This window comes from Lysinibacillus sp. GW823-FHT06C08, from assembly GCF_058795135.1.
The window spans coordinates 115343-346028 of the sequence record NZ_JBXAHN010000001.1 but is presented as its reverse complement, the minus strand read 5'-3'; the positions used below and the strand labels follow the sequence as shown (position 1 = coordinate 346028).

Genomic DNA, 230686 nt, shown 5'->3' with positions numbered 1-230686 from the left:
CCATCTTTATCTTTAATCACATAGTTAGCAGCTTTTTTAGCGATATCTGTATCTAATGATTTTGTGAATTTGATAGTGATTTGTTTGTTGTTAGAATCTTTAACAAATGTAGAGCTAATTACTTCTGGACGAGTTTGATCGATTACAGGAGTTACTTGAACTTTAGTATCTTTATCAATTACGTTACCAGAGTAGTCTTTTACGTTAGTAACAAATAAATCTGTTGTATAAACAAGTTTATTGTCACCAGTAAATGTGAATTCATATTTATCATCAGCAAGTTGTTTTACAGATGCAGCTTGCTTTTTAGATCCACCTTGCATCCAATAAATGTTAGAAGCAAATACTTGTTCAACTGGCTCAGAGAATTTAAGAACTACTTTCTCAAATGAAGCACTTACAACTGATACAGTTGGAGCAGTTTTATCTTCAACAACGTTGAATTTAGTGTCAGCTTTCACTGTTTTGAAGTTGTTGTAATCTTCAGTACCTTCAGCAGTTAGAGTGTGTTCTCCATCTGTTAAAGTAGAAGATAATTTAATGATAACAGTGTTTAAGTTAGTTTGAATTGAACCAACAACTACTTTACCATCAATTTGGAATTGTGAAGTTTGAGCAGCTTTTACTGGCTCGCTGAAGTGTACGCGAATAGTTTTGTTACCTAAAGCTTCTACTTTAGCTACAGTTGGCACTGTATTATCAAGTGGCTTGAATTTTAAATCTTTAGCATTGATAACTTTATCGCCAGCTTTAATGTTGTTTACAGCTAATTTATACTCAGATTGGTTCTCAAGTTTGTCAACAACAGTTAAAGTTACAGTGCTACCATCTTCAGAAACTACTGCAGTATCAACTACAGGATCGTTAGCACCAGTAAGAGAATAGTTACCTGCTTCAGCAGCTGTAGCTGGATCAACTTTACCGTCGAACTCTACTACTACTTGTTTAAGGTTAGTTGCAGATACAGATTTAACTGCAGTAGCTGTAGTTACAACATAAGTAACTTTAGCTTTGTATTCAACATCCTTAATTTTGAAAGTAACTTCTGTTTCTTTGTTAGGCTCTAAAGCTTTTTCTAAAGTAACAGTTTCTTTAGTACCGTCAGATAAAGTAACGTTTAAAGTTTTAGCGTCAACTACTTCGATTTTGTCAACTTTTGGAGTAGCATCTACGTTTTCAATAGTACGTGAGAATACCACTGCGAAGTCTTGGCGAGTAATTGGAGCATTTGGGTTTAAGTTTGTTTTACCATTTGCTTCAGAACCTTTGATAACGCCGTTTGCAACTGCGATTTCTAGGTAAGATTTAGCCCATGGTTTAACAGTAGAAGCGTCAGCGAATTCGCTTAGATCGCCTTCACCCTCTAATTCGAAAGCATCTACTAAAATTTTAGCAGCTTCAGAACGAGTTAATTGTTTGTTTGGTGCGAATTCAGTAGCACTTACACCTTCAAAAATTCCGTTTTCTACAGTTGCTGCGATAGCATCGTAGTACCAAGCATCAGCTTTAACGTCTTTGAAGTTTACATCACCTTCTGCTTCTAATTCTAGAGCATTAGTGAAGATTGTAGCAGCTTCCGCACGTGAGATAGTTTTAAGTGGGTTGAAGTTGCCGTTAGCATCCCCTTGGATTACACCAGCGTCTACTAAAGATTGTACTGCTTCTTTAGCGTAGCCAGAGATTTTGTTGAAGTCGTTTAATTGTGCAGCAGATGCTACAGGTACGATTGCTGATGCAACTAATGCAGCTGTTGCTGATGCCGCGAAGAACTTACGGCCTTTGTTTTGCTTTGCCATTAATTTATTCCTCCCTAATATTCCTAAAAATTGATATTATTCCGATGAAAACTATAGTATCACCATAATTAGTTGCCTAAATTTATGTATTATAGCTTTCTCGAATAATTCAAAACTAAAGCAAATTTTCTTAGTAAAGTTACTAGAAAAAGAGTAGTAGAATACCATTCTAGTAAGCTTATTCACTTTCTACAATAATATAACATTATCTTTTCCGAAATTCAAGCACTGGGACATAAATTTAGATATAGAAGATTTTTTTACCATGGTATTTACTAGACGGCTATTTTCTTCCAACTAATTTTACCCTCAATTGTATTGGTAACATATAGTTCCATTTCCTATTATACCTGACTCTCCATAATAACCAAGCATTTTCTGGAATGGTTACTAAATTGTCAAAAATTAAAGATTCCCGTAATATTTTAGTTATATTTGTAAAGAAACAGAAACATAGGTAGAGTTTTTTAGCGAATTCCACCTCTTTCCTTCTCTTTTTAAGAGTTTCTTCATTATTAAATGCTAGCTAACTCTATCTGTCCCTATGTTGTAATAATAGATTACCTTTTTTTGTGTTACACTTTTGGTAGTTTGATAGAACAATTATCAGCTATTGAAGGGAGCTTGAAAAATGAAACGAAAATTTCCTCTTTACGGGGCAGTGCTTGCAGGAATGCTCTATCTTGCGCCTACTACCGCTTCAGCAGAAGATATTTCGAAGCACTGGGCCTATCATGAAATGAACTATCTTATTACGAACGATTTAATGAAGGGTGACGAGTTTGGCAATTATCGTCCAAACGATGCTGTTACTCGAGCTGAATTCGCAGCATTTCTAGTCAGAACGCTTAACTTGCCAGCTGCTTCTAGTCAAGCAACCTTCTCAGATGTAAAGAAAGGCGACTGGTACTACGGAGTAATCGAGCAAGCGAGCTATCATGGTCTGATTAAAGGTGACGAGCAGGGTAAATTCAACCCGAACGCACATATTAATCGTCAGGAAATGGCGGCTATGTTAAAAAGAGCTCTCCATTATCAAAACATCCTTACATCTTCCTCCCCTATTAACTTTAGTGACAATGCTCGTATCGCCAAATGGGCCTATGCTGATGTACAAGCTGTCGTATCATCAGGGCTACTTGTAGGGAAGCCAAGTAATCAATTTGCACCGCTTGCACAAACAACTCGTGCTGAAGCAGCGACCGTTCTCTATCGTTTAATTCATTTAGAAGCACCAGAAACTGGTGGAAAGGAATATATAACGACGAATTACTCATCTGACTATTCCTCGGTGGTTAATAAACAAACTGCCAATAATCCAAAGGTCGACGGTGCTGGCATTTTTACTGCTAGCGACGCACTAGTGTCATACTATGTACACCCAAAGAGCGTTATGCAGGAAAGCCCATCTTTTTATCAATTTTTAAAATTATCCACTGTGGTCAATAATCTGAATGCCAAGGAACTAAATGACAAGGTACTTGCTAATAAAGGAAGCTTAGCAGGTATGGCTGATGCCTTTATTAAGGCGGGTGTCGATAACAATGTAAATGCTATCTATTTGGTATCACATGCTTTACATGAAACAGCTAATGGTGCCTCTGCGCTTATGAATGGAATTGAGGTAGGCTTAGATACGGGTGGAAAGCCAGTGATGGTCACTCCTGAAAATAGAGACAATTTAACCGCTATTAAGAAAACGTATAATGCTTATGGTATTGGTGCTATTGATGCAGATGCTAATAAATTTGGTGCTGAGCGTGCTTATACAAATGGGTGGTTTACCGTGCAGGATGCAATTATCGGTGGAGCTCAATTTGTCAAGGATCAGTATATTAGTAAAGGACAAGACACGTTATATAAAATGCGCTGGAACCCTGATAATCCAACCGTCCATCAATATGCTACACATGTAATGTGGGCAGTTATTCAGGCGAAAAAGATTTATGATATTTATGAATTAGTTGGTGCACATACGACAACGAATTTAGTGTTTGATGTTCCTGCTTATCAGGGTCAGCCTTCCGCTCCATCTTTACCAAGCCCTACGAAGCAATATGCTTTAGATTCCTATATAGCTGGGGCAATCGGAAAGGCTACTACTAATCTCAATATGAGAACGTATCCAAATACTGCAGATGCTGCATCCATTATGACGAATTTACCTAAAGATACATCCTTCAAAGTACTTGGAGAAAATGGTGGTTGGTTCAAAATAAGTGTAAATGGACAAGAGGGCTGGGTGTTTGATGATTATGTTCAGCTAGAAAATGGTTTACAGATTGTTAACATGAACATCACGCTCAATGTTCGAAGCGAACCGTCAACAACAGCTGCTATACTAGGTACAGTTAAACCAAACGGCTTTATTATTGGTGCAGTAGATGATAAAGGCGAATTCATAAAGAATGGTGCCTGGTATCAGGTTATCTATAATGGCAAAACCGGCTGGGTGCACGGCGATTATATTGTAAAAAAATGATTTTCTACGATCATCTAAAAAAGAGTGCGATATTGTTTCGCACTCTTTTTGTTGTCTTCATTGCAATAATATAAAACACTATATAATAGAAGAAACTCAAATCGCCCTTTTAGGATTAACACCTTTCCCTCCTAAATTTTGGTGCATTTTTTAGTTTAATTTTCTTGTATTGTGCAATGGGATTATCCTTTTTATAACGATGAATCCCCTTTTATGCAGCCTATATCAATAGGTGAACTATTATCGAAAATTTCCTGTCAATATTGCTTTTATGGTATGATAGATTGCAGTGAAAAAGGAATTACAGAAAGGTTTGAACACTATATGAGGCATGTAACGATTATGGGCGTACCCTTTTTACATATTAGTCAGCAGGGGTTTGTAGATTTACTTGTTAATCGTATTGAACAGCAAGAAAAAACTTTCGTTGTGACAGCCAATCCTGAAGTTGTCATGCAGGCAAATGAAAATCCTACTGTGAAGGGATATTTAAATCAGGCAACCTACATTTGTGCGGATGGCATCGGTGTGGTTAAGGCTGCTCAAATCCTTGGAGATTCACTTCCAGAGCGTGTGACAGGCTATGATACCATGGTGAAACTGTTGGAGGTTGGTCAACAAAAGCGCTTTAAAATTTATTTATTGGGCGCACAAAAAGAAACAATTGAAAAGACCATTGCCAATATTCATAAGAATTATCCAAATGTTGAAGTTGTCGGCTATCATGATGGCTTCTTTGATTGGAATAACAATCATATTGCCGACGATATCGCAGCATTACAACCTGATTTGGTGTTTGTTGCTTTAGGAGTACCGAGACAGGAAAAATGGATTACTGAAAATCTGGACAAGTTTTCAAAAGGAGTATTTATTGGTGTAGGTGGCTCCTTCGATGTCATCGCTGGCACCGTGAAGCGTGCACCAGTCATTTGGCAAAAGTTAAATCTTGAGTGGCTTTATCGATTACTACGCCAGCCAAGTCGTTTTATAAGAATGCTTGTTCTTCCACGTTTTGCTTTAAAGGTTTTCTCATTAAAGCTTAGAGGGCAGGGCACAGCAAAATGAGTCAATCAACATTTGTCAAAAGTACACTCGTCTTAACCATCGCGACATTACTTTCTAAGGTAATCGGAAGTATTTTCCGTATACCCCTTCAAAATATTGCTGGTGACGAAGTACTGGGTATTTTCAGTCTTGTCTATCCTGTCTATATGGTAGCTTTGTATTTATCTGTTGCGGGTATCCCTATTGCTATTTCTAAATTGATTGCGGAGGCCAACTCAAGTAAGGATACTGCCAAAATAAAGAAAATTTATGTGACCGCAAGAATCCTTGCCCTATCATTTGGCGTCATTAGTTTTACAATCATTTACGGTTTTTCAGCACAGATAGCGAATGCACTTGGTGGACCATCAACAGAAATTGCGTTAATTATTGTGGCACTGACATTACTTGTGGCCCCTTATATGGCCGTCTATCGTGGCTTTTTCCAAGGCTTTGGAGATATGCGACCTACTGCTATCTCTCAAGTAATTGAACAGTTAGTTCGAGTTGCATTAATTCTAATTGTTGCATATTTCCTAGTTGCGATGGATTATTCAAATGACATTGTAGCTGGTGGAATTATGGCTGGTTCTGTCCTTGGGGCACTTGGTTCACTTGTTTATTTACTCTATAAATATTTCCGTTCTTCAGTAAAAGTAACGAGCAAGGAAAAATATTCTAGCAAGGATTTCTCCACATATAGTAAAACTATTTTAAAGATCTCCATTCCAATTGCAATTGGTTCTGTTACAATGGCACTTTTTAACTTTGTGGATTCATTTACAGTCACATATGGCTTGAGAAATGCAGGAGCTGACGCAAGTGAAATTAGCTTCCTTTACGGAATATATGGTCGCGGGCTGACATTAGTTCAAATTACGACTGTATTTGCGTCTTCGATTATTTTACCGCTTGTGCCACTCATTACTACTAAGATTGCCGAACGTAAAATGGATGAAACACGCAGCATTATTGAGCGAACACATCGTATGACTCATCTAATATCATGGCCGGCTGCTATTGGACTGCTAGCCTTAACCTTGCCTTTAAATCTGGCTCTTTTCAAGGACTTAGAGGGAAGCTTAATGTTAGCGATGATTAACCTTAGCTCGGTCTTTACATCTCTGACTCTTCTCGGAACTGGTGTTTTACAGGGAATGAATGCTGCTAAAACAGGCGCTCTTATTATTTTAAGTGGCGTTGTTCTGAAGGTGTTTGCGAACATCTTCTTCATTCAAGCATTTGGTCTAGATGGTGCTGCCTATGCAACTTTATTGGTGTACTTTGTGTTATTTATTGTGAATACTGTCTTTATATATCGTATGATTCGCTTTACTGTTCTTGGAAAAGATACGGTGAAAATGATTGTGTCTTCGATCGTAATGGGAGCAGCCGTTGGTTTACCAACGCTTTGGCTTGATTTTACACATTGGTCTCGTATGTGGGCAATGGGCTATCTGACTATTGCCATCATCGTTGGAGGAGCTATATACTTCCTTTTACTTTGGGTAATGAAAGCTATTCATAAGCAAGATTTAAAGAAAATCCCTGTTATCGGAAAAAGATTTTCATAAATAAGAAAGGTAGGACACTTATGTCGAAACAGAAATGGCTTTGGGGAATTATTGTTCTTTTACTCGTCGTTTCCTCCACAGGTATTATGATGAGGTGGAATGCGGAGCAATCGAATGATTCTTATGAAATTGTGATTCCCTTTGATGAAATACAAACTGCAGATAAAAACAGTGATTTAACAATGGATGAAATCCTTTCCTCCTTAAAGGAAGCTGGGCTGACAACTGTTAGTCTAGAGCCTTTAACGTTAAAGGAAATGGAAAAACAAAATTTAATTACTGTTTATAAAGAAAACGACCTAGCAGCACAATTATTATTTACACCTTATAAAGATGCTGTTGATCGTTCAAAGAGTGGTTACTATATTCGAGTACCTGAAAATGCTGACTACCAAAAACTCATCAAAAATAGCGTAGAGCCTGAAGAAGTTCAAATAGGAGAAGAAGCTTTTTATTTCCTCCCTACTTCTAACCATAACTTTGACTTAAAAACACCAATTGGCTACGATCAACCTGCTATGGATGTCATTAGTAAGCATGGATTAGGCTATGTCTTTAAAGTGGAAAATGCCGATAATGAAGTGGCTAACGATAAATTGGTGAATCAATTACTAGCTTTAAAAGATGGTTCATCAGGTCGCTTGCTTGGGCAAGGCGATGAAGCGATTGGCTTTGGACAAGAAGACGGCCATCAATTAGTAGAAAAATTAAGTGATGCTGGCTATTACTTCTATACAATTGAAAGTAATCCATTGAAGGGCGAAAGTAAAATCGCCCATAAGACCGATTACAAGATGATTCGCTTGCATAGTATTAACATCAACAGACAAACGAAATTAAAGTTAAATGAAAGTATTGACCGTACAACAAGAGCTGTAAAAGAGCGTAATATCCGCTCTATCTTCTACCATATTAAAACAACTGGAAATGCCAAGGAAAATGTGGAGCAAACAATTGACTACTTAAATGGAGTACATGATGCAATGCCAGATCATTTCCAACCTGGCGAGCCAAAGCTGTTTGATAAGGTAGCTGTACCAGCCTGGGTTACAGCGGCTGTATTATTAGCAGGTATTTTATTTACCTTTATCGTTTCAGAATTAGTCAAATGGATGCCTCTACGCTTTGCGGCAGCTGGATTTATGACAGTATTAGCTATTGCGTACTTTATCCTGAAAAGTACTCTATTCTTACAGGCATTTGCATTAATTATTGCCGTCCTTGCACCTACCTATGCCGTAATTAAATCGGCTCAAGGTTCTACGAAAATGTCTAAAATTCTTGTGCAATACTTGAAGGCAGTAGCGATTAGCCTTATCGGGATTGTTATTGTCATTGGCCTATTAAATGGCAATGCCTTTATGACAGGCTTTGCTACGTTCAAAGGCGTGAAGTTAGTTTATCTGATTCCAATTATGGGCGTCCTTCTATTTACATTAATTGAGATCAACCGACTAGCTGATCAAAATATTAAAAAATCTTTATCAAATACCGTAACATTGTTAAACAAAGAATTAAAATATTGGCATGTGCTTCTACTAATTGTCGTGGCGGGTATTGGTTTATTCTACATTAGCCGAACTGGTAACTCTGGCTCAGTTAGCGATTTAGAATTAGCGTTTAGACAATGGCTAGAAAATACCTTATATGTACGACCAAGAACGAAGGAATTCTTAATTGGTTTCCCATTCTTTGTTTTAGCATTATACGTAATGGGCATTAATCGCAAATGGGGTAGTATCTTACTCGTTCCAGGTGTGATCGGATTCTTATCAATCGTTAATACCTTTACACATTTACACATCCCAGTAGCTGTTTCTGTATTGCGTACCCTATACAGTGTGTCTCTTGGTTTTATTATAGGACTGGTCTTTATCCTAATTTTCAAAGTAGGTTATCGTTGGGTTTCTAAGGCAATCGCGAGGTGGTCATAATGCACATTGTTTTATCTGGCTATTATGGTTTCGATAATGTCGGCGATGATGCTATTCTGCTGTCCATTATTCAAGGTTTGAAGAAATGGCAACATGATATAGAAATCACTGTATTGTCGAATAACCCTTCTGCTACAGAGCAAACATATGGCGTGAAAGCCGTGAATCGTTGGAAAATGAAAGAAATCCACCAATTGCTTAAATCAGCTGATGGACTCATTAGTGGCGGCGGCAGTTTAATGCAGGATCAAACAGGCATGAAAACTATTCCTTACTATGCTGGCGTTATTCAAATTGCAAAATGGCTGAAGAAGCCAGTATTTGTTTACGCCCAAGGTATGGGTCCAATCAACCACACTCTTAGTAAATTTATCGTACGAAAAACCTTTAACAAGGTTGATCAAATTACCATTAGAGATAAAGCTTCTCAAACTCTTTTAACAGAAATTGGTGTACGCAAAGAGGCTAAAATCGTGCCGGATCCTGTTATGGGGCTAAACGGTGGCGACTTTCATTGTGAATGGTTAGAACATGAATCTCTAACAGCCGAAAGCTATATTTCAGTTAGTGTTCGTGACTGGCCATCTACAATAGCGTATAAAGAAAAAATTGCACATAGCCTAGACCAATTAGTGCGTCAGGGTGAGCAAATTGTTTTCTTACCCATGCATGGTGAGCATGATTTAAAAACTTCTCAGGAAGTGGCAGCACTCATGCAGGAAAAAAGCTTAATTGCTCCTTCCGATTTATCCATTGAGGAAAAAATCGCGGTTATTGGACAATCTCAATTATTAATTGGGATGCGATTACATTCCCTAATCTTTTCTGCCATTTATGCTACACCCTTTATCGCCATTTCGTATGATCCGAAAATTGATGCATTTGCTGATATTGTTGATCAACCGGTAATTGGGCATGTCGAGAAGGATGATTGGAACGGTGTCACATTGTTCGAACGAGCTATCGCCATTCTAGAATCGTATACGACCGTTCAAGAAAATATGCGTCAGGCTGTGCTGCCATTACAGCACGAAGCTACGGCAACAGCTAAATTAGCGATTGAGACTTTTTCTAAATAAACATTAAAAATGATGAATTTCAATATTAATTGAAATTCATCATTTTTTTCCGACTTCTAATAATTTTAAAACGGACTGTGCCTGCTGCATATGCATCGCCAAAACATATTGACTGGCCTGCATTAAAATCTGGGCTTTTACCATATTCATCATCTCTTTTGCAATATCAGCGTCTCGAATTCGCGACTCTGCTGCTTGTAAATTTTCTGCAGTGTTCACATTGGCATTATAGGCATGTTCCAAACGGTTTTGATAGGCACCAAGACGAGAACGTTCATTGGATACTCGTTTTAAAGCGTCTTCCATAGAAGAAATAGCCTTATCTGCCTCATCCCTCGTAGCAATCGAAACATCTTTCAAACCGAGTGCTTCTGAACCGACGCCATTGATCAACAGTTCAATGCTCTGCCCTGCATTGGCACCTGCCTGAATTTTAATCCCATTTGTTTCATAATCGCCATTCAGTAATGTTTTTGTATTAAATTCAGTATCGGTTGATATACGCTGAATTTCCTTCTTCAGCTCTTGGAACTCCAAATCCAGTTGTTTCCGATCCTCATCCGTTAATGTATCATTAGCTGCCTCCACTGCCAGTTCTCGCATACGCTGAATCATCGCATGTGTCTCATTTAATGCACCCTCTGCTGTCTGCACTAATGAGATGCCATCCTGAATATTCTTTGCCCCCATATTCAATCCGCGAATTTGAGCACGCATTTTTTCAGAAATGGCAAGACCCGCTGGATCATCTGCTGCACTATTAATTCGGTAACCTGTAGAAATTCGTAGCATTGCTTTACTCATAGCACCATAATGTCGATTCATATTATTCAAAATCGACATACCCGTAGCCGACCAATTACCTAGCATTTACTCACCACCTTCTGTCACTTATATCGGTCTATCCTCCATTTTTTTAATATTTGGTTTAGGAATAGTTTCCAATATATCAGGATTTATTAACTATTTGTAGAAAAGTTATTTCTCCCCCTATACTTTTGACCTATCCGGGATAATAAAAGCACCCCTTTTTCTAGTAAGAAAAGTGGGTGCTTAATGGGCATACCATCTATTCAATTTTGAAACCTCCAAGTTGATGGTTCTTTTGCTGTAATAGATTAAAAAAGAGTAATTTATTGTTCTCTAATAATGCTTGATCGATTAAGTTATCTAGATTTTTATTTTCAATCTCTGCAATAAGTTGATCAATTTCGCCTACAGTCACAGTCGAAACAAGCGGAAGTTGTTGCTTCGGTGTTGCGCTTTCAAGTATAGGTGCCAGATGATCATGGACATTCGTAATAAGGAGTAGCTGATAAAGTGGTAATCGAATAAATCGATTGCCCTTTTGGAAAACAAACACCTCAGATAAATTTTCAATTTGCTGTGTCTTCATGTTGATAATCATCTCTTTACCTTCTATGGGAATGAAATGGAAAATCTCATTCTCTTTTAAAATAGAGAAATATTGATAAGCAAATACGAGACGTAATTTGTCTCCAGTAATCTTTGTATAAAACGGCTTCATGTATTGAACTTGCATCATCCTTCATCCCTCCCGATTATCTGATTATTCAGATTTTAACATAAATCAAAAGTCTTGTTAACTATCTTTGAATCAATTTCTTTCTTTCTGATCATTCAGCTTATCATTGTCGCATTTTAATCGTATAATGGAAGGACAGTCTTTTTTCCTTTACTACAATTAATCCATATTAAACATAGCCATATATGAAGAAAGGAGTGAGGTGATGGCATTGTCAATATCGCAATTGGCTAAAGAACATCAAGAATTCGTGTTAACTAAATTAAAAGAAGCTGAACATGATTTACATCCTTCCTCTACGGAAGATGAAGAACTAGTCCGTCGTGCTGTCTTTTCGGTTAGAAATAAGTCCATTATTTTTGACCGTTTTAATGGAGCCAGTTCTATATTATATGCAACTGTCCAGGATGTCAGACCCGCTTCTGTTGAAATTGATTTCGCCAAGGAAGAGCTACGCTGTAGCTGTCCTCAGCAAAAATGGTGTCGACATCAGGTAGGGACTTTACTTGCTCTCTACCAGTACTTTGATTCAGTTCAAAATTGGTCGAGTGCTTGGCGTGCTCAAAAATCTGTCCAGTTAAAATCATTAGCTGATGAACGTAGCCCACAAAGTTGGTCCATGATGGTTGAGGAAGTAATGAAACGATTATTGCCACCAGGTCGGGTTTTAGAAGGCTATGGCCTTTCTGCTATAAGGACTGATGCCTTGGAGCGTCTTCGTCGACATATGCCCTTTGAGCGTGAATGGCAACCTCTTTATAAACTGTATATGGAGTTAGCTATTTTCAATACAATTTGGCGACATTTAAATGAAACACCTGGTCATTCATTGGATTCACCTTATATGAAATACTTTATTGATCAAAGCAGTCAATCTTTTGAAACCATACTTACAGAGCTGACTAATCGGTCTCGACTTTTCGCGACTGACCCGTTTTATGATGCTCTTCAAGAGGAAGTACGGACGTTTTTATTAGAACGACATGGATTATTTCAAAATCGACTTCGCCTGTACATGCTACTTTGGGCGGTGCTTTTTTATGAAAAGCCTCGACGTGAGCAGGAATTAGATTATATAAATAATCTTGAAAACCCTTCAGCAGAAATATCCTTAGAATCATTAAGGTTATTATTTTATGTACTCTTACAAAAAGAGGACTTACTGCTTGAAAGTTTGAAACATATTAAATTGCAACATATCCAAGATCTATTTGAACTCGCTACTTTTGCTCAACGTGCTGGCGAATCACATGCGATGGCTATTATTTTACGAGCAATACTGCCAATGACAGAGGCCTTTTTACAGGAAGTCGTACCAGTTGTACAACGGGCTCAGTATGTTCGTCAATTTCAGCTTTTATTTGATGAAATACAGCTTACCGAGGAAGAGGAAGCTATTCTATACAGCGCCTTTGGAGTTTACGGCCTTCAACCATTCTCTTCGTTCTTAATTAAAAAAGGACGTTATCGAGATTGGGCAGCTCTTCATCAATTAAATCCTTCTTCACTATCTTATTTAGAGATGTGTGGATTAAAGGATGTGTTACAAGTTGAACCAGCTACGGTTTTACCTTTATATCATGTATATGCAATGGCGGAAATTGCCCAAAAATCACGCATGAATTATAAACAGGCGGTGCGCATTTGGAAAAGTATGCGTAGTGCCGCAAAACGCGCTGGTAAAATGCCTTATTTTGAAACGTATATACAAACAATTCGTTCAGAATATAAGCGACTCCGTGCGTTACAGGAAGAAATCGAGAAAGGAAACTTAGTATGATGACAATAAATACCAATGCTCCTTCCCCTTTTTCTAAAACTCAACAGCTTCGTATTGATGTAGCTCGGGAAGGATATTTTACGTTGCGGGGCTATACTGCAAATGGTACAACAATCGACGTAGAAACATTCAAATCTTCATTGTTCTTTACGTATGAGGCAAATATCTACGGCTTACTAACCAACCAGGCTGATTTAACAATTGAGGTGTCCACTGCTGAGCTTCTTGATATTTTTTCAACAAGCTATCAACATCCCTTTATCAGCTGGGTTGGTGTAAATGAAGATAGTAAAGAATGGCTAGGTAAAGTATTGGCGTTACAAGATTATTGGCAGGAGCCCTCTCTTTGGTCACATGCTGTCATTGCAGAGGATTTTTCTTCACTATCCTTTCCTATAGATGATATAGATTCTGCATTATTAGAAATGGCGGTGCAGCAAAAGCTTTCACAAGTAGGCCTAATACTTTCTGATTTACCAAAGCTATTGCCCTTTTTCTTGCGAGGTGGCTGGCCATTAGATCAAGCTCGCCAAATTGGTGCCATTACAGTCTCTTTACGATTAAGTGAACCAGAAGAAGATTCAGATGTTTGGCTATTAGAAACGGTCCTTAGTACCCCTACTACAAAAAATTACTGGACACCTGCCATTCGTAAGCAGTCATTACTTATCGAAGATGCTCTACCTACAAAATGGCGAATGTTTGCAACTGAGATTGAGCAGCAACAACAACAAATAGTCGATCTACTATCTAAAGATGCGATCAGTAGCGAAACCTTTATTCGTATGACACTTGAAGACATGGAGGTACGATCTTTTTTACGTGAGGATCTTGCCAGATTACAGGCACTTGGCTTTGATGTGGTACTTCCTGCCTGGCTAAAGGATTTAAAACAATCCAAATTCCGTGTCCGTGTCACAACTAGTAATGCATCCACAAAAAAAGTCGCTGGATTAGATGATATTTTAACGTTCAAGTGGCAATTTTCGATGAATGGACAGATGATTTCACCTGAGCAATTTAAAAAGTTGGTGGAAGAAAAGCGTGAATTTATTCGAATAGGAACAGAATGGTTCCGTGTTGACGCTAACTGGATGCAAGAAATGCGTGCTCTAATGCAGCAGGCAGAAGATGAGAGCTGGACTGTCCGAGAATTATTATTCAGAGAATTGCCCGAAGATTTATCTGCACCTCTTGAAGAAGAGGATGCTGACGATGCGCTTAGGGATGATCCTATCTTTGCATTGGAGATACAACAATCGTTAAAGGCTTATATGGAACAACTCTTAGATAAAAAGGGTTTACCTACTGTGCCAATTCCAGAGTCATTACAAACAGAATTACGTCCTTATCAAATTGAAGGCTTTGAATGGCTAGTCTTTATGCGTCAGCAAGGTTTCGGTGCGTGCCTAGCCGATGATATGGGTCTTGGTAAAACGGTACAGATGATAGCCTATTTACTTCATATATATGAAGCAGTAGCTGATTATAAAAAACCATCCATTATTATTTGCCCAACCTCAGTGCTTGGTAACTGGCAGAAGGAGCTTGCTCGATTCGCTCCTTCACTAATTGTCCATACTCATTACCAAACTAACCGTGCAAAAGATGATGATTTCAAAAAAATGATATCGATTGATAAGCCACATGTCATTTTATCAACCTATGGTACTGTGTCACAGGATACTGAATTTTTACAGGATATTGATTGGGCAACTGTTGTATTAGATGAAGCTCAAAATATTAAAAACATGCAGACCTTACAATCAAAAGCCATTCGTAAATTACTGGGTGATCATCACATTGCCCTGACTGGCACGCCTGTAGAAAACCGTCTATCTGAGCTTTGGGCTATCTTTGATTTTATTCATAAAGGCTATTTAGGCAGCTTTGGTCGCTTTAATGAAGAATTTATATTGCCCATTGAACGAGATGAATCTGAATCCCATAAACAAAAGCTACGTACGAAAATTCAACCGTTCTTATTACGTAGGACAAAACGTGATCCGCATTTGCAGCTGAACTTGCCAGATAAGCTAGAATCAAATGAGTATTGCCCATTAACAGCCGAGCAAGCTTCTCTTTATGAAGGTTATATTTTAGAGACGCTTGATCAGCTAGAAGAGTTAACAGGCTTTCAAAAAAAGGGACGCGTCTTAAAAATGCTCAGTAAATTAAAGCAACTATGTAATCATCCTGCCCTATATTTAAAGGAACCTTTCGAGGATGCCGAAACAATGCTTGCACGTTCGGCAAAGCTAGAGCGCATTGTGCAAATGGCGGCTGAAATTGTGGACAATGGCGAGCAATGTCTGATTTTTACACAGTATATTGGAATGGGACAATTGCTACAGCATTGCTTAAGTGAATTATACAATGTAGATGCACCTTTTTTAACCGGTGCCATGCCTAAGCAGCAACGAGACCGCTTAGTAGAGGCGTTTCAGGCAGGAGATTTCCCGATATTTATTCTCTCCTTAAAAGCAGGTGGAACAGGACTTAATTTAACAGCTGCTAATCATGTCTTACATGCAGATCGCTGGTGGAATCCCGCTGTCGAAAATCAAGCAACCGATCGTGCTTATCGCATCGGGCAAACACAATTTGTGCAAGTCCATAAATTTGTAACACTTGGCACAATTGAAGAAAAGATAGATAAAATGCTAGCGCAAAAATCAGCACTATCAGAAGAACTTATTCAATCAAGCCAGTGGTTGACTGAATTAGAGGATCAAGAACTTCGTGACCTCATTTCATTAGATATATATTAATGACAAGCGCCAAGGGCAAAAGTTCTTGGCGCTTTTCAGTGGAACCATGTTTACTTCTCTTCTCTTCCCTACTTACTTCATAAACATATTCAGTTGTGTTAAAAATTTCATTGCTGTGCGGTCTACAGCAACTCTTCAGTAAATGTTAGTCCACATCATTCCTTTCTGTTACAACGGTGCAAGAAGATTAAGGAGAATGGCGGATCAGACAATAATTTTTCCTGCGCCGTATGTAGCATGCTATGGTAATACAAAGTCTTTTAAGTCTTCCTGTTCATTCGGAGGAGGTGGCGTCACAATAGAAGCTTCGTCACTGTCCCTTTGTTTAAGCTGATAAAATCGAACATCTTCGACCACTACCTCTGTCATAAAAATTTTAGTGTTTTCTTCATTTACAAATGACCTTGTTTGAATACGGCCGTTTGCACCAATTAATGAGCCTTTCCCGCAATACTTGACAATATGTTCTGCAAGCCTTCCCCAAACTGTACAGAATATGAAATCTGTATCTACTTCCCCATGACTATTTTTGAAATTGCGATTAATGGCAAGTGAAAAATGAGTCTGCACACGATTTCCAGATAAGTAGCGTAATACCGGATCTTTCGTAAACCTTCCGACCAGTCCGACTTGATTCATTCATTCACCTCCTTTGCTTTGGATTGCTCTCATCTTACAAAACGACTCCAATATTAGCAAAATCAGAAAGTGATAATTTGCATCAATTCTTCAGCATAAAATAGGTAAATAACCTGTTTTATTTTTCTTTTATTTCTTATTTTTTCACCAGAATGCTTTAGGCAGTAATGGCAAATGCTATTTCATGAAATCAGTAATTTCGCATTTATTGAAATTAACGAGCAGGTGCGTATGACCAACAACCGTAGCCGTATGTGTTATACTAAAAGAATGACAGACTTAGGAGGAATATACATAATGAAAACATTTAAAATGCTTTCCTTTGACCTTGTCACAAAAGATGGCGTGCAACCATTCCCTTTAGTCGATGGCATTATTATTAATCAGGAAAATAGCCATCAGTCTTGGGTACTCGAATTGTTTATGGAAAAACAATATCGCTCAACCTTTGATGAGCTCTTAGCGAATGCTACTATTTTTAATGTACGTGCCGTTATTTCATTTCCCGATAATGAACCCGCTCCTTTCCAGGTAATCGTACATACTGTTCAAGAAATCGGTGACCATGTATCCGTACTTTTAAAAGGTACACTCAAGATAAAACGCTCTAAATATGCTGAACAATTGCTTTCTGAACTACTAGCTGAAGGTGTTTCTTTAGAACATTTACTGGAACGCTTTACAAAAGATATGAAACAGCGACCAAAATTAAAGAATGACTGACGATGCAAAATTTTTGCATCGTTTTTTATAAGAAACAATTGCAATATCTTGGAGATTTTTCTGTTAGATGAGGGCTTGTAGACACCAGTCTTTAGTGAGCAAGATCATGAATAGCGTAAAATATTATATTTCTATAGTTACTCCGCTTCCCTGACTCATAAAAAAAGAGTGTTTTCCATGTAGGAAACACTCTTTTGATATTATCGGTTGTTCATACCGTCACGATACTTCTCAGTGTCGTTGGCTTTTTCATCCACCATGTTGTCATTACGCTCAACACCGTTTACGCCATTCGCATTTGGTACGTTGTCATAGCCATTTGTGCCGTTAATATCAGCATTTGAACCAGGTGTTGTTGCTTCAGGTAATGTTGTATTTTCATTTACAGTACCTCGTTCAACACCATTTACATTTCGATCGTATGCATCGTCTCGTCTATTCGGATCTAATGCATCCTCGACACGATCAACACCATTACGAACATCAGTCTCTGCGTTTCTCACAGGATGATCTTCAACTGCTTTATTTCCCCAGTTACATCCTCCAAGGAATACAGTAGCAAGAATAATGGTTAAAAATGACATTTTCCACATAGCAAAAAACCTCCTTTCTTGGTACTATGTCATCAAATACATCATGTGTATTTGTGATCTAACATAGATTGCCCGAGAAAGGAGGGAACTATCCGATTTTTGATCAAACTATTTTTGTTTTTCTTTTAATAACTGTTCAATATATGCTGCTTCTGCTTTACAGTCATAGCTATAGTCTGTGCCTAGCTCTTTTTGCAATGCCTCGATTGTTTCAACTTGCTGTGCTGTTGGTTCTTCATTTAAAATTTTGGCAATGACCTCATCAATTTTTTGTGCCATCTCTTCATGAAACTCTGCACTCATCAATATTTCGGCTGGAATTTTTTCGATCCATGCTGCATTCTCTTGGAAATAAGTCTGCCAGCTTGCAATGAAGTCTTCCATAGAAAAGCGCTCTTCATCCCAACCAATACTTGCTAAGTATGTTTCAAAAGATGTTGAAATAGAACGAGTAATGCTAATTTTAATACCTGAAGACAATTCCTTATACATCTTAATAATCCTCCTACGTTTGTAAAACCTAAAAATTACATCTATTTCAATTCACAATCGCTTAATCGCCATCGCAATTTAAGAACCTACTAGTCTCAATTTTTTTGACTTGACTTTATCTATTTTATATCTTGTGGTCTATAAATGCAAATTATGCTTGCTTTGGCTGCTCAGGTCCAATTGCAAATAGAATATCGGCTTCACATACAAGTTCTCCATCTACAGTTGCTATTCCATGTCCTTTACCCATCGAACCACGAAGTTTTACAAACTCCACTTCCAATTTAAGTTGGTCTCCAGGTACTACTTGACGTTTGAAACGACAGTTATCAACACCCGTTAAAAATGCCAAACGTCCTTTAAATTCTTCTGCATTCAAAAGAGCTACTCCACCTACTTGTGCTAATGCCTCTACAATTAGCACACCTGGCATTACTGGATATCCTGGGAAGTGCCCATTAAAGAAATCCTCATTCATAGAAACATTCTTTAAGCCTACTGCACGTTTTCCTTCTTCTAATTCAATAATGCGATCTACAAATAAAAATGGATAGCGGTGTGGTAAAATTGCTTGAATTTGCTCTGCTGTTAACATGTCATATCCCCCTCAAAATAAAGTATGTATACACAAAGTAAGGTAAAGAATAAAATTATTCTTTACCATGCATAATATCAAATATATGTTGCCATGTTTCTCTTTTGAAAATATCCATAGCATTTCCTTCTCCAATAACACTAAAGCCAACCATTGCGCCTAATGTTGCGGCAGCAACAACTAAGATGAGAACAATTACAATGCGTAACCAAATCGGAATCAGTCGGATTTGCACCCATCGAACCTCGCGTTGCTCTCCATTTGAGCGGCGTTCTTTCTTTTCTGGTTGCGTATCGGTTTCTTGTGTCGGCACAGAACGTCGACGTGAATCGTTTGTCATAAATTGTACTCCTCTTCATTCCTTGCTTTTTAGGATGACTTCCTATCGAATACCATTAATAAGACCAAGCATTTGGTCTGCTAATGTAACCGTTCTTGCATTGAATTGATAGGAACGTTGTGTTTGAATTAGTTCTGTCATTTCCTTCGAAAGGTTAACGTTGGACATTTCTAAAGTACCACCTTGCATGCCAATTTGCTGACGATTAGCACCTACTAGCTCTGTTAGAACCTCAGCTTGTGTAAAGCCAAGTTCAGCAAGGTTGTCTGGTAATCCAACATAAGAACCTGAAACATGTTCCATTAGTTGCGGTTTTTGGAATTCAGTAACCGCTAAATCCGTACGAATGATATCGCCATTTGGATAAGATGCTTCTAGTATACCACCATCTCGTACTGAAAATCCTTGCACATTATCTGGTAATGTAATAGCTTGTCCAGCAGCATTTGCCACTGGGTATCCCTCAGCAGTTACTAGCATAACTGTTCCATTATTTAGCGGCGATAAATAAAAGTCACCTTGTCGAGTATACACTGTTTCAGTCCCATTTTCACCATTTGGCATTAAAATATTGAAATATTGTTTTGCTGTTGTAAAGGCTAAGTCCAAATCTCGATTAGTCGTTTGCAAAGAACCTTGCTTTTGATTGGATTTAATTTGACCAAGCATTGCGCCTGATCCATAGCGAATACCAACAGGCGTTTGTCGCTCAGCACGATCCAGTTTGTCATTATTAAACTGTTGATAGAGTAACTCATTGAAAGATGCTTCCTTCGCTTTAAAGCCTGTCGTATTGCTATTGGCGATGTTATTACTAATCGTATCAAGTTTATTTTGTAATTGGCCCATTGTATTAGTTGCTGTAATCATTGTACGTAGCATTTATAAAAAGCCTCCTGTTCTGTTTCGTCCATTAAATTTTACCGATTTCATTAACAGCCTTTTCCATGCTGCGATCATAAGCTTGTAATACTTTTTGATTGGCTTCAAATGCTCGGTACGCTGTCATTAAATCTGTCATGGCACGACCAGAATCTACGTTTGATCCCTCTAAGAAGTTTTGACGTAGTGTAAAGGAAACACCATTCGCCCCATAGGCTGATGGCAGGTTTACGCCATTTTCTGTCCGAATAAGACCGTTATCTTGTTTCTGTAGCATATTCGGATTGGCAGCATACGATACGCCTACTCGCGCTACTTGCTGATTATTAACGTAAATGGCGCCACTTTCATCGAGGCGAAAATCATCATTAGGTAACTGGATTCGTTGTCCAGCATCATTTAACACGTAAAGGCCTTGCCCATTTACTAAATAACCTTGGCCATCCAAAGTAAAATTACCATTACGTGTATAGGCTTCTCCACCATCTGGATGTGCGAGTCTGAAGAATATTGAGCCAGATACACCATCTTCATTTTGTGGTAAGTTTCCATCAATCAATGCCATATCTGTTGTAAAATCAGTGCTATAGATTTGGCCCTGTATGTAATTTGGTAATGTTTCTTGTAAATATGTCCCCGTATTTAAAGCGCCTACTTGATTCATATATTCGGCACCTGCTTGTTGATTGGCAGGCGCATTTGTTTTTCCGATGCTAGACATCAGCATATCTGGGAATGAACGAATCGTTGATTGGTCTGCCTTAAATCCCGGTGTATTCGCATTAGCTAAATTGTTGGATAGTAATTCTGTTCTTCTTTGTTGCGTGATCATACCGGTTGCAACTGTATAAAAACCTTTAAACAAAGAGATCACCTCATTTTAATTTTATAAGGACGCTGGTACACGATCTATATTTTCAAGCATAATGCCTGTTCCAATAGCTACACAATCCATTGGTCTTTCAGCAATGAAGACAGGTACCTTTAATTCTTCAATTAATAGTTGGTCCATACCATGTAAAAGTGCTCCGCCACCAGTAATAATAACGCCGCGATCGATGATATCAGCCGATAGCTCCGGTGGTGTTTTTTCTAAAACATTTTTTGCAGATTGAACGATCATTGCTACAGATTCGTGTAATGCACGTTCGATCTCTTCAGAATGAATAGAAATTGTACGTGGTAAACCTGTCACCATGTCACGACCTCGGATATCCATTGTATCATTACGACTACCTTTGAAAACTGTTCCGATTGTCATTTTGATGGCTTCTGCTGTGCGTTCACCAATTAGCAATTTATATTCTTTTTTAATATATTGTAAAATATCGTTATCAAACACATCTCCTGCCACTTTAATGGATTCACTTGTGACAATATCACCCATTGAAAGAACAGCAATATCTGTTGTTCCACCGCCGATATCAACTACCATATTCCCGCTTGGTTGGAAGATGTCCATGCCTGCACCAATCGCTGCTACTTTTGGCTCTTCCTCTAAATATACTTTTTTACCGCCTGATTTCTCTGCCGCTTCACGAATTGCCTTTTGCTCAACACTTGTAATATTCGTTGGACAACAAATTAGAATACGTGGCTTTGCTAAAAATCCTTTGACATTTAATTTATTGATGAAATGTCTTAACATCGCTTCAGTCACATCAAAATCTGCAATGACTCCATCTCTAAGTGGGCGAATTGCTGTAATATTACCTGGCGTTCTCCCTACCATTTGGCGAGCTTCTTCCCCTACCGCTAATACTTTATTTGTCTTTTTATCAATAGCCACTACAGATGGTTCATTAAGGACAATCCCCTTACCTTTAACGTGGATTAATACGTTCGCAGTACCTAAGTCAATGCCGATATCTTTCGAAAACATTTTATAATTTCTCCTTCCCGCCAGTTCAAACTACATAACGTTCATTTTATCTCTTTATCTAGAATATTTTATCATATTCTATTGGTAATTTCACCCTGTATTTAATGATTAAGACTGTTTTCTTTTCACGTTCTGAACGGCAATAATATAGTATTACTTTACCTTAAACAAACTTATTATATGCCTGTTCACACAACAAAAAAGAACGAATCAATCTTGACTCGCTCTTTCTTTCCACTTGTTTTTCGTTGCTTCTCCTCCGCGAATATGACGTACGGCCTTATGGTAGGCGAGTATTTCTTTCACTTGGTCAGCTAATCCTTCATGAATTGTTGGTAATCGCTCTGTTAAATCCTTGTGCACCGTACTTTTTGAATAACCAGTCATTTTCGCGAGGACTCGCACAGTCTCACGCGTCTCAATCAGTAATTCACCGAGGCGTATGCAGCGCTTCCGAATGTGCTCATGCACGTTCTTCGTCCTTTCCACACAATTTCACAAAATGCTTTGGCAATCAGATGCACATTTGCGCATTTCTTCACCTTATGTGAGGACAAAGCTATTCAGAACACGTTTTGCATTTTCCTAATAAAATGCTGATTTTTTATGCGTTACTAGCTTTTAGAATTAAAAAGCTAGTAATTTTTTCGGATTAATATATTTTCCGTCTTCAACTACTTCGAAATGCATGTGGACGCCAGCCGCTTGATTCCACTCGTTATCAGTCGCTTTTCCTAAAGCTTGACCTTGAGTAACCTCATCGCCTTCTTTTACAGCGATATCTTTTACAGAGCTATAATGTGTTTGCATGCCATTTGGATGCTCGATGACAATTTTATTGCCTGTAAATGCGTCTAGTTTTACTTCTAGTACTTTACCAGTCATAGCAGCTAGTACTTCAAATTCTTCACCATTCATAGCAATAGAGATACCAGAAGACGTTGTAAATGTTTGATTAAATACCATTAGTGCATTTTCACGAGACTCTTCATTCGCTTCTAGCTCATAAAACTCTTGTAAGATTTGTACTTTACTAAGGCTCTCTTCTTTGAATGGATACATCATGTTTTCAGTACGTGCATTTGTTTCTACAACAGGACCTGAATCAACTTCTGCTAAATCTGGTAACGGTGCATCTTCTACTTTAGATACGAGACTATTGTAACCAAATAACAATCCTGCTAGAACCAGTGCACCACCTGTGTAAACTACTGGCCAAAACCATGGTTTCTTTTGTAACTGACCATTTTCCTTTTGATTTGGATTCTGGTTTTGAGAAGCTTTATTATTTTTATCCTCTCTCATTTTCATCACCTCTAGTTGCAGTGTGAACAACTAGAAGTTATTTTAAACATGCATCTATTTTTTTTATTTCAATATCTTTATAATAATAGTGTAAAATTTCAGCAGCCGTTTTCCCTTCATTTGCCATAGCCTCTGCTCCATATTGACTCATTCCTACTCCATGACCATATCCTTTAGTTTTCACATGAACCTTTCTAGTATTATCATTATAAACAATTGAAAAGTCAGTGGATGGTATTCCAAGAAACGTTCGAACCTCTCTCCCTGTCCAAACATTATTCCCTAACTGTAGACGCTCCACACGCCCTGAGTCATTGTAAAATAGCTGTATACGATTAAAATCACTAGCTTGCCATTGTATTGGCCATAATTTATTCCATTGTGCTAGAGACCACTCTTGCTCTGCCTCAAATTTCGGAGATGTTTGATCTGAAACACTTGCAACACTTTGCAAATATGGAATATTATTTCCACTATAGCCGTAGGCACTTTCTGTTTGTCCATTACTTGTTGAATGAAACATAGCTGTAATTAAATCATTATTATAAAGAAGAACTTGTCCTTTCGTTTCATTGATGGCTTCGACAATTTTCTTTTCATTTCCCAGGAAATTGCTAGCCCAATTCGCTTTTCTTTGACTCTCATCATAGAAAACTTGCTTTGCTACAGTCGGTGCGATTGCTTTTTTACCGTAATTTGTCGTTTTTAACGCATAAGTACGTGCTGCAATAGCCTGTGCCTTCAATGCCTCCTTTTTAAAAGAAACAGGCATTTCTGCCGCTACTACCCCGGTTATATACGTCTCTAAAGGAATTTTTTCCTTTTGTCCCTCCACTTCTATAAATAGTTCACAAGCTTTTTCATCTGCTGTTGGAGGTTGCACTTCCTCCCGTCTTTCGCTTAATCCTAAAACAGGAAGCACATATAACGCCCCCAATAAACAAAGGACACCTATACTAATCATCCATTTTTTCATAAGGAATAATATGCTTAATACTATTTAGTTATGAGAAATAAAAAACCCTCTGCTTCTGTAAGCAAAGGGTTTTAACATCATATTAGTTTGTAGGTAATTCAACAGAAATGTCTTCAGTCGTCACAACTTCTTCATCCGTAATACGTTCAATATTTGCCCCAAGAGAAGCCAATTTACCATGGAAATCAACATATCCACGATCTAAATGGTGAAGCTTTGTAACACGTGTAATTCCTTCTGATACTAAACCTGCTAAAATCAGTGCAGCCGCAGCTCGTAAATCCGTTGCCATTACTTCAGCCCCCTGAAGCTGTACTGGCCCCTCAATAAACACAGAGCGTCCTTCTATTTTAGCACCCGCATTCATGCGACGGAACTCCTCAACATGCATAAAACGATTTTCAAATACTGTCTCTGTAATGATACTCGTACCTTCTGCAGTCAACATTAAGGCCATCATTTGTGATTGCATATCTGTCGGGAAGCCTGGATGTGGCATTGTTTTAATATCCACAGCTTTTAATGTCTGAGGAACACGTACACGAATACCTTCATCCAATTCTATAATTTCTACGCCCATTTCGCGCATCTTCGCAATCAAAGCTGTCATATGCTCTGGAACTGCGTTTTCGATGACCACATCACCCTTAGTAATAGCTGCTGCTACCATAAATGTACCAGCCTCAATGCGGTCGGGAATAATATGATGCTCTACTCCATATAATGTATCGACTCCTTCGATACGAATCGTATTTGTACCAGCACCAATTACACGACCACCCATACTATTAATGAAGTTAGCAAGGTCAACGATTTCAGGCTCCTTTGCAGCATTTTCGATCACAGTTGTCCCTTCTGCTAGAGATGCTGCTGTCATAATATTTTCAGTTGCCCCAACACTTGGGAAATCTAAATATACATTTGCTCCTTTTAAACGACCCTCTGTCTTTGCCTCTACATAGCCATGACCAAATGAAATCTTCGCCCCCATTGCTTCGAAACCTTTTAAGTGTAATTCAATTGGGCGAGAACCGATTGCACATCCTCCTGGTAACGCAACACGAGCATAGCCATTACGCGCAAGCAATGATCCCATTACTAAAATAGATGCACGCATTTTACTAACAAACTCAAACTGTGCTTCACTAGAAAGTTCTTTTGTTGCATCTATATATACGGCATTATCTTCAGGTATATATGTAACTGCTGCGTTTAAACTTTTAAGTACTTCGTTTATTGTAAAGACGTCTGCTAAGTTAGGGACTTCTTTAATTACATTTTCTCCCTTTGAAGCAAGTAAAGCTGCTGCCAGGATTGGTAACACTGCATTTTTTGCGCCCTCTACACGTACTTTTCCCTGTAGTTTTTGGCCGCCAGTCACTATTATTTTATCCACCCTATGTCCCTCCGAATTCAATCTATTAACCTACCGAATTTTTATTTTAATAAAGAAGTATAATGTCATAATCAGTAAACAAACAACTCTATAGTACAACTTTTTTAACGCCCATTCAAGCGTCCAAATCACTATTTTAAGGCATTATTAGATATTTTGCTATTTATTTATTGTACGCTATCAATTTTTTTTTGTGAATGACCAATAACCAGTTCGCTTCTAATACATACCCAAAGATGTATGAACAAAAAACAACTTTTAGAAGTTTTTTTATACATAGTTCAAAGGGCCACATAAATGTTATTATAAAGTCCTTTGAAGTATGTAGTGTTAAGGTGCAAGATTCGAATTGATATTGTCGAGGCTTTAAAATAAGTATGGAAGTTTCCCAGACCAGTTAGATATTTGTAGAAAGAAATTGGATACCGCAGAACCAATTGTAATACTCAATAAAATATAAATAAGTTGAATCTGAAATACTCTATTCTTCTTGAATAATTTTTCTGTCATAAAAGCCTGTAATGCGTAAAATGTAATAGCTATAAAAAACAAATGCGATAATATGCCTAATAAAGCTTCTTGTCCTATTGCTTCATAAAGCTCCATTTTTCCCCCTCCAACTGTCCTATAATTTAAGCACTTTAAAAAAACGGGCAGATGCTATATCTGCCCGTTAAAAATGAATTAGATATTACCCTCATGAACGTTGATACGATTCAACGCACGTTTTAATGCTAGGTCAGCACGTTTGAAATCAATGTTGTCTTGTTTACCTTGAAGACGTCCTTCAGCACGTTTAACGGCTTCTTTTGCACGTTGAACATCAATATTTACAGCAACTTCAGCAGAAGGCGCTAAAATAGAGATCTTTTCTGGACGAACTTCAATGAAACCACCGCTAACAGCAACAATGTCAGTAGAACCGTCTGCTTTTTTAAGCTTCACTGCACCAATTGCAAGTGGAGCAACCATTGGAATATGGCCTGCAAGAACACCGATTTCTCCTGAAGTTGTTTTAGCGATTACCATTGATACTTCAGAATCGTATACCGGGCCGTCGGGAGTGACAATATTGACTAGAACTGTCTTCATATTTTTTCCTCCTCGTCCCTAGTATTAAACCTCTACGCCCATGCTTTTCGCTTTTTCAACTACTTCATCAATTGAACCAACTAGACGGAAAGCATCTTCTGGTAGGTGATCCCATTTGCCATCAAGGATTTCCTTGAATGAACGAACAGTTTCTTTTACAGGTACATAAGAACCTTTTTGACCAGTGAATTGTTCCGCTACGTGGAAGTTTTGTGATAAGAAGAATTGAATACGACGAGCACGTTCTACTGTTTGTTTATCTTCATCAGATAACTCATCCATACCTAAAATGGCAATGATATCTTGTAATTCACGGTAACGTTGGATAGTACGTTGTACACCAGTAGCAATTGCATAGTGCTCAGCGCCTACGATTTCAGGTGATAATGCACGTGAAGTCGAAGCTAATGGGTCAACCGCAGGGTAGATACCCATTTCTGATAATTTACGCTCAAGGTTAGTAGTTGCATCTAAGTGGGCGAAAGTTGTAGCTGGAGCCGGGTCAGTATAGTCATCGGCTGGTACATAGATCGCTTGGATAGAAGTTACAGATCCTTTGTTCGTAGATGTAATACGCTCTTGTAGTTTACCCATTTCTGTAGCAAGTGTTGGTTGGTAACCTACCGCTGAAGGCATACGACCTAATAGGGCAGAAACCTCAGAACCTGCTTGCGTGAAACGGAAGATATTGTCGATGAATAAAAGTACGTCAGCACCTTGCTCATCACGGAAGTACTCTGCCATTGTAAGACCAGTTAAAGCTACACGCATACGTGCACCTGGTGGCTCGTTCATTTGACCGAATACCATCGCTGTTTGCTTGATAACGCCTGAATCGCTCATCTCGAAGAATAAGTCGTTCCCTTCACGAGTACGCTCACCTACACCAGCGAATACAGAGATACCAGAGTGCTCTTGTGCGATGTTATTGATTAATTCTTGGATTAATACTGTTTTACCTACGCCGGCACCACCGAAGAGACCGATTTTACCACCTTTGATGTATGGTGCTAATAAGTCTACTACTTTGATACCTGTTTCAAGAATTTCAACTGTAGTTGAAAGTTCTTCGAATGTTGGTGCTTCGCGGTGAATTGAATCACGACGAGCGTCAGCTGGAATCTCTTCACCTAAGTCGATTACTTCACCTAGTACGTTGAATACACGACCTAAAGTAACTTCACCAACTGGTACTGAGATAGCTTTTCCTGAGTCTGTTACTTCTGCTCCACGTTGTAAGCCATCAGTAGATGACATTGCAATTGTACGAACAGAATCATCACCTAAATGAAGCGCAACTTCTAATGCAAGAATTGTTGGTTCTTCATTAGGACGTTCAATCTTAACTGTTAGTGAGTTATAGATTGCTGGTAATTGGCCATTGTTAAATTTTACGTCAACAACTGGACCCATTACTTGAATAACATGTCCTTTATTCATTACTGTGTATCCTCCTATCGTATTCTTATACGACATTGGGAAGCTGGCCTATTCTAAGGCTGCAGCTCCACCAACGATTTCTGTAATTTCTTGTGTAATCGCCGCTTGACGCGCACGGTTATATTGCAATGAAAGGTCTGAAATAAGATCAGATGCGTTATCAGTTGCATTTTTCATAGCCGTCATACGAGAAGCATGTTCACTTGCTTTTCCATCTAATAATGCGCCATAAACTAAGCTTTCCGCGTATTGTGGAAGTAACACTTCAAGAATTGCTTCACCAGATGGCTCAAATTCGTAAGAAGCATTGCTGCTAGCAGGTGCAAGATCTGTTAATGGAAGAAGTTTTTTCTCTGTCACTTCGTTAGCAATAGCGCTGACAAAGTGATTATAGTACATATAAAGTTGATCATACGTACCGTCAATGAACATACCAACAGCATTACGAGCGATTTCTTTAATATCAGCAAATGTAGGTTGGTCCGGAAGACCGACAACATCACTGATGACATTATGATCACGTTTCACAAAGTAGTCACGTACAACACGACCGATTGCTAAAATCACGTATTCGTCTTTAGATTTATGACGCTCGTCAATTGTACGTTGTACTTGACGTAGGATACTTGAGTTGTAAGCACCTGCAAGACCACGGTCAGAACCAATGACTAAGTAAGCTGTTTTCTTAACAGGACGAGCAGTTAACATTGGGTGTCCACTGTCTTTTGTTCCTGAAGCGATCGCGCCAACTACGTCCTGAATTTTTTCCATGTAAGGAACGTACGCTTTAGCGTTTTGCTCTGCACGACGTAACTTAGAAGAAGAAACCATCTGCATCGCTTTCGTAATTTGTTTCGTACTCTTTGTAGAATTAATACGACCTTTTATTTCGCGTAAGTTTACCACTGGTATTTCACCACCTTTTGTTTTTTAATCAAGTGACTAGCTCGAACTTATTCTGATTTAGCGAAAGTTTTTTTGAACTCCGTTAAAGCTGCTACGTAATCAGCATCAGGAGCAAGCTCTTTTGTAGTACGAACGTGATCTAAAACGTTTGTGTGGTTTGAATCTAACCAGCTTAAGAATTCACTTTCAAAGCGAACGATATCTTGTACTGGAATATCATCTAAGTGACCTTTAGTTAATGCATAAAGGATTGCAACTTGCTTTTCAACTTTAAGTGGTTTGTTTAGGTCTTGTTTAAGAACTTCAACCGTACGTTTACCACGCTCAAGTTTAGCTAGTGTAATTTTATCTAAATCTGAACCAAATTGAGCAAATGATTCAAGCTCACGGAATGCAGCTAAGTCAAGACGTAGTGTACCCGCAACTTTTTTCATCGCTTTAATTTGAGCAGATCCACCTACACGTGATACAGAAAGACCGGCGTTAATCGCTGGACGTACACCTGAGTTGAATAAGTCAGATTGTAAGAATATTTGACCATCAGTAATCGAGATAACGTTAGTTGGGATGTATGCAGAGATATCCCCAGCTTGTGTCTCTACGAATGGAAGTGCTGTAATAGAACCATTTTGATATGTTTCATTTAACTTCGCAGCACGTTCAAGTAAGCGGCTGTGCAAGTAGAAAACGTCACCAGGGTAAGCTTCACGACCTGGAGGACGGCGTAGAAGAAGTGAAAGTTCACGGTAAGCTGATGCTTGTTTAGAAAGATCATCATACACGATTAATACGTGCTTACCTTGTAACATGAATTCTTCTGCCATAGAAACACCAGCAAATGGTGCTAAGAATAGTAATGGAGCTGGTTGAGATGCAGCAGCAGTTACTACGATTGTATAATCTAATGCACCGTGCTTACGGAAAGTTTCAACTACACCACGTACAGTTGATTCTTTTTGACCGATTGCAACATAGATACAAATCATATTTTCGCCATCTTGGTTTAAGATTGTATCGATTGCTACAGATGTTTTACCTACTTGACGGTCACCGATGATTAACTCACGTTGACCACGACCAATTGGTACTAAAGCGTCAATTGCTTTGATACCAGTTTGTAATGGTTCATGTACTGATTTACGAGCCATTACACCGAAAGCAGGACTTTCGATTGGACGAGATTTAGTTGTGTTGATTGGACCTTGTCCATCCACTGGTTGACCAAGTGGGTTTACAACACGGCCAATTAGTTCTTCACCAACTGGTACTTCCATGATACGACCTGTACGACGAACTTCATCGCCTTCTTTGATGTCTGTGTATGGACCTAAGATTACGATACCAACGTTACCTTCTTCTAGGTTTTGAGCCATACCCATAACACCATTAGAGAACTCAAGAAGTTCTCCAGCCATGGCGTTGTCGAGGCCATGAGCAAGAGCGATACCGTCACCAATACGGATAACTGTACCAACTTCGCTTACTTTAAGTTCAGATTCATAATTCTCAATCTGTTGTTTAATCAGACTGCTGATTTCTTCAGCCTTGATGCCCATGTATGTCACCTCTCACATTTCTAAATTATTAACCGATTAATTCACGTTTTAGGCGCTCAAGTTTGTTCGCTACTGAGCTATCGTAAATATGATTACCGATTTGAACACGAATACCACCAAGTAGTGATGGATCAATTTCGTTTGTAATGTTTAATGATTGTTTCCCTACAAGCTTCGCAAATGTTGTAGAAATATTAGCGCTTTCTTCAGCAGAAAGTGCACGCGTAGAGAATACTGTTGCATCTGCAGTACCTTGTGCCTTTGCAGCAAGCTCAGCATATGCATTCGCAATAAGCTTCACTTCGTTTACACGTTTTTTCTCAACTAATAGTTGAACTGTGCGTAAAACCTCTGGAGTTGAACCTGCAAAGATTTCAGCTACCATTTGTTTCTTACGTCCGATAGAGAACTTTGGAGCATTTAAAAGCGTTAATAAATCCGGAGATTCTTTAACAATCTTTGTTAGCTCGTTTAAATCTGCTCCAACTTCAGCAAGAATATTTTTTTGTTGCGCTAATTCAAAAAGCGCTTGAGCGTAACGTTTTGCTACAGCTGAATTACTCATCGAGCTTCCCCTGCCTTCGCAATCGTCTCTTCAATTAGAGCACGGTTGTCTGCCTCAGAAATCTCTTTGCTAAGGACTTTAGATGCTGCAAGTACAGATAATGAAACGACTTCATCACGTACAGCTGCAATAGCTTTTTCTTTTTCAGACTCAATTTCACGTAAAGCCGATTCTTTCAAGCGGTTTGCTTCATTACGAGCTGCAGTTAGAATTTCATCTTTTTGTAGTTCGCCTTGCTTCTTAGCGCCTTCAACAATCGATTGTGCTTCCGTACGAGCTTCTTTAAGAAGGCTCTTTTGTTCTTCTAAAAATTGGTGCGAATCTTTACGCGCTTTTTCAGCTGCTTCGATCTCACTCGCTACTAACTCTTCACGTTGTTGCATGATGCCCATAAGTGGACCCCAAGCGACTTTCTTAAGTAAGAACATTAATACTAAAAAGATAACTAATGTTGCGATGATGTCTCCGCTGTTGAACTTACCAGCGCTAGCACCTAGTACAAGATTATCTAAAAACACGATTGTTTCACTCCCTTCAAGAGCTATAACTTCAACATAATTTATGGACTTAAAAAACTACCTATTTTAAAAAGCTATATTTACACATAGCTTTTATCTGTTCCAAAATGAAGGGCGAAGTTTCATCTGGAGAATCCTGCTTCGCCACTAGTAAAATTCAGTGTTCAACTGAATTATTTGTTCATTACGATGAATGCTACTACTACTGCGATGATCGGTAGGGCTTCAACTAATGCAACCCCGATGAACATTGTAGTTTGAAGAACGCCACGAGCTTCTGGTTGACGAGCGATACCTTCTACTGTTTTTGATACGATAAGACCGTTACCGATACCTGCACCAAGTGCACCTAAACCGATTGCGATTGCTGCTGCTAATAAACCTAATGAACCTGTCATTTGAAAATTTCCTCCTTGGAATTGTTTGTTTTTTTGTGGTTCAAGCATAGGATATATGCTTTATATTAATGGTCATCGCTCACTTTATGAGCCATGTAAACCATTGTTAACATTGTGAAGATAAAGGCTTGGATAAAGCCGATGAAAATTGAGAAACCTTGCCATGCCATCATTGGAACGATTGCTCCGATGAATCCCACAGCACCTGATGATGCTAAACCGGCTAATAAGCCAAGTAAAATCTCACCCGCGTAAATGTTACCGTAAAGACGTAAACCTAACGTTAATGTATTTGCAAATTCCTCTACTATTTTAAGTGGGAACATGAAAGACATTGGTTTAAAGAATGTACCAGCATAATGGCCTGTACCCTTCATTTTTACACCATAGAAATGCGATAAAACTAAAATCATCGTTGCTAACGTCATCGTTACAGTTGGGTCAGCTGTTGGTGATTTCCACCATAGTTCATGACCATAAGCGATTGAGAATGGAAGACCTAATAAGTTAGATACTGCGATAAACATAATTAGCGTAATACCTAGAATGTGGAATCGACCACCAGTTTTCCAGTCCATGTTGCTTTTGATGATGTTCTTAACGAAGTCCATAATCCATTCCATGAAGTTTTGCATACCAGTTGGTTTTAGTTTTAAGCTTCTAGTTGAAATAAAGGCAATTAAAAATACGATAATTGCAGCAACTAGTAACATCATAACTGTCGATTTATTAAAAGTTAAAAAACCGACTTCTAGTAACGGAGCTTCATGAGTCATTGTTATTTTTCACCTCTCTTTCTAATTTAAAGCACATTAGCGGTTCCTTACATGTGACACAATTCTCTCGACAAAGAGAAAAACGTACGGAATCATTAGCCCTATGACCGTGCTAATTAAGTGAAAATAGTTTGGCAACGAAATGGCTATTGCGACTGCCGCAACACCTGATCCAAAGCGAAGTGCTGTACCAAGTGAGCCTATTTTCTTCCCTTCACTAATGGACCTGTCAAACTTCTCCATACGGCGAACTAGAATCCAAAAATTATACGTACCAAAGAATGCACCGACTGCGATGCCCGCAAATACAGTTTGAAAGGAAGTGAATCCCCAGCCTAATGCGCAGAGTGCAAGCAAAAAAAATAACGCCCTCTTCTGCACAGCAAAAATGTGATGCAAATCTAGCATTGGTTGTAATCTCCTGAATCAAATTTTCGAGTATTGAAAGCGTTTGCTGACCACCATGTGAAATCAGAAAAGAGCAGTGAAAGGCACTACTCACAGCGGAATAGTAATGGGAGAGTCATTTCAATTACAGGTGTAAATACCCAAAAAATAACTTACACCCCTTACCAACTCGGTAAAAACCGAAACGCACAAAACGTTGCAAATCGACAGTTTTATTTTGAACTGTCAATTTAGTAGAAAGTTGATATAACAAGTGTTTCAACGTCCTAATTATGACTGAAACCCTTATCATTCTTACCCTTTGTAAGCATACAATAGGTGATATTTGAAGTCAATTGGTAATAGAGAAAAACTTCACAACCTATATACTCTTGTCAAATTGTTGACAAATTTGTGTATGAAATTTCATAGTTTCAAATGTTCTTATTTTCTTGGCTCATAGAAAAAGCTAATTTACGACATAATTATGCTCATAAATTAGCTTACCCAATTCAACAGGTACATTAGACTTATTTTTTAATTTAATTATAGTACATTAATTAGTTTTTTGTAAAAAACCTAGCAACGCTTCTACAATTCGTTTAGATGCATGTCCATCACCATATGGATTTGATGCTTGTGCCATCGCCTCATAAGCCTTTTTATCTGTTAACAATTCTTTAGCTAAGGCGTAAATTGTATCTTCTTCAGTTCCTGCTAGCTTTAGTGTTCCAGCTGCAATTCCTTCTGGGCGCTCTGTTGTGTCTCTTAGGACAAGAACTGGCTTCCCTAATGATGGTGCCTCTTCTTGGACGCCACCTGAGTCCGTTAAAATCATGTAAGAACTCGCCGCGAAGTTATGGAAGTCAAATACTTCAAGAGGCTCTATTAAATGTACTCGTTCATTGTCACCTAAAATTTCATTCGCGATTTCTCTTACAGCAGGATTCATATGGACCGGATATACCACTTGAACATCATCATGCTCAGCTAAAATTCTAGTGATTGCTTTGAACATGTGACGCATTGGTTCACCAAGATTTTCGCGACGATGTGCCGTTAATAAAATCATGCGATCTTCGCCAATTTTGTCTAATACAGGATGCGTGTAATGTTCGCTAACAGTTGTAGCTAATGCGTCAATAGCCGTATTACCTGTTACAAATATTGTATCAGCGTTTTTATTTTCATCTAAAAGATTCTTTTTAGATACTTCTGTTGGTGCGAAATGTAAATCAGCCATTACACCTGTTAACTGGCGATTCATTTCCTCCGGGTATGGTGAATACTTATTCCAAGTTCGCAGTCCTGCTTCAACATGCCCAATTGCGATTTGGTTATAAAACGCCGCCAAGCTTGCAATGAAAGTCGTTGCTGTATCACCGTGTACCAAAACGATATCCGGCTGTGCTTCCTTCATTACTTTATCTAAACCTTGCAATGCGTTTGTCGTCACATCAATTAATGTTTGACGATCTTTCATTATATTTAAATCATAGTTCGGTGTTATTTCAAATGTCTCTAGTACTTGATCTAGCATTTGGCGATGTTGTGCTGTTACTGTTACAATAGATTCTATTTGATCAGGATACTTTTGTAACTCCAAAACAAGAGGAGCCATTTTAATTGCTTCTGGTCTTGTACCAAAAATTGTCATTACTTTCCATTTTTTCATCAAAACGATCTGCACCGTCCTTTTTGTTATTGTATGAAAAGGACACCACACCAGTTGAAGTCCAACATGAGGAGTACTTACCTAGACATACTATGAAACGCCCTTCAAATTTGAAGGACGCTTTCACAAATTATTAGTTTCCTAAATGAGGAAATTCATAACAACATTTTTATTTTGTGCCGAATAGGCGGTCTCCGGCATCACCTAGACCAGGTACAATATAGCCATGATCGTTTAGCTTTTCATCCAAAGCAGCAATGTAAATATCTACATCTGAATGTTCTTCTTGAATAGCTTTGACACCCTCTGGTGCAGCGATTAAGCACATGAATTTAATGTTTTTAGCTCCACGTTTTTTCAATGAGTTGATAGCTTCCACTGCTGAACCACCAGTTGCTAACATTGGATCTACAATAATGAAATCACGTTCTTCCACATCTGCTGGAAGCTTTGCGTAATATTCAACTGGTTTTAATGTTTCAGGGTCACGATAAAGACCAATATGTCCAACTTTTGCGGCTGGGATAAGCTTTAGTACACCATCTACCATACCAATTCCTGCACGAAGAATCGGTACAATCGCTAGCTTTTTACCAGAAAGTACTTTTGTTTTCGCAATCGTTACAGGTGTTTCAATTTCAATTTCTTCCACCGGCATATCACGTGTAATTTCAAATGCCATAAGTGTTGCTACTTCGTCTACTAGCTCACGAAATTCTTTTGTACCTGTATTCTTGTCGCGAATATAAGTTAATTTGTGTTGGATTAGTGGATGATCAAATACATAGACTTTGCTCAAAGGGATTCTCTCCTAACCGTTCGGATTTCATTTTTATCTCAACTAGTATAACAGAAAAAAGGAGCCGCCTCAAAAATAAATTTAAGGCAACTCCTTTTATTATATTTTCTTTGGACCAAGTGAGTTATTGATCAAGAATTAAATCTAACTCTTCTATTGCCATTGGTTTAAAATAGAAAAATCCTTGTCCAACTGTACAACCTAACGCACGGAGTATTTCAACCTGTTCTTCTGTTTCAATTCCCTCTGCCACAGAAATCATTCCTAAGTTTAATGCCAATTGTATAATCGAGCGTACAATAGCAAGCGTTGCAGGATCCTCTAACGCATTAATAAAGCTTCGATCAATCTTTAATTCAGTGAATGGTAATTGTTGCAGATAGCTCAATGAAGAAAATCCTGTCCCGAAATCATCCACGGATGTTTTGAAACCATAGCTTTTTAATTCTTGAATAATTTTATAGGCAGATTGGAAATCTACTAAACCTATATTTTCTGTTACTTCTAATATAATATTACTTGGATCTATACCATACTGCCGAACGAGCTTTAGCGTATCTTGAACAAAATGCGTATAGTAAAAATGATCAGGTGAAATATTGACTGCTATTTTCACTAATTTCTTTCCTAACTTTTGCCGCTCTGCCAGCCATGAAAGCACAGTTTCTAAAACTAAAACGTCAATTTCTCTAACCTTTCCTGCACTTTCCGCTACTGGAATAAAGATTGCTGGTGACACAAAGCCTAGCTTTGGGGATATCCAGCGTGCAAGAGCCTCTATACTTTGAATCTCTCCATTCCGTAAATCTACTTTTGGCTGTAAATGAACTGTAATTTCTTTATTTTTGATTGCCTGTGACAAATGATTTAAAACAGTCATTCGCTGTACAAGAACGTCATTTTTTTCTGTCGTAAAAATTTCAGTATGTGTACCTGGTTTATCGGTAGCAAAGGAGAGCGCATTATCAGCAAACCGAATTGCATCATTAATCTTTATGTCATCATTAAAAGAAGCAATGCCTGTTTTTAACGTGATGTAGATTTGTTTTCCTCCTATTATAAATGGCTGTCGAATTGTCTCTTTTATACGCCATTCATAATTATTTAAATTTTCATCGAAAGTCATGGTGGATAAAATTAGACTAGAGCTTGTAAATCTAGCAATATATTCGCGATCCGCTGGTTTGTCTTGCTCTAGTCGTTTGGCGAGCTGCCTTAATAATTCATCGCCAAATTCTCTCCCATACAATTCAACCACTTGATGAAATTCGCTTGGCTTTACTATTTTGATATAACCATTTTGTCCACGTTCAACCTCTTTTTCGAGGAAATTCACAAAGCTATGACGATTAGGTAAACCTGTTGTAATGTCAGTATAGGCTAGATCCCATATTTTTCTTTGTGTTCTTGCATACGTAAACGCTAAGGCAACAAGTGCACCAATTTTACGAAACATACTTTTAAAATATGAGGAGTCATTTTGTGCTTGCTCATAATATATTGAAAAGAGCCCTATGACTTGCCGCTGTTGATTGCGTATAGGTATAAATAATCCATACGGTTTGTGAGATGAGGCAGCAAACTGTTTATGTTCATCTGGAATATGTACCTCATCCAAGTTTTCAATGAAAATAGAGGTTTCTGATTGCATAACCTTCGTAAAAAAATCATTATTTTCACAGCATCTCGGTACATCTTTTTTTCGACAATTATCTGTAAAAGCCTGTAATAGATTGCTCTCTGTTTTGATGAGAACCATACTTGAAGTATTCGGCATAAAAAACTCATCAAGTCCATGACAAATAATATGCATCTTTTGCTCAAAAGAGCTATCTCTCTCTATCGCCTTATACATATCATTTTCTAAACGCATTAAGAAATCTTCTGTATGATAATACGTAACATCCTTTATAAGGACCAACACATATTGCGTAATATTTGTATCATTCCGAAATGGTAGTGCTTGTATTTCTGCCCAAAATAGGGGTTTATTGATACCTTTATGATGTAGCTTCGCTTGCACCATGATACCGTTATGTATTTTTTCTTTGATCATTTTAATGGTTGTCATTTTTTCATCTGATAGCCATGCAAAATAATTAGTTTTTAGGATTTGTGACCTCGAAGCATTTGTAAGGTTACAAAAAGATTCATTACACTCTACTATAATATGATGATTTGTTGCATCAAAAATTACATAGCTTTCCTTAGAATTATCCCCTAATTTAAGAATACTATTTAATAAAACATCATTATCTACATCTAACGATTTAGTGACCATCCAACCCCTCCGTCTCTATCACTTCATCCCATTTCCATTGTACATAATATTTAATTAAATTTTCACTTTTATTAAAAAAAACTTCTTTTCTTGGACACAATCTGTCCTCAGCCTACTATAATATATCGCTCTCTACTGATTATATGTAAATTTATTCAAAATAAAGAGGATTATTCTACTTAATTAAAAAAATATGTATTTTATAGTTTTGAAATAAAAAACTGTGTTTAAAGTGAAATTTTCACTCTAAACACAGTCTATACATGCGATTAAGCGTATAATGGATGTTTATCTGTTAATGCTTTTACGCGATCTTTTGCGTCCGCTTGAACCGCTTCATCTTCAGGGTTTTTAAGAACAGCTGCAATAATTGCACCCACTTCTTTCATATCTTCCTCTTTAAAGCCACGAGATGTAACGGCTGGTGTACCGATACGAATACCTGAAGTAACAAATGGAGACTCCGTATCGTAAGGGATTGTATTTTTGTTAGTTGTAATGCCCACTTCGTCTAATGCATGCTCTGCTACTTTACCTGTTAGACCAAGAGATTTAACGTTTAATAGTAATAAGTGGTTATCTGTACCACCAGATACAATTTCAACGCCCTCTTCAATAAGTACTTCAGCTAAAGCTTTTGCATTTAATTTTATTTGTTTTGCATAGTCTTTAAATTCTGGTTGTAACACTTCGCCAAATGCAACAGCTTTAGCAGCAATGACATGCATTAATGGTCCACCCTGAATTCCTGGGAATACAGATTTGTTTAATTTTTGCTCCCATTCTTTTGAAGCAAGAATTAATCCACCACGTGGTCCACGTAATGTTTTATGTGTAGTTGATGTAACAAAGTCTGCATACGGCACTGGAGATTGATGCTCGCCAACAGCTACAAGACCAGCAATATGTGCCATATCCACCATGAAGTATGCACCTACTTCATCTGCGATTTCACGGAATTTAGAGAAGTCGATTTCACGTGGGTATGCAGAAGCACCCGCAACAATAAGTTTTGGCTTATGCTCTAATGCTTTTTGACGCACATCTTCATAATCGATAACTTGTGTGTCTTTTGTTACACCATATTCCACAAAATTATAAAGAATACCCGAGAAATTTACAGGAGATCCATGCGTTAAGTGACCTCCATGTGAAAGGTTCATACCAAGAACAGTGTCACCTGGTTCTAAAATTGTGTGGTATACAGCCATATTCGCTTGCGCACCAGAGTGTGGTTGCACGTTTGCGTATTCTGCTCCGAATATTTCTTTCACACGATCACGTGCAATATCTTCAACTACGTCTACATGTTCACAGCCACCATAGTAGCGTTTACCTGGATAACCTTCTGCGTATTTATTTGTCAGTACAGAACCTTGAGCTTCCATAACTGCTTCTGAAACAAAGTTTTCAGATGCAATCAATTCGATATTTGCTTGTTGACGTTTTTTTTCTGCAAGAATTCCTTCTAATACTGCTTTGTCTTGTACTGCTAATTTTTCATATGCCATGTTAGAAAAAGCCTCCTAGTATCCTCTATTATTTATATACAGCACGTTCCCCGCCAATTAGCTTTGGACGTGTTGTTGCAATCGTCACCACTGCTTCTCCCACCATTTTCACTGATGTGCGAACTGGGACAGCTACTGCTTTCAAATGCATACCAATTAATGTTTGTCCAATATCAATACCTGCATGTGCCTGAATGGTTTCAACAACCACAGGGTTAGCAAAACGCGTATAGGCATATGCGGACATAGAGCCACCCGCAGTACGTACTGGAACTACCGCCACTGGATCGTATTCAAACCGTTCAGCTGTTGATGCCTCCATTGTAATAGCACGATTAATATGCTCACAGCCTTGAAATGCTAAATGTAGCTCGTGTTTCATTGCAAATTCTTGTAACGGCTCAAAAATCGCTTCCCCTATCTCCAATGCGCCTGCTGTGCCAATTTTCTGACCAATCACTTCAGATGTAGAGCATCCTACGACAAAAATAGTATGAGGTCGTAATGTTACCTGCTCTTCAAATTCACTGAGTAACTGAGTCAAATGCGTTCGTATTTGTTTTACAACCATTAAGCTCAGCTCCTTCATCTATATCCATTAAAATCATGCCATATATGACAGCCTTGATGAATGCCATATATGGAATAACAATCATTTATTGCTCAAGTTCAGTAATTTTTTCGATGCGTCGTGTATGACGACCACCTTCAAACTCAGTTTCTAGCCACGTTTGGACAATTTCACGTGCAAGACCTGGGCCAATAACACGTTCCCCCATAGCTAAAACATTAGAGTCATTATGGCATCGCGTTGCCTTCGCACTAAATACATCATGTACTAGCGCACAACGAATACCGTTCACCTTATTTGCAGCAATCGACATACCAATTCCCGTGCCACAAATTAAAATGCCTTTATCAAATTTTCCGTTTGCTACACCATCAGAAACTGGCTTTGCGTAATCCGGATAGTCTACTGAATCCGCAGATTGTGGACCAAAATCTTCGTAGCTAATATGAAGCTCATCTAGTAGCTGCATGATCTCACGACGTAGGTTGTTGCCTCCGTGATCAGAAGAAATTGCTATTCTCACTGGGTTCCCTCTTTTCGAATTATAGTCAACCTTAGTGTACCACTTCTTTCTGAAGAATAACACGATTTTTCTTGTATTTTTATGCTGATTTCTCCTAAAAGACGAACATTTATTGTTAACAAGCTAAAAATCATTCACTTTTAAGTTGTTTTTTCTGTGGATAGTGTGAATATCATGTTAATAAATTCGGATAACGGTCTTTTGTTGTAATATTCTATCTACTAAAGTTTTTTTCACATTTTATATACAGTGGACAAACTATATCACTATTTCTTCCAAAAATAAAAAAACTGTCTATAAATCCGATTTTTCATCGCATTTATAAACAGCCTTTCAGGACTAAGCCTGTCGATCAAATTGTTGAATCACTTTATGCAAAGCTTCTGATTGCTTTTTTAAACTTTGTGCTAGGTGCTCTACCTGTTCAATAGCATAGGCTTGCTCTTCAGCCGCACTACGAACTTCTTGTGCACCTGCTGATGTTTCTTCTGCAATTGCAGCCACTTCTTGTGATTGACGAGCAGTTGTCTCAATATTGTGCATTTGCTGTTCAATTAGTGAAGATATCTCTACAATTGCTGTTGCCATTTCATGTACATTAGATGACATACCTTCTACAGCTGTCGTTGTTTCAGATACTCGATCTGCTTCCTTCGTTGCAAAGGCTACCTGTTCATTCATTTGTTTAACTACGACCTCAACATTTTGCTGCATAGACTGGATCAAAGCAGTAATCCCTTGGACAGCTTTTGCACTTTCATCTGCTAAACCACGAACTTCCTCCGCAACTACAGCGAAGCCTTTTCCATGTTCTCCTGCACGAGCTGCTTCAATAGATGCATTTAAAGCTAGTAAATTTGTTTGTGCCGCAATATCACCAACTAAGCCTATAATGCGCTCAACTTGACCCGCATTTTCTTCTAAAGCATGAATGCTTTTTAAGGCCTCATTGTTACCCGTAGCTATTTGCTGAATACTATTAACTAATGTTTCGATTGCATTGGTTGTTGTCGATAAATTATGTAATATCTCTGTAGATTGTGATGCAGATGCTTCTGCTCTACTATTTACTTCTGTCGCAAGAGCTCGTACATCCTCAATTGCCTCAGCGGTATCTTGTACAGCTGTCGCAGATGCTTCAGCTCCTGCCGAAATATGCTTAACGGTTGACGCAATGCCTTCTGCTTTTCGAGTAGCGACTCCCGCTTCATCTGAGAGCTGAATGATCGATTGATTGGTCTGTTGGAAATTTTGATCGATACTTTCGACCATTTGACGTAAATTTAGCACCATTTGTTGGAATGCCTCTGCAACCGAACGTATCTCATCGTTTGTTTTAGGCATTTGAACATCCTGTCCAATTTTCCCCTCTGCTACTAGAGTTGCGGAATGCTCAAGTTGTTGTAAAGGTTTAATTAAAATTACGCTAAAAATGGCAGCCAATATGCCTGACCATGTGATTCCTAATGCATAAGTCACCACTTGAAACACTTTTCCATTAATACTCGGGAAGAAGGTCGGTTGTAAATATTCAATAAATATAAAACTGATACTGTAAGTAATTAATGCTAGCACGCTCACAAATAACACCAATTTAAGTCGTAAACCAAATTGTTTTTTCATAGGGCTCCTCAATTCTATTGTAGTTTTTGTATTAATTGATCAACCAATTCATGTAATTCCGCAAATGTTGCTTCGTATATTGCTCTATTACCACCGTAAGGATCGACTACATTCTCCAGGCTGCCTTCATTCGTATACTCTTTCAATGTAAATACTTTATGATCAGTTCCTGGGAAACTTGAAATAACAGTGTCTTTGTGAGCGGTAGTCATCGTTAGGACTAAATCTGCCCAGTCTATTTCTACCATGGATAATTGTGTTGCAGAATGCTGATGAGACATTCCGGCATCATTTAACACTTGTTGCGCATGTGCTGACATTTGGGCATTAGGCATAGCATAAATACCTGCAGAACGTACTTCTAAATTGTCTATTTGTTTATGTTTTAATATGACTTCTGCCATTGGACTGCGACAAGTATTGCCTGTACAAACAAATAATATTTTCACACTTATCACTCTCCATTTTTATATGAATTATTGCCGAATAGCTAGGATACTCATGATAATAAAAATAATGCCAGCAACGATTTGAATTTTATTCCCAAAAAAGACTTGGCTCCTACGTGCAATGACTAATGACCCATAGGCGCATATCAAGGCACTCAAGCCTGCACTCATAATAAAAATTGTTTTTTCTAAGTTTAGCATACCAAAAGAAACACTAACTGAAAAGGTATCTAGGCTTGCAGTCACGGCTAAAAGTACGGGGGAAATTGTAACTTTTTCATCCCGATGAGAGAATAATAGTAAATGCACGCCAATGCAAAATAACAAAATACTCGATATCCATTGTCCCCATTCTAATAGAAAACGAACTAAATAGTTTCCTAATTCAAATCCCAATAAAGGAAAAATCATATGCAACGCAGCCGTCCATAATGATAAAAATAAGCGATATCTAACATTCGGCAGCAATACATATAGACCAATAACATCAACAGACGTTAATATACCTGCAAGAATTCCCTGCAAGAATGCACTCCTTCTCTCCCTAATATTTTATCATTTTATGCTCGAAAATACATTATTATCATATTTGTCCACATAAGATTTTCCTTTTTATAAATATGATCCATGCACATAAAAAAAGACAAAAGACATGTGAATTTTCAATGTCTTTTGTCACTCAACTTTATTTACAATGAATACCATTTGCCACCAGAGGCCTTTTCAAGTCTATTCATAATAGCTGCCCCTACGCCTTCCGCCGAAGTCGTCGTAGCTAAAATAACGGTAGCTGTTGTTTTATCACATGCTCTAAGTGCATGGTATAATGAAGCACCCATTTCTTCTTTACTTCCCTCTGCACCTACTGAAAAGTAAAAATCAGCTTTACTATGTTGGAAATTTTCAGGTGCAAGAAGTGCTACGGCATGTCCTTGCTGCTGTAATTGTTGAACAGCTTCGCTTACTTCCCCATCATGACAATTAATTAAATATACCGGTGCATTTGGTGCATAATGTGTATATTTCATGCCCGGAGCCTTTGGAGTCTCTTCTAGTTTCTGCTCTATTTTAGTTGGTTGAATAACCGGACCAATTTTAGCTTCAAGCATCTCCTTCGTAATGCCACCTGGACGTAAAATCACTGGAGGCTCATGTGTCACATCTAATACAGTGGACTCTAGCCCAATACCTGTGGAACCTCCATCTAAAATATAAGGTATGTACCCTCCCAAATCATCTAAAACATGGATAGCTTCCGTTGGACTCGGCTTACCACTACGATTAGCACTTGGCGCAGCAAGCGGTTTTTGAAGCTGCTGTAATAAGGCAAGTGCTACTGGATGATCTGGCATCCGAATACCCACAGTCGATAATCCAGCCGTTACACTATGAGCCAGCACATTTGGTTTAGCAGGCATCACAAGCGTTAACGGTCCTGGCCAAAATAAATCCATGCATTGCTTGGCAATTTCAGAAATATGTTCTATATAATTCGTTACTTCCTCTTTTGTACCAACATGAACAATTAAAGGGTTATCTGAAGGGCGGCCCTTCGCTTCAAATATCTTCTTCACTGCCACATCATTTGTTGCAACAGCTCCTAGCCCATAAACCGTTTCTGTCGGAAATGCTACTACCTCTCCCGCATTTAAGATATCCACAGCTTGTGTATAATTAATTTGACTATTCACATTACTGTCCACAACCTTGCAAACGGTTTCCATGATTAAAACCTACCTTCACTTATTGATTCTTACTGAATTATCCACATATTGTTTATAACTTCTTAAAAAATGTGCATAAGTTATCTGAATTTGTGAACAATTCATGCAAAAAGCCCTTTCACCCATTCCCAAATAAAGAATGTTACTTGCTCTTCCTCTTCTGGCTCTTCTGCTTTTACTTCTTCTTTTTCAGGCTCGCAAATGGATGGGAATATACTGCACCACCAGTTATCGCCACGCGCATCACCAATTTTAACTACAATGGAGTGATACACATTTTGTGGATATAATACCGCTCCCTGTCTTTTAGGCGGAAATAAGTTATCCCCAACCACTACCTGTGTATCAATCTGTGGATAGTTTTCGCTTAATTCTGTTTCAATTTGTTGCTTTAATGTTTGAGTTTGCTCATTCCCCGCAACTCCTGCAGTTACTACTTGCATAAAATAGGGCTTTAATTCTTCCACAAGCTGCTCTTTCTCATATTGATCTTGTGCTGTATTGCTGTTAGCAATTACACGAATTCTAAAATCGTTTTCTTGTTCTTGATTAGTAGCCTCTTTTGCAAAACCTACTAATGATGGAATATATAACACACATAGCTGTAAGGCAATGGCCACTACTACTAATCTAGCAAACGCTAGAAAAATATTTTGTTTAGGTAATCTAATAAACTTGTATTCATTTAACATATAAATCCCTCCTTGCTCAACATTGTTGGCAAGATGAAGACACTTTATACATGAATCTCACAAAAAATCATTCGCGGTTTCCCATTAATATCTTTTTCTATCGAAATCGTAGCCTGTGGAAAACTATCTTGAAAGAATTTTGCTACTTTTTCACCTTGTGTATAACCGATTTCTAATCCAATTAATGCAGGTTTATTCATATACATTGGCAATTGCTCTGCTAATTGTCGATATAAAATAAGACCATCTTCCTCCGCAAATAGTGCGCTATGGGGCTCATGCTTTAGTACAACATCTGACATAGCCTCAGCCTCATCAAACGCGATATATGGAGGATTCGATAAAATAATATCAAATTTTTCACCCGCGAGCGGAGCAGTTAAATCTCCCAACCTAAAATCAATATCAGCCTCTAATCTCTGTGCATTTTTTTGTGCTGTCGCTAATGCATCCTCGGATAAATCAGTTGCTACGACCGATAACGCAGGACATTCCAGCTTCATTGAAATGGCAATAGCCCCACTACCCGTACCTATATCAGCTACCTTCAATGCTTGATGTTGAAATAGTTTAGTCATACGATTAATAGTGCCAAGAATTAGTTCTTCCGTTTCTGGTCGAGGAATTAAAACTGATTCATTGACGATAAATGAACGACCATAAAACTCCTCACTTCCCACACAATACTGAACTGGGCGACCATTGACATGTTCTTCTATAAGAGCTTTAAATTTTACTTGCTGTTCTTCTGTTAATTTATCCTGTAAATGTAGCATAACCTCTGAATAACTTGTACCAAGTATATGCTGCATAACAATACGTGCCGCAGTTTGCTCCCGACCATTATCCACTAAAAAAGAAGAAGCCCACTCAAGGGCCTCCATCACATTTTTATAAGTCATCATTTAAGCGCTCTAACTTCGATGCTTGTTCTTCTAAAATAAGCGTATCGATAATTTCGTCCAATCTACCTTCGACGATTTGATCTAGCTTTTGAATCGTTAACCCAATACGGTGGTCTGTTACACGGTTTTGTGGATAATTGTATGTGCGAATTCGCTCTGAACGATCACCAGAACCCACAGCTGACTTACGTGTGGCATCGATCTCTTTTTGCGCTTCTTGCATATACATATCAGCTACACGAGCGCGTAAAATTTTCATTGCCTTTTCACGGTTTTTAATTTGAGAACGCTCATCCTGCATGGAAACTACAACACCCGTTGGTAAATGGGTCATACGAACCGCAGACATCGTTGTATTTACGGATTGACCACCCGCACCAGAAGATGCAAATGTGTCTACACGAATGTCTTTTTCATGAATTTCAACGTCTACTTCCTCTACCTCAGGTAAACATGCTACTGTTGCTGTTGATGTATGGATACGTCCTTGTGATTCGGTAGCTGGTACACGTTGTACACGGTGTGCACCATTTTCAAATTTGAACTTTGAATAAGCACCTTGACCGTTAATCATAAAGATCACTTCTTTATAGCCGCCCATTGGGTTTGGAGTGGCTTCCATAATATCAATTTTCCAGCCTTGTGTTTCTGCATAACGAGAATACATGCGGAATAAATCACCAGCAAAAATATTTGCCTCGTCTCCACCAGCCGCTCCACGAATTTCCATAATAACGTTCTTATTATCATTAGGATCTTTGGGAATTAATAAAATACGTAAACGTTCCTCAAGTTCTTCCTGCTGTGCTTTTAATAGGTTAAATTCTTCCTTTACCATTTCATGCATATCAGGATCTTTTTCGCTATCTAACATTTCACGTGTATCTACTAATTGCTCTTTGACATTTTTATATTCACGATACGAATCCACAGTTTCTTGGATATCTGACTGTTCCTTCGAATATTCACGTAATTTCTTACTATCATTAACAATATCCGGGTCGCTTAAAAGCTCTGTCAGCCTTTCATAGCGATCCTCCACTGCCTGTAATCGATCAAACATGGATTTCACCTCTATTTAGTTTCTTAAATTGCTCCTATTTACCAAGAGCTCTCCATTAAAATTATGCTAAAGCATAATGGTTATTTACAATGTGTATGTCCACTACTTAGTATAAAAAACTTTTCGCATATACGCCACTTTTTCTTAGTGCTTCATACTGTGACCTTCCATTATAGCGAAGGATGAGCATGACATTTTCGGCATACTGGATAATAGGAATCATTTCCACCAATTTGAATTTGATCTCCTGTATATACAGGCTGTCCATTTCCATCTACTCGTAAATTCATCGTTGCTTTTTTATGGCAGAACCAACAAATGGTTTTCATTTCTTCAATTTTATCTGCATATGTAAGCATGTATTGGCTGCCTTCAAACAGTTCATTTTGAAAATCATTTTTTAAGCCAAAGCCCATGACTGGAATATCTAATTCATCCACAATGTTAGCTAGTTGTAAAACATGCGCTTTTTTTAAAAATTGAACTTCATCCACAAGTACACAATATGGTTTAACCGAATTGTTTCGCACAAGTTCAAAAATATTTGTATCTTCATAAACAGGGATGGCTTGCTGTCTTAGACCTACTCGACTGGAAACAAAACCAACCTCATCACGTGTATCTAATCCTGATGTAAACATCATTACAGGTTTCTGTTGTTCTTCATAATTATGGGCAACTTTTAAAATCTCTATTGATTTTCCACTATTCATTGCACCATGTTTAAAATATAGCTGCGCCATACTGTCTTCTCCCTTTCTTTTGGTCGATCTGTATTTTGAAAAGACTTGCATCAACGTGTCATATTTACTGAAAAAAATACCTGCCAAGCACATGCTTGGCAGGTATTAAACTAACATTAGTTTTTAAGACCGTATTTTTTGTTGAAACGATCCACGCGACCATCAGCAGACGCGAATTTTTGACGGCCAGTATAGAATGGGTGACATTCGTTGCAGAACTCGACAACGATGTTTTCTTTTACTGAACCAGTTTTGAAAGTGTTCCCACAAGAGCAAGTTACTGTTGCTTCTTTGTAGTCTGGATGAATTCCTTGTTTCATATTCGTTTTCTCCTCTCGCCCTGAACCATCTGGAACAGAGTATTATCGAACTGTACCTTACATAGCCCGAATATGAGTGAAACCATCAGCTATATATGTACACGTTGCATACTTATGAAGTATAGCATAGGCGTTTTATTATTTTCAAGAAAAAAATATCAAAAGAAAGATTTCAATAGTTTTTATCCACGAACCTCACGATAATCATTATCTTGTAACCCTATTTTTTCATTTCGCTCTTTGAAACGGATATTATGGGAAGAAACATAAGCAACTTTTGGTGCATCAGGTTCTATTAATAGTTTTGCACTATTTAACGCTAATACGCCATCTGTAAAGGCACCTGCTATTAGCCTAACTTTACTTGGATGATCAATAAAATCACCCGCCCCATAGATTCCTTCTATATTAGTTTCTCTCTTTTCATTGACGAGTGCTACGCCATCTTCTATATGTAATCCCCATTCTTCTAGTGCACCATAATCACATTTTAAGCCATGGTTCACAATAACGGCATCTACTTCAACTCGCTCTATCTCTTCCGTCTCTTTATTCATAATCGATACAGACTGGATTAAATCTCCATCACTATGTAATTGCACTACTTCATATGGCGTTTTTACACATACGGAGGATTCCTTCATCCGTAAAACGTTCTTTTCATGACCCCCGAAGTCCTCTCGACGATGAACGATCGTAACACTCGCTGCAATTGGCTCTAACTCATTCGCCCAATCGACGGCTGAATTACCACCGCCTGAAATTAAAACATGTTTATCCCGGAAAATCTCTAATTCCTGTACAGTGTAGTGTAAATTAGTTACTTCATAGCGATCTGCTCCTTCTATTTCAAGCTTTTGCATCGTTAGAACTCCATAACCCACTGCCAAAATCACTGTTTTAGAATAATGCTTTTCACCCGTCGAGGAAGTTAATATAAATGTTCCATCTGGTTGTTTTTCTAATCCTTCTATCTTTTGATTTAAAACAATTGTCGGATCAAAAGTTTGAGCTTGTTCAACAAGCTGGTTGATAAGCTGTCCGCCTAAAATAGGTGTAACTCCACCAACGTCCCAAATCATTTTTTCAGGATAAATTAACATACGACCACCGAGCTGAGAGCTATACTCGATAATTTTCGTTTTTAAATCTCGCATGCCACTATAAAAGGCTGTATAGAGACCTGCTGGACCACCGCCAACAATCGTTACATCATATAGTTCTTTCACCATTATTAGATTCCATCCCCTTCATGCTAATTCCGAGAATTATGATAGGTACTCGGCTACCCCACCTTTATTGTTCACAAAAATACTTTCACTATCTATTCCTTTAATCGTGCTAATAAATACAAGAAATAAGGAGCGCCTATAACGGCAACGACGATCCCCGCTGGAATTTCTGAAGGCTCGAGTATAGAACGACCAATCGTATCAGCCATTAATACGAGAAAACCCCCTAATAATGCCGCCGCAGGAAGTAAAAATTGATGCTTTGCCCCAACCAGTTGGCGAGCTAAATGTGGAGCGATGAGCCCTACGAAGCCAATGCCACCACTTACAGAAACACTAGCGCCTGCTAAGCCAACTGCTGCGGCTAATAACCAACGCCGCTCTTTTTCAATCGAGGCCCCTAATCCGACAGCTGTTAATTCGCCTAAATTCAAAATGTTTAATACCCGAGATTTCGCATAAACAAATGGTAACAAGATCACTAACCATGGTAATAATGAAAGAACAAATCTCCAATTCGAACCCCATATGCTCCCTGCCAGCCATGTTGCCACAAACTGATAATTTTCAGGTGATAGGCGTAGTGTTAGCACAATCATTGCTGAGCTAATACCTGCTGCTACAGCTACCCCTGTTAAAATTAAACGCATGGGTGTAATACCTTCATGTCGTTTATAAGAAAGTGAATAAATCAGAATTGCCGTTAAGCCTGCTCCTATAAAGGCAAGTACTGGCAGTAAATAGACAGGTGCCGCCTTCGTTGTTGGAAAAAATGAAATATACAGCATAACTGCAAGACCAGCACCCGCATTAATCCCTAAAATACCTGGGTCTGCTAAAGCATTTTTAGAAACACCTTGTAAAATAGCACCTGAAATAGCTAAACCCATTCCCACTAATACAGCTATCACGATTCGTGGAAGCCTAAATTCAAATAGGATTAATTGTTGCTGTGCATCTCCTTGTCCAAAAAGAGTCTTAAAAACCTCCATTGGTGTTAGCTTAATCACCCCAGTATTCATACTAATCACAAAGGTAATGAAGATTAACACAAGCAATGTAGCAATAATGATAAAATTTTTCTTTTTTGTCTTCTGCTGACTTGGCGTTAAATAGCTGTTACTCATAGCTCTTTCCCTCCTTTACGTGCTAAATACAGGAAGAAAGGAACACCAATAAAGGCAATTAAAGCACCAATCGGCGTTTCATAAGGAGGATTGATAATGCGTGCTACTAAATCAGCTAACACCACGAGCAACGCTCCATATACTAACGAACAAACGATAATCCAGCGATAATCATGACCAACTATGTATCTCGTTAAATGGGGAATTATTAAGCCTACAAAACCAACTGCTCCTACAACAGAAACTGCCGCACCCGCTAAAATTAACACAATGATCATTCCCCATACTTTTACAACACCCGTACGTTGTCCGAGCCCAACAGCAATTTCCTCCCCTAAGCTCAGTACAGTGATTGAACGTGATAAAATAAGAGCTCCTATCATCGCAATAAGTATCCAAGGTGATAATATTTGTAGATGGCTCCATTTTGTTCCCGAAACACCGCCCGCATACCAAAAGGCAAGGTCTTGACCAATACGGTAATAAAGAGCAATCCCTTCTCCTAGCGCTCCAAGCAATGCACTAACAGCCGCACCAGCCAAAACAAGTCGCATAGGTGTTAAACCACCTTTAGACAGCGACCCAATACCATAAACAATGGCTACCCCAAGACCTGCTCCAATAAAGGACCATAAAATTAAAAACATATAAGGCATACCAGGGAAAAAGGCAAAGCACACTGCCAACATAAATGCGGCTCCAGAGTTCAAGCCCAACAATCCTGAATCTGCTAATGGGTTACGTGTCATACCTTGCATAATCGCCCCCGCTACTGCAAAGCTTGCTCCTACTAGAGCTGCCCCGAGTACTCGCGGTAAGCGGATATCATGAATAATTTGATGTGTAGTTAATTCTGGTGAAAAATGGGTAACTGCTGTCCAAACAGTACCCAGTGAAATATCTGCTGCACCAAAAGAGATCGATAAGCCAATAGCTAAAATTAATCCAATTACTCCTACAATTAAAGCTACTACTCCACGGATCGGATGAGATCGTTTCTGTAGCTCCTCTAAATCGTTGAGCTCTCCTACTCCTGTCGACGTAGTCATTTTATTTCCTCCTTATAAACTTCCCAATAAACATACAGACTAGATTTTATTTCTTCATATCGTATAGCTGATAGGATAGGCAGATTGGATTTTTACTATATGGACAAACAGCCATTTCAGCATCAATATTGAACACTCTTTGTAAATTTTCCTTTGTCATCACTTCTTCTGGACTTCCATCCACTATTAAATTCCCGTCTCTCATGGCCATGATAAAGTGGGAGAAGCGTGATGCATGATTCAAATCATGTAATACCATGATTATTGTTCGACCTTCTTCTTTATTTAACTTTTGTAAAAGCAATAAAATATCTAGCTGATGGGCTAAATCTAAATATGTGGTTGGTTCATCCAGTACTAGAATATCAGTGCCTTGTGCTAATGCCATGGCAATCCAAACCCTTTGACGTTGGCCACCTGACAATGCTTCAATTGGTCGATCACTAAATTCCCTTAATCCCGTCACATCAATAGCCCAATGGATATACTCATAGTCTTCCTTGCGCAATGTACCAAACCCCACTTGGTGAGGAAAGCGACCATATGATACTAGCTCAAAAACAGTTAAGCCTCCTGGAGCTGTTGCCGTTTGGGGTAAAATAGCCATTCTTTTGGCTACTTCCTTGGTCTTCAATTGGTGAATTGCTTTACCATCTAAATAAACCGCCCCATTTTGAGTCTGAAGTACACGGGCTACTGCCTTTAATAAAGTAGATTTCCCACAACCATTTGGACCGATAATTGTGGAAATCTGCCCTTTTGGAATTTCCACGCTTAAATCATTGACTATGAGCGTCGAGGAATAACCAATCGCCACACGATCTATTTCTAGTACTGACATAATTAACTTCCTTTCATTTTTGAGAGTGCTTTGAACCAAACTTATATTTGTAGACCAAATTGAGCTGTATACAACCCATAATAAGCATGTTTTCGTTCCATTAATTGCTCATGTGTTCCTTCTTCAATAATGCCTTTTTTCGATACAACAACAATTCTATCTGCATCCTTAATTGTTGCTAATCGATGGGCAATTACTAACGTCGTACGACCAATAGAAAGCTCGTTTAATGCTTGTTGAATAGCTTGTTCCGTTTCAGTGTCCAATGCCGATGTTGCTTCATCAAGTATTAAAATTTTTGGGTTTTTCAGGAAAATCCGTGCGATGGATAGTCTTTGTTTTTGACCTCCTGATAACTTCACACCTCGCTCACCAATTAATGTATCCATTCCCTCTGGGAGTGCTTTAATGACATCGGTCAGCTGTGCACGCTGAGCTGCGTACCAAATATCTTCTTCACTAGCATTCAGATTGCCGTAAGCGATATTATCACGAATAGTGCCATCAAATAAAAAGACATCTTGTTGAACAATCCCAATATGACCCCGCAATGATTGCAATTTGTAATCCCTTATATCCACACCATCAATTTTAATGGAGCCTTCATTGACATCATAAAAACGTGGCAGCAAACTGCAAATTGTAGATTTTCCTGCTCCTGATGGACCTACTAGTGCAACTGTTTCACCAGGGCGAACCTGTAAATTAATGTGATGTAAAGCACGATTCGCATCTGAGTAGCCAAACGATACATCCGTGAATGTGATTTCGCCATCAATTTCATCGATATCTTTCGCTTCTGGTCGATCCGCTATCTCAGGCTCTGTTTCAAGAAATTCAATATAGCGTCTAAATCCTGCCATACCTTTTGGATAGCTTTCTATAAACATGTTGATTTTATTAATAGGGCCAAGCAGAATCCCTGAAAGTAAAATAAATGCGATAAAGTCTCCATTAGATAGATCGCCATTTAACACAAAATAAGCTCCAACAAATAATGTAAATAATGACAATACCTTTGTTAGAATACCTGAAATGGCTTCATTCCAAGCCATGACCTTATAAGAGAACAATTTAGTCATTCGGAATCTTTCATTGTTTACCTTAAAGCGTTTAATTTCATGATCCTCATTTGTAAATGCCTGTACAACACGAATACCGCTGACATTGTTTTCAACGCGAGCATTAAAATCAGCAATATCTCCAAACATTTGACGAAATGCTTTTGACATTAATTTTCCGAAAATAATCGTCAGAACTAGGATGATCGGCACAAGTAGGAAAATAAGAATTGTAAAGGTTGGATTTATGTAGAACATCACACCAAATGTCCCTATAATGGTCATTGCTGCAATAAAAATATCTTCAGGACCGTGGTGGGCAAGCTCACCGATATCCATTAAATCGTTCGTTAATCGGGAAACAAGATGTCCCGTTTTATTATTATCAAAATATCTAAAAGAAAGTTTTTGTACATGGCTAAAGGATTCCTTTCTCATATCCGTTTCAATATTAATCCCTAGCATATGTCCCCAATACGACACGATGAAATGGAGAATGGAGTTAAAAATATATAAGACAAATAACAATAAACTCGCCATAATAATCCACTTTAGTTCGCCATCTGGCAAAATATCATCAATTACTTTATTTAAAACAAGTGGAAACGCTAATTCGATTAATGCTACTAAAATGGCGCAGCTAAAATCTAAAATAAATAAGCGTTTATATGGTTTGTAATATGAGAAAAATCGCTGTAATAACATGGTTGTAGCCTCCTATTGCAATATCAATCTTCATATCTACTAATGTATTTTTGTTGAGTCTTCGTAAACTCTACTATTTTGTCAGCCAGCTCTTCAGCTTGATGGAGACCCGAAAGTGGATCAGAGGCAAAATAATATTCAGATGGAAGCTCTATAATTTGATTATTTTTTACGACATCTAAGTTTGTCCAAGTCCCTGGCAACTTCCCATCTTTGTTAAAGAAGTTAATCATGAAGTTATAATCAGCTACAAAATCACTTACTACCTCGTAGGAAATCTCATAACGTCCGCCACTCGCCTCTTTTGCATCATATAACTCCTGCACTTTTTCTTGAGGCTTCAGACCCAAAATTTGATAGATTGCTCTACCACCCGATACGCTTGAATTTCCAACAATCGTTGCATTTTTTTCAAACATTTCATAAATAGTAAATGTTGCTCCGTCTGGAACCACATCATTTATTTTTTCCTTAGCTGTAGCTATCCGATCTTCAAACTCATTAACAAATGTTTCAGCTTCTTTTTGTCTTCCTAAATAACTTCCCATCGCCTTAATTTCCTCTATTGCTGATGAATGAGCATCTTCAGCAAAGACAATTGTAGGTGCAATTTTCCCATATTTCCCTACATCTTCTGGATTCCATGTAATGATTAAATCTGGCTTTAGCTCTAGAATTTTTTCCAATGATACCTTCCCATCAGTACCAATATTCGTAATTTCCCCATCCTTGTAGTGTTGTTTTAAAAACGTAGCATAATCGAGGTTAGCTGTTACCCCTCCTACTGGTACAACATCTAACGCTAAAATTTGGCCAAGATACCAGTCTGTGATAACTCTTTTTGCTCTCACTGGAATTTCTACTTCACGGCCACTGTCATCTGTCACCATTCTTGTCTCTATAGTATCTGGAGTAGTTTGTTCCTCTACCTTTGATGAGACCGATTCTTCATTACATGCAGTTAATAAAACAAACAGGCTCAGAAAAAAAGGCAGTCTTATATGTTGAATCACCTTTTGCATCATGATTTCATTTTCTCCGTTCTCAAATCGGTTTGCTTGCGCGAGCTGATTCTCATTGTATTGAAAATGATTCTCATTTGTAATGGCCATTTCGGACATATAAGATGTATATTTCAGCCTAAAATTACTTGGTGCCATATTTGTAGCCTTTTTAAAGGCACGACTAAAATAGTATTCATCTTCATAGCCAAGTGAAATAGCAATTTCCTTTATACCAAATTGATTTTCCAACAAATATTGTTGTGCCTGCTCAATTCTTAATTGCTGTAAATAAATTTGTGGTCCTACCCCATAGCGTGCTTTAAAAATTCGTAATAAATGACGTGTACTAATATGAAGCGTATCTGCCAATGTTTGTATAGATAATGGTTGATGAAGATGCTGATGAATATATAGCCGTGCTACTTCTGCCTTATCCATTTCATGCGGGTTCCCCTGCCCATCTGCTAATTCTTGAAACACACGATAAACAAATTCATACAAAGAGGCTTTAACTGAAAAATGATCTTGAATTGAGCCCGACATCCATTTGCTATACATATCTTGAAGTATGTTGTGAATGGCTATTGGATTAGCAGGCACACAAGAGAAATTTATTTGAAAAGGTTGATATTGCATCTGTAAATGCTGCATAAAGGCATCCTTATAGATGACATCTCCTTCATAACGTATGAGGAAGTAGCTAACACTATGCTGTGCGTTAATTTGTAAACTTTGAGATTTACCAATGTGAAAAATACTGAAACGCTGTACATAATAAGGCTGTTCATCAATGATAATTTGCGCCTCTCCTGCTGTTATGATAAGGAACGAACTATTAGTTACTATCTTTGAAATTTGAACTTTTGATTTATTTACGTAATTAATATGCTTCATTTGAACATAGGCATTTTGCCAAAGCAGCATGTAGGCATCATAGTTCATCCGAATCTCCTTCAAAAAGATATTTATTAACTTCATTATATTGATAATGATTATCAATTTCAATAAACTTCGAAACAAAGAAATAAAAATACCTGCTAAGCATATGCCTAACAGGTATTTTCTCAATCATTTTTAAAATTTTTGAGTTGAAATTTGTGTGATTAGTATTATATTTTAGAGAAAAGATATTTTGTTCTTTTTGTGACTTAGCTGGAAAAGTCGTCTACAAATGCACACCTTACTTGCCAAACTTTTTTAGTTTAAAACAAAAAACCTAAATAATCTCCAATTGTAGAATCAATAATAAAGGAAAAAATAATTGCAGATAATATACCTGTTACAACTAAATAGAAAATAAAACTATAAAAATTATCAATAATTTTAGATGTATTACTTAGCAAATTAATCATTACAAAAATAGGTATAATAACAATTGCTAACGTAAAACCAACGTATAGCATAAATATTGAATAGGTATAGGATTTCAACAAGCCTAATAATATACTTAAAACTGTTATAGCAATAGGAAGTGCATAATAATTCCCTATTTTACTAATAACATTTGTAAAACTAAGATTCTCAGAAAATAGTTTGGAAGTTAAAAATATAGCTACTACGTTTATTGCTATTAATAGAGTGAGAAATAAAGACATATAGAAAATCACTTGAATTATAGATGGTCCATAGTTTTCAAAGAAACCAAAACCTCCAGAAGTGAATCTCTTTAATAACATGAAAACTGATAACGCGGTTATAATAACATAGATTACCATGCTAATAATGTTATTTTTCCAAGCTGCTTCTATATTTAAACTTGTAGATGGATTTTTTAATTGTTCCAGAAAATAATTAACGTATAATTTTGATTGCTTTTTTATTGATTCAATTTGATCGCTACTTTGCGAAGTATGTGTAAATTGTGATTGTGATTGTGATTGAGACTGATCTTGATAATCATTCATGTCATTTATTGTTGCTGCTTGTTCGAAAACAGAACTTTCTAATGGAGCTCCACATTTCCCACAGAAATTCCCTTCCTCTTGTAAATGTCCACATGTTAAACAATTTTTCATATTACACCTCATTAAAATTTTGTTTTTTTCGTATCTAAATCAACAATTTCATCAATAAAATATTCCCCATTTTCAAATGCGAAGATATATTTCTTTTTACGTTCATAGTTTATAAACCCTTCTTTATCTGAAGAATAATTAAAAGTTTCAAATGATTGTAACTCAAATTGTTTATCTGATAACTTTATAAATGAAATAATATCATTTAACAAAAAATCGTAGTTATAGCCAGGAATGTTATCATGGTCAGTTACAAACTTCGCATAATCTTTTTTTATTTTGCTTCCATCTTTAAAATAGTCATCTATGTAATCAAAATTTGTATATTGAATAGCTGATGCATAGTCTGTTCGGAAATTTTTGTAAATACTTCGGATGAAATCTTCATGTTCTGCTAATTTTTCTTCCGCACGAATGTGCTCAAATGCTAAATAGATTGAATTATTATCTAACGGCATTATTTCCGATTTTACAGTCTTACCATCTTTATCTTGACCTTGTGCATAAATTTCAATTTTACTATTAAGTTTTGCTGGAAAAATTTCTCTTAATTCACTTACTTTTTTCTCTGTAGATTTTCCGTTTATATACAACACTGCATCTTCTAAATCTGAGTCTACAAATACTGTTTGAAAATTCCAATCTACATCAATTTGGGCAATATTCTCAGATTGTGCTTCAAGTATTAGGTTTCCTTCCTCTGCTAAAGGTATATAACCATCTTCATAGCTATAAGACCACACATATTCTCCTGGAATATATTGACCAAATCCAACATTTTCCTCATCATTTTTACTTACAATTTCCTTATCCCCAAACTTTAAAGTCATATTTTTAAAAGGTGCATAGATAAACACCTCCGTCGGAATAACTGTGAATTCTACTCTGTCATAAAGCCCAAAGAAAATAGGCTTACTATTAACGGAAATAAACTCACCACCATTGTATATAATGTCTGGATTTTCATTATTCTTTATACGCTCTACTTCATATATCAGTTGATTTCGCAAGTTTGTCCAACCATAATCTTTCACAATTGCATACAAATTTTGAGCATTGGCTTCAGTACCTTCTTTTATATTAAATTCTTGAAAAAAGGCATCTTTATCTTGATTATTGTATGCTTCATTCATTGCGCTAATCTGCTTCGTCGGGTCAAATATACTACTTAAAATAAAATGTACACTAATAAGCAGTAATAGGAGGACACCTGAAATAGATAGAATCCATTTCTGTTTCTTAGATATTTTTTTAAAATTTTTCTCGGCTTTTTGCTCTTGAAATTCCTTAAGACTATTTCCGCAGTTAGTACAATACAATACTTCTTCACTATTTTTTTCCCCGCAATTTGTGCAAAATTTCACTAATAATCACCATTCCCTATGTATTATAACAAAATTATACAATACATTTTTGTATAATAGTAGGTTTTTTTGCCAATTTGCACTGTTTATATATACATAATTTCGGTAAAAAAGTATTAGGTAAATTCACCTTTTTATAATAAAAAAACCACCATTAGCTAATTCAAGCTAATGGTGGTTCTATTCAATTCTTAGTCGTGAAAAATAAGCAAGGTATGAAAAATTAATAATTTCTCTCGTTAAAGGAGCCCTTTACCTTTTGTTGCTTTTTTCATATCTTCGTTCAGTTTTTCAAAAAATTCTTCGTTCGATTTTGTTGTACGAATTTTTTTCAGGAAGCGTTCCGCAAAATCAGGCGCATCTGAAAATGTTTTACGAATCGCCCATAGTTTTTCAAGTTGTTCGAGCTCAAGCAATAACTCTTCCTTACGTGTACCTGAACGGCGAATATCAAGCGCAGGGAAAATTCGGCGCTCTGCCAACTGGCGATCTAAATGAAGCTCTAAATTACCTGTCCCCTTAAATTCTTCGTAAATTACCTCGTCCATACGTGAACCAGTATCTACTAAAGCAGTCGCTAATATCGTTAAGCTACCGCCTTCTTCAATATTTCGAGCCGATCCAAAGAAGCGTTTAGGTCTATGGAAGGCAGCTGGATCGATCCCCCCTGAAAGCGTGCGTCCACTTGGAGGAATGACAAGGTTAAATGCACGCGCCAAACGTGTGATAGAATCCATTAAAATAATGACATCACGTTTATGTTCCACTAAACGGCGTGCACGCTCTAAAACGATTTCTGCCACTTTGACATGATTTTCTGGAACTTCATCAAACGTTGAGCTAACAACATCTGCATTTACAGACCGCTCAATATCTGTTACTTCCTCAGGACGTTCATCTATCAGTAAGACAATTAGCTCTGCTTCTGGATGATTTGTCGTAATAGCGTTTGCAATTTCTTTTAATAAAGATGTTTTCCCCGCTTTCGGCGGTGCAACGATTAATCCACGCTGACCAAATCCTACAGGTGCCACTAAATCCATAATACGTGTTGATAAATTACGCTGAGTTGTCTCCAGTTTAATTTGTCTGTCTGGATATAGTGGAGTTAATGCAGGGAAATGCACACGTTCCTTTGCAACTTCAGGATCCTCGCCATTGACGGCATCAACTTGCAATAAGCCGTAATAACGTTCATTTTCCTTAGGTGGTCGCACCTTCCCAGATACCTTGTCCCCATTACGAAGATCAAAGCGACGAATTTGAGATGCAGAAATATAAATATCTTCTTTACTTGGAGAGTAGTTTATTGGTCGAAGGAAGCCAAAGCCCTCTTGCGAAACAATTTCAAGTACACCTTCCATAAAGAAATAGCCTTCTTGCTCTGAACGCGTTTTCAAAATAGCAAATATTAATTCTTTTTTCGTTAGCTTGCTATAATATGAAATTTTATATTGGCGTGCAAGAGCGTAAAGCTCTTTTAACGTCATGTTTTCTAATTGAGCGATTGTCAATGCAGACATATGCACAACTCCAGTCTTTTTCAAAATATAATACAATTATTGGGGTTATCATCGAAGATTTTTTACGAACGAATGGCTCAGTTCCCACTATACGGTTACCTCAGTAGGTCAATAACAAATACATAGTCCACCATATGATGAAACATTGCCTTACAAACTACGGGATGGTTTATTTAAAGAAGAAGGTACCTAGCACAATAGATGTACTAGGTATATTTTAGAAGAAAATATCATTAATATCTAGGTTTTTTCTCAAGTGCGTGACGGCCTTCTACAAAGCGAACTGTACCAGACTTAGCACGCATAACTACTGAGTGTGTTAAAGCGTAAGCACCTTTATATTGAACACCCTTTAAAAGCTCACAATCTGTCACAGCTGTTGCTGCAAAAATAGCATCGTCACCTTTTACTAGATCATCTAAATAAAGAACTTTATCAACATCTACACCCATTTTATGGCAGCGTTCTAATTGCTCTTCATCTTCTGGTACTAACTTTGCTTGGAAGTCCCCACCTAGGCATTTTAAGGCTACAGCCGAAATAACACCCTCTGGTGCGCCACCTGTTCCAAACATAATATCAATACCTGTTTCATCAAAGGCAGTATTAATCGCTGCACCAACATCGCCATCTTGGATAAACTTAATACGTGCACCAGCTTCGCGAATTTCATCAACAATTGCTTGGTGACGTGGACGATCTAATAAAGTAGCAACTACATCTGAAATATCTTTATTTTTTGCTTTTGCTACTTGTAATAAGTTATAAGTAACAGAAGCATTGATATCTACTTTACCAGCTGCTTCTGGCCCTACAGCAATTTTCTCCATGTACATATCTGGTGCATTTAATAGATTACCTTTATCTGCAATTGCAAGGACTGTCATTGCACCATTCGTACCTTTTGCTACAATATTTGTACCTTCTAATGGATCCACAGCAATATCTACTTTTGGACCACCACTACGTAAGCCAAGTTCTTCACCAATATAAAGCATTGGTGCTTCATCCATTTCGCCTTCACCAATTACTACTGTAGCATGCATTGGAATTGTATCGAACATTTTGCGCATCGCTGTTGTTGCTGCATCATCTGCCTCAATTTTTAAACCGCGTCCCATCCATTTCCCGGATGCAATTGCTGCTGCTTCTGTTACTCGTACTACTTCCATCGATAAACTACGTTCCATTGTTGCTTTGCCTCCCGTTATCGGTCATTTTTCATACCGAAACATTCAAATTACCTCTATTGTAACATAATTGAGTGAAAACTTTTAGCTCTCATTATTCCTTTGTCTCAGCTACGCGTGCCAGGATTGTTTCACGTCGAATATCAGCGCCTAAATCACGTAATTTCTCAATAAGTGAGCTATAGCCACGTTCGATATGATAAATATCTTGTACTTCCGTTTCGCCTTCAGCTAGAAGACCGGCTAAAACTAATGCTGCACCTGCGCGTAGATCCGTAGCTGTTACTGTTGAGCCATGTAGTCTGCTTGGCCCTTTAATAATAGCCGTGTTGCCTTCTACACGAGCATCAGCATTCATACGACGAAGCTCATCAATATGTTTAAATCGAGCTGTATAAATAGTATCTGTTACTTTTGAGGAACCGAATGCCTGTGACATTAACACAGCAAGTGGTTGCTGAATATCGGTTGGGAAACCAGGATACACCAATGTTTTTACATCAACAGCTTGCAAAGTGGAGAAGTCTGTTTTTGGTACATAAATACTTTCTTCACCAATTTCAATCTTCACACCCATTTCACGAAGCTTGGCTATAATTGCTTCTAAATGCAGTGGAATTACATTATCAATTGTAATTCCATCACCTACTGCTGCAGCCATTATCATAAATGTCGCAGCTTCAATGCGATCCGGTATAATCGTATGCTCTGTACCATGTAGTTCTTCTACCCCTTCAATACGGATGACACTTGTACCTGCCCCTTTAATATTGGCCCCCATATTTGTTAGAAGTGTAGCTACATCAATAATTTCAGGTTCCTTCGCTGCATTTTCGATAACTGTACGGCCCTTCGCGAGGACAGCAGCTAACATTATGTTAATTGTTGCACCGACACTTGCGACATCTAAATAAATTTTCGCCCCAATTAATTCATCTGCACGTAAATAAATCGCGCCATGCTCATTCGTAATTTTAGCGCCTAATGCTTCAAAGCCCTTTATATGCTGATCAATTGGTCGGGGACCCAAGAAACAGCCACCTGGTAAACCAATGACCGCTTTCTTGAAACGTCCTAGCATTGCCCCCATTAAATAATAGGAAGCGCGTAACTTTTTGACATTGCCGTTCGGTAATGGTAAGGCAATCATATCTGTTGGATCGATTGTCATCTTCCCATCCTCAAACGATACTTCCCCACCAATTTCCTCTAATAAAGCCTTTAACGTCCATGCATCTGAAATTTCTGGTATCCCTCCAATTGTCACTGGAGAGTTCGCCAAAATTGATGCAGGAATTAAGGCGACTGCACTATTTTTTGCACCACTAACTTTAATTGTACCTTGTAGACGATTTTCGCCAGTAATTTTATAAACATCCATTTTGCGTTCTCCCTCATGATTGGAAAGTAGTATTTTTTGCAATTGGCTCACTGTATATTCTTATTATTCGCCTTTTCTCTTATTCCAATCCGCTAAAAATCCTTCAATTCCTTTTTCCGTTAATGGATGGTGGAAAAGTTGTTTTAAAACTTTAAATGGAGTTGTTGAAATATGCGCGCCAGCTAAAGCTGCAGCCGTAACGTGCTGAGGGTGACGAACAGAGGCAGCGATAATTTGTGTATCAATATTATGAATTGTAAAAATGTCAGCAATTGTTTCAATTAGCTCTACACCATTTTGACCAATGTCATCTAAACGGCCGATAAATGGTGATACATATGTAGCACCTGCACGCGCAGCCATTAATGCTTGGTTTGCACTAAAAATTAATGTTACGTTTGTTTTAATTCCTTTGTTTGCAAAGAAACGACAAGCTTCTAATCCCGCTGGTGTCATTGGAAGTTTCACTGTAATGTTAGGAGCAATAGCAGCTAATTCCAAACCTTCCTTAATCATTCCTTCTGCATCTAGTGCAATAACTTCTCCACTTACGGAGCCATCGACAAGCTCTGCGATTTCACGAAGACGATCATGGAAAGAAACATTTTCTTCTTTAGCCACTAGTGATGGGTTTGTTGTGACTCCTGATAAAATACCCCATGCATGTGCCTCTTTAATCTCTTCAAAATTTGCAGTATCAATAAAAAATTTCATATTATATTTCCTCCTGATCATTTTTCTTATATTATTAAATATTTTCCAAAATTTCTTTATTTCAAAAACAAGAGAAGGTCGATTGAAAGCATCAACACTTCTCTTATTATGTGTATTTATCTATGCTTTTGTAACATATTAAATGCAAAAATTATGCTTTTTGTGCACTACCAAATTCGCGAATTTTACCAACAACTGTTGCTTTAATCGCTTCACGTGCAGGACCAAGGAATTTACGAGGATCGTAAACAACTTTGTCGTTGTCAAGAATCTCACGAATTGCTTTTGTTGCTTCAATTTGATTTTCAGTATTAACGTTAATTTTTGCAGTACCTAATGCAATAGAACGTTGTATATCTTTTGTTGGGATACCTGTACCACCATGTAATACTAGTGGAAGATCTGCCAATTTAGAGATTTCTTCCATTTCTTTGAAGCCTAGGTTTGGTTCTCCTTTGTAAGGACCATGTACAGAGCCAAGTGCTGGCGCTAAGCAGTCGATATCTGTTAGCTCAACCATTTTACGGCATTCTTCTGGATCAGCGTAAATAATACCACCGATTACACCATCTTCATCTCCGCCAACTGTTCCTAATTCCGCTTCTACAGAAACGCCTTTAGCATGTGCGTATTCTACTACTTCTGAAGTAATTTTCACATTTTCCTCAAATGGATGGTGTGAAGCATCAATCATCACAGAAGTAAAGCCTGCATCAATTGCCTCTTTACATTTTGCAAAGCTAGAACCATGGTCAAGATGAATGGCTACTGGAACTGTAGTACCGTAAGATTCCATTAAACCTTTTACCATATGAACAACAGAAATAAATCCGCCCATATATTTACCTGCACCTTCAGAAACACCAAGAATCACTGGAGATTTTTCTTCTTCAGCTGCTTGTAAAATTGCTTGTGTCCACTCTAGGTTGTTAATGTTGAATTGACCAACAGCATAACCCTCTGCTTTTGCTTTAATTAACATCTCTTTCATAGATACTAATGCCATACTAAAAATCCTCCTCTTAGGACTATTCTTTCTACATAAATATGCTCCTCAATCATAGCAAAAATAATAGCCCCTGAAAAGCAGAGGCTATTATTTTCTACACGAAAGCGTAGTGCAACGTAGCGGCAGTGTCGACAAAGTGTAGTGCAACGTAACGGCGGCGCTTGAACCTGAAAAGCAGAGGCTATTATTTTCTACACGAAAGCGTAGTGTAACGTAGCGGCAGTGTCGACAAAGTGTAGGGCAACGTAACGGCGGCGCTTGAACCTGAAAAGCAGGGGCTATTATTTTCTACACGAAAGCGTAGTGTAACGTAGCGGCTGTGTCGACAAAGTGCAGAGCAATAACGGCGGCGCTAAGAAAATATGTACTCCTTTTTTAAGCATAAAGAAAACAGGCCGTGTATTCACTGCCTGTTTTTTAAACTTGTAACGCTTTATTAACTTCGTCACGCACTTCAAAAATATCAAAAGGTTTCGTAAAGTAACGGATTGCTCCCAAATTTAAAGCTTCTTGTACAACATCTAGCTCTCCATACGCTGTCATCATAAATACAGGAAGTTTTGGGAACTTTTCTTTTAAACGTCTTAAAATTTCGATACCATCCATTCCGGGTATCTTCATATCTAGTAATACGCAATCCATGTCTTGTTCATCTGCATACTTTAATGCCTCTAAACCATTGGCTGCTAAATATGTAACATATCCTTCCTTTTTCAGCACTTCGTTTAAAAGCAAACGAATTCCCTGCTGATCATCGACAATTAGTAATCGTTTCACATTCCATTCCGCCCTTTTTATTTTTTATTCTTACACAAAAACATTCTTTATTATGTATAATTCTACTTTTTCAGCTTAATACCTTCTAGTATTATAAATTATCTGCTTTTGCTTTCTATCTTTTTCACCCCTATAATATGGGTAGAGGTGGGATCATGTCAAAAATTCTAACAACACAATTAAGTGGATTATTACAAAGAATTACACAAAATGAAGAGGATGCTATCGAGGAGACTGCAAGGTTATTGGCACAAGCTGCAATTGGCGAAGGTAATGTCTATTTTGCTTGCTTTGGAGAAATGCAGACAGTGGAATTAAATGCACTGCAAGCAGTAGAACCATTTAGCAAGTTAGCACCTTGGACTTTGGATACAAGCTTAACAGAAGCCGATCGAGTTTGCATTTTTACTCGTAGTGCGCACGATGAAGAAGCACTAGCTTTAGCTCAGAAATTAAATACTCAATTTATTCCCTTCGCTGCTGTTGCTAGTGAACCAGCAAGTACAGAAAATCCTCTTGCCGACTTAGCCTATACGTATATTTCTACTCGTATTAAAGGTGGTTTATTGCCAAATAATTTAGGTCAACGGGTAGTTGTACCACATGCACTTGCAGGGCTTTTTGTTTATGAAGCTGTCAAAATGGCCTATGATGATATGCTTGGTTTTGATGAGGAAGAATTGTAATAATCCAATTAAAAAGAGTTGTCTCATATTTCGAGACAACTCTTTTTGTTTATTTAAATGTTGCGCCGATAAAGTCACGGAACAGTGGTTGTGGACGATTTGGTCGTGACACTAACTCTGGGTGGAATTGACATGCTACAAAGAAATTATTCTCTGGTAGCTCAATAATTTCAACCAGCTTACCGTCAGGGCTTGTACCTGAGAAGACAAGACCAGCTGCTTCCATTGCTTCACGATATTCATTGTTAAATTCATAACGATGACGATGACGCTCATAAACAAGCTCTTTGCCATATGCTTCACTTGCTTTAGAACCGTCTTTTAATTTACATGGGTATAGGCCTAAACGTAATGTCCCGCCAATATCTACGCTATCATTTTGATCTGGTAAGAAGTCGATAATTGGGTACTCTGTGTTTGCATCAAGTTCGGTAGAATGAGCACCTTTTAATCCTAACACATTACGTGCATATTCAATTGTCGCAAGCTGCATACCTAAGCAAATTCCTAAGAAAGGTACATTATTTTCACGCGCAAATTGCGTAGCTAAAATTTTACCTTCCACACCACGATCACCGAAGCCACCTGGTACTAAAATCGCATCAGCATCTTTTAATAGTGCAGTTACATTATCAGCATTGACATGTTCTGCATTAATCCAGTCAATTTCAATATCAGAATTATAAACATAGCCTGCATGCTTTAATGCTTCTACCACTGAAATATAAGCATCTTGAAGTTCTACATATTTTCCTACTAATGCTACTTTTCTTTTGTTTGGTAAGTTTTTCACTTTGTCTACAAGCTCGCGCCATTCTTCCATATCCGCTTCTGGAGCTTCCATACCAAAGTGGTCAAGAACGATATCATCAATATCTTGTGCATGTAGGTTTAATGGTACTTCATATAAATGCTCCGCATCACGAGATTCAATAATTTCATGTGGTTGAACATCACAGAATAAAGCTAATTTCTCTTTCATATCTTGTGGTACCTCTTGTTCAGTACGCACAACGATAATATTTGGTTGAATACCTAAAGAACGTAACTCTTTTACAGAATGCTGAGTTGGTTTTGTTTTTAATTCACCAGCTGCTTTAATATAAGGAATCAATGTACAGTGGATATACATGACATTATTATGCCCTAAATTAGTTTTCATTTGACGGATAGCTTCTAGGAAAGGTAATGATTCAATATCCCCTACTGTTCCACCTACTTCTGTAATAACAACGTCTGCATTTGTCTCACGACCAGCGCGTTGGATACGATCTTTAATTTCATTTGTAATATGAGGAATAACTTGTACTGTACCACCGTTGTAATCGCCACGACGTTCCTTCTGTAATACCGATTGATACACACGACCTGAAGTTACTGTAGAATGCTTTCCTAGGTTAATATCGATAAAACGCTCATAATGCCCTAAATCTAAGTCAGCCTCAGCACCATCATCTGTTACAAAAACCTCACCATGTTGATAAGGACTCATTGTACCTGGGTCGATATTAATATATGGGTCAAATTTTTGAATCGTAACTTCTAAACCGCGGTTTTTTAATAAACGGCCTAGAGATGCTGCAACAATCCCTTTTCCAAGTGATGATACAACCCCACCTGTTACAAAAATATACTTCGTCATGAAAAAATTCCTCCTTTAGAATTGCTAGATAAGTTGTTTTGTTAGGGATTAGAACATCTGACAGTCAAACACCCTAAAAAAAGAAAAGCCGAGAATGTCTACAAAATTGTAGTCGATTCGAAGCTGTCATCGTTTCTATCTCTTTTCCACTTTCCTTTAAACCTTAAAACTTTAACAATTATTCAGTCACCGTTTACTATACATCATGAATACTTTAAAACATTTATATTCATATCTGCACAAAAAGTATGGGAGAGCTGGTCTGAATAAAGTTAAAAACAAAAAAACGCTCCTCCTGCATAGGTCTGCAGGGGGAGCGTATTATATACACGGTCTTTCTCCTTTTTTTAAGGAGCCCAAGTAAAAGATTAAACGTAACCGTGATAGAAGTCAAGAATTTTTACATCAAGCGTAAAAGTAAGAAAATTCTAAGAGCAAGGTTTTAGATTTCTTCCTCTTCTTCTTCGAACTCTTCTTCATCTTCGTCTTCATCAATAAACTCTTCGTCGATTTCTTCAATGTCTTCTAAATCTTCGTCTTCATCAAAATCAATATCTTCTTTATCTTCATCTTCTTCGTCTATCTCTTCTTCTTCTACGAATTCTTCATAGTCCTCGTCGAAGTCGATATCTTCTTCATCCAAATCGATATCTTCTTCTAGATCATCATCTTCATCCACAGAAGCTTTAGTTTTTTTCTTTTGAGTTTTAACAGATGGTGCTGTTTCTTCCTCAATCTGCTCTACTTTAAACCATTCACGTAAGCCCCAGCCTGTTTCTTGGTTATATAAGAAGCGGCCATCTACATTAAGATCTGTGTAAAATTGTAGTAGGCGGGATTTTATTTCTTCATCACTGTAGCCTACAAGCTCTTGAATTATTTTTAACAAATCATTAAAAGTTACTGAGGCACGTTTTTCATTTAAAATTACATACGCTAAGTTAATTAACGACTCTTCAGTTAATTGTTCCTTTGTCATTTCACGAAAATTCAATTCGTGCACTTCCTTTCCCTCATCACAATGGACGTTTTAAATTTACATGGTGCTTTATTTTCCAAGCGCAGCAAAAATGGCCACGCAAAAGGTACTTTCCATACAATAAGCATAATACCCATTATATACAAAGTTTTAGCCCCTTTGCTAGCTTCAATTACTGTTTTTTATATTACGCATTTTTTTTATGCCAAGATAAAACAAATAGACAGATAATAGTAGTAAAGGAATAGCGCCAATTTGCTTATTATACAGGAAAATGGCTCCCAATACTAAAGCTAATACAATTATGTAGTGAATAGCTGATTTCATCCTCTACCGCGCCTCCCCTTTTTTTTACATTTCTATTATAGCGAAAAAAAAAAAGAAGTGCCTAATCCTAAGACTAGACACTAAAAACTAGAGAAGCTTATTACATAAATTAGAAAGAAATGTCAGTAAACTAGTGAGATTGTCTATCTCTGTTTACATATTACGACGATATTGTCCACCAACTTCATACAGAGCCTTCGTAATTTGTCCCAAACTAGCTACTTGAACAGTTTCCATTAATTCAGCAAAAATATTTCCGTTATGGACAGCTACCTCTTGTAATCGGTTAATAGCTGCCTCGCTTTTAGCTTCATTGGCCTTCCAGAAATCTTGTAAATTGTGAATTTGAGTTTCCTTCTCTTCCGTCGATGCACGAGCAATCTCCATATTATCAATATCAGCATCAGAAGCTGGGTTTGGGTTCAGGTAAGTATTAACACCAATAATCGGTAACTCCCCTGAATGTTTTAGCATTTCATAATGCATCGATTCCTCTTGAATTTTCCCTCGTTGGTATTGTGTCTCCATCGCTCCTAACACGCCACCACGATCATTGATACGATCAAATTCTTCGAGGACAGCTTCTTCCACAAGATCTGTCAGCTCTTCCACAATAAATGCACCTTGAAGTGGATTTTCATTTTTCGCTAAGCCATGCTCTTTTGTAATAATCATTTGAATAGCCATTGCACGACGTACAGATTCCTCAGTAGGCGTTGTAATTGCCTCATCATAGGCATTTGTATGCAAGGAGTTACAGTTATCCTGTAAGGCCATCAAAGCCTGTAATGTTGTACGAATATCATTAAAATCAATCTCCTGCGCATGTAGACTACGACCTGAAGTTTGAATATGATATTTTAACTTTTGGGCACGCTCATTTGCGCCATATTTATCGCGCATCACAATCGCCCAAATACGACGAGCTACACGTCCGATTACTGTATATTCTGGGTCAAGTCCATTAGAGAAGAAGAATGATAAGTTAGGCGCGAAGTCATTAATATTCATGCCTCGGCTTAAATAATATTCTACATACGTAAAGCCATTCGCTAATGTGAAGGCTAATTGCGAAATAGGATTTGCTCCCGCCTCTGCAATATGATAGCCAGAAATTGAAACAGAGTAGTAATTACGCACCTTATGGTCAATAAAGTATTGCTGAATATCACCCATCATACGTAAGGCAAATTCTGTAGAGAAAATACATGTATTTTGACCTTGGTCTTCTTTCAGGATATCCGCTTGTACTGTTCCACGTACGACCTGAAGTGTTTTCTCCCGTGTCTCTGTAAATTCTTCAACTGTCAAAGTACGTCCTAACTCTTGCTCACGTAATTTTATTTGCTGATCAATCGCTGTATTCATGAACATAGCCAAAATGATAGGTGCTGGACCATTAATTGTCATCGATACAGATGTAGAGGGTGCACATAAATCAAAGCCTGCATATAGTTTTTTCATATCCTCTAATGTACAGATAGATACACCTGATTCCCCAACTTTACCATAAATATCTGGTCGGTAATCTGGGTCCTCCCCGTACAATGTTACAGAATCAAATGCTGTAGATAAACGTTTCGCGTCATCATCCTTCGATAAATAGTGGAAGCGTTTATTTGTACGCTCTGGCGTCCCCTCACCAGCAAATTGGCGCTTTGGATCTTCTCCCTCTCGTTTGAATTGGAAAACACCCGCTGTATATGGGAATTCGCCTGGTACATTTTCTCTATAAACCCAGCGCAAAATTTCACCGTAGTCCTCAAACTTTGGTAATACAACCTTTGGAATTTTTGTACCTGAAAGACTTATTGTCTTTAAAATTGTGCGAATTTCTTTATCGCGAACTTTCGTCACAAATTCATCCCCAGCATATGCTTCCTTTAAAGCTTGCCAATTGTCTAATATACGCTTGGATTCAGCCGTTAATTCGTCTCGGACACCTTCTGCTAAAGAATTAAGTGATGTGATAAGTGCATCATCCGGTGCTTTTTCCTTAACTGCAGTGAGTGCCCCTTCTAATTGGAAAAGACGACGAGCAAATGCCACCTGCTGTTCTGTTTTTTTATGATAGCCACGGACTGTATCAGTAAGCTCTCGTAAATAATAACGACGATCATTCGGAATAATTACATCTTGCTTTTGCGTTTTAGCAAATTGCTCATAGCTCGTTTCCCAATCGCTACCAGCTTTTTGGTTAATGATTTGCACTAACGCGGCAAATAAAGCATTTGTTCCTTTATCATTAAATTGGCTAGCGATTGTACCGTAAACCGGCATATTATCAAGTGATTCATCCCAAAGTTCGCGCGAGCGCTGATATTGTTTTTGGACCTGACGTAGTGCATCCTCAGAACCTTTACGCTCAAACTTATTAATAGCAATAACATCCGCAAAATCAATCATATCAATCTTCTCAAGCTGTGTTGGTGCACCAAACTCACTTGTCATAACATACATTGATAAATCGGTATATTTGGTAATCTCGGCATCACCCTGACCAATACCACTTGTTTCAACGATAATTAAATCATAGCCAGCTACTCGTACTACATCTATTACGTCCCCAATGGATGCGGTTAATTCCGTACGAGAGCCTCGTGTAGCTAAGCTACGCATATAGACGCGGTTATTAAAGATGGCATTCATACGAATTCGATCCCCAAGTAATGCCCCACCCGTTTTTTGCTTTGTTGGATCGACGGACAGAATTGCCACATGCTTTTCTGGGAATTCTTTTAAGAAACGGCGAATTAGTTCATCCGTTAACGAAGATTTCCCCGCGCCACCTGTTCCGGTAATACCCATAACAGGTGTTCCTTTTGAACGCTTCCGTGCTTCCTCCAGCATTTTATTCGTTTCTTCATCGTCATTTGACTCGGCTGCTGTAATTAAATTAGCTAAAATTTCAGGAGTCTCTGTTGTTAAAGACTCTAATTTTTCTAAATAGCTACCAGTTGCAGTAGGAAAATCGGTTCCTTTAATTTGCTCATTAATCATTCCCTGAAGCCCTAAAACGCGGCCATCCTCTGGTGAGAATATTCCCGCAATGCCGTAAGAATGCAGCTCTTTAATTTCACGTGGTAAAATTACTCCACCACCACCGCCATATATTTTTATATGTGGTGCCCCTTTTTCACGCAGTAAATCATACATATATTTAAAGTATTCCATATGCCCGCCTTGATAAGAAGAAATAGCAATACCTTGTGCATCCTCTTGAATCGCAGCATTTACGACTTCTTCCACAGAACGGTTATGACCTAAATGGATTACTTCCACACCGCTCGATTGCAAAATGCGTCGCATAATATTGACCGAAGCATCATGTCCATCAAAAAGACTCGATGCTGTCACAAAACGTACGTGATTTTTTGGACGATATACTTCTACCTTTGTCATATGAAATCCCCACTCTCTCCCCTTAATGAATAAAAAAAGCCGGCAATTGCAATGTCGCTCTATGCAATTACCGACAAACCCCTAACGAAATATTAAAACCCCTTTATGCCTGAAATGAACAATGTGATTTGCATGTCAATAAACTCATCAATTGAATGTTGGCGATGTAATGCCCATTTGCGGAATGCCCAACTTTGGCCAGACACTACTAAATTATTGGCTGCTAAATGAATTTGCTTGTCTGTCATTGTTATGTCACCAGATTGTACACAGCGCTTTAGCAATCTTTCAAACGTAGCAACCATTTCAAACTCTTTACTAAAGACATAACGTTGCGCTTCTTTTGACAATGATTTTGTTTCTTGATACATGATTGTAAGCTCATCAACCATGCTATCGATTTGCAGGAAATATTCTCGGATCATTTCCTTTAGCTCTTCGATTGTCCCTGCTTTAATCTCGTAACTTGAAAGTCGCTCCATTGCATGATGATAGATACTATCACATACGAGGTAAAGAACATCTTCTTTTGTTCGAATGTACTCATATAAAGTACCGATACTAAAGCCTGCAGCTTTTGCGATTTCTCTCGTTGTGGCCCGATGGTAGCCTTTTTCTTTGAATAACTTAATTGCTCCCTGAATCATTTGCTCACGACGAATGGCGATTAAATTTTCATCTTTTACAGTTGACTGTACTTGGGGCCTTTTATCTTTTTCTGTCATCAATTATTTAGTTAACATACGCGAGAGAACGAGACGTTGAATCTCTTGCGTACCTTCATAAATTTGTGTAATTTTCGCATCACGCATAAAGCGTTCTACTGGATAATCTTTTGTATAACCGTAACCACCAAATACTTGAACCGCCTCCGTCGTTACACTCATCGCCGTATCGCCAGCCATTAATTTCGCCATTGCTGATGCCTTACCATATGGTAGGTTATTAGATTCTAACCAAGCCGCTTGATATGTAAGAAGTCGAGATGCCTCAATTTGAGTGGCCATATCCGCTAGCTTAAAGGATACACCTTGATTTGCAGTAATGGGTTTACCAAATTGTACACGTTCTTTCGCATAGTCTACTGCTGCATCAAGTGCTCCTTGTGCAATTCCTACAGCTTGAGCCGCAATACCATTTCGTCCACCATCTAGTGTCGTCATCGCAATCTTAAAGCCTTCCCCTTCAGCTCCAAGCAAGTTTTCTTTTGGAACACGACAGTTGTCGAAAATAATTTCTGTCGTAGGAGATGAACGAATTCCTAATTTCTTCTCCTTCTTACCTACAGAGAAACCTTCATATCCCGCTTCAACGATAAATGCGGATGTACCGTTTTTGGCTTCAGGATCTGTTACGGCAAATACAATATATGTATCTGCTACTCCACCATTTGTAATAAAGATTTTTGAGCCATTTAAAATATAATCATTGCCATCACGTTTTGCGTAAGTTTTCATGCCACCCGCATCAGAACCTGATCCTGGTTCTGTTAAACCGTAAGCCCCAATATGCTTTCCTTCAGCCATTGGACGCAGATACTTTTGTTTCTGTTCTTCTGTACCGAACTTATACAGCGGCCAGCCTGCCAGTGATGTATGTGCAGATAATGTTACTCCTGTTGATGCACACACGCGTGATAATTCCTCGACAGCAATGACATATGCCAGATAATCAAATCCAGCTCCACCATATTCCTCTGGCCAAGGAATACCTGTTAAACCAAGCTCAGCCATTTTATCGAAAATGGCACGGTCAAATTCTTCATTTTCATCACGTTCTGCCGCTGTTGGAGCCACTTCATTCATAGCGAAATCTCGAATCATTTCACGTAATTGCTCATGCTCTTCTGTTAACTGAAAGTTCATTGTCCATTTCCCCTTTTTATTAGACTCTGTTCTGTGTAATGGTAAGTTGGATTCAGCGTTTCATTTAGTGATTTTCTTACTATATCCAACGGTTCCCATCCTCTTTATAAGCTACAACCAACACCTTACACCAGGTTTTATTTCAGTAAATGTTTACTAATGACTAGTCTTTGTATTTCACTTGTTCCTTCATATATTTCAGTTACCTTAGCATCTCGGAAATATCGCTCTACTGGGTAATCTTCTGTATAACCATAGCCACCAAATACTTGAACAGCCTCTATTGCTGTTTGGACAGCTGTTCGTGATGCAAAAAGTTTTGCCATTGAAGCTTCAGCGCCACACGGTAAACCTTTCGCACGTAAATTTGCAGCACGGTAGACTAGTAGTTTGGATGATTCAACAGCTGTTGCCATGTCAGCAAGTTTAAAGCTAACACCTTGTTGGGCAACAATCGGTTTGCCAAATTGAACACGTTCTTTAGCATAAGCAGTAGCTGCTTCAAGTGCTGCTTCAGCTATTCCTAAAGATTGTGCAGCAATACCAATGCGTCCCACATCTAAATTAGCCATCGCTATTTTGAAGCCTTCTCCCTCTTCCCCTAAAAGGTTGTCGGCTGGGATACGGCAATTATCGAATGTTAGCTGAACAGTGCGAGAGCCATGCAAGCCCATTTTATGCTCGTCTTTTCCAATAATTAAGCCAGGTGTTCCCTTTTCAACGATAAAGGCAGAAATACCTTTTGTTTTTTCAGCAGGATCCGTTGATGCGAATACAATGTATACATCCGCCTCCCCACCATTAGTAATAAATACTTTGGAGCCATTAATGACATATTCATCACCATCACGGACTGCCTTCGATTGAAGAGAGCCAGCATCTGAACCAGCACCTGGTTCTGTTAAACAAAAGGCACCTAAATATTCACCCGCTGCAAGTTTAGGTACATAACGTTTCTTTTGTTCTTCATTCCCAAAGTAAATGATTGGATTCGTTCCAACCGATGTATGCACCGATAAAATAACTCCCATTACAGCGCTTACCTTTGATAATTCATGAATCGCAATAATATACGATGTAAAATCCATGCCAGAGCCTCCAAGCTCTTCAGGTGTTGTGATACCCATTAAACCAAGTTCACCCATCTGCTGAAGCAGCTCACGTGGAAACTCCCCTGCTTCCATTCGCTCTACCCATGGTTGGATTTTTTCTTGAGCAAAATTACGAACCATATCGCGCATCATAATTTGCTCATCTGTAAATTGCAAATGCATCTATTATGTCACCCCTCTAAGTTGTCCTGTAGCACTTCTATAACCCCATCCCCATAGGATTATTCGTACATGTAAAAGCCTCTTCCAGATTTCTTTCCTAGCCAACCCGCTGCAACATATTTACGAAGCAGTGGACAAGGTCGATATTTACTATCTCCTAGGCCCTCATGTAAAATCTCCATAATGGAGAGACATGTATCTAAACCAATGAAATCCGCCAATGTTAACGGCCCCATTGGATGGTTCATACCAAGCTTCATGACATCGTCAATCGCTTCTTTCGATGCTACCCCTTCATATAAAGCATAAATAGCTTCATTAATCATCGGAAGTAAAATTCGGTTTGAAATAAATCCTGGGAAGTCATTCACTTCAACTGGCGTTTTCGCTAACTTGACAGTCATCTCTTCTACCGCTTTATACACTTCATCAGTTGTAGCTAAACCACGGATAATTTCTACAAGCTTCATAACAGGTACAGGATTCATAAAGTGCATGCCAATAACTTGCTCTGGTCGATTTGTTACAGCGGCAATTTCTGTAATAGGTAGTGAAGAGGTATTCGTAGCTAAAATAGCATGTGACTGTGCAATTCCATCAAGCTGTTTAAAAATGGATTGCTTCACTTCCATATTTTCTACAGCTGCCTCAATGATAATATCTACATCACTAGCATCCTGTAAATCTAGCGACATCGTAATGCGACCTAGAATTGCAGCCTTTTCTTCTTCTGTTTTACGACCCTTTTCTACATCGCGTGATAAATTTTTAGTCATAACACTTAATCCACGCTCGTAAAACTCTTGTTTTATATCGTTCAATTTCACGTCAAAGCCTGCTTGTGCGCAAACCTGTGCAATGCCAGAGCCCATTTGCCCTGCACCAATGACCATTACCTTTTGAATTCCCATCATTTCAGTCCCCCTGTTTTCGGTACTTCAATCATGATTGCATCGCCTTGCCCACCACCTGAACAAATGGCGGCAATGCCGATACCACCGCCTCGACGCTTTAATTCCTGAGCAAGCGTTAAAATAATTCGTGCTCCTGAAGCTCCGATTGGATGTCCTAAAGCAACTGCGCCACCATTAACATTAACCTTTTCTGCATCTAGATCAGCTAACTGCTTACTCACTAAAGCTACCGCTGCAAAGGCTTCATTAATTTCAAACAAATCAATATCTGCTAATGACTTATTCGTCTTTTTTAGCAGCTTATTAATGACCAGTCCTGGTGTTTGAGGGAAATTTTCTGGCTCAATCGCTAGCTCTTCATGACCTATAATTATTGCCAATGGTTCTCTACCTTCGCGTGTCGCACGTTCCTCATTCATGATTACGAGCGCACATGCTCCGTCATTTACGCCAGGTGCATTACCTGCAGTAATGGTACCGTCCTTATCAAAGGCTGGTTTGAGCTTTGCCAGTATTTCTAAAGAAGTGCCTGCTCTTGGTGCCTCATCCGTATTCACAACTAGTGGCTCACCTTTTCGTTGAGGAATCTCAACAGGAACGATTTCTTCTGCAAAATATCCTTTGTCCATCGCCGCTAGTGCACGTTCATGGCTACGAACTGACCAAGCATCCTGTTCCTCACGACTTAGCGAGAATTCTTTAGCTGTCGAGTTACCATAGCTGCCCATATGTGGTCTTGCTGGATCAAAAGCACATGTTAGACCGTCATAAAGCATGCCATCAACCATCGTTGAATCACCCATTCGTAAGCCCGTTCGACCATTTAACAAATAATATGGTGCATTAGACATGGACTCCATTCCACCAGCTACAATTACCTCTTCGTCCCCTAAACGAATCAGTTGATCTGCTAATGTCACTGCACGCATCCCCGACGCACAGACTTTATTAATCGTTTCTGTTTTTACCCCTATTGGCAAATTAGCCTTTATGGCTGCTTGTCGAGAAGGAATTTGTCCCTGTCCCCCTTGTAAAACCGAGCCTAAAATTACCTCATCGACTTCATCAAGTCCCATATTGGCTTTCTCTAATGCACCCTTAATTGCAATGGCGCCTAAATCACTTGCATGTACTGCCGATAAAGAACCACCAAATTTACCAAATGCCGTTCTTGCTCCTGCTAAAATTACAGCTCTATTCAAGTAAAACACCCCTTTTGTTTTACGTTCTCAATGAAGTAGTGAAGCATTTTATTGACTGAACGCTCGCTCGACTTCTATCGATGAAAAATGGGAGTTTTCATTTCAACTCCCATTTCCATTTAATCTTATTCTACAAAACAATTTTTTATTGTGCAATTTATATTTTTCAGATAACTAAAATATTTCTACAATAGCAATCATTTTTCTGCGCTTATTTCACTATTCTCGTTTTGACTTGCATTTTCTACTGTCATCACAACTTCTTCCATAGTTTCTTCTACTTCCTCAGGAGAGTTGTCGACAACCTTTACTTTTTCCCCAAATACTGAACGCTCCAATAACTCTGCTACATCGAATGTGCCAATCGAGTCTTCCACTTCTTTAGCCTTTGTACCATCCTCCAGCATTGTTAAGCAGTAAGGACAGCCAGATGAAATAACTGATGCATTAGTTGCTAAAGCCTGTTCTGTACGAGCTACGTTAATGCGATTGCCGACATGCTCTTCCATCCACATGAGACCGCCACCGGCACCACAGCACATGGCTGTTTCTCGATTACGTTCCATTTCGACTAACTTCACTCCTGGAATGCCACGCAAAATTTCTCGTGGTGCATCATAGACATCATTGTAACGACCTAAATAACATGAATCATGGAAAACAATTGTTTCATGTACCTCGTAATTTAATGCTAGACGATTTTCTTCAATTAACTGGTTTAATAATTCAGTATGATGATATACTTCGCCTTTCCAACCAAAATCTTGGTACTCATTTTTAAAGATATTGTATGCATGAGGATCAATTGTAACAATTTTTTTCACGTCATTTTTAACGAACTCATCAATATTTGCTGTAGCAAGCTCTTGGAATAAAAATTCATTTCCTAAACGACGTGGCGTATCCCCAGAGTTCTTCTCTTTATTTCCTAAAATTGCAAACTTCACACCGGCTTCGTTTAACAGTCGACAGAATGCTAATGCAATTTTTTGAGATCGGTTATCAAATGCTCCCATTGACCCAACCCATAAAAGGTATTCCATTTCCTCGCCAGACTTTTTCAATTCTTTTACTGTTGGGATATGGATTGTTGGGTCTAAATCACGCCAATTTTCTTTTTCTTTACGATTTAATCCCCAAGGATTTCCTTGTCTCTCGATATTTGTCATCGCACGTTGCGCATCAGGATTTACTTTCCCCTCTGTCATTGTTAAATAACGACGTAAATCAATAATTTTATCAACATGCTCGTTCATTACTGGACATTGATCTTCACAGTTACGACAAGTCGTACAAGCCCAAATCTCTTCCTCTGTAATCACATCACCAATTAAAGATGGACTGTAGATATCTTCAATCACTGCACCTTCAGCCCCAGCTGCCAGCGCAAGCTGATTACCCTTTGTATTGGCAAAGAATTGATAAGGTACCCAAGGCTTTTGCTTTGTGACAACAGCTCCTGTAAATGTTAAATGATCTCGTAATTTCACGATTAAATCCATAGGAGACAGCATTTTTCCTGTCCCTGTAGCTGGACACATGTTTGTACAACGTCCACATTCTACACAAGAATACAGATCGAGCATTTGTTTTTGTGTGAAGTCCTGTATGCGTCCCACCCCAATAGAAGGCATATCGTCTTCACTTTCAGCATTTTCTAATGCCTCAAAATCAATGGGTGTTAAAGTGCCTGTTCGGTCTAAACGATTCATGTAAACATTAAGCGGACTTACAATTAAATGGAAATGTTTAGATTGTGGTACATACACAAGGAATGTTAATAGAATTAATAAATGTGCCCACCACATGACATAAAACACACCAACAGCTACTGACGCAGGTAGGAAACCAAAAATAGTAGCAATACTAGAAGCTACTGGTTCTGTATAGGTTAATCCCTCTCCATGCCAAATTAATCCCATACCATTCGCAAGTAACGTCGATACCATTAAGCCACCAATGAAAATTAATACAAGACCGTTTTTCCATCCACGCTTTAAACGTACTAGCTTTTCAACATAGCGGCGGTAAAATGCCCAGACAACCGCTACCAAAATCATTAAGACCACAAGTTCTTGGAAGAATGTAAAGACACCATAGAAAATACCCAGCGGTAAATGTGTGCCTGGTGCTAATCCTTTCCAAATTAAATCAATCGCCCCTAGCTGTACCATTAAAAATCCATAGAAAAACATTACATGGATTAAACCACTCTTTGGATCTTTTAATAGCTTGTTTTGGCCAAATACATTGACCATAATATAGCGAAGTCGTTCTTTTACACTTTCATCAAACTCAACCTTTTTCCCCAATTGCACATACTTATAGCGTGTTTTCAACAGATAGAAGAACAATCCTACTGCATAAAGTACAACCACGACTGTTAAGACAATGTTAGCAATTAATAATGGACTCATGGTTGGTCCCCCCTCGTTTGTCGTAATTTTTCTCTCTTTGTGATAAATTTGCTAGCTCATACGGAAATGTTCATCACTTCGATATTATATTCCTATTCTAATAAATGAGTGAGCATTCAGTCAACATAAAACGGAAATATTTCTGATAATTTTATATTCTTACATTTTACAAGAAAAAAAGCCACCCTGAATTTTTTCAAAGTAGCATTTTTTACTTTCTGTAGAAAACTAAATTTTATTTTTTAAAAACATTTCCACTGCGAATATATTCAACATCCGCAACATGTAATCGAGCATTTACTACTCGTGCAGCTGCAAATAAATAATCTGATAATCGATTTAAATATTTTTGTACAACTTTTGGCACATCTTCAACTTCTTTCATAAGTGTCACCATTTCACGCTCTGCTCGCCGAGCAACCGTACGCGCAATGTGTAAAGTTGCAGCTGCTGGTGCCCCTCCTGGCAAAATAAAACGTTGTAATGGTGGCGCTTCATCTGAAAGTGCATCAATACGAGCCTCTAGCACCTCAATTGGTTGTTCAGTTAGCTTATAATGTCGTTCTTTCATCACGTTGGCTAGATCACCACCGGCATCGAATAGTTCATGTTGAATAGTTTCTAAATCCGTTAAAATATCCTTGAAAAGTGCTGGATCTAATTCACTTACAGCTTTACCAATAAAAGAATTTAATTCATCAATAGCCCCATACGTTTCAACACGTAAACTATCTTTATCAACGCGTCCTCCTATAAGACTTGTTTTACCCGTATCCCCTGTTTTTGTGTACAGCTTCATTTCGCTCATCTCCTAAAATTGATTTTTGTAATTTCTGATAGCCTGAACCGTAGTTTCAAAAACACCCTTTGCAATCATTTTACCAACTTCCGTAATGGGACCACCATATAACATTTCTGTCCCTTTTTGAGTTGCTGCAATTAAAAGGCTATCTGTAGCAGTACCTGTAGCAATTGTTCCACTACGCTCATCACGAATATTTTCTGATTGCATAGCCTTCGTTTTCGCTTCTGTAGCTGTCATCATGGCCTGAAAAAATGCTTCCTCCGATAAACAGCCGTTGATAATTACCCATGTATTAATAGTACCAATATATGGTTCATCCTGCCTTTCGTGCACACGAGATACATCTACTGCATTCCTTACACCAGCAGTAACAGCTACTATCACACTGCCAAATGGTGCAGGTAACTCATTGATCGCCACAAGAGCTGTTGGCACTGCTGTCAGCATGACAACTGTATTCGTAGGCGAAAAATGGCCTCTTTGCAAAAATTCATTAACCTCTCTCTTTACATCACTAATCACATAATCACTAGGAACAGAGCGGTTTAACAAGCAATTATGCCACCCAATTCCAGGGTTATGGACAGCAGAGGATACAGTTTTTATAGGAATCTCTGACTGGAGCTGAATAAACTGTTCCGTTATTATAAAATGTTCTTTTTTTATTACAGCGCGCTGTTGATAGTCGCTTGCTGCAGGCATCATCGTAATTTGTGGTTTAGGTATTTCTGGATGAGCATAAGTAGCTACTCGTGCTTGATAAATTTCTTCTATCTGAGAAGCAATTAATACTTCATGTGGTGCCCCAAAAGCTCTCATTTGTCCACTTTCCATGAGCAATAATTCATCACAATAGAGAGAGGCTAAATTCATATCATGTAATACCATCACTACCGTTAAACCACACTCTACAGCTTCCTTCCGCACCATATCTAAAATTTGCCGCTGATGGGCAATGTCTAAATGATTTGTCGGCTCATCTAGCAGTAAAATTTCCGCAGTTTGAGCAAGGGCCTGTGCAACAAAAACTCTTTGCTGTTCGCCACCCGATAAAAATTCCATCGGTGTATGCTCATAACGTTTTATGCCTGTTTGTAGCATTGCATGTTGAACCGCTTGCTCATCTTGCTCAGACCAACTTGAAAAAAAACCTGATTGATGTGGATAACGTCCAAGCGAAATAGCCTCTCTAACACTGTTTGAAAAAGCATTCGCATGGAGCTGTGGTAAAACAGCCATTTTTTTTGCTAAAGCACGGGCATTGTAGGAAAGAATGCTTTGTCCATCAATAGAAATCGTGCCCTCAACTGCTGGTAGAATACCACTCATTACCTTTAATAATGTTGATTTCCCACTACCATTTGGCCCTAAAATGCCAAGAATCTTTCCTTTTTCAACTGTAAAGCTTATATCCTTGACGATCGGTACGTCTTCATAACCACCTGATAGATGTTCAACAACAATCACGCCCGTACCCCCTTGCCTCTTCGTTGCTTATAAAAAATATAGGAAAAAACAGGCGCTCCAATAAATGCCGTAATGACACCAATGGGCAGTTCCCTTGGCAAGATGATGGTTCTTGCAACTAAATCACAAATAATAAGTAATGTTGCCCCATTAAAAAATGATAATGGGAGTAAATGACGGTGATCAGAGCCCCAAATCATTCTTGTCATATGTGGTACAACTAACCCTACAAAGCCAATTGTGCCTGAAACAGCAACTGCTGCTCCAGTTAGCATGGAGCCACCTACTAAAATCAAATACTTACTTTTCTTTACATTGACACCTAAATGCTTCGCTCTTTCTTCCCCATATAACAGAACATTAAGCTCACGTCTCTGAGTCCACAGCATAAGGGAACCAACAATGACAAATGGAATAATCATTTGAACATATGGCCAACCACGCATAGAAACAGAACCGAGTAGCCAGCCGATTACTTGGCGTAGCTCCTCTCCCGATAAAGCAATCATTAACGAGATTAACGATCCTAAAAATGAACTAAAGATAACTCCTGTTAAAATCAGTGTTTCCATCTTTAAAGAACGGTCTACTACTCTAGCAAAGCTCATCACAATCACCATTGTAATAATTGCGCCTATCATGCTAAAGGTAGGTAAGGCATACAAGCCTACAACAGGTATAGAAATATTAAAAAAAATTGTCATGACTGCGCCGACAGAAGCACCAGATGAAATACCTAATGTATATGGATCTGCTAATGGATTTTTGAGCAAGCCTTGGAAAGCCGCTCCCGCAATGGCGAGAGAAGCTCCTACTAGCCCCGCTAAAAGCACACGGGGCAACCGAATTTTCCAAAAGATATTGGCAGCTGTTTCATCAACTGACTGATTCCACAGCACTTCTATCGGAATATGAACAGAGCCTATAGCTACGCCACACCAGATGCTAATGATAAGAAGCGTACATGTTAATACATAGGCTGTTGCTATTTTTTTCACTTAAATACCTCAGGGTAGATAGCTTTTGCTAATTCCTCAAGGCCATCCGCTAAACGTGGTCCCTGACGGCTTGTTGTGCTTTCATCTACTTGCACAATAGCATTATTTTTTACTGCATTAATTGTATCGAAACCAGCACGCTTTGGTATTTTTGTTAAAATATCAGGTACATAACTATATGTCACCACGATGACATCTGGATTTTTTGTGATAATTTGTTCTGCACCAATTTCATACCAATTATCACCGTCTGCTGCTACATTTTTTGCATGGATCATCTCCAGCATTGCGTTCATAAATGTGCCTTGACCAGCTGTATAAATATTAGGTTCATCAGAGGCTTCTACAAAAACGTTCTTAGGTTCAACGTCTTTCACTTTCCCCTGAACCTCTTCCACTTTCGCCTTCATGTCAGCAATGATTTTTTCAGCTTCTGGTAATTTCCCTGTAGCACGCCCAAGCTGTTCAATCGTTGTATAGGTTTCATTAAAATCTTGGGCATTTTTTACAACAAATACTTTCACGCCCGCAGATTCTAGCTGTGCTATGGCTGATTCCGAAAGAGACATGCTAGATTCATGTGCAAAAACGATATCTGGCTTTAAGGCAATAATTTGTTCAATATTGTACTCCATGCCACCAACCTTATCCTTTTCAACTACCTCTGGTGGATAATCGTCGTTGTCTGTAACCCCTACGATTTCATCCTTTAAACCTAGGCCAAACAATATTTCCGTATTACTTGGAATAAGTGACACTATTTTCTTAGGAGGAGCCTCTAGTGTAATATCCTTCCCAATAGCATCCGTTATAGTCATAGGGAATGTTGCTTCTTCCGCCTTAGATGTTTCTTGTTGTGTTTGCTCTTCTGTAGGTGTGGAATTGTCTTTTTGCGCCTCTTGTCCACAAGCTGCTAGCAACCCTATCGTTAAAAATGCCGATACCCCTATTTTCCAAAATTTCTTCATGTGAATCCTCCTTCGTTGATTTGTGCGTTCATGTGTTAGAAGTATTCCTCCATCAAAATAAGACCCCTCATCTTCGAATGATGAGGGGTCAAAATCGCACCAAAAAACTGATACAAAATCCACCATCCTATCCTCGTAGGCTGTCATGTCTATGCTATAAAGGCAGGTCTCCTGGCTTGTGCTCAGTACGTTTTTTCAAGCCTTCCCGAAATCTTCAGTGGCATCATTTGAAAAAACTCACACTTACAGTGGCGGGACCGCATCGGAATTACACCGATTTCCCTTTTCACTTTACTTAAGTAAAGAACCTTTATAATATTCAGTTGATTTTATTATACATGAAATTAAAAAAAGTCGCCTCTATATCAAGGCGACTCCAAAGGTTATTAGACGATTTCAGCAAAATACTGTACGGTTTTCATCGGAGCACCGATCGTTCGTAATGACCAAGTTTGCTCTAAATAAACATCCGCTAGTTTATCATATTTCCCACCAAACTTTTGTGCCCACTCAACGGCTATGACACTTTCATATAATTGAGCCATTTTTTTGGCAACATCCTTTGCTTCAAACGTTTTTGTCGCTTCATCGAGAGTACTAAAAATTTGTAAGGTTGCCAATAGTTTAGTTAATTGCTCTTGAACGATTTTCACTAATGAATGGTCTGTTAATACTTCTAATCGCTTGCTCATCTCTTGAACAAACAATTCATGTGCCCTGTATTTATCCACTAAGCGAATAAGCTCCAAAGCTAGTATATTAGCCGTACCCTCCCATACCGTCAGCACTTGCGCATCTCTCAGTAAGCGTGGTGTTACAAAGTCCTCAATATAGCCATTCCCGCCATGTAGCTCAATTGCTTCACTTGCATAATGGACCGCCTGCTCTGCCGTTTCCTTTTTCATAATGGCAATATATAAACGGTTCATGATGATGTCTTGCTCTGTTCCCTGACCACCTGTCACTTTATCGTATAATTGAATAAGATCAAAAATCGTGGCTACTTCTACATGCAGCTTAGCGGCATATTTACCCAATGTATCCTGGATCATAGGATACTGTGTTAAAGGTTTACCAAAGGTATATCGATTTGACACATAATGCTTCGCCTCTAAGAAGCCACGGCGCATAATACCAATGGATGCCACAGCATTACAAATTCTTGATAAATTAAGCGCCTCCAGCATATAATAAATCCCTTTATTTTGATCACCAACTACATAAGCGAGTGCTCCATCAAACTCAACCTCACCAGATGGAACGGCTTTCACACCTAATTTATCTTTTAGTCGTCGAATACGAAGTTGGTTAGCCGATCCATCTTCATTACGCCATGGAACTGCAAATAGAGTTAATCCTTTAGAGCCTGCTTGTGCACCCTCTATTCGTGCCAATACCATTGCAACCCCACACATCCCTGCATTGGAGGCGAAATACTTTTCACCATAGAGGCGGTATTCATTCCCCACAAGTTTTGCTTCTACTACATTCGCACCAACATCTGAGCCTCCTTGTCGCTCTGTTAAAAATGTCGCTCCCTCATATAGCTCCATATCGCCTGTTGCACAAACATGCGGTAAGAAGCGCTGCTTAACTCCTTCCTCTGCATAATGGTCTAATAAATAGGCAGTAGCCATCGTTAACGTCACAGGGCAATAAAAACCGGGCTCCGCATGTGACAGTAAATAACCTTGCGCAAAACTATAGACATAATTCCCTTTGTGACCTAGTTGGGGAATATCTTTATGCACATAGCCAACAATCCCCGTATTATATGTCTCCTCAATTGTTTTTTTGTAGCCGTCATTGACCCATACCTCTGAAACCTCTTCGCCATAGGCATTATACCTTTGAAGGCGAGGCTCTCCTTGTCGATCAGTATGTTTCGCCCTCACATCTATTGCACCCGCACATAGCTCACCAAAGTCCGTCAATTCCCGATGCGCATAAGATGAAAATTCTTTATCGAGCATCATTTCCAACACTTTTTGAAGCGTATCATCATCTGTAAAGAAATTGCTTGTGCCTGCTATTTCCTGTTGTAAAACTTTCATGCTATCTCACCTCTTGTCCTTTCAAAGATTGTTTTAAAATTTTGCCTGACGCATTCCTTGGTAGCGCTTCCACTTTTTCGAAAATTCGCGGTATTTTATACTTAGCAAGCTGCCCCTCTAAATAATCTTTTAGAGCCTCTTCATCAATATCCTGTTTAGCGGAATAAACAGCCTTCACTGTCTCTCCCCATTGTGGATGTGGAACACCAACCACTGCCGCTTCAAATATCCCCTCAAAGCTTAAAAGGCAATCTTCAATTTCTTTCGGATAAATATTGACTCCTCCCGAAATAATCACATCTTTTTTTCGATCAACAATCCAAATAAAGCCGTCTTCATCCTTACGAGCTAGATCACCTGTTTTTAACCAACTGTCTATAAAGGCCGCATTGGTTGCCGCTTCATCTCTGTAGTAGCCAAGCATATTACCCTCACCAAATAAAACGATTTCCCCTACTTCTCCTGCTGGTACATCTTCGCCACTGTCGTTAACAATACGTATCTCTGTACCTAAAGGTGCTCGCTGTCCAATACTCCCAGCCTTTCCTTCATGCTCCTTGCCAAATAGCAATGATCCACTTGGCCCCGCCTCTGTTAATCCATATACGCATGTTAAATTAGTTGTGTGGAATGACTGTTGAATGAAACGAACTTCGTTTTCAGATAAAGGTGCACCTCCATATACCCACCATTTCATGGAGGACAAATCAGCTGATTGCAATCTCGGCATCTGTGCTGTTAATAAATAAGCAACAGGTGCGCCAAAGAAATGAGTCGTTTTTTCCTGTTCAATGGAATCCATTAATAAATCTGGTGTAAAAGTTGGCGTTAACACATTTGTAGAGCCTACAAATACACCTGCCATTAAAAATAAATGCAATGGAGCCGAATGAGTTAATGGCATCATTAGCAATATACGGCTTTCAGGCTTGACCTCCATTTCAACTGCAATCATTTGCGCAACCGTTAAAATATTACGATAGCTAAACAATACGCCCTTTGGTTTCCCAGTCGTACCTGATGTGTACAAAATGGTCGAAGCATCATCTTCGTTTAACTGACATTCAATCGTTTGGGAACTGGCACTTTGAATCATTGTTTCATAATGAAGCCAGCCTGCTACTTGTTGGCCTGTTTTAATTTTTAACGGGATTACGGCAATATGCTGGACTGCCGCAAAAATGGCTTCATGTGCAATAATCACCTTTGCCTCAGCATGCTGTGCCACATACTCTACTTCTTGTAATGTAAACTTAGCATTGACTGGGACGACAATAGCACCCATTCGCTGAATAGCAAAATAGCTCACGACAAACTCTACAACGTTAGGCATAAAAATCAGAACTTTATCTCCCTGCCTTACACCCTGTTCTAATAATGCATGACTAAAACGGGTCACTTGCTCATCTAAATCATGATAGGTCACTCTTCTACCATGACAAATAACGGCTTCCTTTGTTGGATACTTACGGGCATTACGTGCTAATAAATCGGAACTATTCATCGTGCATCTCTCCCCTTAAAGTCGTTAATTTCTCATTAAACATGCCATGCATTTGTTGTAATTCATTTCTCATTTGCGTAAGCTCAGCTATTTTCCTATCAATCTCCTGAATCTTTTGCTCTCCGTATTCAACGGTTCGCTCCAATTGCTGAATTCCTGAGCGATCAAAATCAAAAAGTAACACCATTTCCTTGATCTCCTCCAGTGAAAAGCCGTAACGCTTTCCTCTGAAAATAAGCTTGAGCTTCGCAGATTCTTTTTTCGAAAAGGTTCGTTGATTCGTAGATGAACGTTGAGGACAAAGAAGCCCAAGCTCCTCATAATAACGAATTGTACGTGTGGACACATCGAACTCCTTAGCCACCTCTTGAATCGTCTTCATAATCGTCTCCCCCTCCTGATTGGCAACAGTATACCATTGACGTTAACGTAAACTTCAACAAAATTTTCGGAATTAACAGAAAAATATAGTTCGAAGCAGAAATTTTAATGATTAGCCATTACTCTCGTATCACTAACTACCATAATTTAATGTGTTAACTTGCTTTCTATCCATAAAAAAACCCCTAACACTTTTCCTGTTAGGGGCTAAGATAGATTATTACATTTTTTCTGGTGCTGACACGCCGATTAAACGAAGCGCATTAGCAATTGTTGTACGAACTGCAGTAATTAATGCTAAGCGAGCTTCTGTTAGCTCTTTGTTTGAAGCATCTAATACTTTTTCTGCATTATAGAAACTATGGAAAGCAGCCGCTGTTTCTTGAATATAATTTGCGATACGGTGTGGTGTACGATGTTTAGCCGCGTCAGCTACCACTTGTGGGAAATCGCCTATTTTTTTCAATAAATCAATTTCCTTTTCAGCTGTTAATAGGTTTAGGTTTTCACTTGTAGCAGCAAAACCTTGTTCATTGGCAGAGCGTAAAATTGATGAAATACGTGCATGTGCATATTGTGCATAATACACTGGGTTTTCATTAGATTGCGATACGGCAAGGTCAAGGTCAAAGTCCATATGAGAATCGCCTGCTGTTTTTACGAAGAAGTAGCGAACTGCATCTAAACCAACTTCTTCCACAAGCTCGCGCATTGTTACCGCATTGCCTGTACGTTTAGACATTTTGAATTTTTCACCGTTTTTATAAAGCTGAACCATTTGAATTACTTCTACTTCTAATGTATCACGATCATAGCCTAATGCTTGAATGGCAGCCTTCATACGTGGAATATAGCCGTGATGGTCTGCTCCCCAAATATTGATTAATTTATCAAAGCCACGGACGATTTTATCCTCATGATAGGCGATATCTGGCGTTAAATATGTGAACGAACCATCGTTTTTAATTAATACACGGTCTTTATCATCACCAAAAGTTGTTGAGCGGAACCAAGTAGCGCCATCCTCTTCAAACACATGACCATTTGCTTTTAATTTATCTAATGCCACTTCAATTTTTCCGTTTTCATATAAAGACGTTTCAGAATACCAAACATCAAAGTTTACACGGAAGTTTGCTAGGTCTGTTTTTAATTTATCTAATTCTAACGCTAAACCATGCTGACGGAAGAATGCAAAACGCTCTTCATCTGATTTAGTTAGGATTGCATCACCATGCTCTTTTGCTAGCTTGCCAGCAATTTCAATAATATCCGGGCCATGGTAGCCGTCTTCTGGCATTTCGGCATCCATTCCTAATGCCTGCTTATAACGTGCTTCTAATGAGTATGCAAGGTTATTAATTTGGTTCCCTGCATCATTAATATAGTACTCACGAGAGACACTGTAGCCAGCCATATCTAATACATTACATAATGAATCTCCAACAGATGCCCCACGCGCATGTCCTAAATGAAGATCTCCTGTAGGGTTAGCCGAAACGAACTCTATTTGAATCTTCTCCCCGGCGCCTGCATTTGAACGACCATAGTCTGCGCCTTGCTCGATAACCTGTGTAACTACCCCTGTTAGGAAATCTTTACGCACTGTGATATTCATGAAACCAGGACCAGCAATATCAATTTTCTCAATATCTGTTCCTTCAGTATCCAGATTTTCTAAAATAGCTTCCGCAATTGCACGAGGTGGCTTCTTCGCTAACTTTGTTAATTGCATAGCAATGTTTGTTGCATAGTCACCATTTGCTTTATCCTTTGGTGTTTCCAGGTGAATTGTTAATTCTGTGTCAGCCTCCACTAAGCCTGCTTTTTTCACGGCTTGAGCCAACGCTGCTTTTATAGCCTGTTGTACTTGTTCTACTGCGTTCATCATTGTACCTCCGTAAATGTAATATCTAATGTATAATTGCCAACAGATTGCCCACCCATTAGTAAATCGTACTGTACATGGAAATCTCCGCTTACTGCCCTGTTCGTAAACGACATTTTCTTCGTATCGATAACGAGTGGCATGGAGCCAAACTCACCTTCATAATGCCCTTTTTGCTGTTCAATTATGTTCAGTGGTAACCGCATACTGACAGCACCAGCACGCATAATAAGCGCCTTCTCATGGCCTAACTTCATAGTCGTGCGGATGGTTTTATCCTCCTGCACCTCATCATATTTCAAATACAAGCTTCCTGCTTTTTCAAGTAGCTGCCCTTTGAGCCGCATTTCATAACTTTCGGATTCTCCATCACTTGGGCGAATCGTAGAAATGAGCGTAATGTTTACTTGCGATCTTACTTCGTTCGCCATAACGGACGCTCCCTTTTTAGTCTTTTACTATAACCTTTTTATTATAGGATGAATACCATTGTTTTTTCAAGATAGAAGTCAACTAGAGCGCAACTACTACGGATAATTGAGCAATAAAAAAATCCTCCCTTCTAATGAAGAGAGGATTTATGCAATTTATCTATACCATTTTTTAATAATTAATTGCTGAACCGTTAATAATAAAGCACTTACTGTCCAATATATTGGAATAATCGCTGGATTAAACAAACTAAAAATAAGGATCATGATGGGATTAATGAACATCATAATCTTCATATTTATTGGTTGATTTTTATCTAACGAGAGCCAACTTTGCATGAAGTAGATGACACAAGCTATTATTGAAATCCCGATATCCACTGTGCCCAAATTCATCCAAAGGAAATTTTCACTGGCAATCACTGTATCTAGCTTAATCGCATAGTACAGTGAAAATAACACAGGCAATTGAATGATGATTGGTAAACAACCTAATAATGAGCTTTTCAATGAATCTGAAGTTAATTCTTGAATTTTTTGTTGAACCATTATTTTTTCAGATTCATCATGACTATTCTTCAATTTAGCAGTAAGCTCATCTAGTTCAGGTTTAATGGATGTCATTAAATCTTTTGAATGTTTTTGGTGCTTGGCCGATTTAATAAAAAGCGGCATAAGTATTGCTCTCACTGCAATCGTGATACTAATAACACCTATTGCATAGCTTCCTGTAAAAGAATGGATAAAATGAATGAAATAAATAATAGGTTGCGTTAAAAAAGTAAACAATGATTCTCCTCCTAGTTTTAAAGTTTACATCAAACTAGGAGACACACTTTCTTCCTCATTGTTTTCTGACGTTCTTATACAGAGAACGAACCACGTTAGCAAAGGTGGAGTCCAAGTATTAGTGATGTCATAATCTACTTCAATTTCTTCATCTTGTATGTCTTGAACCATGAATTTATTGGCGAAATATAGCTGTAAATTAACACAGAGAACTGTTAAAACGAACGAAGCCAATAGCCAAAAATATTCCATTGTACTCATAAAAATAAATATATCATTCATGAGAAGAGACCAAATCACAATACCCCTCCTTCCCTTTTTATATACAAAAAATTATATTCGTATTGTGAATATTGAGTCAAATAATACCTTTACTTTTTTGAAACGACTAAAAAAAATGGGGCTAGCCATAGCTACCCCCATCTAATCATAATTATTTTACCCAGCCTAAAATCATTTCACGCAATAACTTAGAAGCTGTGTTAGCTGTCATTTCAGATGTGTCATAAATAGGTGCTACTTCCACTAGATCAAAGCCTACAACATTTACGCCGCTTGCTGCAATGGCATGAATGGAAGCTAGTAATTCTTTCGCAGTAATACCACCGCAATCAACTGTGCCAGTTCCCGGTGCATGAGCTGGATCTAACACGTCAATATCGATCGTTACGTAAACATTACGCCCCTCCAGCGTTGGAAGAACTTCCTTTAACGGCTCTAGTACTTCAAATTTAGAAATATGCATACCGTTTTCCTTCGCCCATTCAAATTCCTCTTTCATTCCTGAACGAATACCAAATGAATATACATTTTTAGGTCCGATATGTTCGGCAATTTTACGAATTGGTGTTGAGTGTGATAGTGGCTCTCCCTCATACTCTACTCGTAAATCTGTGTGAGCATCAAAGTGTATGATAGCTAGGTCATCATATTTAGCAGATACTGCTTTCATGACAGGCCAAGACACTAAATGTTCTCCTCCCATACCAACAGGGATTTTGCCATCAGCTAGTAATTTTTCAATAAATTTTTCAATTTCATCTAATGAACGTTGTGCATTCCCAAATGGTAGTGGAATGTCACCTGCATCAAAATACTTTACTTCCTCAAGCTCACGATCTAAATATGGGCTGTACTCTTCAAGACCGATAGATACCTCACGGATACGTTGTGGGCCGAATCGTGAACCTGGACGGTAACTAACTGTCCAATCCATCGGCATACCATAAATAACTGCCTGAGCATCCTCATATGTAGGATGACTTTTTATAAATACATTTCCTGAATACGCTTCATCAAATCTCATTGCTAGACCTCCGTTATAAATAAAATATTATTTTGAAAAACAACTTATCTTAAAGTCCGACTATGATGGCTTACAGGATTGTAATGAAACCTGTATCCTTTTATCCTCGTATACATTATTGGAACCTCTAGCAAATTTCGATTAAAATCTACAAAGTATGATTTTCTTGTCGAATGCCAGCGTTTCAAGTAGTACAAAAAAAGTATAGATGTTTTTGAATAAAGTGCAATAGTTTTTAGGTAGAATTTCGATTAAAGATGAATGTTCGAACACATACTAACGTTAAGTTCGAAGTTGTGAGAAAACGAGGTGAAAGTCGGATGAAACGAAAAAGCTATCATCGAAAGCAAAAGCGTGTAAAGCGCACACGGAAATCACTTACTTATTTTGTCGCCTTTGCAACTGCAATTGTCGTAGCATTTGTAGCACTACGCATCTATGTTCAAGTGGCTGGTGCACCGCCTTTAACCGTACCGAAAGCCTCAATTTTCTTAGATGAAAATGAGAACCAAATTGGAGACCACTTTACAAATCAGAGACGTTATTGGGTTGGTCTCGATGAGATGTCACCTTTTTTAAAAGAAGCAGTAGTAGCTGTTGAAGATAAAGATTTTTATAAACATGGTGGCTTTGACTATTCACGTATTGCTGGTGCGATTTTAGTGGATATTAAAGCTGGAGGAAAGGTACAAGGAGCTAGTACAATTACCCAGCAATATGCTCGTAACCTTTATCTTTCTCATGAGAAATCTTGGACACGTAAATTAAATGAAGCTCTGTATGCTTATAGATTAGAAGTTTTTTATGATAAGGATGAAATATTAGAAGGTTATTTAAATACGGTTTATTACGGTCATGGCATGTACGGGGTTGAAGCGGCCAGTCGATTTTACTTTGGCAAGTCTGCTCGTGATTTAACGCTAGCAGAGGCAGCCATGTTAACCGGTGTACCAAAGGGTCCAAGTATCTATTCGCCAATTGCTAATTTGGACAAAGCTACAAATCGCCAACATGTTATTTTAAAGCTTATGGCAGATCAAGGAGCTATTTCACAAGAAGAAAAAACACGTGCAGAAAATGAACAACTTGTATTGAAAAATGACAGTTGGGTAGCAACCAAATCTGTTGCCCCTTATTTCCTAGATGTTGCTTGGCAAGAAGCGAGTGAAATTTTAAAATCAAAAAATTTGGATATTAGTGAGGGTGGCTGGACGATTCAAACGACCTTGAATCTTGAACATCAAAAAGCAGCCGAGGAAGCAGTGGCAAAAAACATGCCTGCTGATGATCTTCAAACAGCCTTTGTTAGTATGGAATCTAAAACAGGTGCTGTAACAGCATTAGTAGGTGGTCGTGACTATGCAGTAAGTTCATTTAACCGTGTGACACAGGCAAAACGTCAGCCAGGGTCTACCATCAAGCCTATTTTATATGCGGCGGCTTTAGAAAATGGGTACACTCCGCTTACTTTTTTAGATGTAGGTGAAACAACTTTTACCTATGATAATGGACGAGGGACGTATGCCCCTAAAAATGTAAATGGGCAGTTTGCTGATCACGATATGACTATGGCGCAAGCTATTGCTATCTCGGATAATATTTATGCTGTAAAGACTTTAGAAGACATTGGCTTCAAGGAATTTCACGATATGGCGAACCGTTTTAATGTAGGCATTGGTGCAAAGGATAATTTATCAATTGCACTTGGCACGATCGAAACTACGCTTTATGAAATGACAAATGCTTATAATGTTTTAGCATCACAAGGGCAGCAAACGACTCCGACGGCAATTGTATCCATAAAAAATGCTAATGGAGACGTCATTTATGAAAACAAAGGTGTGACGAAAAAAACGGAGACAGCTATTTCCAAAGAGAATGCATTTATCTTAACAGAAATGATGACAGGTATTTTTGACCCAGTTTTCAGCGATTATTCACCTGCAACTGGAATAAGCATTCGCTCACGCATGACCCATACTTATGCAGCAAAATCAGGGTCTACCAATAGTGACCAGTGGCTTATCGGTTTTACACCAAGTCTAACTGCTGGTGTCTGGAACGGCTATGACCAAGGGAAAAACCTAACGACAAAAGAAGATACTGCAGCGACAAAGCAAATATGGATAGACTTTATGGAGACTGTTAATAAAGGGACAAAAAATGAAGATTTCAAAAAGCCAAAAGCTGTTGAAGGTGTTGTTATCGATATCGAAACAGGTAAATTAGCGACTGACGCTTGTCCAAAACAACGACTTGTCTATATGGAATCTAAGGATGTACCAACTGAGAAATGTACAAACTTTGACATTCTTGACAGTAATACATGGGGAGAATTTTGGAATATGCTACCGTTCTCCATATTTAAAGACTAAAAAATAAACAAACAATCATCCGGAAACCTTTTTAAGCCTAATACGTTTTAAGTTATGAAGGCTCTCGACAAAGTAACAGATAGATATACGAAAAATAAGAAAAGCTTTCTCTTCCCCGGAGACGTGTCCGTGGGAACAGAAAGCTTTTCTTTTTATGGTTAGCGAAGTATGAGCATCATGGGGCATTTGGCTTGGGTTGTTCAAATGCCGCATAGCGCTCATAACTTTCGCGAAACCAAGTGTCCTAGCTTACTAAAATGTAAGCTCTGCCTCAAGTTTACTTTGTTTCAAACTCACTTTCAACCTAATATCGAAAACGATTGCAAAATGTCACAGTTTGTTCAATCATTAAAGGTCTATTCGACAAATAAGTCTTGACGCAATTGCTCGCTACTTCGCTCCCACAGGTCTGGATTAAGTTGTTCTAGGAAAGCAGCTAACACTTTTTTAGACGGCGTATCCATATGCTCTACGATAATATGACGTTTCATGGATTTATCCATTTTATTCACATGATCAGCCAAAATTTTATAGCCACGGCGTTTTTCACGGTTCACTACCATTTCACAAGCTGTTATTCCCGCATAGTAAGGTCCATCCTCTTTATGATCGATTGTCACCCATACTAGCCAATATGGCTTTCCACCCTCTGAATCAGCACGATTCGTTGTAAATTTAATTCCGCGTTCCACATCGCTACGTGCATGCATAGCACCAATCTCAACAGATGCTGTTCCCTCTTCCACATCTAAAATGACTGGCGATACATTTTCTAACGAAAGCGAGCCAATCCCAAAACCCTTATGTCCATCAGTTGGATCATTTTTTATAATCGTAAAGCCCATTTTTTGTTTTGGTTTTTCTTCATTTGCCATACTTAAATACCCTCCATTCTGCTATTATAAAAGGAAGCATATTGCCACAATTATCATGGCACGTATGCCTCAACGCAAGTAAGAAGTTTATACTACTTTCTTATAAACTAACTATACAACATTATTCTATAAAGGAGGCAATATTATGCCATACGTAACAGTTAAAATGCTTGAAGGTCGTACAGAGGAACAAAAACGCGCCCTTGTAAAAGAAGTAACAGAAGCCGTTTCACGCACAGTGAATGCACCTGCAGAAAATGTAACAGTTTTTATTGAAGAAATGTCTAAAAACCATTACGGCGTTGCTGGCGTTCGTTTGAGTGATAAATAAATTGAACTTGGGTAGAGCCGCCTAACGCTCTACCCATTTTTAAACGTTTCAGTATTTCGTTACTATCGCTAGGATGTGATCAAAGATTAATGAAAAGGAATAAACTTAAACTGGCCTTACTTCTATGTGTGCTTATCATCGGCTTGTTACTAATATTTATCACACCTATTCAAAACGTGTTGATTGCACGTATGAGTGACCAATTCAACGCAGTAGAGTACAGCACTGACGATATTAAAAGGAACAACCAACTAGATGCGGATTTTGAGTTCGAAGCCGTGCAATCACTGTCCATCGCCGAGGTTCTCCAAGCGCAAATAAAGGCTAGCAAAATGCCTGTTATCGGCAGTATTGCCGTGCCTAGTGTCCATATGCAGCTTCCTATTTTAAAGGGAGTAGGTAATGCTGTTCTTGCTATTGGAGCGGGTACGATGAAGCCTAATCAGCAGCTCGGTCAAGGAAACTATGCTTTGGCAGGTCATTATTTTGAAGAGAAAGATATTTTATTCAGTCCCCTCTATCAAGCACAAATTGGCGATATTATTTATGTCACAGACATGAGTAATGTGTACGAGTATCAATTAGCGACTAAAAAAATCATTGCAGCAACAGATGTTTACATCGTGGATGATATCCCCAATCAGACGACGTTAACCTTAATTACCTGCGCGGAAAAAGGCTCCAAACGACTCGCCTTACAAGCAGATTTTGTGCAAAGCTATTCTTTAGAAAATGCCAAAGGAACCTTTTAAATCACACAAAAAGCGCCATCCCTAAAAGATGGCGCTTTTTTGATTATATCTCTGTTGTACGGCGACGCATGAACCATATTGACCCAGCTACAAGAAGTAAGCCAACAAATACAAGAGCTGTTTGATTGGCTCCATCTGTTTGTGGTAATTTACCTTGTGCTCTTAGCTGTGCTTCTAAGCGCTCTGCATCCGCTTTGATTTTATTAATATCAATAGCTTGAGCCACCTCAGTCTGCTCATCTTTTGATAGTTTACTATATTTTTTCAGGAAATCTTTATAAGCATCCAACGTATCTTTAGTTACGTTTGATGGATTATACGGTGGTAATTGTTTCCCTTGATCAATAACATTTTGTACTGATGTGCCACCATTACCAGGAGTTGTAGGTTTGTTAGTATCTGGTTTTGGTTTATTTGGTTCAACTGGTTTGTTTGGATCTGGATTTGGTTTATTAGGACCAACTGGTTTCCCAGGATCCGGATTTGGTTTGTTTGGATCAACTGGCTTCTCTGGATCCGGATTTGGTTTGTTTGGATCAATCGGCTTCTCTGGATCTGGATTTGGTTTGTTTGGATCAACCGGCTGCCCTGGCTCTGATGTGGGATTATCAGGATCAGTTGGATTTGTTACAGGTGGTGTAGGCTGAATTTTAGCCTCACACGTATTACCTACTGTTACTGTACCAAGGATTGTAATACCATTCTCTTTGACAATATATTTACCAGGCCTAATTAATGAATTACTTATAGTAATTTGACCTATATTATTTGTTGTAAATTCTGTTGAACCATTCTCTTCTATTACTACACCAGCTTCATCTGTGAATGTTACTTTGACACCTTCACGAGGCTGACCATACATATTGTTAATCGTTAATGTAAAGTTTGGACACGCAGGGGCAATTGATAAGTCTACTTTACAAATTTGTTTGTAAGAAACTACAATTTCTCCTAAATAAACTTTATTGTCATAAACGTCATACTTACCTGCGGGTACATCTTTAGAAACAAATGTCATACTACCATCCGCTTCTAGAACTGTTGAAATAACGTTACCTTGTTTATCTTTAATAACAACGTCTTTCCCCGCCTTAATTAGGACATTATTTTCATCCTTTAACTCTACAGTAAAGCGCTCGCAGGCTGGTGTTTGTTGAACTTCTGCTTGGCAATTAATATTGCTGGAGAATTCCCCAATTTTATTACCATCCTTATCAAATACACTATAAACACCTGGCTCTAAATCTTTTAATTCTACTTTACCGTCTTTTGTTTCTTCAGTAGCTACCGTTTTGCCATCTAAATCTTTAATCGTTACTTTCGTTTTATCTTCTATTAATTTTCCATCAACATCTTTGACCGTTAGTTCGAACGTTTCACATTTTGGTGCTTGTATAATTGTAAATTCATAACCACAGTTTTTCTTGTATGTCAGTGTAACTGTACCCAAAAATTGGTTACCCTCGTATATTGTGTATTCACCTGGTTTTACACCAGTAATAGGATCATTTGAATGAACAATAAACTTACCTACTGCGTCAGGAGATACCTTTGTCACTACTGTAGTCCCTTGTTTTAATGTTAATTCTAAAATATTTGTACGAATATTACCTTGACCATCTTTCACTACAATTGTGTAGTTTTCACATTTTGGCACTGGTTGAACTACAGCTTTACATCCACCATCATATTTCACTGTTACCTTTCCTAATTCACCTTCAACTGAATGAGTTACTGTATACTCACCAGCAGTAAAATAATTAGGTAATGTCACATTGCCATTTGTTACTTTGTATGGTGCTGTTTCTGTACCATTGGGATCCTTTAATGTAACTGTACCTGTAGTAATGGAATGACCATCAATATCCTTAATCGCTAATTCGAATTGTGTACAACTACCACCAACTATTGGTGTCGTATTGACAAGTTTTGTTATTAAGTCTGGCTGCTTATTTAGTGTCGTGTTTTCATCTAACTTAAATTTAAAATCAGACATTTTAGTATAACCAGTTGGTGGTGCTACTTCACGGATGAGATAGTCATTGTACGGCACATTTTCAAATGTGAATTCACCATTTGCATCTGTAGTAGCTGTTTGTATGATATATTCATTTGGTTTTGCAGTTTTTTTAATTAGTTGGAATTCAACACCAGCTAAATTTTCTTTAAATTGACCTGTAGCTGAATCGATGCCAATTTTTTTGAATTTGGCACTGCCTCGTGTTGACGAAAAATCTGATTCAGAGCTACTAAAGCTAAATTTACCCTTATAGTCACTCTCAGTTTTTTGATTAGCCTTTGTTTGCCCCGTATAATGCAATGTTGCTGTATTTTCTAATGCATCACCGATTTGGCCAAAGCCTATTGTTTTATACTGTACTTGATACCCTTTTCGATTTAAATCAGGGAATTCGAGGCTAAAGCCACCTTGAGTATCAAACTTGACAGTTACCCCTAATTGCAGAGGTGTTTTCCAGGTAGATCCATTTTGAATACCTGTTTTAGATACTGTGTATGGTGCTAATAGAATACTACTTTCCAATAACATTAAATTATTACCTGGTAAATCTGTTAAGATGACATTTTGACCTAAATCAGAATGAGATTTATTCACATCCAATGTCCAAGTAATTGTTTCTTTACTCGCGTTTTGTTGTGGTTTATTTTTTGTCACTAAATTGTTCGCTACATTCTCATCAATTTTTACTGGCGTTGATTCCAGCGTAAATTCTTGCGTACCTTTTGTTTTAAATGTGGCATCATTCGTATATACATTCCCTCTATCAGTAGACGTATCAGAACCAATACCTAAAATATGATCGTCATCCATTGTGTTATAACGAACAACATATGCTTGGTAGTTTATGTCTCCTGATAAGGAATCACTGAATGTTAATGTAAAGCCTTTATCTGTTTCCGCTGAAATTGTGTAATTATTCGAGTCAATCGGTGTAGTACCAATAGTTCCGCCTGTATCACTACCACCTAAATTAGTTAAAGGTAACACTTCAATTGTTCCCGGTAAATACTTATGTCCCACACCAACTGTATCAATTAAAATAGCTCCATTAATATCCTTTTTATTGATATTCACTTTTACATCCCATGTAAATTGCTGCGTGGAGTAGTTGAACGTTCCCGATTTACTGCCATTATTAACAGTAGTTGATTGTGGAATATAGCTCGCAGAAGCTGATTTTTCATATAATTTACCGCCACTTGTCCACTCTGTAGCAGCTGTATTTCCATACCCTTGCTTTTGTACAGTACCCTCATCACCAATTGCGAAGCTCGTTTGATAAGTGATAGTTGATGTACTACCTGCTGGTACGTTAATACCTGAAATTGTAAAGCCTTTTTTCTTATCTCCGGCAATTAGAGTATAAGAAGTTGCTATACCATTAAGCTTTACAGTGTTATCTATTAACTCATGCACCCCATCTGCAGCACCGGCTGTAAATGTATCTGTTAGTGTTAGGTTGTTAATTGGTTTAGTTGGATTATCAGATACAATGTTGATTGTCCATGTAATTACTTTTTTATCAAAATCAACTGTATATGATTTTTGTAATAGGTTTTCAGTAAGTACATAGTTTATATTCTTCTCTTTACCTGAACCGCTTGTCACACTATTATTAAACGGCCCTGCTTCATGTTCATAAAAATCCTGTTTACTATATTTCGCATCATACACAATTGTATAGGCATCTGAAATATCGTTATCAAAGGTTAATGTAAAGCTTTTAGCATTTCCAGTTGTAGGATTAATAGTAAATCCATTTGTTACTCTATTAGCTTCCGAAACTGTTGTCGCCACATTGCCAGCTGCATCATTCATTTTATAAACCTTAATGCTTGATGCATCGATTTCGTGAGGACCTTTAATTGTATCTATAACATATGCATCAGTTTGATCGATACTTAACAAATTATGATTGTAATCAATATGCCACTTTGTTTCGTAGTTTGTATTTTTATCTAACTTTTTATCTAGCGCTTTTCCATACGTAATGGTGTGCGTTGCCGTATTAGAAGATTCTATTTGTCCATCATTAGTAAATAGTACCTTGTTATTAAAGTTAACTACACCATCACGTTTATCCGCCTCTAATGTTACAGACGTTTTATACGTAATTTTATAGGCATACTTACCAGTCAGCGTACTTTCAATATCGCTCCAACTACCATTTGTCAGAACAATGTTTTCTGTACTTGTTCTCACACCATTAAGACCGACCTCATATTGATAAACATTTACGGAATTAGCCATAATTTCATGAGATGTTGGCTCGTCTGTTAAAGTTGGATTACTTAATAATTTACCTGCTTCATTAACCCATACCTGCCATTCCATCTCATGGTTACCATTTGCTGCAGGTGTAGGAGTCCCTAGTTTCTCCTTACTTACCTTTTTGTGGCTCGTTGAAGGTAAAAAAGTAAATTTAACTTTAATTATCTCACTACCGCCTGTGGCTGCAGGAATTTCCAGACCCTGCTCAATGTCGTCAGAAAGGTTATTAAAACCAGAATTGAATGTAATGGTTAAATCCTCTGGTTGAGAGCTTCCTGAGCCGGGCTCCATACCACTTAACTCTACACGAACTTTATTATCCGTAGTTACATAATTATATGTGATACCGTTTACTGTTTTGCTACCGGCGAATGCCCCGTCAAAATCAATTAACGACTGCGGCAATTGGAATTCAAACCAACTCCCGTCTCCCCAAGCTTCTGCTTGACTATCTTGCATTGGCACGGAAAATTTAACCGTGAAACTAGCTGTTGTATTTGGATCTAACTCTGTACCAAATTCACCTGCTCCAACTGTTTTTTCACCTATTTTCATTACAAATGATAATAGTGAAGCTGGAATTTCTTGAGGAACCAATGGTGAATTATCCACTGGCAATGTTTTAGCGGGTTCATCATCCACTTTTTCTTCTTCAGGAGCTTGGCCCTCAGGATCTTGCTCCTTGTTTTCATTTTCTTGCGGTGTTGTAGAAAGCTCTTCTTCACCTATGTTATCTTCTGAAAAATCTGTGTCATCGCTCACTGGTGTAGATGGATTTTTTTCCATTTCATCATCCGAACCATTGTCATTCACGACTGGTGGTGTCGAAAGGTCTTCAGATGCAAATACTGACAGTGGGCTGAGTAGTGTTTGGAACACTAACAACATGGTCAGCATAGCAATGTTCAATTTTTTTCTCATGACACTCCTCTTTTCTAATAGATAGAGAGCTTGATTGTTTACTACGACGATAGCTTTCTTTCATTTTCAGTTAAAGCCTGCCACAAACAATGGTGTCTCTCCTCCCTGAAATTAACTTGTCATTCTTGTGAATAAAAGCCAAATTGTATCCTAACATAGGACATAGGAATTAACAAATTATAGACTTTCCTGTATTTCATTTTAGATGCATTACTTTTGCGACGTATAAAACAACATACATCACCACCTTTCATCATTTTTGATACATTATAACTACAAGCACTGAACAGATTCTAAACAATCATCTAAACATACAAAAAAAACAGTAAACATCGCTCCTTTGAACGTGTTTACTGCTTTCTATTTCATATTTTATTTACCGTCTCTTCTCAACAAAGTTAATATTCTCTGTTTAATGGTTGAATGCGTTGAATCATCTTCTAAAAAATCTAAAGGAAAATATATTTTATGGTCACGCTTCATCCGACCTGAAATGGAATCAACAATAATTGATTCACGTGAAAGCTCACGTAGTTCACCATTTTTCATTTCTAGGAAAATCGGCACGCGCACTTCCTCTTCACCAGGTCTGTAAAAATCATACGGCAGATCTGCCGTTGTATCATGAACAAGATAATAGTCTGGGTTCAAGTCTGCCTCTTTGAAAAGTTCCTGTAGTTTTTGATATTTATCAAGCTCTACTCCTGGATCTAAATCAATGTATTGGAATAGCTTACGATTAACAAAGCGACGACTTAAATCACTTAGAATAGTATCTTCCTCTTGCATCCATAGTTGAAAATATGTAAAAAGAATACTCTCATCTAAGGCAAGATAATCCTCGAGCGTAATTGCGTTACGGAAAAATGCTAGGAAGTGTGTAGGTTCATGCTTAAATATATAGCCTTCCAAGCTCAATTGTTTTACTCGTTTTAAAATTTTATTTAAAATCACCTCTGCACTTCGTGACACAGGATGGAAGTAAATTTGTAAGTACATTTGATAGCGACTCATAATATAATCTTCTACTGCATGCATACCAGTAGCTTTTATGACCACTTGGTTTTTTCGAGGACGCATTACTCTTAAAATCCGCTCCATATCAAAGTGACCATAACTAACGCCAGTAAAATAAGCATCACGTTGTAGATAATCCATACGATCCGCATCAATTTGGCTTGAAATTAAGCTAATGACTTGTTTGTTTGGATATGTCTTTTCGATTACTTGTGATACCTTTTCAGGAAAATCAGCTGCCACTTTTTTCAACACAGCATTGACTTCCGTATCACCCAATAAAATTTCTCTCGTATAATATTCATGATCCAGCTCAAAGACATTTTCAAATGCATGTGAGAATGGCCCATGTCCTAAATCATGTAGGAGTGCCGCACATAGCACTAAAAGTCGTTCACCCTCATCCCAATCTGGACGACCAACAAAGATATCATCCACTATACGGCGTACTATTTCATAAACACCAAGCGAATGGCTAAAGCGGCTGTGTTCCGCCCCATGAAAGACTAAAAATGTGGTACCAAGCTGACGAATTCTACGTAAACGCTGAAATTCTCTTGTACCTACTAAATCCCATATCACTTGGTCTCGAACATGTACATAACGGTGAACAGGGTCTTTAAATACCTTTTCTTCTTGTAATTTAGCGTTTGCATATGTCATTTGTATAGCACCCCCATTTTGTTATAGTTCTATTATATGCGATAAATCTAGGACTAGCATACTTATTCACTTTTTTCTATAGATACTAACAACCTTTTTCAATCATAATCACAATTATTCTAAATTTCTATTGAATAAATGAACAAAAAGCTTTCTCCAACCAAGTAGAGACAGCTTTTTGTTTTACTTATTCTTTAATTTTGTTAAAACCTTTTCCATTAGTTCTTCTTCTGTTAACGCAGCAACAGGGCGGCTATTTACGAAGGTAAATGTTTTTTTGCGTCCTGGACCACAATAAGAATGACAGCCAATTTCGATGGTTGCATCAGGATCGATTTCCTTTAATTTTGGAATTAACGTTTTTAAGTTAACGGCCTGACATTCATCGCAAACTTTAAACTCGTTTGCCATCTTGTCAACAACCCTTTCTATATAGTATTTTTCAAACAAAAACCGCTCGCTCTATGGAACGTATGACCTTCACATATTTAAGTATGCAGCATACGTACAAACCTACAACGGGTATTGTATCGTACTTTTCCCCTTCTATTCAAGCATAATTCCTTTCACATGGATGAATAAAAGGTTAAAAGATTGGTCATGCTAGTCTTAAATAATAAGTTCCAAAAAAGGTGGAGGTTTTTAATATGAGTAAAATCAGACAAGATGCTTGGTTAGAAGAAAATGATGAATTATTAGCAGAGGCGGTCATTCGTCACGTAACGGAGGGAAGCACACAGCTAAACGCTTTTGAAGAAGCTGGTGATGCGTTAAATCGTACGGCTGCAGCCTGTGGTTTCCGTTGGAATGCTGTTGTTCGGAAAGAATATGAAGAACAATTAGCAGAGGCTAAAAAAGAAAGAAAAGAAAGAATGCGAGTGTTAGGAGCTCCTGCAAGACGTCGCACTTCTAGTATGTTTACAGTAAATAGTAGTGCAGCAGAAGGAAAATCAATTCCGCTATCTGCTCTTTCTCTTGATATTGTTATAGCTTATTTACTACGTTTACAGCATTCTGGTGAAGTAGGCAATGAATCTTCAAAATGGAGACAACTTGTTCATGTAACATCAGAGAAAAATAAAAAACTAGAGAAAACAATTACAAAGCTCGAAGAAGAAAACCGAGCAATCCGCAAAGATTACGAACAATTCGTTCAAATTATGAATCGTGCTAGACGACTTGTTACATTAGATGAAGAGGAAGAACGTGTTGCACCAGTTTTTAAAATGGAGAAAAACGGAAATCTCGTAGTAAGTAGTTCTAATTTCCAGCCTGAAAATGGCGATGCGCTTAATTAGCAGCATCGCCTTTTTTTATGTGTGTTCATAGTAGTCTCTATTCATGTCGTTCTAGCATTTTGGCATTACGCTCAAAAACACGCTTTAAATAGAAACCGTATAATGTTAATTCTTCGTCATGAAAAGATTCTGGATGTACATTTCCACCTAAGTGATGAAGGTATTGCTGTAGACGAATAACGACTGCCTCTACTGTTAAATGTGGATCGACAAGCTCCGATAATGATGCCATGACTTCAGGAACGATTTGTGGATAAGTAAATTTCGTCTCTTCCTGCTGTAAGCTTTCCTCGTAAAAATCTCGAATAAGGGCAGCACGCTGTGAGCCGCTACCTTCTATACATAAATAGATTTGTACAGCTACACCTTGGCGTAAACGCCTTTGTGAAATCCCTGCAAACTTTTTCCCTTCAATACTTAGATCATACGAACCGGGGCAATATGAGCCTACTATTTCATAGGCTTCAATCTTCTCAGCCACCTCTGGAAATAAACCTTTGACGAGGTCGACCATCACATCATAGCCATCATTTATGCTTAAAGAATTCATTTGCTCAGATAATACAATGGAAATGTTTAGAACCCCTTCATCAAGGACAACAGCTAATCCACCTGAATTCCGAACGATAGGTTGATAACCTCTCGATTTCAGTAAATCCATTCCCTGCTGTACATATGGTAAACGATGATCTTGGATGCCAAGCACAACAGATGCCTCGTGAACCCATGTCCGAACAGTTGGTGGTGATACTAATTGTCCAACTAGCTGGCACAACGTATCATCGGTTGCAAAGGATTCTAACGGAGATCGCTGCTTTGCGCTAATTGATTGATCATAATAACGCCAATTTGGCTGCTGTAAAATACTTTTCATATTGGTACTCCTCTAATTCCATCTCTTCTCTTTAGCATACATCATCTAAAGTTGGTGTCAAATTCGTGAAAACCATTCATGAACTTAGGGATTTTGCACAAACTATGATAAACTAATTTTGAATAGTATTCACTTATAAAGGAGTGTTTTCAATAATGAATGAAGCAGCAATTACGTTAGATGGATGGTACGCTTTACATGATTTTCGCTCAATTGATTGGGCTTCATGGAAGCTCGTTTCTGCTGAAGAACGTCAAGCAGCAGTAGAAGAATTTCTTGCTTATTTAGAGAAATTAAATGAAGCAGATCTCGCTAAAACAGGTGCTCATGCCTTCTATGCAATCGTTGGTCAAAAGGCTGACTTTATGATTATGACATTGCGTGAAACAATGGATGAGCTACAAGAGCTTGAAGCAGAATTTAATAAATTAGCCATTGCTGATTTTACAATTCCTACATACTCTTATGTATCTGTTGTTGAGCTTTCAAACTATTTAGCTGGTGAATCAAATGAAGATCCATACCAAAATCCACATGTACGTGCACGTCTATACCCTGAGCTTCCTCGTTCTAAATATGTGTGCTTCTACCCTATGGATAAACGCCGTCAAGGGAATGATAACTGGTACATGCTATCAATGGATGAGCGTAAATCATTAATGCGTTCTCATGGTATGATTGGTCGCGGTTATGCTGGTAAAGTAAAGCAAATTATTACAGGCTCTGTTGGCTTTGATGATCACGAGTGGGGCGTTACATTATTTGCTGATGACGTTTTACAATTCAAAAAATTAGTGTATGAAATGCGCTTTGATGAAGTATCTGCTCGCTATGGTGAGTTTGGTGCATTCTTCGTCGGAAATCTACTTGATAACGATAAATTAGTTACATTCTTAACGGTTTAATACGTACATTAAAAAATGCGGGTCCCTAGTGAGGACTCGCATTTTTTAAATTTCGTTTTCTTCCGCATTCTCAGCTTCAAATATTAAGATGATTGTATGAATAAAAAATCCGGTAAGAATCATCAGAAAGACCAAATACCAATTATACGGCTGATGATAGTATTCTGCTATCCCGACTGCCATAAAGGCACTAATAATTATTGCTACAAACATACTAAAAATACGCATTGTAACGCTCCTTCATGAAAGCAAAAATAAATTCAACCTTAGTATGTCTCTGAATATCGTTACTATACTGGCTAAGCAAAATTATCTATAAAATAAAAAAGTGCCATCCCTCTGCGATGACACTTCCTTAATCATTGAATTTACTTTTTTTCATATTTCCTCAAGAGCTTTCGTCCTTTACTTTTAAAATTAAGATGATCGTTTGAATAAAAAAACCAATCACTATTATTAAAATAAATAGATACCAATGGAGCGGCTGTCCATAATACTCCCCTAGTAAAAAGGCCAGCACCGCACTTAGTAATATCCCAAACCATACCCCTATTTCCATAAGTAATCACCTCACATGTACGGCCTACACATGCAATTTATTGATCTCCTATTCCCCTATTTATACCTTTTTCTATTTACCCAATTTTTCATAAACGTTATCTAATATGAATGGCTTTTAGATTATTTTTTACGGACTTGTCGTTATTATTACTATATGCGTAGTACCTTTGTTGTGTGAATTTCTTTCTTCACAAAATTGAACATGTCTACAATACCATCATGCATATACTGACAGCGAGGAGGTATGAAAATCGCTGTTATTAAGACGAATGATGCCCAGACAGCCCTGCTAGCAAGGCTTATGCGTGCCGAGGCAGAAGGCGAAGGTGAGTTAGGCATGCTGATGGTTGGGAATGTTGGCGTTAATCGTGTAAGGGGTGATTGTTTAGATTTTGGTGATATTCGAACAATTGAACAGATGGTTTATCAGCGTCCAGGTGGCTTTGAAGCAACTCAAAAAAGTTATTTTTATCAACGAGCACGTGATCAAGATATCCGGTTAGCCAAAAGGGTGATTCAAGGCGAAAGATTTCATCCAGCTAACCGTTCCTTGTGGTTTTTCATGCCGGCGGGCGATTGTCCTGCACAATGGTATGGCCAATGGAATACAGGCAGATACAAATCTCATTGCTTCTTCTCGCCAACTGAAGAAGATTGTCCTCAAATTTAAAAAGAAAGTAGGTTGATTATTGATGATGCCTTATTATTGGACACCAACAACGCAACAACAAATGACTCCTCCTCCAGTCACAATCCCGACCGGACGACCACCAGGCCGCGAAGAGTCCTATATAGAAAATATTTTACGGTTGAATCGCGGAAAACCAGCTACCTTCCATTTTTCTTTTGAGCATGCAGTGGAACAAGGCAAAAACACAAAAACTGTGCGTGGTGTAGTAGAGGCTGCTGGACGAGATCATGTTATCATTCGTGAACTTAAATCCAATCATCGCTTCTTATTCCCAATGATTTACTTCGATTTTGCTGAATATGATGAAGAAATGGCTTATTTTAATCAAAATCCATAATCGCTATATTGTATCTTAAAAATCCGCAATACTCTCACTGACAACAGTCGATGAGAGTATGCGGATTTTTAACTTGCGCTAGATTAATATTCTTTTAAATATTCCAATGTAGCTTTTCCTAAAGTTTTAGCAGCTATTAGCATTGCACGTTCATCAAAATTAAAGCGCGCGTGATGATGTGGATAAGCTGTTTCCCATTCTGGACTTTTCGCACCTGTGAAGAAGAATGTACCAGGTACTTTTTCTAAATAATATGCAAAATCCTCTCCAACCATAAACGGTGGACAAGTTTTCACTTGCTCTACACCTGGGACAGTTGACGCTAACTGTGCTACAAACTCCGTTTCCTTCTGATGGTTATACACAGGTGGATAACCTCTTGTATAACGGTATTCATAGCTTGCTCCAAAGGCTAGACAAGTGGCGTTTAGAACGGCTTCTAGCTCCTGCTCCATCTGTGTGCGCACATCTTCCTCAAAGGTGCGAATTGTGCCTGCCAATTTAACACGATCAGCAATCACATTAAACGGATTAATTGCCTCGAAATGACCAATTGTTAAAACGGCTGACTTTAATGGATCAATACGTCTTGAGATAAGTTGTTGTGCGCTGATTACAAACTGCGAGGCAAGAGTAACTGCATCAATGGAGTGATGTGGTTCGGCACCATGGCCACCCTTCCCTTGAATAGCAATTTCTACTTTGTCTGCAGCTGCCATAATGGCGCCGTCTTTCACTAAAATTTCCCCTATCGGAGTGGGAGCCCAGAGATGTGTACCAAAAATAACATCTACACCATCTAAACACCCATCCTCTATCATCGACTTGGCCCCACCTGGTGCCACCTCTTCAGCGTGCTGATGAATAAATATAATATTTCCTGTGATTTCAGATTTCATTTTATTGAGTGCCTTAGCTAATCCTAGTAATGTTGCTGTATGACCATCATGCCCGCAAGCATGCATTTTACCCGCGACCTTTGATTTATAAGGTAAATCATTTTCCTCCTGGATCGCTAATGCATCAAAATCAGCCCGTAACGCCACTGTTTTTCCTGGCCTTGCACCACGTAGCACGGCAACTACACCTCTTCCACCTACCCCTTCACGAACCTCATGACCCAATTCTTTATGATAGGCAGCTATATAGGCTGGTGTCTCCACTTCTTCAAAGGATAATTCAGGATATTCGTGCAAGTGACGACGAATCCCTACCATCTCTTCATAATTCTCATCTATTAAAGTAAATAGCTTTTCCATCCTACACAACCTCTCTTTTTGTATTTTCGAAATATTGCAAGTAATAGTAGTAGTGTACTATAAATTCTTACAAAAAGAATAGGATTTAAATCGTAATCTTACAAAATAAAGAAAAAACCCTCCTACAAATCATGTAAGAGAGTCCTAATTTTAAATTAACGAGCATGTTTTAAAGCCGATAAAATAATAAGTATCCATCCAATTAAAAATAGTACACCACCAATTGGTGTAATCGCGCCCAATACTTTAATACCACTAATCGCTAATACGTATAAGCTACCAGAAAAGAAGACAATCCCAAAATTAAAGAAAATTCCTGCCAAATTCAATTGCTTCACTTCACCAAATAATTTAGAACTCATTAATAGTCCGATTACTAACAAACCAGTAGCATGGAACATTTGATATTGAACAGCCGTCTCCCAAATACCTTGACTATAATCATCTAAAATTTCCTTTAAAGCGTGTGCACCAAATGCACCAAAGGCTACTGCTAATAGGCCATGGAGAGCCCCTGTCACGATAAATTTTTTCATTGCGCGTTACCCTACCTTTAATATTGATTAAAAATCAAAAATTGAATCACCATTGGCTCCATCTTCTTCAATTTTGGATGTAGATAAACTAGATGGCTTCATCTCTGATACAAGCATTTGTGGTAAATGCTTAGAAGGTGTTGTGATAGATGGCGTATTACTAGGAGAATCTAACACCACATCACATAATGCTCGAATTGCTGTAAGAGCTTCGCGGATCTGCTGATCATTCCCTGCATTTTTTGCACCAGATAATTGTTTTTCAAGTTGTTGTATAACGGCTTGATAAGGAATCATTGCATTCTCCTACTTTCTACTTTTGGTACAAATTTTAAACATTCCATACCTGAGGATTGTTTCACGACAACGGATGGAATTTGTTTTGTTTTAAAGCCATATGAGACACAGGCACGTGGAGTCTGAGGGTCCCAGGTTACTTTAAAAAAATGACATTGAAAACAATTCGTCTTCATCGTTGTCCCTCTCTTTCATCTATCTTAACTGTATCACGATTTATGTAGTGTATAAAGTAAACGATTTGTGCCAATCTATGCTAAACACCAATCAATTGGTTGTTTACCCCATTCTACTAATTGTTGATTAATCTTTGAATAAGGTTTACTCCCAAAGAATCCTCGATAAGCACTTAATGGGCTAGGATGTGGTGCTTCTAATATGACATGTGGCGTGTCATATTTGCGTATCAACTGTTTTTTTCGTTGCGCAGGCTTACCCCACAGTACAAAAATAAGTGGTTCCTCTCTTGCAGCTAGCTTATCGATAACCGCATCAGTGAACTGCTCCCAACCTTGATCTTTATGGGAATTTGCCTGTCCAGCTCGCACGGTAAGAACTGTGTTCAAAAGCATAACACCTTGTTCTGCCCACTTCGTCAAAGTTCCATCTTTAGGAATTGAACAGCCGAGATCATCTTGTAGCTCTTGTAGCATATTTCGTAAGCTAGGTGGATGGGGAATACCTGGCTTGACAGAAAAGCTTAACCCATGCGCTTGATTAGGGCCATGATATGGGTCTTGTCCTAAAATAATGACCTTCACATGTTGATATGCTGTTGTATAAAATGCATTCATTACATCCTGCATAGGAGGATAAATAGTGTGCGTTGAATATTCATTAGCAATAAATTGACGTAATGTGTGATAGTATGGTTTTTCTAACTCTGCTGCAAGTATTTCTTGCCAATCATTCGGGAATACTTGTTTCATCGTCCTTTAAGCCCCTTTCTTTTCTTACAACGGTACAAAAAATCATCCATGAATTCAAGTCTCAGCACAAACTGACCATATAAAAATATCAAATTCTGACTATTTTTATAGAATCAGAATAAGACTATACTAAATGGTAATTTTAACACTCTTAACAATAAAGGAGATCTTTTCATGACTCTAAAAAAAACATTAACAATTGCTGGTTCTGATACATCCGGCGGCGCAGGTATGCAGGCCGATCTTAAAACATTTCAAGAGCACGGTACATACGGTATGGTGGCTTTAACAGTTGTCGTAACAATGGACCCAAATGGTTGGACACATAATGTCACACCATTACCAACTGAACTTCTACAAAAACAAATTGATACTGCCCTTTCAACAGGAATTGATGCTATTAAAACAGGCATGCTATCTACGGAAGAGATTATTCGTCTTGCTGGAGAGGCTATTGCAAAATCAGGGACGACAAACGTTGTCATTGATCCTGTGATGGTTTGTAAAGGGGACGATGAAGTCCTAAACCCTGGCAACACAGATGCTATGATACAACATCTTCTACCATTAGCAGCAGTCACAACACCTAATCTTTTTGAAGCTGGCCAATTGGCTGGGACAGGTACGCCCAAAACGATTGATGAGATGAAAACAGCCGCACGAAAAATCCACGAGCTTGGGGCTAAGGCTGTAGTCATTAAAGGTGGAAAAGCATTAGCTACAGAAAAAGCAACAGACCTATTCTTCGATGGAGAAGCATTTTACTTATTAGAATCCGAAAAAGTTGCTTCCACTAATAACCACGGTGCAGGCTGCACTTTTGCAGCTTCTATTACTGCAAATCTCGCAAATGGATTGTCTGTTATGGATTCTGTTATTGAAGCAAAAGAGTTTGTATCCGCAGCCATTGCACATGGTTGGGCTCTTAACGACTATGTTGGTCCCGTCATGCATGGAGCAAAATCCCGCTTTGGTGCTCCACAAATAACAGTCACTGAAATTTAACATTGAAAGGGATGTCTCTAAGATTATGGAGACATCCCTCTTTTACATATCATCCAATGGATCAGTCATGAATATAAGTTTGCCCAGAGCCACTCCTCTATTCCTGCACAAGGGGGGAATCAACAGAGGTTTCTTGTTTTCATTTAATACTACGAAGGTTACTATCGTAGTCACCTCAATCATGTTACATCCACGCTCCCTCAAAAATTATCCCTATCATCCTGAGTCAAAAAATGAGTTTAATACCTAAATATTACATACAAATAATGCGTTAATTTCTAGAAATCCCGCTGAATAAAGATAAAAAAATGGACAAGATACGTTAGGACTTCATCCCCCATATATTAGCTTTAGATGGGAGGGGAAAAGATGAAAAAACAAAAGGCAGAGGACTTAACTGAGGAATCAGGTTTATTAGCTGGAGAAATAACCTCTTCAAAAGTAGAAGTACTAGCTTCCATTGTCTTAACACTCGGCTACTCATTGTCCACCCTCGCCACAATAATGGCACTCCAGGAGGAAGAGGAACTAGCACAAGAAAAAAAGACCAAAAATGAAGATCAAAATCTTTATATGAGACAAATGTTTAAACAATTGCAAAGTGTCAATAATCGTTTAGAAACAATCGAAAGAAAGCTTAATCGATACTAAAAAATACATAGCCTATCCATAAACTCAATAAAAAACCGCGCTTCTCCGTCATAAAGAGAAACGCGGTTTTTTATTATACTATGATAATGAGCTTCATTCTTCTCCCTTTTACACACAGCACGATGTAAGATGCTGGAGGAACGTCATCTATTGTACCAAGATAGAATTCGTTTTCACCTAGTTTTACCATCCTTCAGCATTTAGTGCTGTCTACACACGATTTTGGAAGAAGCTATGGTTACAATATCTTTTCAGGTGTGAAACCGTATACAAAATGACACATTTTGTACATATATTTTCACACCCCTTATATTGATACATTACAATAATTTTTTCAAGAATATTGCTCGGAAATTCGTCATAGATTAATAGTTAATGATTCACCCTTCCATGATTTAGTAGAAGATTGCCTACTCTAGAAGGTAGTGGATGAATCTGGATAAGCCTCTGTCGGAAGACAAAGATTTTGAGTAGTCGTGGCAATGAAGCTCTTAAAAATCTTGGTGGCCTTATGTGAAGGTATAAGTTTTACAACTCATTAATTTGTACGTATGAAGCAATCAATTTCCCTTTGCTAATTTTTTTTACTATACTTAAAGGAGAAATGATCGAGAGGAGTGTTAAGATGCAAGAAGTACAAGTAGAGACGTTGCAAGAATTACTAAATTCTTTCGCCAACAAAGACGTTTATATTCATCTTGAGACGACAAACGGATCTTATGCAGCACACTATGATGAAAAGTTCTTTAATGCAGGTGCCTTTATACGCAACGCAAAAATTAATTATGAACTTGCTAAAGTTGTAGACAAGACACCTCATCGTGTTGGGTTAAAATTACCTCATGGCTGGGTTTATGCGCAAGGCATTACTCATTATGAATTAGATGATTTAGGCCGTTTATTAATGGCTGGTTTAGATTACTCTGGAAAATTGGCGATTGCACTTGAAATAAGTGAAGCGCCATTTACTTACTAAGGGGGACGACTCTTTGAATTTACAACCACAACGTCATATTTTAATTGTGTACCCTCACCCAGATGATGAGGCTTTTTCAGTAGCTGGCACGACTGCCTACTATACAAAAAAAATGAATACACCTGTTACATATGCCTGCTTAACATTAGGTGAAATGGGCCGTAATTTAGGTAATCCCCCGTTTGCTACACGCGAATCATTACCAGAAATACGTCGTAAAGAATTAATTGCAGCCGCAGAAGCAATGGGTATTCAAGATTTACGTATGATGGGTCTTCGTGATAAAACAATCGAATTTGAAGACGATGAGAAGATGGTAAAGCTGGTAGAAGGTTTAATTGAAGAGCTAATGCCTTCATTAATTATTACGTTCTTACCTGGTTTTGCGGTACATCCAGACCATGAAGCAACCGCGCGTGCTGTCGTTGAGGCTGTACGTCGTATGCCTAAGGCTGCACGTCCGCAAGTATTTGGCTGTGCCTTCGCAAACGATACTATTGAAAAAAATGGTGAGCCTCATGTGGTCTATGATATTCGCGAAATGCGAATGGATAAATTACAAGCATTACAGGCACACGCATCACAAACTGGTTGGATGATGCAAGAAACAGAAAAACGCATTGATGATGGAGAACCGATGAGCGAAAGCTGGCTAAATGTTGAAAGATTCTACATTGTTGATCCTGATAAATATGTAAAATAAATAAAAGGTTCTGTCCTCTCATGATTGGAGAACAGAGCCTCTTTTAATTAGGTAGATTTTACTTTATTTAGTTTATGCACGATAAACGTGATCGAAAAGGCAATCAATAAAAACAGGAAGAAAAAATAATGAGGTATATGAATATTAACAACACTTACTAACATTTTTAACCCTATAACCCCAATAATGATGAAAGCAGTCGCTTCTAGCTCAGGAATTTTTTCGATCATAATTAAAAATACACCCGCTATTGTCCTCATCATTAGGATTCCTAACATACCTCCAATTAGAAGCACCCATACTTGATCTGAAATAGCAAAGGCGGCAAATATTGAATCAATGGAAAAAGCAATATCCATCAGCTCTACGGAAATAACCGTTGCCCAAAAGGTCCCAAAGAAACGAACCATCAATCCTGATTTTTTTACCACCTTCACACTATCCTCATTTCCAAGTTGAAGGAAATGAGCGATACAGAGCCATCCTAAATACAACGCACCTAACACTTTAATAAACCAAAACTCTACAAGATAAACTCCTATTCCAATAAATAAAAATCTGAAAAAATAAGCTCCTAGCATCCCATACATTAAAGCTCGTTTTCGTTGCTTATCTGGCAAATGTTTGACAAGTACTGCTAATACAAGTGCATTATCTGCTGACAACAATCCTTCTATAATAATTAATGAAAATATTAGTCCCCATGATACAGGATCCACTAATACTTCCTGCCACATTGCCCAATCGAAAAATTGGCTATATGTAGATAGAATTCCTTGAATGATTTCCACTGCTTACCCTCCCACTTGTCCTAAGCTAATCTAGTATATGCTTGACCCATTTTGATATGAAAGTTGTATTTTTTTGATCAATGATGCCTCCGTATAATCGCGGCTAGGCCTCTAAAAAAAACGATTTCCTTTACACCTGGAAATGGTCCATAAAAGTGGGGCTTACCTATGTTTAACGCTTCATTTTCCAACAAAAAGTAAGGTAAATAAAGATAAAACGCTTACATTATAAAATAGACACGGAAAATTTAGAATTTACTAAAAATTAAGTCCAAAAAGCACAAAAAGTGTGCTATCATAGATAAATGTTTTAAACGTAAAACGGAGGATGAATACTATGGAAGTTGCTGATACTAGAACCGTGCAAGTGGAGAATGTCCTCATTGCACACCATTTTTTAAAAGACGTAGTTGTGCATACACCTCTACAAAGAAACGACTATTTATCAGAAAAATATGGCGCAAATATTTATTTTAAACGTGAGGATTTACAACATGTACGCTCATTCAAGCTTCGTGGCGCCTATTATAAAATCAAAAAAATCGAGGATGAAGCGCGCAATGTTGGCGTTGTTTGTGCCAGCGCAGGCAACCACGCACAAGGTGTAGCTTATGCCTGTGCCCAATTAAAAATCCAAGCTAGCATTTTTATGCCTCAAACTACACCGAAGCAAAAAATAGACCAAGTGCGTATGTTTGGTCGTGAGTATGTGGAGATTATTTTAGCGGGTGACACGTTCGATGACTCTGCTGAAAGTGCACTAAGTTTCTGTGAAGAACAAGGAAAAATCTTCATTCACCCATTTGATGATTTCGATGTTATTGCTGGGCAAGGAACTGTGGCGGTAGAAATCATGAATGATATGGAAGAGCCAATCGACTACGTATTTGGCAGTATCGGTGGTGGTGGCTTAATGTCTGGTGTTTCTGCCTATATTAAAAACCTTTCCCCATCTAGCAAAATTATTGGTGTAGAGCCTGCAGGTGCTGGCAGTATGAAGGCTGCTTTTGCTGAAGGTGGCACAGTTGCTCTTGATTGGATTGACAAATTCGTCGATGGAGCTGCCGTAAAGTGTGTCGGTCATCATACTTATGATGTTTGTCGCCGTTATTTAGACGACATTATTCTTGTACCTGAGGGAAAAGTATGTACAACCATTTTAGATTTGTACAATAAACATGCGATTATTGCTGAGCCTGCTGGTGCATTGTCAGTTGCAGCTCTTGATTTTTATAAAGAAGAAATCAAAGGAAAGTCTGTTGTCGTTATCATCAGTGGTGGGAATAACGATATTGGACGTATGCAGGAAATTAAAGAAAAGTCTCTTATTCATGAAGGCTTACTTTACTACTTCATCGTCAGCTTCCCCCAACGGGCAGGTGCTCTTCGTCAATTCCTAACTAGCGTGCTAGGACCTAATGATGATATTACAACCTTTGAATATACTAAGAAAAACAATAAAGAAAGCGGTCCTGCTCTAGTCGGCATCGAGCTTGGTGATCGATCAGATTACGAGGGGTTACTAGCGAGAATGAACGAATTTGGCTTCAAATACAAAGAAGTTAACAATGATATTCAGCTATTTGGCCTACTCGTGTAAATGAAAGAGTCTCACTTTTATCAAGTGAGGCTTTTTCTATGTTTAAATATTTGAGAGTCACCTCAACAGCATCTTTCTCAACCATTTATATAGATGAACGGAGCAAGGGAGGCAGCTCGACCCTCACATCATTGTAAATGAAAAAACTATAGGCAAACCCAAATGTCATTGAGTTTGCCTATAGTCTGACACTCATACGAATGTATGAACGATATACCTTTATCCTAATAAAGCACGGTCCGAATTCATTTTCTCACCACGAATGCGTTCAAATTCAGCCATTAAATCAGGTATCGTTAATTCATGCTTACGATCTTCCGCAACTTCTAAAATAATTTGACCTTTATCCATCATAATTAGGCGATTCCCTAAATCTAAAGCTTGTTGCATATTATGTGTAACCATCAATGTCGTTAACTGATCTTTTTCTACTAAATACTTTGTAATACGGGTGATCAATTCAGCACGTGATGGATCAAGCGCAGCCGTATGCTCATCTAACAATAATATAGATGGTTTTGTAAAAGTGGCCATTAACAGAGACAAAGCTTGACGTTCCCCTCCGGAAAGTAAGCCAACCTTTGCAGAAAGTCGGTTTTCTAAATTTAATCCAAGCATCTCTAACGATTCAATAAAAAACTCACGACGTTTTTTGTCTACACCTCTTCGCAATCCTCTACTCTTATTACGGGAATAGGCTAGTGCTAAATTCTCCTCAATCGTCATAGCAGGTGCTGTCCCCGCCATTGGATCTTGGAAAACACGACCTATAAATTGCGAGCGTTTATACTCAGGCAAATGAGTAACATTGTTACCATCAATCGAAACCGTGCCGAAATCTGGTGTTAGGGCGCCAGAAATCATATTCATCATCGTTGATTTACCTGCCCCATTACTCCCAATAATAGTAACAAAATCACCAGGCTTTAAATGTAGGTTAATTTCTGCTAGAGCGATCTTTTCATCCGGTGTCCCTTCATTGAACACCTTATTTATACCGTGTAATTTAAGCAAGGCCTTTTCCTCCTTGCTCTACTTGTTTGATTTGCGTAAGTTCAGCAGCCCGTTTAGCCTTACGTTTACGTTCCTTACGTTTGTTAATAAATTGAGGCAAGATCAACGCCAAAATGACAATGATAGCTGTAATTAATTTCATATCTCCTGAATCCAGGAAGTCTACACGTAAAGCTAAAGCTAAAATAATACGATAAATAATAGCTCCAGCGATGACTGCAAAAGTGGTACGAATAATGGTCTTTGTACCAAAAATAGCTTCCCCGATAATGACAGATGCAAGCCCGATCACAATCATACCAATTCCCATACTTACATCAGCAAACTTCGAATATTGTGCGATTAAAGCTCCAGAAAATGCGACAAGTGCGTTGGAAAGTCCTAGCCCTAAAATAATGAGTGTATCTGTATTGGCTGAGAAGCTGCGAATCATTCGTTTATTATCACCAGTAGCCCGAATAGCAAGCCCAACCTCTGTTTTTAAGAACCAATCTGCCACTAATTTTATTAAAATTGTAATAATTACAATGACAATTAGTACACTCCAAGTACCTGGTACTTGCTGAATCCCCATACCTTTTAATAGGCTGTTGAGAGCATCATCTATCCCTAAATTACTCCAAAACGCTTGAAACTTTGAAAATATCGTTTCAGAGTTTAGTAATGGAATATTTGGACGACCTATCGTATTTTCTGCAGTTAACCCCATGATCCGTAGGTTAATCGAATATAAGGCAATCATCATTAAAATCCCTGATAATAGTGGGTTTATCTTCCCTTTTGTGTGAAGGATTCCTGTCATACATCCAGCAATAAATCCAGCAACAATTGCCACTAAAGTCGCTAAGATTGGGTGGTAGCCAAGCAAAACCATCGTTGCTGCTGTCGCCGCCCCTGTTACAAAGCTTCCATCAACCGTTAAATCCGGAAAATCTAACACCCGAAATGTTAAATACACACCAAGTGCCATAATTGCATAGATGATTCCTTGCTCCACTGCGCCAAATAATGCTAAAAACATCGTTGAATCATCTCCTAAATCTCTTTATTATTCTACTGCTGGTAAATGAAGATAAAGCGGGGATAGTTCCCCCGCTTCAAGTTATTTTTCTAGAAGTTCTGCACCCCAAGAATCTTTAATTTCAATCCCTAAATCATCTGCTACTTTTTTATTAATTAATAGCTTTAGATTTTGTGGATATTGCGCTGGCGTTTCAGCAGGTGTTGCTTCACCTTTTAAAATTTTCACTGCCATTTGCCCAGCCTCATACCCAATGTCGGAATATTCAAAACCATACGCAGCTAAACCGCCTCGCGCCACAGAGTCAAGCTCCCCTACTATTAAAGGCAATTTATTGGCATTTGCTACATCGATGACAGACTCTAAAGCAGAGACTACTGTATTGTCCGTAATAATATAGAGTGCATCGACTTTACCGATTAAAGATTCAGTTGCTTGTTTTACCTCTGCAGAAGTTGCAGCTGAAGCCTCTTTAACCTCAAGACCTTGCTCAGCCATTACTTTTTTTACTTCCTTCACCTGTGCTACAGAGTTTTGCTCACCAGCGTTGTAGACCATACCAATGTTTTTAGCACCTAGCTCTTTTAAAAATGCAACCGTTTTAGAAATCGTTTCAGGATGTAAATCGATAGTACCTGTAACATTTTTCCCTGGCTTCTCCATCGATTCTATGAGCTGAGCACCTACAGCATCTGTTACAGAAGTAAAGATAATTGGAATATCACTTGTTGCTGTTGCCGCGGCCTGTGCAGAAGGTGTAGAGTTAGCAAATATTAAATCTACGTTTGCACTTACTAGATTGTTAGCAATCGTTGTGTTAAGACTATTATCGCCTTGTGCGATTTGTGGATCATACTCAACTTTTAAACCTGCATCTTCAATCGCCTTTTTAAAGCCTTCCGTCGCTGCATTTAAAGAAGGGTGCTCTACAATTTGCGTAATTCCGATTTTATATGTTTTATCATCTGTGTTCCCGCTGTCACTTGCGTTATTCGTTTCGTTCCCTTTTGATTCTGTTGAACTAGTCCCACCACTACCACAAGCAGCAAGTAGTAATACTAATCCAAAGAGTAGGAATGAAAGCTTTTTGACATTGCTCTTCACCATTAATCCCCCCGATTAAGTTCTCGAATATCTACCACACTTTATCCAAACAAAGTGTGAATGTATCGCTATATTATCGTTATTATTGAGCTCCGTCAACAACATTATGAATGTTCTGACTTTTATATTTCACAAAAAAATTTAGCATTTCATTTAATTTGGCGCTTTAAACCGCTAAACTACGCTATTTACGTTATTGGATTCCTTTTTAAAAAATAGTAAAAAATATTTATGACAATTTTGCGAATTTAGTCAAGTAAGCAAAAAAGGAAATCGAAAAGCATCGATTTCCCTTTTATCTTGAATATTAGCTAGTTTTGTCCCAGCCTTTTTCAATAAAAATATTCAATTTAAGCTTCTTCATAAGCATTTTTCATTCCGTGATATAGTTTACTATCTTTAAAATCATCTTTATTAATGTGAAGTTGTACACTTACCTCATACAGAAAGTAAAGCCATTCCGTATCATTTTCCTCAACAGCTTTAGCACAAGCATTTTCTATATAAATACTATTCACATGACGTTCTAGACCCTTTAAATAATCTAAGGCTTTTGATGCTCCTGGCCAATTCAAATCCTTAAATAATTCATATAAACTAGGCAAGGCCACTTTATTATTTGGATACCCGATAGATATGACGACATCGACTGCGTTCTCCCAACATTCTTTTGAATATTTTTGAAATATAAGTGGCAATTGTTCATTGTTAATTTGACAAAGAAATGCTTTTGCTTCGTTTTGAATTGTCTTTGGTAAATTCCAATTCAAATTATAGGAATAATAAATCACTAAATTATCTTCCATAAAAATTCATACCTTTCATAGAAATGTTGCTTATTTAACTTTCACAGAAATTCCCTGTAGAATCCTAGTGTATTTATGCGGTTTGTCATTTGCATTGTCTCGACTATCAATCCAACCTTTCATTTCTGATGCCTTATCTGTTTTTACAGAAACATGATTACCACCATCTTTAATAGCTTTTAATGACCCTGTTTTATTTACAGCTTCTATGGTAGTTGCTGTAAACGAACCACTAGGCATTTTTAAGTTATAAGAAAGCCCTCCAGTATCTTGAGGTCTTGGAGTTAAATTTGTGCCATTTCCACTACCACTGCGATAAATAATTGTTGGATTTTTGTCTTTCAATCTCGAAATCAGTTCAGGTTTTACTTGATCCTTCGCAACTACTACTACAGTAACTAATGATGCTGCAATAATCATAGCAAGTAGGAATTTTCGGATTTCAGGAATCATGTGTTTTGCTATCTATATAAAACAATAAAACTCTTGATAAATTAATAATAAACCTCGCCTCATTTTCCTCTATTATATCTTCGTTAGGGTGAGAGAAACCATGATTATTTCTAATATCATTCATGTTCTCTAAAAACTTGCCAATAGCGTTGACTGTTTGATTAATAGGTTTGTGATGATCTTTTACATTAATATTGAATTTTGGATGGGATATTTTCAACCTTCCCCACATATCTTGAATTTTTATATTCTGTTCATCAAAGGTAATATTCTGTTCATCACATATTGCTTTTAAATATCCATGTAGTGCTGTGTGAGCACGATCTACGGCACTACTAAAAGAATGTTTATCGATCAAAGTATCTGCTTGCAACAATACTTCTTTTACAAACTCAATATCATGCTTAAGTTCTCCATATTCAATTAGTTCTCCCTTTAATTGTGTAATCCACTGTGTTATTTTTCCATGTAACTTCTCTTTATTAGAAAATTCAACTTGTTTTAGTAATGCATTCTCTAGTCTTTCTTCGAAAATCTCTAATGGATACTTTTCTAGAACACCTATTAGAATTTTAGATTGAATTAGCGAGTGTATTGAATGTTTCTCCTGCTCACCTAATGGGTTGGGATACACCAATTACAACTAACAACATAATTGCTTTTTCTCCTTGCTACTGTACAAATCCCAATTTTGGGTAAAATTGCATGTGGCGACCCGATTACGGCAGATGAAAACTTAACTGGTTACAGATATGAGTCACCTGACAACTTACCAAGTGGAAATCTATTCTATTTACAAGCAAAAGGCGATAGCATGGAGCCTACTATTCCGAATGGATCATACGTCTTAATACGGGAACAACCAGAGGTTGAGAACGGTGAAATTGCTGCCGTCTTAGTTAATGGGGATACAGAGGCTCTCTTAAAAGAGTAAAAAGACAAGCTGAGACAGTATTTTTAATGCCCGATAACCCAAGACATGAAAAGCACATTAACTATACAGAAAGCAAGTTGTTGTCCGGTTATCTAATGGAATCACTAAAAATAGATAATAGACCTGTATACTACATTTTTTAGCTTTGAAATCAGGGATGCGCTTTGCTGAAATAATCGCACTTACTAGAAAAGATTTTAATTTCAAAGACAACACCATCAACATTAACAAAACATGGGGATATACAAGTTCTTATGATGAGGGTAAGAAAAAGACCAAAAAGAAAAGTTCAAACCGCATAATTAAAATAGACAAGGTAACGATGAGTCTGTTCAATCATTTTTTTGAAGTGACACCTGAAAATATTCATAAGTTAGTGTTTTATAATCCCGCTTCTAAATACAAAGTTTTCAGCAATACAGGTGTTAATAAAGCATTTTAAAAAATACTTCGTGAATTACAGATTGAAGAAATTTCAATTCATGGTTTACGCCATTCTCACGCTAGTATTTTATTTTACAAACAGTTCAGTATATTTCCGACCGACTTGGACATGCAGATGTAGATACAACAATTCGAATTTACACACACCTCATTAAAGAACTTCGAGAAGAAGATGAAAATAATATGGTCAATATTCTAGCCGCTTTATAATTTTACACATTATTTACACATAGTTATTTACAAACCTGCATGAATACTGATATGATTGCACTTGCTCTACGTGGTTCGTAACCATCCCACGAAAAAAAACTAAGGAGAAATGAATATGAAGATAAAATTTTTAGCAGCAAGTGGTATTATTGCAGCTCTTTACATTGCTGTGACGATGCTTGTTGCACCATTTGGTTTTACAGAGGTGCAGTTCCGTGTATCTGAAATTTTCAACCATTTAGTGGCCTTTAATCCACGCTTTGCCGTTGGTATCATAATAGGGGTATTTATTTCTAATATCTTTTCACCACTCGGTATCTACGACTTAGTATTTGGTGTTGGACATTCTATGATTACATTGGGTTTGTTCATTTTGATTTGTAAATTTGTTAAACATATTTGGGCACGTTTAATCATCAATACATTTTTATTTACATGCACAATGTTTATAATCGCCTTTGAATTGAATTTAGCCCTAGAGCTACCATTCTTTTGGACTTGGCTCACGGTGGCGGCAGGTGAATTCGTTGTCTTAGCGGTTGGTGCACCTATTATGTATATACTCAATAAACGCCTTCACTTTAAAGAGATGATTGAATAGACGAGTCTTACAAGATTCGTCTTTTTTTCTTGACAATATTCTGAAAACATTCTACAATTCTTTCTAATAAATGCGAAGAAGAAGAATAGTAGCAAGCATCGTTACTTAAAGAGAGCTGGTGGTCGGTGTAAACCAGTAGTACGTACTTGTGAATGGACTTCAGAGCAGCCTTAATCCAATGTAAGGCCGATTTGCTCCCCGTTATCGGAGTTAGAAAGCGCGCATCAATTGCGAATAAAGGTGGCACCACGGTTACTCGTCCTTTTTACAGAGGATTGGAGTGGCTTTTTTTTATGAAAAAATGAGCGTAGAGGAGTCGAGGAAAGATGAGTACAGTAGCAGAGAATAAAGGATATTTCGGAGAATTTGGTGGAAGCTTCGTTCCAGAGGAGCTTCAGCATGTATTAACTATTTTGGATGAAAATTTCCAAAAATTCAAAGAAGATGCAGACTTTAATACAGAATTGAATTATTATTTCCATGAATATGTCGGTCGCAAATCCCCCCTTTATTTTGCAGAAAATTTAACAAAGCAATTGGCTGGCGCAAAAATTTATTTAAAGCGTGAGGATCTTAACCATACGGGCTCACATAAAATCAATAATGTATTGGGTCAAATTTTATTAGCAAAACGTATGGGAGCAAATCGCGTTATTGCTGAAACTGGTGCAGGACAACACGGTGTGGCAACCGCTACTGCCTGTGCCATGTTCGGGATGGATTGTACTATTTATATGGGGTTAGAGGATACTAAACGTCAGGCATTAAATGTATTTCGAATGGAGCTTCTTGGAGCAAAGGTAGTAGCTGTTGATAAGGGGCAAGGACGTTTAAAGGATGCCGTTGATGAAGCATTCGCTGATTTGGTGGCAAACTACGAAACGACATTTTATTTATTGGGCTCTGCTGTTGGGCCGCACCCATTCCCCTCAATGGTTAAACATTTCCAATCAGTTATTAGCCGCGAAAGCCGCGAACAAATTTTGGAGAAAGAAGGAAAACTACCAACCGCTGTCCTAGCCTGTGTTGGCGGTGGAAGTAATGCTATAGGGGCATTCGCAGAGTTTATTGCTGATAAAAATGTTCGTCTTATCGGAATAGAGCCAGATCAAGCTGCTACACTTAACGAAGGAACGCCTGGAGAACTACACGGCTTCAAATGCTTAGTGCTACAGGACGCAGAGGGAAACCCTCTACCAACATACTCGATTGCCGCAGGGTTAGATTACCCAGGTGCGGGACCTGAGCACAGTCACTTAAAAACAATTGGTCGTGCAGAGTATGTTACCGTGACAAATGAAGAAGTCCTAGAGGCATTTCAGGTGCTCTCGAAGGTAGAAGGTATTATTCCTGCACTCGAAAGCTCTCATGCAGTTGCCCATGCACTAAAACTAGCGCCTACTCTTACAACTGATGAAATTATTATTATTAATATCTCAGGTCGTGGCGATAAGGACGTTGAGCAAGTTTTTCATATGTTAAATAAATAATTTAAACCTGAAAGAGCGATTTCCTAAACTGGAAATCGCTCTTCAACTTACACTAATGATGTAATGTCTGCTGATCTTGAAACACAAGTATAAACGAATCTATTCCAATAAGAATATATATCCCCCATTTATTTCATAAAAAAACGGATGAAGTCTATCAAATCATCCGTTCAGTCGCTATTATGAAATCGCTCTTTTATGCAGTTTAATTTTTAGCTTTTCTAACATATCTACCGTCATTTTTGACAAATCGTACTCTGCTTTAAAGCCCCACTCTTTTTGTGCCGCTTCAATATTTATTGAGTTTGGCCAGCTATCTGCTATTGCCTGACGAACTGGGTCAACCTGATAGTTCATTGTAAAGTTCGGTAAATGTTTTTTTATTTCAGCTGCAATTTGCGATGGTTCAAAACTCATTGCTGTTATATTAAAAGCATTACGGTGAACAAGCTTACTACCATCGGCTTCCATTAAATCAACAATTGCCTGTAAAGCATCTGGCATGTACATCATATCCATATACGTACCTTCTTGAATATAAGATGTATACTTACCTTGTTCAATCGCTTCGTAGAAAATCTCTACCGCATAATCAGTTGTACCACCACCAGGAGGTGTTACATAAGAAATTAAACCTGGGAAACGGACACCACGTGTATCTACTCCAAAACGGCTGAAGTAATAATCACATAATAATTCGCCAGCCACTTTATTAACACCATACATAGTTGTCGGGCGTTGCAATGTATCCTGAGGTGTGTCTTCCTTCGGTGTAGATGGTCCGAATGCCCCTATTGAGCTTGGTGTGAAGAATTGCATATTTAACTCTCGTGAAACTTCCAAAGCATTCATTAATCCACCCATATTTAAATTCCAAGCCAACAAAGGATTTCTTTCAGCTGTAGCTGATAATAGTGCTGCTAAATGCATCATTGTATCAGCACCAAAGTCCTTTGCTAAATCATGCATTCTTTGTCCATCTGTAACGTCCAATATCTCAAACGGGCCCTCAGTATGGTCAAGCTTTCTAATGTCAGTAGCAAGTATATTGTCCTCTCCATAAATACTACGAAGTTTTTCTACAAGCTCAGAACCAATTTGACCAAGTGCTCCGGTAACCATAATTTTTTTCATTTCTCAAAACCTCCACATGTGAACAATTGTACTTACCGAAAGTACAAAAATATATTAATAAACATTGATTTAATAACACTTTCAATGAAATTCATTATAATGTGTTCGTTTTGAAAATACAACAATTATATTAAAAATATTCATAAAAGAAACATACTATCCCTTACTTCTCAGTATATGAACATTTTAAATTATTGTGCTACAAAAATATATCAAATACATTTGTACACTCTCAGAGGACATATATTGAAACTCCCATCCAACAAGTTATTAGAGCAAATAAAAAAGAATCCCCTTTGCTAACTTTGCAAAGAAGATTCTATAGCCATTAAAATATGAAGGACTAAATTATATTGAAAAACGTTTAACGGCTATTTGTAGCACTTTCGATACCTTTCGTAATTCTTTAATATAATTGTGGAATTGTTGCTGTGCTGTTAATTGATCGGCTGTTAAAGCAGCAACATGCTTCGTCGATACAGTATTCGTATCAGATAACGATGTCAGCATAACCGCATCCTCACTAACCGTTTTTGTATGATTGGCAATTTCTTGGACTGTAGAAGAGACTTCCATAATATAAGGCTTGATTGTATGTACTTTTTCTAAAATCTGATCAAAACTAGAGGCCGTTTGTCCTGTTACAGCAACTCCTTTTTCGGTTGCCATAAGCACACCCTCCATCATCTGTACTGCATAGCTTGAATCTAGATGAATGTTTTGTACAATGGACGTAATAGTTTGCGTTGAATGAACAGTTTGCTCTGCAAGCTTGCGTACCTCGTTCGCTACTACCGCAAATCCCTTGCCATGCTCGCCCGCTCTTGCCGCTTCAATCGATGCATTTAACGCTAATAGATTTGTTTGTGCTGTTATTTTTTCAATGACCTCAATCATTTGATCGATTGATGATGCTCGTTCGACTAAATTAAAGATGGCTGTATTGGATTTCTCTACAGCTTGCTTAATTGTCTGCATTTGTGCTAAATTGGCTTGCACAATTTCAGTTCCGCTTTCCGCATCTCGAGCTGTTTTATGAGCGAAGTTTTCTACAATTTGAATTTTTTCTAATATAACTTGTACATCATTTAAAACTTCTTCTAAAGATGATGTATTGGAAGCCAATTTATCAGTAGACGCTGCCGTTGAATCTGAAATAGACTGTACATCTTTTGCTATTTTCAATGTCGTTGTTGAAGATTCCTCCGAGGACTCCTGCAATTTCCCGGTCATTTCCTCCACTTCGTAGGCACTGTCCGTAACTGTATGGAGCAAACGTTTCACTTCTGTGACCATTTGATTGTAAGATAGCACTACCTCACCAAGCTCATCATGGGCCACATAACTTGCATTGGCAGTGAAATCACCCTGTTCAGCCTGTTTTAATAATGATTTTAATTGCCGTGTAGGGACATTGACCGCTTTTGTTGCTATAAATCCTATAATAATAACTAGCATCACAACTGTTAAACACACACCACCAAGCAACCAATAACCAAATTGAACATCTTCTTGATAGGACTGTTGTTGGTCTTTTGCTCGTTGAATAAGATAGTTTTGTGTTTCTTCTAATAATGTATGAATTTCCTGACTTAATGGTAGAAATGTCTGCGAATAAAATTTCTCTTGTTCACTTTGGGTCAATTGCTGGTAGCCCTCAATCAATTCTCTCTGCTTCCCTAGTAAGGACTTATACTTATTAATTTGATGACTCGTTTTTTTATCAATTTCTTGGCTTTTTAAATGGTCTAACGGCTTATCCACGTCTTTTAAAATGGAAGACATTCCTGTATAATTGCCATCAGAATCGACGATAAAATCTAACTGACGTTGCGATTCTTCCAGCTCATTTAGCCACCCAATTGGAACAAGCCCCTGTTTGTAACTCTCACTTGCATGCCACGACATTTTCCTTAAATAATCCACACTAAATACACCTAGCAATACATTCGATAATACACAAACAATCATAAGTACAAGTAACTTGTCCTTCACCTTTATGAAACGAAAAAAATGCATGTTCTCTGGCTCCTCCTCCAACTCTTACCAATAATGATAGTATGAAGATATAAAGCCAGTGTTATGTTTTTGTAAAGATTAGACGAAGAATTAAGAAATTATGCCCATTCACCAGCCCCAAATAGGTAATTTACAGCACAAATTGATTCATACCATCATCCCTTATTTACATCATACAAATAGTTGCAACCTTCCACACATTACCAGCGTTTATAGTAGTAACTATAGAAAGAAGGTGTTACATTTGTCGCAGCTTAAGAAATTGGATGGAAGTTTAGTTGTGAGCCTCTTTTTACTTGGAGGTTTTAGCTGCCTTTTTGTCCATTCTAGCAGTGTCAATTTCGGACAATATGCCAGTTCCTTCATTGTTAAGCAATTTATCTTTTATCTTATTGGATTTATAATCATGTTTGGGATTTCTTTACTTGATATTGAACAATTAAAAAAGATTGGATGGCCATTTTATGGATTAGCGGTAGCGTTAACTGCTGGACTCATAGTAGCACCAGAGAGTATTGCACGGACGATAAACGAGGCTAAATCTTGGTATCAAATACCCTTTCTAGGTTCTCTTCAGCCATCAGAGTTTTTAAAATTTGCCTTTTTAATTGTTGTGAGTAAAATCATTATCTCTCATCAAGAGAAAAATGCACGTCCTTCCTATCTAGCTGATTTATGGCTATTTGTGAAAATTGGACTTATTGTCCTTCCCCCTTCGCTCCTTGTTTATAAACAACCCGACACAGGCATGGTTATGTTATACATGGCAATGATTCTACCCATGTTATTTTTTTCAGGCATACATAGGAAATTACTGATTGTATTTACGGCCATACCTCTAGTTTTAATCAGTACAGTTGTAGTACTTTATGTCAGATTTAATGATTTTTTTACAGAAAAAATTTTAGGTGCCCTATCAGGACATCAAGTATCTCGTATTTATGGGTGGCTACAGCCTTATGATTACATAGATTCTTCGTTTCAGGTTCGCCAAGGCTTTTTAGCCATCGGGTCGGGGGAATTTTTCGGGAAGGGCTATCTGAATAATAATGTTTATGTGCCAGAGAAGCATACTGATTTTATTTTTTCTGCAATTGCCGAGGAATTAGGGTTTGCTGGCGGGGCATTTGTCATTGCTTTACTGTTTTTTGTCATCTACAGAATTGTTCTTATTTCTGTTGAAGCAAAAGACCCTTTTATGACATTAATGGGCGCAGGGATATCAAGCTTATTAGCCTTCCAAATTACTCAAAATATTGGCATGACACTTGGACTTTTACCAGTCACTGGAGTTACTTTACCTTTCTTAAGCTATGGGGGTAGTTCACTATTGTCAAATTTCATGCTAATGGGAATTGTTATGATTATTCATAAATCCTATAAGGGGTATATGTTTAAAAGAGGAGATTAACTAAATGCAAGTAGAGAAGGATATTCTCTACTTGCTGGGGGATTCATCTTCATTTAAAAACTCATGAATACTCTCATTATATTGATCTATAAATATTTCAGCTTCCTTACTAGGTAATTTTAATGCGGCTAACGCGGCACCACCTACCGGTAAGCTGGAAGCACCCATAAAGTCATATTGATTGCTATACTTTTTATCCAGCACAGCTAGTTTTTCAATAAATAATGGCAATTCCTTAAAAACTCCACCTGCTAACACGACTTTTACACGTTCAGCGAAGAATGGATTTTTTTTGTAACAAGCATCGATACTTTGATAAAAAATATGGCACACTTCATCTATAATAGTATTTGCTACTATATCTCCACGTTTTGTGCACTCTATCGCTACTTTACTTAACGGAGCAATTATATCTCGTGGATGCCCTTCACCATATACAATTTCAATGATTTGTGGCACAGATTGCACTTGAAAATAGGCTAATACAGCGCCCGTTAATATCGTTTCTGGACCTCTTTTATCAAATTCTTTAAAAATCGCCTTTAATGTTCGAATACCTATATCATAGCCACTGCCCTCATCATCAAATATATAACCCCATCCTGCTGTCCGCTCAATTCTTCCAGTTGAATCTATACTTAATGTAATCGCACCTGTACCCGATATTTGAACAATGCCAGGTTGACCTAATGTCCCTGCATACAGTGCATTCAATCCATCATTTGATAAAGTTAATTGACAGCCCTTTGGTAAAAGCGACGTTAATAATGTCTGTGTAATGTCCTCATTATTATTTTCTGTCACACCAGAAAGTCCTGCATGGCATTTTGTTAGTTGATGAAAATGGAGAGGTTGTTGACTCTTCAATTGATTTATAAGTTCTGTTATCGTCTGCGTAAATTGCTCGATGTTCATGGATGTAGGGTTACTTTTACCCGTTTTTGCGAGGGCTATTACTTGCCCACTGAATGTAGAGATGGTAGCAATTGTCTTCGTTCCACCACCGTCAATTGCCAAAACATACAAGTGCCTTCACCTCTATACGATTTTAATTGTGGAAACGATTTCGCCTACCTCATGCCCTGCGTCATTTCGCACAAAGGAAGGCGATAATGCTTTTATTCGCTCAATTGTTTCAACATTTGAATACTGAATTTGTTCTAACACAGAAGCAATTACATTTGGCCATGGACTTTCTGAGCCATTCATAATTTTCAGGGCAAAGCTTACCCCTTCGTTTCGTAGAGCAAAACAATATACACCCTGAGCTCCACCCTTTGCTACAATATTAGGATCTTTTAATAATGCTGTACAAATAAAATTTTCAGCTGCGATAATTTGATTTTCTTGATTCATAACTGTCGTAAGCTTTTTTACCGCCTCACGAACTTGATCATCATCAATCAATTCTGGCCGTGCTAGCTTTAAATAGGCTATCGCCATATTTTTTAGTGGAATCGCAAAAACAGGTGCGCCACAACCGTCTATTCCTGTGCGAATTTTTCCCTCATCATAGTCACTTAAATAAGCAATGTATTTTTTTATCATTTGCTGTAATGGATGATCTGGATGACAATACTGTTGAAAATTATAGCCATTCGCCAGACAAGCAGTTAAAAATCCTAAATGCTTACCTGCGCAATTATGAAGTAGCTTCCTTTTTTGGAATCCTTGTTGAATATAGAGTGTTTTTGGTTCTTCGTTAAGCGGATATGACGCTGCACAAATTAGATCATTTTCACCAACAGGAATTTTCTCCAGCAAAGAGGTCAATGCCCCTTGATGGTATATTTCACCTCTTTGCGATGCCAAAAATAATGCACTTTCCGTTGAAGTTATCTCATACTTTTCTATAAAATCAGTCATGAAAATTGGAATGGCTTGAAATGGTTTTGCTGCAGAACGAAAATACACAGGCTCATAATCTTGACCAACTGAAACGAATTCTTCCTTCGCTAGATTCACAGCACTCATTTGTCCATAATGCACATTTTCCATTAATCCTGAACGGTACTCTTTCAAAAATTCTGAGTAAGCCACGAATCAACCAACCTTTCTTTAAACAGACAGCAGTTGCTTTTGTGCCTGTAATGCTGCTCCTTTGACCACGCCCTCTTTTAATTGGTTTGAAAACTGTAAAACAAAATGAGGTTGTAGTTCTTTCCATATATATTGTTTGCATTTTTCACTAAGAAGTTTTTGAAATGTTACATTGTGCTCAATAATTTCACCGCTAACAATAACGGCTTCCGGTTCATATAAACACACCAAATTATTGATAGCAATGGCTAGATATGTAGCTACATCTTGTTGAATGTCCACTGCCCATTGTTCGCCTCGATCCACACACTGTAAAACCTCTTCTATTGATTGAATAGTTAGATTTTTAGGCGTTCTATTGAGTAAGGTCATTTCTGAAATATACATCGACAAGCACCCTCGTTTTCCACAGTGACACATTTCACCAAAGGGATTAATCGTTATATGACTTATTTCTCCCGCTTTGTTTTGAATGCCACGATACACTTCTCCGTTTAGTAATATCGATGCTCCGACGCCCGTTCCCATCCCTACTAAAATACAATTTGAATAAAGAGGCGTATAGATATCACCAATTTCTGCAATGATTTGCATTTTCAATTCATTATCTACGATGACTTCACAATCAAAAACACCATTTAGGTCCTCTCCTATACGGCAGTTTTCCCACTTTAATTGCTCAGAAGAAACTATAATCCCTTCTTCGTTATTAATGACACCTGGTACCCCTATTCCAATGCCTAATAATTTCTCCTGAGCAATCTGATATTCTGACATAATAGTCGCTATGGAGCTTTTTAATAGATGGATTGCTTCCTCATAACGATGCTTTATGCTGCATTTGATTTCCTGAAAAGCGATCAGTTTTCCTAAAAAATCTAATATACCAAGTCGAATTGTAAAGCAATCTATCTCGATCCCTATAGTATATAAAGCATCTTCACGCATATGAATTAATGTTGGCCGTCTACCAATGGTAGTTTCCTCTGAAACCCCTTCAAGTATAAAGCCTTCCGCTTCTAGCTCCTGCACAATACGAGTAATAGTCGTAGGACTCATTTTTGTATACTTTGATAATTGAATTCTTGAAATCGGTGCCATCTGCCTAATTGCGTCAAGCACAATATACTTATTTTGTCTTCTCATTTGTACTTGATCTTGCTTTTTCAAATTAGATTCATCCCCTATTTAAACATTTCTATGAATTGTACAGCCTCTCTGATGTCTTTTTCGGGATTTGATCTCACTTCTCGTTCAATAGTTAAATAGCCATTGTATCCGATTTCTTGTAAAGCTGAAAAATAAAGCTCGAAATTGACATCTCCCTGACCTAGTGGAAGCTCTCTAAAGAAATCCCCATTTTCCACCATTTCTTCTATCTTATCATGAGATGTTCCAGAATCGTATCCTAAGTACCCATACACGTCTTTTGGATTCGTTTGCTGTAATTGAATGCCATCCTTCACATGTGTATGTACAATATAATTTCTTAAAAGCTTCACTCCCGCCACAGGATCATCCTTGGTTACCATTACCATATTGGCAGGATCAAAATTAACTGATACACCATCCGTGGATAGTTTATCTAAAAATTTCTTTAATGTTTGACTCGTCTCTGGTCCTGTTTCAATTGCAAAATAAGCATCTAGTGATGTAGCAAATTGCCCTAATTCTTCACATGCTTCTAGCATAGTTTGATAGATTGGATCATTCTCATCTTCAGGAATGATCCCAATATGAGTCGTAACAATCGATGTACCAAGATCTTTTGCCAATTGCATAATATCCTTCGATTTTTTTATTTTCCATTCATTTTCATGTTTATCTTGAAAGCCATGTCCTCCCAAATCTCCACATAATGCTGAAATTTCGAGCCCTAAATCTACAATATATTGCTTCAATTCAGCTCTTTGTATAGCATTTAAATGGTCCGGAACTAGCTCACCTGAAACTGCGTACATTTGAACACCTTGTGCACCGACCTCTTTCGCTTTTAGCAATCCCTCACGAATAGGCAATCTAAAGCTGTCTACAATCACACCAATTCTATTGTTCAATTTCACCATTTTAATATACGACTTCCTTTCCTTGTCTTGCAGAAATATAAATCCCCTCTAAAATCTTCATAATTTCTACCCCATCCTCAACAGGTGCCACTGAATCATATTGGTGAAGACAGCAATCAACAAACGTATTGATTTCATTCTGAAAGGCTGTTACAAAATCAAAGGATAGATCATTAATTTGAGGATGAATATTTAAAATGGTATTATGCTCCTCGCTGACAATTTTCAGCTCAGGCTCTAGCTCTGCTCCCCCATTTGTGCCATATAACTTAATGCTCATTTCATCTTTTATAGCATGTAGCGTATAGGAAACATCCACCATTAATGAAGCCCCGTTCTCAAATGTTATAAGGGCGTTCGCTAAGTCCTCAACTGTATTTTTAGTAGCATCATAGTCTGCCGCTTTATAAAAAGATAAATGTTCAATATGATTTCTATTTCCTAATTGATTATAGGTGTGACCTGTTACACGCTTCACTTTCGGCCTCCCCATTAAGTACCAGCATATATCAATAACATGGACCCCTAAATCTATTAATGGGCCACCACCAGATTTATCGATTTCTGCAAACCAACCTCCTGGATTACCTAATCTTCTTAAGCAAGAAGCTTTCGCATAATAAATATCCCCTAATTTATTATCATCTATGAACTGTTTCAGCACCTTTGTGTTCGTTGCAAAACGTCTTACATAGCCGACCTGAAATACTTTACGATGTTTTCCAGCAACCTTTTGGATGTTTAATGCCTCCGCATAAGTCATAGATAAGGGTTTTTCAATAAGTACATGTAAATCATTTTCTAAAGCGAGAATGGCTAGCTCTGCATGTGTATTATTCCATGTACAAATACTGACAGCTTCTACATTTTTATCTGCAAATAATGCCTCTTTAGAAGAGAAAACATGAGTGGCTCCAAATTGAGCAGCTTTTGCTTTCCCCCTCTCAATAGAAGTATCATACACACCATATAACTCAACTGATGGATTTTTCATATAAGAGCCTAAATGATAATCCGAAATAGAGCCTGTTCCGATTACACAAACTTTTAATTTGTCCATGTTCTTCCCTCCTTAAAGCTTACATTCATCCCATAAACGACGAACATTATCCATTCCTATTTTTGAACCAACCTGACAATCCTCCATACCTTCAAACTCCACTGTAATATAACCATCGTATCCATAGCCTTTGACAAGCTTTATAATTTCTCGAATATTAATATCACCATGTCCGACAATTGCTCCTCGGATGTAATTGTTATGAACTGTACGGAACCATTCGCCATCACCGGGATTTTCAAAATAAGGGCGAATATAAAAATCTTTAAAATGCACGGTAGCGGCATAGGATATATTTTTCATAACACCAATAAGAGGCTCTTCATCTATACATAAAAAATTCCCGATATCTAATGTAGTTTTAAAATTATCTCTGTTAACGGCTTGAATTAATTGTTGTACACGATCACTTGTTTGAACATTAAAGCCATGATTTTCAATAGTTGTGGTGATATTGAATTGTTTCGCATAATCTGCAAGCAATTGACAGCCCCTTACCATTTCATCTAAATGTTCATTGTAATAATGAATGGTTGTTTGCTCCTTTGGTAAAGTAAAAAGTGTAACGTCATGGCGCATAATTTTGATACCCATACGATGTACAACATCTACGTGTTTCTTTAAGCGCTCCACTTCTTCAAAAAAGGCTTCCTCAGTCTCATGAATAAAGTTTGCGGGTAATGAGTAGGCAGATAACTCCAATCCTAGCTCAGCAGCTTTCTCTTTTATTTGAGTGGCGAGCTCATCATTATCTACTACTGTGAATTCATAGGGCACTAACTCTACATGCTGACCACCATTGTCCGCTACCCATTGCAAAACATCCAGAACACTCATTTCGCCCTGCTTCATTTTTTTGACCATACTGTATGTGCTTAAGCCTACTTTCATTTAAAACATCTCTCCTTTTCAATTGACAAAGTGACAAGCTACACTTTGCTCTTCGTTAATTTTTTTCATTTCCGGAATCTTTTGCTTACATATATCTGCTGCAAAGGGACATCTTGTATGGAAGGTACAACCGCTTGGTGGATTTTTAGGATTTGGAATATCACCTATCAACACTTTCTTTTTCTTTCTTAACATTGGGTCTGCAATCGGTACAGAGGCAATAAGCGCTTGTGTATACGGATGCTTAGGATCATTAAAGATCGCTTCTTTTTTTCCGATTTCTACGATTGTTCCTAAATACATGACACCAATATAATGACTAATATGCTCTACAACACTTAAATCATGTGAAATAAAAAGATAGGATATTTTATATTCTTGCTGCAATTGCTTTAATAGATTCAAAATTTGTGATTGTATAGAAACATCCAGTGCAGACACAGGCTCATCAGCAATAATGATTTTAGGTTTTGTAATTAAAGCACGTGCAATCCCTAAACGCTGTCTTTGTCCACCACTAAATTCATGTGCATAACGATCAGCATGATCAGCATTCAAGCCAACTACTTCAAGCATTTCGAGTACTAGCTTTTCACGCTCGGCTTTTGATAGCTTTGTATGAATTTCTAGCGGCTCACCAACTAATTCTTTTACTTTCATTCTTGGATTTAAGGAGGCATAAGGATCTTGAAAAATCATTTGGACAGTTTTTCTTAGATGCTTTAATTCAGATTGCTTGGCAGTAGCCACTTCTTTTCCATCGACAACGATACTTCCACTTGACGGCTCTATTAATCTAGTGATTAGCCTGCCAGTTGTTGATTTCCCGCAACCACTCTCTCCAACTAAACTAAATGTTGTCCCTTCTTCTATTTCAAAGGAAACATCTATTACAGCATTAACATGTTGTCTCTTTTGAAATAACCCTCCCGCAATTTGAAAGCTCTTTTTTAAATTCTCCACTTTTAAAATACTGTTAGGCATTGATTTCCACATCCTTTTTCACATATAGCCAGCAGCTACATTGGCGAGTAGCTGAAATTTCCACTGTCGGTGGACATTCCTGATGACATATAGACATCACTTGATGACAGCGCGGAGCAAATTTACAACCAATCGGCATATGTTGCGGAGATGGTACATGACCACTGATAGAATCTAATACTTCCTTTTTTTCACCAATTTTTGGCACAGATGCAATTAAGCCTTTCGTATAAGGATGCTTAGGGCTTGCAAATAATTCAAATACATCTGCTTCCTCTACAACCTGCCCTGCGTACATCACGACCACTTTATCGCACATTTCGGCCACAACACCTAAATCATGTGTGATTAATAAAATAGCTGTTGCATTTTCTTCCTTTAACTTTTTCATTAACTCTAAAATTTGCGCTTGTATCGTAACATCTAGTGCAGTAGTTGGTTCGTCAGCAATAAGTAGATTGGGGTGGCAGGCCATCGCCATAGCAATCATCACTCTCTGCCGCATCCCCCCTGATAGCTGATGTGGATATTCATGAATGATTTCTTCGGCTCTTCCTATTCCTACACTCTTTAACATTTGAATGGCATGATGTTTACTTTCACCTTTTGGCAGCTTCAAATGCATCTCAATTGCTTCCATTAACTGCTTACCAATTTTTAAAACGGGATTTAAAGAGGTCATAGGCTCTTGAAAGATCATAGCCATTTGTTTTCCACGAATTTTCCGAATATCGGATTCAGACATTTTGGTCAAATCTTCCCCATTAAAATGAATAGAGCCATTGACAATTTTGCCTGTAGTTCCATGAAATAATTGCATAATAGATAAAGACGTTAAGCTTTTCCCACTGCCTGATTCTCCAACTAAGCCCAATATCTCGCCTTTACGAATCGAAAAATTGACACCTCTTAATATCTTGATCTCTGTTTTATCACGCATAAAGGACGTTTCTAAATCTGTTACTCGTAATACATGTTCTGTCATAGGCATTCTCCTTAATTATTTTTAATTTTCGGATCTAATACATCTCGTAATCCATCGCCTATTAAGTTAAATGCTAGTACGGTTAAAAATATAGCTATTCCTGGCATGATGACTACATGAGAAGATGTTCCTAAGTAGTCGCGTCCACTACTTAACATTACTCCCCACTCGGGCATTTCAGGACTCGCACCTAAGCCTAAAAAACTTAAGCCAGAAGCTGCTAAAATAGCTGTTCCTATACGCATTGTGACAAAAATAATTAGTTCACTAATCGTTTCAGGGAAAATATGCTTCCACAGCACTCTTACATGGGAGGCCCCCATTGATTGTGCGGCTTCTACATATACATTTTCTTTCGCATTCAATGTAGCGCCACGTACTAAGCGTGCAAAGGATGGCACACTAAAAATCATGACAGCGATGATCACATTATTAATCCCAGGACCAAGTAATGCGACAATGGCAATGGCTAGCAATAAATCAGGAAATGAAAACAATACATCACAGCTACGCATAATAACTTTGTCTATCCAACCACCAAAGTAACCGCTAATTAAACCTAAAATAGTCCCTAGTATTAAGCCCAAAAATACCGCGCTAAAGCTTACCATTAAGGAGATTTTTGCCCCTACAATTAAACGACTAAAAATATCCCGACCATATTCGTCTGTTCCCGCTAAATGACTGGCACTTGGTCCTTCTAATAAGGCATCATAGTTTGGTTCAAACGGATCATAGGGTGCAATATATGGACCAATGATAGCGATTACAATTAGCAACCCTATAAAGATGCTTGCTAACAATGCAGCCTTTTGCTTTTTAAAAGACTTCCAAAATTCCTTAAGAGGAGAGTATTTCCTTTGTGTTTTTTGCACTTGGCTATTTTGCACCGTAGTTGGTGAAGTCATCCTGTTCCCTCCCTTAAGAATCTAATTGAATTTTAGGATTTAACACTGTATAAAGCACATCTACGATTAAATTTACTAAAATAAATTCAAACGCAAATAATAATAGAGCTGACTGAATAACAGGATAGTCTCGGAATGCAATCGAGTCGATTAGAAGACGCCCCATCCCCGGAAAGCTAAAAACGGTCTCGACTACCACTGAACCCCCTAGTAGAAAACCAAATTGTAGGCCGGCGACCGTCACTACAGAAATTAAAGAATTTCGTAAAGCATGGGTCACTATGACAGAGTGTTCCTTCAGACCTTTTGCTCTCCCAGTTCTTATAAAATCAGCCTGTAACGTTTCGAGCATAGAAGATCGAGTAAATCGTGCAATCATTGACATAATACCTGCCCCTAAAGTTAGGGAAGGTAAAATATAACTAGAGAAACCATCTAACCCTCCTGTTGGGAATAGCCCTAGCTGTACTGAAAATAATTGAATTAGTAATAGTCCCAACCAAAATCCAGGGATCGATATGCCAGAAACCGCTGTTACCATTCCGAAATAATCAGGCCATTTATTTTTATTGATGGCAGAAAAAACGCCAATCATTAAACCTATTAATGTAGCCCAAAACATCGAGAGAAAGGTAAGCTGAAGAGAGGGCATAAACCTTGTTTTAAACATATCAATCACAGGTAGACCTGTTGTTAAGGACGTGCCAAGTTCACCCGTCATTAGATTTTTCATATAGTCTACATACTGTTTTAAAATAGGCTTATCAAGACCCAATTCATGACGTACGTTTTCAACATCCTCGATCGTGGCATCCTTACCCGCTACTAATCGCGCAGGATCTCCTGGTATGAAATGAATAAATAAAAACGTTAATATTGAAATAACAATTAAAATCGGTATCATTTCAACAATTCTTCTTGCTGTATATTTCCACATGACGAGCTCCTCCTTTCTATTTTGTAGAAAAGGAATTGACCTATATCAATTCCTTTTATATTGAGTAGCTTTACTCAATTTTTGCATTCTTCACATCCAGCCCACCTGTTGGATTTACTAATACACCGCTGACATTTGAACGTACACCATATACAACCTCATCTACCCCTAAGAAAATCCAAGGTGTATCTTGGTAAACGATTTCCTGTAATTTTTCATAGAGCTCAGCTTGGCGGTCTACATCTGAAATGGAGTTAGCCTCATCCATTATTTGATCTGCCTCAGTGTTATGATAATAGGCTGTGTTCGCACCATTTGGCGGGAATGATACACTATGGAAAAGTGGTTTTGTCGCATTTGTTATATCAGAAGCATAGGCTGACCAGCTCACATACCACATTTGTAATTTTGCATCATCTGGTGTTTGAGCCCCGTAAATCTCATCTGACAAAGTACCCTCTTCCATAGATTTAATCGCAACTTTGACACCGATTTGTCCTAACTGCTGTTGGATAAACTGCATTCCCTTCATCGTATCCGAGTTCGTATTTCCCCAGATTTCAATATCGAAGCCATCAGGATATCCAGCCTCAGCCAACAAGGCCTTTGCTTTTTCTATATTGTGCTCATACATTTTTTGCTGTTTATAATAAACTGTTTTGGAAGGAATAATGGAGTCTAGCGGTAAGCCTAGACCTGCATTAACAACCTTTAAATAAGCTTCTTTGTCCACCGCATAATTAAATGCTTGTCGAACCTTACTATCATTCAACGGTTTTTTATACGTATTTAAGGAAACATAATGAGCAATTGTTGAAGGAACTTTATTAACTTCTACATCTTTATGGTTAGAAAGCTCATCGATATTTTGAGCAGGTACAGGATAGATAACCTGTGCATCCCCAGCTTTTAACATCGCCACCCGAGATCCGTTTTCTGGGACTGGTTTATACGTAATTTTAGATACACGGTCACCGCCACCCCAATAGCCATCAAATTTTTCAATGGTTAAATGATCTCCTTGTACCCATTCAACAAATTGATAAGGACCTGTTCCGACAGGCTGCTTAGGAATATCTGCTACATTTTCTTTAATCATTTTGGGACTAATCATTTTGGCCACTCCGAATCGTGTAATCATCGGTCCATACGGTTCTTTTAAAGTCACTTTAATGTCATAGTCTCCTAGTATTTCAACATGACTGATTAAGCTAAAACCACGTGAATAGAGGCGTAAGCTTTCATCATTCATAATTCGTTCAATATTGGCTTTTACAGCCTCTGCATTAAACTGCTCCCCGTCATGGAAAGTGACCCCTTCTTGCAGCTTAAATGTATACTCCAGTGCGTCTTCACTGATTGTATAATCTTCTGCAAGCACCTTAATTATTTGTCCATCCGCATCGAAGCCCAGTAACCCCTCTAACATCGTCTCCTGCACTGAACCCGAATTGGTATCTCCTGTGTTATGTGGATCCATAGAAATAAAGTTTTCATTTACAGCGATGACCAATTCATTTTTTGAACTAGCTTTACCTGAATCTGTAGTAGATTTTTCCCCAGTGTTTGATGCGTTAGAATTGTCTTTCTCTGCGCATGCTGCTAAAAGCAATGTACATAGAATTACAAAAACCAATTTTTTAACATAATTCATCTCATCTACTCCCTTTGTAAAAATATATAATAATACCTCCTAATGGCTTCATTAAGAAATATAATTACTAAAATTATTTATTTTCTCCACTGATGAAAATAAATAGGCAAAAAAATAAACTATACTTTCATTACGATAAGACAATTCAAAGGAAGACATTGCTTTCTCAACTTCACAATTGCTTTTCATCAGAAACTATAGTTCAACCGACAAGATTTATTTATTCCACTGCTGAAAATAAGTAATTAAAAAAATATCCCCTTCCAGGATCAAGGACACTTTCGATGCATAATTATCAGAAAATTTATTATTTTTTAACAACTATAAACTACAGTTCACTTTTTTTCCAGCATTATTTTTATAAATTTAATAATTATTTTTACCGAGCATTCATTTCTAGTTGTTTAAAAAGGTTCTAAAAGCCCTTCCTTCAAGGCCTTTAGAACCAACATCATGTATTACAGCTTTCTTATACTCTCTACGACCACATCAAGTATACGCTGAAGATCCTCTTGAATAATATTAAGTGGTGGTGATAGTGTCAGAACATTATTAAAGCCCGCTACTGTTGCCCCATTTTTCCCAATGATCACCCCTTGTTCTTTGCATGCGGCAATAACAGCATTTACCTTCTCCACTGGTAAAGGTTCTTTCGAGACTTTATCTACTACTAATTCAATCCCAATTAATAAACCTCTGCCCCGCACATCTCCTACATTCGTATGATCCTGTAAATTTTCTTGCAATATTTGTAATGTAGCCTTCCCCATTTCCTTGGAGCGGTCGAACAACACTTCTTGCTCTAGAATCTCAATATTTTTTAATGCAACTGCACATGCTACTGGAGAGCCGCCAAAAGTATTGACATGGCGGAAATAGCCATAGGCATCTGTGCCAGTGAAAGCCTCATAAATCTCACGCTTTACGGCAGTTGCTGATAATGGTAAGTATGCGCTCGTAATCCCTTTAGCCATTGTAATAATATCTGGTTTCACACCATAATTCATAAATCCAAATGGCTTGCCTGTTCGACCAAAGCCACAAATAACTTCATCCACTATCATTAAAGCTCCATGCTTTTTGCACACTTCCTCTATGCCTTTTAAATAGTTTTCGGGAGGCATGATGACACCGCCACCTGTAATAATTGGCTCTAAAATCATGGCTGCAATCGTATCACTCAGTTCCCATGTCATCGTTTTATCGACAGCCCTTACGCTCGCTAAATCTAATGGCGCAACAGCATCATCTTCATGTTCACGATATTGATCAGGCGGTGCAACATGGATAAAGCCGGGAGATAGTGGCTCGTATTTATATTTCCGTTCCGCTTGCCCTGTTGCTGCTAATGCCCCAAAGGAATTTCCATGGTAGGCGCGGTAGCGAGAGACAATCTTATAGCGGGAGCTTTGCCCTTTTTGCTGGTGATATTGTCGCGCTATTTTAAAAGCTGTTTCATTCGCTTCTGATCCGCTATTAGAGAAGAAAATAACGTACTCCCCACCAAGCAAGTCATTTAGTTTTTCAGCTAGCTGTACGGCTGGTAAATGTCCCTGCGATAATGGTGCATAGGCATTTTTCATCATTTGCTCATGTGCGGCATCTGCCAGTTCCTTACGTCCATAACCGACATTTACACACCATAGCCCAGCCATGGCATCAATATATTCGACGCCATCCGTATCTATTATTCTTGCACCATCTGATTTTTCCACTACATATGTTGCTTGTGGATTGTAGGGTTTCATTGAATGCCATACATATCGCTCATCCTTTGTTAAAACATCACTTTTAAGATTGGTCTGTGTCATTGCTGAACACCCTCTCATTTATTTTTTAGTAGGTTAGCTTTTTGTTGCATCGTTATTACTTGGGAAGGCAAAGGAGCTTGTTGCATCTTCCGTTTCATCCGGCCAACGCTCCGAGATTGTTTTCGCCTTTGTAAAGAATCTCGCTTGATCTGGACCAAACATATACCCTTCACCAAACTTAGAACGCTTCCACCCGCCGAAATTATGGTAGCCGACAGGAATTGGAATTGGTACGTTAACCCCTACCATGCCCACTTCAATCTCTTCTTGGAATTTACGAGCTGCTGCACCACTGCTTGTAAACATCGTTACACCATTACCAAGTTCATGGTCATTAATTAAATCAATAGCTTCTTGTAATGTCTCCACGCGCACTACTATACGTGCTGGACCAAAGACCTCCTCTTTAAAGATGGTCATATCAGGCGTAATATTATTGAGGAGTGTTGGCCCAATATAAAAACCATTAGATGTTTCACATACTTTAGGGTTTCGTCCGTCAATGACAAGATTTGCCCCTTCAGTAACAGCACCATCAATATAGCTGATAATCGTTTCTTTCGATTGTTGGGTAATAACTGGGCCGAAATCGACATCTTCTTCTGTATAAGGACCTACCTTTAGCTGTGAAATCTTATGCTTCAATATGTCTGTAAAACGTTGCTCTGTATCTTGACCAACAACAAGCGCTCCAGAAATCGCCATACAGCGCTGTGATGCTGCCCCGTACGCCGCACCTAAAAAGGCGTTCGCAGTTTGTTCCAAGTTGGCATCTGGCATAACAATCATAAAGTTCTTACCACCACCAAAAGCAGCCACACGTTTATTATGCTTTGTTCCCGTTTGATAAATATATTCGGCTACTGGCGTAGAGCCTACAAAGGAAATGGCTTGAATCTCTTTGTTTTCTAGAAGCTCATTGACCGCTTCTTTATCGCCATTCACTACTGTCCAAATACCATCAGGAAGTCCCGCCTCTTTCCATAATTGACTTAAAAATAATGCAGAATGAGGAACACGTTCAGATGGTTTTAAAATAACAGCATTCCCTACTGCCACAGCCATACTTGTAATAGCTAAAGGGACCATAACAGGGAAATTAAAAGGCGCAATCGTTGCCACTACACCGAGTGGTGATTTGGCAGAAAAAGCATTAATATTGCCACCTACATTGACGGAATACTCCCCTTTTAGCAATTGTGGGGCACTAATCGCCATATCTACCGATTCAATCCCTCGAATAATTTCGCCCTTGGCATCCTCTTTAGTTTTCCCGCTTTCCTGACAAATCACTTCAATAAGTTCTTCCTGTTTTGTTACTAACAATTGACGGAATCGATGTAAAACCTCAACCCTCTTCCCAATGGACACCTTTTTCCATGCAGGAAAGGCTTCCTTAGCATGTTGAATGGCCTGCTGTACTTCGTCTTTTGAAGCAAGTGGGACTCTCGCTATCGTTTCACCTGTTGTTGGATTATACACATCTGAAAATCTTCCACTAGTACCAGCTACCTCTTCCCCCTTGATAAAATGTGTTAGCGTTTTCATTTTTTGTTGTACTGTCATCATTTAACCTCTCCTTATATGGGATTATTGTTCAAAATCAAATTCGTCTTTGCTAAAAATAGAGCTTGATTCATCGACCTGTTTTATCACCTTATTCCTTTGCGTAAGTAAATAAAAAATCATTACCACGGCAACGACAACACATGTAAATAGAATTTGTGAGCGCATAGACTCAATAAAGAACATGGCTATTAATAAGGCAGTTGTAGCTACTATTGTGAAATACGTTAGATACGGGAATAGCCACATCTTCACCTTTAATAGCTCAGGATTTTCGCGTTCAATCTTTCTACGCATTCTCAATTGTGAAAAGGCGATAATTAAATAAAGAATTAAAGTAATAGCACTACAAGAGCTTAGTAAAAACATAAATACTTTATCTGGTGAAACATAATTCATAATAACGGCAATATAAGAGAAAAATGTTGCGGCTAAAATAGCATTCACAGGTGCACCATTTTTATTTAATTTCAAAAAGGCTTTTGGTGCCTCGCCCTTCTCTGCTAAAGAAAATACCATTCGTGATGTTGCATAAAGTGCAGAATTTAAACACGATAACACAGCTGTTAAAACAACAAAATTCATGATTTGTGCGGCGGCAGGAATACCAATATAATCCAACACTGCTACATAAGGACTTGTTAAAATATCAGAGGAGTGCCAAGGCAATAACGTCACAACAACAGCTATTGAACCCACATAGAAAATTAAAATGCGCCAAGTAATCGAATTGGTAGCTTTTGTTACAGCTGCTAACGGTTCGTCTGACTCACCAGCAGCGATAGCGACAATCTCTGTCCCCATAAAGGAAAAAATAACAATGACAACACCCATTAGTACAGCGCCAAAGCCGTTTGGTAAAAATCCACCCTGCTCAACTAGATTTGTCAGACCGACAGCGTTAAAGTTTGGGGCTATACCAAAAATAATGAACGCGCCTAAACCTAAAAAAACTACTATACTTGCAACCTTAATAAGAGAGAACCAATATTCAAATTCGCCAAAGGCTTTTACAGAAAGAACATTTGTTAAAGTGAGTGCTACGGTTAAAAGTAAACTTAAGAGCCATAAAGGAATTCCGTCATACCAATATTGAATAATGGCCGCTGCTGCCGTCGCCTCTAATGCAATAGCTATGACCCAGAAAAACCAATACAGCCAGCCAATCATAAAGCCTGCCCATGGACCAATTGCTTCATGGGCATAATGTGCAAACGACCCACTCGTTGGATTGACAGCCGCCATCTCACCTAGCATACGCATCACTAAGATGACGATAATTCCTGCAAATATATACGATAAAATTGCTCCTGGACCCGCCAAGTTAATGACTGAGCCACTGCCCATAAATAAGCCAGCCCCAATTACACCCGCTATTGCGATCATCGTCATATGCCGTTTCTTTAATCCTCTTTGTAAATGCGTTTGTTGCTCCATATCTGACACCTCTTTTATTAGATTGGATTATCGCTTACAAAAATCTTACATGTTTCATATCGTTGAAGTAATAGACAAACTGTAAATTTCTATACAATTGTTTTAAACATAATGTAAAATAGACTAAATATTCTCAAAATATTAACTTACCTAAATTTACAGCTATTTAGTAACATGAAAGAGAAATAATAGATATATAAAACGTGGAAGATGTTTCAAAAGGAGGAGCTATATTGAGCCAATTCCAACTTAAAGTACTTCATGTGTTAGAAAATAAATACTTTCAGAATGCAGAGGTAGTTGCAGGTCATGAGGGGCTATTAAGAATCGTTAAGTGGGCACATGTTCTTGAAATAGTCCATGTAGATAATTTTTTAGTTGGAGAAGAGCTGGTGTTAACAACGGGGATCAGTCTTCAACATGGCATCGAAGATTTTATGACGTTTATTGAATCTTTAATCGATAAAAATTGTGCTGCCCTTTGTATTGAGTATGGCTCTTCTATTCAAGCAGTTCCAGAAGCAATACTTGCTATTGCAAATCGTCATCAGTTCCCGATTATTGTTTTTCATGAAGCGGTTCCTTTTGTTCGCATTACACAGGATTTACACAGTCAAATTATTAATCAGCAATATTTAATGGTTTCGACACTAGAATCCTACTCACAAACTTTAAATAAAAATACGGTCTTAGGACAAAACACGGATGATATTTTACAAAATATGTATAACGAATTGAAAACACAAATTATGTTTTCCATTAAGGGACGGGAACCTATCTTTTTTCCCAACATGACAAAAAGTAACCGTCAGCAATTATTAGCTTTGAATAAATATGCTCAGCAATTTAAACATGAGCCCATCTTTATTTTTGATCAACATTATGCAGATTTAACGATTTTTCGTGAAGATGGCCTATTCTCAGAGTTTGAATTATTAATTTTAGACCGTACAGCAACAGCATTAGCGCAATTATTAATGCGAGAGTTCTATATTGAGGAGAAAAAGAATATTGAGGACGCTTCGATTTTAGCTGATTGGATCGACCAAAAACTGAACAAGGAGGAAATCTATAAATTTATCGTTTCTCACTATACTAACTATTCACAATCTAGTGGGGCTGTCTTTGTTTTGGCCACTCCCAATACAGTAATGAAAGCGCAGGAGGATATTGTCTATAGTAAACTTTATTATCGTAATCTCTTTGAACAGCATGGCTTTATCCCATTTTTATTCGAAAGAAAAAGCTATGTCATTTTTATTTTACTTCATACAAAAGATTGTCGAGCGATTCGAGAAATACTAAATAGCATCTTTACCTCACTGCCCAAAACTGATTTTTATAAAAAACAGCAAACTCAAGGGTTTCAAATAGCGGTTGGTAAAGTTGTAGCTGATGTACAAGAAATCTCCAAAAGCTATCAAACTGCATTAGAAACATTATATATTTGCCGCAAAGTGCAAACTTCCTCGTTCTTTTATGATGATTTGCATTTGTATCATTTAATCTATAAATTACAAATGCAGGTGAATTTAAAGGAGGTTATAAACGACTATTTACAGCCAGTTATTGAGTACGATGAAAAATATAACAGCAAGCTTCTTGAAACCTTACAAGTCTATTTACAATCAAACGGCTCCAAGCAGCAAACGGCTAACCAATTGTTTATTGTTCGTCAAACACTGTATCACCGCTTAAAAAAGCTTGAAAGTTTACTCGGAGAAAATTTCATGAAGGGTCATAATCGCATCACACTGGAATTTATGCTCCTTGCAAATTCCTTAATTGATGACAAGAGTTAAAAAATAGGCACGTTCAAGAGCTCTCCCCCTTCAACGTGCCATCTCATTATCCTTTCACCACAACATCTTGATAAAGTCCTGGTCGACGATCATCGTATACAGGAATTCTTCCACGTACTTCATCAACAATGGAGAAATCCACATCAATTACTGCTATTTCCTCTTCTTCAGCACCAACCCAAAGCACTTCACCCCATGGCTGAATAATCATCGATTGCCCATTAAAGTTTTCTACTTTTCTCGAAATACGGTTAACTGCTATAACAAAGCATTGGTTTTCAATCGCTCGTGCTTGCAGCAATGTTTTCCAATGATCAATTCTAGGCGTCGGCCATTGAGCTGGTACAAACAGCACCTTCGCTCCTCGGAGGGCATGCGCACGTAACCATTCAGGGAAACGAATATCATAGCAAATGACACCAGCCGCCTCAATAGGTCCTAGCGCGAATCGATTCATATCATCTCCAGCTTCTAAGTAAAGATGCTCGTCCATTAAACGGAAAAGATGGGCTTTGTTATATTCCCCAACAAGTAATCCATTGTTATCAAATGTATACATCGTATTGTAAAACTTGTCGTCCTTTTTTATTGAAACGGAGCCACCGACAATATGTACACTAAGTTCCTTCGCTAAGTTAGCTAAAAATGCCTTTGTACGCTCACCGTTAACATCCGCCAATTCTGGTAGCTTCTCTAGTGCGTAGCCCGTATTCCACATTTCTGGAAGCACAATAATTTCTGCCCCTAGTTTTGCGGCTTCACGAATCTTGTCCTCTGCCCGTATAAAATTTTCTTCTACTTTGCCGAAGCCAACGTTTAACTGAATACAACCGATTTTCATATTCATTCCTCCTCTAGACAATTAACAAAAAAAGTACTACTATTTGCTTCATATTCTTCAATAATAATTATTATATTCTGAAAAAGGTGATCATGCATGGAATTCTCTAAAAAACTACAGCAATTACCCACTCAATTTTTTGCAGCGCTTGTCCAAAAAGTAAACAATGCCCTGGAAGAAGGTCGTGATGTGATTAATCTCGGGCAAGGAAATCCCGACCAACCTACGCCTACTCATATCATTCAAGCATTGCAGGAAGCAGCTGAAAATCCTCAAAACCACAAATATTCACCTTTTCGTGGTATCGCCGAATTACGTCAAGCGGCTGCCGACTTTTATAAACGGGAATATGATGTGGAGATTGATCCTGATACTGAAGTAGCGATTCTTGGTGGCACAAAAATTGGTCTTGTTGAGCTACCTTTGGCTGTGTTAAATCCAGGCGATACTATGCTATTACCAGACCCGGGCTATCCAGACTACTTATCTGGTGTTGTATTAGGTGATGTTAATTTTGAAGTGATGCCACTTTTTGCTGAAAATAATTTCTTACCTGATTATGATGCCCTATCTAAAGAAGTTAAGGAGAAAGCAAAGTTACTTTACTTAAATTACCCAAATAATCCTACGGGTGGTACAGCTACACTTGAATTTTTTGAAGAAACCATTCGTTTTGCTAAAGAGCATAATATCATCGTATCACATGATTTTGCTTATGGTGCAATTGGATTTGATGGCAATAAACCTATTAGTTTCTTACAGACCAATGGTGCAAAAGAAGTTGGAATCGAAATGTACACATTATCAAAGACTTATAATATGGCAGGTTGGCGCATAGGCTTTGCTGTTGGTAATGCTGATTTGATTGCCGCGATTAATCTTATTCAAGATCATTTGTTTTGTAGTCAATTTCCTGCTATTCAACAAGCAGCAGCTGTTGCCCTTACATCTTCACAGGAATGTGCAGATGAGCTAAGAGCTACCTATGAGCGTCGTCGAAATGTTCTAATCGAAGAAGCTCATAGAATCGGATGGCAAGTAACGGCACCAAAGGGCACCTTCTTTGCCTGGCTCTCTGTCCCATTAGGTTTTACTAGTGAACAATTTGCCGATATTTTGCTCGACAAAGCTGATATTGCGGTAGCCGCAGGAAATGGCTTTGGTCAATATGGGGAAGGCTATGTGCGCATTGGCTTGCTTGTAAGCGAGGAACGGTTACGAGAAGCCATGCATAGAATTGAGCAATTAAAATTATTTTAAACATGGAACAAAATGGAGTCCTGTAGCTTTCGCTAGCTACAGGACTTACTATTTTTCAATTTTCCTTGGAAGATCTAACCCATGTTCTAATGGATAAAATTGTACGTGACCTGTTTCATCATCCAACTGACGGATATGCTGAATGCCTTGAACTTCTGCCAGCACTACATCTGCTGTTATGACGATATTTCCGCCCTTTATAAAATGACCGCCTGAAACCACTCCCCATTGATCGCTCATGGAACCATGGAAATGCGTTTCATATTGTGCATCACGCTTACAAACAACTCCTGAACCTTGGATAAACTCGAGTGGCCCCTCTTTCTCAACCACATCACTAAATCGAACTTTAATGTGGGAAGTTTCATCAGGTACTAAATAAACAAAGCTACTTTTTTGAAAACTACCAATACAACTAATAATGGTTGCTGATTCAATTTTATTCTCTTCACAAAGTGCCTCAATTCCTTCAATGATGTCTGTTCCCATGAGAAGACGTGCACTAATCACCTTACCAAATGAACCTATGCCATAATTAACTCTTACGGACAATCTTCTCCCTCCTTCACGACAAAATATTATAACAATATAAAAAATTTCAAAAATATTTATTGACTTACTATACCCTATAAATTATATTAGTTCTATCGGAAATACAAAAATATAATATGAATCTCTTATCAAGAGTAGCTGAGGGACTGGCCCTATGAAGCTCGGCAACCTCCTTTTATAAAGGAAGGTGCTAAATCCTGCAAACGAAATTCGTTTGATAGATAAGAGAGGACTTTTTTCATGAGCCTCTCTTAATTTGTAAGAGAGTTTTTTTTATTTTCAAAAACCGATAAAACAATTTTTGGAGGTAGTTTTCATGAAGAAGAAAAATAAATTTTTAGTAGGTTTAGCAAGTCTTACATTAGTAGCAGCACTAGCGGGCTGTGGCTCTAAAGATGATAGCAAAGGAAAAGGCGAAGCTATCGATGAAAATAAAATTGTTGTGGGTGTCACTTCAGGACCTCATGAGCAAATTGCAGAGGTAGCTGCTAAAGTTGCAAAGGAAAAAGGTCTAGAAGTAGAACTAAAATCATTTTCTGATTATGTTTTACCAAATACATCCTTAGCAGAAGGAGATCTTGATGCAAACAGCTATCAGCATAAGCCTTTCCTGGATACATTTAATAAAGATCACGATACAGATTTAGTACCGGTTGGCAAAACAATTTTAAATCCAATGGGTATTTACTCTGAAAAATATAAATCATTGGATGATGTTCCTGAAGGCGCAACATTTGGCTTACCGAATGACCCAACAAATGGAGCGCGTGCTCTCTTTGTTTTACAAGAGGCAGGCTATATTAAATTAAAAGATGGAGCGGACTTAACAGCATCTGTTCGTGACGTGGAAGAAAACAAAAAGAATTTAAAATTCATAGAATTAGAAGCTGCACAAATTCCTAAGCAGCTTAGTGAAGTAGATGTAGCTGCTATTAATACTAACTTTGCGCTGGAAGCTGGCATTAATCCGCAAGAGGACTCTATTCTTTTAGAATCTACTGACTCTCCATATGTGAACTACATTGTCGTTCGTGCAGAAAATGAAAACGACCCAACGATTAAAAAGTTCATTGAGGCCTATCAATCTGATGAAGTACGCCAATTCATTGAAGAGGAATTCAAAGGTTCTGTAATCCCTAGCTGGTAATACGTGCGATAAGCTAAAGAATCTGCCAAATTTCCACTATGGAAACCACGCAGATTCTTGCTTTTTAGAAGTTAAGAAAGGAGCAATCAATCTGATGATTCAATTACAAAATATTTCAAAAGAATATAAGACAAAAAAAGGCAGTATTAAGGCTGTGGATGGAATCAATCTTCATGTAAAAAAAGGGCAAATTCATGGTGTAATTGGGTATAGTGGTGCCGGTAAAAGTACGCTGATTCGTTGTGTTAATTTACTAGAGCGTCCTTCAGCAGGCAAAGTCTTGATTGACAATGTGGATATTACTACCCTTTCACTTCATGACTTACGTCAAACACGACAAAAGATTGGTATGATTTTTCAACATTTTAATCTCTTAAAGACAGCAACTGTTTATAACAATATTGCAGTTCCCTTAAAGCTACTTGGTTATAACGAAACAGAAGTCAAAAATCGTGTGGCTAAATATGCCGAAATTGTAGGTTTAACAGAAAAGCTAGATAGCTACCCTAATCAGCTTTCAGGTGGACAAAAGCAACGTGTCGCAATTGCACGTGCTCTAGCGCAAGAGCCAGAAATTTTACTTAGTGATGAAGCAACAAGTGCGCTTGATCCTGAGACTACAGAGGCTATTCTTGAACTATTGTTAAAAATTAATCGTGAATTAGGAATTACAATCCTACTGATTACACATGAAATGAATGTCATTCAGAAAATTTGTGATGAGGTATCTGTTCTAGAGGCAGGGAAAGTAGTTGAATTTGGTACGGCTATTGAGCTCTTTGCAAAACCACAACACCCTACTACAAGAAAGTTCTTAAGTACCATTTCACAACGTAACTTAACTCCTTCTCTTATTGAGCAGTTAAATGTTTCAGGTAGCGTCATTCGTTTAACATTTCTTGGAGAAAGTACTGGTAAGCCATTATTAGCTGAAGTGAGCAAAGTATATGATGTACAACCAAACATTTTAACAGCCAATATTATTGAATTAAAAAACGGCATTGTTGGTAATATTGTGGTGCATTTAAACGGAGAGCCCAACATTGTTCAAAAGGCGCTAACCTATTTTGCAGAGAATGGCGTTACTGTGGAAGAGTTAGGAGGAGAGATCCATGAATAATTTCTTTAATGATTGGTCAGAGGTTATTGGCAAAGCAATTATCGAAACATTTCAAATGGTCGGAATTTCATTATTCTTTTCGATTTTAATTGGAATACCTTTAGGCCTTTTAATTGTTTTAACACGACCTGGTCAATCCTTTGAAAATAAATTTTTCTATCAATTTTTTAATCTAGTCATCAATATTATCCGTTCAGTACCATTCATCATCTTACTATTCTTCATTTTACCTTTTACAAAGGTTATCGTCGGTACAACGATTGGCGTTAAAGGCGTTATTGTTCCGCTTGTAGTTTATACGGCTCCTTATATTGCACGACTGATGGAGTCAGCGCTTTTAGAAGTTGATTCGGGCGTTGTCGAAGCCTACACAGCTATGGGTATTAAACGTCGCCATATCATTTGGCATGTATTATTACGCGAAGCACGCCCATCCATTATTTTAGGCTTAACAATCGCTACAATTGGATTGATTGGCGCAACAGCAATGGCGGGAATGGTTGGTGCTGGCGGATTAGGTGACCTAGCTTACCGTTATGGTCATTTACGCTATGAGGTAGATGTCATGTATGCAACGGTGTTTATTTTAATCATCCTTGTACAAAGCATACAATCCATAGGTAACCGCATTTCAGCCAAATTGAAGAAAGACTAGGAGGAGGATATCCATGTCAACTGAGATTTATGTAGAAAAAAACGGCTATATCGCAACGCTAGTGTTAAACCGTCCTGACAAACGAAATTCTTTATCGAGGGCAATGTTCCAAGCGATCATAGACGAGCTAGAACAGTTACGTACAGATATGTCTATCAAGCTATTAATTGTGCGCGGTGTCAATGAAGTCGCCTTTTCCTCAGGTGCTGATATTAGTGAGTTTTTAGATATTCGTTATGCTGCGGATAATGCTAAAGCCTATAATGATCTAGCTTTAAAGGCTATTGATGCCCTCTATAAATTCCCACATCCTACGATTGCCATGATTCAGGGCTTAGCGATTGGCGGCGGCTTAGAGTTAGCCAATGCTTGTGACTTTAGATTGGCGACACCAAAGAGTAAGCTTGGCATTACCGCTGCCAACATTGGGATTGTCTATAATCTTGAAAGCACTAAACGTCTTATTAATATTGTTGGTGTCGCGAAGGCTAAAGAGATTTTATACACAGCAAACATTTTTACAGCAGAGGAAGGCAAAAGCATTGGTTTGATTACTGCCCTTCATGAGCCGCAGGAAATTGAAAATGCCACTATGCAATTTGCTGAGCATCTTTTAAGTAAATCATCTATTGCCAATGCAGGTAGTAAAAAAATAATTCAAGCTATAATGGATGGAGAAAATGCAGAGAGTGATGAGCTGGCTCAATTGATTCTCGATTCATTTAGTTCTGATGATTATAACGAAGGTATTCAAGCTTTTTTAAATAAAAGAAAGCCTATTTTCAATAAATAAGTGAGGTAGTAACGATGACAAATACAACTGATGGTGACCTACTCTTAAAAAATATCACTGCCCAAGCCCCCTTCCCCATTTGCTTTGCTGATTTAGAAAAAGCAGTAGCGGAAAAAATTCCAGCTGGGCCATTCGGCTACATTCGCTCAGGTGCTGGCGGTGAACAAACATTACGTAATAATCGTTCAGCTTTTGAAAAATACTCCATTGTTCCCCGCTTCTTAAATGATGTTTCAAACGTTCATACAACCATTAATTTGTTCGGGAAAACATACCCAACGCCATTGCTCTTTGCCCCTGTCGGCATGAACGGAATGGTTCACGAGGAAGGTGAACTTGCCGCTGTACGCGCTGCCCAGCAATTAAATATGCCATATATTCAAAGCACAGTCTCCACCTATGCACTCGAAGATGTTGCCGAAGCTGCCCCTTCAGCAACAAAATGGTTTCAATTGTATTGGTCTACAAATGAAGAAATTGCATTTAGTATGGCCGCACGAGCAGAGTCAGCAGGCTTTGAAGCTATTGTTTTAACAGTCGATACAGTAATGCTTGGATGGCGAGAAGAAGATGTACGCAATCAATTTTCACCATTAAAGCTAGGCTACGCAAAAGGAAATTACATAAATGATCCTGTCTTTATGGCTTCTTTGCCTAATGATTCATTTGAATCGTATGTACAAGGCGTCTTGCAAAATGTCTTCCACCCTACACTCAATTGGGAACATGTTCGTGAATTAAAACGGCGTACAAATCTTCCTATATTACTAAAGGGAATTTTACATCCTGAAGATGCAAAGCTAGCCCTTGAAAATGGGATTGACGGTATTATCGTATCGAACCATGGCGGCCGACAATTAGATGGTGTTATTGGTTCACTTGATGCCCTTCCCCCCATCGTGAGTGCTGTCAATGGACAAATCCCTATTATTTTAGATAGTGGTGTATATCGCGGGATGGATGCCTTAAAAGCACTTGCTTTAGGAGCAGATGCTGTAGCAATTGGGCGTCCCTTCGTCTATGGCCTAGCCCTTGAGGGACAACAAGGTGCCGAAAAAGTAATGACAAATATCTATGATGAATTAAAGGTTTCCATTGCACTAGCAGGGACAACCTCCGTTGAAGGGTTACGTACGATTACATTAGTCAAAAATGATGGGACTGAGGTTAAATGAAACAGGCATTAGAGGGATTAAAAGTTGTTGATTTATCACAAGTATTAGCGGGCCCTTATTGCACAATGGTCTTAGCGGATATGGGCGCAGAAGTTATTAAAATCGAGAAATATCCAAATGGAGACGACACCCGAGCAATGGGCCCGTTCATTCATGAAGAAAGTCATATGTATATGATGGTTAATCGCAATAAAAAGGGTGTATGTCTAAATTTAAAAACGCCAGAGGGCTTGGCTTTATTCAAAGAGCTTATCCAATCTGTTGATGTGCTTGTGGAAAACTATAGACCAGGTGTTACGAAAAAGCTAGGGATTGATTATGATACTTTAAAAACCCTTAATCCTGGACTCATTTACTGCTCTATTTCTGGCTATGGACAAACGGGTCCTTATAGCCAGAAAGGTGGCTATGATATTATGGCACAGGGTCTAAGTGGCTTAATGCATATGACTGGTGAACCACAGGGCCGACCTGTAAAAGTTGGCTTTGCAGTCAATGATATTGCCGCTGCCCAAACGGCCTTACAATCTATTTTAATGGCCTATATTTATAAGCTGCGCAGTGGTGAGGGGCAATATATCGATGTTTCTTTAGTAGAGTCTGGGCTTGCTTGGACTGTTTGGGAGGCCGCTGCCTACTTTGGTCAGGGCGAATTACCCGAGCGAACAGGAACTGCCCATCGAGTTTCCGCACCGTATCAAGGCTTTAAAACACAGGATGACTATATTTTAATAGGTGCTGGCAATCAAAAGCTATGGGAAATTTTTGCGACAAAAGTTGTCAAACGACCTGATTGGTTAGACAATCCCCTCTTTATTACTAACTATTCACGTGCTCAGCATGTAAAGGCGTTAGAGGCAGAAATTGAAAGTGAATTAGCGAAACATCCAGCAACCTACTGGCTGGAGCTTTTAGATGAACACGGCGTACCTTCCAGCCCTATCTATTCCTATGACCAAACCTTAAATGATCCCCATATTTTAGAGCGTGGCATGGTCTTGTCCTATGACCATCCAACTGCTGGGCCCATGAGAACACTAGGTTTCCCAGCAAAATTCTCACACACGCCGGGTCAATTAACTAGTGCAGCGCCAACTTTAGGACAGCATAATGAAGAAATTTTGCAGGCATTAAACATCACTGATCATGAAGTCCAGCAGCTAAAAAAAGCGAATGTAATACGCTCAAAATAAGAAGCCCTTTATTTTGACGAGCTATCGATCACTTTGGGCGGGCTACCCGTCACTTTCCTTAGGCTATCCGCCACTTTGCCGCGCTATCCGTCACTCTGCTCTGGCTATCCGTCACTTTACTCTGGCTATCCGCCACTTTGCTCGCGCTATCCGTCACTCTGCTCGAGCTATCCGTCACTCTGCTCAGGCTATCCGGTATTTTGCCCGCGCTATCCGTCACTTTACTAAGGCTATCTGTCACTCTGCTCGAGCTATCCGTCACTTCATAGAATTTGATTGGAAAGAAGCACCCGTTTTCATTGTAAGCAAAAAGGCTACTTCCACAACGGAGGTAGCCTTTTCGTATTATTGAATTACACCTAATTCACGACCAACTTTCTCGTAAATGGCTAACGCATCATCAAGCATTTCTTTTGTATGAGCTGCTGTTGGCATATTACGAACGCGACCTGTGCCTTTAGGAACGGTTGGGAATACGATTGATTTTGCATAAACGCCTTCTTCAAATAAGCGTTTTGAAAATTCTTGTGTCAGCTTTTCATCTCCAATAATACAAGGAGTAATTGGTGTTTCTGATTCACCAATATTAAAGCCAAGCTTCGCTAATCCCGCTTTTAAATAGTTACCATTATCCCACAGTTTATCGTGAAGCTCTGTAGAATCAATTAGCATTTGTACAGCAGCTGTAATGGCTGCCACATCACCTGGTGGTAAAGCTGTTGAGAACAAGAATGGACGTGAACGAACTTTTAACCAATCAATTAAGTTCTTCTTCCCAGCTACATAGCCACCCACGACACCAATTGCTTTTGATAGTGTACCAATTTGGAAATCAATCTCTTTTTCTAGTCCAAAGTGCTTCACAGTTCCTTTGCCTTTACCTGTTACACCTGAACCATGTGCATCATCAACATAAGTAATTAAATCAAATTCCTTGGCGATTTCCACAATTTCTGGCAATTTAGCAATATCGCCATCCATTGAGAATACACCATCCGTAATAACCATCACTTTATTGTATAATCCAGATTCTTTTGCCGCTTTTGCCTTAGCACGTAAATCATCCATATCTGAGTGATTAAACGGAATGATTTTCGCCTTTGATAAACGACAACCGTCAATAATAGAGGCATGGTTTAATTGATCAGAAAGAATTGCATCGTTTTTATCCATAACAGCAGAAATAGCTGCCATATTACAATTAAAGCCAGATTGATAAGAAATAGCTGCTTCTGTTCCTTTAAATTCAGCAAGCTTTTCCTCTAATTTAACGTGTAAGTCAAGCGTCCCGTTAATAGTACGTACAGCACCTGCTCCAACACCGTATTTTTCAATCGTTTCTTTGGCAATACGCTTTAATTCTTCATTAGTTGCTAAGCCTAGATAATTGTTAGAAGATAAGTTAACAAGATTTTTGCCACGTACCTGAATAATCGGGCCATTCGCACCCTCTACTGGATCAATTTCATTGTATAAGCCTTGTTCATGTAAGGCTTGTAGGTTTTCGTCTAAAAATGCATTCAATACTTTTGACAAGCGTATCATCCTTTCCTAGGAAAACAGTTCTAGCTCCTAGTTTAGCACAAGCAAGCCTTTAGCTAAATTATTTTGTTAATCTTTCGAATAATGACGCTGTTTTTTCTCGCCATAAAGAGGCGGATAGGCAATGATCCAATAAACGTCGCACTGTATATTCTGCTTCTGCATAACGCTTTGAATAGCCCATCGCATCTTGCATGGCTTCTTTATAGCGTTCTCGTACTTCCGCTATTGCTAATTCCGCCTCTTTCGTAAGCGCACAATGTTGCCCAATATCAAATATCTTATCGCCTAATCGACCATCCTGTGGATCAAAAATATGAGGTTCCGTACTATCAAAAATACAGAAATTTAGTTCTGGGATAATGACCATATCGACAGATCCTGCATCTAAGCCACACCATACAATTTGGGCATCCAGTCCTCTTGCATTCGCCTCATCTGCTAAGCCTTTCATCAAGGAGGATTTGCCCGTACCCGGTTTGCCTTTAATCATTAATCTTGTCGATATATTTTTTGTGATGCTTTCAACTGTATTTTCTGCCCCTCTAGGCGTTAACGTTCCAAGTAAACGATGTGTTCGTTCGCCCGTTTTATTTAAAACTATAGATTGGAAGACTTCCGATTTTAAATTTTCCACCTGTTCATTTAATGCCTGCCAATTCATGCAGCTTTGCGTCACAACCTCCCAATCATCGTGCAGCTTGATAGCATGGTTTAGCTTGGCAATACATTTATCACGCCAAGCTGTACGTTCCTGTACTGCATTTGCCAGTTGCTCTCCAACTTTCTCAAGCTGAGCATCCTCCAAGCAATCATAAAAAGACATAACACGATGCTTCGTCCCAAGTAATGTTGGCTCTATATCCCATTCTGATGCCCAGACATACAGTCTATTACAACCCTTTACATAAACAGCCTCGACTACTTCCTCTAATAACGCGTGCTTAAACCATTCGACAGCAAAGCCTTGTTTAACATAAAAATAACCCAGCTCCTTCAACAGCTCTGATCCTTTAGATGTAGAGGCACCTTGTAAAAAATAAACTAGCTCCGCTTCCTCCATCATTTCTTTATATAAATGTTTCACACCTTGCCCAGTCAATGCGTGTCCAAAATAATACGTCACATTTCCGTTCAAATGTCGTTCCTCCTTTTGTTTCTGCCTTGCATTATATGAAGGAACACTAAAAAAGATGAAAAGCTACCCCTATCCTTAACAGATAAAAGTAGCTTTATAGTTTAATAAAAAGGTCTCATGTCTTCTATATGGCCAATACATTTCATTAATACTTTGCGGCAATAAGGTAATGAATATTGCACAATATATCCTGAGGTTAATGCAATTAATACTGTTCCTACTCCAACTGGCCCACCTAGTAGCCACCCTACAATGGTCACTAGAACTTCGATGCCCATTCTCGCAGTTTTAATAGATCCGCCAAATTTTTCGACGAGTATCATCATTAATGTATCACGAGGGCCTGCTCCCATATTTGGAGCAATATACATACCACAGCCAAAGCTTAAGACAAATAAACCAATAATAAAATATGTAATTTGTAGACCATATACATCTGTTGAAGGCAATAACCAGTTAAATACATCGATGAATGAACCGATTAGTAGCATGTTCAGCCATGTACCAATTTTGGGCCATGTTCGTAAAACAATCGATGTTGATGCGACAATAAAAAGACCCGTTAATATAGACCATGTACCAATCGTTAATCCGAAGTTTTGAAATAATCCTACATGCAAGACATCCCAAGGACTTGTTCCAACTATTTTCCCTTTAATGGACATCGTAATTCCCAGTGACATCACAATCAAGCCACCAATAAAAAATGTCCAGCGCCACCCCATTATTTTGCGCATTTCCTAGCCCTCTCTCTATGTTTGATAATGCTCTTACTGTATCATATTTTCTGAAAATATCGTGAAATCGTGTTTATGAATGGAAGGATAAATGACCGTATTCTATGAAAATAAAAAACTACCCGATTTTACTAATGGGTAGTTGTAATTGGCGCAAGCTGGGCCTTTGTAATATTCTTCAAATCATTAAGCTGAACATGCATTTGCATGCCTATTTTTCCTGCACTTACAATGATACTGCCTTGTTGTTGAGCAGTTTCATCGATTACCGTAGGATATAATTTTTTCATGCCTACCGGCGAGCATCCACCACGGACATATCCTGTATAACTAAGTAAATCTTTTACAGGTAGCATATCAATCTTCTTTTCTCCAACTACCTTTGCGGCAGCCTTTAAATCCAGTTCGTCAGCCACTGGAATAACAAATACAAAGAGCTTGTGGGCACTTGCCCTTGCTACTAATGTTTTAAAAACACGAGCAACCGGCTGCCCAATTTTTTCGGCAACAGACACACCGTCCACTTGACCGTCGCCAATTTCATATTCAATCACATCAAATTGGATTTTTTGCTGCTCTAATAATCTTATCGCATTTGTTTTGGCATGCTTTGCCTTCGCCATAACCGTAATCTCCTATCTACAACATTAGGCTATCAAAGAGAACATAGAATCATTGCCTGGACGATAGCCATTTTTCGTCATTTGAACATGTGCTGCATACTTTTCAGTTGCCTGTTTGAAGGCTCTCAATTTTAAAGCAGCGTCATGGCTCTTACCGAAAATTGTATCTGCAAATGGGTCCAATTTCAATTCCTTTGAGAAACGTTCAGGAACCTTTACTGTAGTCACTTCATTGTCAAAAGGTTGGTTTTGTTCATCTATTGCGTCAACGGTAGAGTTGGCTTCATGTAAAATATGCTGAATTTGAGCATCCACGTTTTCTGCTAAACGTATATCTTGAGCAGAAGGCTTTGACGGTGATAATGCTGCATTTCGCACCTGCTCTAAAACCTGTAATGTATCATTCATATCTGGATTATTTACAACAGGTGATCCGTCATGATGACCAATTGCCCATTTATAAGCTTGCTCATGTGCATGAACATTCTTTGAAGTTTGCTGTAAATCTTCCATAATGGCCTGCTGTTGGGGTGTTACTACTTCTGCATCTTCTTGTTGTTGCTCATATAAATCTTGATCTGTGCGTCCTAATAGTAGGTTTTCAAGCTCAAGCAATAATGGATTTTTCTTTGGTTGAAAATACATTGCATTTTTTCGATATGCATCTCCCGCTTCTTTGCGCTGCAAGAACTTTTTTCGATTAAATGGTGATGATAATCTATCTTGCTCCATTGAATTATATATTTTCATAGTTTTCACCTCATCCTTCTATCTTCATATGCTATTTTGTTACTAGATATGAACATTTTTTATCACTATATCTATTCCTTCGAAACAGCTTCTGTACACTTATTATCGGAATTTTCATTATTAAATTCAAGTATAAATGACTACTAACCACCTAAAGGGGTACAAATTAATATCATTTTTAGATATAAATACCTAATTTCAAAGGATATATGCTTCAGTCCTTTAGTACTTTCATTTCGATTTCAATAAAATTTACTACCATTCGCACAAAATAAATAGTGTTAATAAATAAAAAAAACAGCCTCTATATAAACCGGCTGCTTTCCTATTTTTTCGGTGTAATCAATAGACCCTTATAAGCTAAATAACCGAGCCATGCACCAATAGTATTTAAAATTAAATCATCAATATCCGCAGATCCTACTGTAAAAATAAATTGGATCGTTTCCACACTAAGGCTGGCAAAAAAGCCTAAGCAAAGTATAACGCCTGCTTTGCGGAATCTCTTCGAGAGTAATGGCAGTAAAAAGCCCATAGGGGTGAAAATTAATAAATTACCAAGTAAGTTAATAATTATCGTATCCCAATTAAAATATTGAGAGTAGTTTATATAACGGAAAATCGTTTCAAAGGGTATAAAATTAGTAGTTAATCGCCAACTACTGTAATCAAACAGCCCTAAGTCACCGACGGAATAATCACCTTCCCATAACACAACGACTACATTAACTAAACGATCGATGACCAATTTATAAAAAGCCAAACAAGAATAGATGCTAAATAACATCCAACCCACTATTTTTATTGGTAAATAATATGTATCAATAACATCTCGATATGGTAATGGGAGCTTGGCATTACCTTGAACATCCGTTATGTTGTTTTTTGACATGCTAAACACCCGCTTCCCTTTATTCCTTCCCATATTTTAATATGCTCCTTAAGACCATGCAAGTAGCTGTTAACTATTTATCGACTAAAAAGGGCTGCCTCCTGAAAGAGAGACAGCCTTCCCATAAGTATTTATACTGGATTTACCCCATGCTTACGTTGTGAGAAAAGTAAGTATTTTGACATGTAAAGCTCTAAACGATTTTCAAGCACCTTCCGTAAATCATTTGGCTCAATTACATCATCAATAATTAATTCTGATGCTAATCGATACACATCAATTTCTTCTTGGTACTCTTTTCGTTTTTCAGCTATAAAGCTTGCTTGCTCCTCTTTCGGAAGCTCGGCAATTTTATTTGCATAAACTGCATTGACTGCAGCTTCTGGACCCATTACTGCAATTTGAGCATTTGATAATGCGATACAGCAGTCTGGCTCAAAGGCAGGACCAGCCATGGCATATAAGCCAGCACCATATGCTTTACGAACAATTACTGTTAGCTTTGGAACAGTTGCTTCACTCATTGCAAAGATCATTTTTGCGCCATGACGGATAATACCAGCTTTTTCGACCTGTGTGCCGATCATAAAGCCTGGAACATCCGCCAAGAATAGAAGGGGTATATTGAAAGCATCACAAAGAGAAATGAACTTGGCCGCTTTATCAGCAGAATCGTGGAATAATACGCCTCCCTTAACGCGAGGTTGATTCGCGATAATCCCTACTGGTTGCCCCTTAATACGTGCAAGACCAGTAATTAATTCCGGTGCGAATAATTTCTTCACTTCACAAAACGAATCTTCATCAATGATACGTTCAATTAACTTATACATATCAAAAGGAACGTTTTGGTTTTGTGGTATCAATTCCTCAATCGATTTATCGAATGTAGCTGGTGGTTTAGGTGCCTCTACTTTGCTACGTTCTGCATAGTTATTAGGGAAATAGCCTAAATATTTACGAGCATAGGCAATGGCCTCTTGTTCTGTTTTGGCTAGCACATCTCCACAACCGGAAACTGAACAGTGCATTTTTGCGCCACCCATCGTTTCTAAATCTACTTTCTCTCCAATAACCATTTCAGCCATACGAGGAGATCCTAAATACATAGATGCGTTCCCTTCAACCATGACAACGATATCACAAAATGCAGGGATGTAGGCACCACCTGCCGCAGACGGTCCGAATAGTAGACAAATTTGTGGTACTTTACCTGATAACTTGACTTGGTTGTAGAAAATGCGCCCCGCGCCCCTTCTACCTGGGAACATTTCTAGCTGATCTGTAATACGTGCACCTGCTGAATCAACTAAATATAGTAACGGACAGTTAAGTTTTTCTGCAGTTTCTTGAATACGAATCATCTTTTCAACCGTACGCTTTCCCCATGACCCTGCTTTAATCGTTGAGTCATTAGCTAAAACACAAACGGTACGACCATGAATTTTACCAATCCCTGTGACAACACCATCAGCAGGTAAATCGCCTGCCAAACAATTTGCATAAAGGCCATCCTCTGATTGAAGACCATCATCTAATAATAATTCAAGACGTTCACGTACAAATAGCTTCCCTTGCTGTGCATTTTTGTCATGATATTTTGGTAAACCACCAGAAAGGATTTTATCTTTCATTGTAGGTGGCGTGTTTTCTGTTGAAATATTGCTCATGTTTAATTCCTCCCTTTGCCCATTCAATTACGCCAAATTATTTTTTAGCGCCCCTATTCCCCTTTGTCAATGCGCCAAAAAATCAATGAGAATGCGCTTAGATTTCCGTCAGTGTGATTAATCTGATTGGATTCTTTCTTTATTTTCCTGAATATTGTGGTGCTCGCTTCTCTTGGAAGGCTAGTAGCCCCTCTAATCGGTCCTCTGTAGGGATCAGTGCACTATATGCAAGTGACTCAATTTTTAAACCGGTAGCTAAATCTACCTCAACACCCTGATTCATAGCCACTTTAGCCTGTACTAGCGATAATGGTGCATTTTTTGCCATTTCTAGAGCAAGCTGCTGTGCCCTTTCCATTATCTCATGTGCCTCATGAACATATTCAACGATGCCATAATTTTTAGCTTCCTCAGCATTTAAGCGACGCGCTGTATAAATTAATTCCTTTGCCTTCCCAAGACCAATTAGTCGAGGAAGTCGTTGCGTTCCTCCTGCCCCCGGAATAATACCGAGAGAGGTTTCAGTGAGACCTAACTTAACATGTGCTGCTGCGACACGTAAATCGCAAGCTAAAGCTAATTCTAGACCGCCACCAAAGGCTACTCCATTTAGCACCGCAATGACAGGCTGAGCGAGTGTCTCCACTTTTGCCACTGTGGCACCAATCAACTGTACGATTTGCTTCACTTGTCGATCGGACATACCTTTGCGTTCTTTTAAATCAGCCCCAGCACAGAATGCTTTTTCTCCAGCACCTGTTAGTAAGACTACTCGCACTGTCGGATCTCCGTTGATTTGATCAAGCGTATCAGATAGCTCTCGCAGTAACTGTACAGACATCGCGTTCGCAGCCTCTGGTCTTAAAAGGGTAATAAGTCCAATACTTCCCTCTAGTAATTCAAAGCGAACAAGTTGAGTCATAATGGATTCGCACTCCTTTCATTACGGACAATCGCCATTTGCTTTGAAGCTACAGCTTTGCCTAATTTCTGTTCAATAAAGAGTGCAGCCTCTAATATTTTTTGTCGATCTACACCGGTTTGAATGCCCATTTCATTAAATAAATATAATAAATCTTCGGTGGCTACATTACCTGAAGCCCCCTTGGCATATGGACAGCCCCCTAGACCGCCAAGCGCACTATCAAATTTGGTTACGCCCATCTCTAAAGATTTCATAATGTTAGCCAGCGCCGTGCCACGTGTATCATGAAAATGCATAGCAAAATTATTTGCGGAATATCTTTTTAATAGTTCCTCTAAAAGATGCTCAACTTGAGTGGGTACACCAACGCCAATCGTGTCACCAAGTGAGATCTCTGTTACACCCATTTCCAATAATTTATCTGTAACACGCAGTACTTTATCAGGATGTATATATCCTTCATAGGGACAGCCAAGAACTGTGGAGATATAGCCTCGAACCTTTTTCTTTGACGCTTTAGCTCCTAATACTACTTCCTCTAAAATAGGAAATGTTTCGTCTATGGTTTTGTTAATATTACTTTGGTTATGACTTTCACTAGCAGACATAAATATACTTACTTCATCTACTTCAGCCTGTAACGCCCTTTCTAGCCCTCGCATATTAGGTACAAGTGCTGCATAAGTAATATCCTTGTTCCTTTTAATGGCTTGAAGAACCTCGACAGCATCCGCCAACTGTGGAATCCATTTCGGATGTACAAATGAAGTCACCTCGATGTAATTTAATCCAGTTTGGCTTAACAAATTCACTAATTGTATTTTATCTGCTGTTGTAATATGTGTTTTTTCATTTTGTAAACCATCACGGGGACCGACTTCTTTCATTACGACATGCTTAGGTAGCTGCATTAAGAGGCCTCCTCTTATTCAATTTCTAAAATATCATCATCAACGTTAATGAAATCTCCTTCATTGGCGATAATTTTTGTTACCACGCCATCTTCTTCTGCTGCAATCGGAATTTCCATTTTCATTGATTCTAAAATTGCTACATCTTGACCTGCCGTTACTTTCTCACCTTCTGCTACGACGATTTTCCATACTGTACCTGCCATGCTTGCTTTTACTGTTGCCATCATCATTCACTCCTACTTTTAAATTAATTATGCATTCGCCCTCTATATGAAGCGCGAATGCTCTTCAATACTTACTTTGACTCTGCTAATTGTGGTAAATAAAATTGTTCGACAAATTTTGTAGTCGTATAGCCTTTTAAAAACTGTTCATGTGTAACAGTTTTTAGCAGCATCGGAATATTCGTTTGAATACCCTCCACTTTATATGCTTTCAGTGCTTGGATTAATCTTTCACAGGCAATGTCCCTTGTTTCTCCCCACACTACCAATTTACTAATCATTGGATCATAAAATGGTGTAACTGCTGAACCTGTCTCTACACCACACTCATGTCGAACCCCTTCGCCTGTTGGTAATTCTAGAGCTGTGATTGTACCAGGAGACGGGAAAAATGTAGAAGGATTTTCAGCGTATATACGCACTTCAATCGCATGACCCTGTTTCGTAATACTTTCTTTTGTAAATGAAAGGGGTTGCTGTGCAGCGATTTTTAATTGCTCCTCTACTAAATCAAGTTTTGTAATTTCCTCTGTCACAGGATGCTCTACTTGTAATCTTGTATTCATTTCTAAGAAATAAAAGTTTTGATCCTCATCTACCAAATACTCAATCGTTCCAGCGTTGACATAGCCAATATGCTTCGCTGCCTTCACTGACGCTTCTAGCATCTTATCTCTTGTCTCCTGTGAAATGAATGGTGAGGGTGCTTCTTCTACTACTTTTTGATTTCTTCGTTGAATCGAACATTCACGTTCAAATAACGGAACCACATTGCCTTGATGATCGGCAATAATTTGTACTTCAACATGGTGAGGGTTAGCAATAAATCTCTCCATGTACATCGTGCCATCACCGAAAAATGACTGTGCACGTTTTTGATTTCCCTCAAATGCTTTTGCTAGCTCCTCTGTATTTTCAACAAGTTGCATACCGATACCGCCACCGCCTGCCGATGCCTTTAACATAATAGGATAGCCTAAACGTTCAGCGATTTCAGTAGCTTCTTCTGCATCCTTTACCGGTGTCTCTACACCCTCTACAATGGGAACACCTGCAGCTTTCATTGTTTTACGTGCCTCTAATTTACTTCCCATTGATGCAATAACATCAGCACTTGGTCCAATAAAAATTAGACCTTCCTCTTCACAGCGCTTTGCAAACTCTGCATTTTCTGATAGTAGTCCATAGCCAGGATGAACAGCCTCGACGCCATTTTCTAGTGCAATTTCTAGAATACGTTCTATATTTAAATAGCTTTGTGCTACAGGTGGTTTCCCTACACAGTAAGCCTCATCTGCATCCTTCACATGTAAGCTTTCAGCATCTGCCTCAGAATAAATAGCAACCGTATGAATATTTAGGCGCCTGCATGTTCTGATAATACGTCTAGCAATCTCCCCACGATTTGCAATTAATACTTTATTGAACATATTCACTGCCCCTCCTTATCTGACGGTCATGACAAAATCTTCTCGTAATTTATATTTTTGAACCTTTCCTGAAGCAGTCATTGGATATTGATCGATAAAGAAAATATGTTTTGGGATTTTATGTCTAGAGATTTTATCCCGACAATATTCTCGAATCTCCTCTTCTGTTGCCTGCTCACCTTCTCGTAAAATAATCCAAGCTGCCGCTTCCTCCCCATACACAGGATCAGGAACGCCAGCAACCTGAACATCTGATATTTTCGGATGTGTATAAAGAAACTCCTCCATTTCACGAGGATATAAATTTTCACCACCGCGAATAATCATATCTTTTAAACGACCGGTTACACGGACATAGCCCGCTTCATCCATCGTTGCCAAATCACCCGTATGCAGCCAGCCATCTTGATCAATGGCAAGATCGGTTTCCTCTTGGTTTTTATAGTAGCCTTTCATTACATGGTAGCCTCTTGTACATAGCTCGCCTTGTTCATTTGTAGGTGCTTCCTCATTTGTCCCAGGAACTACAATTTTCGCCTCTAAGTTTGGTAAGGCACGGCCAACCGTCTCCACCTTTAGTGCTAACGGGTCATCCGTTCTCGTTTGCGTAATAACTGGGGATGATTCTGTTTGACCATAGCAAATCGTAATATCTGTCATACCCATTTTCTCAATCACTGCTTTCATTACCTCTATCGGACAATTAGAGCCCGCCATGACTCCTGTCCGTAGAGTTGAAAGATTGAAAGACTCAAAATTCGGTAAATTAAGCTCACTAATGAACATCGTTGGTACGCCATGTAATGCTGTGCACTTTTCTTGCTGAACCGTCCTTAGCACCTCTTCAGGTGAAAATTCTTGTACTGGCACCATCGTTCCACCACTAGTTGTAATTGCTAATGTTCCAATAACACAGCCAAAACAATGGAAAAATGGAACAGGTATGCAGAGGCGATCCTCTGCTGTTAACCGCATACACTCTGCAATGTTGACCGCGTTGTTCACTAAGTTAAAATGTGTAAGCATCACACCTTTAGGAAAACCTGTTGTACCAGACGTATATTGAATATTAATCACATCATCATAATGAAGAGATTGCTCTCTTTGTTCTAATTGTTCCTCGGTCACCTGATCAGCCGCTGCTACTACATCGGACCAATTTAATACACCGGGATACTTAGTCTCGCCGATTAAAATAACATTTTTTAATAAAGGTAGTCGCTTTGATTGCAAATTACCTGGTTCACAATGTTCAAGCTCCGGACATAACTCTTGAAGTGTATGGATAAAAGAATGGTCTCGATAATTTTCAATTAAAAATATCGTTTTGGCATCAGACTGCTTTAATAGATACTCCAACTCACTAGCTCGATAATTAGTGTTTACCGTAACGATTGGAGCTCCCATTTTCCCTGTACCAAATTGAAGCTGTACCCACTCAGGAACATTGGTCGTCCATACAGCAATATGGTCTCCTTTTTCAATTCCTAAAGCCATTAAGCCCCTTGCTACCAATCGCGCTTGACGATTTAGCTGCTCATAAGTCATTCGGAAATTTCTATCAGCATAGACCAAAGCCTCGTTCTGCGGGTACTTTTTAGATTGTTCATCTAGCAATTGACCAATTGTTTGATACACAAGCTCTGCCATGAAGATCCCCCTTGTTTATGCTATTAAACTTCTTTCAGCAATGAGATGAATGCGGATTTAAGCTACTTTTCAGCAGGTGTCTCGGTATCAGAAAGAAGTGCTCTATGCAGCACAAAGCTGATCCCAGACACAATGAGTTGAAAATCATTAACAGCCAATTAAACGAGAAATAACAAGACGTTGAATTTCAGATGTTCCTTCACCAATTTCCATTAATTTAATATCACGTAAATGACGTTCTACATCGTATTCTTTCATATATCCAGAACCGCCATGAATTTGAATGGCTTGATTACACGTACGGAAGCCCATTTCAGAAGCAAATAATTTAGCCATTGCTGCTTCTTTACCAAATGGTTTCTTTTGATCTTTTAGCCATGCCGCTTTATGTACAAGCGTACGAGCAAGCTCTATTTCCATCGCCATATCTGCTAATTTAAATTGAATGGCCTGTAGCTTCGAAATAGGTGCACCAAATTGCTCGCGTTCTTTTGCGAACTTCAGTGCCTTCTCATAAGCCGCCTGTGCAATTCCGACAGAAAGAGCTGCAATTGAAATACGACCACCATCTAAAGTGTTTAAAAACTGGCTAAATCCTCGCTTTTCATCGCCTAATAGATTGGTTCTAGGAACGCGAACATTTTGTAAAACAATCTCACATGTATTAGAACCTCGGACACCCATTTTGTCGTAGTTACAATTAATCGTTACACCTGGAGTATTCGTTGGCACAATAATAGAAGAAATAATCTTTTTGCCATCCTCACGTTTACCAGTCACCGCAGTTACAATAATTTGTCGAGCGTATCCTGCATTGGTAATCCAGCATTTTTCTCCATTAATAACGTAATCATCTCCATCAATGACGGCTGTAGTGCGTGTACCGCCTGCATCTGAACCTGCATTAGGCTCTGTTAAACCGAATGATCCTAATGTCTCACCCTTTGCCAATGGAACAAGAAATTCCTGCTTTTGCTCCTCCGTACCAAAGTTGTAAATTGGCGAAGCTCCTAAGCTAACAGCAGCTGCATAACTTAAGCCCGTGCCCCCACATGCACGGCCAATTTCCTCTACAGCTAAAGCGTAGGACACCGTATCACCACCTGAGCCACCATATTCTTCAGGAAATGGGATACCCAATAAGCCTAGTTCTGCCATCTTTTTAAAGCTTTCTATTCTCATCGTCGATGTCTCATCAACCTCACGAGCATACGGTTTAATCTCTTTCTCAGCAAAATCACGTACCATGTCTCGAATCATCACTTGCTCTTTTGTTAATTCAAAATTCATCCCTAATCCCCCTAATGTCAAATTTGCCATAGTAGATTTAGCTCAAAGATAATTTACTTCAAGTAAATACCGACTAGTCGGTTTGTAAAAGCAAATAATAAAACCAGTGTTTTCTACTGGCTACCCCTTTATCATAAATTGCTTTGCTTCATCCATTGCTTGTTCTGTCACAATCGCACGCAATACCATGTCGGTAAAAACATCTGTAATTTGCTCCATAGTTAATGGCCCAGATTGCTTAAACCATTTATATGTCCAGTTAATCATCCCCACAATCGCCATCGTAACAATGGTACAAGGCAATTCTGTACGAAAAACTTTCGTTTCTTGGCCTTCTGCTATCACTTTTTGCAAGATGTCCCGATAATGATCTCGTTTTTTATGAATAATCTCACTATACTCCTCTGAGAGTGAACGACTTTCTTCATAAAAGATTGTAATATGCGCTTGATACATATCAAATACTTGTGTCAGCGTTTGTAGCATCGCACATAACCGTGTAATGGGCGTGCCGTATTTGTCATATGCATCCTGTGATTGTTGAATAACATACGAAATAAAGACATCATGAATTTCATACAGCAATTCATCTTTTGATTTAAAATTATGATAAAATCCACCCTTTGATGCCCCTATATATTCAACGATACGATCAACAGTTACATTGTGATAACCATCCTGCTGAAACAGCTCAACTGAAGCCTCTACAATTCTTTGCTTTAATGTTTTCTTTACCATAGGCCCTATCATCCTTCATCTAGCTCTATACTCCATCACTCCTTATAATCAGGAAAAACAACTCTCTTTCATAAAAGTATTCTTTTTTTTCCTAATTATAAAAATACTATGACAATATAAATATAGCATTCTCAAAATTTGGTGTCTAGCAACAAATAGATTTTTCCTTTTAATACGAGCATAAAAATAACATTAAACAGAATTTAAAGAACCACAAACACATACATACCATATGTGATCCAACTCAAATTCATGACAATTTTTTATATCCGCTTTTCTTTATCCATTAAAACCATTTTCCACTGCTGTTCAACTGCTAACCCCCTCAACCTATGCTATATTTATTAACATGGAACTATGAAAGGGTGTTAACAATGGCAAAAAGCGTAGTAATTGCTGAAAAGCCTTCTGTAGCACGTGATATTGCGCGTGTACTGAAGTGTAATAAAAAGGGAAATGGCTTCCTTGAAGGAGATAAATACATTGTTACTTGGGCGCTTGGACATCTTGTCACACTAGCTGACCCAGAGAGTTATGATGTGAAATATAAAACGTGGAATCTTGAAGATTTACCCATGCTACCTGAACGCTTAAAGCTGTCGATCATTAAACAAACAGGAAAGCAATTTAATGCGGTCAAAAGCCAGCTTATTCGCAACGATGTTCATAATATCATTATTGCTACTGATGCCGGACGTGAGGGTGAATTAGTAGCTCGTTGGATTATTGATAAAGTAAAAATCAAAAAGCCACTTCAACGTTTATGGATTTCATCTGTAACTGATAAAGCGATTAAAGATGGCTTTGCTAATCTAAAACCAGGGAAGGCTTATGATAATCTTTATGCTTCGGCTGTAGCCCGCTCTGAGGCAGATTGGTATATTGGACTGAATGCTACACGTGCTTTAACTACCCGTTTTAATGCACAATTGAACTGTGGTCGTGTACAAACACCAACAGTAGCGATGATTGCCTCTCGTGAAGATGAAATTAAAAACTTTAAAGCTCAAACTTATTATGGTATAGAAGCTCAAACAACGGATCATTTAAAGCTTACTTGGCAGGATCGAAATGGTAATAGCCGCAGCTTTGATAAAGAAAAAATAGAAACATTAGTGAGAAAGCTTGGGAATAGCAATGCTACCGTAGCAGACATTGAAAAAAAACCTAAGAAATCATATGCACCAAGCCTTTATGATTTAACAGAGCTGCAGCGTGATGCCAATAAAATCTTTGGCTATTCTGCGAAGGAAACATTGAATATTATGCAAAAGCTTTACGAACAACATAAAGTGTTAACTTATCCACGTACGGATTCCCGCTTTATTTCTCAGGATATCGTTGCTACTATACCTGAACGTTTAAAGGCATGTGGTATTGGTGAGTATCGCCCAATCGCTAATAAATTACTAGCTAAACCGATAAAACCAACAAAAGCCTTTGTTGATGATAGTAAGGTTTCTGATCACCATGCAATCATTCCAACAGAGGGCTATGTGAATCTTTCTGCATTCTCAGATAAGGAACGTAAAATTTATGACCTTGTCGTGAAACGCTTCCTAGCTGTGTTACTTCCTGCTTTCGAATATGAGCAACTAACGCTGCGTGCAAAGATTGGTGATGAAAGCTTTATTGCTCGTGGGAAAACAATTTTATCCGCTGGTTGGAAGGAAGTATATGAACATCGCTTTGATGATGAGGACACAGCAGATGATGTGAAGGAGCAAATACTTCCACGCATTGATAAGGGAGATGTGCTAAAAGTTAAACTGCTTGCTGAAACATCTGGTCAAACAAAACCACCAGCTCGTTTTAATGAAGCAACATTGTTATCAGCCATGGAAAATCCGACAAAATATATGGCGACTAATGATAAAAAGTTAGCAGATACATTAAAATCTACTGGTGGGCTTGGTACAGTGGCAACACGCGCTGACATTATTGATAAGCTTTTCAATTCATTCTTAATTGAGAAACGCGGTGGCAAGGATATTTATATTACTTCTAAAGGCCGTCAATTACTGGATTTAGTGCCAGAGGAATTAAAATCCCCTGCCCTCACAGCAGAGTGGGAGCAAAAGCTTGAACTTATTGCAAAGGGCAAGCTCAATAAAGATGTATTTATTAATGAAATGAAAAACTATACAAAAGAAATTGTCACGGAAATTAAGGGCAGTGATAAAAAATATAAACATGACAATATTTCTACTAAGTCTTGTCCAGATTGCGGTAAACCAATGCTCGAGGTAAATGGCAAAAAAGGTAAAATGCTTGTCTGCCAGGATCGCGAATGTGGCCATCGTAAAAATGTGTCACGTACTACTAATGCACGCTGTCCGCAATGTAAGAAGAAATTAGAATTACGTGGTGAAGGGGATGGCCAAATTTTTGTATGTAAATGTGGCTATCGTGAAAAACTTTCTGCCTTTGAAGCAAGACGGAAAAAAGAAGGCGGAGGCAAGGTTGATAAACGTTCCGTACAAAAATACTTAAAGCAGCAAAATAATGAGGAACCTGTAAACAATGCACTTGCGGAAGCCTTAAAAGGTTTAAAGTTAGATTAACAATAAAGAGCAAATTCACACCGAATGTGAATTTGCTCTTTTATTATGCATACTCAAATCCACTAAACATATCTTGAATTAACAGAATATTCTATATATAAAAGGAGGTTTTTAATGGAAGCAAAAAATTTTAGGCCTCGTAATGTGATTTTTATGACGATTGTTGTTGGTGTATCTGTGTTAATTGGTCAAGCTATTTATGTCTTGTTTATTGATGTACCATTCCCTTAATAGAGATTTATATCTTTAAGCGACTGAGTAGATATTTTTCATTTTCTTTGATTTCTGAATGATTGGGTTTCCACTTTCGTGCCTCTAGGTTATGTTGATAGGCATTTTCGAATAACCGTAACTCCCTATATAACAGACTTAGTTGTAAATGAGGTAGCCATGTTGAGTAAGCTCGTTTTTGAATAGTCATTGAATCGACGGAAGCTTGTTGCAAAGCTTGGGAGTACCAATAGATAGCTTCTTTATGTTTTGATTGCTCCATAAAAAATTGGCCCATTCGGCAACATGCTTCTGGCTTTGGTCGATCATACAAAAAAGATTGTAAAATAGCTTGTTGAGCGTGATGATCATCCTGTAACAATCGATAGCATTCCCCTATATGCAAACATGCTTCAATGCGATCATCTGTAGCACCTAATTCGCTATCTAGAAATGTATTGTATTGATTTATGGCTTCTAAATAACGGTTATGCAGCTTTAATTCATTTGCATAATGAAATGAATCCCTTGCTGAAAGAGAATGTCCCTTTTGAATTAAACCTTCGTAGATACATAAGTTGCGATGAATATCCTTTGTTAACGGTAAATGTGTGACAGCTATATCACTGTGAAGGTGCTGACCAGATACCTTTAAATATTCATGGACAGCGCCCTGCCATTGAAAGTGATTGCCTCTTTTTACTAGACGATACTTTCGCTCACTGCACTCCACTACCCCATCGTCATCTAGTACTAGGTAATGATCCATAGTGACGGTATCAACCGTTGGATACAATGATTGCTTTAGTAGTAATAATTTATGTTGGTTTTCCTTTGTCATAATATCGTCTGCGTCTAGCCATAAAATATAATCTTTTGTTGCCTGCTGAAAGGAAAAATTGCGTGCATTTGCAAAATGATCACACCATGGAAAATCAAAAATGCGAGAGGTATAATTTTGGACAATATCTTTTGTACGATCAGTTGAGCCTGTATCAATAATATTCATCTCATCCACTATATGCCGAACCGAATCTAAGCATCTTTCAATCGTACATTGTGCATTTTTAACAATCATACATAAACTAATCGATACCATCTGTCCCCTCCTTATCATGTAGTAATATACTATGCTAGTTCATCCATTTATCAAAACAATTTTTCGTATCATCTCACTTTTAGGGCTGACATGGGAAATAAAAAAAACGAACGCTATCCACGCTCGTTTTTTCGTTCTATAAATATTGCTCACGCCACATCAATTGTTCTTTATCAGTAAGTTGTTGTTCTAGACAGTGGTCCCATTGATTTAATAACATATTCCACACACGAACAAATAGTATATCTTGCTCCTTATCGTAAAGGATAAATTCTAAGCATGGACTATCATTAATTTGTTGGGCTTCTACTTCAACAACTCTTGCGATTATTCTTTGTGAGTTGCCTGTGTCTTCTTTATCCACTTCTTGTAAGGCAGCTATAATGAGTGATTCATCAAATTGCTCCTGTTGTTCAGCTTCCTTATCTACATAACGATAAAGCTCTGGTAACTCATCGTATTCATCATTATTTACATCACTAGTCAAAAATGATTGATGACAAGGACTAAAGTAAAGAGTGGATGCTTCTACCTCAAGCTCCTCTTCAAAGATACCTTGTTCAAGCTGTTGCTGTCCTTTTTCTGTTAGCTTAAAGAAGCCTTCCTCATTTTTCATAAGACCTACGCGCATCATTAAAGACATCAGGTCTTCGATAAATAATGGATCTACAAGCAATAATTCGCTCAATTCTTCCACATTTCCAAAATCCGCCTCTTGAATGCTCAGTAGCAGCATGGTCATTAAGACATCCATCGTGGAACGGCGAACTGGCTCGTACGTTACATCCACTGTACGAATTGGAATACACCATTCAGCAGTTTTGACAATTTTTATATTGCGATTTTGTTGCAGCTCACGCATTAATCGTTGCTGTAATTTTGACACTCTACATCACCAATCCTTCATGATTACGCAAGCCTTCGTAGGATTTTACAGTATTTAATAACTGGGCATACATATCTCTTGTATCTTGATGTTTTGCACGTTTCGCAAACATGTCTGCACTTCCTACAAGTAGTAGTAACTCCCGAGCACGGGATAGAGCTACATTTAAGCGACGATAATCTCTTGCAAAGCCAATATCTCCACCTTTTGGTGTATTACGAACCATACTGACGAGAATTACGTCCATCTCCATACCTTGGAATTTATCAACTGTCCCCGTTCTAAATTGTAAATGCGGCAACTGTAGCTCCTGCTGTAGGAGACGATTTATTTTCTTCACTTGCTCACCGTAGAAGCTAATGACTCCAACACTTTTCAAGGCATCCTGTGGCATACGCCCTGCTTCTTTTGCTGCCTTCACTGCATCATTTAGATCTAGCAAAATACGACGAATTATTTGTAATTCCCCTTCATTATAACGGCTTGTGCCTCCCTTTACCTGTTCCTCTAAATAAGGTTTTTCAGTTGGAATATCAATCCATAATAAATGGTCATCACGTTTGACAAATTGTCCCTCTAAGCCATGATCTCTCGCCGAATCTGAGTCTGGCAAGCCACATTGCAAGCCATTTTCTTCTTGCGCGTAAAATGGGGTAATACTTTGCATAATTTTTTCATGCATGCGGTATTGAAGAGCTAGCATTTGCTTATGGGTTTGAGGCAGATTATTGAATAAGCGCTCAAATAATGATTCACGTAGTAAACTTTTCAATTCTTGTGCGCCTTCAAAATTTGGATTTTCCTCTAGCATCGCCTTCAATGTTTCCTCCAATGTATCGTCACCAAGTAGGGGTGGTAGCTGGTGATGATCCCCTACCAAAATAACCTTTTTCCCCTTCAGCATTGGTAATAATAATTCTGGCGGTGTTGCCTTTGAGACTTCATCAATAATGACAACATCAAAGGTTGGGTAATTTTCCATAAACTCTTTACTCGCCGAAGCTACACATGTGGTACCAATAACATTTGCATGTCGTACATACAATTTTCTAATTTCATCTAAATCATATTCAGTAGCGTTTTGTAGTTTTTCTCGCCATTGCTCTTGCAATTTTTTTCGAAGCGGTAGTTGTTTTTCCTGACGCTGTAAATCTTCAATAGCTTGCTTTGAAGTTTGAATAGCTTCTCTAACCTCTTCTGCTGTTCGCTCTGGTGTCGACTGCAATAGCTTTGTGAATGTGGCCAATTGCTTTTCCTTTTTCAATCCCGCAACATTGATTTCCTTTAACCGCTCTTCCATCTGTGATAGCAGTAGGTCTACTTCCTCCAAGCTAGCTTGTACGGTTTGAAGTGAAGCTTGTTTTGGTACTAATTGAACTCTAGCCTTTTCAACTCGTTCTAGTTGCTGATTGGCTTCCTGAAGAGACTCTCGTAATTGTCCCATAAGAATTTTTAAATATTCAACGGATTCCTCTGGTACTTCTTCTAATAGGAAGTTGCTTGCTAGCTGTTGTAATCGCTCTGTATGCTGTATAAATGGCTGCAATTGCCGCTGAATGCTTTGTACATCAAAGCTTGTAATGGCACACTCTTGATGCAGTAAACTAACAAGATTTTTTCGGAATGACTCGTATTCTTCGTCTTTATGGTCTTGTTGTTGTTTTAGTGCCATTCCTTTTTGCCATACAAAATCACGACGCATATAGAGCCCCAGCAAATAGCTTTCAATTTCATGAATTGCAGGCGTTTGATCGTCTTGAAACGCCTTGTTTAATTGAGCAAATACACCTGTAAGGTTTTGTAAAGAAAAAGATTGCACAGGCTGTAATCTTCTTTTTGCTTGCGCTTGCTCCTTCACCTCATCCGTCACTAACGCCTCTAGCTTTGCAATGGCTTTTTGGAGACGACTATTAATGGTAGACCATGCCTCTAAATCTTTTGCATCCTCTAGATGTTGTATTCGATTCATTTGCTGCGAAAGGACATGAGAAGGACGAATTTGATAATGCTGTAAATATCGTTGGATACGCTCATAGGACGTCAATGTATGGACATACTTTTGCGCTTCCTTCATGATGATGAGACGATTATTTTCTGTTTCATATTTTTCTTGTATATCTTGGAATTGAACTGTTAATTGCTGTTTTTGCTCCAGCAATTCTTTATATTGAACAGCTGCCTCTAATTGCTCCACTTTTTGTGAAGTCTCTTGAATGGTAAGCTGTAGATTTTCAATTGAAGGATGATCAGCAAGTGTCTGTTCAAGCTGCTGTATAATGGGCTCTATTTGTGCGAGCTGCTTCTCATAATGTTCTTTTTGAGCTTCATATGTCTGTTGCTCTGTTTTGGCAGCTTTTAAGTCTTTTTTTAACGCTTGAATTTCCTGCTGTAAAATTGGTTCTTCAATAGCAGCCTGCTCTTTAGCGGCCATTTCCTGCGTCAATTCCTCAAGCCATAACTCTAATTTTTCAAGCTCAGCTATTGCTTTGGTCAAATTGTCCTTGAACGTCTGCTCACGTTCAGGAAAGACCAAGATTGCTTCTTCAATTGCTGTCAATGTTTGCTCACGCCACTGCAGAGCTACATTTTCTTCAATAAATTTTTTTCCCTCTTCCTCAATACTTTCCGTTCTACCATAGCGTAAAATTCGAATTTCTTGATTGGAAAGAAGCCGTCCTAAAGCATTATCTACCGCTAGATTTGACTGAGATGCAACAAGTGTTTTTAAACCAGCTTTCACATTTTGCTGACAAATCTCTGAAATGACAGTTGTTTTCCCTGTACCAGGTGGACCTTGTATGACAAATAAATCTTCAACGGATAAAGCGCCTAAAACCGCTCGTCTTTGATATTCATTTAAATTATTATGAAATTCAATATCTTCTTGTAGCTTCGATGCTCGTACAGAAGGACGTTTTTCAAATAGGATCGTCTCTAAATTAGGATTAACAGCCTCACCCTTTTCTAACTTGGTAAAGCCATTACGTAATCTTCTAATTTGACTTAATGTTGCAAAGTTGCTGAAGCTCGCTTGTTTCGAACGAAGATTAAGCTGATCCTTGCGAGCTAATTCTTGTGTAAAAGGCTTTAAATCAATTTCAACTGTTTGCTTTCCAGCATGAGTCTTCAACACTTGTCCTATTTCACCACGGACACCTTGAATACTAACACTCAAGCCTTCTAATTGCTTCCATTCCTTATTCTTTATGTAGGGACAAACAAGCGTTAAGCGTGTAAAGTCTTCATTGAAATAGCTTTGCTTAAATTCACTATGAATATCATCAATAGTCGCATCGCGTTCTTGTATTTTTAAATAACCTTCCCAGCTAGCAATACGTTTTTTTACATATTCAGTCCGTTCTTCCGCAATCGGTAGCTGTCTAATTTTCGTATGAAGCTCAAGTGGAACGCCTGCTCCGTTATTAGGCTTTGTAACAAATTCCAGTGCTGCTGCTAAACGGCGATTTGTGTTAATCGGCCCTCGCATATGCACAAAACGAATATTTGTCGCTAGCAACCCTTCCAGCTTTAATACACAGTCCATAATCACCGTTTTCTCGGAAATACTATCACTTAATTTTTCATTGTCTTCAGCATTAAAATAGATAGATAAAAATATTTCACCCACTGTTTTTGCTTTGCGTTTTTCAATGTAGACTGTAAAAGATCTTTGTAACGCAAAAAAGGCATGCTCGTTTGCTGAGCATTCCTCTACCGCTTCCTTTGCCTTATTAGTCAAAATAAGACAACAGCGTTGTTTTTCTAGTAAAGCGATGTCCTGCATGAGCAGCCCTCCTTCCAGTGTCACTAAAGTTTTATTTTATCACATACTAAAAGAATACTTACAAAGAAAAATCCCCTGCACAGTGATTTCTTACCACAGTGCAAGGGTACTATTAATGTTGATCGATTGTTTCCTTCGGCAAGTTCTTGCTCATCTCACAGTATTGAACAAATACACGCGCTAATTCACGTAAGCGGCTATGAACATCCTCATCCACAATATGATTATCTGCATCAAAATGGGATGTATGTGTATACACATAGTTCGGTGTAACAAGAGCACGGAAGTAGTCTAAAATAGGTTTTAATTGATTTTCTACAACAAGGTGGTGTTGATATGTGCCGCCATTTGCAACTATAGATACAGGTTTATAGCGCATTGTTTTAGGGTGTAGGAAGTCAAATGCATTCTTCAAAACGCCCGGAATTGATGCTTGGAAAATTGGCGTTGCAATAATATAAGCATCCGCTTCCTCAAATTGTTGGATCATTTTCTTCATATCCTCATTTAATGGTGAGCCATCAACAATTTGATGTTTATATTCACTAAAATGCATCATTTCTAAATCGAAACTAGCATCTAATTCTTTAATATATTGTTCCACTTGCTCTAAAATAGCACCGGTTTTTCGACCAAACATCGTGCCATCAACGAGTAAAATTTTCATCTTTACTTTGCCTCCACATTCATCTTCTACAATAATATTGTAACAAATGAAAAGTGGCTCGGAAAGAATAGGAATGAGGAAAGCAAGAAATTCAGTCTTTAGGCGGAAAGCAAGAAAAATTACTCTTTATCATATGGTCGAAAACGAACTTCTTCATCGACAACCTTATCGTGGATAGTATATTTCTCACGATCAATCACTACATTGCGATTAACCTTATCCTCTTCATGAAGCGAATCTGCTTTTTTAATTTTATCCCAATTAAATAATGTCTCCCTCGAAACATCTTCTTCTACCGTTTCCGGAAATGCCAATATTGCTAATTCATGAGAAGGATAAATTGTCACTGGTTGTTGCTTACCGTGTAGCGCAATAATCATCATTGCCTTTGCTACTTGAGAGGCTTCAATGGCTCTAAATCGCTTTAGTGGTCCTATTAACAATGGCTTGGCTAGTTTTAATACCTTTTCTCCTACCTTCTCCCCTAAACGAAATTCATTCCGTTCTCCTACTAAGAGTGAAGGTCGAATAATAGAAAGCTGCTGTAAGCCCAACTCCATTAAATCATGTTCTAGCTTTCCTTTAACTCGGTTATAGTAAAAAGGAGAACTCTCTTTAGCACCCATTGCAGTGATGACAAGAAAATGGGGAATCCCACGCTTCTTCGCCAATGAAGCAATCGCTAAAGGATATTCAAAATCTACCTTTTCGAACACCTTTCGAGAACCTGCCTTTTTTATAGTTGTGCCTAAACAGCAATATAGTTCATGCGCAAATGCTATATCTTGTTCCTCTAACCTATCAAAATCACAAATTTTCACTTCTAGCTTGGGATGCTTAAAAGTTGGTTTTCTTCTCGCGATTACTGTCACGGATACATATTCATCATTTTCACATAATTGCTCTACTAGAGAGGAGCCCGTTAATCCTGTTGCTCCAACTACAATTGCAGCACGCATACCCATACTTCTTCCCTCCTTTCATCATCACCATCTTTGTTATGTATCTTAATAAACTCACTATATATATCGACCACTTTTTTAATGATTAAAAGTTATTTATCGTACCTATAAGATAGCTATTTGAAAGATTTATTTAAAAAGATCATTGATCAAATCCTAAATTTTACACATACTTGCTCTTTCTTCGCCATAATTTAAAGAGACAGAGAAAGGGTGGGATACATTTGCAAAACGAAACGCAAGCAATAGTACCGAAAAAAACGATTGTTTTCATTATTGAAAGCTGTATTGATAAAGGGCTGTATCCTTTTGAACGGGTTTCAACATTAGCTAAACTACTGACGAATGAGAAGGTTTTTATATTTGTAAAAACTCCTTCAAATGACGGGATTCAAATTTTAATGAATGAGGGTCTAACCCCCGTTTTATTTGATCATTTTAATGAACTTCCTAAGCAAATGAAAGGCATTCAGCCAGATTTAATTGTCAGAGATGGCCGCAATTCCGAGGCTTTACAAGTACAGGATTTACGACCTTTCTGCAAAACGATTATTCACTTTGATGATTTTGGTGAAGGTGGTCAAGCCTGTGACTGTGTACTACTAGCACTCTATCACGAGGTAAAAGATTATTTACCGTCTCATTATATTGGCGGGAGCTTTGTTTTTGCACTACCCGAAGACTATCAAAACTTTAGCGATAGACCTGAAAGCAAAACACCTGAAAATCCTCCCCATATCGTTGTAGCTTTTGAAGATGGGGACGAGCATAATTTAACCTATCGTACACTTCGACACTTAACACAGCTCCAAATTCCACTACAAATTACAGTTATGATTGACGACAGCTACCGCCATGCTATAGACGACTTGCAAATGATGGTTTTAAGTCGTCGCAACACAGCCATCCTTCGTGATAAAAACGCACTTCTCAAACTTTTACCAAAAGCAGATGTTATTATTTGCAATGCCAATTATACGCCTTACAAAATTGCCTCTTATGGTGTGCCATGCATTACGCTTGCACAATCGGAGGCAGAGCTATTACATGCTTTCCCAAGAGAACAGAACGGTTTTATTCATCTAGGGCTAGGTCGTAAAATGAAACAATCACAAATACAAAATGCTGTTATGGAGTTTCTTTTACATGAAGCACGCAGTGAACGTGCCGTAAAAAAACAACGCCAGCTCAATCTCGTTAGTAATAATGAAACACTCTTAGAACTACTTTTAGACTTTGCTTATGATCGTCATAATATCGCTTCTACTTAGTGCTACTTCAAAGACGATTATGATACAATATATAAGAAATTTTCACTTTAGCATCTCATCTTATAAAAGTTGGGACTTATGTAAGTTCAAATTTTTTCAGTTCCCGATTGATTTTAATGACTAAGCGGTGGGGGATCAATAAAACCCCCATCGCTTTTTACACGCATTCGCTATACAAATATTCTTAAAAAAGGAGCAACCATCATGCCAACCAAAAATGATTTAGAATATCAAATTAAAGAATTAAAAATGGACTATATCAATTTACAAGGCGATATTGAAAAACTTGAGTCTACAGGACACAACGATCAAGTAGCACAGGCAGAGCAACGTCTTGCAAATATGGAATCGAAGCTTGCAGAGCTGAATAAGCAACTTGCAGAACTATAAAATGTAAACTTGAAAGACAGTTGGAGGAACATATATGGCAATTTTAACAGTAGAAAATTTAGGTCATTCATTCGGAGATCGTACACTTTTTAAAGATGTATCGTTTCGTTTAGTAGAGGGTGATCATATTGGACTCGTTGGGGCAAATGGTGTAGGTAAATCAACTTTAATGGGCATTATCACTGGTCAAACAATTCATGATGAGGGAAAAGTGGAATGGCTCCCTGGTACACATTATGGTTATTTAGATCAACATACAGTACTCACAGCTGGTAGAACGATGCGCGATGTATTGCGTGACGCTTTTCTACCCTTGTATAAAAAAGAAGAGGAACTCAATGAAATTACAGGTAAGATGGCTGAAGCTACACCTGAAGAATTAGAAGTTCTATTAGAGCAAATGGCTGAAGTTCAAGATGCGTTAGATGCAGGTGACTTCTATTCACTCGATATGAAAATTGAAGAAGTTGCGCGCGGGCTTGGGCTCGATGCTATTGGCTTGGAGCGAGATGTGGCTGCTCTTTCTGGTGGTCAACGTACAAAGGTTTTACTAGCTAAGCTGTTATTAGAAAAACCAAAAGTTCTATTATTAGACGAGCCTACAAACTATCTTGATGAAGAACATATTACATGGCTAAAAAACTATTTAAAGAACTATCCATATGCCTTCTTATTAATTTCGCATGATACAGAATTTATGAACGAGACGGTGGATGTCATCTTCCAACTTGAATTTTCAAAGCTAACTCGTTATACAGCAACATACGAAAAATTCTTAGAGCTTGCTGAAATCAATAAGCGTCAGCATATTGACGCGTATGAAAAACAACAAGAATTCATCAAGAAGCAAGAGGATTTTATTGCCAAAAATAAAGCGCGATACTCTACTACTGGCCGTGCCAAATCTCGTGCCAAGCAGCTTGACCGTTTAGAGCGAATTGATCGCCCAGAAACTGCTGTAAAGCCTGAGTTCGGTTTTAAAGAAGCACGTTCATCAAGTCGCTATGTTGTAGAGGCTGAAAATTTGGTGATTGGTTATGATAAGGACAAGCCATTACTTCCCCCACTCACTTTTGCTATTGAACGAGGAGAGAAGATCGCTTTAGTCGGCATGAATGGTGTAGGTAAATCAACATTATTGAAAACAATGCTTGGTAAAATTAATCCTCTAAATGGCAAAGTGATTCGAGGAGATTACCTTTATCCATCTTACTTCGAACAAGAAGTAAAAGCGGAAAAAATCACACCAATTGATGATGTGTGGAATGCCTTCCCTTCAATGGAACAAGCACAAGTACGTGCTGCCTTAGCGAAGGCTGGCTTAAAGACTGATCACATTACACGTCCACTGAATTCATTATCGGGTGGAGAGCAAGCGAAAGTTCGTTTATGTAAATTAATGATGGAAGAGGCAAACTGGCTTCTTTTTGACGAACCAACGAACCATTTAGATGTGGATGCAAAAAATGAATTAAAACGTGCGATGAAAGAATTTAAAGGCACTATTGTAATCGTAAGTCACGAACCTGATTTCTATGAAGGTCTCGCTACGAAGGTCTGGGATGTCCAAGATTGGTTCACATCTGGACAACAAGGATAAATCTAAAAGGGTAGTCTCAAATATCATTTGGGACCACCCTTTTTTCTATTTACGAAAATCCACAAATAATTTTAAGCTTTTATGTATAATTCTGCTCATTTAAACATACTATAATCAGTGGACTGATATTTTTTAGCTTGTCATTTCTCTCCTCTTGGACAAGCCTATGCTTCATGTAGTCCCTACTCAATTTCCCTAAACTTACATCATTGTAAGCTGTGAAAATGAAACTTTTTTATGATGATCTTCGTATATGTTAATATACCTGAAAAAAATCATGGTGTTATAGATATTTTTTTAAATAGCTATTGATTTATATATAGCTTACTAGTAAGATATATATATAAACAATTTACCTTACTAATAAGATATTTATAAAATATAATCTAAAAAAGAAAGCGAGGAATGAAGAATGACAGTTACAATTTACTCACAAGCGAGCTGTTCTTCATCCAGAAAAGCACTTAAATGGTTAAAAGATCACAATATTGAATATAAAGAAAAACGTATCACTTCTCATCCACTTACACTTGCAGAGTTTAAAGAAATTTTAAGCATGACTGAAGATGGAACAGATGAAATTATTGCAACAAATTCGAATGATTTTAAAAACTTAAATATCGATATCGACCAACTTTCTATTCAGGAGCTATTTGCTATTATTCAAGCACATCCAAGAATGTTACGTAGCCCTATTTTAATAGATGAAAAACGTATTCAAGTTGGTTACAATGAGATGGACATCCGCCGTTTTATCCCGCGCAAAGTACGTGCTTACGAATTAAATGCGATGACAAGATTGGCACAAGAAAGTTAAAACAGTTTTGGAGATGACCTTCTATGGATCAAGAAAAACAAAAAGCCATTACCTCGTTGTTTGAAGTTGTTTCATCTATTGAGCGTAAGTGGGCGAACGAGTGGAATAATCATAATGCGCTCGGCTTTTCAAAATCCCATATTTTAATTTTAGACTACTTATCGCAGGAGGGCCCGAAACGCCCTTCTGCTATTGCTGAGCGGTTAAAGGTAACGACAGGTGGCGTCACCGTTTTAACAACGAAGCTTATCAACGCTGGCTTTATTGAAAAAACACAGCACGCTACAGATCGACGAGCATCACAGCTCGTTATTACTTCTGAGGGCGAGAGCATCTTAAAAGAGTCTCGCCAACAAGTGAGTGAAATTATCAACAATATGTTTGGAATGCTCACTGCTGAAGAACTGCAAACATTGCGCACTATTTTTTCAAAATGTCTATTGGATGTTGAATCCAATCGTCCAGAATAAAGTCTTAACAATAAAAAGATGCATCGCAATTATATGCGAATGCATCTTTTTTTAGATTAGTCGACTGAATACTTCCGTCTAAGTACGTATGGTGTGCGACCAATCAGCTTTAATCATGCCGGTAGCACAGATTCCACAATGGCCGTATCTGACATAAGCATTTCTTTTAATCGAGCCTTTGCACGGAATAAACGGGATTTCACAGTACCAATGGAAACTTTCATAATCGTAGAAATTTCTGCAAGTGAATATTGGTCTATGTAGAAATACCATAAAGTCTTTCTATAAATGCCATCTAGTTGCTCCATTTTATCTTGTACGAGTTTTGTGACAATATCCTTTTCAACCTTTTCTTCTGTCGAAATTTCATTATTGGGAACCAAATCTAATATCGGTACGTCTAATGTTTCAGGTTGGTTCATCATATATTTACTGCGACGAACCTTTTTACGATAGCGATCTCTGAAAGTATTCATTGTAATAGTTGTAAGCCAAGCCTTAATATGCTCTACTTCAGCTACGCTGTCTTCATAGCGCACGACCTTTACCCAAACTTCTTGCATTAAATCTTCAGCCTCTACATTATTGCGAGTTAGTTTTAAACATAAGTGATATATATAACGATTGTATTCCTCGTATACGCCTTCTAATTTTTCATTCATTGTGTATGCCTCCGCTTCTTGTTCTTGCTTCTATACACATTCTCGCAAAATAATGTATTACACTCTATCGTATTGGCTTTCAATTTCATTACAATCGTGTAAGCTTAAACGCTTTTGCTTGTAATATTCGTAAAAAATGTTTTACTACTATATTACTCAGCCTGTAAAACACGGCTCTATAACATTAAACCTCTATTTTGATTGCTATATTTTAAATAATAATTATTATCAGAAAATTAAAAATATTCCACTTTAACAATGACTTTTAAAGTAAGCAGATATATTTCATATAACGGATTACATATTTATTTCCCTTGGCTAACTTAATAGCCCTAAACGAAAAGCGGAAGCAACGACCTGTGTTCGATTTTTAGCTTTGAGCTTTGTCATTAAACTACTTACATAATCTCTTACCGTATGCTCACTTAGAAATAGTAATCCCCCAATTTTTTTATTGTCATATCCCTCTGCAAGCAAACCTAAAATCATGGACTCCCTTTCTGTTAAGTGAAGTTCTGTATTCTTTTCAACCTTCTCACCCTTACGTGATAAAAATAACCCCAACCGCTTCCCTACCTCTTCAAGTAACAATAACTCATCCTTTGTACAATCAAATTCTTCACCTAGCTGATCAAATGTCAGCCAACCAAATAATTGATCCTGTTGAATAATTGGGATAAATATAATCGACGATAAATTAAATAATTGTATATGTTCTTCCTTCACATAATTTTTGGGGTTTTTTAAATAGATAGGTTTTCTTGAGCCAAGGACTGTATTTTCACCGGTCAGCTCCCCTTTCATGCTTTGAACCTTTGGAAGCTCTGCACCAATAACCCCGTAAAATTGATTGGACCATGGCACATAGGCATAAAATACACATCTTTTATAACTAAAATACTCTTCACATTTCTTTAAGATATAAGCTAAATCCTGATAACCAGAGGAACTGATAAGCAATTTATCAAGTTTATCCAACAATTGCAGCCGTCTCAACTCTTCATTTTCAGGGGTAGTTCTACGACTATTTTTATGATCTACTTCGGCATCACAATAAAGCTGTACTAAAAATGTAAAAATCGATAATACATACATTAGTATGGCATTCATTCGACTAATTTTCTGCTGAATCATAAAAGTGATCAATGATTTCTCTAAAATCAATTGGAATAGAAGAAAGCTTCTCGTATCGATAATGGATAACTGTGATTGAAGCCATGTCTTAAAAAAACTTCTAAAATCATCATGAAGCTCTTCGATATTCGTATGCGTCATTAAACGTAGAAACGAATCCAGTAGCATTGCCACTCTTTCTCGATCGGCTTCAGCAATAGAAGGTTCTAGATTGAGGTAAATATTCGTATTCTCTTCAATTTGTTTACTATGAATTTTGATGAATAACACAAATTCTTGAAGTGTCATTTCTTCAAAGGATTGAAATGAGTGTGTCATAGGAAATTCCTCTCCTTCATACTAAAAGTACCCCTATAAATGGAGGATACTCACTCACTATATTATACAGCATCTTATAGGATAGTATTTCAAATTGAAAGGAGTAAGATGAAGGTATCGCTAAAATAAAGCGAATACTTTTATATCCTAAGGTAACCATATAACCAGAAATAATGGAAGGTGCGTGCTTGAAATGAGATTGGAAAATAAAGTAGCCGTTATTACAGGCGGAGGTACAGGCATCGGGAAAGAAACTGCACTATTATTTGCGAAAGAAGGAGCAAAAATAGTCATTACTGATATAAATGAACAATCTGGGAACGAAACCGTTAGCGATATCCAAGCAATTGGAGGCGAAGCATTATTTGTACGTCATGATGTTAGCAATGAAGACGATTGGAAAAAAGTAGCAGATGAAGCGATTCATACATTTAGTAAAGTTGATATCCTTTTCAACAATGCAGGCATTTATATAATTAAACCACTAGCGGAAATTGAACTTTCTGACTGGAATCGCTTAATGTCCATCAATGTAACTGGTGTTTTCCTTGGTATGAAACATATCATGCCGCTTATGGCTAAACAAAATAAAGGCTCTGTCATTAATGCATCTTCCATTGCAGGCTTAACAGGTGCTGCTGGACATGTTTTATATGGCGCTAGTAAAGGTGCTGTGCGCATTATGACAAAAGATGCAGCAATGGAATATGCCCCATATGGCGTACGCGTAAACTCTATTCACCCTGGCTATATCGATACAGGAATGGCCGATTATGCATCTGCAACAACTGGAAGCTCTAAAGATGAATTAGGAAAAAACTTATTCCCATTAGGACGTTTAGGTTCTGTAAAAGAAGTGGCTCAAACAGTGCTGTTCTTAGCTTCTGATGAATCTTCCTTCTCAACAGGTGCCGAATTTGTTATTGATGGTGGAGCAACAGCAAAATAAATATTAAGGTGGTCATTGACATGAAATTAACAGATAAAGTAGCAATCGTCACAGGTGGCGCTAGCGGTATCGGTGAGGCAACAGTTCGCCTCTTCGCCCAAGAAGGTGCACAAGTAGTCATTGCCGATTTTTCAGAGCGCGGACAAAACATCTCTGAACAATTAAATAACGATGGTTATGATACCCTCTTCGTAAAAACAGATGTAACAAGCGAAGAAGATATTAAAAACATGATAAAGGAAACTATTAATAAATACGGAAAACTTGATATTATGTATGCGAATGCAGGTGTAGCTGACGATGCACCCGCTCACGAGTTATCTTTTGAAAAATGGAAAAGAACCATTGATATTAATTTATCCGGTGTATTTCTTTCTGATAAATATGCCATCGAACAATTCCTTGCGCAAGGCACAGGTGGCGTCATTGTTAATGCTGGCTCTATCCATAGTTTTGTTGCCTTACCAAATCCAACAGCCTATTCATCTGCAAAAGGTGGTGTAAAACTATTAACACAAAACCTTTGCACAGCTTATGCAAAACAAGGCATTCGCGTAAATGCTGTATGTCCTGGCTATATCGACACACCTTTATTAGCTGAAGTAGACGCTCAAAAGAAAGAGTATTTAGCTTCCCTTCATCCACAAGGTCGACTTGGTAAACCAGAAGAGATTGCCAAAGCTGTTTTATTCTTAGCAAGCGATGATGCAAGCTTTGTTAATGGTACAACACTCCTTGTTGATGGAGGCTATACTGCTCACTAATAAAAAATTTACTGGTCTGAATTCGGTATTGTTCCGGAATCAGACTCTTTTTATTTGATTAAAATTCTCCCAGTGCAAATCGGTCTAGATCATAACAAGAAGCAGTAAGCTTTAAAAGCTGTCGTATTTTATGGTAAAACAATATAAGATTATTTAATTGCAACTCCACATGCAGGTATTTTTTCTATAATATAAATATTAATATATTTTAAAGCTAAAAGAGTTGCTATTACATGAAATGCTTTGTACTTTTATTACATCAGTTATTATCAAATTGAGGGGTGTTTTACAATGAGTTTAAATGATTGGCTAAATGAAAAGGTCCCAGAAATTACAAGTTCATTAAGTGATATTAACCGACAGTATGTTGATATTGAAAATTCAATTGGCTTTGTTGGGCGCAATCAAATTTATAAAATCTTAGATAATTTTCATGAAGTACTGTTCCCAGGTATTCATACTGCTCCGCCGATCGATACTACACGCGTCAATATTGTAAGTAGTAATAAACTGCGTGAAACGGCATTGGATTTACGTGATATTATCGAAAAAGTTTTAATTTACAATTTGGAGTACAACAGCAATCTTGAAAACTGTACTTGTCAAGCGGATGCAGATCGTATTGTGATGGATTTAATTTCACAATTCCCAAAAATTCGTAAAATCTTGCAAACAGATATTCAGGCAGCGTACAACGGAGATCCTGCTGCCCTTTCTACAGAAGAAATTTTACTAAGTTATCCATCAATTGTTGCGGTATACATTCACCGTATTGCACATGAATTATATGAAGTGGGCGTACCAATTGTCCCACGTATTATGTCTGAATATGCACATAGTTTAACAGGAATCGATATTCACCCAGGAGCGACAATTGGTGAATCCTTCTTTATCGATCACGGCACAGGTGTCGTAATCGGTGAGACATGTATAATCGGCAATAATGTTAAAATATACCAAAGTGTAACATTAGGAGCATTAAGCTTCCCTCTTGATGAAAATGGCAATCCAATTAAAGGAATTAAACGTCATCCGAATATTGAAGATAATGTTGTTATTTATGCAGGTGCAACCATTTTAGGTGGCGAAACGACAATTGGTCACGATTCGGTGCTAGGCAGTAACATTTGGCTAATGAATTCAATACCACCATATTCCCGTGTGTACAACTCACCACCAACACCTAACATCAGTAGTAGTAAATCGAAAAATGTTTAATACACACACTCTTTAAGTAAGATAAAAATTGCCCTCACTTATAGACGACTATCGAAAGACACTGTAAAGAATTTTTTTACAGTGTCTTTCATTTTTCCCTACATATATTCGTCCGTTACAAGCTAAAGACATTCAAACACAACCATTGGCCTTGTTATAAAAATAGTTGATGTCCTCCTATTAGAGCTTATTTATTTATAAACCCATGTTAATACTTTCTAGTTTTGATATGCTATACTATTTCTATTATCGAAATATATTAGAAAGAGGGATGCTAGATGACTAATTTACAGCAAATTGATGCTTATTTTGCTGAACATCGTGAGGCTCATTTAAACGAATTGAAAGAATTTTTACAAATTCCAAGTATTAGTTCTTTATCTGAGCATAAGGAAGATATCCAGCATGCTGCACAATGGCTTGCTAATGCATTTGAAAAATTAAATCTTGAGAATATCTCAATTACACAAACTGCAGGTCACCCAGTTGTCTATGCCGATTGGTTACATGCAGAAGGCAAACCAACTGTATTATTTTATGGTCACTACGATGTACAACCTGTTGATCCCCTAAATTTATGGGAGAGTGAACCGTTCAATCCTACCATTCGTGACAATAAATTATTCGCTCGTGGTGCTAGTGATGATAAAGGGCAAGTATTTATGCACTTAAAAATGATTGAAGCTTTATTTGCAACAACAGGAACTTTACCTGTGAACGTTAAATTTATTTATGAAGGTGAAGAAGAAATCGGTAGTCCGCATCTACCTTCCTTTGTTGAGGAATATAAAGAAAAATTAGCGTCGGATCTCATTTTAATTTCTGATACTGGACTTTATGGCCCTGGTAAACCTGCAGTATGCTATGGCTTACGTGGTTTAGCAGGCATTCAAATTGATGTGCGTGGAGCTAAAGGAGATTTACACTCAGGTCTCTATGGTGGAGGCGTGCAAAATGCCATCCACGCATTAGCTGAAATATTAGCATCCTTCCGTGACGAGCATGGCACCATTCAAGTGGAAGGTTTCTACGATAATGTATTACCTTTAACAGAGGAAGAACGTGAAGCTTATCGTGCGCTTGGTTTTGATGAGGAGTCAGTAAAACAAGAGGTCGGTGTAAAAGAACTATTTGGTGAGCAAGGGTTTACCTACCTTGAACGTACTTGGGCTCGTCCAACATTAGAGGTTAATGGGGTCTTTGGTGGTTTCTCGGGAGAAGGCATCAAAACGGTATTACCTGCTGAAGCAGGCGCTAAAATTACATGCCGTCTCGTTCCAAATCAAGAGCCGGACGAAATCGTTGCGCTATTAAAAGCCCACGTTGAAAAGCATAAACCTGCTGGAGTGGAAATTAACATTTCGGAGTTCGATAAAGGCCCTGCATTCTTAACACCATTTGATCATCCATTCATTCAGGCAGCTGGACGTTCTTATGAAAAGGTTTATCGTGTACCTACTGCTTACACACGTGGTGGAGGTTCTATCCCTATCGTGGCTGCATTTGATGAAATTTTAGAAATTCCTGTAGTATTAATGGGCTTCGGTTTATCTAGTGAAAACTTCCATGCACCTAATGAGCATTTCCATTTAGAAAACTTTGATAAAGGTTTACGCGTTTTAAGTGATTATTTATATGAAGTTTCGGAATTACAAAAATAATTTTCTATTCCATAACAAATCCCCTCACCTACTTCAGTGAGGGGATTTTCTTTGCTTTTTAGGCGATTACTCGCCAAAAACTGTCACTATTTCAGCCGATTTTTTACGATCTTTCCCTTTTGGTACTTCATCAAAATAACCGACTTGTAGCATTGCAATAACACGTTCACCAGGCTGTACCTTTAAGGCTTCGCGGAACTTCGGATTATCTAAAAAGCCTGGTGTTTTCCAGCAAGAGCCTATCCCTCTATCCCATGCTAACAGTTGCATATTTTGAATAAAGATACTTGCTGCTCCGTAATCCTCTAAACGTTCTTTTTGACGTGCATCCTCCGGTACGATAACAAAGGCATAGCCGCCGGGTAACGTAAATTTCAACATCTGCTTCGCCAAGTCTTCACTTAAAAGCTCTTGCCATTTTGGAATCGTCAGGTCGCGTAATAAATGATGTAGATTTTCTAATTCCTTACCACAGGCTACTACTAAACGCCAAGGCTCACGGTTACCGTGGTTGGGTGCCCAAACTGCATCGTCGATAATGGCCAATAAATCATCACGATCTACAGGCTGACCATTAAATTTTTTAATGGAACGACGTTGAATAATTGCATCTCTAACCGATAAAAATTGTTCGCTCATATATCCATTCTCCTTCTACCACAAGACAACTTTTAAGTTTATCTCTTCTACCTTCACATTATCATAAAATGATATGCTTTAAAACTACCTCATCTTAAGCAAAGCTATCCTCTATATGATAGAAAAAGTAAGTCATGCTGGGCGTAAAAGCAGTGGAGTCTTCATACAAATACGGTCGATTAATACTATCTGATGTATGAGCATTTACATAAGGAATGCCGTTTTGAATACTTGTAACAATAACAGAGTGATCGATTCTCCCATTTCCTTGAAAATCATAAAAAATAACATCCCCCAGCTCTAACTCTTCGGCGGTTTGCACACGTGTCCCCTTCAACCCTGTCGTTGAGCCTTCTAAATACCATCTTAAAGAATGTGCAACAGACCAGCTAAAGCTCCAATTTCCTTGTTGAATCCACCAGCCCTTATCTCTACTTGGTGCCCCTCGCATTGGTGCCCCACCAGCTAATAAACATTGAGATATATAGTTTGTACAGTCTACATCAAAGTTAGGAAAAGCTGGATTGCGTCTATTCCACCATAAATTGGCATACTGTACAGCAGCTTGCCTATTATACATCTTTGCCATACATCCCCTCCTCATGCCATCATATGTCTCTTCAAGTATTTCTATTAGTTAGGTCCTTACTCATATTATTGTCGAAAATAGGTATAATCAGTATGTTCCTTTCCATTTTCAAGATCATTTTTGCTACAATAAGATTAAAAGAAATGCATGATTTTATTTTATGACCAGAAGGGATGTTAAATGTGAAGCAGCATGCTGAGAAAGAAATTTTACAGCCTACTCTTTTATGCGATAAAAAGGGGAATTTAAATCCAGCAGCCATCGGATTTGCACGTAAACCACTTATCAACAGCAATTTAAGCGGCCATCTCATGCGCAAAAAGAAATGGAACTATTGGTGTGTCTACGGTGATGAAATCTTATTTTCCGCTACGATTAGTCATCTAGATTATGCAGCAGTCTGCTTCGTCTATTTCCTTGAATATGAAACGCAGCGTTATTTCGAAAAAACGATTACCATTCCCTTAGGCGGCAAATTGAAAATGCCTACACAAGTTTTAGAGTCCGTATCGTTTAAAAATAGTGAAATGATGATTGATATACTATATGTACAAAATGAAACACATCTATCCGTTTCTATTCCAAATTTTGATGGCGATATTTTACGTGCAAAGCTCATCATTCAGCATCCCGCTACAGACGAAACCTTAAATGTTGTCATCCCTTGGAATCGTAAAACATTTCAATTTACAGGTAAGCATCATACACTCCCTACTTCAGGTGTGGTCACAATTGGTACTCGTCGTTATAATTTCTCGGCAGAAGAAAATTTTGCTGTCTTAGATTACGGTCGAGGTGTCTGGCCGCGTGAAGCCGTATGGAATTGGGGAATGGCCTCTCAACGGGTCCGTGGAAGAAGAATTGGACTTAATTTAGGAGGAAAATGGACAGATGGCACAGGCATGACCGAAAATGCTGTTTTCGTTGATGGCAAAATGACAAAAATACATGAGGATTTATTGTTTGATTATGATTCCGAAGATTATATGCAGCGCTGGAAAGTAAAATCAAAATTCTCTCATCAAGTGTCACTAACCTTCTCTCCGTTTTTTGAACGTGTAGCCTATACAAATGCAAAACTAGTAAAATCAGAAGTACATCAATTATTTGGTTATTATGACGGTTCCATTTTGCTCGACAATGGTGAAACATTAGTTATTCGACAAATGCTTGGATGCATTGAGGAGCATCAGGCAAAGTGGTAAAGAATCTTATAAAAGACGCCGCGTTCCGTGGGCATTACTTCATTAATCATTCCACGGAATTCGAGCGCCCCCCTCTCATTGCTCTAAGTAAGGGCTTTTAATATTTTCTCTGGGTCATCAGTAAATATTGCTTGTATTCCAAGCTGCTGTAAATATCGAGCATCCTGCTCCTCGTTGACTGTATAAACACGTACTGTTGCCCCTTCAGCGAGCGCTAGTTTTACTGATTTGCGATACGCTGTAGGCAAACTAACATGCAAGCCTTTAGCAGGAATAAGTGCAACATAAGTCGTAAAGTCTACTAAAACTTCAGCAAACAATGCAGCACTTTCAATATATGGTGCGATTAGTGCGACTGTTTGCAAAGATTCATGATTAAAAGAAGAGATAATAACTCTCTCTGTCATTTGTTGGGCAGCTACTTCCTTTAGAACTAATGACTCGATCCCTTCATAGGCAAACACATCTGTTTTTAGCTCAATGTTAATGCGATGGTTTGTACCTGCAAATAGTTCTAAAACTTCCCCTAATGTCGGAATCACTTCTCCACTATAATCCAATGAGTACCATGAGCCAAAATCAAATGTACGTAATTGCTGTAATGTAAAATCCTTTACATAGCCTGAACCATTGGAGGTACGGTTAATGGTTTCATCATGAATAACAACTACCTCTTTATCTGCTGTTAAATGAACATCTAGCTCAATTCCAGCGATAGGAAGCTTAGATGCCGCTTGGAATGCAGCAATTGTATTTTCCGGGTAGCTTGCAGAAACACCTCTGTGTGCAAAAATATCCAAAATAATGAACCTCCTCTTTTATTAACATTCATTCAAATCCTCTACGTAATAGTAACATATTCAGCTTTTAAGCTTTCACTTGATGGTAAATATTATATATAGTAGTATGATAATCTACTTTGAAATTGTAAGTACCTAGGAGGTGCTAAAAAATGACTGTAAAACATCCAGATTTTCAGACTGAAGTAGAGCGATTAGCGTATACCCAAAGTTATATGCAGCAAATTTTAAATGAGTCACAAAGAGATTTAAAATCCGCTCAAGAGAATATTCGGAAGTCGATGGCAGATCTTGATTACTTAGATTCTAGTTTGAGTTATTTAAACATCTTAACCAATGCCCGATTCTTTGAAATGGCCCGTAATCAAAAGGAAGGGCTAGAAGCCGTTCAAAAGAAGCCTTATTTTGCTAGAATCCATTTTCAAAAGACAGGTGACCCTGAAGAACTTCTTTACATTGGAAAAACCTCGTTATTTCATCGTGAAACACATGAGCCGATTATTGTCGATTGGCGCTCACCAGTAGCGAATGTCTATTATGATGGCCGTCTTGGTGATATGGAGTACGATGTCCGCGGAGAAATTCATAAAGGACATCTATTTGCTAAGCGACAATATAAAATTGAAAATGGCGATTTGCTCGATATACGTGATATTGACTTAACTACGAACGATGAACTGTTACAAGAAGCATTGGCTGGTAAAGCTGATGTTCGTCTAACCGAAATTGTCTCGACAATCCAAAAAGAGCAGAATGAAATTATTCGCGCACATCTTCGTCAACCAATTATTGTCCAAGGAGCAGCAGGCAGTGGAAAAACCACCATCGCCCTACACCGAATATCCTATTTCCTCTACACAATGGGTGAGCATTTTAATCCTGAGCAGCTCATGATTTTAGCACCGAATAAGTTATTTATTGATTATATTGGAGATGTCTTACCAGAACTAGGCGTCGATAAAATATGCCAAACTACTTTTACCGATTACGTACTATCCGCCACTAAATTAAAATTAAAGCTTCAAAATCCAAATGAGCAATTAGAATCGCTTGTGGCCGGAGGAAATTCTCAGCCATCTGCTTGGATTGCTGAAATGAAAGGCTCTCTTTATTATCGTGATGTTATCGAACGCTATATTCGAAAACTGGAGCAAGATATTGCAGAGCAATTTGAAGATGTTTATATTGAAAGATACTGTATCATGCGGGCTTCTCACCTTAAGAAGCTATTTTTATATGAATTTTCTTATATGCCAATCGAAAAACGACTGGCACATATTAAAAAGGTGTTAGCTAGCCATGTTCGTCAGAAGAAGCAGTCTGTTTTAGCTACACTCCATAAAAAATATGATGAAGCACTTGGAAAGGCATTAAATGGTATTCGAGATGATGAAAAACGGCGACGTGTCGTAACAAAATTTATCGATGAACGCGATGAGCGAATTCCTGCTATTGAAAAAGAAGCCAAATCAACAGCAGCTGCTTATATGCGCCGCTTTACCAAACACAATATTAAAACTCTTTATCGTTCACTTCTCACCAATGCAGAGCTGTTAGCAGAACTGGCTCCTGAATGGCATTATCTCGAACAACAGCAATTTTTACAATCACATCTCAAGGAACAATGGGCACTTGAAGATTTAGCTGCACTTTATTATTTACAGGCGCGCTTAAAAGGCATTCCTGATGAATGGAAAATGCGCGTTGTCTTTATCGATGAGGTTCAAGACTATAGTCTATTTCAGCTTGCCGCTTTAAAAACAGGTTTGGATACTGATATGTTTACAATGGTTGGTGACTTAGCTCAAGGAATTCATAGCTATCGTTCATTAACTGCTTGGGAGCCTGTCCAAAGTTTATTCCCACGAGCAAGCTTTCGAACTTTGCAAAAAAGCTATCGTACAACCATTGAAATTATGGAAGTCGCTAATGAAATTTTAGCGCAAATGGATGAACAACTTCCGTTAGTGGAGCCTGTTGTTCGTCATGGCAACGTGCCAAGCTTTATTCAAGCGGATCAATTCGACGCCTTACAAATTAAAGAAATTTTTGAAACGATTCGTCAACATGGACATCGATCCATTGCTTTAATATGCAAAACAACTGCTGAAGCAATGATGATGCAAAAAGATTTAAAAGCTCACCAACTACCTGCACAGCTACTAACTGAAAATGATTCTATTAATCAGGAAATGTTGCTCGTTGTTCCAAGCCATCTAGCGAAAGGACTTGAATTTGATGCGGTTATAGTAGCTGCGTTTGATACGCCCTTTTACGACACGCCCATTGATCGAAAGCTACTCTATGTAGCACTCACACGGGCAATGCATGAACTTTACTTAATAGGTCCCTCTAAAAATACATTTTTATTAGAAAATTAAAAAGTCGCTATAAGGCGACTTTTTTATACCTCATCAATTTCTCGGTGGTAATCGATAGAACTTTCCTTTCGATAGATAGGCCTTAACCACTTTCCACCACGAACTAGGTGCTTCCTTCGGAGGAGACTTCTTTTTAGGCAATGCCGGCATGCGCATAATCACGACTCCTTTCATAAGGCTTATTAATACTATATGAAGATAGTACGCAATTATGATAAAAAGGGCGATGAGTTAAAATCACTCCTCGCCCTTTTTGCTATTGTTTTACATAATAATCAATTTGCTGCGCCTTCATAAAGCCAGCCTTTTCATAGACAGATATTGCTTTTTTATTGTCTATTTCAACATCTAACATGACGAAAGTGGCACCGGTTTTACTCGCATAATCCTTTGAAAAGGACAATAAAGCCGTCCCAATACCTTGTCCTTCACAATTTGGGTGGACTGCAAGGGCTGTTACCCATTGTATTTCATTTTCCTGAGCTGTCGTCACCGTGCCAACAACTCCTCCATCTCGATAAGCAATCCATAGCTTTCTTCCATTAGTGGACGTATTAAAGGCGATGAGCTCTGTTGATTCTTCTGGTAAATCACCAAATGCTTCACTATAAATAGCAATTAGCTCAGCCTGTTCGCCATTATAGGGAAGAATAGTAATATCGCTTCGTAATGCTACAGGTTCCGCCTTTGTTTCTAAGGTTGCTTCTGAAAAGCTGTAAACATAATTTTTATTTTCAATAAATGTGTGTCCATGTGGGGAACCATCAATAACAACAGCTAACTGACCCTCTGCCCCTCGCTCTTTTAGCCCAACTTGTATGCCTTCAACTAATGCAGTCCCAATCCCCTTTTGGCGATATGCAGGTGTCACCACTAGTGACCACTCATACGTATGGAGTCCCATCAAATCAATGGCACTTGCAACACCAACTAACAAATCCTGATCATCCTCATACGCCAATACCATAAAGCCCTTAGATTCAAAAGAGCTAGCCATTGGCACATTCAAAATAGTTTCGTATACTCGATAATCATGAATTGTCGCTTCTTCACATAATAATTTTACTTCCTTCAATGTTTCTCCATCCAATGGGAAAGACACTGTCATCACTGAAATATTCATTGTTTACTCCGTTCCTGTATCAGACTATTGCCCTATTGTAGCAAGAATGAAAATAAGCTGGCAACTAAATATATTATCACCATCTATTAATCAGAATTTTACTTCAAATAATCCAATAATAAAAGGATTTTTACTATAAAAGTTCACGAAAACGACTAAAATTTACTATGAATTCTAGATATATAATAACCTAACAAACTCATAAAATTGTCACTATTAACTCTTTTCATTTAGTTACTTTCAAACTATATACTATTCCCTACTTATTTATATTAATTATACTATTTATTCAAATTAATTACATTTGTTAATATGATTAAAAAAAGAGTAATTTCAAATGAAATTACTCTTTTCATAGTTGTCAATGGCTATTCTTCTAAATGATGGGAGGATGAATGAAGCATTTGAGCATATAAACCGCCCGATTCAATTAGTTTTTGCTGTGGACCAGCTTCCACTAGCTCACCTTTATGCATAACTAACACCATGTCTGCATTATGCACTGTATTTAATCGATGTGCAATAACAAAGCTAGTGCGGCCTTGCATTAATGTATCAAGTGCCTCTTGAATCGCCATTTCTGTTACTGTGTCGATACTGCTTGTCGCTTCATCTAACAATAAAATTTTCGGGTCCGCAATAAGTGCACGTGCTATTGATAGTAATTGTTTTTGGCCTTGTGAAATTTCTCGTCCATCTGCAGCAAGAATCGTATCGTATCCATCCTTAAGCTTCATGATAAAATCATGTGCATTAGCACGCTTTGCTGCTTCCTCAATATCAGCATCACTTGCATCTAATTGACCATATCGAATATTTTCACGAACCGTTGCCTCAAATAAAAATGGATCCTGCAATACAAAAGCCATTTGGGAACGCAAGGATGGACGATCAATTTCCTGAACATTAATGCCATCAAATAACACTTCGCCCTTTGTCACTTCATAGAATCTTGCAATAAGCTGAAGGATTGTCGTTTTCCCTGCTCCTGTAGCTCCTACAAGCGCTACCGTCTGCCCAGGCTCCACTTTAAAATCAACATTTTTTAATGTGTAAGATTCCTGGTCTTGTTCATATTTAAAATACACCTGCTTAAAAGCTACATGTCCCAATAGCTGATGTTTTTTCGCTGAGGTAGATTCTCCTTCTGGTTGTTCGTCCAGTAACGCAAATACTCTCTCAGCACCAGCAATAGCTGATAGCACTGTATTAAATTGGTTGGCTAAATCATTTAATGGGCGTGTAAATTGCCGAGCATATTCTGTAAATATAACGATAACCCCTATTGACACATGCCCATACAAAGCAAGTAAGCCCCCGATACCCGCGACAATAGTAAAGCTCATATTATTTAAAAAGTTCATGACCTTTGGAATATAGCCAGAATATGTCTGTGCCCAAAATCCCGTTCTTCTTAACCGCAAGCTTTTTTCCTGAAACTCTGCCTTCATTCGTTCCTCTTGGGAAAAAGCCTTCACAATGCGCTGTCCAGATATGGTTTCTTCTATCATGCCGTTCAGAGCCCCAATAGCTGCTTGTTGCTCCTTAAATAAAGGAGCAGTTCGACGTGTAATCCAACGCATTGCCCAAAACATAATGGGAATAATGGTCATAGTTAAAATGGTTAGTAATGGACTTAAGCTCAGCATAATAATAATCGTTCCTCCAAGCGTTAGTACACTTGAAAACACCTGAATAAAGGAGCTATTCAGCGTTGAGCTGACAGCTTCTATATCATTCGTCATACGGCTCATTAATTCGCCATGCTGACGACGATCAAAGAAGGCAATCGGCAGTCGTTGAAAATGACCAAATACAGTTGTTCTTAGCCTATAAATCGTTTGCTGAGCAATACCAATCATCCAATAATTTTGTAGGAACAGGGAGACGGCCAGCAACAAATAAATGCAGATCAATAATACAATCCCCTTGCCTAAGCCAGCTAGCTCTCCATGCATAACATAGTGATCAATCATTTGTCCAATTACATAGGGACCTATCAAAGCCAAAATTGAACTAGTCATCACTAGTAAAAGAACTACAATTAGGAGTGCTCGTTGCTCATCGACAATTTTCCATAACCGTAGCAATGTACTTTTCCAATCACTTGCTCGTGGCCCTTTCTTTTTCTTCACAGCCTTCTGAAGATCATCTTTAGTCAAAATCGGCTCATAGCCAAAAGGTTTTTGGAAAAATCCCATTATTCCTCCACCTCCTGTTGAGAGACTGCAATTTTTTTATAAAGTGAGGAACATTGTAAAAGCTCTTCATGGGTTCCATAGGCAACTACTTTTCCAGCATCAATCAGTAAAATACGGTCTGCACCTTTAGCGGTACGAATTTTTTGCGTGACCACAAGCATCGTAGCATGTTCTTCGCTCAGTGCCTCCCAAAGTGCCTGTTCTGTTTTAACATCCAATGCACTTGTACTATCATCGAGCATTAATATATGTCCCTTTCTCAAGAGTGCTCTCGCAATGGATAGCCTTTGTTTTTGCCCTCCTGATAAGTTGACCCCTTTTTGCCCAACCTTTGTATCATAACCATTTGGAAAATCCTCAACGGATGCATGTATTTGAGCCTGCATCGTAGCCTGTAGTACAGCGTCCATTTCAGCATGCGTATCTCCCCAACGCACATTATCTGCAATACTGCCTGTAAATAATAAGGACTGCTGAGGGACATACCCAATGACTTCACGTAATTCTTGTAAATCCCACTGTTGAACATCCTGTCCTTCTACTAGTATTCTTCCTTCTGTTACTTCATAAAAACGCGGAATAAGCTGTAATAAAGTGGATTTACCAGCACCGGTTGCCCCCATAATCGCTAATTTTTCACCCGATTTAACTTGGAAATTGACGTCTGATAGGACTGACACCTCTCCGCCTGGATACGTAAAACTAACATGTTCAAACGTTAATTCACCATAATGTTTACTACGGCTGATTTCCTCTGAAAATGAAACATCTTCAACCTCATTTTCTGTAGAAAGAACTTCTGCCATACGCTCAGCTGAAGCCTTTGCACGCGCATAAAAAATAATAATAAAAGCGAACATTGAAAACGAGCCTGTCATACGCATCGCATAGTTAACAATCGCTACAATATCTCCAAGTGGTGTTGTCCCTGCCGCAACTTGTTTTGTACCAAACCATAGGACGGCGAGCAGACTCATATTCATAATGAATAAAAGAGCTGGCATAATGTACTCCATTATGCGTAAAGCCTTGACAGTATCGAATTTCAAACGAGATGCAACTTCATCAAAGCGTGAAGCCTCATATGTCCCCCGTAAGTATGCTTTTACTAAACGTATGGCCTGTAAATTCTCCTGCAAAACCCTATTTAAACGGTCGACTCTTTTCTGCACCCGTCCAAAATAAGATACGCCCTTTGCGACCATAAAAATAAGGAAAATTAAAATGATAGGTGCACCTATGACTAAAAATAAGGCTAATTTTGCATTCACAATAAAAGCCATTACTATGCTTCCTATCACAGCAAGAGGTGCCCGAAGCATAATACGTAAGCTCATAAACAGCACCGTTTGCACTTGTGTGACATCATTCGTTAATCTCGTAATGAGAGATGCCGTAGAAAATTTTTGATAGGTTGCCAGTGTAAAGGATTGGATTTTATCAAACATGGCATTTCGTAGATCATAAGAAAAGCTTTGAGCAGTATGAGATGAAAAGTAAGAATTTACGATACCCGCCATAAAGGCAACAAATGAAAGTACGAGTAAAACAGCACCCCATTGCATAATCATTTCGTGATTTTGAGCTCTTACCCCGTCATCAATGATTTTGGCCATAATAAGTGGCTGTACAAGCTCTACAAACAACTCTAACAACATTAAACATAAAGCAAAAATAGCTGTCCATTTATAAGGTCTTACATAGGAAAAAATTTCTTTCACATTCTTTCCCCCTTGTCCTAAGATGAAATTTATAGCTAGTTAAAAATTACTACCACAATAGTATATTTATGCTTTCTCACCTGCGATTGAAAGCCATGTTACACACACAAGCATAACGAATACCCCTACTAATTGCCAGAATCCTAAAGAAGTACCAAAGACAATAACTGAAATAATCATAGCCGTTAATGGTTCAATGCTGGAGAGGATACTCGTCTCTACAGCTGTTATATATTTCATACTACTTAAAAACAATATGAAAGCGACTGTTCCAAAAAATATTAAAGCAACCATTAAAAGTAGTGTTTTAAAATCAGTAAAAACGACCCATTGGTTAGACAGCCATACCCGACTCACTATACCTAATGTGAGCCCACCTATTAGCATCCCCCAGCCAACTACTAACAACACATTCCACTCTCTCATTAAACGCGCAGGATATAATGTGTAAAAAGCAAAGGTTAAACCTACTGCTACACCCCATAGCAATGCTTTTGGACTAATAAGCAAACTTTCAAATGATGCGTTCGTTAGTAGTAGAAATAACCCCATAAGGGTACCAATAATTCCTATTACTTGATATTTTGGTGGCCATTTCTTTAAACTAAGAGAGACATATGCCACAACAAATATTGGCGCTAGAAACTGGAGTAAGGTCGCTAGCACTGCATTACTTTCATGAATCGCTGCTACAAATGCAAATTGAACACCTAGCATACCTACAATACCAAAGACAATGAGCTGTCTACCCCATAGTTTGTGCTGCCAAATACCAAAAATATTTTTTCCCGTTAACAGTAAATATGTAATTAGTATCATACCTGCAACCGATAAACGGATTGTTAACATAAAGGAAACAGTCAATGATGTATGGTTCAGTAACCACTCCATCAAGGGGCCAGTCGCTCCCCATAACATAGCACCCGAAACGATAAATATTATTCCTTTTAAACGTTGCATACCAATCCTGCTTCCTATATACGTACTAAAAAATGTTACTTTTCTTCAAATCTTTTCTTAAATATCATTAGAAAAGTCCTAATTCTTTTCATTATCAAATATTTACAAATATATTCATAATGACTAATTCCATATAATTATCTATAATATTAGTATATATTGATTACCCAAGGAGATCGAAAACTCATGAGTCATATGCATAAATCATTTACGATTGATGAACATTATTTAAATTCACTTCCTTTTCCTGCAATTATCTTAAATCAAGATGGACAAGCCACTATCTGGGGAAAGAGCGCTGAACATCTGATTGGTTTATCAACTAATGATATTACAGGAAATACTACTCCATCTATACACGAAAATCTACTACGTCAGCTTCCTGGAGAAACTTTTCAAGCTATCCTCCAAAGCGAGGAAAGTACGTATATAGAAAAAATTCAAATTCACACCTCTTTAAAAACAGAAATGTCGACAGCACTGCTTGCTAAACCTTATACAGAGCAAGGAGAACGTTTGATTCTCATGATTTTTATGCTGCCAGAATTAATGACTAATGCCGTCTCTCATTGCAGTACATTTGTAGACCTTAAACAAGGATTGAATGCTACATTTATGACTGTAACACTTGACCACGATGGTTTCATCTTAGAATGTAATAATGAATTTCTAAAAACAAGCCAATGGACGCCAAAGCGTGTTATCGGCAAAACATTTTGGCAGTTGTTCCCAGATAATGATCGTAGTGAAAAAGTGACAAATATTATCTGGCGTAATTTAAACAACGGGCACACATGGCAAGGTGAAGTTGAAAAAATCACCAAAGCGGGACAATCCTATTGGGTATTACTAACGGCTATCCCAACCTTTAATCTGGAAACAGGTGAACAACAATTTTTCTTAATTGAAAAGGATATTACTAAATCAAAAACTATCCAACACCAACTTGAGAAAATAGCTTATATCGACACGGAAACTGGGCTGATGAATGCCCACCGACTTGAAAAGGTCATTAGCAATATGATTGAGGATGACAGACACTTTTCATTTGTTTATTTAAGTATTGATAAATTTTATACTTTAAAAGAACTACACGATCAACAAATCGATCAAAGCCTAATTATTGAATTTACAAATCGTATTAAGATGTATTTCCAAGATAGCACGATGGCGCGTATCAATGAAAATGATTTTGTAGTCATCACACCTTTAAGTGAATGGTTTATTCAAGGCTTTTTATCATACTTACAACAGCACCCTATTTACAGTGGCAATATTGCTGTGCCAATCTCTATTAGTGGTGGTATCACTAGATATCCTGAAGATCAAACAACATTTTCTCAGCTTATGAAAGCGTCTATTGCTACTATTTCAACTGTGCGTGAAGCTGGGGGAGATAAAATTGTGTCACTATCAACAGCGACACATAAAGCTTTAAATCGAAAAGCGTTAATTGAAAAGCGATTACTACAAGCGCTTGATCAAAAGAATTTAAAGGTCCTATATCAGCCACAAATCGATGTTTATTCTGGAAAAATTACAGCTGTTGAGGCACTTGTACGTTGGGAAGATGAAGTGATTGGTGTGGTTTCACCTGATGAATTAATTCCAATTGCGGAAGAAACAGGACTAATTAATAATATCGGTTCCTTTATGCTAGAGAGAGCGTGTGAACAGGCGTTAATTTGGAAAAAAGCTGGCCATGATTTAAAAGTATCCATCAACTCTTCTGTACGAGAGTTCCGTGATAAAAATATGGCTAAGTCCATTCTTGAAATGATTGCTAAAACAGGCTGTCCAGCAAACCTCCTGCAAATTGAAATCACTGAAAAATTCGCGTTAGAGGCAGAAGCTGCAACATCTATTGCTCAGCAAATGCGCAAATTAGAAAACGAAGGCATTTCCTTTATATTAGATGATTTCGGTACGGGCTATGGATCATTTAGATATATGCAAATTTTACCAATAGATACAGTAAAAATCGATAAAACATTTACTAATTCTCTGTTAAAATCCGAAAAGAGCCAAAAGCTTATGAACGGTATGGTACAGCTAGGTAAATCCATGGAACTTAAAGTAGTAGCTGAAGGTGTCGAAACGGCGGAACAGGCTGATTTGTTAATTACTTATGGTTGCGATGCTATTCAAGGCTACTATATTAGTAAGCCTGTAACATCAGATGAAATCGAAGCATTGCTTGTAAAAAAATAATACAATAAATAGGAGGCTGCGTAGCATACATGCAGCCTCCTATTTTTATTTTTTATAGACCTTTTGGAATTTCACCTTACTTGAACGGACTGAACGGAAAATGAGTTGAATAATTACTTCTGCAAAGACAAGTCCAATAACAATTGCCCCTGTTATTAAAAATGCCTTTAAACCATATTGTAAGCCTTGTAAATAATCATCCTCTACAACATTTCTCATGGCATTATAGGCCATGCCTCCTGGCACTAACGGAATGATTCCACCAACAATAAAAATAATCATCGGTATTTTAAATCGACGCGCATATAGATGAGCCACGATGGCAATGACAAACGAACCAAAGAAAGAGGCTTTAACAACATCCATTCCTTGCTCTGTTAAAATATAATAAATAATCCAGCCAATTACCCCAACAAGACCACAATGAAGTAGCGTCTTTCTAGGTACATTAAAAATGATGGCAATCCCAGCTGTAGCAAAAAAACTAACAATTAATTGTATGATAATGTCCATTGTGTGCATGCTAGTCGCCTCCTAAAATCCTAGGGTGACGGCAATAGCTGCCCCTATGGCAAAGGCAGTTAAAAAGGCTTCTGCTCCTTTTGCCATCCCTGACATAAAATGACCTGCCATTAAATCACGAACTGCATTCGTAATCAAAATTCCTGGTACGAGCGGCATAACAGAACTAATGATGATTTTATCTAGCTCTGTCCCGTAACCATACTTTACTGCGAAGAAGGCAACAAAGCCGAGAACGAGTGATGCTGTAAATTCAGAAAAAAATTTAACTTTTGTTAAATGATTCGTTATTACAAGCATTAGGAAGCCTAACCCCCCTGCTAAAACAGCGATAGGAAAATCGGACCACCCACCCTTAAACATAATAAGGAAACAACCACTTGCAAAAGCGGCCGCAATAACTTGTAAATAGGTTGGTAAAAAATAATTTGTTTTTTGTATCGACTTTAGCTCGTCATAAGCTTCTTCTAATGTTATCATGTGAGATGTGAGTCTCCGAGATACTGAATTTACCAAGGCTATTTTTTGTAAATCTGTAACCCTGCTGGAAATTGATGAAATTCTCGTTGGCTGTGTCTTGCCTAACGAAAAAATGATTCCAGTCGGTGTGGCATAACATTGAGCATTCGGCATATTTTGAGAATGTGCCATCCTCAGCATCGTATCCTCCACACGGTATGTTTCTGCACCACTTTCAATCATAATACGCCCTGCAAGCAACAAACAGTCAATCGTAAGTTCATTATCCGCTTCTTGTAAGACCATTGCAGCTATCTGCCTCCTTCAAAATGTTCCTTGCCAATAGTATCGAACTGCCATTAAAAACACAACTGAAAATTTCAGCCAAAAGATTGGGTTTTTTCAATTTAATTTTACATAATTGATCTTTGGTTGTTCTATTTTTAGTAAGGATTTTTTATCCACTAATACAGTAGTATAACCACGTTCGATATACTACTTCAAGAAGGAAAAATGGCTAGCATTAATTTCTATAAATTAACAATAAAAGTTTATAGATTTGTATAACTTTTTTCATGATTGGCACGTCTGATTGTATAGAAAATAAAATTGAGGGGAGCGTATCCAACACCATGCAGGAACGCAGAAAAAAACGCGGCCCAATAATAGATTTTTTATTACTTGGCCTCATTGTAGCTTTAACAACTATTATACTCGTTATTATCCTATCTAAGGATGAATTTAAGTTTCAAAAAATTAGTGCTTCAAAAGAAACCGATACAGAATCGGTTAATAGTAATATATCAACGGAAAGTTCTGCGTTTCCAGGGATACGAATTGTAACAGATGTTTCTAATGATAAACGTACACCTTTTGCCATTCATTACCCACAAACAGATAACGAAGTTTTTAATGATGCCGTATTACAATACATAACGGATTCAAAAGAAAACTATCTAGCCTCTATGAAAAAAGATAAAGAAGTTATGGGTGAATTAAATATTAGTCTTGAAACATTTCCGTACCGAGAGCATTACTATTCATTTGTGCTAACAAAGATGCTTTACGTAGGTGGAGCTAACCATGAGGTCACAACGAAAACATTCTTTATTAATAACGAAACTGGCGAGCAAATAACTATTCAAACATTATTACAAAATGACGAGAATAATTTATCGACGTTAGCCGCAAATGTGCGAAAAGATTTGCAGAAGAATCTCCAAATAAAGGATGAGCTTTTAAAGGATGAATTATTAAAAGCTACTGAACCAAAATGGTCCAACTTCACTCGCTTTGCAATTGCAGACGATTCGTTGCAATTCTATTTCGATGAATATGAGATTGCTAGCGGGTCAGCAGGTGCCCCAATAGTGAAACTACCACTTTCGCTCATTAACCCATTGTTAGCCTCTGATTTTCAAATTGCTATGGAAAATGTTAAACCAATTACACCACCACCCACTGGTGATCCAAATAAAAAACGAATTGCGCTGACATTTGATGATGGTCCACACCCAAAGGTGACAGAGCAGATATTAAACATTCTCGATAAATATCACGCAAAAGCAACCTTCTTTATGCTTGGTAGTCGTGTACAATATTATCCTGACATTGCAAGAGATGTACTTGCACGTGGGCATGAAATCGGCAATCACTCATGGAATCACCCGGTTTTAACGAAACTTACGCAAGAACAAGTGATGAAAGAGTATAATACAACAGCCTCTGAAATAGAGAAGGCTATTAATCACGGTGCCACTGTTTTCAGACCACCTTATGGAGCAACTAATGACACGATTGACGCTGAGATTCCTGTTCCAGTCGTGCTTTGGACAATTGATACATTAGATTGGAAGCATCGCAATGCACAGCAATTATTGCCAAATGTAAAAAATAATCTACACAATAATGCAATAGTACTAATGCATGATATCCATCAATCTACTGCAGATGGCCTCGATGCTGTTCTTGCTTATTTACAAGGTCAGGGCTATGAATTTGTAACAGTTTCTGAGATTTTGCCCTACCGTCAAAAGTAAGATCCACCACAAAGAAAAGTCCAATGAATTCTATTTGAATTCATCGGACTTTTTTGTCATTTAATGATTAATGTATCTAGAGGTTTAAAGTCTTTTAACTGATAGCTCTTCACTTCATTACGCGCTACTGTATAAAGAGCGTCCTCTATATAAACAACCCTTTGTACGACCTGCTCCCAATTCTCATATGGCTCACCGTTCGTAGCATTCATAATATTCCCTTTTAGAGTAATGCCTTTATCTGCAGTAATTTCATAAATTTGAGCACCCTGACCTTTATAAACAATGTTGTCTCCTTTACCCGCTTCATATTGGACAACTGGGAAGCCAAAGTAGTTGTATTCCTTATTTCGGAATAGCGCTTTTGGATTGTATTGAACTTCAGAATAGGATCCCTTTCCGCCAATTTTCACGGTGGATTGTTCTTTTGGATTTTTGAAGTCTGATACATCAAATAATGACATCTTCATATTCGTCGTCACCGTAAAATTGCGCTTCGTATACGAATCATAACGTTGTTCTGTATCATAGCCGATACCAATTAAATGTGTTTCATCTAATGGATGCAGGTAATTACTAAAGCCCGGAATTTTTAACTCCCCTAGGACCGCTGGTTTTTTCGGATTTGCTACATCAATGACAAACAGTGGATCGACTTCTTTAAATGTCACCACATATGCCTTATCTCCCATAAAACGAGCAGAATAAATCTTTTCCCCAGGTGCCATATTTTTCACTGTACCTAAAGCTTTTAAATATTCATCTAAAATAAAGAGGTGGTTATAGGAGGTACTTTTCTCATCCCACGTATTACCTTCTGTTGTAAAGATTCGTAAGTTACCCTTATATTCATCCATAGAATATTGATTTAAAACAGTCCCCTTTACTTCAGTACTACCAGTGAAATTCAATGTTGTTCCATCTATATTCCATTTGAAAATTTGCGTGTCAGCCGCTTTCGGCATCCATATCATATCCATAGCGCGTTTTTCTAATGGTATGGCGTTATTACCTTCATAAATTGGTGTCGTTAAATATAGTGCATTCTCTGACATATAAAGTCCACTACTGCCGCCCAAGTACCCTTTTGTATTAGCCGTTGTTTTGGCACCATTTTTTAAATCGATAGCTGTAATTAAACTATAGGTACCATCCATTGTATTAGGCAAAATCGAAATTTTTTCTAAAGGTAAACTTTCGAACTTTTCTCCTGTCAAGCTATCATATGTTTTTGGTTTTAAATCTGCTTTTTGCTCTTGTTGTAATACCCAATAGTTCGGATACATATTACCAATTAAATAGAGTGTGTCTTTTGCAATACGGATATCCTTTAGATATCCTTCTTGCCCCACATCGCGTATATGTTTTGGCTTGTTTGGATTGGAAATGTCATAAAATGAAGCTGTGACCATTCCCGTGCCTGCTTTTTCAATATATTGATCCCCAATTGCTATTAATAAATTATCATATAGCGCAAGCTTTGAAATATATTGCGACTCTTTCAGCTTAATATTTGCAGCCTGTTTTAAATGCTGCGGGTCTTTAGCGTTCACAACTGTAATGCTTTGATCTTTTGCAGTAAAAATAAAACCGTCTTTGACAACAACAATATCGCCTTCTTCTACACCTTCCACTTGATTATTAGTTGTAGACTCGTTATTCGCTGTTGCTTTATCTTCACTTTTTGCACTTTGAGACATCTCTTCTTCTCTAATTTCACCTCTAGGCGCCTTTAACAAATTCTTAAAATATTGTTCTAATTCTTTTTCTGATTGAACGGCTGTTAACGTTTCAATAATTGTAAATGGAATAACTTGCGAAGCTACATTAAGTCCTCCCTGTGCAAAGGCTTCTTTTTTTACATGTAATTGATAACTGCCTGGTACAAGTTCCTTTACAACTAATGTTTTTTGATCTTCTAACAATGCAATCGTTGCAGGTACTTTTTTCCCTTTTTCTGTCGTTACATACACATTGTCCTCAGTAATTTTACTTTTCTTTAAGCTTACAGAGAATGATGCCTGCCAACTTTGGGTAGCCATACCCACACTTGCAGCCTTGGCAGTGACCTCTGTATTCATTGCCCATGTGAAAATACCAGGCACGATTGCTATAACAGCTATCAACATGAATGCCAGCCATTTACTTTTCATTATTTTACCTCTCCTTCATATACTTGTTTATCCATTAGACTAAGAAAAAGATGGAAAGTTACATTATTCTGAAATTTTTTTAAGGTATGGTTACCCCTACACAAAAAAACGAAAGGGAATAATATCCCCCTCGTTTATTCTTCAAACGGCCATTTTGGCAGCCTATTAGCTAATGGCTTATCTTGGCGTCTGCCTAATACATAATCTGCCTGCATAATGGTATGAATTTCTCGCGTACCTTCATAAATAACAGGTGCTTTGGAATTCCGCAGATAGCGCGCAACTGGATATTCATCTGAATAGCCATATGCACCATGAATTTGCACTGCATCATCCGCAGCCTTATTGGCAAAATCGCACGCCTGCCATTTTGCTAAAGATGTTTCTCTAGTATTACGAACACCTTTATTTTTCAACTCACCAACACGATAGACCAATAGGCGGCTCATCTGGTAACCAGCCTCCATATTAGCGATCATTTGTCCGACAAGCTGATGCTCTCCTATAGGCTTACCAAAGGTTTCTCGTTCATGACAATATTTCACACTTGCTTCAAGACACGCTTGGATCAAGCCGACAGCCCCCGCAGCTACAGTGAAACGTCCATTATCTAGGGCAGACATGGCTATTTTAAAGCCTTCTCCCTCTACACCGAGACGATTTTCTACTGGCACACGTAAATCTTCAAAGAAGAGCTCACCTGTATTACCTGCACGAATCCCGTATTTCCCTTTGATAGCCTTTGATGTAAAGCCTGCCATTGAACGTTCAACAATGAATGCACTAATACCATGATGTCTCTTGGACTTATCTGTATAGGCAAAAACGATAAAGTGATCAGCTATATCACATAAGGAAATCCATGTTTTCTGTCCATTGATGACATAATGATCCCCATCACGGACAGCTGTAGTAGACATAGCTGCCACATCAGAGCCAGCACCCGGCTCAGTAAGACCAAATGCACCAATTCGTACTCCTTTTGCCTGTGGAATAAGATAGCGCTGCTTTTGATCTTCAGTACCCCATTGCATTAATGTCATGCTATTCAGACCCGTGTGAACGGATACCGCTGTTCGGAATGCTGTATCTCCACGCTCCAGCTCCTCGCACACAATAGCAAGGGAGTTATAATCCATTCCACTCCCACCATACTGCTCTGGCACACAAACGCCCATTAGCCCAAGCTCCGCAAGCCTCGACCAAATTTTAGCATCAAAGCCCCCTTCAGCATCCCACTTTGCAATATAGGGAATAATTTCTTCATCAACAAATTGCCTTACCGTTTTTCGTAGCATTTCATGCTCCGTGGACATGTCAAAATTCATGGTCAGCACCTACCATTTCACAATCATAGCAGACTTATGAGACGTCTCTTTTATTACTACACCACGTTTGGCCATTTCTTCAATATACGTATCGCCAGGGACCACGGATTCAGGCGGGAAAACACCGTGCTCTTTAATAACACCCGCACCTATCATCTGAGCTACAACCGAAATAGTATTAGCTGTAGCACGGGCCATCGCTGTTTCATTGATAGTCATATCCTTACGCACAACCATTTCATATTCATATGTCAATTGCTGTTGCGCTTTTTCACCAGCAACAATGACACGTAATAGAACCGCATCTGGTTTTGTTCCCAGCTCCAGTTTCTTTTTAAGCGCCTCACGAACTACAGAACGAACAGGCACCTCTTGATTATCAACCTCTACCTTATTCGCTGAATCAAGGAAGCCTAAATCTGCTAATAGCTTAAACTTCTCTGCATGCCCCTTATAACGAATTGTTTTATACTCTAATGTGCGGACATTTGGGAATGTTTTATACAATGTAGAGATGCCTCCAGATGTATAAAATGCCTCAAGCACACCGAAATCATCAAAATAAATAGGTTCAACACCTGAAAGGGAAGGAACTTCTTGTAATTTGCCCTTTTGAATCGTTTTTGAAGGCTCAGTATAATGATCAAAAACACCATCTAAAGAAAATACGCGTGTATAATGAAGCGGAGGCTTTGGTTCAGTTGGAATGCCACCAACAAATAGTTTAATAGACTCAACATCATCTAATTTAGAGGCACCATAGCCCGCTAGAATATTGATCATACCTGGAGCAACACCTAAGTCAGGGATAATTGTGACACCTTTTGCTTTTGCTTCCTCATGCAGATCTAATATATTTTCGGTAACACCACCTATATGGCCACCTAAATCTACAGAATGTACACCCGCTTCAATAGCTGCTCTCGCAACGCGCTCGTTGAAGGAATAAAATAATGCATTGATCACAACATCACCTTTTGAGATGACCTTCATTAACGAATCATCGTGCTCTGCATGAAGCTCTACAACTTCAACCCTATCTGTATTTAAAGTATCCACAAAGTCCTGTGCCACTTTTACATCGATATCACCTAAAAATACACGATCGACTTTATCATTTTTTATTAAATCACGAGCTACCTCTTTACCCATTAAACCTGCACCTAATACAACAACTTTCATCAAGAACATCCCCTTTCGTTGATCTGTTACTCTGTATCGATTTGTGCTCTTTGTAATTTACCGCTGTAGTCTACGTAAATGCTCTTCCACTCCGTATATACATCTAGGGCTGCAACACCTGAATCTCGATGTCCATTGCCAGTTCCTTTTGTACCGCCAAATGGTAAATGGATTTCAGCACCTGTTGTGCCGGCATTTATATAAACAATACCCGTGTCTAAATCACGCTGTGCGCGGAAAATAGTATTAACATTTTGTGAGAAAATTGAGCTTGATAAGCCAAATTTCACGCCATTATTTACTTCAATTGCTTCCTCTAAGCTTGCTACCTCAATTAGAGAAACGACAGGACCAAAAATCTCTTCTTGGGCAATAATCATGTCAGGCTTCACGTTCGTAAACAATGTAGGCTCGTAATAAAACCCATTGTCATATGGTGGCTCATTTAAAATTCTACCACCAGCTAGTAACGTGGCACCTTCCTGCTTGCCTATTTGTACATAGTGATTAATTTTTTCCAATGCAGCTTTATTAATCACCGGCCCAATTTTAACTCCTTCGTCTAGACCATTCCCAATTGTGAGTTTTTGCATTTCATCTAAGAGACGATTTTCTAATTGCTCTTTAACATCTTTATGCACAATTACTCGGCTACATGCTGTACATCTTTGACCAGCGGTACCAAAGGCACTCCAAAGTATACCCTCTGTAGCCAGTTGAAGATCTGCGTCATCCATAACAATGACAGCATTTTTTCCACCCATCTCTAAGGAAATCTTTTTCAAATGTTTACCGCCAAGCTCCGCTACTTTACTGCCTGTTGTCGTCGACCCAGTAAAGGAAATGACCTTTACATCAGGGTGTTCAATGAGCGCAGTCCCTACAGTCGGTCCTGTACCAAACACAATATTTGCTACTCCATCAGGTAAACCAACTTCTTCAAAAATTTTACCCATTTCACAAGCCATCATAGGTGTCTCATTTGATGGTTTCCAAATGAATGTATTACCCGCCACAATAGCAGGGAAAGATTTCCACGTGGCGATCGCAACAGGGAAGTTCCACGGTGTAATAAGCGCTACGACTCCAATTGGTGCCCTTACACTCATTGCAAACTTATTGGCCAATTCAGACGGAGTTGTTTCACCAAACAACCTACGACCCTCTCCTGCCATATAATAGGCCATATCAATTCCTTCTTGCACTTCTCCTCTTGCTTCTTCAATTACCTTACCCATCTCTTTTGTTAAAACGGTCGCCAAATATTCCTTTTTTTCTTTCATTTTTTGACCGATGGCATATAAAAATTCTGCACGCTTTGGCGCAGGCACAAGTGCCCAGCTCTTTTGTGCTTGTTTGGCTGCTACTACAGCCTCATCTACCTCATTAGAAGTAGATAGTGGTATGGTAGCAAGTTGCTCACCATTTGCAGGGTTCGTCACTGCTATACTTTGTAAATGTGAATGTGTGCTCCATTTACCACCAATATAGTTTTTAATCTCCACTACATACACCCCCTGAAATACTCTATGATGCCTCAGCTATTGTAACCAGTTGTATTCCTCAGGTACAAAATCTATGAATCTTAATAGAATAAAATACTTCAATATTCCGAATTTTCAAGATGTGATATACCCTGTCATACTATGATTATCAGTGACAATTGCCAGAGGCTTTATTTTCACTTAACTGCTTCCCCTCTATTAGAGAATACTCCAAAAGGAGGAATCGCTTAAGGTTATGTATATTCATAACACCCTTAGTTATATGAAAATAAATAATACACATTCTAGTTTTTTATATTCGCCATTTTCTATTTAATTCCCTTTTTTTCTAAATTATTTAATTTCTTATTGAAACCAAAGTGTTTTATAATCGTATAGAATATCAATAAATTTACTTTTGGAGGAATCCCTTATGAATAATCATGAAATTGACTACAAGTTATTTGGTGACGACATGCAATATGTGCAAGTTGAGCTTGATCCACAAGAAACAGTTGTGGCGGAAGCAGGCGCTTTAATGATGATGGATGACTCCATCCATATGGAAACTATTTTTGGCGATGGTTCAAAAGGCGGCTCACAAAGTGGTCTAATGGGCAAATTATTAGGTGCTGGTAAACGTTTAGTAACAGGTGAAAGCTTATTCATGACGACATTCACAAATGTTGGCTCAGGTAAGAAGCATGTTTATTTCGCTTCCCCGTACCCAGGTAAGATTATTCCGATGGATTTAAGTCAATTAAACGGGAAAATTATTTGTCAAAAAGATGCGTTCTTAGCTGCAGCTAAAGGTGTTTCTGTGGGCGTAGAATTCCAGAAAAAAATCGGTGTAGGCTTCTTCGGTGGTGAAGGCTTCATTATGCAAAAGCTTGAAGGCGATGGTATGGCATTTGTACATGCAGGAGGAGCCATTCATGAAAAAACATTACAGCCTGGGGAAGTTTTACGTGTAGATACAGGATGTTTAGTTGCGATGACTTCAAATGTAGATTACGATATTGAACTTGTTGGAGGCGTAAAAACTGCATTGTTTGGCGGTGAAGGGATTTTCTTCGCTACATTACGTGGACCAGGAACTGTCTGGGTGCAATCATTACCATTCAGCCGTTTAGCAAGTCGTGTCTTTGCAGCGGCACCAATTTCACAAGGCGGTGGCGGCCAGTCAAAAGGTGAAGGCGGTATTGGTGGTATATTCGATTTATTCAATAGATAAAATAAAAGGAGCATATCTATCAGTGATATGCTCCGTTTTTTAATCAATTCGATTTGAAATAGCCTTGCCCTGTCCATAAGCAGCCAATGCTTTCACATTTAACATGAGCATAGCTGTTCTCGTTTCTAAGGACGCACTACCGATATGCGGCAGTGCCACTACATTCGGGAGTGTCAACAATGGATGATCCATAGCAACAGGCTCTTGTTCAAAGACATCCAGCCCTGCTGCCCATAACTTGCCACTTATCAGGACATCGTATAGAGCTGCCTCATCAATAATTCCACCGCGAGAAGCATTTATTAAGACAGCATCCTCTTTCATTAACGCTAATTCATGTGCGCCAATGAGACCCTCAGTATCACTATTATAAGGTGTCATAATTACAACAAAATCAGATTGTTGTAAGAGGTCCTCTAATGATACATAGCGAAAGCCATACATCTCTTCCGCCTCATGTCGACGTCTTCGGTTATTATATAAAATTTTCATATCAAAACCTTTTGCTCGTCTAGCAACAGCCTGACCAATTCGGCCCATCCCTATTATTCCAATCGTCGCCCCTGATACGTCTTTACCAACCAGCTGCATCGGGTACCAGCTTTTCCATTTTCCCTCTCGTAAATATCTCTCACTTTCCGGAATTCTACGAGCCGTTGCAAGCAGTAAGCCAAATACTAAATCAGCCGTTGTATTCGTTAAGACACCAGGCGTATTTGTCGCCATAATACCTCTTTTTCGTAAAGCCTTCACATCAATATTGTTAAAACCAACTGCTAAATTTGTTACTAGCTTTAGGTTTGGTGCTTGCGAAAGTAATTCCTCATCCACTTGATCTGCAATTGTTACCCACAACACTTCACAATCAGCGACAGATGCAAGTAGTTTATCGCGAGGGATGACAATCTCCTCCTCTTCCCACTGAGAAACTTCATAAAACTCTTTTAATGGCTCAACAATATGTGCAGGAAACTTACGTGTAATAAATAATTTCTTTTTCATGTTCCAAACACCTCTCTACTCATTTCCCTAATTCGCCTATAGCGTAACACTTAAGGGAAGCATTTTCTAGAGGTTTCTAGTTTGCAACCTTCTATAATAATCGCTAATTTCCCTTTTCATCAGCCTAAAGACTTTGTTTATCCGTGAAATCAATCATTTTATCCACTTTGTAAGCATAAAAAAACTATGCATAAGCTGTATGCATAGTTACATCTCATTTAAAATTCTCTGATGGTCGTATTCAAACGATTGGCAACTCTCTCTAATTCATCAGAGGATTCACCTATCGTCTCAATAATATTTGCTAAATCTGATATTTGCTTCCCTACGTTTTGGAAATTTGAAATGGAATCCTCTACGGAGGTAGATATTGCATCAAATGCCTTTAAGGACTCGGCATTCTGTTTGATACTATTATTTACGAGCTCTTGTATATCCTGTATAGCTTGAACTACTTGTGTGGTAATTCCATTAGACATCTGAATTAAATCAGCAATCTGCTCAACTGAACTTTTCGTCTGATCCGCAAGCTTACGTACTTCATTGGCAACAACCGCAAAACCTTTGCCATGCTCCCCAGCACGCGCCGCCTCAATTGCCGAGTTTAATGCCAATAAGTTTGTTTGACCCGAAATACTTTTAACCATTTCAACCACTGCATTGATTTTTGAAGAGGATTCATCCAGCTGCTCCACCATATTTGCCATTTCAAATGTCTTATGATGAATTTTCCCTGTTTGTTCATTAATAGAAACAATTTTGGCATAGCCTTCACTTGAAACCTTTTGCATCGATTCTGCCTCATGAATGCTATCCTTCAATGAATCGTTCACCTTTTGGGCACTATTAACAAGCTCTGTCACTGTATCCGATGTATTTTGTGATTGAGCCTCTATGTGAGTAGAAATCCCACCAATTACATCCTTGACATGCTCTCGAACGTTATTGCGCTGTTCCTCAATCAATGTATTTGCATAGTTATCGTATTCCTCTAAAACAATTTGCTGTTCAAAATTACATATTTTACTGATGGCATCGCAAAATTTTTCTTCCTCCCCCTTAGATAAACGAAGTTCAAAAATTATCTTACGTAAAGATTTTTCAAGAATTTGAAAGGCTGCTAAATACCACTTCGGATATAAGTTAATTTTCACATGCATTTTTGCCACACGTCTACGCTTTTCAAGGAAAGCTTCATCTATTCTCCCCTCAAACATTTCAATAATATGATGGCGTAATGTTTGACGTAGGCGCTCACTGGAACTATGCCTTTGAATAACCTCACGTAATGCTGGCACACTTTCAATTGCATGATAAAATGCCGCAACAACTTCCACAACGTTTCTTTCCACATATGGCTTTAAACTATTAATTAATTGAAGATCATATACGCTTAATTCCACAAGATTTAATTGCAATAAACGATCAGGATTTTTAATAAAAATGCCTATATTAGCTTCATTACTTATTTCAATTGTATTTTTCTTAGATCTACTTACAATTTGAAACATTTTATCCACCTCATATTATAATCATATACCGAGCTAAGTCTATTATCCTACATGCTATTAAAAAACAACAAATAAGTAGATACTTTATGTATCAATTATAATCTCAAACCTACCAAATGAACAATATATGGGTAAATGTTGGCTGTATTTATTAAATACAATAACACATTTACTCTAAAACAAATACTATATACCTAATTTTATTCATTTTATTTGAAAGATGGATTGAAAAACCAATAAATTTAAGGCAAAAAAGCCACCGCTTCTTGTGAAAGAAGAGTGACTTTTTGTTTACATGAAAATAATTACGCAAAGAACTGCTGCTAAAACTAAACGATAAATTGCGAAAGGCATTAATTTCACTTTTGAAATAAGTGCTAAGAAAAACTTGATTGATAGTAACGCAAAGATAAATGAACTAATAAATCCGACAGCGTAGAATCCGAAATAATCCATTGATAATGTGTCCCAGTTCTTCAAAACAGATACTAAACTAGCTCCTGCCATGATAGGTACCGCCATAATGAATGTAAAATCGGCTGCCACACGGTGACTCATACCGAATAATACCCCACCAGAAATAGTCGCACCTGATCGTGAAAATCCTGGCCATAAAGATAAACATTGAACTAGCCCAACCTTAAAGGCTAAACCATATGAAATCTTATCTAAAGAATCTACTTTTGGTTTTCTTGGTGCCAATTTATCGGCTGCAATCATTAGGATAGCCCCTGCTACTAGTGCATAAACAACGTGCTCTACTTTAAATAGATGATCGTCAATAAAATCCTTAAATGCAAACCCTAAGACAACTGCTGGTAGCATACCGACAATAACATGCAATAAGTTAAAACGTCTATTAATGGACTGAGACTGACCATCAATTTTGTATAAGCCAACTAGGCTTAACATACGCTTCCACATCACCACGATAACAGCTAAAATGGAGCCCAATTGAACGACAATTTTAAATGTATTGGCAGGATATTTACCTAAAAACTCCTCTGTTTTTAACCACATATCGTCAACAATAATCATATGGCCAGTTGAAGATACTGGGGCAAATTCTGTCATACCTTCAACAAAGCCTAAAATCAGTGCTTTTAATAACTCTATAATTTCCACCTTGTCACCTTACCTTTATTAATCAAATACTCACTTATTATAAATTACTCCATTTTCATATACTACTGCTATTTCACCTATAAGTCACCCACAGCTGTAGCCATTAACGAAATTTCATATCCACTATCCAAAGCTCTGACCTACTACCGATTCTCATTGGCGGACCCCAGAAGCCATAGCCTGATGAAACAAGTGTATGCATTTGGTCTTTCAACTTATAACCATAATCCAGTTCAAACACTCGAGCGGTAATATACTGATTTGGCCACAGTTGACCTTTATGCGTATGACCTGACATGTGTAAGTCCACCCCCAGTTTCGAAGGAGTTAACAAATCGTCAGGCGTATGATTCATTACGAGCCATGGTAAGCTTTCGGAAGACTTTAACTCTGCTAGTGACTTTCTATCTTTATTCGTCCTGTCCTCTTGCCCTGTTAATATAAACGCATCATCTATACGAATTGTTTCATCAAGTAGTATATTTACATTGGCATTTTTCATTTCTTTTATAAATTCAGGAATCTTTTTACCATAATATTCGTGATTCCCCAATATACCATAAGTTCCATATGTAGATGTTAACTGTTTCATGACATCTGCCATTTCCCCTTGAACAAACCATTTTGGATCATCATCGACAATATCTCCAGCTAGCAACACAATATCCGGCTGTGCTTCATTCGATAAGTCAACAAAACGTTGTAAATGCCTTTTATGCGATAAAACACCTAAATGAAAATCAGATGCCACAACAGCTCTCAATGACTTCAGTTCACTATCCTTCTTATCAACAGTTATTTCTAAATGACGAACGACTGGAGAATAGGCTAAATAAGAGCCGATAATACTTAGCATAAATAATACAGCAATTGCTATACTACCAATTATTTGTACATTTTTAAAGGGTGTTAGCCAAATAATCAATTGTGCTGCTAAACATAGCAATAAACCGTATTCAAAAATAAACATCCAGTAATTACCAATAACTGAAAAGAATCGTAAGGACTCATGCAATCTTCCAATAATAATACTGAAAGCGACAAGATACAGTACTAACCAAAATAAGATTGGGTAACGGAACCATCCCATAGCCCCTAGCCACTGCTTTACTCCCCACCCCAAATAGAAAGTCAACGCACTATAAATACTAATTAAAAGTATACCTCCAATTACTTTTGGCATATCTTCGTCCTCTACTTTCCTATATATTTAGTTGATTATATCATTTATATGTAACAGTCATATGGGATGAAGTACTTGAATAATCTTCTAAAGAAAATAGGAACTAAATGCTTTAACCCTACATTGTAAGCATAGCTCATTATTTCGTATCATTCTTTTGTTTTACATGACATTTCACTGGACATAAATGACAATTTCGTCATTTTAGTATAAAAAGCTACTATTATTTTCACAAATATTCCAGTAACATAATAGGTGATAGAGAAGATTTACGTATTTACGAGCAAAAAGGGGTGCTAGTTCAAATGACACGTTATAAATTTGAAACAACAGAGCATGAGTTATTTCGTAAAACCTTTCGTAAGTTTTTAGCAGAAGAAGCCGAGCCACATTATGCGCAATGGGAAAAAGATCATCTTATCCCGCTTACATTTTGGCGAAGACTTGGTGATATGGGCTATCTTTGCCCTCAAGTAGAAGAGCAATATGGTGGACTAGGTCTTGATTTTAGTTTTGGTGTTATTATTCAAGAAGAGCTTGAGCGTATAGGCTCAAGTCTTATTGGGATCGGCCTGCATAATGATATTGTCGTACCTTATATTGAATCCTTCGGTACACATGAACAAAAATCACGGTGGCTGCCAAAATGTATTTCAGGCGACTATATTACAGCGATCGCCATGACTGAGCCAGGTACAGGTTCAGACTTAGCAAATATTCAAACAACAGCTATTCGTGATGGAGACCATTATATTGTAAATGGCCAAAAGACCTTTATTACAAACGGAATTCATACCAACTTAGCGGTTGTCGCCGTGAAAACAAATCCATCCGCTGAAAAAAAACACCAAGGTATTAGTCTACTTGTTATTGAAGAAGGTACACAAGGCTTTACAAAAGGGAGAAAGCTGGAAAAAGTCGGTATGCATGCTCAAGATACAGCTGAGCTATTTTTTGAAGATTGCCGAGTGCCAGTACAAAACCTACTTGGTGAAGAAGGTAAGGGCTTTGTTTATATGATGGAAAAACTTCAACAAGAGCGGTTAGCTGTGGCAATTGCAGCACAAACAGCAACTGAGGATATGCTTGCCTTAACACTAAACTATGTAAAATCACGCCAAGCATTTGGCAAGTCCATTGGAGACTTTCAAAATACACAATTTAAAATAGCTGAAATGGCTACTAAAATGGAGATCGGTAAATCATTTCTGGAATCATTGATTGAAGAGCATCTCGCAGGAAAAGATGTGGTAACGAAAGTATCCATGGCAAAATACTGGATAACTGAAAATGCCCGTGAGATAGCCACGCAATGCATGCAGCTTCATGGTGGCTATGGCTATATGGAGGAATATAAGATTGCACGAAGGTACAGAGACATTCCTGTTATGTCCATCTATGCAGGCACGAATGAAGTCATGAAAGTAATTATCGCGAAGAACTTAGGCTTATAATGAAAAAAAGATGGTGGCAATCCTCTGCCACCACCTTTTCCTCATACTGCTGAAATTCGAACTGTCACTTTAAATAAATCGCCATCCACATCAATTGTCATGCGAGCTCCATGCAAATCTACAATAGATTGCGCAATGGCTAATCCAAGTCCAGATCCCTCTGTATGACGTGAAGCATCTGCACGTTTGAAACGTTCAAATAGTTCATCAGCGTCTTCATTAATTTCATACTTCGCAACATTTTTTACCGTTAATTCAGCATCACCATCTGCTGTTCGTTTTAACGTCACATAGACGCGGGTACCCTCTAACGCATATTTCAATACATTAACAATTAAATTATCTATGAGTCTCCACCATTTTTGACCATCTACATAGGCATAAATAGGCTCATGAGGCATCGTCATTCGTAAATCTAAACGCGACTGTAATAAATCTTCCTTATGCTCCCCTACCGCCTGCTGAATAAGTTGTGTCAAATCTACACGACTTCGTTGAAGCTCAATATTACCACTTGCCATTTTCGATACTTCAAAGAGATCTTCAATCAATACTTTTAAACGTTCTGATTTTTTATCGAGAATATGAATGTATTGTTGACGTTCTTCCTCTGTAAGATTAGATTTTTTCAAAAGATCCGTATACGTAATAATCGAAGTTAACGGAGTTCGTAAATCATGACTCACATTGGTAATAAGCTCTGTTTTTAAACGTTCACTTTTAGCCTGCTCATGCATAGATGTTCGAACGCCTTCTCGTAAATGATTAAGATTTTCAGCATGACTAGCGAGTGGGGACTTCCCTTTCACTTTCACGTCACGATTCAGTCGCCCATTGGCCATATCTTTCGTATCCTTCATAATACGGTTTAAGTAACCCATTCTTGATAAGAAAACAATCAAGGTTGGAAACCCTACAAACATACACACACCTAGAACAAGAACTGGGAAAGCTCCTCCTCTTAACATAGAAGCGACAAGGCTACCTCCTCCAAAGAAGGCTGCCCCTAACATGAACAGTGCGTGCATCGCTATAGAGCGATTAATAAATAAATCCGTAATTGAATCCCCGAGTGACCATAAATAACTGGATTTCACATTTTGCTCTAACTTTTTCAACGTATCTATTCTTGTATAAAGCCAAATTAATTGAATAAAGAAAGCAATTCCTATGATAATTAACACACCTAATTTAAAGGCGAAATCTAGTATAGAGCGTACATAATTATATTGGAAATTGTAATCGTAAGTGTATTCAATCGACTCAAAAACAATTTGAGATGAAATAAGATACATAAACCCTGTGATCAACACTAAAACAACTTGAAAATCGAATTTCACCTTATTTAAAACGTCTTTTTCCTTCATTCCTTTAACAGTTTGCAGTACATCCTTACGACCTCTCCAAGCAAAAATTGCCGTTATTATGCTAGTGAGCCATATAAAGAAGTAGGTATATTGATTACGGTGAAAACGATTATAATCCTGCATAACACCTAATGATTGAACTGCTTTTTTAGAGATGGTTAAGACACCTATATATTCAGTTGTTTCATAAAGATTATCGACATCCACATAAGTTTCTGTACGGTAAAAAATATCCCTTACATTATTACTAATATTTCCCACATACAATGGATTTCGCTCAGAATACTTTATTTTATAGGCACTACTTTCTGAAACATCACCTGCACGGTATGTTTCTCCTGTTTCCGTATTCGTCAACTCATAAGACCAGTAATCATAAGACTTTTTAAAGCTTTTAGCTTCACTCTGTGCTGCTTTTATATATTTATCGATGAGTGCTTCTTCCCCAGCAAGAATCTTCTTTCTTACATGTTCATCGTTTTCGAAATTTGCCGTAATGTCTTTAATTTTATTATCTCGTTCAGTCTCTAGCTTTATTTGTAATTCTCCCGCATTGGCATCCATTGCTTCCTGAATTCGCTGTTCGTATTGTTGTTTAATATTATCGATTTGCTGTCCTAATGTACCATAATAATTTCGATGATCTTCTATTTGAGACTGCGTAATCTCTATTTTCCCTTTTAAGTCTTCAGCCTTCGGTAAATTTATTACTAACGGCCCGAGTTCTGAAGTAAAATTATCGATTTCATGTTGGAAATTTTCTGATTCGAAATAGGACTTACCAATATACTGATAGCCTACATGCCAAAAAGTAAAGATGCCGAAAATAGTCCAAATGAGACTCATTAACACCAGTAGGGATTTCCATTTTTTTATCATACCACTAACACTCCTCTAAAAAATTCTTTCTAGTAACTGTAAAACCTCTGAGGAGCGAGAATCGACGATTTGATAAGCATAAACGCCAAAATAAATAAGTCCAACAACACCTGCAATGAATCCTGCAATAGTCATATACTTCTCTATTTTATTTTTCCATTTTATAGCCAACGCCCCATACCACCTTTAGATAGCGTGGGTTTTTTGGGTCCGCTTCAATTTTTTCACGAATTTTTCGAATGTGCACAGCTACAATATTTTCAGCATTGTAGGCTTCCTCATTCCAAACTCGTTCATAAATTTCACGAATCGAAAAAACACGCCCTGCATTTTTCATTAATAATTCCGTAATTTTATATTCTATTGGAGTTAGTCGAACTGGTTCTCCTTCTAAAATGATTTCTTTAGCATCTTCATCAAGAGTAAGCCCGTCAATTTCTACTTTTGTTGCACCTTCACTATACGTTCCTAGTTGTACATAGCGTCTAAGCTGTGATTTCACTCGTGCTAATAGCTCTAATGGATGGAATGGCTTTGTTACATAATCATCCGCGCCTACCGATAATCCATGAATTTTATCTCCATCTTCTGCCTTTGCACTAAGCATAATAATAGGGATATTGCGCTCTGCTCTAATTTTAAATGTCGCAGTAATCCCATCCATATTTGGCATCATTATATCTAAAATAATTAAATGTACTTCATTATTTTCTAGCTTGTCTATTGCATCTAAGCCATCTGCTGCTTTTATAACATTATAGCCTTCATTTTTTAAATAAATTTCAATACCATCACGAATATCTTGATCGTCGTCTGTAACAAGAACTGTTAGTTTCGTCATGATAGACACCTCGCTCTCAAATATAAGTGTACCTTTCAAATCTTAAAATCCAGCTAGTAAAAAAATGAAGAATTTCTTAAGGTTTTAGCTTATTATGAAGCCTTTCTTGCCTCCCACCTATCGTCAACACAACAATGCTGCCTAATAGCATTGCTACACCTAGCCAGGACACGCCACTTAACTGTTCTCCGACTAGAAAAACGCCAAGTATTGCGGCTGTCAATGGCTCAGCTAAGGATAGAGTTACAGCTGTTGATGAATTTATTTTTTGCAAACCGTTTAAGAACAGTAAATAAGCTACGCTAGTACACATAATTCCCATAAATAGTATCGTCCATAAATTTTGCATATTTTCTAACCAAGCAAAACCATTAGACAGTGAAAACGGTAGTAAAAATAAAGTACAGAGCGAAAACGTCATAGCAACTGCTGGTAAAGCATCTTCCTGCACCATTAATTTCTTACTAATATTTGTATAAAAGGCAAAAGATAACCCTGCACAGAGCGCTAAACCAAAGCCACCCATTTGTACAGCTTCTTCCCCATTATTGATAAACAATAAAAGACAGCCCATGATCGCTATCAATGTAGCTAGCCCCCAAATAATAGATGGTCGGTTTCTCCATATAATCCATTCAATAATGCCTGAAAATACCGGTGCACTTCCAATGGTCGCAACAGTTCCAATTGCTACACTTGTTAGACGTATTGATGAAAAGAAAAGACCTTGAAAAAGAGCAATACTAGCCGCAGCTAAAATCGTCCATTTCCACGACCAATGTAGAAAATTAATTTTTCGCCAAAAAATTGTAATAGCTAAGAGGATTCCACCACCAATGGCAGAACGAATAGTGGCGACTGCAATCGGAGATACATTATTATCTAAAAACGTTTGGGCAGTTCCTGTCATCCCCCATAAAATAGCTGCTAACCATACAAATAACAGATTTAACATGTAGACCCCCTCCGCCTTCTTCCTTCCAATACTAATCATACATATTTATCCAAAATCAAACAATTATCATTTTTACTTTTTCTTTCATCCACTCCAGTATGCATTCGGTTAAATGGACGTTATAATGAATACAGTTAAAGGAGCGAGTTGTATGTACAAAACAATTGAAGAGACAGCAATTGAACTAGGTATGCCTGAAGAACAAATAATACGCCTAGTCTATGAGGGACGCATCCGTTCCGTTTTCGATGGAAATATGATACTCATAAATAGTGGACAATTTAGTACGTATTTTAATCAATTGGAACGTATTAAAGAGGAAATTGAAATATGGAGATCTACCCCGATACCAGAGGATATTGACGTAAAAGACGAGGATTAAAAAGCCCACCATTCAATCAATAGATCATTGTTGAATGGCGGGTTACCTTTATAAAATAATAATGATTAAATCGTTACAACAAATCCTGCCCTTTTCCCGATGATTTCAGCATAATCTTCTACCATCACACTTGCTGTTGGGTACATTCCAGCACCAGGACCTACTAAGGTTAAAGTACCAATATAATTTGTTTCTAATGCAACTGCATTGAACACATCATCGACTGGATAAAGTGGATGTTCTTTATCAACCAGTTGTGGTCCAACCTTTGCTACAATTTTCCCATTAGCTAGTTTTTCCACCTCAGCTACATGACGGTAACGTAAACCCTTTTCACATGCCTCATGGACCTGCGAAGCTGAAATACTATCTATGCCGATAACTTCTACATCCGCCCAATCAGGTTGCTCTCCAAATGCTAGGGCGCTTAAAATCATTAACTTTTTAAAGGCATCCTGACCAGAAACATCATTATACGGATCTGCCTCAGCGTAGCCTAAACTTTGCGCTTCTTTTAAAGCTGTATCAAATGACCAGCCCTCTGCTCGCATTTTAGTTAAAATATAATTACAAGTACCATTTAAAACACCTTGTATACGACTAACATCATTAACAAGTAATATATTTTTCATCGTTTTAATAACAGGTACTCCTCCAGCAGTTGTCGCCTCAAAGCCTACAAAGACACCATTTGCTTTTGCAAGTTCTTGTAACTCTAACCCACGCTTTGCAAACATGACTTTGTTGGCAGTAATAACATGACATTTATGCTCTACCGCTCTCTTTAAATAGCTATATGCAGGCTCTTCATTCACAATGGCTTCAAATATTACTTGCATGCCTGGTTCAGCCAATACATCATCCATGCTTGTAGTCATCAAATGTGCTGTGCCTGGTACACGTTCGCGGCTAGCATCTGTTACTAAAATTTTCGCTACTTCCAACTCAATGCCTAATTTATTTTTAAGATCTTCCCGCTTTTCATTTAATATATGATAGATCCCTTGACCTACCGTTCCAAATCCTAAAATCGCTGCCTTTATAGTTGCCATTCTTATTATTCCCTCCAACTTACATTCCGCAGTTTCATCAAGCCAAACTCTCCGTGGGGTTGTGCCAAATCATTTGACACCAACCGCAGGCCTTAGCCAACCCTTAATTTTGGATAAATTTTGATATTCAGTACATGTTAGATCATATACAAATTCAAATAATTCGAAATTTAACTTAAAGAAAATTGTAACGCATATATATACTTTACACAAGAAAAATCTTTCTAGGAAGGACATTTGTTTTCCCTAGACGTGCAAAAGAAATCGGTTTCATTCCTTTTACTATACGTTTTTTTAGTTTATCCATAAAATTTGAACAAATATTGACTCTTTACTCTCAAATAATGATGTCTTTCTTCTATTATATATGTATGTTCAGACACCCATAAACCAGCTAAATAATTAAACTACTATAAAAAAGGCTCATTCCCTGTAGCAGCAGAGAATGAGCCTAAATATATGAGGGATTATTTAGCTCGCTTTTGAAAGCAATTGAAAACGATATTGTGTTAAAGCTTGTTGAACAATACTAATTTCTTCTTCTGTAAAATTTGGTATTGCATACGTACGTTCTACTAATTGAAATGTACCGTATTTCAAATAAAATTCTGTTGCTGGAAGCTGGATGTGGCTCACACCATACTTCGCATATGTCTCATAAACTTCCTTAATCGTATAGCCAATATCATCTGCGCAAACCTGTTCCTGATATGCTGAATGACCAAAAATTTGCTGCCATTTATGTTCCACTAATGTAAGGATGTGTTGAATGGATTGATTGTTAACAAATACATGACCTTCATTTAGTTCATAAATTAGATAAGATGCAATGTTTTGCGCACTATAGAGATTACCCATTTTAAACACTCCTTTATCATCAGTTTTTTTGAAGAGTAGCCACTGGCTATGTAACTACTCTCCTATCTATTCAAAAGTGGGGGGAGCACTTATGAAAACATTTACCTTTTCAACGAGGTTTTTCCGAACACTTAACTTAATTCCAAGTATATAACAAGGTTTTAACAAAGTCAATAATACATATAAAATTACTCGGTATTATTTTTTAAAAGGTTCTGATAATTACCGGATGAGGTAATTGGTTAATGTAGCAACGTTTGACGTATACCAAATGAGGCTATTCGAATGAGAAAATACGTAAACGCTACAACACTCGCCTGTCTCTATATTACGCTTCTACTGTTTGTTCAGTTGTTGCTGTTGCCTGAGTAATAGCCTGCTCTAAATCTGCAATGATGTCCTCCACTGCCTCTAAACCGATTGATAAGCGAATGAGCGATTCGGTTACGCCAGCTTGAATTAGTTCATCTGCTGATAATTGTTGGTGTGTAGTAGATGCTGGATGGATAATTAGCGACTTAGCATCCCCTACATTTGCCACATGTGAAAACAGCTTTACATGATCAATAAGCTTTCGTCCTGCTTCACGTCCACCTTTAATGCCAAATGTAAGCACTGAGCCGAAGCCATTTTTTAAATACTTTTTCGCCAACTCATGTGTTGGAAAATCTTCCAGGCCATTATAATTTACATACTCCACAGATGGGTGGTTACGTAAATATTCAGCCACAGCTAAAGCATTTTCATTGTGTTTAGGGATACGCAAATGAAGCGTCTCTAAACCTTGTAATAGATTGAAAGCTGCATCTGCACTTAACGTTGGTCCAAAATCACGTAACAGCTGTACACGCAGCTTTGTAGCAAATGCTGCAGAAGCTGTATCTATTCCATAGCGTAAACCATGGTAAGAAGCATCCGGCTCTGTAAAGCCTGGGAATCGCCCACTAGTCCAATCAAACTTACCAGCGTCTACAACAACACCGCCTAGAGTTGTCCCATGGCCACCTATCCATTTAGTTGCTGAGTGAACTACCACATCTGCACCGTAGTCAATTGGTGTAGAACCATAAGGAGAAGCAAATGTACTATCGATAATTAATGGTA

208 protein-coding genes, 1 pseudogene, 3 riboswitches and 1 other annotated feature (2 of these 213 cut by a window edge) are annotated in these 230686 nt (G+C 38.1%); of the genes and pseudogenes, 52 read left to right on the top strand and 157 right to left on the bottom strand.

Annotation, left to right across the window (positions count from 1 at the left end):
• Nucleotides 1–1796, bottom strand: partial view of an S-layer homology domain-containing protein gene (locus tag AC1Q6O_RS01620; RefSeq protein ID WP_342531890.1) — the 5' portion only. 1651 nt of this gene lie to the left of the window's left edge; 1796 of the gene's 3447 nt are visible here — the first part of the coding sequence; its start codon is at nucleotides 1794–1796; its stop codon lies off the left edge, out of view.
• 631 nt (nucleotides 1797–2427) lie between these two features.
• Between AC1Q6O_RS01620 and AC1Q6O_RS01615 the strand changes: the two genes are divergently transcribed.
• The 5 genes from AC1Q6O_RS01615 (at nucleotide 2428) to csaB (ending at nucleotide 9909) form a co-directional block, all read left to right on the top strand.
• The gene (locus tag AC1Q6O_RS01615; RefSeq protein WP_492400884.1) at nucleotides 2428–4278 is read left to right on the top strand and encodes an S-layer homology domain-containing protein; all 1851 of its coding nucleotides are present in this window, start codon (nucleotides 2428–2430) and stop codon (nucleotides 4276–4278) included.
• A gap of 342 nt (nucleotides 4279–4620) precedes the next feature.
• Entirely contained in the window at nucleotides 4621–5343 is a 723-nt protein-coding gene (locus AC1Q6O_RS01610) for a WecB/TagA/CpsF family glycosyltransferase (protein ID WP_008181379.1), read from the top strand.
• Nucleotides 5340–6896, top strand: coding sequence for a putative polysaccharide biosynthesis protein (locus AC1Q6O_RS01605; RefSeq protein WP_233301803.1), 1557 nt, complete (start codon nucleotides 5340–5342; stop codon nucleotides 6894–6896). The genes AC1Q6O_RS01610 and AC1Q6O_RS01605 overlap by 4 nt, the downstream gene beginning before the upstream one ends.
• Nucleotides 6897–6916: 20 nt before the next feature.
• Nucleotides 6917–8830 (top strand): DUF5693 family protein, encoded by a 1914-nt coding sequence (locus AC1Q6O_RS01600; protein ID WP_239354158.1) that lies wholly within the window; start codon nucleotides 6917–6919, stop codon nucleotides 8828–8830.
• The gene (gene csaB, locus AC1Q6O_RS01595; protein ID WP_090002952.1) at nucleotides 8830–9909 is read left to right on the top strand and encodes a polysaccharide pyruvyl transferase CsaB; all 1080 of its coding nucleotides are present in this window, start codon (nucleotides 8830–8832) and stop codon (nucleotides 9907–9909) included. The genes AC1Q6O_RS01600 and csaB overlap by 1 nt, the downstream gene beginning before the upstream one ends.
• A 39-nt stretch (nucleotides 9910–9948) precedes the next feature.
• Here csaB and AC1Q6O_RS01590 read toward each other — a convergent pair whose 3' ends face one another.
• A complete protein-coding gene (locus AC1Q6O_RS01590) occupies nucleotides 9949–10779 on the bottom strand; it encodes a flagellin N-terminal helical domain-containing protein (RefSeq protein ID WP_008181370.1) in 831 nt (276 codons plus the stop codon).
• A 199-nt stretch (nucleotides 10780–10978) separates the two neighbouring features.
• Nucleotides 10979–11455, bottom strand: coding sequence for a hypothetical protein (locus AC1Q6O_RS01585; protein ID WP_008181368.1), 477 nt, complete (start codon nucleotides 11453–11455; stop codon nucleotides 10979–10981).
• Between the two features lie 205 nt (nucleotides 11456–11660).
• On the opposite strand from AC1Q6O_RS01585, the gene AC1Q6O_RS01580 reads away from it, so the two are divergent.
• Both AC1Q6O_RS01580 and AC1Q6O_RS01575 read left to right on the top strand, forming a co-directional pair.
• Nucleotides 11661–13235 (top strand): hypothetical protein, encoded by a 1575-nt coding sequence (locus AC1Q6O_RS01580; RefSeq protein ID WP_090002951.1) that lies wholly within the window; start codon nucleotides 11661–11663, stop codon nucleotides 13233–13235.
• A complete protein-coding gene (locus AC1Q6O_RS01575) occupies nucleotides 13232–16006 on the top strand; it encodes a DEAD/DEAH box helicase (protein WP_239354157.1) in 2775 nt (924 codons plus the stop codon). The genes AC1Q6O_RS01580 and AC1Q6O_RS01575 overlap by 4 nt, the downstream gene beginning before the upstream one ends.
• A 240-nt stretch (nucleotides 16007–16246) precedes the next feature.
• Here the strand turns inward: AC1Q6O_RS01575 and AC1Q6O_RS01570 are convergent, their stop codons facing one another.
• Nucleotides 16247–16645, bottom strand: coding sequence for a single-stranded DNA-binding protein (locus AC1Q6O_RS01570; RefSeq protein WP_008181361.1), 399 nt, complete (start codon nucleotides 16643–16645; stop codon nucleotides 16247–16249).
• 297 nt (nucleotides 16646–16942) lie between these two features.
• On the opposite strand from AC1Q6O_RS01570, the gene AC1Q6O_RS01565 reads away from it, so the two are divergent.
• On the top strand, nucleotides 16943–17368 hold the full coding sequence (locus AC1Q6O_RS01565) for a YwpF family protein (RefSeq protein ID WP_025114753.1): 426 nt from the start codon (nucleotides 16943–16945) through the stop codon (nucleotides 17366–17368).
• A gap of 200 nt (nucleotides 17369–17568) precedes the next feature.
• Here AC1Q6O_RS01565 and AC1Q6O_RS01560 read toward each other — a convergent pair whose 3' ends face one another.
• From AC1Q6O_RS01560 to AC1Q6O_RS01315, 50 genes are all read right to left on the bottom strand, one after another.
• Nucleotides 17569–17961 carry a hypothetical protein gene (locus AC1Q6O_RS01560; protein ID WP_089986955.1) on the bottom strand — a complete coding sequence of 131 codons (393 nt, stop codon included), beginning with the start codon at nucleotides 17959–17961 and terminating at the stop codon, nucleotides 17569–17571.
• A gap of 108 nt (nucleotides 17962–18069) precedes the next feature.
• Entirely contained in the window at nucleotides 18070–18453 is a 384-nt protein-coding gene (locus AC1Q6O_RS01555) for a hypothetical protein (RefSeq protein ID WP_008181355.1), read from the bottom strand.
• A 151-nt stretch (nucleotides 18454–18604) separates the two neighbouring features.
• Nucleotides 18605–19048: a 3-hydroxyacyl-ACP dehydratase FabZ gene (gene fabZ / locus AC1Q6O_RS01550; protein ID WP_036123078.1), complete on the bottom strand. Its 444-nt coding sequence runs from the start codon at nucleotides 19046–19048 to the stop codon at nucleotides 18605–18607.
• A gap of 55 nt (nucleotides 19049–19103) precedes the next feature.
• Complete coding sequence (locus AC1Q6O_RS01545) at nucleotides 19104–19388, bottom strand: DNA-directed RNA polymerase subunit beta (protein ID WP_025114757.1); 285 nt, start codon at nucleotides 19386–19388, stop codon at nucleotides 19104–19106.
• A 42-nt stretch (nucleotides 19389–19430) separates the two neighbouring features.
• Nucleotides 19431–20270 carry a flagellar hook-basal body protein gene (locus AC1Q6O_RS01540; RefSeq protein WP_036123074.1) on the bottom strand — a complete coding sequence of 280 codons (840 nt, stop codon included), beginning with the start codon at nucleotides 20268–20270 and terminating at the stop codon, nucleotides 19431–19433.
• Between the two features lie 31 nt (nucleotides 20271–20301).
• Nucleotides 20302–21135 carry a flagellar hook-basal body protein gene (locus AC1Q6O_RS01535; protein WP_089986954.1) on the bottom strand — a complete coding sequence of 278 codons (834 nt, stop codon included), beginning with the start codon at nucleotides 21133–21135 and terminating at the stop codon, nucleotides 20302–20304.
• 21 nt (nucleotides 21136–21156) lie between these two features.
• Nucleotides 21157–22152 carry a rod shape-determining protein gene (locus tag AC1Q6O_RS01530; RefSeq protein WP_008180529.1) on the bottom strand — a complete coding sequence of 332 codons (996 nt, stop codon included), beginning with the start codon at nucleotides 22150–22152 and terminating at the stop codon, nucleotides 21157–21159.
• A gap of 210 nt (nucleotides 22153–22362) precedes the next feature.
• On the bottom strand, nucleotides 22363–22623 hold the full coding sequence (locus AC1Q6O_RS01525) for a sporulation transcriptional regulator SpoIIID (RefSeq protein WP_025114760.1): 261 nt from the start codon (nucleotides 22621–22623) through the stop codon (nucleotides 22363–22365).
• 156 nt (nucleotides 22624–22779) lie between these two features.
• On the bottom strand, nucleotides 22780–23457 hold the full coding sequence (locus AC1Q6O_RS01520; RefSeq protein WP_089986953.1) for a M23 family metallopeptidase: 678 nt from the start codon (nucleotides 23455–23457) through the stop codon (nucleotides 22780–22782).
• A 37-nt stretch (nucleotides 23458–23494) separates the two neighbouring features.
• Entirely contained in the window at nucleotides 23495–24433 is a 939-nt protein-coding gene (spoIID, locus tag AC1Q6O_RS01515; RefSeq protein WP_008180534.1) for a stage II sporulation protein D, read from the bottom strand.
• Between the two features lie 82 nt (nucleotides 24434–24515).
• The gene (gene murA, locus AC1Q6O_RS01510) at nucleotides 24516–25829 is read right to left on the bottom strand and encodes a UDP-N-acetylglucosamine 1-carboxyvinyltransferase (protein WP_069480000.1); all 1314 of its coding nucleotides are present in this window, start codon (nucleotides 25827–25829) and stop codon (nucleotides 24516–24518) included.
• A gap of 366 nt (nucleotides 25830–26195) precedes the next feature.
• Nucleotides 26196–26435, bottom strand: coding sequence for a DUF1146 family protein (locus AC1Q6O_RS01505; protein WP_008180537.1), 240 nt, complete (start codon nucleotides 26433–26435; stop codon nucleotides 26196–26198).
• A gap of 78 nt (nucleotides 26436–26513) precedes the next feature.
• Nucleotides 26514–26921 carry a F0F1 ATP synthase subunit epsilon gene (locus AC1Q6O_RS01500; protein ID WP_025114765.1) on the bottom strand — a complete coding sequence of 136 codons (408 nt, stop codon included), beginning with the start codon at nucleotides 26919–26921 and terminating at the stop codon, nucleotides 26514–26516.
• A gap of 24 nt (nucleotides 26922–26945) precedes the next feature.
• The gene (gene atpD / locus AC1Q6O_RS01495; RefSeq protein ID WP_008180540.1) at nucleotides 26946–28361 is read right to left on the bottom strand and encodes a F0F1 ATP synthase subunit beta; all 1416 of its coding nucleotides are present in this window, start codon (nucleotides 28359–28361) and stop codon (nucleotides 26946–26948) included.
• 48 nt (nucleotides 28362–28409) lie between these two features.
• A complete protein-coding gene (atpG, locus tag AC1Q6O_RS01490) occupies nucleotides 28410–29267 on the bottom strand; it encodes an ATP synthase F1 subunit gamma (RefSeq protein ID WP_008180542.1) in 858 nt (285 codons plus the stop codon).
• Between the two features lie 47 nt (nucleotides 29268–29314).
• Nucleotides 29315–30823: a F0F1 ATP synthase subunit alpha gene (gene atpA, locus AC1Q6O_RS01485; RefSeq protein WP_008180544.1), complete on the bottom strand. Its 1509-nt coding sequence runs from the start codon at nucleotides 30821–30823 to the stop codon at nucleotides 29315–29317.
• Nucleotides 30824–30851: 28 nt separating this feature from the next.
• Entirely contained in the window at nucleotides 30852–31388 is a 537-nt protein-coding gene (locus AC1Q6O_RS01480; protein ID WP_089986952.1) for a F0F1 ATP synthase subunit delta, read from the bottom strand.
• Nucleotides 31385–31906: a F0F1 ATP synthase subunit B gene (gene atpF / locus AC1Q6O_RS01475; RefSeq protein WP_089986951.1), complete on the bottom strand. Its 522-nt coding sequence runs from the start codon at nucleotides 31904–31906 to the stop codon at nucleotides 31385–31387. The genes AC1Q6O_RS01480 and atpF overlap by 4 nt, the downstream gene beginning before the upstream one ends.
• 173 nt (nucleotides 31907–32079) lie before the next feature.
• A complete protein-coding gene (atpE, locus tag AC1Q6O_RS01470; RefSeq protein ID WP_004269474.1) occupies nucleotides 32080–32304 on the bottom strand; it encodes a F0F1 ATP synthase subunit C in 225 nt (74 codons plus the stop codon).
• Between the two features lie 65 nt (nucleotides 32305–32369).
• Nucleotides 32370–33080: a F0F1 ATP synthase subunit A gene (atpB, locus tag AC1Q6O_RS01465; protein ID WP_008180551.1), complete on the bottom strand. Its 711-nt coding sequence runs from the start codon at nucleotides 33078–33080 to the stop codon at nucleotides 32370–32372.
• A 36-nt stretch (nucleotides 33081–33116) separates the two neighbouring features.
• Nucleotides 33117–33488 carry an ATP synthase subunit I gene (locus AC1Q6O_RS01460; protein ID WP_008180553.1) on the bottom strand — a complete coding sequence of 124 codons (372 nt, stop codon included), beginning with the start codon at nucleotides 33486–33488 and terminating at the stop codon, nucleotides 33117–33119.
• A 535-nt stretch (nucleotides 33489–34023) separates the two neighbouring features.
• A complete protein-coding gene (gene wecB / locus AC1Q6O_RS01455; RefSeq protein WP_043990740.1) occupies nucleotides 34024–35145 on the bottom strand; it encodes a non-hydrolyzing UDP-N-acetylglucosamine 2-epimerase in 1122 nt (373 codons plus the stop codon).
• A gap of 166 nt (nucleotides 35146–35311) precedes the next feature.
• Nucleotides 35312–35941, bottom strand: coding sequence for a uracil phosphoribosyltransferase (gene upp, locus AC1Q6O_RS01450; RefSeq protein ID WP_008180557.1), 630 nt, complete (start codon nucleotides 35939–35941; stop codon nucleotides 35312–35314).
• A 124-nt stretch (nucleotides 35942–36065) separates the two neighbouring features.
• Nucleotides 36066–38222 carry a bifunctional diguanylate cyclase/phosphodiesterase gene (locus AC1Q6O_RS01445; protein ID WP_090002948.1) on the bottom strand — a complete coding sequence of 719 codons (2157 nt, stop codon included), beginning with the start codon at nucleotides 38220–38222 and terminating at the stop codon, nucleotides 36066–36068.
• Between the two features lie 269 nt (nucleotides 38223–38491).
• Nucleotides 38492–39733 (bottom strand): serine hydroxymethyltransferase, encoded by a 1242-nt coding sequence (gene glyA, locus AC1Q6O_RS01440; protein WP_008180561.1) that lies wholly within the window; start codon nucleotides 39731–39733, stop codon nucleotides 38492–38494.
• Between the two features lie 28 nt (nucleotides 39734–39761).
• Nucleotides 39762–40304, bottom strand: a complete 543-nt coding sequence (locus AC1Q6O_RS01435; protein ID WP_239354153.1) for a TIGR01440 family protein — start codon at nucleotides 40302–40304, stop codon at nucleotides 39762–39764.
• Nucleotides 40305–40389: 85 nt separating this feature from the next.
• The gene (gene rpiB / locus AC1Q6O_RS01430; RefSeq protein WP_008180565.1) at nucleotides 40390–40827 is read right to left on the bottom strand and encodes a ribose 5-phosphate isomerase B; all 438 of its coding nucleotides are present in this window, start codon (nucleotides 40825–40827) and stop codon (nucleotides 40390–40392) included.
• Between the two features lie 339 nt (nucleotides 40828–41166).
• Entirely contained in the window at nucleotides 41167–42450 is a 1284-nt protein-coding gene (locus tag AC1Q6O_RS01425; RefSeq protein WP_036123044.1) for a methyl-accepting chemotaxis protein, read from the bottom strand.
• 14 nt (nucleotides 42451–42464) lie between these two features.
• Nucleotides 42465–42899: a low molecular weight protein arginine phosphatase gene (locus tag AC1Q6O_RS01420; RefSeq protein WP_090002947.1), complete on the bottom strand. Its 435-nt coding sequence runs from the start codon at nucleotides 42897–42899 to the stop codon at nucleotides 42465–42467.
• A 27-nt stretch (nucleotides 42900–42926) separates the two neighbouring features.
• Nucleotides 42927–43424 carry a manganese efflux pump MntP gene (locus AC1Q6O_RS01415; RefSeq protein WP_090002946.1) on the bottom strand — a complete coding sequence of 166 codons (498 nt, stop codon included), beginning with the start codon at nucleotides 43422–43424 and terminating at the stop codon, nucleotides 42927–42929.
• Between the two features lie 164 nt (nucleotides 43425–43588).
• Complete coding sequence (locus AC1Q6O_RS01410) at nucleotides 43589–44623, bottom strand: L-threonylcarbamoyladenylate synthase (protein WP_239354152.1); 1035 nt, start codon at nucleotides 44621–44623, stop codon at nucleotides 43589–43591.
• A 101-nt stretch (nucleotides 44624–44724) separates the two neighbouring features.
• Entirely contained in the window at nucleotides 44725–45315 is a 591-nt protein-coding gene (locus tag AC1Q6O_RS01405) for a stage II sporulation protein R (RefSeq protein ID WP_008180573.1), read from the bottom strand.
• A gap of 44 nt (nucleotides 45316–45359) precedes the next feature.
• Complete coding sequence (gene prmC, locus AC1Q6O_RS01400) at nucleotides 45360–46220, bottom strand: peptide chain release factor N(5)-glutamine methyltransferase (RefSeq protein WP_239354150.1); 861 nt, start codon at nucleotides 46218–46220, stop codon at nucleotides 45360–45362.
• The gene (prfA, locus tag AC1Q6O_RS01395) at nucleotides 46207–47283 is read right to left on the bottom strand and encodes a peptide chain release factor 1 (protein ID WP_008180577.1); all 1077 of its coding nucleotides are present in this window, start codon (nucleotides 47281–47283) and stop codon (nucleotides 46207–46209) included. The genes prmC and prfA overlap by 14 nt, the downstream gene beginning before the upstream one ends.
• Nucleotides 47284–47453: 170 nt before the next feature.
• The gene (locus AC1Q6O_RS01390; protein ID WP_025114779.1) at nucleotides 47454–48026 is read right to left on the bottom strand and encodes a thymidine kinase; all 573 of its coding nucleotides are present in this window, start codon (nucleotides 48024–48026) and stop codon (nucleotides 47454–47456) included.
• A gap of 116 nt (nucleotides 48027–48142) precedes the next feature.
• Complete coding sequence (rpmE, locus tag AC1Q6O_RS01385) at nucleotides 48143–48346, bottom strand: 50S ribosomal protein L31 (RefSeq protein WP_004269457.1); 204 nt, start codon at nucleotides 48344–48346, stop codon at nucleotides 48143–48145.
• A 182-nt stretch (nucleotides 48347–48528) separates the two neighbouring features.
• Complete coding sequence (locus tag AC1Q6O_RS01380) at nucleotides 48529–49578, bottom strand: NAD(P)/FAD-dependent oxidoreductase (protein WP_090002943.1); 1050 nt, start codon at nucleotides 49576–49578, stop codon at nucleotides 48529–48531.
• A gap of 92 nt (nucleotides 49579–49670) precedes the next feature.
• Entirely contained in the window at nucleotides 49671–50705 is a 1035-nt protein-coding gene (locus tag AC1Q6O_RS01375; protein ID WP_089986943.1) for a FecCD family ABC transporter permease, read from the bottom strand.
• Nucleotides 50702–51754, bottom strand: coding sequence for a FecCD family ABC transporter permease (locus AC1Q6O_RS01370; RefSeq protein ID WP_107921620.1), 1053 nt, complete (start codon nucleotides 51752–51754; stop codon nucleotides 50702–50704). Before AC1Q6O_RS01370 ends, AC1Q6O_RS01375 begins: the two co-directional genes overlap by 4 nt.
• 46 nt (nucleotides 51755–51800) lie before the next feature.
• Nucleotides 51801–52595, bottom strand: a complete 795-nt coding sequence (locus AC1Q6O_RS01365) for an ABC transporter ATP-binding protein (protein WP_239354147.1) — start codon at nucleotides 52593–52595, stop codon at nucleotides 51801–51803.
• Between the two features lie 41 nt (nucleotides 52596–52636).
• Nucleotides 52637–54361: an ABC transporter ATP-binding protein gene (locus tag AC1Q6O_RS01360; RefSeq protein WP_342550729.1), complete on the bottom strand. Its 1725-nt coding sequence runs from the start codon at nucleotides 54359–54361 to the stop codon at nucleotides 52637–52639.
• Nucleotides 54362–54384: 23 nt separating this feature from the next.
• The gene (locus AC1Q6O_RS01355) at nucleotides 54385–56307 is read right to left on the bottom strand and encodes an AraC family transcriptional regulator (protein WP_492400883.1); all 1923 of its coding nucleotides are present in this window, start codon (nucleotides 56305–56307) and stop codon (nucleotides 54385–54387) included.
• A gap of 260 nt (nucleotides 56308–56567) precedes the next feature.
• Nucleotides 56568–57380, bottom strand: coding sequence for a DUF6574 domain-containing protein (locus AC1Q6O_RS01350; RefSeq protein WP_427535241.1), 813 nt, complete (start codon nucleotides 57378–57380; stop codon nucleotides 56568–56570).
• An 11-nt stretch (nucleotides 57381–57391) separates the two neighbouring features.
• A complete protein-coding gene (locus AC1Q6O_RS01345) occupies nucleotides 57392–58744 on the bottom strand; it encodes a TcaA 3rd/4th domain-containing protein (RefSeq protein WP_492400882.1) in 1353 nt (450 codons plus the stop codon).
• A 239-nt stretch (nucleotides 58745–58983) separates the two neighbouring features.
• Complete coding sequence (gene rho, locus AC1Q6O_RS01340; protein WP_492400881.1) at nucleotides 58984–60267, bottom strand: transcription termination factor Rho; 1284 nt, start codon at nucleotides 60265–60267, stop codon at nucleotides 58984–58986.
• A gap of 233 nt (nucleotides 60268–60500) precedes the next feature.
• A complete protein-coding gene (gene glpX / locus AC1Q6O_RS01335; protein WP_008179010.1) occupies nucleotides 60501–61457 on the bottom strand; it encodes a class II fructose-bisphosphatase in 957 nt (318 codons plus the stop codon).
• A 94-nt stretch (nucleotides 61458–61551) separates the two neighbouring features.
• Nucleotides 61552–62838, bottom strand: coding sequence for a UDP-N-acetylglucosamine 1-carboxyvinyltransferase (gene murA / locus AC1Q6O_RS01330; protein WP_089986058.1), 1287 nt, complete (start codon nucleotides 62836–62838; stop codon nucleotides 61552–61554).
• Between the two features lie 63 nt (nucleotides 62839–62901).
• Nucleotides 62902–63552 (bottom strand): fructose-6-phosphate aldolase, encoded by a 651-nt coding sequence (fsa, locus tag AC1Q6O_RS01325; RefSeq protein WP_004269447.1) that lies wholly within the window; start codon nucleotides 63550–63552, stop codon nucleotides 62902–62904.
• 151 nt (nucleotides 63553–63703) lie between these two features.
• Nucleotides 63704–64558 (bottom strand): class II fructose-bisphosphate aldolase, encoded by an 855-nt coding sequence (locus tag AC1Q6O_RS01320; RefSeq protein WP_090002939.1) that lies wholly within the window; start codon nucleotides 64556–64558, stop codon nucleotides 63704–63706.
• Nucleotides 64559–64978: 420 nt separating this feature from the next.
• Complete coding sequence (locus AC1Q6O_RS01315; RefSeq protein WP_008179021.1) at nucleotides 64979–65338, bottom strand: response regulator; 360 nt, start codon at nucleotides 65336–65338, stop codon at nucleotides 64979–64981.
• Between the two features lie 155 nt (nucleotides 65339–65493).
• Between AC1Q6O_RS01315 and AC1Q6O_RS01310 the strand changes: the two genes are divergently transcribed.
• Nucleotides 65494–66024: a DUF2529 family protein gene (locus tag AC1Q6O_RS01310; RefSeq protein ID WP_492400880.1), complete on the top strand. Its 531-nt coding sequence runs from the start codon at nucleotides 65494–65496 to the stop codon at nucleotides 66022–66024.
• A gap of 49 nt (nucleotides 66025–66073) precedes the next feature.
• Here AC1Q6O_RS01310 and pyrG read toward each other — a convergent pair whose 3' ends face one another.
• The 21 genes from pyrG to speB form a co-directional block, all read right to left on the bottom strand.
• Nucleotides 66074–67666, bottom strand: coding sequence for a CTP synthase (gene pyrG / locus AC1Q6O_RS01305; RefSeq protein ID WP_008179025.1), 1593 nt, complete (start codon nucleotides 67664–67666; stop codon nucleotides 66074–66076).
• Between the two features lie 442 nt (nucleotides 67667–68108).
• Nucleotides 68109–68645 (bottom strand): DNA-directed RNA polymerase subunit delta, encoded by a 537-nt coding sequence (gene rpoE, locus AC1Q6O_RS01300; RefSeq protein ID WP_374701868.1) that lies wholly within the window; start codon nucleotides 68643–68645, stop codon nucleotides 68109–68111.
• 480 nt (nucleotides 68646–69125) lie between these two features.
• Entirely contained in the window at nucleotides 69126–72374 is a 3249-nt protein-coding gene (gene icmF, locus AC1Q6O_RS01295) for a fused isobutyryl-CoA mutase/GTPase IcmF (protein ID WP_089986056.1), read from the bottom strand.
• A gap of 92 nt (nucleotides 72375–72466) precedes the next feature.
• Nucleotides 72467–73099 (bottom strand): TetR/AcrR family transcriptional regulator, encoded by a 633-nt coding sequence (locus tag AC1Q6O_RS01290; protein WP_025114794.1) that lies wholly within the window; start codon nucleotides 73097–73099, stop codon nucleotides 72467–72469.
• Between the two features lie 3 nt (nucleotides 73100–73102).
• A complete protein-coding gene (locus tag AC1Q6O_RS01285; RefSeq protein WP_492400879.1) occupies nucleotides 73103–74239 on the bottom strand; it encodes an acyl-CoA dehydrogenase in 1137 nt (378 codons plus the stop codon).
• 137 nt (nucleotides 74240–74376) lie between these two features.
• Entirely contained in the window at nucleotides 74377–75513 is a 1137-nt protein-coding gene (locus tag AC1Q6O_RS01280) for an acyl-CoA dehydrogenase (RefSeq protein WP_008179034.1), read from the bottom strand.
• A 59-nt stretch (nucleotides 75514–75572) separates the two neighbouring features.
• Nucleotides 75573–76424: a 3-hydroxybutyryl-CoA dehydrogenase gene (locus tag AC1Q6O_RS01275; RefSeq protein WP_008179037.1), complete on the bottom strand. Its 852-nt coding sequence runs from the start codon at nucleotides 76422–76424 to the stop codon at nucleotides 75573–75575.
• Entirely contained in the window at nucleotides 76424–77629 is a 1206-nt protein-coding gene (locus tag AC1Q6O_RS01270; protein WP_008179039.1) for an acetyl-CoA C-acetyltransferase, read from the bottom strand. The genes AC1Q6O_RS01275 and AC1Q6O_RS01270 overlap by 1 nt, the downstream gene beginning before the upstream one ends.
• Nucleotides 77630–77826: 197 nt before the next feature.
• Nucleotides 77827–80046: a heterodisulfide reductase-related iron-sulfur binding cluster gene (locus tag AC1Q6O_RS01265; protein WP_008179041.1), complete on the bottom strand. Its 2220-nt coding sequence runs from the start codon at nucleotides 80044–80046 to the stop codon at nucleotides 77827–77829.
• Nucleotides 80047–80281: 235 nt separating this feature from the next.
• On the bottom strand, nucleotides 80282–80845 hold the full coding sequence (locus AC1Q6O_RS01260; protein WP_043990553.1) for a cob(I)yrinic acid a,c-diamide adenosyltransferase: 564 nt from the start codon (nucleotides 80843–80845) through the stop codon (nucleotides 80282–80284).
• Between the two features lie 12 nt (nucleotides 80846–80857).
• Nucleotides 80858–82318 carry an adenosylcobinamide amidohydrolase gene (locus AC1Q6O_RS01255; protein ID WP_492400878.1) on the bottom strand — a complete coding sequence of 487 codons (1461 nt, stop codon included), beginning with the start codon at nucleotides 82316–82318 and terminating at the stop codon, nucleotides 80858–80860.
• The gene (locus AC1Q6O_RS01250; protein WP_008179045.1) at nucleotides 82315–83316 is read right to left on the bottom strand and encodes a FecCD family ABC transporter permease; all 1002 of its coding nucleotides are present in this window, start codon (nucleotides 83314–83316) and stop codon (nucleotides 82315–82317) included. The genes AC1Q6O_RS01255 and AC1Q6O_RS01250 overlap by 4 nt, the downstream gene beginning before the upstream one ends.
• Nucleotides 83313–84284, bottom strand: coding sequence for an ABC transporter substrate-binding protein (locus AC1Q6O_RS01245; RefSeq protein ID WP_043990554.1), 972 nt, complete (start codon nucleotides 84282–84284; stop codon nucleotides 83313–83315). The genes AC1Q6O_RS01250 and AC1Q6O_RS01245 overlap by 4 nt, the downstream gene beginning before the upstream one ends.
• Nucleotides 84285–84428: 144 nt before the next feature.
• A riboswitch (cobalamin riboswitch) is annotated at nucleotides 84429–84611 on the bottom strand.
• Between the two features lie 59 nt (nucleotides 84612–84670).
• A complete protein-coding gene (locus AC1Q6O_RS01240) occupies nucleotides 84671–86338 on the bottom strand; it encodes an acyl-CoA dehydrogenase family protein (RefSeq protein WP_239354140.1) in 1668 nt (555 codons plus the stop codon).
• A gap of 1 nt (nucleotide 86339) precedes the next feature.
• Nucleotides 86340–87842, bottom strand: coding sequence for a class I adenylate-forming enzyme family protein (locus tag AC1Q6O_RS01235; RefSeq protein ID WP_239354138.1), 1503 nt, complete (start codon nucleotides 87840–87842; stop codon nucleotides 86340–86342).
• Nucleotides 87835–88224, bottom strand: a complete 390-nt coding sequence (locus AC1Q6O_RS01230; RefSeq protein WP_089986052.1) for a MerR family transcriptional regulator — start codon at nucleotides 88222–88224, stop codon at nucleotides 87835–87837. Before AC1Q6O_RS01230 ends, AC1Q6O_RS01235 begins: the two co-directional genes overlap by 8 nt.
• Nucleotides 88225–88443: 219 nt before the next feature.
• A complete protein-coding gene (argS, locus tag AC1Q6O_RS01225; RefSeq protein WP_239354297.1) occupies nucleotides 88444–90111 on the bottom strand; it encodes an arginine--tRNA ligase in 1668 nt (555 codons plus the stop codon).
• Nucleotides 90111–90542, bottom strand: a complete 432-nt coding sequence (locus AC1Q6O_RS01220) for a YwiB family protein (RefSeq protein WP_008179055.1) — start codon at nucleotides 90540–90542, stop codon at nucleotides 90111–90113. Before AC1Q6O_RS01220 ends, argS begins: the two co-directional genes overlap by 1 nt.
• Before the next feature lie 156 nt (nucleotides 90543–90698).
• Nucleotides 90699–91331: a YidC/Oxa1 family membrane protein insertase gene (locus tag AC1Q6O_RS01215; protein ID WP_089986050.1), complete on the bottom strand. Its 633-nt coding sequence runs from the start codon at nucleotides 91329–91331 to the stop codon at nucleotides 90699–90701.
• 24 nt (nucleotides 91332–91355) lie between these two features.
• Nucleotides 91356–91631 (bottom strand): hypothetical protein, encoded by a 276-nt coding sequence (locus tag AC1Q6O_RS01210; protein ID WP_089986049.1) that lies wholly within the window; start codon nucleotides 91629–91631, stop codon nucleotides 91356–91358.
• Nucleotides 91632–91764: 133 nt separating this feature from the next.
• A complete protein-coding gene (gene speB, locus AC1Q6O_RS01205) occupies nucleotides 91765–92637 on the bottom strand; it encodes an agmatinase (RefSeq protein WP_036122947.1) in 873 nt (290 codons plus the stop codon).
• Between the two features lie 320 nt (nucleotides 92638–92957).
• Here speB and AC1Q6O_RS01200 point away from each other — a divergent pair, with 320 nt between their 5' ends.
• On the top strand, nucleotides 92958–95012 hold the full coding sequence (locus tag AC1Q6O_RS01200) for a transglycosylase domain-containing protein (protein ID WP_036122944.1): 2055 nt from the start codon (nucleotides 92958–92960) through the stop codon (nucleotides 95010–95012).
• 356 nt (nucleotides 95013–95368) lie between these two features.
• On the opposite strand, the gene AC1Q6O_RS01195 is transcribed toward AC1Q6O_RS01200, so the two are convergent.
• Entirely contained in the window at nucleotides 95369–95887 is a 519-nt protein-coding gene (locus AC1Q6O_RS01195) for a YwhD family protein (RefSeq protein ID WP_008179119.1), read from the bottom strand.
• A gap of 145 nt (nucleotides 95888–96032) precedes the next feature.
• On the opposite strand from AC1Q6O_RS01195, the gene thmT reads away from it, so the two are divergent.
• Both thmT and AC1Q6O_RS01185 read left to right on the top strand, forming a co-directional pair.
• Complete coding sequence (gene thmT, locus AC1Q6O_RS01190; protein ID WP_012292709.1) at nucleotides 96033–96218, top strand: 2-hydroxymuconate tautomerase; 186 nt, start codon at nucleotides 96033–96035, stop codon at nucleotides 96216–96218.
• Between the two features lie 89 nt (nucleotides 96219–96307).
• Nucleotides 96308–96970: a class A sortase gene (locus AC1Q6O_RS01185; RefSeq protein ID WP_008179122.1), complete on the top strand. Its 663-nt coding sequence runs from the start codon at nucleotides 96308–96310 to the stop codon at nucleotides 96968–96970.
• Nucleotides 96971–97013: 43 nt separating this feature from the next.
• On the opposite strand, the gene AC1Q6O_RS01180 is transcribed toward AC1Q6O_RS01185, so the two are convergent.
• The 3 genes from AC1Q6O_RS01180 to AC1Q6O_RS01170 all read right to left on the bottom strand — a co-directional run bounded on the left by AC1Q6O_RS01180 (nucleotide 97014) and on the right by AC1Q6O_RS01170 (nucleotide 104273).
• A complete protein-coding gene (locus AC1Q6O_RS01180; RefSeq protein ID WP_492400877.1) occupies nucleotides 97014–102182 on the bottom strand; it encodes a collagen binding domain-containing protein in 5169 nt (1722 codons plus the stop codon).
• 372 nt (nucleotides 102183–102554) lie between these two features.
• Complete coding sequence (locus AC1Q6O_RS01175; protein WP_008179126.1) at nucleotides 102555–103862, bottom strand: HD domain-containing protein; 1308 nt, start codon at nucleotides 103860–103862, stop codon at nucleotides 102555–102557.
• 183 nt (nucleotides 103863–104045) lie between these two features.
• Nucleotides 104046–104273: a YuzB family protein gene (locus tag AC1Q6O_RS01170; RefSeq protein WP_008179127.1), complete on the bottom strand. Its 228-nt coding sequence runs from the start codon at nucleotides 104271–104273 to the stop codon at nucleotides 104046–104048.
• A gap of 236 nt (nucleotides 104274–104509) precedes the next feature.
• On the opposite strand from AC1Q6O_RS01170, the gene AC1Q6O_RS01165 reads away from it, so the two are divergent.
• Nucleotides 104510–105160 (top strand): RsfA family transcriptional regulator, encoded by a 651-nt coding sequence (locus AC1Q6O_RS01165; protein WP_025115432.1) that lies wholly within the window; start codon nucleotides 104510–104512, stop codon nucleotides 105158–105160.
• Nucleotides 105161–105197: 37 nt separating this feature from the next.
• Here the strand turns inward: AC1Q6O_RS01165 and lipL are convergent, their stop codons facing one another.
• The gene (lipL, locus tag AC1Q6O_RS01160; protein ID WP_089986045.1) at nucleotides 105198–106034 is read right to left on the bottom strand and encodes an octanoyl-[GcvH]:protein N-octanoyltransferase; all 837 of its coding nucleotides are present in this window, start codon (nucleotides 106032–106034) and stop codon (nucleotides 105198–105200) included.
• 155 nt (nucleotides 106035–106189) lie between these two features.
• Between lipL and hemQ the strand changes: the two genes are divergently transcribed.
• A complete protein-coding gene (gene hemQ, locus AC1Q6O_RS01155; protein WP_089986044.1) occupies nucleotides 106190–106939 on the top strand; it encodes a hydrogen peroxide-dependent heme synthase in 750 nt (249 codons plus the stop codon).
• Nucleotides 106940–106984: 45 nt separating this feature from the next.
• On the opposite strand, the gene AC1Q6O_RS01150 is transcribed toward hemQ, so the two are convergent.
• A complete protein-coding gene (locus AC1Q6O_RS01150) occupies nucleotides 106985–107152 on the bottom strand; it encodes a hypothetical protein (RefSeq protein ID WP_253734867.1) in 168 nt (55 codons plus the stop codon).
• Nucleotides 107153–107327: 175 nt separating this feature from the next.
• Nucleotides 107328–107498 (bottom strand): hypothetical protein, encoded by a 171-nt coding sequence (locus tag AC1Q6O_RS01145; RefSeq protein ID WP_008176015.1) that lies wholly within the window; start codon nucleotides 107496–107498, stop codon nucleotides 107328–107330.
• Between the two features lie 246 nt (nucleotides 107499–107744).
• On the opposite strand from AC1Q6O_RS01145, the gene AC1Q6O_RS01140 reads away from it, so the two are divergent.
• A complete protein-coding gene (locus tag AC1Q6O_RS01140) occupies nucleotides 107745–108170 on the top strand; it encodes a cell wall hydrolase (protein WP_008176016.1) in 426 nt (141 codons plus the stop codon).
• 22 nt (nucleotides 108171–108192) lie between these two features.
• Nucleotides 108193–108528 (top strand): spore coat protein GerQ, encoded by a 336-nt coding sequence (gerQ, locus tag AC1Q6O_RS01135; protein ID WP_008176019.1) that lies wholly within the window; start codon nucleotides 108193–108195, stop codon nucleotides 108526–108528.
• An 83-nt stretch (nucleotides 108529–108611) separates the two neighbouring features.
• Here gerQ and AC1Q6O_RS01130 read toward each other — a convergent pair whose 3' ends face one another.
• The 5 genes from AC1Q6O_RS01130 to AC1Q6O_RS01110 form a co-directional block, all read right to left on the bottom strand.
• Nucleotides 108612–109787, bottom strand: a complete 1176-nt coding sequence (locus tag AC1Q6O_RS01130; RefSeq protein WP_090002927.1) for an amidohydrolase — start codon at nucleotides 109785–109787, stop codon at nucleotides 108612–108614.
• A 155-nt stretch (nucleotides 109788–109942) separates the two neighbouring features.
• Nucleotides 109943–110323, bottom strand: a complete 381-nt coding sequence (locus tag AC1Q6O_RS01125; RefSeq protein ID WP_008176022.1) for a DUF423 domain-containing protein — start codon at nucleotides 110321–110323, stop codon at nucleotides 109943–109945.
• A 27-nt stretch (nucleotides 110324–110350) separates the two neighbouring features.
• A complete protein-coding gene (locus AC1Q6O_RS01120) occupies nucleotides 110351–110620 on the bottom strand; it encodes a YwdI family protein (protein WP_008176024.1) in 270 nt (89 codons plus the stop codon).
• Nucleotides 110617–110796 carry a uracil-DNA glycosylase gene (locus AC1Q6O_RS01115; RefSeq protein ID WP_492400876.1) on the bottom strand — a complete coding sequence of 60 codons (180 nt, stop codon included), beginning with the start codon at nucleotides 110794–110796 and terminating at the stop codon, nucleotides 110617–110619. The genes AC1Q6O_RS01120 and AC1Q6O_RS01115 overlap by 4 nt, the downstream gene beginning before the upstream one ends.
• Nucleotides 110797–110871: 75 nt before the next feature.
• Complete coding sequence (locus AC1Q6O_RS01110) at nucleotides 110872–111549, bottom strand: uracil-DNA glycosylase (protein ID WP_008176027.1); 678 nt, start codon at nucleotides 111547–111549, stop codon at nucleotides 110872–110874.
• Between the two features lie 174 nt (nucleotides 111550–111723).
• On the opposite strand from AC1Q6O_RS01110, the gene thiD reads away from it, so the two are divergent.
• From thiD to bshB2, 4 genes are all read left to right on the top strand, one after another.
• On the top strand, nucleotides 111724–112554 hold the full coding sequence (gene thiD, locus AC1Q6O_RS01105; protein WP_090002926.1) for a bifunctional hydroxymethylpyrimidine kinase/phosphomethylpyrimidine kinase: 831 nt from the start codon (nucleotides 111724–111726) through the stop codon (nucleotides 112552–112554).
• A 369-nt stretch (nucleotides 112555–112923) separates the two neighbouring features.
• Entirely contained in the window at nucleotides 112924–113205 is a 282-nt protein-coding gene (locus AC1Q6O_RS01100) for a hypothetical protein (RefSeq protein ID WP_089986038.1), read from the top strand.
• Between the two features lie 625 nt (nucleotides 113206–113830).
• A complete protein-coding gene (locus AC1Q6O_RS01095; RefSeq protein ID WP_089986037.1) occupies nucleotides 113831–114181 on the top strand; it encodes a YojF family protein in 351 nt (116 codons plus the stop codon).
• A 13-nt stretch (nucleotides 114182–114194) separates the two neighbouring features.
• A complete protein-coding gene (bshB2, locus tag AC1Q6O_RS01090; protein WP_008176035.1) occupies nucleotides 114195–114884 on the top strand; it encodes a bacillithiol biosynthesis deacetylase BshB2 in 690 nt (229 codons plus the stop codon).
• Between the two features lie 47 nt (nucleotides 114885–114931).
• Here bshB2 and AC1Q6O_RS01085 read toward each other — a convergent pair whose 3' ends face one another.
• Complete coding sequence (locus tag AC1Q6O_RS01085; RefSeq protein WP_008176037.1) at nucleotides 114932–115675, bottom strand: TerC family protein; 744 nt, start codon at nucleotides 115673–115675, stop codon at nucleotides 114932–114934.
• A gap of 337 nt (nucleotides 115676–116012) precedes the next feature.
• Between AC1Q6O_RS01085 and ilvA the strand changes: the two genes are divergently transcribed.
• Nucleotides 116013–117275: a threonine ammonia-lyase IlvA gene (gene ilvA, locus AC1Q6O_RS01080; protein ID WP_043990070.1), complete on the top strand. Its 1263-nt coding sequence runs from the start codon at nucleotides 116013–116015 to the stop codon at nucleotides 117273–117275.
• A gap of 219 nt (nucleotides 117276–117494) precedes the next feature.
• Here ilvA and AC1Q6O_RS01075 read toward each other — a convergent pair whose 3' ends face one another.
• The 6 genes from AC1Q6O_RS01075 to AC1Q6O_RS01050 form a co-directional block, all read right to left on the bottom strand.
• Entirely contained in the window at nucleotides 117495–118289 is a 795-nt protein-coding gene (locus tag AC1Q6O_RS01075; protein WP_239354130.1) for an ABC transporter ATP-binding protein, read from the bottom strand.
• The gene (locus tag AC1Q6O_RS01070; RefSeq protein ID WP_008176042.1) at nucleotides 118282–119310 is read right to left on the bottom strand and encodes an ABC transporter permease; all 1029 of its coding nucleotides are present in this window, start codon (nucleotides 119308–119310) and stop codon (nucleotides 118282–118284) included. Before AC1Q6O_RS01070 ends, AC1Q6O_RS01075 begins: the two co-directional genes overlap by 8 nt.
• 81 nt (nucleotides 119311–119391) lie before the next feature.
• Complete coding sequence (locus tag AC1Q6O_RS01065) at nucleotides 119392–120414, bottom strand: ABC transporter substrate-binding protein (protein ID WP_164908777.1); 1023 nt, start codon at nucleotides 120412–120414, stop codon at nucleotides 119392–119394.
• A gap of 350 nt (nucleotides 120415–120764) precedes the next feature.
• Nucleotides 120765–121220 (bottom strand): hypothetical protein, encoded by a 456-nt coding sequence (locus tag AC1Q6O_RS01060; protein WP_096363490.1) that lies wholly within the window; start codon nucleotides 121218–121220, stop codon nucleotides 120765–120767.
• Nucleotides 121221–121250: 30 nt separating this feature from the next.
• Nucleotides 121251–121673 carry a hypothetical protein gene (locus tag AC1Q6O_RS01055; protein ID WP_239354128.1) on the bottom strand — a complete coding sequence of 141 codons (423 nt, stop codon included), beginning with the start codon at nucleotides 121671–121673 and terminating at the stop codon, nucleotides 121251–121253.
• Nucleotides 121663–122307, bottom strand: a complete 645-nt coding sequence (locus tag AC1Q6O_RS01050; RefSeq protein ID WP_239354122.1) for an abortive infection family protein — start codon at nucleotides 122305–122307, stop codon at nucleotides 121663–121665. The genes AC1Q6O_RS01055 and AC1Q6O_RS01050 overlap by 11 nt, the downstream gene beginning before the upstream one ends.
• A gap of 39 nt (nucleotides 122308–122346) precedes the next feature.
• On the opposite strand from AC1Q6O_RS01050, the pseudogene AC1Q6O_RS01045 reads away from it, so the two are divergent.
• From AC1Q6O_RS01045 to trpB, 4 genes and pseudogenes are all read left to right on the top strand, one after another.
• A pseudogene (locus AC1Q6O_RS01045) lies at nucleotides 122347–122750 on the top strand (LexA family protein); the annotation flags it as partial.
• Between the two features lie 2 nt (nucleotides 122751–122752).
• Nucleotides 122753–123049 (top strand): site-specific integrase, encoded by a 297-nt coding sequence (locus AC1Q6O_RS01040; protein WP_486347289.1) that lies wholly within the window; start codon nucleotides 122753–122755, stop codon nucleotides 123047–123049.
• 276 nt (nucleotides 123050–123325) lie between these two features.
• Nucleotides 123326–123370: riboswitch (PreQ1 riboswitch) on the top strand.
• A gap of 6 nt (nucleotides 123371–123376) precedes the next feature.
• The gene (locus AC1Q6O_RS01035) at nucleotides 123377–123862 is read left to right on the top strand and encodes a QueT transporter family protein (protein WP_008176048.1); all 486 of its coding nucleotides are present in this window, start codon (nucleotides 123377–123379) and stop codon (nucleotides 123860–123862) included.
• A gap of 66 nt (nucleotides 123863–123928) precedes the next feature.
• Nucleotides 123929–124129: a binding site (T-box leader), on the top strand.
• Nucleotides 124130–124188: 59 nt separating this feature from the next.
• Nucleotides 124189–125352, top strand: a complete 1164-nt coding sequence (trpB, locus tag AC1Q6O_RS01030; protein WP_008176051.1) for a tryptophan synthase subunit beta — start codon at nucleotides 124189–124191, stop codon at nucleotides 125350–125352.
• Between the two features lie 180 nt (nucleotides 125353–125532).
• Here the strand turns inward: trpB and AC1Q6O_RS01025 are convergent, their stop codons facing one another.
• Together AC1Q6O_RS01025 and AC1Q6O_RS01020 are read right to left on the bottom strand one after the other, a co-directional pair.
• On the bottom strand, nucleotides 125533–126486 hold the full coding sequence (locus AC1Q6O_RS01025) for an L-threonine 3-dehydrogenase (protein WP_008176053.1): 954 nt from the start codon (nucleotides 126484–126486) through the stop codon (nucleotides 125533–125535).
• Nucleotides 126487–126834: 348 nt separating this feature from the next.
• Nucleotides 126835–128505, bottom strand: coding sequence for a HAMP domain-containing methyl-accepting chemotaxis protein (locus tag AC1Q6O_RS01020; RefSeq protein WP_342550720.1), 1671 nt, complete (start codon nucleotides 128503–128505; stop codon nucleotides 126835–126837).
• 262 nt (nucleotides 128506–128767) lie between these two features.
• Between AC1Q6O_RS01020 and AC1Q6O_RS01015 the strand changes: the two genes are divergently transcribed.
• Nucleotides 128768–129916 carry an FtsW/RodA/SpoVE family cell cycle protein gene (locus tag AC1Q6O_RS01015; RefSeq protein ID WP_427534296.1) on the top strand — a complete coding sequence of 383 codons (1149 nt, stop codon included), beginning with the start codon at nucleotides 128768–128770 and terminating at the stop codon, nucleotides 129914–129916.
• A gap of 27 nt (nucleotides 129917–129943) precedes the next feature.
• Here the strand turns inward: AC1Q6O_RS01015 and AC1Q6O_RS01010 are convergent, their stop codons facing one another.
• From AC1Q6O_RS01010 to AC1Q6O_RS00945, 14 genes are all read right to left on the bottom strand, one after another.
• The gene (locus AC1Q6O_RS01010; RefSeq protein ID WP_090002473.1) at nucleotides 129944–130942 is read right to left on the bottom strand and encodes an N-acetylglucosamine kinase; all 999 of its coding nucleotides are present in this window, start codon (nucleotides 130940–130942) and stop codon (nucleotides 129944–129946) included.
• Nucleotides 130943–130954: 12 nt separating this feature from the next.
• Nucleotides 130955–131956: an asparaginase gene (locus tag AC1Q6O_RS01005; protein WP_427534298.1), complete on the bottom strand. Its 1002-nt coding sequence runs from the start codon at nucleotides 131954–131956 to the stop codon at nucleotides 130955–130957.
• 18 nt (nucleotides 131957–131974) lie between these two features.
• A complete protein-coding gene (locus tag AC1Q6O_RS01000; RefSeq protein WP_492400875.1) occupies nucleotides 131975–133126 on the bottom strand; it encodes an ROK family protein in 1152 nt (383 codons plus the stop codon).
• Nucleotides 133127–133140: 14 nt separating this feature from the next.
• On the bottom strand, nucleotides 133141–134022 hold the full coding sequence (locus AC1Q6O_RS00995) for a sugar phosphate isomerase/epimerase family protein (protein WP_008176063.1): 882 nt from the start codon (nucleotides 134020–134022) through the stop codon (nucleotides 133141–133143).
• 1 nt (nucleotide 134023) lies between these two features.
• Nucleotides 134024–135082, bottom strand: coding sequence for a Gfo/Idh/MocA family protein (locus AC1Q6O_RS00990; protein ID WP_008176065.1), 1059 nt, complete (start codon nucleotides 135080–135082; stop codon nucleotides 134024–134026).
• Between the two features lie 12 nt (nucleotides 135083–135094).
• Complete coding sequence (locus AC1Q6O_RS00985) at nucleotides 135095–135973, bottom strand: sugar phosphate isomerase/epimerase family protein (RefSeq protein ID WP_089985983.1); 879 nt, start codon at nucleotides 135971–135973, stop codon at nucleotides 135095–135097.
• Nucleotides 135974–135991: 18 nt separating this feature from the next.
• Nucleotides 135992–136957, bottom strand: a complete 966-nt coding sequence (locus AC1Q6O_RS00980) for an ABC transporter ATP-binding protein (RefSeq protein WP_096363482.1) — start codon at nucleotides 136955–136957, stop codon at nucleotides 135992–135994.
• Nucleotides 136950–137942 (bottom strand): ABC transporter ATP-binding protein, encoded by a 993-nt coding sequence (locus AC1Q6O_RS00975; protein ID WP_427071455.1) that lies wholly within the window; start codon nucleotides 137940–137942, stop codon nucleotides 136950–136952. Before AC1Q6O_RS00975 ends, AC1Q6O_RS00980 begins: the two co-directional genes overlap by 8 nt.
• A gap of 11 nt (nucleotides 137943–137953) precedes the next feature.
• Nucleotides 137954–138850: an ABC transporter permease gene (locus AC1Q6O_RS00970; RefSeq protein WP_008176071.1), complete on the bottom strand. Its 897-nt coding sequence runs from the start codon at nucleotides 138848–138850 to the stop codon at nucleotides 137954–137956.
• 13 nt (nucleotides 138851–138863) lie between these two features.
• Complete coding sequence (gene nikB, locus AC1Q6O_RS00965; protein ID WP_036145195.1) at nucleotides 138864–139787, bottom strand: nickel ABC transporter permease; 924 nt, start codon at nucleotides 139785–139787, stop codon at nucleotides 138864–138866.
• A 70-nt stretch (nucleotides 139788–139857) separates the two neighbouring features.
• The gene (locus AC1Q6O_RS00960) at nucleotides 139858–141441 is read right to left on the bottom strand and encodes a glutathione ABC transporter substrate-binding protein (RefSeq protein WP_089985980.1); all 1584 of its coding nucleotides are present in this window, start codon (nucleotides 141439–141441) and stop codon (nucleotides 139858–139860) included.
• 458 nt (nucleotides 141442–141899) lie between these two features.
• On the bottom strand, nucleotides 141900–143252 hold the full coding sequence (locus tag AC1Q6O_RS00955) for an aspartate aminotransferase family protein (RefSeq protein WP_492400874.1): 1353 nt from the start codon (nucleotides 143250–143252) through the stop codon (nucleotides 141900–141902).
• 33 nt (nucleotides 143253–143285) lie between these two features.
• Nucleotides 143286–144818, bottom strand: a complete 1533-nt coding sequence (locus AC1Q6O_RS00950) for a CoA-acylating methylmalonate-semialdehyde dehydrogenase (protein ID WP_043990114.1) — start codon at nucleotides 144816–144818, stop codon at nucleotides 143286–143288.
• Nucleotides 144819–144842: 24 nt separating this feature from the next.
• On the bottom strand, nucleotides 144843–146255 hold the full coding sequence (locus tag AC1Q6O_RS00945) for an amino acid permease (RefSeq protein WP_008176081.1): 1413 nt from the start codon (nucleotides 146253–146255) through the stop codon (nucleotides 144843–144845).
• A 233-nt stretch (nucleotides 146256–146488) separates the two neighbouring features.
• On the opposite strand from AC1Q6O_RS00945, the gene AC1Q6O_RS00940 reads away from it, so the two are divergent.
• Nucleotides 146489–148057 carry a PucR family transcriptional regulator gene (locus tag AC1Q6O_RS00940; protein ID WP_089985978.1) on the top strand — a complete coding sequence of 523 codons (1569 nt, stop codon included), beginning with the start codon at nucleotides 146489–146491 and terminating at the stop codon, nucleotides 148055–148057.
• 46 nt (nucleotides 148058–148103) lie between these two features.
• Here the strand turns inward: AC1Q6O_RS00940 and AC1Q6O_RS00935 are convergent, their stop codons facing one another.
• Complete coding sequence (locus tag AC1Q6O_RS00935; protein WP_089985977.1) at nucleotides 148104–148898, bottom strand: carbon-nitrogen family hydrolase; 795 nt, start codon at nucleotides 148896–148898, stop codon at nucleotides 148104–148106.
• Between the two features lie 96 nt (nucleotides 148899–148994).
• On the opposite strand from AC1Q6O_RS00935, the gene AC1Q6O_RS00930 reads away from it, so the two are divergent.
• Nucleotides 148995–150158: a pyridoxal phosphate-dependent aminotransferase gene (locus AC1Q6O_RS00930; RefSeq protein WP_427534311.1), complete on the top strand. Its 1164-nt coding sequence runs from the start codon at nucleotides 148995–148997 to the stop codon at nucleotides 150156–150158.
• Nucleotides 150159–150206: 48 nt separating this feature from the next.
• Here AC1Q6O_RS00930 and AC1Q6O_RS00925 read toward each other — a convergent pair whose 3' ends face one another.
• Nucleotides 150207–150710 carry a PPC domain-containing DNA-binding protein gene (locus tag AC1Q6O_RS00925; protein WP_089985976.1) on the bottom strand — a complete coding sequence of 168 codons (504 nt, stop codon included), beginning with the start codon at nucleotides 150708–150710 and terminating at the stop codon, nucleotides 150207–150209.
• 122 nt (nucleotides 150711–150832) lie between these two features.
• Nucleotides 150833–150938, top strand: a riboswitch (SAM riboswitch).
• Between the two features lie 88 nt (nucleotides 150939–151026).
• Between AC1Q6O_RS00925 and AC1Q6O_RS00920 the strand changes: the two genes are divergently transcribed.
• From AC1Q6O_RS00920 to AC1Q6O_RS00890, 7 genes are all read left to right on the top strand, one after another.
• The gene (locus AC1Q6O_RS00920; RefSeq protein WP_089985975.1) at nucleotides 151027–151857 is read left to right on the top strand and encodes a MetQ/NlpA family ABC transporter substrate-binding protein; all 831 of its coding nucleotides are present in this window, start codon (nucleotides 151027–151029) and stop codon (nucleotides 151855–151857) included.
• Between the two features lie 94 nt (nucleotides 151858–151951).
• On the top strand, nucleotides 151952–152977 hold the full coding sequence (locus tag AC1Q6O_RS00915) for a methionine ABC transporter ATP-binding protein (RefSeq protein WP_008176093.1): 1026 nt from the start codon (nucleotides 151952–151954) through the stop codon (nucleotides 152975–152977).
• A complete protein-coding gene (locus tag AC1Q6O_RS00910; protein WP_008176095.1) occupies nucleotides 152970–153632 on the top strand; it encodes a methionine ABC transporter permease in 663 nt (220 codons plus the stop codon). Before AC1Q6O_RS00915 ends, AC1Q6O_RS00910 begins: the two co-directional genes overlap by 8 nt.
• A 13-nt stretch (nucleotides 153633–153645) precedes the next feature.
• The gene (locus tag AC1Q6O_RS00905; RefSeq protein WP_239354113.1) at nucleotides 153646–154425 is read left to right on the top strand and encodes an enoyl-CoA hydratase/isomerase family protein; all 780 of its coding nucleotides are present in this window, start codon (nucleotides 153646–153648) and stop codon (nucleotides 154423–154425) included.
• Between the two features lie 14 nt (nucleotides 154426–154439).
• Entirely contained in the window at nucleotides 154440–155600 is a 1161-nt protein-coding gene (locus tag AC1Q6O_RS00900) for an alpha-hydroxy acid oxidase (RefSeq protein ID WP_043990080.1), read from the top strand.
• The gene (locus tag AC1Q6O_RS00895; RefSeq protein WP_008176101.1) at nucleotides 155597–156793 is read left to right on the top strand and encodes a CaiB/BaiF CoA transferase family protein; all 1197 of its coding nucleotides are present in this window, start codon (nucleotides 155597–155599) and stop codon (nucleotides 156791–156793) included. The genes AC1Q6O_RS00900 and AC1Q6O_RS00895 overlap by 4 nt, the downstream gene beginning before the upstream one ends.
• 13 nt (nucleotides 156794–156806) lie before the next feature.
• Nucleotides 156807–157145, top strand: coding sequence for a hypothetical protein (locus tag AC1Q6O_RS00890; protein WP_492400873.1), 339 nt, complete (start codon nucleotides 156807–156809; stop codon nucleotides 157143–157145).
• On the opposite strand, the gene AC1Q6O_RS00885 is transcribed toward AC1Q6O_RS00890, so the two are convergent.
• From AC1Q6O_RS00885 to AC1Q6O_RS00820, 14 genes are all read right to left on the bottom strand, one after another.
• Nucleotides 157139–158338 (bottom strand): glycine C-acetyltransferase, encoded by a 1200-nt coding sequence (locus AC1Q6O_RS00885; RefSeq protein ID WP_008176104.1) that lies wholly within the window; start codon nucleotides 158336–158338, stop codon nucleotides 157139–157141. The genes AC1Q6O_RS00890 and AC1Q6O_RS00885 overlap by 7 nt on opposite strands.
• Before the next feature lie 58 nt (nucleotides 158339–158396).
• On the bottom strand, nucleotides 158397–159473 hold the full coding sequence (locus tag AC1Q6O_RS00880) for a hypothetical protein (protein WP_008176106.1): 1077 nt from the start codon (nucleotides 159471–159473) through the stop codon (nucleotides 158397–158399).
• A 101-nt stretch (nucleotides 159474–159574) separates the two neighbouring features.
• Entirely contained in the window at nucleotides 159575–160210 is a 636-nt protein-coding gene (locus tag AC1Q6O_RS00875; RefSeq protein WP_090002458.1) for a YczE/YyaS/YitT family protein, read from the bottom strand.
• 131 nt (nucleotides 160211–160341) lie between these two features.
• Entirely contained in the window at nucleotides 160342–160833 is a 492-nt protein-coding gene (gene ybaK, locus AC1Q6O_RS00870; RefSeq protein WP_089985971.1) for a Cys-tRNA(Pro) deacylase, read from the bottom strand.
• 24 nt (nucleotides 160834–160857) lie between these two features.
• The gene (locus AC1Q6O_RS00865; RefSeq protein WP_043990083.1) at nucleotides 160858–161583 is read right to left on the bottom strand and encodes a hypothetical protein; all 726 of its coding nucleotides are present in this window, start codon (nucleotides 161581–161583) and stop codon (nucleotides 160858–160860) included.
• A 325-nt stretch (nucleotides 161584–161908) separates the two neighbouring features.
• Entirely contained in the window at nucleotides 161909–162475 is a 567-nt protein-coding gene (locus AC1Q6O_RS00860; RefSeq protein WP_237068739.1) for a VanZ family protein, read from the bottom strand.
• Nucleotides 162476–162606: 131 nt separating this feature from the next.
• Nucleotides 162607–164145, bottom strand: a complete 1539-nt coding sequence (locus tag AC1Q6O_RS00855; protein WP_446936505.1) for an acyl-CoA carboxylase subunit beta — start codon at nucleotides 164143–164145, stop codon at nucleotides 162607–162609.
• Between the two features lie 139 nt (nucleotides 164146–164284).
• On the bottom strand, nucleotides 164285–165067 hold the full coding sequence (locus AC1Q6O_RS00850) for an enoyl-CoA hydratase (RefSeq protein ID WP_090002456.1): 783 nt from the start codon (nucleotides 165065–165067) through the stop codon (nucleotides 164285–164287).
• A complete protein-coding gene (locus tag AC1Q6O_RS00845; RefSeq protein WP_492400872.1) occupies nucleotides 165064–165981 on the bottom strand; it encodes a hydroxymethylglutaryl-CoA lyase in 918 nt (305 codons plus the stop codon). Before AC1Q6O_RS00845 ends, AC1Q6O_RS00850 begins: the two co-directional genes overlap by 4 nt.
• A 14-nt stretch (nucleotides 165982–165995) precedes the next feature.
• Nucleotides 165996–166208, bottom strand: a complete 213-nt coding sequence (locus AC1Q6O_RS00840; protein WP_031418413.1) for an acetyl-CoA carboxylase biotin carboxyl carrier protein subunit — start codon at nucleotides 166206–166208, stop codon at nucleotides 165996–165998.
• Between the two features lie 71 nt (nucleotides 166209–166279).
• Nucleotides 166280–167638: an acetyl-CoA carboxylase biotin carboxylase subunit gene (locus AC1Q6O_RS00835; protein WP_089985967.1), complete on the bottom strand. Its 1359-nt coding sequence runs from the start codon at nucleotides 167636–167638 to the stop codon at nucleotides 166280–166282.
• A 15-nt stretch (nucleotides 167639–167653) separates the two neighbouring features.
• The gene (locus AC1Q6O_RS00830; RefSeq protein WP_492400871.1) at nucleotides 167654–169288 is read right to left on the bottom strand and encodes an AMP-binding protein; all 1635 of its coding nucleotides are present in this window, start codon (nucleotides 169286–169288) and stop codon (nucleotides 167654–167656) included.
• A 147-nt stretch (nucleotides 169289–169435) separates the two neighbouring features.
• Complete coding sequence (locus tag AC1Q6O_RS00825; RefSeq protein WP_008176128.1) at nucleotides 169436–170578, bottom strand: acyl-CoA dehydrogenase; 1143 nt, start codon at nucleotides 170576–170578, stop codon at nucleotides 169436–169438.
• Nucleotides 170579–170698: 120 nt separating this feature from the next.
• Nucleotides 170699–171316 carry a TetR/AcrR family transcriptional regulator gene (locus AC1Q6O_RS00820; RefSeq protein WP_043990086.1) on the bottom strand — a complete coding sequence of 206 codons (618 nt, stop codon included), beginning with the start codon at nucleotides 171314–171316 and terminating at the stop codon, nucleotides 170699–170701.
• Nucleotides 171317–171690: 374 nt separating this feature from the next.
• Between AC1Q6O_RS00820 and AC1Q6O_RS00815 the strand changes: the two genes are divergently transcribed.
• Nucleotides 171691–173880 (top strand): DNA topoisomerase III, encoded by a 2190-nt coding sequence (locus tag AC1Q6O_RS00815; RefSeq protein WP_008176132.1) that lies wholly within the window; start codon nucleotides 171691–171693, stop codon nucleotides 173878–173880.
• A gap of 238 nt (nucleotides 173881–174118) precedes the next feature.
• On the opposite strand, the gene AC1Q6O_RS00810 is transcribed toward AC1Q6O_RS00815, so the two are convergent.
• The 5 genes from AC1Q6O_RS00810 to AC1Q6O_RS00790 all read right to left on the bottom strand — a co-directional run bounded on the left by AC1Q6O_RS00810 (nucleotide 174119) and on the right by AC1Q6O_RS00790 (nucleotide 181491).
• Entirely contained in the window at nucleotides 174119–175189 is a 1071-nt protein-coding gene (locus AC1Q6O_RS00810) for a glycosyltransferase family 2 protein (protein ID WP_089985964.1), read from the bottom strand.
• Between the two features lie 136 nt (nucleotides 175190–175325).
• Entirely contained in the window at nucleotides 175326–176075 is a 750-nt protein-coding gene (locus tag AC1Q6O_RS00805; RefSeq protein WP_492400870.1) for a hypothetical protein, read from the bottom strand.
• A 1-nt stretch (nucleotide 176076) separates the two neighbouring features.
• A complete protein-coding gene (locus AC1Q6O_RS00800) occupies nucleotides 176077–179859 on the bottom strand; it encodes a DEAD/DEAH box helicase (protein WP_008176139.1) in 3783 nt (1260 codons plus the stop codon).
• Nucleotides 179860–179971: 112 nt separating this feature from the next.
• Nucleotides 179972–180526: an NADPH-dependent FMN reductase gene (locus AC1Q6O_RS00795; RefSeq protein WP_008176141.1), complete on the bottom strand. Its 555-nt coding sequence runs from the start codon at nucleotides 180524–180526 to the stop codon at nucleotides 179972–179974.
• Between the two features lie 119 nt (nucleotides 180527–180645).
• Nucleotides 180646–181491, bottom strand: a complete 846-nt coding sequence (locus AC1Q6O_RS00790; protein WP_089985963.1) for an oxidoreductase — start codon at nucleotides 181489–181491, stop codon at nucleotides 180646–180648.
• A gap of 221 nt (nucleotides 181492–181712) precedes the next feature.
• On the opposite strand from AC1Q6O_RS00790, the gene AC1Q6O_RS00785 reads away from it, so the two are divergent.
• The 5 genes from AC1Q6O_RS00785 (at nucleotide 181713) to AC1Q6O_RS00765 (ending at nucleotide 186036) form a co-directional block, all read left to right on the top strand.
• On the top strand, nucleotides 181713–182759 hold the full coding sequence (locus AC1Q6O_RS00785) for a PseG/SpsG family protein (RefSeq protein WP_008176144.1): 1047 nt from the start codon (nucleotides 181713–181715) through the stop codon (nucleotides 182757–182759).
• A 204-nt stretch (nucleotides 182760–182963) separates the two neighbouring features.
• The gene (locus AC1Q6O_RS00780; RefSeq protein WP_008176146.1) at nucleotides 182964–183149 is read left to right on the top strand and encodes an SE1832 family protein; all 186 of its coding nucleotides are present in this window, start codon (nucleotides 182964–182966) and stop codon (nucleotides 183147–183149) included.
• Nucleotides 183150–183183: 34 nt separating this feature from the next.
• The gene (locus AC1Q6O_RS00775) at nucleotides 183184–184749 is read left to right on the top strand and encodes an ABC-F family ATP-binding cassette domain-containing protein (RefSeq protein WP_008176147.1); all 1566 of its coding nucleotides are present in this window, start codon (nucleotides 183184–183186) and stop codon (nucleotides 184747–184749) included.
• A gap of 412 nt (nucleotides 184750–185161) precedes the next feature.
• The gene (spx, locus tag AC1Q6O_RS00770) at nucleotides 185162–185566 is read left to right on the top strand and encodes a transcriptional regulator Spx (RefSeq protein WP_008176149.1); all 405 of its coding nucleotides are present in this window, start codon (nucleotides 185162–185164) and stop codon (nucleotides 185564–185566) included.
• Nucleotides 185567–185589: 23 nt separating this feature from the next.
• Nucleotides 185590–186036: a MarR family winged helix-turn-helix transcriptional regulator gene (locus tag AC1Q6O_RS00765; RefSeq protein ID WP_008176151.1), complete on the top strand. Its 447-nt coding sequence runs from the start codon at nucleotides 185590–185592 to the stop codon at nucleotides 186034–186036.
• Nucleotides 186037–186149: 113 nt separating this feature from the next.
• Here the strand turns inward: AC1Q6O_RS00765 and AC1Q6O_RS00760 are convergent, their stop codons facing one another.
• Together AC1Q6O_RS00760 and AC1Q6O_RS00755 are read right to left on the bottom strand one after the other, a co-directional pair.
• Nucleotides 186150–186698 (bottom strand): RNA polymerase sigma factor, encoded by a 549-nt coding sequence (locus tag AC1Q6O_RS00760; RefSeq protein WP_008176154.1) that lies wholly within the window; start codon nucleotides 186696–186698, stop codon nucleotides 186150–186152.
• 318 nt (nucleotides 186699–187016) lie between these two features.
• Nucleotides 187017–188150 carry a LuxR C-terminal-related transcriptional regulator gene (locus AC1Q6O_RS00755; protein ID WP_089985962.1) on the bottom strand — a complete coding sequence of 378 codons (1134 nt, stop codon included), beginning with the start codon at nucleotides 188148–188150 and terminating at the stop codon, nucleotides 187017–187019.
• A 193-nt stretch (nucleotides 188151–188343) separates the two neighbouring features.
• Between AC1Q6O_RS00755 and AC1Q6O_RS00750 the strand changes: the two genes are divergently transcribed.
• The 4 genes from AC1Q6O_RS00750 (at nucleotide 188344) to AC1Q6O_RS00735 (ending at nucleotide 192742) form a co-directional block, all read left to right on the top strand.
• On the top strand, nucleotides 188344–189099 hold the full coding sequence (locus tag AC1Q6O_RS00750; RefSeq protein ID WP_089985961.1) for an SDR family NAD(P)-dependent oxidoreductase: 756 nt from the start codon (nucleotides 188344–188346) through the stop codon (nucleotides 189097–189099).
• A gap of 20 nt (nucleotides 189100–189119) precedes the next feature.
• Nucleotides 189120–189863 (top strand): SDR family NAD(P)-dependent oxidoreductase, encoded by a 744-nt coding sequence (locus tag AC1Q6O_RS00745; RefSeq protein WP_036222705.1) that lies wholly within the window; start codon nucleotides 189120–189122, stop codon nucleotides 189861–189863.
• 291 nt (nucleotides 189864–190154) lie between these two features.
• The gene (gene epsC / locus AC1Q6O_RS00740) at nucleotides 190155–191081 is read left to right on the top strand and encodes a serine O-acetyltransferase EpsC (protein ID WP_008176160.1); all 927 of its coding nucleotides are present in this window, start codon (nucleotides 190155–190157) and stop codon (nucleotides 191079–191081) included.
• A 278-nt stretch (nucleotides 191082–191359) separates the two neighbouring features.
• Nucleotides 191360–192742 carry a dipeptidase gene (locus tag AC1Q6O_RS00735; RefSeq protein ID WP_089985960.1) on the top strand — a complete coding sequence of 461 codons (1383 nt, stop codon included), beginning with the start codon at nucleotides 191360–191362 and terminating at the stop codon, nucleotides 192740–192742.
• A gap of 66 nt (nucleotides 192743–192808) precedes the next feature.
• On the opposite strand, the gene AC1Q6O_RS00730 is transcribed toward AC1Q6O_RS00735, so the two are convergent.
• On the bottom strand, nucleotides 192809–193381 hold the full coding sequence (locus tag AC1Q6O_RS00730; RefSeq protein WP_008176164.1) for a nitroreductase family protein: 573 nt from the start codon (nucleotides 193379–193381) through the stop codon (nucleotides 192809–192811).
• Between the two features lie 94 nt (nucleotides 193382–193475).
• Entirely contained in the window at nucleotides 193476–193970 is a 495-nt protein-coding gene (locus AC1Q6O_RS00725) for an amidase domain-containing protein (RefSeq protein WP_008176165.1), read from the bottom strand.
• Between the two features lie 182 nt (nucleotides 193971–194152).
• Between AC1Q6O_RS00725 and AC1Q6O_RS00720 the strand changes: the two genes are divergently transcribed.
• Nucleotides 194153–195175 (top strand): DUF2804 domain-containing protein, encoded by a 1023-nt coding sequence (locus AC1Q6O_RS00720; RefSeq protein ID WP_036127564.1) that lies wholly within the window; start codon nucleotides 194153–194155, stop codon nucleotides 195173–195175.
• A gap of 83 nt (nucleotides 195176–195258) precedes the next feature.
• Here AC1Q6O_RS00720 and AC1Q6O_RS00715 read toward each other — a convergent pair whose 3' ends face one another.
• On the bottom strand, nucleotides 195259–195975 hold the full coding sequence (locus AC1Q6O_RS00715) for a glycerophosphodiester phosphodiesterase (protein WP_089985959.1): 717 nt from the start codon (nucleotides 195973–195975) through the stop codon (nucleotides 195259–195261).
• A 152-nt stretch (nucleotides 195976–196127) separates the two neighbouring features.
• Here AC1Q6O_RS00715 and helD point away from each other — a divergent pair, with 152 nt between their 5' ends.
• A complete protein-coding gene (gene helD / locus AC1Q6O_RS00710) occupies nucleotides 196128–198356 on the top strand; it encodes an RNA polymerase recycling motor HelD (protein WP_107921716.1) in 2229 nt (742 codons plus the stop codon).
• A gap of 256 nt (nucleotides 198357–198612) precedes the next feature.
• On the opposite strand, the gene AC1Q6O_RS00705 is transcribed toward helD, so the two are convergent.
• From AC1Q6O_RS00705 to AC1Q6O_RS00690, 4 genes are all read right to left on the bottom strand, one after another.
• Nucleotides 198613–199479, bottom strand: a complete 867-nt coding sequence (locus AC1Q6O_RS00705) for a GNAT family N-acetyltransferase (protein ID WP_008176173.1) — start codon at nucleotides 199477–199479, stop codon at nucleotides 198613–198615.
• Between the two features lie 368 nt (nucleotides 199480–199847).
• A complete protein-coding gene (locus AC1Q6O_RS00700; RefSeq protein WP_008176175.1) occupies nucleotides 199848–201680 on the bottom strand; it encodes an ABC transporter ATP-binding protein in 1833 nt (610 codons plus the stop codon).
• Complete coding sequence (locus AC1Q6O_RS00695) at nucleotides 201680–203401, bottom strand: ABC transporter ATP-binding protein (RefSeq protein ID WP_089985958.1); 1722 nt, start codon at nucleotides 203399–203401, stop codon at nucleotides 201680–201682. The genes AC1Q6O_RS00700 and AC1Q6O_RS00695 overlap by 1 nt, the downstream gene beginning before the upstream one ends.
• A gap of 66 nt (nucleotides 203402–203467) precedes the next feature.
• Nucleotides 203468–204361 carry a DMT family transporter gene (locus AC1Q6O_RS00690; RefSeq protein ID WP_089985957.1) on the bottom strand — a complete coding sequence of 298 codons (894 nt, stop codon included), beginning with the start codon at nucleotides 204359–204361 and terminating at the stop codon, nucleotides 203468–203470.
• A gap of 186 nt (nucleotides 204362–204547) precedes the next feature.
• Between AC1Q6O_RS00690 and AC1Q6O_RS00685 the strand changes: the two genes are divergently transcribed.
• On the top strand, nucleotides 204548–206572 hold the full coding sequence (locus AC1Q6O_RS00685) for an EAL domain-containing protein (RefSeq protein ID WP_089985956.1): 2025 nt from the start codon (nucleotides 204548–204550) through the stop codon (nucleotides 206570–206572).
• Nucleotides 206573–206617: 45 nt separating this feature from the next.
• Here the strand turns inward: AC1Q6O_RS00685 and AC1Q6O_RS00680 are convergent, their stop codons facing one another.
• Together AC1Q6O_RS00680 and AC1Q6O_RS00675 are read right to left on the bottom strand one after the other, a co-directional pair.
• Nucleotides 206618–207094, bottom strand: coding sequence for a threonine/serine exporter family protein (locus AC1Q6O_RS00680; protein WP_089985955.1), 477 nt, complete (start codon nucleotides 207092–207094; stop codon nucleotides 206618–206620).
• Between the two features lie 12 nt (nucleotides 207095–207106).
• Nucleotides 207107–207859 (bottom strand): threonine/serine exporter family protein, encoded by a 753-nt coding sequence (locus tag AC1Q6O_RS00675; RefSeq protein WP_025115515.1) that lies wholly within the window; start codon nucleotides 207857–207859, stop codon nucleotides 207107–207109.
• Between the two features lie 326 nt (nucleotides 207860–208185).
• Between AC1Q6O_RS00675 and AC1Q6O_RS00670 the strand changes: the two genes are divergently transcribed.
• Nucleotides 208186–209592 carry a polysaccharide deacetylase family protein gene (locus AC1Q6O_RS00670; protein ID WP_043990091.1) on the top strand — a complete coding sequence of 469 codons (1407 nt, stop codon included), beginning with the start codon at nucleotides 208186–208188 and terminating at the stop codon, nucleotides 209590–209592.
• Between the two features lie 56 nt (nucleotides 209593–209648).
• Here AC1Q6O_RS00670 and AC1Q6O_RS00665 read toward each other — a convergent pair whose 3' ends face one another.
• From AC1Q6O_RS00665 to AC1Q6O_RS00650, 4 genes are all read right to left on the bottom strand, one after another.
• Nucleotides 209649–211745 carry a beta-propeller domain-containing protein gene (locus tag AC1Q6O_RS00665; RefSeq protein WP_492400869.1) on the bottom strand — a complete coding sequence of 699 codons (2097 nt, stop codon included), beginning with the start codon at nucleotides 211743–211745 and terminating at the stop codon, nucleotides 209649–209651.
• Nucleotides 211746–211879: 134 nt separating this feature from the next.
• Nucleotides 211880–213073, bottom strand: coding sequence for an acyl-CoA dehydrogenase family protein (locus tag AC1Q6O_RS00660; RefSeq protein WP_089985953.1), 1194 nt, complete (start codon nucleotides 213071–213073; stop codon nucleotides 211880–211882).
• A 9-nt stretch (nucleotides 213074–213082) separates the two neighbouring features.
• Nucleotides 213083–214255 carry a saccharopine dehydrogenase family protein gene (locus AC1Q6O_RS00655; RefSeq protein ID WP_008176188.1) on the bottom strand — a complete coding sequence of 391 codons (1173 nt, stop codon included), beginning with the start codon at nucleotides 214253–214255 and terminating at the stop codon, nucleotides 213083–213085.
• A 26-nt stretch (nucleotides 214256–214281) separates the two neighbouring features.
• Entirely contained in the window at nucleotides 214282–215760 is a 1479-nt protein-coding gene (locus tag AC1Q6O_RS00650; protein ID WP_043990092.1) for an aldehyde dehydrogenase family protein, read from the bottom strand.
• Between the two features lie 412 nt (nucleotides 215761–216172).
• On the opposite strand from AC1Q6O_RS00650, the gene AC1Q6O_RS00645 reads away from it, so the two are divergent.
• Nucleotides 216173–216973 carry a TIGR00266 family protein gene (locus AC1Q6O_RS00645; protein ID WP_008176191.1) on the top strand — a complete coding sequence of 267 codons (801 nt, stop codon included), beginning with the start codon at nucleotides 216173–216175 and terminating at the stop codon, nucleotides 216971–216973.
• Nucleotides 216974–217012: 39 nt separating this feature from the next.
• On the opposite strand, the gene AC1Q6O_RS00640 is transcribed toward AC1Q6O_RS00645, so the two are convergent.
• The 4 genes from AC1Q6O_RS00640 to AC1Q6O_RS00625 all read right to left on the bottom strand — a co-directional run bounded on the left by AC1Q6O_RS00640 (nucleotide 217013) and on the right by AC1Q6O_RS00625 (nucleotide 221794).
• A complete protein-coding gene (locus tag AC1Q6O_RS00640; RefSeq protein WP_089985951.1) occupies nucleotides 217013–217975 on the bottom strand; it encodes a 2-hydroxyacid dehydrogenase in 963 nt (320 codons plus the stop codon).
• Between the two features lie 218 nt (nucleotides 217976–218193).
• The gene (locus AC1Q6O_RS00635) at nucleotides 218194–219486 is read right to left on the bottom strand and encodes a globin-coupled sensor protein (protein WP_008176197.1); all 1293 of its coding nucleotides are present in this window, start codon (nucleotides 219484–219486) and stop codon (nucleotides 218194–218196) included.
• 291 nt (nucleotides 219487–219777) lie between these two features.
• Nucleotides 219778–220611, bottom strand: coding sequence for an undecaprenyl-diphosphate phosphatase (locus AC1Q6O_RS00630; protein ID WP_012292617.1), 834 nt, complete (start codon nucleotides 220609–220611; stop codon nucleotides 219778–219780).
• Nucleotides 220612–220714: 103 nt separating this feature from the next.
• Complete coding sequence (locus AC1Q6O_RS00625; protein ID WP_089985950.1) at nucleotides 220715–221794, bottom strand: metallophosphoesterase; 1080 nt, start codon at nucleotides 221792–221794, stop codon at nucleotides 220715–220717.
• Nucleotides 221795–222099: 305 nt separating this feature from the next.
• On the opposite strand from AC1Q6O_RS00625, the gene AC1Q6O_RS00620 reads away from it, so the two are divergent.
• Entirely contained in the window at nucleotides 222100–223248 is a 1149-nt protein-coding gene (locus tag AC1Q6O_RS00620; protein ID WP_089985949.1) for an acyl-CoA dehydrogenase family protein, read from the top strand.
• A 41-nt stretch (nucleotides 223249–223289) separates the two neighbouring features.
• On the opposite strand, the gene AC1Q6O_RS00615 is transcribed toward AC1Q6O_RS00620, so the two are convergent.
• The 4 genes from AC1Q6O_RS00615 to AC1Q6O_RS00600 form a co-directional block, all read right to left on the bottom strand.
• Nucleotides 223290–225494 carry an MFS domain-containing histidine kinase gene (locus AC1Q6O_RS00615; protein WP_089985948.1) on the bottom strand — a complete coding sequence of 735 codons (2205 nt, stop codon included), beginning with the start codon at nucleotides 225492–225494 and terminating at the stop codon, nucleotides 223290–223292.
• A gap of 15 nt (nucleotides 225495–225509) precedes the next feature.
• Entirely contained in the window at nucleotides 225510–225665 is a 156-nt protein-coding gene (locus tag AC1Q6O_RS00610; protein ID WP_008176206.1) for a hypothetical protein, read from the bottom strand.
• The gene (locus AC1Q6O_RS00605) at nucleotides 225643–226335 is read right to left on the bottom strand and encodes a response regulator transcription factor (protein WP_008176208.1); all 693 of its coding nucleotides are present in this window, start codon (nucleotides 226333–226335) and stop codon (nucleotides 225643–225645) included. The genes AC1Q6O_RS00610 and AC1Q6O_RS00605 overlap by 23 nt, the downstream gene beginning before the upstream one ends.
• Before the next feature lie 76 nt (nucleotides 226336–226411).
• Nucleotides 226412–227290 (bottom strand): DMT family transporter, encoded by an 879-nt coding sequence (locus tag AC1Q6O_RS00600; protein ID WP_089985947.1) that lies wholly within the window; start codon nucleotides 227288–227290, stop codon nucleotides 226412–226414.
• A gap of 151 nt (nucleotides 227291–227441) precedes the next feature.
• Between AC1Q6O_RS00600 and AC1Q6O_RS00595 the strand changes: the two genes are divergently transcribed.
• Nucleotides 227442–227672, top strand: coding sequence for a MerR family transcriptional regulator (locus tag AC1Q6O_RS00595; RefSeq protein WP_036122699.1), 231 nt, complete (start codon nucleotides 227442–227444; stop codon nucleotides 227670–227672).
• A gap of 65 nt (nucleotides 227673–227737) precedes the next feature.
• On the opposite strand, the gene AC1Q6O_RS00590 is transcribed toward AC1Q6O_RS00595, so the two are convergent.
• The 3 genes from AC1Q6O_RS00590 to AC1Q6O_RS00580 all read right to left on the bottom strand — a co-directional run.
• Nucleotides 227738–228724 (bottom strand): homoserine dehydrogenase, encoded by a 987-nt coding sequence (locus tag AC1Q6O_RS00590; RefSeq protein WP_069479870.1) that lies wholly within the window; start codon nucleotides 228722–228724, stop codon nucleotides 227738–227740.
• A gap of 471 nt (nucleotides 228725–229195) precedes the next feature.
• A complete protein-coding gene (locus AC1Q6O_RS00585; RefSeq protein ID WP_089985946.1) occupies nucleotides 229196–229582 on the bottom strand; it encodes a hypothetical protein in 387 nt (128 codons plus the stop codon).
• Between the two features lie 328 nt (nucleotides 229583–229910).
• A protein-coding gene (locus AC1Q6O_RS00580) for an O-acetylhomoserine aminocarboxypropyltransferase/cysteine synthase family protein (protein ID WP_089985945.1) crosses the window boundary here: on the bottom strand, nucleotides 229911–230686 show its 3' portion. It continues 529 nt past the right edge of the window; 776 of the gene's 1305 nt are visible here — the last part of the coding sequence; the start codon falls outside the window, past its right edge — the gene reads right to left on this strand; its stop codon occupies nucleotides 229911–229913.

Excerpts from the sequence above, each read along its gene's own strand:
- AC1Q6O_RS00765 (WP_008176151.1), top strand. The coding sequence starts at position 185,590 with ATGGATCAAGAAAAACAAAAAGCCATTACCTCGTTGTTTGAAGTTGTT.
- AC1Q6O_RS01390 (WP_025114779.1), bottom strand. The coding sequence starts at position 48,026 with ATGGCGCAGCTATATTTTAAACATGGTGCAATGAATAGTGGAAAATCA.
- AC1Q6O_RS00670 (WP_043990091.1), top strand. The coding sequence starts at position 208,186 with ATGCAGGAACGCAGAAAAAAACGCGGCCCAATAATAGATTTTTTATTA.
- AC1Q6O_RS00930 (WP_427534311.1), top strand. The coding sequence starts at position 148,995 with ATGGAATTCTCTAAAAAACTACAGCAATTACCCACTCAATTTTTTGCA.
- AC1Q6O_RS01035 (WP_008176048.1), top strand. The coding sequence starts at position 123,377 with ATGAAGATAAAATTTTTAGCAGCAAGTGGTATTATTGCAGCTCTTTAC.
- AC1Q6O_RS00935 (WP_089985977.1), bottom strand. The coding sequence starts at position 148,898 with ATGAAAATCGGTTGTATTCAGTTAAACGTTGGCTTCGGCAAAGTAGAA.
- AC1Q6O_RS00820 (WP_043990086.1), bottom strand. The coding sequence starts at position 171,316 with ATGGTAAAGAAAACATTAAAGCAAAGAATTGTAGAGGCTTCAGTTGAG.
- gerQ (WP_008176019.1), top strand. The coding sequence starts at position 108,193 with ATGATGCCTTATTATTGGACACCAACAACGCAACAACAAATGACTCCT.
- AC1Q6O_RS01600 (WP_239354158.1), top strand. The coding sequence starts at position 6,917 with ATGTCGAAACAGAAATGGCTTTGGGGAATTATTGTTCTTTTACTCGTC.
- AC1Q6O_RS01245 (WP_043990554.1), bottom strand. The coding sequence starts at position 84,284 with ATGAAGAAATTTTGGAAAATAGGGGTATCGGCATTTTTAACGATAGGG.
- AC1Q6O_RS00690 (WP_089985957.1), bottom strand. The coding sequence starts at position 204,361 with ATGCAACGTTTAAAAGGAATAATATTTATCGTTTCGGGTGCTATGTTA.
- argS (WP_239354297.1), bottom strand. The coding sequence starts at position 90,111 with ATGAACGCAGTAGAACAAGTACAACAGGCTATAAAAGCAGCGTTGGCT.
- AC1Q6O_RS01520 (WP_089986953.1), bottom strand. The coding sequence starts at position 23,457 with ATGAGAGAGGATAAAAATAATAAAGCTTCTCAAAACCAGAATCCAAAT.
- AC1Q6O_RS00660 (WP_089985953.1), bottom strand. The coding sequence starts at position 213,073 with ATGAATTTTGACATGTCCACGGAGCATGAAATGCTACGAAAAACGGTA.
- AC1Q6O_RS01200 (WP_036122944.1), top strand. The coding sequence starts at position 92,958 with ATGAAACGAAAAAGCTATCATCGAAAGCAAAAGCGTGTAAAGCGCACA.
- AC1Q6O_RS01110 (WP_008176027.1), bottom strand. The coding sequence starts at position 111,549 with ATGAAACAAGTATTCCCGAATGATTGGCAAGAAATACTTGCAGCAGAG.
- atpE (WP_004269474.1), bottom strand. The coding sequence starts at position 32,304 with ATGACAGGTTCATTAGGTTTATTAGCAGCAGCAATCGCAATCGGTTTA.
- AC1Q6O_RS00680 (WP_089985955.1), bottom strand. The coding sequence starts at position 207,094 with ATGCACACAATGGACATTATCATACAATTAATTGTTAGTTTTTTTGCT.
- AC1Q6O_RS01020 (WP_342550720.1), bottom strand. The coding sequence starts at position 128,505 with ATGCATTTTTTTCGTTTCATAAAGGTGAAGGACAAGTTACTTGTACTT.
- glpX (WP_008179010.1), bottom strand. The coding sequence starts at position 61,457 with ATGGAACGTAGTTTATCGATGGAAGTAGTACGAGTAACAGAAGCAGCA.
- AC1Q6O_RS00960 (WP_089985980.1), bottom strand. The coding sequence starts at position 141,441 with ATGAATTATGTTAAAAAATTGGTTTTTGTAATTCTATGTACATTGCTT.
- lipL (WP_089986045.1), bottom strand. The coding sequence starts at position 106,034 with ATGAAAAGTATTTTACAGCAGCCAAATTGGCGTTATTATGATCAATCA.
- AC1Q6O_RS00835 (WP_089985967.1), bottom strand. The coding sequence starts at position 167,638 with ATGTTCAATAAAGTATTAATTGCAAATCGTGGGGAGATTGCTAGACGT.
- prmC (WP_239354150.1), bottom strand. The coding sequence starts at position 46,220 with ATGATGACTTATAAAAATGTGATGGAGGCCCTTGAGTGGGCTTCTTCT.
- AC1Q6O_RS01530 (WP_008180529.1), bottom strand. The coding sequence starts at position 22,152 with ATGTTTTCGAAAGATATCGGCATTGACTTAGGTACTGCGAACGTATTA.
- AC1Q6O_RS01375 (WP_089986943.1), bottom strand. The coding sequence starts at position 50,705 with ATGAGTAACAGCTATTTAACGCCAAGTCAGCAGAAGACAAAAAAGAAA.
- AC1Q6O_RS01555 (WP_008181355.1), bottom strand. The coding sequence starts at position 18,453 with ATGTATAAGGAATTGTCTTCAGGTATTAAAATTAGCATTACTCGTTCT.
- pyrG (WP_008179025.1), bottom strand. The coding sequence starts at position 67,666 with ATGACGAAGTATATTTTTGTAACAGGTGGGGTTGTATCATCACTTGGA.
- AC1Q6O_RS01405 (WP_008180573.1), bottom strand. The coding sequence starts at position 45,315 with ATGTTAAATGAATACAAGTTTATTAGATTACCTAAACAAAATATTTTT.
- csaB (WP_090002952.1), top strand. The coding sequence starts at position 8,830 with ATGCACATTGTTTTATCTGGCTATTATGGTTTCGATAATGTCGGCGAT.
- atpB (WP_008180551.1), bottom strand. The coding sequence starts at position 33,080 with ATGACTCATGAAGCTCCGTTACTAGAAGTCGGTTTTTTAACTTTTAAT.
- AC1Q6O_RS00830 (WP_492400871.1), bottom strand. The coding sequence starts at position 169,288 with ATGGCAGAGCTTGTGTATCAAACAATTGGTCAATTGCTAGATGAACAA.
- AC1Q6O_RS01095 (WP_089986037.1), top strand. The coding sequence starts at position 113,831 with ATGCAAGAAGTACAAGTAGAGACGTTGCAAGAATTACTAAATTCTTTC.
- fsa (WP_004269447.1), bottom strand. The coding sequence starts at position 63,552 with ATGAAATTTTTTATTGATACTGCAAATTTTGAAGAGATTAAAGAGGCA.
- AC1Q6O_RS01560 (WP_089986955.1), bottom strand. The coding sequence starts at position 17,961 with ATGTGGAAAATGTCATTTTTAACCATTATTCTTGCTACTGTATTCCTT.
- AC1Q6O_RS00595 (WP_036122699.1), top strand. The coding sequence starts at position 227,442 with ATGTACAAAACAATTGAAGAGACAGCAATTGAACTAGGTATGCCTGAA.
- AC1Q6O_RS00845 (WP_492400872.1), bottom strand. The coding sequence starts at position 165,981 with ATGCAGCTACCTAAGCATGTCGTAATGAAAGAAGTCGGTCCCCGTGAT.
- AC1Q6O_RS01460 (WP_008180553.1), bottom strand. The coding sequence starts at position 33,488 with ATGCTAGATTTGCATCACATTTTTGCTGTGCAGAAGAGGGCGTTATTT.
- AC1Q6O_RS00900 (WP_043990080.1), top strand. The coding sequence starts at position 154,440 with ATGACAAATACAACTGATGGTGACCTACTCTTAAAAAATATCACTGCC.
- AC1Q6O_RS01610 (WP_008181379.1), top strand. The coding sequence starts at position 4,621 with ATGGGCGTACCCTTTTTACATATTAGTCAGCAGGGGTTTGTAGATTTA.
- AC1Q6O_RS00790 (WP_089985963.1), bottom strand. The coding sequence starts at position 181,491 with ATGGGTATGCGTGCTGCAATTGTAGTTGGAGCAACAGGATTAACGGGC.
- AC1Q6O_RS00975 (WP_427071455.1), bottom strand. The coding sequence starts at position 137,942 with ATGACAGAACATGTATTACGAGTAACAGATTTAGAAACGTCCTTTATG.
- AC1Q6O_RS00590 (WP_069479870.1), bottom strand. The coding sequence starts at position 228,724 with ATGGCAACTATAAAGGCAGCGATTTTAGGATTTGGAACGGTAGGTCAA.
- AC1Q6O_RS00780 (WP_008176146.1), top strand. The coding sequence starts at position 182,964 with ATGCCAACCAAAAATGATTTAGAATATCAAATTAAAGAATTAAAAATG.
- AC1Q6O_RS01590 (WP_008181370.1), bottom strand. The coding sequence starts at position 10,779 with ATGCTAGGTAATTGGTCGGCTACGGGTATGTCGATTTTGAATAATATG.
- AC1Q6O_RS01505 (WP_008180537.1), bottom strand. The coding sequence starts at position 26,435 with ATGGAGCTTTATGAAGCAATAGGACAAGAAGCTTTATTAGGCATATTA.
- AC1Q6O_RS01320 (WP_090002939.1), bottom strand. The coding sequence starts at position 64,558 with ATGGCATTAGTATCTATGAAAGAGATGTTAATTAAAGCAAAAGCAGAG.
- AC1Q6O_RS00945 (WP_008176081.1), bottom strand. The coding sequence starts at position 146,255 with ATGGAGCAACAAACGCATTTACAAAGAGGATTAAAGAAACGGCATATG.
- thiD (WP_090002926.1), top strand. The coding sequence starts at position 111,724 with ATGACTCTAAAAAAAACATTAACAATTGCTGGTTCTGATACATCCGGC.
- AC1Q6O_RS01365 (WP_239354147.1), bottom strand. The coding sequence starts at position 52,595 with ATGTCAGTACTAGAAATAGATCGTGTGGCGATTGGTTATTCCTCGACG.
- AC1Q6O_RS01615 (WP_492400884.1), top strand. The coding sequence starts at position 2,428 with ATGAAACGAAAATTTCCTCTTTACGGGGCAGTGCTTGCAGGAATGCTC.
- AC1Q6O_RS00905 (WP_239354113.1), top strand. The coding sequence starts at position 153,646 with ATGTCAACTGAGATTTATGTAGAAAAAAACGGCTATATCGCAACGCTA.
- AC1Q6O_RS00950 (WP_043990114.1), bottom strand. The coding sequence starts at position 144,818 with ATGACAGTACAACAAAAAATGAAAACGCTAACACATTTTATCAAGGGG.
- AC1Q6O_RS00645 (WP_008176191.1), top strand. The coding sequence starts at position 216,173 with ATGAATAATCATGAAATTGACTACAAGTTATTTGGTGACGACATGCAA.
- AC1Q6O_RS00585 (WP_089985946.1), bottom strand. The coding sequence starts at position 229,582 with ATGGGTAATCTCTATAGTGCGCAAAACATTGCATCTTATCTAATTTAT.
- AC1Q6O_RS01565 (WP_025114753.1), top strand. The coding sequence starts at position 16,943 with ATGAAAACATTTAAAATGCTTTCCTTTGACCTTGTCACAAAAGATGGC.
- AC1Q6O_RS01070 (WP_008176042.1), bottom strand. The coding sequence starts at position 119,310 with ATGTTTTTAGCATTATTTGGCGCAGTGGAGCAAGGAATCATCTATGCA.
- AC1Q6O_RS01180 (WP_492400877.1), bottom strand. The coding sequence starts at position 102,182 with ATGAGAAAAAAATTGAACATTGCTATGCTGACCATGTTGTTAGTGTTC.
- spx (WP_008176149.1), top strand. The coding sequence starts at position 185,162 with ATGACAGTTACAATTTACTCACAAGCGAGCTGTTCTTCATCCAGAAAA.
- AC1Q6O_RS01500 (WP_025114765.1), bottom strand. The coding sequence starts at position 26,921 with ATGAAGACAGTTCTAGTCAATATTGTCACTCCCGACGGCCCGGTATAC.
- AC1Q6O_RS01170 (WP_008179127.1), bottom strand. The coding sequence starts at position 104,273 with ATGGCAAACGAGTTTAAAGTTTGCGATGAATGTCAGGCCGTTAACTTA.
- AC1Q6O_RS00810 (WP_089985964.1), bottom strand. The coding sequence starts at position 175,189 with ATGGTATCGATTAGTTTATGTATGATTGTTAAAAATGCACAATGTACG.
- AC1Q6O_RS00850 (WP_090002456.1), bottom strand. The coding sequence starts at position 165,067 with ATGACTCAACTTGTTCGCTTTGAATTACTAGAGGGAAGTATTGGACTT.
- nikB (WP_036145195.1), bottom strand. The coding sequence starts at position 139,787 with ATGTGGAAATATACAGCAAGAAGAATTGTTGAAATGATACCGATTTTA.
- AC1Q6O_RS01280 (WP_008179034.1), bottom strand. The coding sequence starts at position 75,513 with ATGCATTTGCAATTTACAGATGAGCAAATTATGATGCGCGATATGGTT.
- AC1Q6O_RS00825 (WP_008176128.1), bottom strand. The coding sequence starts at position 170,578 with ATGAATTTTGAATTAACAAAAGAGCAAGTGATGATTCGAGACATGGTA.
- AC1Q6O_RS01195 (WP_008179119.1), bottom strand. The coding sequence starts at position 95,887 with ATGGCAAATGAAGAAAAACCAAAACAAAAAATGGGCTTTACGATTATA.
- AC1Q6O_RS01355 (WP_492400883.1), bottom strand. The coding sequence starts at position 56,307 with ATGAACTATGATGCCTACATGCTGCTTTGGCAAAATGCCTATGTTCAA.
- prfA (WP_008180577.1), bottom strand. The coding sequence starts at position 47,283 with ATGTTTGATCGATTACAGGCAGTGGAGGATCGCTATGAAAGGCTGACA.
- AC1Q6O_RS01585 (WP_008181368.1), bottom strand. The coding sequence starts at position 11,455 with ATGATGCAAGTTCAATACATGAAGCCGTTTTATACAAAGATTACTGGA.
- AC1Q6O_RS01275 (WP_008179037.1), bottom strand. The coding sequence starts at position 76,424 with ATGGGAATTCAAAAGGTAATGGTCATTGGTGCAGGGCAAATGGGCTCT.
- AC1Q6O_RS01130 (WP_090002927.1), bottom strand. The coding sequence starts at position 109,787 with ATGGAAAAGCTATTTACTTTAATAGATGAGAATTATGAAGAGATGGTA.
- AC1Q6O_RS00745 (WP_036222705.1), top strand. The coding sequence starts at position 189,120 with ATGAAATTAACAGATAAAGTAGCAATCGTCACAGGTGGCGCTAGCGGT.
- ybaK (WP_089985971.1), bottom strand. The coding sequence starts at position 160,833 with ATGGCGAAGGCAAAGCATGCCAAAACAAATGCGATAAGATTATTAGAG.
- AC1Q6O_RS00755 (WP_089985962.1), bottom strand. The coding sequence starts at position 188,150 with ATGACACACTCATTTCAATCCTTTGAAGAAATGACACTTCAAGAATTT.
- AC1Q6O_RS01230 (WP_089986052.1), bottom strand. The coding sequence starts at position 88,224 with ATGAAGACGATTCAAGAGGTGGCTAAGGAGTTCGATGTGTCCACACGT.
- helD (WP_107921716.1), top strand. The coding sequence starts at position 196,128 with ATGACTGTAAAACATCCAGATTTTCAGACTGAAGTAGAGCGATTAGCG.
- AC1Q6O_RS00895 (WP_008176101.1), top strand. The coding sequence starts at position 155,597 with ATGAAACAGGCATTAGAGGGATTAAAAGTTGTTGATTTATCACAAGTA.
- AC1Q6O_RS00625 (WP_089985950.1), bottom strand. The coding sequence starts at position 221,794 with ATGCCAAAAGTAATTGGAGGTATACTTTTAATTAGTATTTATAGTGCG.
- AC1Q6O_RS00970 (WP_008176071.1), bottom strand. The coding sequence starts at position 138,850 with ATGACTTCACCAACTACGGTGCAAAATAGCCAAGTGCAAAAAACACAA.
- atpD (WP_008180540.1), bottom strand. The coding sequence starts at position 28,361 with ATGAATAAAGGACATGTTATTCAAGTAATGGGTCCAGTTGTTGACGTA.
- AC1Q6O_RS00815 (WP_008176132.1), top strand. The coding sequence starts at position 171,691 with ATGGCAAAAAGCGTAGTAATTGCTGAAAAGCCTTCTGTAGCACGTGAT.
- AC1Q6O_RS00675 (WP_025115515.1), bottom strand. The coding sequence starts at position 207,859 with ATGGTCTTACAAGAAGCGGATAATGAACTTACGATTGACTGTTTGTTG.
- AC1Q6O_RS00685 (WP_089985956.1), top strand. The coding sequence starts at position 204,548 with ATGAGTCATATGCATAAATCATTTACGATTGATGAACATTATTTAAAT.
- AC1Q6O_RS01310 (WP_492400880.1), top strand. The coding sequence starts at position 65,494 with ATGTCAAAAATTCTAACAACACAATTAAGTGGATTATTACAAAGAATT.
- trpB (WP_008176051.1), top strand. The coding sequence starts at position 124,189 with ATGAGTACAGTAGCAGAGAATAAAGGATATTTCGGAGAATTTGGTGGA.
- AC1Q6O_RS01370 (WP_107921620.1), bottom strand. The coding sequence starts at position 51,754 with ATGACTACGTCGACAGGAGTAGGAGAGCTCAACGATTTAGAGGAGCTA.
- AC1Q6O_RS00635 (WP_008176197.1), bottom strand. The coding sequence starts at position 219,486 with ATGTTTCAAATTGTAAGTAGATCTAAGAAAAATACAATTGAAATAAGT.
- AC1Q6O_RS01115 (WP_492400876.1), bottom strand. The coding sequence starts at position 110,796 with ATGAAGACGAATTGTTTTCAATGTCATTTTTTTAAAGTAACCTGGGAC.
- AC1Q6O_RS01350 (WP_427535241.1), bottom strand. The coding sequence starts at position 57,380 with ATGAAAAATTGTTTAACATGTGGACATTTACAAGAGGAAGGGAATTTC.
- AC1Q6O_RS00615 (WP_089985948.1), bottom strand. The coding sequence starts at position 225,494 with ATGATAAAAAAATGGAAATCCCTACTGGTGTTAATGAGTCTCATTTGG.
- AC1Q6O_RS00990 (WP_008176065.1), bottom strand. The coding sequence starts at position 135,082 with ATGGACAAATTAAAAGTTTGTGTAATCGGAACAGGCTCTATTTCGGAT.
- AC1Q6O_RS01360 (WP_342550729.1), bottom strand. The coding sequence starts at position 54,361 with ATGTTATTACAGCGATTTTTCTCATATTACAAACCATATAAACGCTTA.
- ilvA (WP_043990070.1), top strand. The coding sequence starts at position 116,013 with ATGGAAGTTGCTGATACTAGAACCGTGCAAGTGGAGAATGTCCTCATT.
- AC1Q6O_RS00750 (WP_089985961.1), top strand. The coding sequence starts at position 188,344 with ATGAGATTGGAAAATAAAGTAGCCGTTATTACAGGCGGAGGTACAGGC.
- AC1Q6O_RS00700 (WP_008176175.1), bottom strand. The coding sequence starts at position 201,680 with ATGGGATTTTTCCAAAAACCTTTTGGCTATGAGCCGATTTTGACTAAA.
- AC1Q6O_RS00885 (WP_008176104.1), bottom strand. The coding sequence starts at position 158,338 with ATGATACGCTTGTCAAAAGTATTGAATGCATTTTTAGACGAAAACCTA.
- speB (WP_036122947.1), bottom strand. The coding sequence starts at position 92,637 with ATGAGATTTGATGAAGCGTATTCAGGAAATGTATTTATAAAAAGTCAT.
- AC1Q6O_RS01605 (WP_233301803.1), top strand. The coding sequence starts at position 5,340 with ATGAGTCAATCAACATTTGTCAAAAGTACACTCGTCTTAACCATCGCG.
- AC1Q6O_RS01570 (WP_008181361.1), bottom strand. The coding sequence starts at position 16,645 with ATGAATCAAGTCGGACTGGTCGGAAGGTTTACGAAAGATCCGGTATTA.
- AC1Q6O_RS00915 (WP_008176093.1), top strand. The coding sequence starts at position 151,952 with ATGATTCAATTACAAAATATTTCAAAAGAATATAAGACAAAAAAAGGC.
- AC1Q6O_RS00865 (WP_043990083.1), bottom strand. The coding sequence starts at position 161,583 with ATGAAAATATATAATTCAATGGAGCAAGATAGATTATCATCACCATTT.
- AC1Q6O_RS01285 (WP_492400879.1), bottom strand. The coding sequence starts at position 74,239 with ATGAACTTTCAGTTAACAGAAGAGCATGAGCAATTACGTGAAATGATT.
- AC1Q6O_RS01290 (WP_025114794.1), bottom strand. The coding sequence starts at position 73,099 with ATGACAGAAAAAGATAAAAGGCCCCAAGTACAGTCAACTGTAAAAGAT.
- rpoE (WP_374701868.1), bottom strand. The coding sequence starts at position 68,645 with ATGACAAAGGAACAATTAACTGAAGAGTCGTTAATTAACTTAGCGTAT.
- AC1Q6O_RS00735 (WP_089985960.1), top strand. The coding sequence starts at position 191,360 with ATGACTAATTTACAGCAAATTGATGCTTATTTTGCTGAACATCGTGAG.
- AC1Q6O_RS01165 (WP_025115432.1), top strand. The coding sequence starts at position 104,510 with ATGAGTAAAATCAGACAAGATGCTTGGTTAGAAGAAAATGATGAATTA.
- spoIID (WP_008180534.1), bottom strand. The coding sequence starts at position 24,433 with ATGAAAAAATGGATGATTAGTATAGGTGTCCTTTGTTTATTGGGGGCG.
- AC1Q6O_RS00980 (WP_096363482.1), bottom strand. The coding sequence starts at position 136,957 with ATGCCTAACAGTATTTTAAAAGTGGAGAATTTAAAAAAGAGCTTTCAA.
- AC1Q6O_RS01175 (WP_008179126.1), bottom strand. The coding sequence starts at position 103,862 with ATGACATATGCAAACGCTAAATTACAAGAAGAAAAGGTATTTAAAGAC.
- AC1Q6O_RS00800 (WP_008176139.1), bottom strand. The coding sequence starts at position 179,859 with ATGCAGGACATCGCTTTACTAGAAAAACAACGCTGTTGTCTTATTTTG.
- AC1Q6O_RS00730 (WP_008176164.1), bottom strand. The coding sequence starts at position 193,381 with ATGAGCGAACAATTTTTATCGGTTAGAGATGCAATTATTCAACGTCGT.
- AC1Q6O_RS00655 (WP_008176188.1), bottom strand. The coding sequence starts at position 214,255 with ATGAAAGTTGTTGTATTAGGTGCAGGTTTAATGGGTAAAGAGGTAGCT.
- AC1Q6O_RS01380 (WP_090002943.1), bottom strand. The coding sequence starts at position 49,578 with ATGGTGAAAGAACTATATGATGTAACGATTGTTGGCGGTGGTCCAGCA.
- AC1Q6O_RS01150 (WP_253734867.1), bottom strand. The coding sequence starts at position 107,152 with ATGTTTGTAGCAATAATTATTAGTGCCTTTATGGCAGTCGGGATAGCA.
- rho (WP_492400881.1), bottom strand. The coding sequence starts at position 60,267 with ATGTCTGCATTGACAATCGCTCAATTAGAAAACATGACGTTAAAAGAG.
- AC1Q6O_RS00995 (WP_008176063.1), bottom strand. The coding sequence starts at position 134,022 with ATGGTGAAATTGAACAATAGAATTGGTGTGATTGTAGACAGCTTTAGA.
- AC1Q6O_RS00985 (WP_089985983.1), bottom strand. The coding sequence starts at position 135,973 with ATGAAAGTAGGCTTAAGCACATACAGTATGGTCAAAAAAATGAAGCAG.
- AC1Q6O_RS01445 (WP_090002948.1), bottom strand. The coding sequence starts at position 38,222 with ATGGTCACTAAATCGTTAGATGTAGATAATGATGTTTTATTAAATAGT.
- thmT (WP_012292709.1), top strand. The coding sequence starts at position 96,033 with ATGCCATACGTAACAGTTAAAATGCTTGAAGGTCGTACAGAGGAACAA.
- AC1Q6O_RS01055 (WP_239354128.1), bottom strand. The coding sequence starts at position 121,673 with ATGATTCCTGAAATCCGAAAATTCCTACTTGCTATGATTATTGCAGCA.
- glyA (WP_008180561.1), bottom strand. The coding sequence starts at position 39,733 with ATGGCATATGAAAAATTAGCAGTACAAGACAAAGCAGTATTAGAAGGA.
- AC1Q6O_RS01580 (WP_090002951.1), top strand. The coding sequence starts at position 11,661 with ATGGCATTGTCAATATCGCAATTGGCTAAAGAACATCAAGAATTCGTG.
- AC1Q6O_RS01220 (WP_008179055.1), bottom strand. The coding sequence starts at position 90,542 with ATGGCGAACGAAGTAAGATCGCAAGTAAACATTACGCTCATTTCTACG.
- AC1Q6O_RS01240 (WP_239354140.1), bottom strand. The coding sequence starts at position 86,338 with ATGAAAGTTTTACAACAGGAAATAGCAGGCACAAGCAATTTCTTTACA.
- AC1Q6O_RS01125 (WP_008176022.1), bottom strand. The coding sequence starts at position 110,323 with ATGAAAAAATTTATCGTGACAGGGGCTCTCCATGGCCTATTAGCAGTA.
- AC1Q6O_RS01235 (WP_239354138.1), bottom strand. The coding sequence starts at position 87,842 with ATGAATAGTTCCGATTTATTAGCACGTAATGCCCGTAAGTATCCAACA.
- AC1Q6O_RS01265 (WP_008179041.1), bottom strand. The coding sequence starts at position 80,046 with ATGAGTCCATTATTAATTGCTAACATTGTCTTAACAGTCGTGGTTGTA.
- AC1Q6O_RS01260 (WP_043990553.1), bottom strand. The coding sequence starts at position 80,845 with ATGAAGCTGTACACAAAAACAGGGGATACGGGTAAAACAAGTCTTATA.
- AC1Q6O_RS00665 (WP_492400869.1), bottom strand. The coding sequence starts at position 211,745 with ATGAAAAGTAAATGGCTGGCATTCATGTTGATAGCTGTTATAGCAATC.
- AC1Q6O_RS01425 (WP_036123044.1), bottom strand. The coding sequence starts at position 42,450 with ATGAAAAAACAATTTGGTTTACGACTTAAATTGGTGTTATTTGTGAGC.
- AC1Q6O_RS01145 (WP_008176015.1), bottom strand. The coding sequence starts at position 107,498 with ATGGAAATAGGGGTATGGTTTGGGATATTACTAAGTGCGGTGCTGGCC.
- AC1Q6O_RS00600 (WP_089985947.1), bottom strand. The coding sequence starts at position 227,290 with ATGTTAAATCTGTTATTTGTATGGTTAGCAGCTATTTTATGGGGGATG.
- AC1Q6O_RS00760 (WP_008176154.1), bottom strand. The coding sequence starts at position 186,698 with ATGAATGAAAAATTAGAAGGCGTATACGAGGAATACAATCGTTATATA.
- AC1Q6O_RS00840 (WP_031418413.1), bottom strand. The coding sequence starts at position 166,208 with ATGGCAACAGTAAAAGCAAGCATGGCAGGTACAGTATGGAAAATCGTC.
- AC1Q6O_RS00640 (WP_089985951.1), bottom strand. The coding sequence starts at position 217,975 with ATGAAAAAGAAATTATTTATTACACGTAAGTTTCCTGCACATATTGTT.
- AC1Q6O_RS01435 (WP_239354153.1), bottom strand. The coding sequence starts at position 40,304 with ATGGTTGTAAAACAAATACGAACGCATTTGACTCAGTTACTCAGTGAA.
- murA (WP_089986058.1), bottom strand. The coding sequence starts at position 62,838 with ATGGATGTTTATAAAATTACTGGCGAAAATCGTCTACAAGGTACAATT.
- AC1Q6O_RS01545 (WP_025114757.1), bottom strand. The coding sequence starts at position 19,388 with ATGACAAACGATTCACGTCGACGTTCTGTGCCGACACAAGAAACCGAT.
- AC1Q6O_RS00855 (WP_446936505.1), bottom strand. The coding sequence starts at position 164,145 with ATGAGCAATATTTCAACAGAAAACACGCCACCTACAATGAAAGATAAA.
- AC1Q6O_RS00920 (WP_089985975.1), top strand. The coding sequence starts at position 151,027 with ATGAAGAAGAAAAATAAATTTTTAGTAGGTTTAGCAAGTCTTACATTA.
- epsC (WP_008176160.1), top strand. The coding sequence starts at position 190,155 with ATGAGTTTAAATGATTGGCTAAATGAAAAGGTCCCAGAAATTACAAGT.
- AC1Q6O_RS00725 (WP_008176165.1), bottom strand. The coding sequence starts at position 193,970 with ATGGCAAAGATGTATAATAGGCAAGCTGCTGTACAGTATGCCAATTTA.
- AC1Q6O_RS00955 (WP_492400874.1), bottom strand. The coding sequence starts at position 143,252 with ATGACACAGACCAATCTTAAAAGTGATGTTTTAACAAAGGATGAGCGA.
- AC1Q6O_RS01575 (WP_239354157.1), top strand. The coding sequence starts at position 13,232 with ATGATGACAATAAATACCAATGCTCCTTCCCCTTTTTCTAAAACTCAA.
- AC1Q6O_RS00910 (WP_008176095.1), top strand. The coding sequence starts at position 152,970 with ATGAATAATTTCTTTAATGATTGGTCAGAGGTTATTGGCAAAGCAATT.
- AC1Q6O_RS00795 (WP_008176141.1), bottom strand. The coding sequence starts at position 180,526 with ATGAAAATTTTACTCGTTGATGGCACGATGTTTGGTCGAAAAACCGGT.
- AC1Q6O_RS01185 (WP_008179122.1), top strand. The coding sequence starts at position 96,308 with ATGAAAAGGAATAAACTTAAACTGGCCTTACTTCTATGTGTGCTTATC.
- AC1Q6O_RS00775 (WP_008176147.1), top strand. The coding sequence starts at position 183,184 with ATGGCAATTTTAACAGTAGAAAATTTAGGTCATTCATTCGGAGATCGT.
- AC1Q6O_RS00875 (WP_090002458.1), bottom strand. The coding sequence starts at position 160,210 with ATGCGCAAAATAATGGGGTGGCGCTGGACATTTTTTATTGGTGGCTTG.
- AC1Q6O_RS00705 (WP_008176173.1), bottom strand. The coding sequence starts at position 199,479 with ATGAATATTTCAGTGATGACAGTGTCTTTCCCATTGGATGGAGAAACA.
- hemQ (WP_089986044.1), top strand. The coding sequence starts at position 106,190 with ATGAATGAAGCAGCAATTACGTTAGATGGATGGTACGCTTTACATGAT.
- AC1Q6O_RS01540 (WP_036123074.1), bottom strand. The coding sequence starts at position 20,270 with ATGCTACGTACAATGATTACAGCAACTAATACAATGGGCCAATTACAA.
- AC1Q6O_RS01060 (WP_096363490.1), bottom strand. The coding sequence starts at position 121,220 with ATGGAAGATAATTTAGTGATTTATTATTCCTATAATTTGAATTGGAAT.
- AC1Q6O_RS01480 (WP_089986952.1), bottom strand. The coding sequence starts at position 31,388 with ATGAGTAATTCAGCTGTAGCAAAACGTTACGCTCAAGCGCTTTTTGAA.
- AC1Q6O_RS00605 (WP_008176208.1), bottom strand. The coding sequence starts at position 226,335 with ATGACGAAACTAACAGTTCTTGTTACAGACGACGATCAAGATATTCGT.
- atpA (WP_008180544.1), bottom strand. The coding sequence starts at position 30,823 with ATGGGCATCAAGGCTGAAGAAATCAGCAGTCTGATTAAACAACAGATT.
- AC1Q6O_RS01120 (WP_008176024.1), bottom strand. The coding sequence starts at position 110,620 with ATGATTCCTTATCAAGCCGTTATACAACAACTTGAAAAACAATTATCT.
- AC1Q6O_RS01025 (WP_008176053.1), bottom strand. The coding sequence starts at position 126,486 with ATGAAAAAAATTATGGTTACCGGAGCACTTGGTCAAATTGGTTCTGAG.
- rpmE (WP_004269457.1), bottom strand. The coding sequence starts at position 48,346 with ATGAAACAAGGAATTCATCCAGACTACAAAGAAGCAACAGTAACTTGC.
- icmF (WP_089986056.1), bottom strand. The coding sequence starts at position 72,374 with ATGACAAAGGTAGAAGTATATCGTCCAAAAAATCACGTACGTTTTGTG.
- AC1Q6O_RS01100 (WP_089986038.1), top strand. The coding sequence starts at position 112,924 with ATGAAAAAACAAAAGGCAGAGGACTTAACTGAGGAATCAGGTTTATTA.
- fabZ (WP_036123078.1), bottom strand. The coding sequence starts at position 19,048 with ATGTTAACAGCAGAGCAAATTCAAGCAATTTTACCACACCGCTATCCA.
- AC1Q6O_RS00860 (WP_237068739.1), bottom strand. The coding sequence starts at position 162,475 with ATGTCAAAAAACAACATAACGGATGTTCAAGGTAATGCCAAGCTCCCA.
- AC1Q6O_RS00620 (WP_089985949.1), top strand. The coding sequence starts at position 222,100 with ATGACACGTTATAAATTTGAAACAACAGAGCATGAGTTATTTCGTAAA.
- AC1Q6O_RS01140 (WP_008176016.1), top strand. The coding sequence starts at position 107,745 with ATGAAAATCGCTGTTATTAAGACGAATGATGCCCAGACAGCCCTGCTA.
- AC1Q6O_RS01410 (WP_239354152.1), bottom strand. The coding sequence starts at position 44,623 with ATGGAAACCGTTTGCAAGGTTGTGGACAGTAATGTGAATAGTCAAATT.